175 protein-coding genes, 11 tRNA genes and 1 rRNA gene are annotated in these 186,538 nt (G+C 43.8%); 115 read left to right on the top strand and 72 right to left on the bottom strand.

Annotation, left to right across the window (positions count from 1 at the left end):
- Window positions 1-169: 169 nt before the first annotated feature.
- From rrf to GKR61_RS01500, 3 genes are all read left to right on the top strand, one after another.
- Window positions 170-285 (top strand): 5S ribosomal RNA (gene rrf / locus GKR61_RS01510).
- Window positions 286-341: 56 nt separating this feature from the next.
- Window positions 342-418: transfer RNA gene (locus GKR61_RS01505), tRNA-Asp, on the top strand.
- Between the two features lie 8 nt (window positions 419-426).
- Window positions 427-502: transfer RNA gene (locus GKR61_RS01500), tRNA-Trp, on the top strand.
- A gap of 208 nt (window positions 503-710) precedes the next feature.
- Here the strand turns inward: GKR61_RS01500 and hdfR are convergent.
- Window positions 711-1,541 carry an HTH-type transcriptional regulator HdfR gene (hdfR, locus tag GKR61_RS01495; protein WP_036948769.1) on the bottom strand — a complete coding sequence of 277 codons (831 nt, stop codon included), beginning with the start codon at window positions 1,539-1,541 and terminating at the stop codon, window positions 711-713.
- Between the two features lie 111 nt (window positions 1,542-1,652).
- On the opposite strand from hdfR, the gene GKR61_RS01490 reads away from it, so the two are divergent.
- Window positions 1,653-1,991: a DUF413 domain-containing protein gene (locus GKR61_RS01490; protein ID WP_036948772.1), complete on the top strand. Its 339-nt coding sequence runs from the start codon at window positions 1,653-1,655 to the stop codon at window positions 1,989-1,991.
- A 97-nt stretch (window positions 1,992-2,088) separates the two neighbouring features.
- On the opposite strand, the gene GKR61_RS01485 is transcribed toward GKR61_RS01490, so the two are convergent.
- Window positions 2,089-3,615 (bottom strand): YifB family Mg chelatase-like AAA ATPase, encoded by a 1,527-nt coding sequence (locus tag GKR61_RS01485; protein ID WP_154599729.1) that lies wholly within the window; start codon window positions 3,613-3,615, stop codon window positions 2,089-2,091.
- Window positions 3,616-4,096: 481 nt separating this feature from the next.
- Here GKR61_RS01485 and ilvL point away from each other — a divergent pair, with 481 nt between their 5' ends.
- The 6 genes from ilvL to ilvA all read left to right on the top strand — a co-directional run bounded on the left by ilvL (window position 4,097) and on the right by ilvA (window position 10,670).
- Window positions 4,097-4,195 carry an ilv operon leader peptide gene (gene ilvL, locus GKR61_RS01480; protein WP_108478773.1) on the top strand — a complete coding sequence of 33 codons (99 nt, stop codon included), beginning with the start codon at window positions 4,097-4,099 and terminating at the stop codon, window positions 4,193-4,195.
- Between the two features lie 131 nt (window positions 4,196-4,326).
- Window positions 4,327-5,973 carry an acetolactate synthase 2 catalytic subunit gene (ilvG, locus tag GKR61_RS01475; protein WP_036948776.1) on the top strand — a complete coding sequence of 549 codons (1,647 nt, stop codon included), beginning with the start codon at window positions 4,327-4,329 and terminating at the stop codon, window positions 5,971-5,973.
- On the top strand, window positions 5,970-6,239 hold the full coding sequence (gene ilvM / locus GKR61_RS01470; RefSeq protein WP_036948778.1) for an acetolactate synthase 2 small subunit: 270 nt from the start codon (window positions 5,970-5,972) through the stop codon (window positions 6,237-6,239). Before ilvG ends, ilvM begins: the two co-directional genes overlap by 4 nt.
- A 12-nt stretch (window positions 6,240-6,251) precedes the next feature.
- Window positions 6,252-7,181: a branched-chain amino acid transaminase gene (locus GKR61_RS01465; RefSeq protein ID WP_006658220.1), complete on the top strand. Its 930-nt coding sequence runs from the start codon at window positions 6,252-6,254 to the stop codon at window positions 7,179-7,181.
- Window positions 7,182-7,242: 61 nt separating this feature from the next.
- Window positions 7,243-9,093, top strand: coding sequence for a dihydroxy-acid dehydratase (gene ilvD / locus GKR61_RS01460; protein WP_154639493.1), 1,851 nt, complete (start codon window positions 7,243-7,245; stop codon window positions 9,091-9,093).
- Between the two features lie 2 nt (window positions 9,094-9,095).
- Entirely contained in the window at window positions 9,096-10,670 is a 1,575-nt protein-coding gene (gene ilvA / locus GKR61_RS01455; RefSeq protein WP_036948784.1) for a threonine ammonia-lyase, biosynthetic, read from the top strand.
- Here the strand turns inward: ilvA and ilvY are convergent.
- Window positions 10,662-11,558, bottom strand: coding sequence for an HTH-type transcriptional activator IlvY (gene ilvY, locus GKR61_RS01450; RefSeq protein ID WP_154599728.1), 897 nt, complete (start codon window positions 11,556-11,558; stop codon window positions 10,662-10,664). The genes ilvA and ilvY overlap by 9 nt on opposite strands.
- A gap of 188 nt (window positions 11,559-11,746) precedes the next feature.
- Between ilvY and ilvC the strand changes: the two genes are divergently transcribed.
- Both ilvC and rep read left to right on the top strand, forming a co-directional pair.
- Window positions 11,747-13,222 (top strand): ketol-acid reductoisomerase, encoded by a 1,476-nt coding sequence (ilvC, locus tag GKR61_RS01445; protein WP_132496296.1) that lies wholly within the window; start codon window positions 11,747-11,749, stop codon window positions 13,220-13,222.
- A 308-nt stretch (window positions 13,223-13,530) separates the two neighbouring features.
- Complete coding sequence (rep, locus tag GKR61_RS01440; RefSeq protein ID WP_108478778.1) at window positions 13,531-15,558, top strand: DNA helicase Rep; 2,028 nt, start codon at window positions 13,531-13,533, stop codon at window positions 15,556-15,558.
- Window positions 15,559-15,622: 64 nt separating this feature from the next.
- Here rep and gppA read toward each other — a convergent pair whose 3' ends face one another.
- Together gppA and rhlB are read right to left on the bottom strand one after the other, a co-directional pair.
- A complete protein-coding gene (gene gppA / locus GKR61_RS01435; RefSeq protein WP_154599726.1) occupies window positions 15,623-17,125 on the bottom strand; it encodes a guanosine-5'-triphosphate,3'-diphosphate diphosphatase in 1,503 nt (500 codons plus the stop codon).
- Between the two features lie 11 nt (window positions 17,126-17,136).
- Window positions 17,137-18,423, bottom strand: coding sequence for an ATP-dependent RNA helicase RhlB (rhlB, locus tag GKR61_RS01430; RefSeq protein ID WP_036948801.1), 1,287 nt, complete (start codon window positions 18,421-18,423; stop codon window positions 17,137-17,139).
- Window positions 18,424-18,540: 117 nt separating this feature from the next.
- On the opposite strand from rhlB, the gene trxA reads away from it, so the two are divergent.
- From trxA to GKR61_RS01335, 19 genes are all read left to right on the top strand, one after another.
- On the top strand, window positions 18,541-18,867 hold the full coding sequence (gene trxA / locus GKR61_RS01425) for a thioredoxin TrxA (RefSeq protein ID WP_036948804.1): 327 nt from the start codon (window positions 18,541-18,543) through the stop codon (window positions 18,865-18,867).
- 564 nt (window positions 18,868-19,431) lie between these two features.
- On the top strand, window positions 19,432-20,691 hold the full coding sequence (rho, locus tag GKR61_RS01420) for a transcription termination factor Rho (RefSeq protein WP_004915469.1): 1,260 nt from the start codon (window positions 19,432-19,434) through the stop codon (window positions 20,689-20,691).
- 551 nt (window positions 20,692-21,242) lie between these two features.
- Window positions 21,243-22,310 carry a UDP-N-acetylglucosamine--undecaprenyl-phosphate N-acetylglucosaminephosphotransferase gene (gene wecA / locus GKR61_RS01415; protein WP_036948807.1) on the top strand — a complete coding sequence of 356 codons (1,068 nt, stop codon included), beginning with the start codon at window positions 21,243-21,245 and terminating at the stop codon, window positions 22,308-22,310.
- Between the two features lie 29 nt (window positions 22,311-22,339).
- Entirely contained in the window at window positions 22,340-23,398 is a 1,059-nt protein-coding gene (gene wzzE, locus GKR61_RS01410) for an ECA polysaccharide chain length modulation protein (protein WP_036948810.1), read from the top strand.
- A gap of 96 nt (window positions 23,399-23,494) precedes the next feature.
- Complete coding sequence (wecB, locus tag GKR61_RS01405; RefSeq protein ID WP_036948815.1) at window positions 23,495-24,625, top strand: non-hydrolyzing UDP-N-acetylglucosamine 2-epimerase; 1,131 nt, start codon at window positions 23,495-23,497, stop codon at window positions 24,623-24,625.
- Window positions 24,622-25,884 (top strand): UDP-N-acetyl-D-mannosamine dehydrogenase, encoded by a 1,263-nt coding sequence (gene wecC, locus GKR61_RS01400; RefSeq protein ID WP_036948818.1) that lies wholly within the window; start codon window positions 24,622-24,624, stop codon window positions 25,882-25,884. The genes wecB and wecC overlap by 4 nt, the downstream gene beginning before the upstream one ends.
- Complete coding sequence (rffG, locus tag GKR61_RS01395) at window positions 25,875-26,948, top strand: dTDP-glucose 4,6-dehydratase (protein WP_181477694.1); 1,074 nt, start codon at window positions 25,875-25,877, stop codon at window positions 26,946-26,948. The genes wecC and rffG overlap by 10 nt, the downstream gene beginning before the upstream one ends.
- Before the next feature lie 8 nt (window positions 26,949-26,956).
- Entirely contained in the window at window positions 26,957-27,838 is an 882-nt protein-coding gene (gene rfbA, locus GKR61_RS01390; RefSeq protein ID WP_036948820.1) for a glucose-1-phosphate thymidylyltransferase RfbA, read from the top strand.
- Entirely contained in the window at window positions 27,816-28,556 is a 741-nt protein-coding gene (rffC, locus tag GKR61_RS01385) for a dTDP-4-amino-4,6-dideoxy-D-galactose acyltransferase (protein ID WP_336426578.1), read from the top strand. Before rfbA ends, rffC begins: the two co-directional genes overlap by 23 nt.
- Entirely contained in the window at window positions 28,543-29,673 is a 1,131-nt protein-coding gene (rffA, locus tag GKR61_RS01380; RefSeq protein WP_154599724.1) for a dTDP-4-amino-4,6-dideoxygalactose transaminase, read from the top strand. The genes rffC and rffA overlap by 14 nt, the downstream gene beginning before the upstream one ends.
- On the top strand, window positions 29,673-30,923 hold the full coding sequence (gene wzxE / locus GKR61_RS01375; RefSeq protein ID WP_036948828.1) for a lipid III flippase WzxE: 1,251 nt from the start codon (window positions 29,673-29,675) through the stop codon (window positions 30,921-30,923). The genes rffA and wzxE overlap by 1 nt, the downstream gene beginning before the upstream one ends.
- The gene (locus GKR61_RS01370) at window positions 30,920-32,002 is read left to right on the top strand and encodes a TDP-N-acetylfucosamine:lipid II N-acetylfucosaminyltransferase (RefSeq protein ID WP_036948830.1); all 1,083 of its coding nucleotides are present in this window, start codon (window positions 30,920-30,922) and stop codon (window positions 32,000-32,002) included. The genes wzxE and GKR61_RS01370 overlap by 4 nt, the downstream gene beginning before the upstream one ends.
- A complete protein-coding gene (gene wzyE / locus GKR61_RS01365) occupies window positions 31,999-33,354 on the top strand; it encodes an ECA oligosaccharide polymerase (RefSeq protein WP_154599723.1) in 1,356 nt (451 codons plus the stop codon). The genes GKR61_RS01370 and wzyE overlap by 4 nt, the downstream gene beginning before the upstream one ends.
- 10 nt (window positions 33,355-33,364) lie before the next feature.
- Window positions 33,365-34,102 (top strand): lipopolysaccharide N-acetylmannosaminouronosyltransferase, encoded by a 738-nt coding sequence (gene wecG, locus GKR61_RS01360; protein WP_036948834.1) that lies wholly within the window; start codon window positions 33,365-33,367, stop codon window positions 34,100-34,102.
- 233 nt (window positions 34,103-34,335) lie between these two features.
- A complete protein-coding gene (gene thrP / locus GKR61_RS01355) occupies window positions 34,336-35,715 on the top strand; it encodes a bifunctional threonine/serine APC transporter ThrP (protein WP_108478785.1) in 1,380 nt (459 codons plus the stop codon).
- 164 nt (window positions 35,716-35,879) lie between these two features.
- Window positions 35,880-35,956: transfer RNA gene (locus GKR61_RS01350), tRNA-Arg, on the top strand.
- 79 nt (window positions 35,957-36,035) lie between these two features.
- Window positions 36,036-36,111, top strand: a tRNA-His gene (locus tag GKR61_RS01345).
- Between the two features lie 16 nt (window positions 36,112-36,127).
- Window positions 36,128-36,213 (top strand) — tRNA-Leu (locus GKR61_RS01340).
- Window positions 36,214-36,256: 43 nt separating this feature from the next.
- Window positions 36,257-36,333: transfer RNA gene (locus tag GKR61_RS01335), tRNA-Pro, on the top strand.
- Between the two features lie 804 nt (window positions 36,334-37,137).
- Here GKR61_RS01335 and GKR61_RS01330 read toward each other — a convergent pair.
- The 5 genes from GKR61_RS01330 to hemC form a co-directional block, all read right to left on the bottom strand.
- Window positions 37,138-37,368 carry a DUF4014 domain-containing protein gene (locus GKR61_RS01330; protein WP_006658197.1) on the bottom strand — a complete coding sequence of 77 codons (231 nt, stop codon included), beginning with the start codon at window positions 37,366-37,368 and terminating at the stop codon, window positions 37,138-37,140.
- A gap of 223 nt (window positions 37,369-37,591) precedes the next feature.
- Window positions 37,592-38,791: a protoheme IX biogenesis protein HemY gene (hemY, locus tag GKR61_RS01325; protein WP_108478786.1), complete on the bottom strand. Its 1,200-nt coding sequence runs from the start codon at window positions 38,789-38,791 to the stop codon at window positions 37,592-37,594.
- Window positions 38,792-38,793: 2 nt separating this feature from the next.
- Window positions 38,794-40,059, bottom strand: coding sequence for a uroporphyrinogen-III C-methyltransferase (gene hemX, locus GKR61_RS01320; RefSeq protein WP_036948840.1), 1,266 nt, complete (start codon window positions 40,057-40,059; stop codon window positions 38,794-38,796).
- A gap of 3 nt (window positions 40,060-40,062) precedes the next feature.
- Complete coding sequence (locus GKR61_RS01315; RefSeq protein ID WP_036948843.1) at window positions 40,063-40,818, bottom strand: uroporphyrinogen-III synthase; 756 nt, start codon at window positions 40,816-40,818, stop codon at window positions 40,063-40,065.
- A complete protein-coding gene (gene hemC, locus GKR61_RS01310; RefSeq protein WP_036948844.1) occupies window positions 40,815-41,759 on the bottom strand; it encodes a hydroxymethylbilane synthase in 945 nt (314 codons plus the stop codon). The genes GKR61_RS01315 and hemC overlap by 4 nt, the downstream gene beginning before the upstream one ends.
- A gap of 615 nt (window positions 41,760-42,374) precedes the next feature.
- Between hemC and GKR61_RS01305 the strand changes: the two genes are divergently transcribed.
- Window positions 42,375-44,966 carry a class I adenylate cyclase gene (locus tag GKR61_RS01305; protein WP_036948846.1) on the top strand — a complete coding sequence of 864 codons (2,592 nt, stop codon included), beginning with the start codon at window positions 42,375-42,377 and terminating at the stop codon, window positions 44,964-44,966.
- A gap of 66 nt (window positions 44,967-45,032) precedes the next feature.
- Here the strand turns inward: GKR61_RS01305 and cyaY are convergent, their stop codons facing one another.
- Complete coding sequence (gene cyaY, locus GKR61_RS01300) at window positions 45,033-45,350, bottom strand: iron donor protein CyaY (RefSeq protein WP_006658190.1); 318 nt, start codon at window positions 45,348-45,350, stop codon at window positions 45,033-45,035.
- A gap of 217 nt (window positions 45,351-45,567) precedes the next feature.
- Here cyaY and lptM point away from each other — a divergent pair, with 217 nt between their 5' ends.
- The 9 genes from lptM (at window position 45,568) to GKR61_RS01255 (ending at window position 53,739) form a co-directional block, all read left to right on the top strand.
- Window positions 45,568-45,747, top strand: coding sequence for an LPS translocon maturation chaperone LptM (gene lptM, locus GKR61_RS01295; protein ID WP_036948849.1), 180 nt, complete (start codon window positions 45,568-45,570; stop codon window positions 45,745-45,747).
- Window positions 45,748-45,768: 21 nt separating this feature from the next.
- Window positions 45,769-46,593: a diaminopimelate epimerase gene (dapF, locus tag GKR61_RS01290; RefSeq protein ID WP_036949260.1), complete on the top strand. Its 825-nt coding sequence runs from the start codon at window positions 45,769-45,771 to the stop codon at window positions 46,591-46,593.
- A gap of 27 nt (window positions 46,594-46,620) precedes the next feature.
- The gene (locus GKR61_RS01285; protein ID WP_036948852.1) at window positions 46,621-47,325 is read left to right on the top strand and encodes a DUF484 domain-containing protein; all 705 of its coding nucleotides are present in this window, start codon (window positions 46,621-46,623) and stop codon (window positions 47,323-47,325) included.
- The gene (xerC, locus tag GKR61_RS01280; protein WP_036948854.1) at window positions 47,307-48,236 is read left to right on the top strand and encodes a tyrosine recombinase XerC; all 930 of its coding nucleotides are present in this window, start codon (window positions 47,307-47,309) and stop codon (window positions 48,234-48,236) included. Before GKR61_RS01285 ends, xerC begins: the two co-directional genes overlap by 19 nt.
- On the top strand, window positions 48,236-48,952 hold the full coding sequence (gene yigB / locus GKR61_RS01275; RefSeq protein WP_036948857.1) for a 5-amino-6-(5-phospho-D-ribitylamino)uracil phosphatase YigB: 717 nt from the start codon (window positions 48,236-48,238) through the stop codon (window positions 48,950-48,952). The genes xerC and yigB overlap by 1 nt, the downstream gene beginning before the upstream one ends.
- A 58-nt stretch (window positions 48,953-49,010) precedes the next feature.
- A complete protein-coding gene (uvrD, locus tag GKR61_RS01270; protein WP_154639492.1) occupies window positions 49,011-51,173 on the top strand; it encodes a DNA helicase II in 2,163 nt (720 codons plus the stop codon).
- Between the two features lie 142 nt (window positions 51,174-51,315).
- Window positions 51,316-52,047 (top strand): hypothetical protein, encoded by a 732-nt coding sequence (locus tag GKR61_RS01265; protein ID WP_154599721.1) that lies wholly within the window; start codon window positions 51,316-51,318, stop codon window positions 52,045-52,047.
- A 225-nt stretch (window positions 52,048-52,272) separates the two neighbouring features.
- On the top strand, window positions 52,273-52,857 hold the full coding sequence (locus tag GKR61_RS01260; RefSeq protein WP_036948865.1) for a 2OG-Fe(II) oxygenase: 585 nt from the start codon (window positions 52,273-52,275) through the stop codon (window positions 52,855-52,857).
- A gap of 192 nt (window positions 52,858-53,049) precedes the next feature.
- Window positions 53,050-53,739 carry a hypothetical protein gene (locus GKR61_RS01255; protein WP_154599720.1) on the top strand — a complete coding sequence of 230 codons (690 nt, stop codon included), beginning with the start codon at window positions 53,050-53,052 and terminating at the stop codon, window positions 53,737-53,739.
- A gap of 44 nt (window positions 53,740-53,783) precedes the next feature.
- On the opposite strand, the gene prfH is transcribed toward GKR61_RS01255, so the two are convergent.
- Window positions 53,784-54,395 (bottom strand): peptide chain release factor H, encoded by a 612-nt coding sequence (gene prfH, locus GKR61_RS01250; RefSeq protein ID WP_108478794.1) that lies wholly within the window; start codon window positions 54,393-54,395, stop codon window positions 53,784-53,786.
- Window positions 54,395-55,528, bottom strand: a complete 1,134-nt coding sequence (locus GKR61_RS01245; RefSeq protein WP_154639491.1) for an RNA ligase RtcB family protein — start codon at window positions 55,526-55,528, stop codon at window positions 54,395-54,397. The genes prfH and GKR61_RS01245 overlap by 1 nt, the downstream gene beginning before the upstream one ends.
- A 685-nt stretch (window positions 55,529-56,213) precedes the next feature.
- Between GKR61_RS01245 and GKR61_RS01240 the strand changes: the two genes are divergently transcribed.
- Window positions 56,214-56,762 carry a hypothetical protein gene (locus GKR61_RS01240; protein ID WP_154599719.1) on the top strand — a complete coding sequence of 183 codons (549 nt, stop codon included), beginning with the start codon at window positions 56,214-56,216 and terminating at the stop codon, window positions 56,760-56,762.
- Between the two features lie 180 nt (window positions 56,763-56,942).
- Window positions 56,943-57,461 (top strand): hypothetical protein, encoded by a 519-nt coding sequence (locus GKR61_RS01235; RefSeq protein WP_154599718.1) that lies wholly within the window; start codon window positions 56,943-56,945, stop codon window positions 57,459-57,461.
- Window positions 57,462-57,572: 111 nt separating this feature from the next.
- Here the strand turns inward: GKR61_RS01235 and GKR61_RS01230 are convergent, their stop codons facing one another.
- From GKR61_RS01230 to GKR61_RS01215, 4 genes are all read right to left on the bottom strand, one after another.
- The gene (locus GKR61_RS01230) at window positions 57,573-59,294 is read right to left on the bottom strand and encodes an amidohydrolase (RefSeq protein WP_036948879.1); all 1,722 of its coding nucleotides are present in this window, start codon (window positions 59,292-59,294) and stop codon (window positions 57,573-57,575) included.
- Window positions 59,295-59,390: 96 nt separating this feature from the next.
- The gene (locus GKR61_RS01225) at window positions 59,391-60,764 is read right to left on the bottom strand and encodes an APC family permease (protein WP_036948882.1); all 1,374 of its coding nucleotides are present in this window, start codon (window positions 60,762-60,764) and stop codon (window positions 59,391-59,393) included.
- 684 nt (window positions 60,765-61,448) lie between these two features.
- Window positions 61,449-62,342: an EamA family transporter RarD gene (gene rarD, locus GKR61_RS01220; protein WP_036948885.1), complete on the bottom strand. Its 894-nt coding sequence runs from the start codon at window positions 62,340-62,342 to the stop codon at window positions 61,449-61,451.
- Between the two features lie 167 nt (window positions 62,343-62,509).
- Window positions 62,510-62,980, bottom strand: a complete 471-nt coding sequence (locus GKR61_RS01215; protein WP_108478800.1) for a thioesterase family protein — start codon at window positions 62,978-62,980, stop codon at window positions 62,510-62,512.
- Between the two features lie 150 nt (window positions 62,981-63,130).
- Here GKR61_RS01215 and pldA point away from each other — a divergent pair, with 150 nt between their 5' ends.
- The 5 genes from pldA (at window position 63,131) to GKR61_RS01190 (ending at window position 68,840) form a co-directional block, all read left to right on the top strand.
- Window positions 63,131-64,024 (top strand): phospholipase A, encoded by an 894-nt coding sequence (gene pldA, locus GKR61_RS01210; RefSeq protein WP_154639490.1) that lies wholly within the window; start codon window positions 63,131-63,133, stop codon window positions 64,022-64,024.
- A gap of 92 nt (window positions 64,025-64,116) precedes the next feature.
- Entirely contained in the window at window positions 64,117-65,943 is a 1,827-nt protein-coding gene (recQ, locus tag GKR61_RS01205; protein ID WP_336426577.1) for an ATP-dependent DNA helicase RecQ, read from the top strand.
- A 9-nt stretch (window positions 65,944-65,952) separates the two neighbouring features.
- Window positions 65,953-66,948, top strand: a complete 996-nt coding sequence (gene pldB / locus GKR61_RS01200; RefSeq protein ID WP_036948896.1) for a lysophospholipase L2 — start codon at window positions 65,953-65,955, stop codon at window positions 66,946-66,948.
- A 19-nt stretch (window positions 66,949-66,967) separates the two neighbouring features.
- Window positions 66,968-67,780, top strand: a complete 813-nt coding sequence (gene yigL / locus GKR61_RS01195) for a sugar/pyridoxal phosphate phosphatase YigL (protein WP_036948901.1) — start codon at window positions 66,968-66,970, stop codon at window positions 67,778-67,780.
- A 262-nt stretch (window positions 67,781-68,042) separates the two neighbouring features.
- Complete coding sequence (locus GKR61_RS01190; protein ID WP_036948904.1) at window positions 68,043-68,840, top strand: tetratricopeptide repeat protein; 798 nt, start codon at window positions 68,043-68,045, stop codon at window positions 68,838-68,840.
- Between the two features lie 15 nt (window positions 68,841-68,855).
- Here the strand turns inward: GKR61_RS01190 and GKR61_RS01185 are convergent, their stop codons facing one another.
- The 4 genes from GKR61_RS01185 to rsgA all read right to left on the bottom strand — a co-directional run bounded on the left by GKR61_RS01185 (window position 68,856) and on the right by rsgA (window position 74,710).
- Window positions 68,856-69,185, bottom strand: a complete 330-nt coding sequence (locus tag GKR61_RS01185; protein ID WP_036948907.1) for a hypothetical protein — start codon at window positions 69,183-69,185, stop codon at window positions 68,856-68,858.
- 54 nt (window positions 69,186-69,239) lie between these two features.
- Window positions 69,240-72,581, bottom strand: a complete 3,342-nt coding sequence (mscM, locus tag GKR61_RS01180; RefSeq protein WP_108478803.1) for a miniconductance mechanosensitive channel MscM — start codon at window positions 72,579-72,581, stop codon at window positions 69,240-69,242.
- A gap of 49 nt (window positions 72,582-72,630) precedes the next feature.
- The gene (asd, locus tag GKR61_RS01175) at window positions 72,631-73,524 is read right to left on the bottom strand and encodes an archaetidylserine decarboxylase (protein WP_036948913.1); all 894 of its coding nucleotides are present in this window, start codon (window positions 73,522-73,524) and stop codon (window positions 72,631-72,633) included.
- Between the two features lie 133 nt (window positions 73,525-73,657).
- The gene (rsgA, locus tag GKR61_RS01170; RefSeq protein WP_036948915.1) at window positions 73,658-74,710 is read right to left on the bottom strand and encodes a small ribosomal subunit biogenesis GTPase RsgA; all 1,053 of its coding nucleotides are present in this window, start codon (window positions 74,708-74,710) and stop codon (window positions 73,658-73,660) included.
- A 137-nt stretch (window positions 74,711-74,847) separates the two neighbouring features.
- On the opposite strand from rsgA, the gene orn reads away from it, so the two are divergent.
- The 6 genes from orn (at window position 74,848) to GKR61_RS01140 (ending at window position 76,662) form a co-directional block, all read left to right on the top strand.
- Window positions 74,848-75,390: an oligoribonuclease gene (orn, locus tag GKR61_RS01165; protein WP_036948917.1), complete on the top strand. Its 543-nt coding sequence runs from the start codon at window positions 74,848-74,850 to the stop codon at window positions 75,388-75,390.
- Window positions 75,391-75,473: 83 nt separating this feature from the next.
- Window positions 75,474-75,716 (top strand): type II toxin-antitoxin system VapB family antitoxin, encoded by a 243-nt coding sequence (gene vapB, locus GKR61_RS01160; RefSeq protein ID WP_036948919.1) that lies wholly within the window; start codon window positions 75,474-75,476, stop codon window positions 75,714-75,716.
- The gene (gene vapC / locus GKR61_RS01155; RefSeq protein WP_036948921.1) at window positions 75,709-76,116 is read left to right on the top strand and encodes a type II toxin-antitoxin system tRNA(fMet)-specific endonuclease VapC; all 408 of its coding nucleotides are present in this window, start codon (window positions 75,709-75,711) and stop codon (window positions 76,114-76,116) included. Before vapB (GKR61_RS01160) ends, vapC begins: the two co-directional genes overlap by 8 nt.
- 222 nt (window positions 76,117-76,338) lie before the next feature.
- A tRNA-Gly gene (locus GKR61_RS01150) sits at window positions 76,339-76,414 on the top strand.
- A 40-nt stretch (window positions 76,415-76,454) separates the two neighbouring features.
- A tRNA-Gly gene (locus GKR61_RS01145) sits at window positions 76,455-76,530 on the top strand.
- Window positions 76,531-76,586: 56 nt separating this feature from the next.
- A tRNA-Gly gene (locus GKR61_RS01140) sits at window positions 76,587-76,662 on the top strand.
- A 700-nt stretch (window positions 76,663-77,362) separates the two neighbouring features.
- Here GKR61_RS01140 and queG read toward each other — a convergent pair.
- Window positions 77,363-78,520: a tRNA epoxyqueuosine(34) reductase QueG gene (queG, locus tag GKR61_RS01135; RefSeq protein WP_108478804.1), complete on the bottom strand. Its 1,158-nt coding sequence runs from the start codon at window positions 78,518-78,520 to the stop codon at window positions 77,363-77,365.
- A gap of 214 nt (window positions 78,521-78,734) precedes the next feature.
- Here queG and tsaE point away from each other — a divergent pair, with 214 nt between their 5' ends.
- The 16 genes from tsaE to rplI all read left to right on the top strand — a co-directional run bounded on the left by tsaE (window position 78,735) and on the right by rplI (window position 94,891).
- Window positions 78,735-79,199 (top strand): tRNA (adenosine(37)-N6)-threonylcarbamoyltransferase complex ATPase subunit type 1 TsaE, encoded by a 465-nt coding sequence (gene tsaE / locus GKR61_RS01130; RefSeq protein WP_036948926.1) that lies wholly within the window; start codon window positions 78,735-78,737, stop codon window positions 79,197-79,199.
- A 14-nt stretch (window positions 79,200-79,213) separates the two neighbouring features.
- Window positions 79,214-80,542 carry an N-acetylmuramoyl-L-alanine amidase AmiB gene (amiB, locus tag GKR61_RS01125; RefSeq protein WP_036948929.1) on the top strand — a complete coding sequence of 443 codons (1,329 nt, stop codon included), beginning with the start codon at window positions 79,214-79,216 and terminating at the stop codon, window positions 80,540-80,542.
- A gap of 12 nt (window positions 80,543-80,554) precedes the next feature.
- The gene (mutL, locus tag GKR61_RS01120) at window positions 80,555-82,540 is read left to right on the top strand and encodes a DNA mismatch repair endonuclease MutL (RefSeq protein ID WP_154599713.1); all 1,986 of its coding nucleotides are present in this window, start codon (window positions 80,555-80,557) and stop codon (window positions 82,538-82,540) included.
- Window positions 82,533-83,474 (top strand): tRNA (adenosine(37)-N6)-dimethylallyltransferase MiaA, encoded by a 942-nt coding sequence (gene miaA, locus GKR61_RS01115; protein ID WP_036948935.1) that lies wholly within the window; start codon window positions 82,533-82,535, stop codon window positions 83,472-83,474. Before mutL ends, miaA begins: the two co-directional genes overlap by 8 nt.
- A 107-nt stretch (window positions 83,475-83,581) precedes the next feature.
- Window positions 83,582-83,878 (top strand): RNA chaperone Hfq, encoded by a 297-nt coding sequence (gene hfq / locus GKR61_RS01110; protein WP_154639489.1) that lies wholly within the window; start codon window positions 83,582-83,584, stop codon window positions 83,876-83,878.
- Between the two features lie 91 nt (window positions 83,879-83,969).
- On the top strand, window positions 83,970-85,250 hold the full coding sequence (gene hflX, locus GKR61_RS01105; protein ID WP_036948938.1) for a ribosome rescue GTPase HflX: 1,281 nt from the start codon (window positions 83,970-83,972) through the stop codon (window positions 85,248-85,250).
- A 173-nt stretch (window positions 85,251-85,423) separates the two neighbouring features.
- Window positions 85,424-86,635: an FtsH protease activity modulator HflK gene (hflK, locus tag GKR61_RS01100; RefSeq protein ID WP_036948941.1), complete on the top strand. Its 1,212-nt coding sequence runs from the start codon at window positions 85,424-85,426 to the stop codon at window positions 86,633-86,635.
- Window positions 86,636-86,637: 2 nt separating this feature from the next.
- Window positions 86,638-87,639, top strand: coding sequence for a protease modulator HflC (gene hflC, locus GKR61_RS01095; protein WP_036948944.1), 1,002 nt, complete (start codon window positions 86,638-86,640; stop codon window positions 87,637-87,639).
- 285 nt (window positions 87,640-87,924) lie between these two features.
- Window positions 87,925-89,226 carry an adenylosuccinate synthase gene (locus GKR61_RS01090; RefSeq protein ID WP_036948947.1) on the top strand — a complete coding sequence of 434 codons (1,302 nt, stop codon included), beginning with the start codon at window positions 87,925-87,927 and terminating at the stop codon, window positions 89,224-89,226.
- 292 nt (window positions 89,227-89,518) lie between these two features.
- Window positions 89,519-89,941 carry a nitric oxide-sensing transcriptional repressor NsrR gene (nsrR, locus tag GKR61_RS01085; protein ID WP_272537325.1) on the top strand — a complete coding sequence of 141 codons (423 nt, stop codon included), beginning with the start codon at window positions 89,519-89,521 and terminating at the stop codon, window positions 89,939-89,941.
- A gap of 41 nt (window positions 89,942-89,982) precedes the next feature.
- Window positions 89,983-92,463 carry a ribonuclease R gene (gene rnr / locus GKR61_RS01080; protein ID WP_154599712.1) on the top strand — a complete coding sequence of 827 codons (2,481 nt, stop codon included), beginning with the start codon at window positions 89,983-89,985 and terminating at the stop codon, window positions 92,461-92,463.
- A gap of 83 nt (window positions 92,464-92,546) precedes the next feature.
- Window positions 92,547-93,284, top strand: coding sequence for a 23S rRNA (guanosine(2251)-2'-O)-methyltransferase RlmB (gene rlmB, locus GKR61_RS01075; RefSeq protein ID WP_036948954.1), 738 nt, complete (start codon window positions 92,547-92,549; stop codon window positions 93,282-93,284).
- Between the two features lie 165 nt (window positions 93,285-93,449).
- A complete protein-coding gene (gene rpsF / locus GKR61_RS01070; RefSeq protein ID WP_006657979.1) occupies window positions 93,450-93,845 on the top strand; it encodes a 30S ribosomal protein S6 in 396 nt (131 codons plus the stop codon).
- An 8-nt stretch (window positions 93,846-93,853) separates the two neighbouring features.
- Window positions 93,854-94,171: a primosomal replication protein N gene (gene priB, locus GKR61_RS01065; protein WP_036948958.1), complete on the top strand. Its 318-nt coding sequence runs from the start codon at window positions 93,854-93,856 to the stop codon at window positions 94,169-94,171.
- 4 nt (window positions 94,172-94,175) lie between these two features.
- Window positions 94,176-94,403, top strand: coding sequence for a 30S ribosomal protein S18 (gene rpsR / locus GKR61_RS01060; RefSeq protein WP_000135199.1), 228 nt, complete (start codon window positions 94,176-94,178; stop codon window positions 94,401-94,403).
- Window positions 94,404-94,441: 38 nt separating this feature from the next.
- Window positions 94,442-94,891: a 50S ribosomal protein L9 gene (gene rplI, locus GKR61_RS01055; protein ID WP_036948960.1), complete on the top strand. Its 450-nt coding sequence runs from the start codon at window positions 94,442-94,444 to the stop codon at window positions 94,889-94,891.
- 93 nt (window positions 94,892-94,984) lie between these two features.
- Here rplI and GKR61_RS01050 read toward each other — a convergent pair whose 3' ends face one another.
- Window positions 94,985-95,749 carry a CDP-diacylglycerol diphosphatase gene (locus GKR61_RS01050; protein ID WP_154639488.1) on the bottom strand — a complete coding sequence of 255 codons (765 nt, stop codon included), beginning with the start codon at window positions 95,747-95,749 and terminating at the stop codon, window positions 94,985-94,987.
- Window positions 95,750-95,918: 169 nt separating this feature from the next.
- Complete coding sequence (locus GKR61_RS01045; protein WP_154599711.1) at window positions 95,919-96,530, bottom strand: LysM-like peptidoglycan-binding domain-containing protein; 612 nt, start codon at window positions 96,528-96,530, stop codon at window positions 95,919-95,921.
- Window positions 96,531-96,737: 207 nt separating this feature from the next.
- Here GKR61_RS01045 and GKR61_RS01040 point away from each other — a divergent pair, with 207 nt between their 5' ends.
- Together GKR61_RS01040 and cysQ are read left to right on the top strand one after the other, a co-directional pair.
- The gene (locus GKR61_RS01040; RefSeq protein ID WP_036949262.1) at window positions 96,738-97,358 is read left to right on the top strand and encodes a peptidylprolyl isomerase; all 621 of its coding nucleotides are present in this window, start codon (window positions 96,738-96,740) and stop codon (window positions 97,356-97,358) included.
- Between the two features lie 136 nt (window positions 97,359-97,494).
- The gene (gene cysQ / locus GKR61_RS01035) at window positions 97,495-98,229 is read left to right on the top strand and encodes a 3'(2'),5'-bisphosphate nucleotidase CysQ (RefSeq protein ID WP_154599710.1); all 735 of its coding nucleotides are present in this window, start codon (window positions 97,495-97,497) and stop codon (window positions 98,227-98,229) included.
- Between the two features lie 79 nt (window positions 98,230-98,308).
- Here cysQ and mqo read toward each other — a convergent pair whose 3' ends face one another.
- From mqo to GKR61_RS01015, 4 genes are all read right to left on the bottom strand, one after another.
- On the bottom strand, window positions 98,309-99,802 hold the full coding sequence (gene mqo, locus GKR61_RS01030; RefSeq protein WP_036948971.1) for a malate dehydrogenase (quinone): 1,494 nt from the start codon (window positions 99,800-99,802) through the stop codon (window positions 98,309-98,311).
- A gap of 8 nt (window positions 99,803-99,810) precedes the next feature.
- Window positions 99,811-100,200, bottom strand: coding sequence for a cupin domain-containing protein (locus GKR61_RS01025; protein ID WP_036948974.1), 390 nt, complete (start codon window positions 100,198-100,200; stop codon window positions 99,811-99,813).
- A 488-nt stretch (window positions 100,201-100,688) separates the two neighbouring features.
- Entirely contained in the window at window positions 100,689-101,282 is a 594-nt protein-coding gene (locus tag GKR61_RS01020) for an NUDIX domain-containing protein (RefSeq protein WP_036948977.1), read from the bottom strand.
- A 118-nt stretch (window positions 101,283-101,400) separates the two neighbouring features.
- Window positions 101,401-101,814, bottom strand: coding sequence for a YgiW/YdeI family stress tolerance OB fold protein (locus tag GKR61_RS01015; protein ID WP_036948980.1), 414 nt, complete (start codon window positions 101,812-101,814; stop codon window positions 101,401-101,403).
- A gap of 177 nt (window positions 101,815-101,991) precedes the next feature.
- On the opposite strand from GKR61_RS01015, the gene qseB reads away from it, so the two are divergent.
- Together qseB and qseC are read left to right on the top strand one after the other, a co-directional pair.
- On the top strand, window positions 101,992-102,654 hold the full coding sequence (gene qseB, locus GKR61_RS01010; RefSeq protein ID WP_036948983.1) for a quorum sensing response regulator transcription factor QseB: 663 nt from the start codon (window positions 101,992-101,994) through the stop codon (window positions 102,652-102,654).
- The gene (gene qseC / locus GKR61_RS01005; protein ID WP_154639487.1) at window positions 102,651-104,003 is read left to right on the top strand and encodes a quorum sensing histidine kinase QseC; all 1,353 of its coding nucleotides are present in this window, start codon (window positions 102,651-102,653) and stop codon (window positions 104,001-104,003) included. The genes qseB and qseC overlap by 4 nt, the downstream gene beginning before the upstream one ends.
- 239 nt (window positions 104,004-104,242) lie before the next feature.
- Here qseC and GKR61_RS01000 read toward each other — a convergent pair whose 3' ends face one another.
- Complete coding sequence (locus GKR61_RS01000) at window positions 104,243-104,806, bottom strand: YtfJ family protein (protein WP_154599709.1); 564 nt, start codon at window positions 104,804-104,806, stop codon at window positions 104,243-104,245.
- A gap of 290 nt (window positions 104,807-105,096) precedes the next feature.
- Between GKR61_RS01000 and GKR61_RS00995 the strand changes: the two genes are divergently transcribed.
- The gene (locus GKR61_RS00995) at window positions 105,097-105,303 is read left to right on the top strand and encodes a DUF1107 domain-containing protein (RefSeq protein ID WP_036948988.1); all 207 of its coding nucleotides are present in this window, start codon (window positions 105,097-105,099) and stop codon (window positions 105,301-105,303) included.
- Between the two features lie 89 nt (window positions 105,304-105,392).
- Here the strand turns inward: GKR61_RS00995 and GKR61_RS00990 are convergent, their stop codons facing one another.
- The gene (locus tag GKR61_RS00990; RefSeq protein WP_036948991.1) at window positions 105,393-106,748 is read right to left on the bottom strand and encodes a hemolysin family protein; all 1,356 of its coding nucleotides are present in this window, start codon (window positions 106,746-106,748) and stop codon (window positions 105,393-105,395) included.
- Window positions 106,749-106,915: 167 nt separating this feature from the next.
- Window positions 106,916-107,545: a peptide-methionine (S)-S-oxide reductase MsrA gene (msrA, locus tag GKR61_RS00985; RefSeq protein ID WP_108478817.1), complete on the bottom strand. Its 630-nt coding sequence runs from the start codon at window positions 107,543-107,545 to the stop codon at window positions 106,916-106,918.
- 133 nt (window positions 107,546-107,678) lie between these two features.
- On the opposite strand from msrA, the gene tamA reads away from it, so the two are divergent.
- From tamA to GKR61_RS00970, 3 genes are read left to right on the top strand one after another with little or no spacing between them, the layout of a single operon-like run.
- A complete protein-coding gene (gene tamA, locus GKR61_RS00980; protein ID WP_036948997.1) occupies window positions 107,679-109,421 on the top strand; it encodes an autotransporter assembly complex protein TamA in 1,743 nt (580 codons plus the stop codon).
- A complete protein-coding gene (gene tamB / locus GKR61_RS00975) occupies window positions 109,418-113,188 on the top strand; it encodes an autotransporter assembly complex protein TamB (RefSeq protein ID WP_154639486.1) in 3,771 nt (1,256 codons plus the stop codon). The genes tamA and tamB overlap by 4 nt, the downstream gene beginning before the upstream one ends.
- 3 nt (window positions 113,189-113,191) lie before the next feature.
- Window positions 113,192-113,539, top strand: coding sequence for a gamma-glutamylcyclotransferase family protein (locus GKR61_RS00970; protein WP_036949002.1), 348 nt, complete (start codon window positions 113,192-113,194; stop codon window positions 113,537-113,539).
- Between the two features lie 78 nt (window positions 113,540-113,617).
- Here GKR61_RS00970 and GKR61_RS00965 read toward each other — a convergent pair whose 3' ends face one another.
- The 3 genes from GKR61_RS00965 to fbp form a co-directional block, all read right to left on the bottom strand.
- Window positions 113,618-115,327, bottom strand: a complete 1,710-nt coding sequence (locus GKR61_RS00965; protein ID WP_036949005.1) for a pyridoxal phosphate-dependent decarboxylase family protein — start codon at window positions 115,325-115,327, stop codon at window positions 113,618-113,620.
- Between the two features lie 451 nt (window positions 115,328-115,778).
- Complete coding sequence (gene ppa, locus GKR61_RS00960) at window positions 115,779-116,309, bottom strand: inorganic diphosphatase (RefSeq protein ID WP_006658000.1); 531 nt, start codon at window positions 116,307-116,309, stop codon at window positions 115,779-115,781.
- Between the two features lie 138 nt (window positions 116,310-116,447).
- A complete protein-coding gene (fbp, locus tag GKR61_RS00955; RefSeq protein WP_036949007.1) occupies window positions 116,448-117,455 on the bottom strand; it encodes a class 1 fructose-bisphosphatase in 1,008 nt (335 codons plus the stop codon).
- A 163-nt stretch (window positions 117,456-117,618) separates the two neighbouring features.
- Here fbp and mpl point away from each other — a divergent pair, with 163 nt between their 5' ends.
- A complete protein-coding gene (mpl, locus tag GKR61_RS00950) occupies window positions 117,619-118,998 on the top strand; it encodes a UDP-N-acetylmuramate:L-alanyl-gamma-D-glutamyl-meso-diaminopimelate ligase (protein ID WP_036949009.1) in 1,380 nt (459 codons plus the stop codon).
- Between the two features lie 52 nt (window positions 118,999-119,050).
- Here the strand turns inward: mpl and GKR61_RS00945 are convergent, their stop codons facing one another.
- Together GKR61_RS00945 and argR are read right to left on the bottom strand one after the other, a co-directional pair.
- Entirely contained in the window at window positions 119,051-119,461 is a 411-nt protein-coding gene (locus GKR61_RS00945; RefSeq protein ID WP_036949011.1) for a DUF6122 family protein, read from the bottom strand.
- A gap of 107 nt (window positions 119,462-119,568) precedes the next feature.
- Window positions 119,569-120,039 carry a transcriptional regulator ArgR gene (gene argR, locus GKR61_RS00940; RefSeq protein ID WP_036949013.1) on the bottom strand — a complete coding sequence of 157 codons (471 nt, stop codon included), beginning with the start codon at window positions 120,037-120,039 and terminating at the stop codon, window positions 119,569-119,571.
- Window positions 120,040-120,510: 471 nt separating this feature from the next.
- Here argR and mdh point away from each other — a divergent pair, with 471 nt between their 5' ends.
- The gene (gene mdh, locus GKR61_RS00935) at window positions 120,511-121,449 is read left to right on the top strand and encodes a malate dehydrogenase (protein WP_036949016.1); all 939 of its coding nucleotides are present in this window, start codon (window positions 120,511-120,513) and stop codon (window positions 121,447-121,449) included.
- Window positions 121,450-121,647: 198 nt separating this feature from the next.
- Here the strand turns inward: mdh and GKR61_RS00930 are convergent, their stop codons facing one another.
- Window positions 121,648-121,965, bottom strand: a complete 318-nt coding sequence (locus GKR61_RS00930) for a helix-turn-helix domain-containing protein (RefSeq protein ID WP_154639485.1) — start codon at window positions 121,963-121,965, stop codon at window positions 121,648-121,650.
- Between the two features lie 557 nt (window positions 121,966-122,522).
- On the opposite strand from GKR61_RS00930, the gene GKR61_RS00925 reads away from it, so the two are divergent.
- Together GKR61_RS00925 and GKR61_RS00920 are read left to right on the top strand one after the other, a co-directional pair.
- Window positions 122,523-122,879 carry a DNA-binding protein gene (locus tag GKR61_RS00925; RefSeq protein ID WP_036949022.1) on the top strand — a complete coding sequence of 119 codons (357 nt, stop codon included), beginning with the start codon at window positions 122,523-122,525 and terminating at the stop codon, window positions 122,877-122,879.
- Between the two features lie 100 nt (window positions 122,880-122,979).
- Window positions 122,980-123,339 carry a DNA-binding protein gene (locus GKR61_RS00920; protein WP_154639484.1) on the top strand — a complete coding sequence of 120 codons (360 nt, stop codon included), beginning with the start codon at window positions 122,980-122,982 and terminating at the stop codon, window positions 123,337-123,339.
- A gap of 62 nt (window positions 123,340-123,401) precedes the next feature.
- Here the strand turns inward: GKR61_RS00920 and ispB are convergent, their stop codons facing one another.
- On the bottom strand, window positions 123,402-124,373 hold the full coding sequence (gene ispB, locus GKR61_RS00915) for an octaprenyl diphosphate synthase (RefSeq protein ID WP_036949027.1): 972 nt from the start codon (window positions 124,371-124,373) through the stop codon (window positions 123,402-123,404).
- Between the two features lie 334 nt (window positions 124,374-124,707).
- On the opposite strand from ispB, the gene rplU reads away from it, so the two are divergent.
- The 3 genes from rplU (at window position 124,708) to cgtA (ending at window position 126,601) form a co-directional block, all read left to right on the top strand.
- Complete coding sequence (gene rplU / locus GKR61_RS00910; RefSeq protein WP_006658010.1) at window positions 124,708-125,016, top strand: 50S ribosomal protein L21; 309 nt, start codon at window positions 124,708-124,710, stop codon at window positions 125,014-125,016.
- Window positions 125,017-125,035: 19 nt separating this feature from the next.
- Window positions 125,036-125,293 carry a 50S ribosomal protein L27 gene (rpmA, locus tag GKR61_RS00905; protein WP_004905922.1) on the top strand — a complete coding sequence of 86 codons (258 nt, stop codon included), beginning with the start codon at window positions 125,036-125,038 and terminating at the stop codon, window positions 125,291-125,293.
- Between the two features lie 132 nt (window positions 125,294-125,425).
- Window positions 125,426-126,601 (top strand): Obg family GTPase CgtA, encoded by a 1,176-nt coding sequence (cgtA, locus tag GKR61_RS00900; protein ID WP_036949030.1) that lies wholly within the window; start codon window positions 125,426-125,428, stop codon window positions 126,599-126,601.
- An 85-nt stretch (window positions 126,602-126,686) separates the two neighbouring features.
- On the opposite strand, the gene dacB is transcribed toward cgtA, so the two are convergent.
- Window positions 126,687-128,135: a serine-type D-Ala-D-Ala carboxypeptidase gene (dacB, locus tag GKR61_RS00895; protein ID WP_036949033.1), complete on the bottom strand. Its 1,449-nt coding sequence runs from the start codon at window positions 128,133-128,135 to the stop codon at window positions 126,687-126,689.
- A 256-nt stretch (window positions 128,136-128,391) separates the two neighbouring features.
- On the opposite strand from dacB, the gene greA reads away from it, so the two are divergent.
- On the top strand, window positions 128,392-128,868 hold the full coding sequence (greA, locus tag GKR61_RS00890; protein ID WP_036949035.1) for a transcription elongation factor GreA: 477 nt from the start codon (window positions 128,392-128,394) through the stop codon (window positions 128,866-128,868).
- Between the two features lie 118 nt (window positions 128,869-128,986).
- Here the strand turns inward: greA and yhbY are convergent, their stop codons facing one another.
- Complete coding sequence (gene yhbY / locus GKR61_RS00885; protein ID WP_036949037.1) at window positions 128,987-129,280, bottom strand: ribosome assembly RNA-binding protein YhbY; 294 nt, start codon at window positions 129,278-129,280, stop codon at window positions 128,987-128,989.
- A 259-nt stretch (window positions 129,281-129,539) separates the two neighbouring features.
- On the opposite strand from yhbY, the gene rlmE reads away from it, so the two are divergent.
- The 16 genes from rlmE (at window position 129,540) to GKR61_RS00805 (ending at window position 147,703) form a co-directional block, all read left to right on the top strand.
- Complete coding sequence (gene rlmE / locus GKR61_RS00880; protein ID WP_036949039.1) at window positions 129,540-130,169, top strand: 23S rRNA (uridine(2552)-2'-O)-methyltransferase RlmE; 630 nt, start codon at window positions 129,540-129,542, stop codon at window positions 130,167-130,169.
- A 57-nt stretch (window positions 130,170-130,226) separates the two neighbouring features.
- Window positions 130,227-132,194 carry an ATP-dependent zinc metalloprotease FtsH gene (ftsH, locus tag GKR61_RS00875; protein WP_036949042.1) on the top strand — a complete coding sequence of 656 codons (1,968 nt, stop codon included), beginning with the start codon at window positions 130,227-130,229 and terminating at the stop codon, window positions 132,192-132,194.
- Between the two features lie 70 nt (window positions 132,195-132,264).
- Entirely contained in the window at window positions 132,265-133,113 is an 849-nt protein-coding gene (gene folP / locus GKR61_RS00870; RefSeq protein ID WP_036949044.1) for a dihydropteroate synthase, read from the top strand.
- Window positions 133,106-134,443, top strand: coding sequence for a phosphoglucosamine mutase (gene glmM / locus GKR61_RS00865; protein ID WP_036949046.1), 1,338 nt, complete (start codon window positions 133,106-133,108; stop codon window positions 134,441-134,443). The genes folP and glmM overlap by 8 nt, the downstream gene beginning before the upstream one ends.
- Window positions 134,444-134,689: 246 nt before the next feature.
- Window positions 134,690-135,034 (top strand): preprotein translocase subunit SecG, encoded by a 345-nt coding sequence (gene secG / locus GKR61_RS00860; protein WP_036949048.1) that lies wholly within the window; start codon window positions 134,690-134,692, stop codon window positions 135,032-135,034.
- Between the two features lie 106 nt (window positions 135,035-135,140).
- Window positions 135,141-135,230: transfer RNA gene (locus tag GKR61_RS00855), tRNA-Leu, on the top strand.
- Window positions 135,231-135,287: 57 nt separating this feature from the next.
- Window positions 135,288-135,364 (top strand) — tRNA-Met (locus GKR61_RS00850).
- A 213-nt stretch (window positions 135,365-135,577) separates the two neighbouring features.
- Entirely contained in the window at window positions 135,578-136,030 is a 453-nt protein-coding gene (gene rimP, locus GKR61_RS00845; protein ID WP_006662411.1) for a ribosome maturation factor RimP, read from the top strand.
- Between the two features lie 23 nt (window positions 136,031-136,053).
- Window positions 136,054-137,562: a transcription termination factor NusA gene (gene nusA, locus GKR61_RS00840; RefSeq protein ID WP_036949051.1), complete on the top strand. Its 1,509-nt coding sequence runs from the start codon at window positions 136,054-136,056 to the stop codon at window positions 137,560-137,562.
- 23 nt (window positions 137,563-137,585) lie between these two features.
- Window positions 137,586-140,324: a translation initiation factor IF-2 gene (gene infB, locus GKR61_RS00835; protein WP_154599705.1), complete on the top strand. Its 2,739-nt coding sequence runs from the start codon at window positions 137,586-137,588 to the stop codon at window positions 140,322-140,324.
- Window positions 140,325-140,409: 85 nt separating this feature from the next.
- Complete coding sequence (gene rbfA / locus GKR61_RS00830) at window positions 140,410-140,820, top strand: 30S ribosome-binding factor RbfA (RefSeq protein WP_036949056.1); 411 nt, start codon at window positions 140,410-140,412, stop codon at window positions 140,818-140,820.
- The gene (gene truB / locus GKR61_RS00825; RefSeq protein WP_132496364.1) at window positions 140,820-141,773 is read left to right on the top strand and encodes a tRNA pseudouridine(55) synthase TruB; all 954 of its coding nucleotides are present in this window, start codon (window positions 140,820-140,822) and stop codon (window positions 141,771-141,773) included. The genes rbfA and truB overlap by 1 nt, the downstream gene beginning before the upstream one ends.
- A gap of 114 nt (window positions 141,774-141,887) precedes the next feature.
- Window positions 141,888-142,157, top strand: a complete 270-nt coding sequence (gene rpsO / locus GKR61_RS00820) for a 30S ribosomal protein S15 (protein ID WP_006814502.1) — start codon at window positions 141,888-141,890, stop codon at window positions 142,155-142,157.
- A 280-nt stretch (window positions 142,158-142,437) separates the two neighbouring features.
- Window positions 142,438-144,558, top strand: a complete 2,121-nt coding sequence (gene pnp / locus GKR61_RS00815) for a polyribonucleotide nucleotidyltransferase (protein WP_036949061.1) — start codon at window positions 142,438-142,440, stop codon at window positions 144,556-144,558.
- A gap of 81 nt (window positions 144,559-144,639) precedes the next feature.
- On the top strand, window positions 144,640-145,557 hold the full coding sequence (gene nlpI / locus GKR61_RS00810) for a lipoprotein NlpI (protein ID WP_154599704.1): 918 nt from the start codon (window positions 144,640-144,642) through the stop codon (window positions 145,555-145,557).
- Between the two features lie 169 nt (window positions 145,558-145,726).
- On the top strand, window positions 145,727-147,703 hold the full coding sequence (locus GKR61_RS00805) for a DEAD/DEAH family ATP-dependent RNA helicase (RefSeq protein ID WP_036949064.1): 1,977 nt from the start codon (window positions 145,727-145,729) through the stop codon (window positions 147,701-147,703).
- A 71-nt stretch (window positions 147,704-147,774) separates the two neighbouring features.
- Here the strand turns inward: GKR61_RS00805 and GKR61_RS00800 are convergent, their stop codons facing one another.
- From GKR61_RS00800 to GKR61_RS00790, 3 genes are read right to left on the bottom strand one after another with little or no spacing between them, the layout of a single operon-like run.
- Window positions 147,775-148,146 carry a YjaA family stress response protein gene (locus tag GKR61_RS00800; protein WP_108478824.1) on the bottom strand — a complete coding sequence of 124 codons (372 nt, stop codon included), beginning with the start codon at window positions 148,144-148,146 and terminating at the stop codon, window positions 147,775-147,777.
- A gap of 23 nt (window positions 148,147-148,169) precedes the next feature.
- Window positions 148,170-148,886 carry a two-component system response regulator BtsR gene (btsR, locus tag GKR61_RS00795; RefSeq protein ID WP_154639483.1) on the bottom strand — a complete coding sequence of 239 codons (717 nt, stop codon included), beginning with the start codon at window positions 148,884-148,886 and terminating at the stop codon, window positions 148,170-148,172.
- 32 nt (window positions 148,887-148,918) lie between these two features.
- Window positions 148,919-150,601, bottom strand: coding sequence for a sensor histidine kinase (locus tag GKR61_RS00790; RefSeq protein ID WP_036949266.1), 1,683 nt, complete (start codon window positions 150,599-150,601; stop codon window positions 148,919-148,921).
- 468 nt (window positions 150,602-151,069) lie between these two features.
- Between GKR61_RS00790 and GKR61_RS00785 the strand changes: the two genes are divergently transcribed.
- The 3 genes from GKR61_RS00785 to GKR61_RS00775 are packed head-to-tail and all read left to right on the top strand — an operon-like array spanning window position 151,070 to window position 154,355.
- Entirely contained in the window at window positions 151,070-152,041 is a 972-nt protein-coding gene (locus GKR61_RS00785; RefSeq protein ID WP_154599702.1) for an HlyD family secretion protein, read from the top strand.
- Between the two features lie 11 nt (window positions 152,042-152,052).
- Window positions 152,053-153,198: an ABC transporter permease gene (locus GKR61_RS00780; protein ID WP_154599701.1), complete on the top strand. Its 1,146-nt coding sequence runs from the start codon at window positions 152,053-152,055 to the stop codon at window positions 153,196-153,198.
- A complete protein-coding gene (locus GKR61_RS00775; protein ID WP_036949268.1) occupies window positions 153,198-154,355 on the top strand; it encodes an ABC transporter permease in 1,158 nt (385 codons plus the stop codon). Before GKR61_RS00780 ends, GKR61_RS00775 begins: the two co-directional genes overlap by 1 nt.
- An 80-nt stretch (window positions 154,356-154,435) precedes the next feature.
- Here the strand turns inward: GKR61_RS00775 and GKR61_RS00770 are convergent, their stop codons facing one another.
- The 10 genes from GKR61_RS00770 to ubiU all read right to left on the bottom strand — a co-directional run bounded on the left by GKR61_RS00770 (window position 154,436) and on the right by ubiU (window position 161,294).
- Window positions 154,436-154,915: a hypothetical protein gene (locus GKR61_RS00770; RefSeq protein ID WP_230085038.1), complete on the bottom strand. Its 480-nt coding sequence runs from the start codon at window positions 154,913-154,915 to the stop codon at window positions 154,436-154,438.
- A 237-nt stretch (window positions 154,916-155,152) separates the two neighbouring features.
- The gene (locus tag GKR61_RS00765) at window positions 155,153-155,830 is read right to left on the bottom strand and encodes an Imm52 family immunity protein (protein WP_154599700.1); all 678 of its coding nucleotides are present in this window, start codon (window positions 155,828-155,830) and stop codon (window positions 155,153-155,155) included.
- 13 nt (window positions 155,831-155,843) lie between these two features.
- Complete coding sequence (locus tag GKR61_RS17640; protein WP_272537326.1) at window positions 155,844-156,269, bottom strand: Tox-REase-5 domain-containing protein; 426 nt, start codon at window positions 156,267-156,269, stop codon at window positions 155,844-155,846.
- A 290-nt stretch (window positions 156,270-156,559) separates the two neighbouring features.
- Window positions 156,560-157,237, bottom strand: coding sequence for an Imm52 family immunity protein (locus GKR61_RS00755; RefSeq protein ID WP_154599699.1), 678 nt, complete (start codon window positions 157,235-157,237; stop codon window positions 156,560-156,562).
- Between the two features lie 8 nt (window positions 157,238-157,245).
- The gene (locus tag GKR61_RS00750; protein ID WP_154639482.1) at window positions 157,246-158,004 is read right to left on the bottom strand and encodes a Tox-REase-5 domain-containing protein; all 759 of its coding nucleotides are present in this window, start codon (window positions 158,002-158,004) and stop codon (window positions 157,246-157,248) included.
- 1 nt (window position 158,005) lies between these two features.
- A complete protein-coding gene (locus tag GKR61_RS00745; protein ID WP_154599697.1) occupies window positions 158,006-158,344 on the bottom strand; it encodes a hypothetical protein in 339 nt (112 codons plus the stop codon).
- Window positions 158,334-158,834 (bottom strand): DUF4123 domain-containing protein, encoded by a 501-nt coding sequence (locus GKR61_RS00740; protein WP_154599696.1) that lies wholly within the window; start codon window positions 158,832-158,834, stop codon window positions 158,334-158,336. Before GKR61_RS00740 ends, GKR61_RS00745 begins: the two co-directional genes overlap by 11 nt.
- 6 nt (window positions 158,835-158,840) lie before the next feature.
- The gene (locus GKR61_RS00735) at window positions 158,841-159,251 is read right to left on the bottom strand and encodes a PAAR domain-containing protein (protein WP_154599695.1); all 411 of its coding nucleotides are present in this window, start codon (window positions 159,249-159,251) and stop codon (window positions 158,841-158,843) included.
- Window positions 159,252-159,380: 129 nt separating this feature from the next.
- Complete coding sequence (locus GKR61_RS00730; RefSeq protein WP_036949086.1) at window positions 159,381-160,256, bottom strand: U32 family peptidase; 876 nt, start codon at window positions 160,254-160,256, stop codon at window positions 159,381-159,383.
- A gap of 42 nt (window positions 160,257-160,298) precedes the next feature.
- On the bottom strand, window positions 160,299-161,294 hold the full coding sequence (gene ubiU, locus GKR61_RS00725) for a ubiquinone anaerobic biosynthesis protein UbiU (protein WP_108478828.1): 996 nt from the start codon (window positions 161,292-161,294) through the stop codon (window positions 160,299-160,301).
- Window positions 161,295-161,674: 380 nt separating this feature from the next.
- Between ubiU and ubiT the strand changes: the two genes are divergently transcribed.
- Entirely contained in the window at window positions 161,675-162,199 is a 525-nt protein-coding gene (gene ubiT, locus GKR61_RS00720; protein ID WP_036949089.1) for a ubiquinone anaerobic biosynthesis accessory factor UbiT, read from the top strand.
- A complete protein-coding gene (locus tag GKR61_RS00715) occupies window positions 162,193-162,696 on the top strand; it encodes a GNAT family N-acetyltransferase (protein ID WP_036949091.1) in 504 nt (167 codons plus the stop codon). The genes ubiT and GKR61_RS00715 overlap by 7 nt, the downstream gene beginning before the upstream one ends.
- Here GKR61_RS00715 and GKR61_RS00710 read toward each other — a convergent pair.
- Window positions 162,669-162,977: a GIY-YIG nuclease family protein gene (locus GKR61_RS00710; protein WP_108478829.1), complete on the bottom strand. Its 309-nt coding sequence runs from the start codon at window positions 162,975-162,977 to the stop codon at window positions 162,669-162,671. The two genes, GKR61_RS00715 and GKR61_RS00710, sit on opposite strands and share 28 nt — an antisense overlap.
- Window positions 162,978-163,277: 300 nt before the next feature.
- Between GKR61_RS00710 and bhsA the strand changes: the two genes are divergently transcribed.
- Both bhsA and GKR61_RS00700 read left to right on the top strand, forming a co-directional pair.
- Window positions 163,278-163,529, top strand: coding sequence for a multiple stress resistance protein BhsA (gene bhsA, locus GKR61_RS00705; protein WP_154599732.1), 252 nt, complete (start codon window positions 163,278-163,280; stop codon window positions 163,527-163,529).
- 322 nt (window positions 163,530-163,851) lie between these two features.
- Window positions 163,852-164,289 carry a YhbP family protein gene (locus tag GKR61_RS00700; RefSeq protein ID WP_036949097.1) on the top strand — a complete coding sequence of 146 codons (438 nt, stop codon included), beginning with the start codon at window positions 163,852-163,854 and terminating at the stop codon, window positions 164,287-164,289.
- Here the strand turns inward: GKR61_RS00700 and nrdG are convergent.
- Both nrdG and nrdD read right to left on the bottom strand, forming a co-directional pair.
- On the bottom strand, window positions 164,286-164,750 hold the full coding sequence (gene nrdG, locus GKR61_RS00695) for an anaerobic ribonucleoside-triphosphate reductase-activating protein (RefSeq protein WP_154599693.1): 465 nt from the start codon (window positions 164,748-164,750) through the stop codon (window positions 164,286-164,288). The genes GKR61_RS00700 and nrdG overlap by 4 nt on opposite strands.
- A gap of 15 nt (window positions 164,751-164,765) precedes the next feature.
- Window positions 164,766-166,904 (bottom strand): anaerobic ribonucleoside-triphosphate reductase, encoded by a 2,139-nt coding sequence (gene nrdD / locus GKR61_RS00690; RefSeq protein ID WP_108478832.1) that lies wholly within the window; start codon window positions 166,902-166,904, stop codon window positions 164,766-164,768.
- A gap of 329 nt (window positions 166,905-167,233) precedes the next feature.
- On the opposite strand from nrdD, the gene GKR61_RS00685 reads away from it, so the two are divergent.
- Entirely contained in the window at window positions 167,234-168,142 is a 909-nt protein-coding gene (locus tag GKR61_RS00685) for a LysR family transcriptional regulator (protein ID WP_108478875.1), read from the top strand.
- Here the strand turns inward: GKR61_RS00685 and GKR61_RS00680 are convergent.
- The 5 genes from GKR61_RS00680 to GKR61_RS17880 form a co-directional block, all read right to left on the bottom strand.
- Complete coding sequence (locus GKR61_RS00680; protein ID WP_154639481.1) at window positions 168,135-169,316, bottom strand: MFS transporter; 1,182 nt, start codon at window positions 169,314-169,316, stop codon at window positions 168,135-168,137. The genes GKR61_RS00685 and GKR61_RS00680 overlap by 8 nt on opposite strands.
- 240 nt (window positions 169,317-169,556) lie before the next feature.
- Window positions 169,557-169,943, bottom strand: a complete 387-nt coding sequence (ridA, locus tag GKR61_RS00675) for a 2-iminobutanoate/2-iminopropanoate deaminase (protein ID WP_108478834.1) — start codon at window positions 169,941-169,943, stop codon at window positions 169,557-169,559.
- 92 nt (window positions 169,944-170,035) lie between these two features.
- Window positions 170,036-170,500: an aspartate carbamoyltransferase regulatory subunit gene (gene pyrI, locus GKR61_RS00670; protein ID WP_154639480.1), complete on the bottom strand. Its 465-nt coding sequence runs from the start codon at window positions 170,498-170,500 to the stop codon at window positions 170,036-170,038.
- Window positions 170,501-170,510: 10 nt separating this feature from the next.
- Window positions 170,511-171,446, bottom strand: a complete 936-nt coding sequence (gene pyrB, locus GKR61_RS00665) for an aspartate carbamoyltransferase (protein WP_036949114.1) — start codon at window positions 171,444-171,446, stop codon at window positions 170,511-170,513.
- A gap of 15 nt (window positions 171,447-171,461) precedes the next feature.
- Window positions 171,462-171,611, bottom strand: coding sequence for a hypothetical protein (locus tag GKR61_RS17880; protein ID WP_165906943.1), 150 nt, complete (start codon window positions 171,609-171,611; stop codon window positions 171,462-171,464).
- A 163-nt stretch (window positions 171,612-171,774) separates the two neighbouring features.
- On the opposite strand from GKR61_RS17880, the gene vapB (GKR61_RS00660) reads away from it, so the two are divergent.
- Both vapB (GKR61_RS00660) and GKR61_RS00655 read left to right on the top strand, forming a co-directional pair.
- Window positions 171,775-172,008, top strand: a complete 234-nt coding sequence (gene vapB / locus GKR61_RS00660) for a type II toxin-antitoxin system VapB family antitoxin (RefSeq protein WP_036949116.1) — start codon at window positions 171,775-171,777, stop codon at window positions 172,006-172,008.
- Entirely contained in the window at window positions 172,005-172,424 is a 420-nt protein-coding gene (locus GKR61_RS00655; RefSeq protein WP_036949118.1) for a type II toxin-antitoxin system VapC family toxin, read from the top strand. Before vapB (GKR61_RS00660) ends, GKR61_RS00655 begins: the two co-directional genes overlap by 4 nt.
- 89 nt (window positions 172,425-172,513) lie before the next feature.
- Here GKR61_RS00655 and phnV read toward each other — a convergent pair whose 3' ends face one another.
- The 5 genes from phnV to phnR form a co-directional block, all read right to left on the bottom strand.
- Window positions 172,514-173,311, bottom strand: coding sequence for a 2-aminoethylphosphonate ABC transport system, membrane component PhnV (gene phnV / locus GKR61_RS00650; RefSeq protein WP_154599691.1), 798 nt, complete (start codon window positions 173,309-173,311; stop codon window positions 172,514-172,516).
- A gap of 2 nt (window positions 173,312-173,313) precedes the next feature.
- Window positions 173,314-174,174 carry a 2-aminoethylphosphonate ABC transporter permease subunit gene (phnU, locus tag GKR61_RS00645; protein ID WP_108478838.1) on the bottom strand — a complete coding sequence of 287 codons (861 nt, stop codon included), beginning with the start codon at window positions 174,172-174,174 and terminating at the stop codon, window positions 173,314-173,316.
- 1 nt (window position 174,175) lies between these two features.
- On the bottom strand, window positions 174,176-175,285 hold the full coding sequence (gene phnT, locus GKR61_RS00640; RefSeq protein WP_154639479.1) for a 2-aminoethylphosphonate ABC transport system ATP-binding subunit PhnT: 1,110 nt from the start codon (window positions 175,283-175,285) through the stop codon (window positions 174,176-174,178).
- A gap of 7 nt (window positions 175,286-175,292) precedes the next feature.
- The gene (gene phnS, locus GKR61_RS00635; protein WP_154599731.1) at window positions 175,293-176,306 is read right to left on the bottom strand and encodes a 2-aminoethylphosphonate ABC transporter substrate-binding protein; all 1,014 of its coding nucleotides are present in this window, start codon (window positions 176,304-176,306) and stop codon (window positions 175,293-175,295) included.
- 135 nt (window positions 176,307-176,441) lie between these two features.
- Window positions 176,442-177,149, bottom strand: a complete 708-nt coding sequence (gene phnR / locus GKR61_RS00630) for a phosphonate utilization transcriptional regulator PhnR (RefSeq protein ID WP_036949129.1) — start codon at window positions 177,147-177,149, stop codon at window positions 176,442-176,444.
- Between the two features lie 150 nt (window positions 177,150-177,299).
- Here phnR and phnW point away from each other — a divergent pair, with 150 nt between their 5' ends.
- Window positions 177,300-178,409, top strand: a complete 1,110-nt coding sequence (gene phnW / locus GKR61_RS00625) for a 2-aminoethylphosphonate--pyruvate transaminase (protein ID WP_154599689.1) — start codon at window positions 177,300-177,302, stop codon at window positions 178,407-178,409.
- Window positions 178,410-178,411: 2 nt separating this feature from the next.
- A complete protein-coding gene (phnX, locus tag GKR61_RS00620) occupies window positions 178,412-179,221 on the top strand; it encodes a phosphonoacetaldehyde hydrolase (protein ID WP_154599688.1) in 810 nt (269 codons plus the stop codon).
- Window positions 179,222-179,278: 57 nt separating this feature from the next.
- Here the strand turns inward: phnX and argF are convergent, their stop codons facing one another.
- Entirely contained in the window at window positions 179,279-180,304 is a 1,026-nt protein-coding gene (gene argF, locus GKR61_RS00615; RefSeq protein ID WP_036949137.1) for an ornithine carbamoyltransferase, read from the bottom strand.
- A 162-nt stretch (window positions 180,305-180,466) separates the two neighbouring features.
- Between argF and rraB the strand changes: the two genes are divergently transcribed.
- Window positions 180,467-180,889 carry a ribonuclease E inhibitor RraB gene (gene rraB, locus GKR61_RS00610; protein ID WP_036949139.1) on the top strand — a complete coding sequence of 141 codons (423 nt, stop codon included), beginning with the start codon at window positions 180,467-180,469 and terminating at the stop codon, window positions 180,887-180,889.
- A 94-nt stretch (window positions 180,890-180,983) separates the two neighbouring features.
- On the opposite strand, the gene GKR61_RS17875 is transcribed toward rraB, so the two are convergent.
- From GKR61_RS17875 to GKR61_RS00585, 5 genes are all read right to left on the bottom strand, one after another.
- On the bottom strand, window positions 180,984-181,634 hold the full coding sequence (locus tag GKR61_RS17875) for a GNAT family N-acetyltransferase (RefSeq protein ID WP_036949142.1): 651 nt from the start codon (window positions 181,632-181,634) through the stop codon (window positions 180,984-180,986).
- Window positions 181,631-182,401, bottom strand: a complete 771-nt coding sequence (locus GKR61_RS00600; RefSeq protein WP_154599687.1) for a class I SAM-dependent methyltransferase — start codon at window positions 182,399-182,401, stop codon at window positions 181,631-181,633. The genes GKR61_RS17875 and GKR61_RS00600 overlap by 4 nt, the downstream gene beginning before the upstream one ends.
- Window positions 182,402-182,433: 32 nt before the next feature.
- Entirely contained in the window at window positions 182,434-182,937 is a 504-nt protein-coding gene (locus GKR61_RS00595; protein WP_036949147.1) for a GNAT family N-acetyltransferase, read from the bottom strand.
- A 163-nt stretch (window positions 182,938-183,100) separates the two neighbouring features.
- Window positions 183,101-185,971 carry a valine--tRNA ligase gene (locus GKR61_RS00590; protein WP_195848057.1) on the bottom strand — a complete coding sequence of 957 codons (2,871 nt, stop codon included), beginning with the start codon at window positions 185,969-185,971 and terminating at the stop codon, window positions 183,101-183,103.
- Window positions 185,972-186,009: 38 nt separating this feature from the next.
- Window positions 186,010-186,459 carry a DNA polymerase III subunit chi gene (locus GKR61_RS00585; protein WP_036949276.1) on the bottom strand — a complete coding sequence of 150 codons (450 nt, stop codon included), beginning with the start codon at window positions 186,457-186,459 and terminating at the stop codon, window positions 186,010-186,012.
- Window positions 186,460-186,538 lie beyond the last annotated feature (79 nt).

Here is a 186,538-nt window from a genome sequence, read left to right as displayed (position 1 = left end):
CAATACTAATGAACCGTGAGGCTTAACCTGACAACACCGAAGGTGTTTTCGAGATGAGAGATTGAGTTGATTTTCAAAGAAAGTGAGAAGCCGGAAGGTAGACACACAGCTTGTTCAGGATTGATATTCTGGTTTAAGAGAAAACTTAGACGGGAATAAACAGAATTTGTCTGGCGGCAATAGCGCGGTGGTCCCACCTGACCCCATGCCGAACTCAGTGGTGAAACGCCGTAGCGCCGATGGTAGTGTGGGGTCTCCCCATGTGAGAGTAGGGAACTGCCAGACATTAAATTAAAGCTTATTGCGAAGCAATAAGTTGCTGAAAGGCAAAAAGAATAAGTGGAGCGGTAGTTCAGTTGGTTAGAATACCTGCCTGTCACGCAGGGGGTCGCGGGTTCGAGTCCCGTCCGTTCCGCCACTTAATTTAGGGGCGTAGTTCAATTGGTAGAGCACCGGTCTCCAAAACCGGGTGTTGGGAGTTCGAGTCTCTCCGCCCCTGCCAGTTACCAATTAAGTAATAATAAAAGAAGTATCTATTGATAACCCGATTATATTAATCGGGTTTTTCTTTTTGTACCCCTTCATTTCTTCCTAACTATAAAATTTCCTAGCACTTATCCTACCTATCTACCTTTAAATATTCCATTTAAGTGATAAAACATAGCAATAAAAAAGGGCGACAGTTCGCCCTGTTTTGAATTCTCTAATGTCTATTGGGTGTTTGGTATTGGTGTTTTAATAAGTTGATTAATTAGAACTTGCTGATCATTTTTTTTCAGCCAAATTGCATATAAAGGCTTAGTAATAACGTTATTTGAGAGTGTTTTTAACGTTGGATAATGTTGGAGCCAATGTGTTGGTAAAAATGCCGCTGAAAGCGATACAGGCAACAATTGACGCGTAATTTCTGCGGACGTCGTAATCATTACAGGGGAATCATCTTGAAGTAGCGTTGGTTCATTCTTGGGATGAAAATCAGCCCCCCATTCTAGCTTGATAAAATTATACTGAGTAAGGGCTATATTCTTTTGGGATGCCATTAATTGAAGTTGAATAGAACCAATGATGGTACTTTCAAATTCATCCATTTTTGGTGGCTCGATCGCTATCAGTAAGTCTAATTCTCTAGAGTGTAACTGTTTGACGAGTGATTGGCGTGTAGATACGCGAGCTTCTAATCGTAGCTCATCATGTTGGTTATATAAAACTTCCAACCAGCCAGTGAGATAACTTTCCCATAATGATGAAGTAGCGCCGATAGATAGCTCGGTATGCTGGGATGCGTGTGATATCTCTTTTTTGGCTTGAAGCCATGTATTCATTAGAGATTCAGCATAAGGAACTAAACGTTCTCCAGCAGCAGTTAAACGAATATTATTTCGGTGTCGTGTGAATAGACTTGTACCTAATTGAGTTTCTAACTGTCTGATACGAAAGCTAACGGCAGACTGCGTTAAGTAGAGAGATTCTGCGGCTCTGCCGAAGTGTCTGGTTCTACTAACTTCTAAAAAAGTTCTTAATAACTCGCTGTCCACACGCATCTCCAATAATTTTTGTCGTGATGATTCAAATGTTTTGTTTTACAGATTGTCAATGCTGTCTAATACTCCGCGCCATATAGAGTTGACCGTAATCAGTTAGGAGTGTGTCAGATGGCAGATAGCTTCATCACGACTAATCGTTTTTTTGATAATAAACATTACCCACGTGGCTTTTCTCGTCATGGTGATTTCACCATCAAAGAAGCTCAGTTGCTAGAACGTCATGGTCAAGCTTTCAATGAGCTTGATACAGGAAAACGCGCAGCGCAAACAGAAGAAGAAAAATTATTCGTCGCTGTTTGCCGTGGAGAGCGCGAACCTACAACCCTTGAAGAAAAAGTATGGGTGAAATATTCTAGCAGAATTAACCGTCCAAAGCGCTTCCACACACTATCGGGTGGTAAGCCACAGATAGATCCATCAGAAGACTATACTGATACGGATGATTAATTTCATTAGTATTAAAACAGTATAAGCATTAAAACAAATAGGGACTTAGGTCCCTTTTGTTGTTTATGTCTAAGCATTAACTTTTGTCTTAATTCCTTCAGCTTACTTGTTTTTGCAAATGAAGCAATAACTTATCCATTGCCCGATACCCTAGCGCCTCTAGTAAATGTTCACGTTGTATATTCGGTGAATAGCTAAGATCTGCAATTGTTCGCGAAACTCTAAGAATCCTGTGCCAAGCGCGGATAGATAGCCCTAGTTTAATAAGTGCATTCTCTAAGAATAGTGCATCTTCAGCAGCCAGTAGGCAGGTTTTTGTTGTTTCACTTGCTGTTAGCTGACTATTAATTTTACCCGCTCGATTGATTTGTTGGTTTCTTGCTTCAATAACTCGTAAGCGAATTTGTTTGCTAGCTTCGCCTTGGTGCGTTTGTTGACTTAAAGTACCTAGAGGGAGTAGAGGGATCTCAATAGAGAGATCAAACCTGTCTAAGAATGGCCCTGAAATGCGTGATAAGTATCGTAGTACTTTCGCTGGAGAGGTACGACTCATTTCTCCTTGGTAATGCCCAGTGGGGCTAGGGTTAAGGGCTGCGATTAATTGGAAGTTAGCAGGGAAACACACCTTAGCTTTTGCTCTTGAAATGACAATTTGATGAGATTCTAGCGGTTCTCGTAAAGAGTCTAATACGGAGCGTGTGAATTCAGGTAATTCATCTAGAAACAATATGCCGTGATGGGCGAGGGATATCTCTCCTGGCTTAGGTAAGGAGCCACCACCAATCAAAGCGGTCATTGATGTATTGTGGTGAGGGCATCTAAATGGTCGTGTAGGCCACTTATTTATGGTTTCCATGGTTTGGCTAAGGCTATGTAATGCTGTGACTTCCAGTGCTTCTTGAGGCGTTAAGGGCGGGAGTAAAGTTATCAACCTGTGAGCTAACATAGTTTTACCTGTACCAGGAGGACCTAGCAGTAATAAATTGTGTCCACCTGCTGCGCTGATTTCTAATGCTCGCTTTCCTTGCTCTTGACCTATGATATCGCGAATATCATTTTCATGGTCAGAGGGATAAGCATGTTGAATAACTTGTTGATTCCTCGATAGTGTACTTTTTTGATGCAAGTAATGACAAAGTTCCAGTAAAGATGCGGCAAAACAGACGCTACTATCTGCTAATAAACTGAGTTGATATTGATTATCTTTCGATAGAATTAATTGTCTGTTTTGGTTTATTGCTGCTTGAGCGGCAGGGATCCCGCCGTTGACATAACGTATATCTCCAGAGAGCGCTAATTCACCAAGAAACTCATGGTGCTCCAATAACTGATCAGGAATTTGTCCAGATGCCGCCAGTATTGCAATCGCAATAGCTAAATCATAACGACCACTTTCTTTAGGCAAATCTGCTGGCGCTAAGTTTACCGTCATCTTTTTTACTGGATATTCAAAGCCACTATTGACCATAGCACTCCGTACCCTATCTCGCGCTTCTTTAACTGCAGTTTCTGGTAATCCAACTAGAGTTAACCCCGGTAGTCCATTACTAATATGAGCTTCAACGGTCACAAGAGGAGCGTCTAATCCAATAGATGCTCGCGTGTAAACAATAGCTAACGCCATAAATCACCTCTTTGATTGACTAGCATAATATTCTGTTGTGAATCAGGCGTGTTTTTCTATTGTGATTTTCATATTTGCGAAGCGACTCGATAATTAAATTGTTTAATTGCATGGGTGTTTCATTTTTTCTCGATGCGCTTTGAAGCCTTTAACTTAGCTAGTTACATTCATTTTGTTTTTTGAATAACAATAGTTTCAACAGCAAATTGGTTAATTGAGGTTAATTTTTTGGATAGGCTTGATGGCGTACATTTCGCTAAATCAGAGATAGAGAATTGAGCTAAATCATGGGCAAATATTATTGCTAATCGCTAGTTTTTTGCTTTATTAATAGTTGTTTAGTCTGATTTAATTGTAATTCATTGAATTTAAATGAAATAAAAAACTTAATCATTAAAAAAATAAATAAGAGTTGTCAAAGTAATTTTAAAATGATAGTTCTTTAATAAAGATAACGATTAAAGTTGAAAAGATTAAACACATGAACAAATTCATCCAAGTGATTAGCCTAATTATTAGCGTGGTGGTGATTATTATCCCACCGTGCGGGGCTGCACTTGGACGACGAAAGCTGAAATAATAGCTAAATCTTACGAGAACCCCGCACCGAAAGGCGCGGGGTTTTTTTTTGACATAAAATTTATGCAAACCAACAAAGATAATAAAAACATAATAAATACAAGTAAATAAAAAGGCAGATAGGTGATAAACATGAACGGAGCACAGTGGTTAGTTCAAGCATTAAGGACACAAGGCGTTGATACTGTTTTTGGATATCCAGGTGGCGCTATCATGCCTGTTTATGACGCGTTGTACGATGGTGGTGTGGAGCATTTGCTGTGTCGCCATGAGCAAGGCGCAGTTATCGCTGCCATCGGCTATGCTCGTTCGACAGGAAAAACAGGTGTTTGTATTGCGACTTCAGGTCCTGGAGCAACAAACGTGATTACAGGATTGGCTGATGCATTGCTTGACTCCGTCCCTGTTGTTGCTATCACCGGGCAGGTAGCTTCAGAGTTTATTGGTACAGATGCCTTTCAGGAAATTGATGTTTTAGGATTATCTTTGGCCTGTACAAAACATAGTTTTTTGGTGGAATCCATAGAGGACTTACCTCGTATTCTTGCTGAAGCTTTCGCAATCGCAAATAGTGGGCGTCCCGGACCAGTACTGATTGATATTCCGAAAGATATTCAGCTGCAACGTGCAGATTTATCGCCCTATTTAATGCCTGTAGAGCAACAAGATTCGACTTCTGAGGATGCAATCCAACAAGCAAGAACGCTGTTGGAACAGTCAGAAAAACCGATGTTATACATTGGTGGTGGAGTCGGAATGTCAGGGGCTGTAACTGAATTAAGAGCCTTTATAGAACACACAAAGATTCCGTCAGTTGTCACCTTGAAAGGTTTAGGTGCAGTACATCCAGCAGATAAAAACTATCTAGGCATGTTGGGGATGCACGGTACAAAAGCTGCCAATATTTCAGTGCAACGTTGTGATTTACTCATCGCGGTTGGTGCGCGTTTTGACGATAGAGTTACAGGTAAATTAAACACTTTTGCTCCTAATGCGAAAGTTATTCATATCGACATTGATCACGTTGAGTTGGATAAATTACGTCAAACCCATGTAGCACTATTGGGGGATGCGAAAGCGCTATTGCCTCAATTGATGGTGACAAAAAATATCACAAGTTGGCAGGAAGAGGTTCAACAACTCAAGCACGAGTTTGGCTGGCGCTATGACCACCCCGGCGAACCAATCTATGCCCCATTATTGCTGAAACAGCTGTCAGACAAAATGAAACCCAATACTGTTGTTACAACAGATGTTGGTCAGCACCAAATGTGGTCTGCTCAGCATATTGTTGTTGATGGACCAGAGAATTTTTTAACGTCAAGCGGGTTAGGAACGATGGGTTTTGGGATCCCCGCAGCGGTGGGAGCTCAAGTTGCTCGCCCTGAAGATACCGTTGTTTGTGTATCTGGCGATGGATCTTTCATGATGAACGTGCAAGAGCTGGGAACTATCAAACGTAAGCAATTACCCGTTAAGATTTTATTGTTAGATAACCAACGATTAGGAATGGTTCGTCAATGGCAAGAGCTGTTTTTTGAGCAACGCTACAGTGAAACCATTTTGACTGACAATCCAGATTTTGTTGCATTAGCTAGCGCTTTTGGCATTCAAGGTCGCCGTATTACATGTAAATCAGAAGTGGACGCAGCACTCGATGAGCTACTGACAAGTGAGGGCGCGTTTTTATTACAGGTATCAATTAATGAATTAGAAAATGTCTGGCCATTGGTTCCACCAGGGGCTAGTAACGAAAAAATGATGGAGAAACCGTTATGATGCAACATCAACTCTCGATATTAGCCCGTTTCCGCCCCGAGGTTTTAGAGCGTATTTTGCGAGTAACTCGCCATCGTGGATTTCGGATTAGTTCTATGAATGTGGATCAATTATCAGATAGTGATAATGTAAGTATCGAACTAACTGTCAGCAGCCAGAGACCGTTGGCACAGTTATGTGCACAGTTAACGAAGTTGGCTGACATCACTGAAGTTGAAATAAAACAACAAGAATCGCGACTATTACGCACACAAAGTGCAATGTAAGGAATAGATAAAATGACTAAGAAAGCTGACTTTATTTGGTTTAACGGTGAAATGACGCCATGGGCAGATGCTAAAGTTCATGTAATGTCTCACGCTCTGCATTACGGAACTTCCGTATTTGAAGGCGTCCGTTGCTATGATTCACACAAGGGACCTGTGGTTTTCCGTCATCGTGAACACATGCAGCGTTTACATGATTCTGCGAAAATTTACCGTATGCCTGTCAGCTACAGCGTTGATGAGTTAATGGAAGCTTGTCGTGCAACTCTACGTAAAAATAACTTAGTCAGCGCCTATATTCGTCCATTAGTTTTCATTGGTGATGTGGGCATGGGGGTGAATCCACCAGATGGCTACAGTACTGATGTTATTTTAGCGGCATTCCCATGGGGAGCATATTTAGGTGAAGAGGCATTAGACCAAGGAATTGATGCAATGGTCTCTTCATGGAATCGTGTTGCACCGAATACTATCCCTACTGGTGCAAAAGCAGGTGGTAACTACCTGTCTTCATTACTGGTTGGTAGCGAAGCGCGCCGCCATGGCTACCAAGAAGGTATCGCTCTGGATGTTCATGGTTATCTTTCTGAGGGGGCAGGCGAGAATATCTTTGAAGTGAAAGATGGCATTTTGTATACCCCGCCATTTACGTCATCGGCGTTACCAGGGATCACCCGTGATGCCATTTTGACATTAGCGAAAGATATGGGAATTGAAGTGCGTGAACAAACGTTGTCTCGTGAATCTCTGTATTTAGCCGATGAAGTCTTTATGACAGGAACCGCAGCTGAAATCACGCCAGTTCGCAGTGTTGATGGTATCCAAGTTGGTATCGGTCGTTGTGGTCCTGTGACGAAGAAAATTCAGCAAGCATTCTTTGGCTTATTTAACGGTACAACAGAAGACAAATGGGGCTGGTTAGATCCAGTAAACCCTCAATAATTAAATATTAAAAATTACAGGCGGTCGTTCCCCGCCTGTTTTAAAACTCGGGAGTTAAGATATGCCTAAGTACCGTTCAGCAACAACCACTCATGGCCGTAATATGGCAGGAGCGCGAGCATTATGGCGCGCGACAGGTATGACCGATGATGATTTTGGAAAGCCAATTATTGCCGTTGTAAACTCATTTACTCAGTTTGTTCCAGGTCATGTGCACTTACGTGATTTAGGCAAGCTCGTCGCAGAACAAATCGAACAAGCGGGCGGCGTCGCGAAAGAGTTTAACACTATTGCAGTGGATGATGGGATTGCAATGGGACATGGTGGTATGCTGTATTCCTTACCTTCCCGTGAACTGATAGCAGACTCAGTAGAATATATGGTGAATGCGCACTGCGCAGATGCCATGGTATGTATTTCCAACTGTGACAAAATCACCCCAGGTATGTTAATGGCATCCTTGCGCCTGAATATTCCCGTGATTTTTGTTTCCGGTGGACCAATGGAAGCAGGAAAAACCAAGCTTTCAGATCAAATCATCAAACTTGACCTTGTGGATGCGATGATCCAAGGCGCGAATCCAAATGTCAGTGATGAAGATAGTGAAAAAATTGAACGTTCAGCATGTCCAACATGTGGGTCATGCTCAGGGATGTTCACTGCGAATTCAATGAACTGTTTAACCGAAGCATTGGGTCTTTCTCAGCCAGGAAATGGTTCATTACTTGCGACTCACGCTGATCGTAAAACGTTATTTATCAATGCAGGTAAGCGAATTGTTGAGCTGACTAAACGTTATTACGAACAGAATGATGAAAGCGCATTACCGCGTAATATCGCGACAAAGGCTGCATTTGAAAATGCGATGACATTAGATATTGCGATGGGAGGCTCTACAAATACTGTTCTGCATTTACTGGCAGCTGCACAAGAAGCAGAAGTAGATTTCACCATGGATGATATTGACCGCTTATCTCGTCAAGTCCCTCATTTATGTAAAGTTGCACCAAGCACACAAAAATATCATATGGAAGATGTACACCGTGCTGGTGGTGTGATTGGTATTCTTGGGGAGCTGAGCCGTGCAGGTTTATTGCAGGAAGATGTGAAGAATATTCTAGGTCTTTCATTACCAGAAACATTAGCTCAGTACGATGTTATGTTGACGAAGGATGAATCTGTAAGATCTATGTTTTCAGCGGGACCTGCGGGTATTCGTACCACTCAAGCATTTTCTCAAAATTGCCGTTGGTCATCGCTAGATACTGACCGTGAAAATGGTTGTATCCGCAATCTTGAGCATGCTTATAGCTTGGATGGTGGTTTGGCGGTACTTGCTGGCAATATCGCCGAAGATGGCTGTATCGTGAAAACGGCAGGGGTTGATGAAGGTAGCTTAACTTTCCGTGGACCTGCAAAAGTGTTTGAAAGCCAAGATGATGCGGTAGAGGCTATCTTAGGTGGAAAAGTTGTTGCCGGCGATGTTGTTGTTATCCGTTATGAAGGTCCTAAAGGCGGACCAGGTATGCAAGAAATGTTGTACCCAACTTCTTATCTGAAATCGATGGGATTAGGTAAAGATTGTGCACTGATCACTGATGGGCGTTTCTCAGGAGGAAGTTCAGGTTTATCAATCGGGCATATCTCTCCTGAAGCAGCAAGTGGCGGGTTACTGGCGTTGGTACAAGATGGGGATATTATCGATATCAATATTCCAAAGCGTACCATGTCCCTAGATGTTAACGACAGTGAGTTAGCAAAACGTCGCGAAGCGGAATTAGCGCGCGGAGATAAAGCCTATACTCCGCGTAATCGTCAGCGTGAGGTTTCTTTCGCTTTGCGTGCTTATGCTTCTTTGGCGACGAGTGCGGATAAAGGTGCTGTACGCGATAAGTCTAAATTAGGAGGCTAATTGTGGCAGCCGCAAAACCATTACCTGCGGCACCGACAGGTGCCGATTATCTCAAAGCGGCGCTTAGTGCGCCTGTTTATGAAGCAGCACAAGTGACGCCGCTACAAGAAATGAGCAAGCTCTCTTTACGTCTGGGTAATACGATTTTAGTCAAACGTGAAGATAGGCAGCCAGTACACAGTTTTAAATTACGTGGCGCTTACGCCATGATTGCGGGCTTGACCGAAGAGCAAAAAGCCAAAGGTGTTGTCACTGCATCCGCGGGGAATCATGCGCAGGGCGTAGCGTTGTCGGCTAATCGTGTCGGAATTAAGGCCAAAATTGTTATGCCAGTGGCAACCGCAGATATCAAAGTGGATGCTGTTCGCAGCTTTGGTGGAGAGGCCATTTTATACGGCGCAAATTTTGATGAAGCAAAAGCTCACGCAATTGAGATGGCAAAACGTGAAGGATATACCTTTGTGCCGCCATTTGATCATCCGTCAGTGATAGCCGGTCAAGCAACTATTGCACTAGAACTCCTTCAGCAGGATGCGCACCTCGACCGTATTTTTGTGCCTGTTGGGGGCGGTGGATTGATTGCCGGTGTCGCTGTATTAATCAAACAGTTGATGCCTGAAATTAAGATTATCGGTGTAGAAGCTGAAGATGCAGCCTGTTTAAAAGCGGCATTAGAGGCTGGTCATCCTGTTGATCTCCCTCGTGTTGGTTTATTTGCGGAAGGCGTTGCTGTGAAACGCATTGGTGACGAAACCTTTCGCCTATGCCAGCAGTATGTCGATGATGTGATCACCGTAGATAGTGATGCTATTTGTGCAGCACTGAAGGATATTTTTGAAGATGTGAGAGCGATTGCAGAACCGTCGGGGGCGTTAGCGTTGGCGGGACTAAAAAAATATGTTCAGCAACATAACATTAAAGGTGAAAGGCTGGCGCATATTTTGTCAGGTGCAAACATGAACTTCCATGGTTTACGTTATGTCTCCGAGCGTTGCGAGTTAGGTGAACAACGAGAAGCGCTGCTTGCGGTGACTATTCCTGAACAGAAAGGTAGTTTTTTGCGATTCTGCCAATTGCTTGGTAACCGCTCAATCACTGAGTTTAATTATCGCTATACAGATGCTGACCCAGAGCGTGCCTGCATTTTTGTGGGTGTTCGCTTAAATGGTGGTGAGCAAGAGCGGCACGACATTATTCAAGGGCTGCAAAATAATGGTTATGAAGTCGCTGATTTATCGGATGATGAAATGGCGAAGTTGCATGTGCGCTATATGATTGGTGGGCGCCCATCGAAGCCATTGGATGAAAAGCTGTATAGTTTTGAGTTTCCTGAATCTCCAGGGGCGTTATTGAAGTTCTTAGAAACACTAGGAACTCACTGGAATATCACGCTATTTCATTATCGTAGTCATGGAACGGACTATGGGCGAGTGCTGGCGGCCTTTGAGCTTTCGGGTCCAGAAGTACGCTTTGATCGCCACCTTGATGCGCTAGGGTATGAATATCATGATGAAACAGGGAATCCATCCTTCCGTTTCTTCTTAGCGCCTCAAGATAGCAGAAAAACATTAGATTGAGTGTTCTGGGAGCAATTCCCAGAATGCCTTAATTAATGGTTCACTTAGGCGTTTGCTGAGAAGGCAAACGCCAAGTTCAAATGGTTCTACCATCGAAATATTATCGAGTTGAGAGACACGGCTACGAACAGGCTCGGGGCTATTATCGACGACGACACTCGGTATCAATGCAATACCGCAGCCCAATGCCACCATAGAAACAATGGCTTCATGACCCGAAACAGTCGCGTAAATCAAAGGGTTATGGATTCGATGGCGCTTAAACCATAATTCAATACGTTTACGAGAGGGCCCATGTTCAGGAAGAATAAATGGCACTGTAGACCAATCAGGCTCGGCTTCAGTCACCATACTCCGTACCGCACAAGGCAGTGATGGGGCAATAAGCACTAGGGGAATTTCCCCAATTTTGGCGAATCTCACGTTATCGGGCAATTTTTCAGGTTTACCTGCGATGCCTAAATCTGCTTCTTTGGTTTCGACTTTTTCAACGGCATCTGCGGCATCACCCGTAGTGAGTTTTATTTCAACGAGTGGATGTAAAGCACGAAATTTATCAAGTACTTGAGGTAAATGACTATACGCGGCGGTGACTGAGCAAAATAGGCGTAATTCACCGCTTAATGATGGACTTTGCTGGTTGAGAGCATGTTTTAGTTGCTGATATTGCAACAGCGTTTGCTGGGCAAATTGCTTGAGATGCTCACCCGCTTGGGTCAGTTTTACCGAACGGTTATCACGGATGAACAGAGGATGACCCAATTGATCTTCTAAACGCTGAATTTGTCTTGATAGTGTGGATGGGCTGACATGCATGGCCTTTGACGTTCGACCAAAGTGGCAGCTTTCTGCTAAGTGCAAAAACAGTTGTAGTTCACGAATATCCATTTTGCCCTCTGATGATACCTTGATTATCGTTGCAAATATTGCAACATTATATTGTTAATATATCAATTTAAGCAATGCTCATCATCGCATATAGTAAATCCATAACTGCTCAATAATGAGCAACAGGTAACGAAGTTGCCTGATAATACGAACACAACAGAACACTGACCGAATAATGGAGTAAGACCATGGCGAATTATTTTAATACATTGAATTTACGTGAGCAGTTAGCGCAATTAGGCAAATGTCGTTTCATGAAACGCGAAGAATTTGCGGATGAAGCTGGCTATCTGAAAGGTAAAAAAATCGTCATCGTCGGTTGTGGTGCTCAAGGTCTGAACCAAGGTTTGAACATGCGCGATTCTGGCTTAGATATCGCTTATGCGCTGCGTCCAGAAGCAATCAACGAGAAACGTGCATCATGGCGTAAGGCGACAGAAAACGGTTTCAAAGTTGGGACTTATGAAGAACTGATCCCTGAAGCAGATTTAGTTGTTAACTTAACGCCAGACAAACAACACTCCACTGTTGTTCGTGCTGTTCAGCCAATGATGAAACAAGGCGCTGCGCTGGGTTATTCTCATGGTTTTAACATCGTTGAAGTGGGTGAAGAAATCCGTAAAGACATCACGGTTGTGATGGTTGCACCAAAATGCCCAGGTACCGAAGTTCGTGAAGAATATAAGCGTGGTTTCGGTGTTCCAACCTTGATCGCAGTTCACCCTGAAAATGACCCGAAAGGCGAGGGGATGGCAATTGCGAAAGCATGGGCTGCAGCGACTGGCGGCCATCGTGCGGGCGTTTTGGAGTCCTCTTTCGTTGCTGAAGTTAAGTCTGACTTAATGGGCGAGCAAACTATTCTGTGCGGTATGTTGCAAGCTGGTGCGTTACTGAGCTATGACAAAATGGTTGCTGATGGCGTAGAGCCAGGCTATGCAGGGAAATTAATTCAGTTTGGTTGGGAAACAATCACTGAGGCACTGAAGCAGGGCGGCATCACCCTGATGATGGATCGCTTATCTAACCCAGCGAAAATCCGTGCTTATGCATTATCAGAGCAACTGAAAACCATCTTAGCACCACTGTTCCAAAAACATATGGATGATATTATCTCAGGTGAGTTTTCATCAACAATGATGGCTGACTGGGCGAACAATGATAAAAACTTGCTGACATGGCGTGAAGAGACCGGTAAATCGTCTTTTGAAAATTACCCAGAGTTTGCGGGTAAAATTGCGGAACAAGAATATTTCGACCACGGTGTTCTGTTAGTTGCGATGGTTAAAGCGGGTGTTGAGTTAGCGTTCGATACCATGTTAGAAGCGGGTATCTTAGAAGAGTCAGCATACTATGAATCACTGCATGAGCTGCCACTGATTGCTAACACAATCGCACGTAAGCGTTTATATGAAATGAACGTCGTTATCTCTGATACTGCAGAGTACGGTAACTATCTGTTCTCATTTGCAGCAGTTCCAATGCTGAAAGAGTTTATGACCAAGTTACAAGCCGGTGATTTAGCGAAACCAGTTGCAGATAATGGAACAGATAACGCGCAATTACGTGATATTAACGAAGCTATTCGTAATCATCCTATCGAGAAGATCGGTAAGACTTTACGGGGGTATATGACGGATATGAAGAAGATTTCTAGCGCACAATAATTCCTCGTCATCCTTCGTACTATAGGTGCGTTGGCTTCACTAAACTACCCTAGTCACATACTTTTGTATGCTCCTAGGGATAGTTTTGTTTGCCGCCTTCCTCTAGTACAAATGATTTAGAGGAAGCCAACTGTGATTATTTTAAGTATAAAATTGAAGTCGTGCCATTTTATGGTGCGGCTTTTTTGCTTCTATAATCTTAATTACTTTAGATTGTCGACTATTAGCTCAGTTATTTTTCTGTGAGGTTTGGTTTCTGCTACAATTCGGGCTGCATCTTTTAGCATTAGAGAGTGACGTAAAAAACCATGCGATTAAATCCTAGCCAGCAACAGGCAGTTGAATATGTAGATGGTCCGTGCCTTGTTTTGGCCGGGGCAGGCTCGGGCAAAACACGGGTTATTACCAATAAAATTGCGCATTTGATCCGCCATTGTGGCTATCAACCTCGGCAAATTGCGGCGGTGACATTTACCAATAAAGCCGCGCGCGAAATGAAAGAGCGTGTGGGGCAAACATTAGGTAAAAAAGAAGCCCGTGGGTTAATTATTTCCACATTCCATACTTTGGGACTGGAAATTATCAAACGTGAATATAAGGCGCTAGGGATCAAAGCCAATTTTTCTTTGTTTGATGACCAAGACCAAATGGCATTACTGAAAGAACTCACGTTTGATTTGCTTGAAGAAGATAAAGATCTTCTCCAACAATTGATCTCTGCGATCTCAAATTGGAAAAACGATCTTATTTCTCCTCAGCAAGTGGTTGGGCAAGCGAGAACGGAAAAAGAGCATCATTTTGCTGAGTGCTATCGCCGCTATGAGCTGCATTTAAAAAGTTGTAATGTCTTGGATTTTGATGACTTAATCAGTAAACCAACATTGCTGCTGTATCATAATGAAGAAGTTAGGGAGCGCTGGCAGCAAAAAATCCGTTATTTGCTGGTGGATGAATACCAAGATACGAACACCAGCCAGTATCAGTTAGTGAAATTGCTGGTGGGTAGCCGTGCCCGCTTTACCGTCGTTGGCGATGATGATCAGTCTATTTACTCTTGGCGTGGCGCAAGACCGCAAAACTTAGTATTACTCAGCCAAGATTTTCCAAAGCTGAATGTGATTAAATTGGAGCAAAATTACCGCTCATCAGGTCGTATTTTAAAAGCCGCTAATATTTTGATTGCCAATAACCCCCATGTCTTCGAGAAAAAATTATTTTCTGAATTGGGCTTCGGGGCGCCATTAAAGGTGCTGACAGCAAATAATGAAGACCATGAAGCGGAACGCGTGATTGGTGAATTAATTGCTCACCACTTTATTAATAAAACCCAATATAAAGACTATGCAATTTTGTATCGCGGTAATCATCAGTCGCGTATTTTTGAAAAAATGCTGATGCAAAACCGCATTCCTTACCGAATTTCAGGTGGAACATCATTTTTCTCGCGTCCTGAAATTAAAGATCTTTTAGCTTATTTGCGGGTGCTGACTAACCCTGAAGATGACAGCGCTTTTTTGCGCATTGTGAATACGCCACGCCGAGAAATTGGCCCTAAAACTATCCAAAAATTGGGAGAATGGGCGAATCAACGAGGCAAAAGCTTATATCACGCCAGCTTTGATTTAGGTCTGGAACAGACTTTAACAGGGAAAGGGTTGGAAGCGTTGCAACGTTTCACTCATTGGATGGAAGGGATAGTCCGGATTTCGGAGCGTGAACCGTTGATAGCGGTACGGGATCTTTTACGGGAGATGGATTACGAAAGCTGGTTGTACGAAACCTCTGCCAGTACCAAAGCCGCCGAAATGCGAATGAAAAACGTCAATCAATTGTTTACATGGATGAGCGAAATGATTGAAGGGGATGAGCTGAATGACCCAATGACGCTCAATCAGGTTGTCACTCGTTTTACATTGCGCGATATGATGGAACGTGGGGAAGATGATGAAGATTCAGATCAGGTTCAGTTGATGACATTGCATGCATCTAAAGGTCTTGAATTTCCTTATGTTTTTTTAGTTGGAATGGAAGAGGGATTATTACCTCATCAAAGTAGTATCGATGAAAATAATATTGATGAAGAGCGCCGACTGGCTTACGTGGGTATTACGCGAGCACAGCGAGAGTTATTCTTTACTCATAGCCGTGAGCGTCGCCAATACGGTGAACTGATCCGCCCTGAACTGAGCCGCTTTTTGATGGAATTACCGCAAGATGATTTGGTGTGGGAGCAGCAACGAAAAGTAGTTACTGCTGAAGAGCGAATGCAAAAAGGGCAGTCTGCTTTAGCGGATATCAAGGCACGCTTAGGGTTAAATAAGAAAACCGATCAGTAGCGAAAGAGTTTAAGAGAGTTCCCACTACAAGGTGGGAACCTATCATCACCAATTTAGAACGATATCAATTGGAGCTATTACGCTCTTCTAAGGCCAATTGCCAATTCACATACCCTTGCCACTGAACCTCTTGCTGTAAATTCTCAGCTCGTAAAGGGTGCTCCTCAAGCCAGCGGTACGGCAATGCGATGGTTAAATCCTGTCCATTAGCATTAAGGCGCAATGCTGGTAATGTATCATCACGTCTACGGCTGGCGAAAATAATGGCTAGTCGTAATAAACGGCATAATGCGTAAGTTTGCTGAATGGGTAGTGCATTTTGTTGGCTCAGGGAAGCGAGATCGATTTGACCTTGCTGGTTCTTGAGAAGAACAGCGAGAAAACGTTTTTGCGCGGGAGTGAAGCCTGGTAAATCAAGGTGAGTGATTAAATAGCTTGCGTGCTCTGAACCTTTGCGAAAATCAACACTCAGCCCAATTTCATGTAATGCACAAGCGCTGGATAACAAATCACGGCAACGGCTATCTAATTCCCACTCTTTGACTACTTGCAGGTAGAAATGTTCAGCAAGCTGACGCACGCGGGTAGCTTGCTCAATATCCACAAGGAAGCGTCGCTGAATATTGCGTAGCGTGCGTGCGCGAATATCTTGCTCAATAGGCAGTTCAAGCATGCCATACACTAAGCCTTCGCGAAGAGCGCCACCGGCTAATGTCATATTTTCGATATTCAGTGCTTTGAAAATCGCGATCAGAATCGATAAGCCACTCGGGAAAACGAGGGCACGTTCAAACGTGAGACCCTCGATTTCAAGCTCTTCCAATTTATGGCACTGGATAGCTTTGTGCTTCAGTTGCTGTAATTTACTCAGGGTGATGAGTTCATCCATCCCTTGAGCAATCATAATTTCCTGAATCGCCTGTACAGTGCCTGATGCGCCGACACAAATTTTCCACCCGTGATTTTTAAGGGCATCTGCGATAGGTGCAATGACGTGTTGAGCTGCTGCTTCGGCTTGAGCAAAGTTTTCTTCTGTTAGCGTTCTGTCGCTAAAGTAGCGTTCAAGCCAAGTTACACAACCCATTTCGAGGCTATAAAGTAACTGAGCTTTAGCGCCTGTACCGGTGACAAGTTCGGTGCTGCCGCCCCCGATGTCAACCACTAAGCGTTGCTCTGGACCGCCGGTTGTATGGGCGACGCCTTGATAAATCAAGCGAGCTTCTTCTTCTCCTTGGATCACTTTCACGGGATTTCCGAGGATCTGGCTGGCTTTCTCAATAAAAACATCGGCATTTTTGGCAAGGCGCAATGTCGCGGTTGCCACAACTCGAATTTGCGAGTTAGGAATATCTTGCAGATGTTCTGAGAAGAGACGCAGGCATTGCCAGCCTCGCTCCATGGCTTGCTCAGATAAAACATTATCTTTATCTAAACCCGCAGCCAGGCGAACTTTCCGTTTAACCCGAGAAATAATCTGAATGCTACCTGCGGTCTCGCGAACAACCAGCATATGAAAGCTGTTGGAACCCAAATCGATAGCGGCATACAGAGAAGAAGATTTCAGCATAGGGTATTTACTCAGCCTGCACGTTTATGGTTATTACGTGGGCCATTATGGCGACGCGGCGCATTAGAATTGCGGCGTGGACCACTTGGGCGCGGACGATGACGGCGTTTTGGTGCCGGCAGGTCGCTCAGCAGTGCATCACTGTTATATTTACTGACAGGGATAGAGTGCTGAATATACTCTTCGATTGCAGGTAAGTTTAGTGCGTATTCTTCACACGCTAAGCTGATAGAATTTCCGCTTTCACCCGCACGACCTGTACGTCCAATACGGTGTACATAGTCTTCGCAATCGTCAGGTAAATCATAGTTAAATACATGAGTTACTGATGGTATATGTAATCCACGAGCGGCAACGTCAGTCGCAACTAAGATATCAATTTGACCTTGAGTGAACTGATCTAAAATACGCAGACGTTTTTTCTGAGCGACATCGCCAGTCAATAACCCGACACGGTGACCATCAGCTGCAAGGTGAGCCCAGATATCATCACAACGATGTTTCGTATTTGCGAAAATAATGCAACGCTCAGGCCACTCTTCTTCGAGTAGCGTTTGCAGCAGGCGCATTTTTTCTTCGTTGGATGGATAAAATAACTCTTCTTTAATACGGTGACCGGTTTTTTGTAGTGGTTCAACTTCCACATATTCCGGGCTGTTCATTTGTTCGAACGCTAATTCTCTAACACGGTAAGAGAGCGTTGCGGAGAACAATAAGTTGAGTCTGTCCGCTGCGCCAGGCATACGGCGGAATAGCCAACGAATATCTTTAATAAAACCGAGGTCATACATACGGTCAGCTTCATCCAAAACAACAACTTGGATAGCCGCTAAATCAACGTGACCTTGTTTTGCGTAATCAATAAGGCGACCCGTTGTTCCAATAAGGATATCAACGCCGTTTTGTAGTACGCGTAATTGTTCGTCATAGCCATCACCACCATAGGCTAGACCCATTTTCAAACCAGTGTACTCAGCGAGCTCTTTAGCATCGGAGTAGATCTGTACGGCTAATTCGCGAGTCGGAGCCATAATCAGCGCACGTGGCTGATTGGTTTTTTTCCCCTCAATTGCCGGGTGAGTTAAGAGAAAATGAAATGTAGACGTTAGGAATGCTAACGTTTTACCTGTACCTGTTTGTGCTTGCCCCGCAACATCTTTGCCTTCGACAGTATAAGGCAGGGTAGACGCCTGAATAGGCGTGCAAAAGTTGAAGCCTTTTTTATTAAGTGCTTCAATGACTTTTGGGTGCAATGCGAAGTCGGAAAACTTCTTTTCTGTCAAGTGTGCTTTACTCATAGTATGTTAGAATATCAGTTATCGGTTGGTTTACGAAAGCGTATCTTTTGAAATAAAGCATACTGCTGCCAATTAATGTTACACTATGTCTGTAAAAATGATCCTTTGGAGTACAACATGAGCGACAAAATTAAACATATTACTGATGCAAGTTTTGAGTCAGACGTTCTAAATGCAAGTTCACCTGTTTTAGTCGACTTCTGGGCTGCATGGTGTGGACCTTGTAAAATGATCGCGCCAATCCTTGATGAAGTTGCTGAAGAATATACAGGCAAAGTGACTATCGCAAAACTGAATATTGATGATAATCCAGCGACTGCCCCAAAATTTGGTATTCGCGGTATCCCTACACTGTTATTATTCAAAAACGGCAGTGTAGCTGCAACTAAAGTTGGTGCTTTATCTAAAACTCAACTGAAAGAATTTCTAGACGAAAATCTGTAAGTTATAGCTTTATATAAGCCAAAACGTTTAGCGGCGCATTTATTTTATATAGAGAGTCGCTAGACGTCCCCATTTAAGCATGATAAGTTATCCGCATTCCTCATAGAGTACCCGTAAGAATTACCTTGTTTGCCTTTGCTCTTTTCTGAAACGTCTAGCTTGCAGTTCTGTTCAATGCCAATTTTAGTTACTGATTATTAATATAAAGTTGATAATTCATGGTTGTATCACTGTGGCTTAAGTCTTGAGTAAAATAAATGGGCTGTATTAGGGATAAGATGTTGTCCTAAAATGTATAAAAAACTATTGCTAATATTGATTACGTTTCTAATAATATGCGGCATGTCATCTTGATGATTATAACGCTTTCGTTAGTCACAACACCTTCACAGCAATATTAGTTGTAGCTAGCACAAATTTTAATGCATTGTTGTTGGTTATGAGTCCATATCTATCAACAGGGCACTATAAAGTTAAACTGGCGCTTCATAGGTTCACTATAAAAGTTGCCTCCAATTTACGTTCATAGTTCGAGAAATACCCCGAGTTAAAGAACCCACCATTATGAATCTTACCGAATTAAAAAATACGCCAGTATCAGAACTGATTACGTTAGGCGAAAACATGGGGCTAGAGAACTTAGCCCGTATGAGAAAGCAGGATATTATTTTCTCAATTTTGAAGCAGCATGCTAAAAGTGGAGAAGATATTTTCGGCGATGGCGTACTGGAAATATTGCAGGATGGATTTGGTTTCCTCCGTTCAGCAGACAGTTCTTACCTCGCAGGCCCTGATGATATCTATGTTTCCCCTAGCCAAATTCGCCGCTTTAACCTACGCACCGGCGACACCATTTCAGGAAAAATTCGTCCCCCGAAAGAAGGTGAACGTTATTTTGCCCTCTTGAAAGTTAACGAAGTTAACTTTGACAAACCTGAAAACGCCCGCAGCAAAATCCTTTTTGAAAACTTAACCCCATTACATGCCAATAATCGTCTGCGCATGGAGCGTGGTAACGGTTCTACTGAAGATTTAACTGCGCGTGTATTGGACTTAGCCGCACCTATCGGCCGTGGACAGCGTGGTTTGATCGTTGCACCTCCGAAAGCGGGTAAAACCATGTTACTGCAAAATATTGCGGCTAACATTGCCCACAACTATCCTGACTGCGTATTGATGGTTCTGCTGATCGATGAGCGTCCAGAAGAAGTTACTGAAATGCAACGCTTAGTTAAAGGTGAAGTGATCGCTTCGACATTTGATGAGCCAGCTGCGCGTCACGTTCAAGTTGCTGAAATGGTTATCGAGAAAGCGAAACGTCTGGTTGAGCATAAAAAAGACGTTATCATTTTACTGGATTCTATTACTCGTCTTGCTCGTGCATACAACACCGTCGTACCTTCTTCAGGTAAAGTATTGACTGGTGGTGTGGATGCAAACGCATTACATCGTCCAAAACGTTTCTTCGGTGCTGCTCGTAACGTCGAAGAAGGCGGAAGCTTGACTATCATCGCAACCGCGTTGGTTGATACCGGTTCGAAAATGGATGAAGTAATTTACGAAGAATTTAAAGGAACAGGTAACATGGAATTACACCTGTCCCGTAAAATTGCTGAAAAACGTGTTTTCCCTGCGATTGATTACAACCGCTCTGGTACACGTAAAGAAGAGCTGCTCACCTCTCAAGATGAACTGCAAAAAATGTGGATTCTGCGTAAGATTATTCACCCAATGGGCGAAATCGATGCAATGGAATTCCTTATCAGCAAATTAGCTATGACTAAGACTAACGAAGAGTTCTTTGATTTTATGAAAAGAGCATAGTCTCGTTAGGATTATGAGTATAGAAATAGGCGCTCTAATTAGAGCGCCTATTTTTTTATCAATGAACTGTGAGTATTCACAAAACAATAGTCTTTATTATTTATCAACATGAGCATGAGTTACTTTATTTATGTGTAAAATAAAATAATTAACGGATACTAGCTTATTCACTAGAAGATGGTATTTTCTACATTAATTTTTATACTTAAGTAGAACCAATGGGTGATGTTTACTCGTTTAGATGGAAACAATCATAAATCATGGTTAACAAATCTGAGATTGTGTTTTATGGCATGCATCTTGCTTTATTAAAGGATAAAATCTTTAGGTTAAATTTGTCACACAAAACTGTTTATTTATGCTGAATTTGAGCTGTATGTTTTTTTCGGCATGTTTTGTGCATGTTAAAAACAAGAAAAATGTGTTTTAGCGTACGATTGATTTTTGTTCGAATACTGTGTGATGGACTTCTATCACAGCAACCAAAAGTTTTAGTGTTTAAAAGTTAGATAGAAATATAAGAGAGTAGAACAGTGGATAGCACACACTTTATGAGTAATCTCTTCTATGTCTTTTTGTTTACCTTAGCCTTTATTTTTGTCGCGCGTATCGTAGCTAAAAAAATTGGCTTGGTTGATAAACCGAATTTCAGGAAGAAACACGTAGGATTGGTTCCGCTGGTTGGGGGGATCTCTGTTTTCTTTGGCGTTTGCTTCGCGTTTATGATCACAGAAGAATATATTCCCCATAAGTGGCTATATATTGCTTGTGCGGGGCTCTTAGTGTTCGTTGGTGCACTGGATGATAGGTTTGACATCAGTGTGAAGTTACGTGCTGGAGTTCAAGCGATTGTCGCCGTGATAATGATGACTGCGGGTGGGCTGTCACTGGAATCTCTAGGCCATGCATTTGGTCCTTGGGAACTGGTACTTGGGCCATTTGGTTATATCGTCACCTTATTTGCCGTTTGGGCTGCGATCAATGCCTTCAACATGGTTGATGGTATTGATGGCCTGTTAGGCGGCTTGTCCTCGGTTTCCTTTGGTGCCCTTGGTTTCTTACTGTATCAAAATGGTAACTATGCGTTAGCGTTTTGGTGTTTTGCGTTTATAGCGGCTATCCTTCCTTATATCCTCATGAATATGGGTGTTTTAGGGCGTCGCTTTAAAGTGTTCATGGGTGATGCGGGAAGTACGTTGATTGGTTTTACCATTATTTGGATCTTGGTAGCATCAACACAAGAAGACGTTCATCCAATCAACCCAGTGACTGCATTATGGATTATTGCTATTCCGCTTATGGATATGGTGGCAATTATGTACCGCCGTATTCGTAAAGGTATGAGTCCATTTTCACCGGATCGTCAGCATATTCATCACTTGATTATGCGCTCAGGTTTTACCCCGAAAGGGGCATTTGTAATCATCACATTGGCTGCGGCAATTCTTGCGTGTATTGGTATTATTGGCGAGCGCCTTTCATTCGTTCCTGAATGGGTAATGTTGGCATTATTTTTGCTTGTATTTATGATGTATGGTTACTGCATCAAGCGAGCATGGAAAGTCGCCCGTTTTATCAAACGAATTAGACGTCGTGCGCGTAAGAGTGCGGTCCGGTAACGACAAACGAACTATAGAGGTTCTGTGCAGTGAATAACTCAGAAACGCAACCTAATCAACATCAAACCTCGCTTGAAGCGGAGTTAGATATTCGTGATTTATGCCGCTCACTGTGGCAGGGTAAAATTTGGATCGTCGCATGTGCAGTGATTTTTGCTGCGATTGCACTGGGAGCGTCCTATTTTATGCAGCCGAAGTGGAGCACAACGGCTATCACGGATTTACCAACTGTGAACAATCTGGGAAGTTATTATTCTCAGCAACAGTTTCTGCGCAACCTTGATTCTCGTATTAATGCGGTGGGGCAAGAAGGGCAATTACCAACGATTGCCAAAGAAGCTTATGAAGAATTTACCAAACAACTTGGTTCTTACGATACTCGCCGCCAATTTTGGTTAGGTACTGAGTATTATAAACAGCGTTTGGAGAATGATCCGAAAGCGGATGCGGCATTGTTGGATGAGCTAATCAACAATATCGAATATACGCCAGCTGATGCACTTAAAAACCCAACAGATAGCGTGAAGTTAGTGGCTGAGACAGCAACAGACAGCAACCAACTCTTACGTGAATATATTGAGTTTGCTAATCAACGCGCAACTACAAATTTGAATGATGAATTGAAAGGGACGTGGGCAACCAAAACCCAATCAATGAAAGCGTTAGTTAAACGTGAAGCGATGGTCGCAACGGCATCGTATGATCGTCGTCTAAATAGCCTTGAACAAGCCCTAAAAGTAGCGGAAAAACAAGGCATTTTACGTAATCAAACGACCGCGCCAGTGGATGAAATTCCCGACTCAAAAATGTTTATGTTAGGAGTTCCATTACTGCAAGCTCAAATTGAGACATTAAAAGCAACGGGTCCAGATTTTGACACGGATTATGATCAAAATGTGGCGATGTTATCGACGCTGAATGTTGAGCCTGTTCTTCAAGATAATTTCCATGCGTATCGTTATCTGCGAACGCCTGAAGATCCAATCAAACGCGATAGTCCGCGCAGAGCATTTATTGCTGTTCTGTGGGGTGCAATTGGTATGTTAGTAGGTGCCGGAGTGGTACTGTCTCGCCGTCGCCCATCGTAATGTCATATTCGCCACCGGCGGCAAGGTCGGTGGCGAAATAGCATCATTAAAACTAAAGAAAGCAGTAAACTGCGAAGAAAATATAAGAGAGTCACTGTGAAAGTATTGACTGTATTCGGCACACGGCCTGAAGCCATTAAAATGGCTCCATTGGTTCATGCTCTTGCTGATGATGCAGACTTTGAAGCGAAAGTGTGTGTCACCGCTCAGCACCGTGAAATGCTAGATCAAGTACTGAACTTATTTGAGATCACGCCCGATTATGATCTCAACATTATGAAACCAGGTCAGGATTTAACCGATATTACTTGCCGTATTCTGGAAGGATTAAAGGCAGTATTTGCGGATTTCCAACCCGATGTTGTCCTTGTTCATGGCGATACCGCCACAACAATGGCAACCAGTCTTGCGGCATTCTACCATCGCATCCCCGTTGGGCATGTTGAAGCTGGACTGCGCACAGGGAACCTCTACTCTCCATGGCCAGAAGAAGGTAACCGTAAAATTGCGGGGCACCTTGCTCAGTACCATTTTGCGCCTACAGAAAATTCGCGCCAAAACTTACTCAACGAATCCATTCCCGATAGCCATATTTTTGTGACTGGTAATACGGTCATTGATGCGCTGTTGTGGGTCAAAGAGAAGGTAATGGGTAACCAAAACATGATGGCTGAATTAGCCGGAAATTACCCATTTATCGATCCAAATAAAAAAATGTTACTTGTAACGGGTCACCGCCGTGAAAGTTTTGGTGGTGGTTTTGAGCGCATTTGCCATGCATTAGCGGATATCGCTCAAACTCACCCTGATGTTCAAGTGGTTTACCCTGTTCACTTAAACCCGAATGTGAGCGAGCCTGTAAAACGTATTCTGCATGGTATTGATAATATTATCTTAATTAGCCCTCAAGAATATTTGCCGTTCGTCTATTTGATGAACCACGCGTATCTGATTTTAACGGATTCCGGCGGTATTCAAGAAGAAGCGCCATCTTTAGGCAAGCCTGTTTTAGTTATGAGAGATACCACTGAACGCCCTGAAGCTGTTGATGCAGGGACAGTCCGTTTAGTGGGTACAGATACAAAAACCATTGTAAATGAAGTTAATCGGTTACTGACAGATGAAGCGGAATATCACGAAATGAGCCGCGCACATAACCCGTATGGTGATGGTCATGCTTGTCAGCGTATTCTTGCAGCATTAAAAAGCAATCAGGTGAAATTATGAGTTTTGAAACTATTTCTGTTATCGGCCTCGGTTATATCGGTTTACCAACAGCGGCAGCCTTCGCATCTCGTAAGAAGCAGGTTGTCGGCGTAGATGTCAACCAACATGCTGTTGACACTATCAATCAAGGTAAAATCCATATTGTGGAACCTGAGCTGGACGTTGTGGTGAAAAAAGCAGTTGAAGAAGGTCACTTAAAAGCCTTCACCAAGCCACAACCCGCAGACGCATTCCTGATTGCTGTTCCGACACCATTCAAAGGTGAACACGAGCCTGATTTGGTGTACGTGAAAGCGGCAGCTGAATCTATCGCACCAGTTCTGAAAAAAGGCGACTTAGTGATTCTGGAGTCCACGTCTCCAGTAGGTACGACGGAGCAAATGGCACAGTGGTTAGCAGCAGCTCGCCCTGATTTGACCTTCCCTCACCAAGCTGGTGAAGAAGCAGATATCGACGTGGCATATTGCCCTGAGCGCGTACTGCCGGGTCAAGTGATGGTTGAACTGATCAAAAACGACCGTGTTGTCGGCGGGATGACACCTAAATCTTCACTGCGTGCTAGCGAACTGTATAACATCTTCTTAGAAGGTGAGTGTGTAATCACTAACTCAAGAACAGCTGAAATGTGCAAGTTAACGGAAAACAGCTTCCGTGACGTCAATATCGCATTTGCTAACGAATTATCGCTGATTTGTGCAGACCAAGATATCAATGTTTGGGAACTGATTAGCCTTGCAAACCGTCACCCTCGCGTGAACATTTTGCAACCGGGCCCAGGCGTTGGTGGTCACTGTATCGCAGTAGACCCATGGTTTATCGTGGCACAAAGCCCAAAACAATCTCGTTTAATCCACACTGCGCGTTTAGTTAACGATGGCAAGCCAATCTGGGTTGTTGATCAAGTGAAAGCCGCAGTGGCTGATTGCTTAGTGGAAACTGGCAAAAAAGCGAATGAAATCAAAATCGCATGTTTCGGTTTGTCGTTCAAACCAAACATCGATGACCTGCGTGAAAGCCCAGCAATGCACATCACCAAAATGGTTGCGAACTGGAACCCAGGTAAAACATTTGCAGTTGAACCACATATTCACGAATTACCAACTGCACTGAAAGGTATTGCGGAGCTGGTTTCTATTGAAACTGCTGTGAGCGAAGCGGATGTGATCCTGATGTTAGTCGACCATAACCTGTTTAAAGGTATCCAAGGTTCTGCTATCCCACAAAAATGGGTTGTGGATACAAAAGGAGTATGGCGTTGAAACGTATTTTAATTACAGGTGGAGCCGGCTTTATCGGCTCTGCTGTTGTTCGTCATGTGATTGAAAACACAAAAGATCACGCGATTGTGGTTGACTGTTTAACCTACGCGGGCAATTTGGAATCATTAGCGGAAGTTGCCAATAGCGAGCGCTACGCTTTTGAACAAGTGAACATTTGTGACCGCGCTGCATTGGATAAAGTGTTTGCTGAACACAAGCCTGATGTTGTGATGCATTTAGCGGCAGAAAGCCACGTTGACCGCTCAATTGATGGCCCAGCGGCATTTATCGAAACCAACATAGTGGGTACTTACACACTGTTAGAAGCGGCTCGTCATTACTGGTCTGCACTTGAAGATAGTAAAAAAGCGGCTTTCCGTTTCCATCACATTTCAACCGATGAAGTGTATGGTGACTTGGAAGGTCCAGATGGCTTCTTTACGGAAACTACACCGTATGCACCAAGCAGCCCATATTCAGCCTCAAAAGCGTCCAGCGACCATTTAGTGCGTGCGTGGCAGAGAACGTATGGTTTACCGACCATGATCACCAACTGCTCAAATAACTATGGCCCTTATCACTTCCCTGAGAAGTTAATCCCATTGATTATTTTGAATGCGATTTCCGGCAAGCCGCTGCCAGTGTATGGCAAAGGTGAGCAAATTCGCGACTGGCTGTTTGTGGAAGACCATGCCCGTGCGCTGCATTTAGTGGCCACTCAAGCACAGCCGGGGTCAACCTACAATATTGGTGGCCATAACGAGCGTCGTAATATTCAAGTGGTTGAAACAATTTGTGAATTACTTGAAGAACTGCACCCGCAGAAACCTCAAGGGGTTGCTCATTACCGCGACTTAATCACGTATGTGAAAGATCGTCCTGGTCACGATATGCGCTACGCCATTGACGCCGATAAAATTGAGCGTGAATTAGGCTGGACACCTGAAGAGACGTTTGAATCCGGGATCCGTAAAACGGTTCTGTGGTATTTAAACAACGAAACTTGGTGGCGTCGTGTGCAAGATGGCTCCTATGCCGGTGAACGTCTGGGCTTAGGCAGCTAGGAGGCAATATGAAAGGTATTATTCTGGCTGGTGGCTCGGGAACGCGTTTGCACCCGATCACTCGCGGCATCTCAAAACAGTTGCTGCCGATTTATGACAAGCCAATGATCTACTATCCGCTGTCAGTGTTAATGCTAGCAGGGATCCGTGAAATTCTGGTGATTTCAACGCCGGATGATTTGCCTATGTTCCAGCGTTTACTGGGCGACGGTCATGAGTTTGGTATCGAATTGAGCTACGCGGAACAGCCTTCTCCAGATGGGCTGGCTCAAGCGTTTATCATTGGTGAAGAGTTCATTAATGGGGACTCTTGCTGCTTAGTGCTGGGCGATAACATTTTCTTCGGTCACTCATTCAGCCCTAAATTAATGTCAGTCGCGGCACGCCAAAAAGGCGCGACAGTATTCGGCTACCAAGTCATGGATCCTGAGCGTTTTGGTGTGGTGGAATTTGATGACAATTTCAAAGCGTTGTCTATCGAAGAAAAACCAAAACAACCAAAATCAAACTGGGCAGTAACGGGTTTATATTTCTATGATAACCAAGTGGTTGATTTTGCTAAACAAGTAAAACCTTCTGAGCGCGGTGAATTAGAAATTACCTCTATCAACCAAATGTATTTAGAGCGCGGCGAGCTTAGTGTTGAGCTGCTTGGTCGTGGATTCGCTTGGTTAGATACGGGAACTCATGACAGCTTAATTGAAGCTGGAACATTTGTTCAGACCGTTGAGAAACGCCAAGGCTTTAAAGTGGCTTGTTTAGAAGAGATTGCATGGCGCAATGGCTGGTTATCAGACGACCAAGTTAAAGAAGCCGCAACTCGCCTGAATAAAACAGGCTATGGCAAATATTTAGAGGACTTACTTCGTGTCCGTCCGCGCCAATATTGATCCCCTAGATTGGGAGTCTGATTTTTTCAAACGTTCAACGGCGAAACTGGATTTCGCCGCGACTGATGCGCAAATTATTCTTTCTTATCAATTGGATAAGTTTGATATTGTGCAAGCGAAAGTCGCGGCATCCGAAACAGCTAAAATCGATGAACTTGCCAGTATGGGATTCAGTTTTGTTGAAGGCGAAATTGATTTTGCGTTAACTATTGGCACAGAAAATGCTTATCTAAACACAGCGTTATCAGAGACGGATAATGTGATTGTTGCACAAACAGGGGATATTGTTTCTCTGCGCGACACCGCGGCCTCTGTGTTTAGTAACAGCCGCTTTAGAACCCCTTGGTACCATGAAGGGGACAGCGGTCGGTTTTATGCATTATGGATAGAAAAAGCCGTTCTCGGCACCTTTGACCACACCTGTTTACTCCTTAGAGATAATGCAGGTGATATTTTAGGTTTCGTTAGCCTACGCAGCCTTGATGCAAATACAGCGCGAATTGGGCTGTTAGCGGCAACGCCAAGTGCAGCAGGACGCGGTATCGGTCGGAAATTAATGTCAGCAGCGTATCAGTGGTGTGTGCAACACCAAAAAAGACAGTTAAATGTTGCCACACAAATGAGCAATGTTGCGGCGTTAAATCTTTATTCACGTAGCGGTGCGGCTATCGCCAGCACAGCATATTGGTTATACAGGGGACAACATGATTCCATTTAATAAACCACCCGTTGTAGGTACTGAAGTTGAGTATATGAAGCAGGCCATGGCAAGTGGCAAACTGTGCGGGGATGGTGGTTTCACTAAGCGTTGTGAAGAGTGGATGGAGAAACGTTTTAACTGTCCGAAGGTCCAGTTAACGCCGTCTTGCACCGCTTCATTAGAAATGGCAGCGATCCTGATTGATATTAAGCCAGGCGATGAAGTCATCATGCCAAGCTTTACCTTCGTATCGACCTCTAACGCATTCGTGTTACGTGGCGCTAAAATTGTGTTTGTGGATATTCGTCCAGATACGATGAATATCGATGAAACCAAAATTGAAGCGGCAATCACTGATCGTACACGTGCAATTGTTCCTGTTCACTACGCAGGCGTGGCTTGCGAAATGGACACCATCATGGCGATTGCGAAGAAACACAATTTATTTGTGATTGAAGACGCAGCGCAAGGCGTGATGTCCACCTATAAAGGTAAAGCACTGGGTACCATCGGTCATATTGGTTGCTATAGCTTCCATGAAACCAAAAACTACTCTTCGGGTGGTGAAGGTGGTGCGACCTTAATCAATGATAAAGCGTTGATTAACCGTGCAGAAGTGATCCGTGAAAAAGGCACAAACCGCAGTCAATTCTTCCGTGGTCAAGTGGACAAATACACCTGGCGCGACATCGGTTCAAGCTACCTGTTATCTGACTTACAAGCAGCCTATTTATGGGCGCAGTTAGAAGAAGCAGACAAAATCAACGAACGCCGCTTACTGCTGTGGGATCGCTATTATCAAGCGTTACAACCACTGGTGGCTGCAGGTCGTTTAGTGTTAGCAACCGTGCCGGAAGGGCTGAAGCATAATGCCCATATGTTCTATATCAAACTCAAAGATGTGGAAGAGCGCACAGCGTTCAATGACTATATGAAATCCCATGGTATTTTGACGGTGTTCCATTATGTGCCACTGCACACCAGCCCTGCTGGACTGGAATTCGGCTATTTCCACGGTGAAGACAAATACACCTCGGTTGAAAGTGACCGTTTAGTGCGCCTGCCAATGTTCTACAACATGACAGACGACGAGCAACAAGTGGTTATTGAGCGAATCAAAGCGTTCTTTGCCTAATGTCACTCGCTAAAGCATCGGTTTGGACTGCTGGGTCTACCCTGATTAAAATCGGGGTGGGCCTGTTGATCGTGAAATTATTTGCAGTCTCATTTGGCCCGAGTGGTGTGGGTCTGGCGGGGAACTTCCGCCAATTAATTACGGTGCTAGGCGTATTGTCTGGCGCTGGGATCTTCAATGGCGTCACAAAATATGTGGCAGAACACCATCAAGATCCGCAGAAATTACGGGCTGTGCTGGGAACGTCTTCAACGATAATCCTCGGATTTTCAACGTTACTGGCGATTATTTTCTTGCTATGTAGCGCCCCTATCAGTGCTGCACTATTTGATACTGAGCAATACAGTGGCGTGATCCGCATGGTTGCCTTGATTCAAATGGGTATCGCGTATGCGAACTATTTCTTGGCGATTTTGAAAGGTTACCGAGACGCTGCTGGGAATGCGACGGCCATCATTTTTGGTAGCATAATCGGCGTAGTCGCCTATTATTTATGCTATCTGATGGGAGGTTATGATGGCGCACTTGCAGGGCTAGCATTGGTACCCGCTTTAGTGGTATTGCCTGCGGTTGGGATGATTATTCGACGTAAACAATTTGCGTTGTCATCACTAAAACCCGCATGGGATAAAGCTATTGCCACTAATTTAGGTAAGTTCACCATCATGGCAATGCTCACGGCAATCACACTGCCTGTTGCCTATATCATGATGCGAAATTTATTGGCACAGACTTATAGCTGGGATGAAGTGGGATTATGGACGGGCGTTACCACGATTTCGGATGCCTATTTACAATTCATCACAGCAACATTTTCGGTATATTTACTGCCCACGCTGTCCCGTTTACAGCATAAAAATGAAATTTCTGCCGAAATTGTTAAGGCATTGAAGTTTGTATTACCGGCTGTTGCCGCCGTGAGCTTTACGGTTTGGCTGCTGCGTGATTTTGCGATTTGGCTGCTGTTCTCAAAAGAGTTTACAGGGATGAGAGACCTGTTTGCTTGGCAGCTGGTCGGCGATGTATTGAAAGTGGGTGCTTACGTCTTTGGTTATCTCGTCATCGCGAAAGCAGCGCTACGTTTTTATGTTCTTACGGAAGTTAGCCAATTTGTTCTGTTAACGGGCTTTGCCCATTGGTTTATTCCTGAACATGGCGCCGTGGGGGCGACACAAGCCTATATGGCGACCTATATCGTATATTTTACTCTCTGTTGTTGCGTATTTTTGATCTACCGTAGGCGAGCATGACAACCTTAATACATGTACTGGGATCTGATCTCCCGCATCATAATCAGACGGTTTTAACGTTTTTTAATAACGTTATTTGCCAAGAGATGGCACCGTCACAAAAGCCGCATTTTATGGTGGTGAGCCAGGATGCGCAGCTTGCTGCTGCCTATCCGATGCTTGAAATTGAAGTTTTTGACAGCAAACAATCTATTGCAGATAGCGTTATTCGTCGCGCGAAAGCGGAGCGTCGTACACGCTTTTTCTTCCATGGGCAATTTAATGCGCCAATTTGGTTAGCACTGCTTTTTGGCAAGATAAAATCCCATCAATTCTGGTGGCATATTTGGGGCGCTGATCTCTATGAAGAATCTAGCTCACTGAAATTCAAGCTGTTTTATATTCTACGTCGTCTGGCTCAAAAAAAAGTGGGGCACGTTTGTGCAACACGGGGAGATTTGTGCCATTTTCAGCAGTCGAATCCTAATGTGCCATCGTCGGTTCTCTATTTCCCGACGCGTATGGATCCGGCATTGACGCTAAACGAACGTCAGCCTCGTGAGGGCGAGCAATTAACTATCCTGCTCGGTAACTCAGGTGACCGCTCTAATCGTCATGTGGAAGCGCTGAGCGCGATTAAACAGCAATTTGGTGACAAGGTGAAGGTGATAGTCCCGATGGGCTACCCAGCGAATAACCAAAACTATATTGCTGAAGTTGAGCAAGCAGCACAAAGCGAATTCCCTCAGGGGCAGGTGGATATTCTTAAAGAACGTATGGCGTTCGAAGATTACCTGAATTTGCTGAAAACCTGCGATCTTGGCTACTTTATTTTTAATCGCCAACAAGGGGTTGGAACGGTTTGTTTGCTTATTCAGTTCTCTATTCCTTTTGTCATTAGTCGCCAAAATACCTTCTGGCAAGATTTAACGGCGCAGAATGTCCCAGTCTTTTTCTATGGTGATGAGCTGACTCTGCCATTAGTGGATGAAGCACAACGCCAAATGAATTCGCTGAATAAACAGCATATTGAATTCTTTGCGCCTAACTTTACTGATGGCTGGAAACAGATCCTCAGCATTGCGGAGGCGAAAGCATGACATTGCTTGAATTGGGTGGCTTAGCGCTTATCTACCTAATCTCTATTATCTTTATCGGCACGCTGATGTATAAAGAGTTTTTGCGCGTGCGCTTTAATTTTAATATTTTCTTTACCTTATTGTATTTGCTGACGTTTTACTTCGGATTCCCGCTGACTTGTGCATTGGTTTTCCAGTTTGACGTGGCAATCGTCCCCGCAGATTACTTGATGTATGCCATGTTGGCGTCAACCAGCTTCTACGCCATTTACTACGTGACGTACAAAACGCGTTTAACTAAGCGCGTGGATACCCAGCGTCGCGCCGTATTTAGTATGAATAAGGTGGAAACCAATCTGACCTGTCTACTGCTGATTGCCGTGGCGGTGGTTACTGTAGGCATTTTTTTCATGGATAACGGTTTCTTGCTGTTTAAGTTGAAATCCTATAGCCAGATATTCTCCAGTCAGGTGTCGGGCGTGGCATTGAAGCGCTTTTTTTACTTCTTTATCCCTGCAATGCTGATTGTTTATTTCTTGAAACCCACGCAAAAACGCTGGATTTTCTTCCTGATCAGCACGGTTTCATTCGGTTTCTTAACCTATGTGATTGTGGGCGGAACCCGTGCCAACATTATCTTGGCATTTGCCCTGTTCCTATTTATCGGGATTGTCAGAGGCTGGATCACGCTTTGGATGCTGGCAGCGGCGGGTGTGGCAAGTATTGTTGGGATGTTCTGGTTAGCTCTCAAGCGTTACGGTCTTGATGTGAGCGGTGCCGAAGCGTTTTACACCTTCTTGTATCTAACTCGCGATACGTTCTCGCCATGGGAAAACTTAGGATTATTGCTCAGCTATTATGACCAAATGGAATTCCAAGGTTTAGCGCCGATTATCCGTGATTTCTATGTGTTTATTCCAGCATGGGTATGGCCTGAACGCCCTGATACGGTATTAAACTCGGCTAACTATTTTACCTGGGAAGTGCTGAATAACCATTCTGGGTTAGCGATTTCGCCTACGTTAATTGGCTCGCTGGTGGTCATGGGGGGCGTGCTGTTTATCCCGCTGGGCGCTATCGTGGTGGGCATGATCATTAAATGGTTTGATTGGATTTATGGGTTAAGTCTAAAAGAATCCAACCGTTACAAGGCTGCGATTATGCAGGCATTTTGTTTCGGCGCCATCTTCAACATGATTGTATTAGCTCGTGAAGGGGTCGATTCCTTTGTCTCGCGCGTAGTCTTTTTCTGCTTAGTCTTCGGGCTATGTTTAGTGTTAGCTAAATTACTGTACTGGTTATTTGAAAGTGCCGGTCTTATTCGTACCAAAGCCGCTTTATATTTAAAAAGTGGTCAACGGGAAAGCCGTTAAAAGGAGCATCATGGAACAGTCGTCAATTCCTCAATATAGCATCAGAGGTCATAATATTTGGGGCTTTAAAAACATGGCCCATTTCTTGGACTATCTGTTTGCTGACGGTAAGACCAAAACAGGCACATTAGTGGCTATCAACGCAGAGAAAGTGATGATCGCAGAGCAAGATACTGCGCTGAATACCTTATTAGGGCAGGCGGAATACCTTTATGCAGATGGGATCAGCATTGTGCGTGCTATTCGCCGTAAATATCCAAAAGCCGAGGTTTCTCGTGTGGCAGGTGCCGATTTATGGGAAGGCTTAATGGAGCGCGCAGGAAAAGAAGGCACCCCAGTATTTTTAGTGGGCGGCAAGCCAGAAATTCTTGAGCAGACTAAAGCGAAGCTACGCGCACAATGGAATGTCAACATTGTGGATTCCCAAGATGGCTACTTTACGGCAGAAGATCGCAGTGCGCTGTTTGAGCGTATTCACGCGAGCGGTGCCAAGATTGTGACCGTGGCGATGGGCTCTCCTAAGCAAGAAATCTTTATGCGTGATTGCCGTGTTGTGCATCCTGATGCTTTGTATATGGGCGTCGGTGGAACTTATGATGTGTTCACCGGGCATGTTAAGCGTGCGCCTAAAGTCTGGCAAAACTTAGGGCTAGAATGGCTGTATCGCTTACTTTCCCAACCAACACGAATTAAACGACAGTTTAAATTGCTGAAGTTTTTAGGCTACTACTACGGTGGTAAGCTTTAAGCGCTTTTCCGACTGAATAGACCCGCATTATGCGGGTCTATTTATTTCTGGCGCCCCCATTCTATCTTCAAATATACCTACAATTGTTCAAAAATAGATGCAACCTAAGGGATCTCACGGTATCTTGGGGGATTGTATTTTTTATTTTATTTTTGACAACCAGCCGCGATGACTAAAAAGTTATGGCTATTAGAGCTGCGAATATCGAATGGTTATTATCGACAGGGGAAATTATGGATAAGCCACAGCAAGGTCTTCAGCGAGGGCTAGAAGCCCGTCATATTGAGCTGATTGCTTTGGGCGGGACAATTGGGGTTGGGCTATTTATGGGCTCAGCGAGTACGTTGAAGTGGGCGGGACCATCCGTATTGTTGGCGTATATTATCGCAGGGTTATTTGTCTTCTTCATCATGCGTTCTATGGGCGAAATGCTCTTTCTGGAGCCAGTCACTGGTTCATTTGCTTCATTTGGTTATAAATATTTAAGTCCTTTTTGGGGATGTTTAACCGCGTGGGGTTATTGGTTTATGTGGGTCGCGGTTGGAATTTCAGAGATAACTGCAATAGGGGAATATGCAAAGTATTGGTTCCCTGATGTGCCCCAGTGGATATTTGCGATGGTTGCCGTTGCGTTGGTGGCACTGGCAAACCTCGCCGCAGTAAGGCTATACGGCGAGCTAGAATTCTGGTTTGCGATGATCAAAGTGACCACGATCGTCGTGATGATTTTGATTGGTTTGGGGCTAATTTTCTTTGGTCTTGGCAATAATTTCGAGCCGATTGGATTGGCTAACTTGACCGAGCATGGCGGATTCTTCGCTGGCGGCTGGAAAGGTTTCTTATTTGCGTTGTGTATCGTGGTGGCATCTTATCAAGGCGTTGAGCTCGTCGGGATCACCGCAGGAGAAGCCAAAAACCCACAAGTGACACTGAAAAAAGCCATCAATAATATTCTGTGGCGCATTCTTATTTTCTATGTCGGCGCCATTTTTATTGTGGTGACGCTGTTCCCGTGGACAGAAGTCGGGCAACAAGGCAGCCCGTTTGTGATGACATTCGCTAAAGTGGGGATTGTCTCGGCAGCGGCGGTAATTAACTTTGTGGTGCTCACTGCAGCATTGTCTGGCTGCAATAGCGGCATGTACAGCGGCGGGCGTATGTTATACGCGCTGGCGCAAAATAAGCAGTTACCGAGTGGACTATTAAAACTGACGAAAAACGGCGTTCCGGCGCGTTGTGTCGGTTTTACTATCTTATGCTTGGTTGCAGGGTCGAGCTTGAACTATATCATTCCAAACCCTGAACAGGTATTTGTGTATGTATATAGTGCAAGCGTCTTGCCAGGAATGGTGCCTTGGCTAGTGATCTTGACCAGCCAGCTACGTTTTCGTAAGCAGAACCAGCAGCAGATGGCAGGGCATACGTTTAAATCGATTCTGTTTCCATGGGTGAACTACGCCACGCTGCTGTTTTTAGCCTGTGTGCTGGTGGGGATGGCGATTAATCCAGAAACGCGTTTGTCACTGATTGTAGGGGCTATCTTTTTATTGACGGTTTCCGGGCTTTATTTTGTGATCCGCAGCTTTAGTCGCCATGATAAAAGCCCATCGTAAAAATATTTTGTGGGTAAAATTTCATCTAATAGACGAGAAAGAGGGAAAAAATGCTCTCTTTCTCGACGAAATGGATAAAAGGCAAGCAATCGATAATTTTATTGAAAAAAGGACTAGACAGCAGGGGGATAAATCCGTACTATCCTCTCCCGCAACGGCGTTAAGCGCCCGTAGCTCAGCTGGATAGAGCGCTGCCCTCCGGAGGCAGAGGTCTCAGGTTCGAATCCTGTCGGGCGCACCATCAAAAGGTGACAAGCTACGGTGGCAAAATAAAGTTGTATGTAGTAGTATGACAACACTTTGAAATAAGTGAAGTTATGGTGGCTATAGCTCAGTTGGTAGAGCCCTGGATTGTGATTCCAGTTGTCGTGGGTTCGAGTCCCATTAGCCACCCCATTTTTTTTGTGACATTGCGAGGGTGGCGGAATTGGTAGACGCGCTAGCTTCAGGTGTTAGTGTCCTATGGACGTGGGGGTTCAAGTCCCCCCTTTCGCACCACGAAAAAAATGATATCGAGTTACTGCCTTAAGCAGTTAAATTTCGGCGAGTAGCGCAGCTTGGTAGCGCAACTGGTTTGGGACCAGTGGGTCGGAGGTTCGAATCCTCTCTCGCCGACCAATTTAAAGAACCCCGCTCAATCGAGCGGGGTTTTTGCATTTTAAAACCGTAACCATTTCTAACCTGATTATTTTCCTTTCCGTATTCTTATCTTCTTATCTTCTTATCTTCTTATCTTCTTATCTTCTTATCTTTATCTATGAGTCTATTTTTTATTATCTTTATTCTTAATATCTCAGGCATCGCTTTTAACAAGAATGGTTCTTATCTGAATGTGCTTATAACGTTATGTTTTTTATGAATAAAAATATTTGTCTCAGATCCGATACAAATCCCTATTTCCATGTCGTCAAAAAGAGACATTTTACTGATTGATTTATATGGAGAAATTAATAGGCATTCTAAGCTGTCTCTAAATTGAGACAAAATAGCTGAATCGAACAGAATGGGATTTGGTAAGAGTGAGGTGTTAAAAAATCACAATAAGTAAGAAATAAAAATATCGTTTAGAAGCAGGGGAGTTACGAGGTTAAGAATAGAAAAACGTGCAGCGATATAAAAGTTGGCATGCATTCTGCATTATCTATTATGTAGATGCTCATCCCACTTATTATGACAGCCTAGCTTCATAAACCCAGGGATGACGCAAAGCCGATTATCGGTGCCTATTGTCCAATTTAGATGATCAAGAGCTAATCCTCTTACCATCAGCGAACGGGCGAAACGTTGAGTGAGGCACCATCCGTCTGTAGACCTGATTGTTATTTACACCTGCTTCGGCAGGTGTTTTTTTTGTATCAATCTTGGGTTGTCATGTTCTTTCCTAACCTGATGAGCATTAGGAAAGAAACGTTATCTTCTCGCTTACGCTTTTTTCTCTTTGCTTAACCACTTGCTGATCCAGCGAGTCACATAGGTATAGGCAATAATAATAAAGGTAATAATAAAGATATCTTTATTCAGATCGGCGGTATTGAAGCCAATGATCGAAATAAAAATAAACGGGGATAAAATCAGAAGTAGCAGGTCAAAAAAGATCTGTAAACGATTTTGGCTCGCTACAATCCAACGCCAGAGAGTTTTCACTACATTCATATCTTTATCCTGAATTCATTCAAAACGAAAATGTATACGATTATTTATACACTATGTGACCCTTTTATAATATAGCAATATGCGGTTTGCCTCGATTCGCTAAAAGTGACGCTCTCAAAGACTATCTTTTTGAGATAAATAGTAAAGATCCAAATCGTAGATATAAAAAACGCCTCGGACTAGGAGGCGTTTTAGATCAAAGCTTAACGAATGAGTTAAAAATTTACGCTTTTGCTCGCTCTTGTTTGAGGGAGTGAGTGAGCGCCTCTTGGCGAATTTTCGCCGCTTCATTCGGTTTGTGTAGCTTGTCATAAGCATCGGCTAACCAAGCTGCATCATAAGCATCAAAACGCTGCGCTAATGCGGCTTTAAAGTAGGTTTCTGCTTTTTCCCATTGGGCATGTTGAAGCGCAAGGATCCCCAATGTGCTATTGAGTAATGGTGTCGCACCAGACTGTTTGACGAGGCTTAACAGAGTTTTTTCAAGCACTTCAGGTTGCTCGCTCTGTAATTTCGGGATCAACAACAATAGACGTTCGTCATATTGCTGCTTCAATCCATCAATAATCATCTTTTCTGCGCTACGCGTATCACCACATTCAATTAAATGTTCGGCTAAGAAAGCTTGTAATGGCACTTCATGGCGAACTTTACGCGGCTGAGCTTTCCACCAATTTTTCAAGCCATCGCTACCACCTTCAGCCATACATTGGTTCATGAGCCCTTTGTACGCTTTGAGTTTTAACGCTTCAAGCTCATCTTCATTATGTAACTGGACTTTTGCCATAATCGGCAGCAGCTCAATGAGTGCTTGGTATGCGCCGGTACCTAAATAAGCTTGTTCAGCTAAACGTAAAATTTCTGGGTGGCGTGGTGCTTGGTCGAGCAGCTTGTCGATGCCATTACGGGCAGCATGAATTTCGCCTTCCGCCAATTGGATGCGAACACGGCTAATATCCACGGGAAGTTGATCTTTACCTGCGGCTTCAGCAGCCCTATCTAAATATTGATGGGTGCGATAACTATCCCCACGCTGCTGGGCGGCTTCAGCTGCCATCAAGTAGTTAATGACTGGCTGCTGAGAAAAATCAGCATGCTTACTCATTAGTTTCTCGACTTGCTCCAAATCACCTTCGGCTAATTTGAGTAAGGCTTTTTGCGTTTGAGTGTGCGCTTTATGGTATTTATGACCGCTGAGCCAGCCTTTTGTCCGTGAGGTGGTGCTCATAAAGCGGCGGTAGCACCATCCAAGGAATAACAGAACAAATTGCAGCAGGATAAAACACAGCACAAGGCTGGTGACGCTGGTCGTAATATCGTAGCTATCGGTACGAATAAATACATAGCCTTGGTGACCTGCTAATAGAGGACCCAAGATAATGCCCGCAATCAGGACGATAAAGAGAACAAAGACTTTAATCATGATCACCCCTTATGCTCAGGGGCGTTTGCCGCGTCCGTTACAGGAGCTTCGGTGGCAACGTCCGGTTTGTCGGTTTGTGTATCTGATGGAGCCGTCACCTCTTCAGCAGCTTTATCGGCTTCTTTTACTGCCTCAAGCGCGGCATCCTCGGAAACGCCAGTCGGCTCTGGATTTTGAGATAATAAATTGCGCACTCGCGTTTGCATCACCTTTTCCAGCTTGGCTTGGCTTTCTAAAGTTTCAGGCATATCGGCATCAATCGGTTGATTAATTAAATCATCGAGTTCCGTCAAAAAGGCTTTAGTGGCTGGTGCGTCCACATCAAAGTAAGCGCGTACCCACGTGGAAGCTTGCTCAAGGGACTGTTTATATGTCTCTTCTTGATAACGTGGTACAGCTTGAGCCGCAATGAGCAATTGGGAGCGAATATTTTCACGTAGATAAATATCTTGGTTTGGTGCTAGCAATGGAGCTTCGGAGCCATCACGAGCGCGTACGGTGATAAAATCGCTCGTGAAACTTTTCCAGCTGCGCGCGAGGTTATCTTTCCAGTCTGCAATATCGTCGCTGACATTGGTGCCAGTATCTTCCGGTGCGTCGCCATTATTTAAATCGGCGAGGCGTAAGTTATCGACATCATTACTGAGCTGATTCAAACGTAAAATAATGCCGTCATAGTCAATTTGGTTGATGGCAGCTAGCTTGTTCATATCATTGGCGATAGCTTTACGAATATCCAGCAAACTTGGGTCATTCATTTCCGCTAAACTGGTGTCTGCGCTTTTGAGCAGAACGGCAGCGGTAACTGGATCATGGTCATTCCATAATTTGCGACCCGCCATTTTCACCATAAAATCAGCTTGGGCAATCAACCAGTTTTTTACGTCCGAGCTGGAAAGTGCGGTGACGTGAGCTTGTAATTCTTGCATGCGACGATTGAGTTGATCTTCATAATCACGCGCATGGTTTTTCAGCTCCGTGTTGGTTGCGATGAGCGCATCCACACGTTGTCTATCGGCATTTTGTTGTTCAACTAATTCACTGACTTGCTGTTTCAGTTGGTTATTATCATGAACCAATTGCGCATTACTTTGCTGAGTAAAGTAGTACATCCCGCCGCCCATGACGACGATAATGGCGATAGCGATCGCACTGACTGCAAGACCAGGGCGTTTCTGTTTGGATGAAGGCGTCGGCTGACGAGTCTCTTTTTTCTCTGTTACAGCTTCATCATTAACAGTGTCGGTAATTTTGTCTTGTTCCGTCATAAATTAGCATCCCATATCGGTTGAAATTAATGCTTCAAGTAAAGCGTGATTATCTGCGCTAGTTGCCACACAGACCCGACGCCACCCACTTTGGCGGGCTTTTTCTGCGATTCGTTCGCTGACAACCAGTAGCCGGCGGGAATACCACCATTGTTGCATGTCTTCAGCAATCAAATCGTTAAGTAGGGTCAACATTTCACCGCTTGTAACCACAATATCGGTGATATCCGTGTTAAACCAAGTTTGGTTAAACTCAGTTTTATCATAGTGTACAGGTCGCCTTGCGTAGCATTCGCAGTAATCAACATCTGCACCTCGAGCGCGTAATGTTGAGGCAAGGAGTTCACGACCGCCATTACCTCGAAGGAGTAAGGCACGTTTCCCCACTAAATTTTGCAGGTTAGGGTGGGTGAGTAACACCTCGCTGGTTTCTCCTGCTTCAGCCCAACGGATAGTTTGCCCAGTTAGTTGCTGAAAATAGTGACCTGTAGATTGTCCTATACCATAGTAGGATAACTTATCTGACCAGTCTCGTCCTGCTTGTTCCAATGCTAAATTTGCATACCAGACGGCATTTTTGGATAAAAGAAAGACAAGGTCGTTTTCCGATAATCCATCTAAGCGAGAAGACAAAGTATTGAGCTGTGAGCCCGCTTCAATCGTAATTAAGGGAGCCGGGTAAGCCTGCCCCCCAGTAGCATTAATGGCTGTTATCAACGCGGAGCCTGATGGCTCTGGGCGAGTAACAAGGACCCTCATGCTGGTGCATTGCCTTTATAGACTTCCGCGAGAATTTCACGGGCGCCATTATCAAGTAACTCTTCTGCGAGAGAAATACCAGCTTGGATTGCGTCGGCAGGCGCGATTAAGCGTTCTCCACGAATGACTTGGCTGCCATCTGGGGCACCGACGAGCGCACGTAACCAGATTTTATCCCCTTGCCAAATAGCATAGCTCCCAATAGGCACTTGGCAACCACCTTCAAGGCGCATATTCATGGCGCGTTCAGCAAGGACACACACGGAGGTTTCATCGTGATTCAATGCGGCGAGTAAGTCACGGGTGCGTTGATCATCTAAGCGGCACTCAATACCTACGGCGCCTTGTCCAACGGCAGGTAAAGATTGCTCTGGTTCTAGTGCAGCTTTGATACGCTCATCAAGTTTTAAGCGTTTTAGACCTGCCACCGCAAGGATAATGGCATCGTATTCGCCGTTGTCGAGCTTAGACAGGCGGGTGCCGACGTTGCCGCGTAGGTCACGGATAACTAAATCTGGACGTAATTCTCGTAACTGGCACTGACGGCGTAAGCTGGATGTACCGACGATGCTGCCCGCTGGGAGTGCATCAATATTGGCATAATGGTTAGAAACGAACGCATCTCGTGGGTCTTCTCGCTCACAAATGGTGACCAAGCCTAACCCTTCAGGGAACTCTACAGGTACGTCCTTCATTGAGTGAACGGCAATATCTGCGCGACCTTCAAGTAACGCCAGCTCTAATTCTTTGACGAATAAACCTTTTCCACCGACTTTCGCTAATGGGGTATCTAAAATAATGTCCCCTTTGGTAACCATTGGGACTAACTCTACTTGTAAGCCGGGATGTCGTTGCTCTAATTCTGCTTTTACGAAATAAGCTTGCCATAGCGCTAGAGGGCTTTTACGCGTTGCGATACGCACGATATTTGTTGATGTCATTTCACTGTTTTCTCAGGCGAATATCGCCGCAGATTAACCATACAATTGGCGTTAGTTTTAACATGTTAGCGGTAATTTTTCCAGTTGGTCGCAGAATGAGCGATATAAGAAGAATGAACAGATGAGATGTATCAAGTGAAGTTCGCTTTTTTACATCTTTTTTGTGAGTCTCTTGGAAAAAAATGACTTAAAAGAGGATCTAGATAACAAATTTCTTTAGCTATTCGTGCTTTTTTAGAATTGCAGTGGGTGATATTTTGAAGGAATTTTGTTGAAGCGTGTAAGCGCAGAGCCTGCCAGCACTGGGCTGAATTTAGAGTAAGGCCGCTTTTTTGTTATACAACCCATGATGGTGATATTATTCCATTGAAAAACAAGGGATATTTCTGCAATGCAAAAATAAAAAGTCTTTTTATACAATATGTTGAAAAATAATTTGTACTAAAAATAGACGGGAAAAATTATGTGATCTACTTTACCCTTTTACTCCAAGGTGTTAAATTGATCACGTTTCCGACAATCCCTTTGAAAAGTAATTTAAGTTTTTCTCTATCTGTTGGGTGCTGGGAAAATTCCCCAGGTTTGTCATTACATTCTTTCAGTCAGGCGTAACCTTTGTACCTCTATATTGAAACTTTAAAGCAAAGACTTGATGCGATAAACCAATTACGGTTGGAACGCGCGACGGCTTCTATGAGTGAAACCTTTTCGAAGGTTTACAGCTTGTTGCCGGTCTTGTTTCATTATCATCATCCAATGATGCCGGGTTATATTGAAGGCAACGTCCCTCATGGCGTCTGTTTCTTCTCGCCAGATGCAGAACAACTCAAATGGTTACAACCTTTCGAACGCTTCTTATCCACAAACAACCAAGCTAATGGTGAATTGCCAATTACAGGCATTTACTCGATGGGTAGTACCTCTTCTGTGGGGCAAAGTCACTGCTCTGATATTGATGTGTGGGTTTGTCATCCTTCTTGGTTAGATAACGAAGAAAAACGATCTTTACAGAAAAAATGTACGTTAATTGAACAGTGGGCAGCCTCGCTGGGCATTGATGTCACTGTCTTTTTAATCGATGAAAATCGTTTTCGCCATAATGCAAGCGGGCATCTTGGTGGTGAAGATTGTGGCTCCACACAACATATTTTATTGCTGGATGAATTTTATCGTACAGCGGTGCGTATGGCTGGGAAACGTCTGTTATGGACAATGGTGCCTGTTGAAGAAGAGCAACACTATGACGAATATGTCATGGGGCTGTACGCTCAAGGGGTACTAACACCAAACGAATGGCTGGATTTAGGCGGCCTCGGTGAATTGTCAGCCGCGGAATACTTTGGTGCCAGTTTGTGGCAGCTATATAAAAGTGTCGATTCTCCGTATAAAGCGGTGTTGAAAAGTATTTTACTGGAGTCCTACTCTTGGGATTATCCACACGGTAAGTTGTTAGCGTTGGAGTTTAAACGCCATTTACATGCCGGTGAAATCGTCTGTTATGGATTGGATTCATATTGCCTCATGTTGGAGCGCGTAACTCGTTATCTGACTGAAATTAATGATTCCACGCGTTTGGATTTAATTCGTCGCTGCTTCTATCTAAAAGTCTGTGAAAAGCTTTCTGAAGATGAAGATGACCAATGTTCCGGTTGGCGTCGTGATGTACTGTCCCAGTTAGTGGAGTCGTGGGGATGGAGCGCCGAGCGTCTGGCTGTGTTAGATACGCGTAGCCAGTGGAAAATTGAGCGTGTGCGTGAAGCGCATAATGAGCTGCTCGATACGATGATGCAAAGTTACCGTAACTTAATTCGATTTGCCCGTCGTAATAATTTAAGTGTTAGTGCTAGCCCGCAAGATATTGGGGTATTAACCCGTAAGTTATATGCCGCGTTTGAAGCGCTACCTGGTAAAGTGACATTAGTAAATCCACAAATTTCACCGGATCTTAGCGAAGAGCACCTGACATTTATTTATGTGCCTGAAGGGCGTGCCAATCGTAGCGGCTGGTATCTGTATAACCAAGCGCCGCAAATCGACACGATTATCGGTCATCAACCTTTAGAATATAACCGCTATCTGAATAAGTTGGTGGCGTGGGCCTATTTTAATGGGTTACTGACTGAAAATACGCAAGTTCATATGCATCATGGCAAATCCCAATGCGATGAGCGTAAGTTATTGGAATTAATGCATGATGTATCGAGCCATTTCCCAATAAGATTGCCAGCACCAACCCCTAAAGCACTGTATAGCCCGTGTGAAATCCGCCACTTAGCCATCATCGTTAACTTAGAAAAAGATCCGACACAGGTCTATTCTGAGCAGGTGGTGCATGTGGATTTCAGAAAACTGGATATTTTCAGTTTTGGTGAATCTCAACAATGTTTGATAAGCAGCATCGATCTTCTGTATCGCAATTCATGGAATGAAGTTCGTACCCTGCATTTCAGCGGCGAGCAGTGCATGTTAGAAGCGCTAAAAACCATCCTCGGTAAAATGCACCAAGACGCGGCTCCGCCTGAAGCAGTTGAAGTATTCTGTTATAGCGAACATTTACGTGGGCTTATTCGTACTCGTGTACAGCAGCTAGTGTCCGAATGCATTGAATTGCGCTTATCCAGCAATCGTCATGAACCTGGTCGCTTTAAGGCATTACGCATTGCAGGGCAAACATGGGGTCTGTTCTTTGAGCGTTTAAACGTCTCTGTACAAAAACTCGAAAATGCTGTTGAGTTTTACGGTGCAATCTCCCATAACAAGTTGCATGGTTGGCCGGTAAAATTACAAGCGAAAGGGGATAATCATCTTCCTGCAGTTGTGGATGGCTATGCCAGCGAAGGAATTGTGCAGTTTTTCTTTGAAAATACGCCAGATAATACAGGGTTTAATATCTACGTATTGGATGAAGCTAATCGCGTGGAAATATACTCTCATTGTGAGGGTTCCAAAGAAGAGCTAGTGCGCGATGTTAGCAAATTCTACTCTTCCTCCCATGACCGCTTTACCTACGGTGCAAACTTTATCAATTTCAATTTGCCACAGTTTTATCAAATTGTGGAAGAAGAAGGCAAAAAGCAAGTTATTGTCTTCTCTGACGCCTCTTGGTCATTTACTGAAGAAGAAGAGGATGATGAATATCCCTCAGCACCTCAGTTAAGCCAATCTGAGCAGCTAGAGCACTCTAAACAGCACGCTCAATATTATTGATTTTATTAAGATAAAAAATAGGCAGAGTAAATTATAGACTCCGCCTATGATTTTTTGTGTGCGTATTTAGAACGAGAATGGGAAGTGGCTTTGGAAGGTAATTGCATTGCCCAGCATGGACAAAAACTCTTGACCTGAACGGTCGCAAATCCATTTTCCATCTTTATAATCATAATGATAGCCACCTTGTTTGGTTGCTAACCAGATTTGGTGGAAGGCTTCTTGTTTGTTGATGATGATTTTGCTGCCATCTTCAAAGCTTAAGGTCATGACGCCGCCATTAATTTCACTATCAATATCCGCATCGCCATCGTAATTATCTAAATGCTCTTCAATCGAGCTGAGCAATTGCTCTGCTAACTGATGAAATTCGCTATCGTTCATGATGTATTTCCTGTTTATACTTTTATTTAGGCGAAATTATAGGGTTGAATGTGTTCAGGGGTCAAACGGCGCACATCTTACTTGTGAGATGCCATTTGAATTATTTAACGTATATAATATTAATATGTTTGATAAACAGGCGTGATTTGAAAAGCGACACCTGTTACTGTGTGAAATATCAGATTGCAAAATTTAGTCTTACAGGCGAAACATCATAATGAAAAAAAGTTTATTTGGACTTAGTGCACTTCTCGTTTTATTCACCCTTTCTGGCTGTGGCTTAAAAGGGCCGTTGTATTTTCCGCCTGAAGACAATGCAGCGGCGCCTGCTAAATCTGACGTGCAACCTAAAGCTCCAAGCAGCTCGAACCAAGAGCCTGCTGCGACCAAACAGTAAGCCTCTGTTATGGAACGTGAATTGCAGTTCTCAAAAATGCATGGCTTAGGCAATGATTTTATGGTGGTGGATGGCGTCACACAGAATGTCTATTTTTCACCTGAACTGATTTGTCGTTTAGCGGATAGGCATACTGGCGTCGGTTTTGACCAACTTTTATTGGTCGAAGCCCCTTATGATCCTGATCTCGATTTCCATTACCGTATTTTTAACGCAGATGGCAGTGAAGTTGCACAATGTGGCAACGGAGCGCGCTGTTTTGCACGTTTTGTCCGTTTAAAAGGTCTGACAAACAAACAAAAAATTAAAGTGAGCACTCAGTCTGGGCGTATGACTCTCACAATTAATGAAAATGATGATGTTTGTGTGAATATGGGCGAGCCTGATTTTGAGCCGCAAAACGTCCCTTTTCGTGCCGTGAAAGCGGAAAAAACCTATATTATTCGAGCACAAGAACGTACAGTGTTTGCGGGTGTTGTCTCCATGGGAAATCCGCACTGTGTGGTGCAAGTGGACAGTGTCCAAACTGCAGAGGTAGAAGTATTGGGCCCTGCATTGGAAAGCCACGAACGCTTCCCTGAACGTGCCAACATCGGTTTTATGGAGATTGTCAGCGCAGACTATATTCGCTTACGTGTTTATGAACGTGGTGCGGGGGAAACCCAAGCGTGCGGTAGCGGTGCATGCGCCGCAGTTGCCGTGGGTGTAGGACAGGGATTATTAGCTAGCCGTGTTCGTGTCGATTTGCCGGGCGGCTCCCTCGATATTAGTTGGGAAGGTCCCGGATCACCACTGTATATGACAGGTCCTGCGACCCATGTTTATGATGGAGTGATCCAAATTTAATCTTGATTGAGTGGAAAGAGGGGAATAATGGATAAGCCTGAACAAGTGCCGGAGATTGCTCAGTTAATTGATGAGCAAGATGTGGTGCAATATTTAAAACAGAACCCTTATTTCTTTATTCGCAATGCGTCTCTTGCTGAACATATCAAGGTTCCTCATGCCGTTCAGGAGGCTATCTCGCTTCCTGAATTGGTGATGAGCCGTCAACGTCAAAAAATCAAAAATCTCGAGCAGGATATCCGCTTTATGGTGGAACAAGCCCACGAAAATGGGCAACTGTTCGATGAGCTTCTTTATCTCGTCATTGAAATGTCTTCCGCAAATAGTTTGCGGGAGATGCTGTTTGTGTTGAATCGCTGGGCTAAAAAGCTCGGGTTATCGGGGGCTTCTGTACGCCTATTTAGTGATAGCTGGCGATTATCTGCGCCATTGGATGCCTACGAATTGGTGCTCCCACGCCGCGTTTTTGAACCCGTACGTATTCAGCGTTTTGGGGATAACCTCAATTATCTTGGGCGGCTAAATGGTCCTGAGTTGCAGCTTTTACTTCCTGATGCACAAAATGTAGGTTCAGTAGCGATTTCGTTGTTTGGGCATCATGGGGAATCCGGCATGGTGATATTTACCAGTCGTGACCGTGAGCACTATCAACAGGGTATGGGTACAGTAATGCTGGAAAAAGTGGCTCAAATTCTACCGAGGTTATTATGTCAATGGATAGAGCGTCTGTAGACATTCAGCCCGAAGGGCTGATGATTCAAGTGGAAGCCTTTTTGCGTTACCTCCGTGTTGAACGCCGATTGAGTCCAGTCACGATAACGAATTATCGTCGCCAATTAGGTGCAGTTTGCCAAATTTTAGGTGAACTGAAAGTGAGCCAATGGCAGCAGTTGGATATGACGATAGGGCGCAATATTGCCGCGAAGAGCCGTCGAACAGGCTTGCAAGCAGCGAGCATGGCATTAAGGCTTTCCGCACTACGTAGTTTTTGTGATTGGATGGTGCAGCAAGGCGAACTACCGGCAAACCCAGTTAAAACTATTCATGCCCCTAAAGCGAAAAAACGTCTACCGAAAAATATGGATGTGGACGAAGTTTCTCAACTGTTGAATATGGACAGTGGCGACCCGCTCGTGGTGCGAGACAGAACCATGCTGGAAGTGATGTATGGCGCGGGATTGCGTCTCTCTGAGCTGGTTGGTTTGGATGTGAAGCACCTTGACCTCAATTTAGGTGAGGTTTGGGTGATGGGGAAAGGCAGCAAGGAACGCAAAATTCCTCTAGGGAAAACGGCAGTGAGTTGGCTAAAACGCTGGCTTGAAATGCGTGAATTGTACGAGCCTGTCGATGGTGCGGTATTTATTTCCACGAAAAGTGGTAAGCGTATCTCGAATCGCAATGTGCAAAAGCGGTTTGAGCAGTGGGGTATTAAACAAGCGGTAAATAGCCATATAAATCCCCATAAATTACGTCACTCTTTTGCAACTCATATTCTCGAATCAAGTGGTAATTTACGTGGGGTACAAGAGTTATTAGGTCATGCTAATCTCTCTACCACCCAAATCTATACCCATCTTGATTTCCAACATCTCGCTAATGTTTATGATGTGGCACATCCGCGAGCGAAGAGGGAGAAATCTTAATGCATTTTTACCGTCCGTTATCACCCATCAAAGCGATGACATTTGATTTGGATGATACGTTGTACGACAACCATCCCGTGATTGATAAAACGGAGGAAGAAGTTTTACGGTTTATTCGTGAATATGACCCGCGTTTTCATCATTTTACGAACGATGACATTTATGCTTTTCGCTATCTTGTGGAAGAACAAGAACCGGATATTCGCCATGATATTACCCGCTGGCGCTGGCTATCGTCGAAAATGATGCTGTGCCACTATGGTTATAATAAAGAGGATGCCCTCAAAGGTGCGGACGATATTATGGCGCACTTTACCTACTGGCGTAATCAAATTCATGTCCCGCAATCCACTCATGAAACGCTAGCAAAATTAGCCGAAAAATTACCGCTGGTGGCGATTACGAATGGTAACGCCGAGCCGCAAGCGTGTGGGCTAGGGCAATATTTTCAGTTTGTATTAAAAGCGGGGCCGGATGGGCGCTCTAAGCCATGCTGCGATATGTATCACCTTGCCTCTACGCGTTTGAATATCGAGCCAGGCGCTATTTTACATGTTGGAGATAATCTGCTGACCGACGTAGAAGGGGCGATTAATAGCGGTATGCAAGCCTGCTGGTTCAACGTGGATCATATGACGTTAATGGATGAGAAAGAGGGGCGTATATTGCCTCATGTGGAAATTTGTCGGTTGGATTCTCTCCTGTCATTGGTATAATCCTTTCTCTGTATAAAAACACAGTGGTGGTGGCCACTGTCTTGCTTTGATGGTAACTATGGACGTCTCATATCTGCTCGAAGGTCTTAATGACAAACAGCGCGAAGCGGTTGCAGCCCCGCGCACTAATTTACTGGTACTTGCAGGTGCAGGTAGCGGTAAAACCCGTGTGTTGGTTCATCGCATTGCATGGCTTATGTCGGTGGAGAATGCCTCCCCATTTTCGATTATGGCCGTGACGTTTACCAACAAAGCTGCCGCAGAAATGCGTCATCGTATCAATCAGTTGGTGGGGACTAGTGAAGGCGGCATGTGGATCGGTACTTTCCACGGTCTCGCACACCGTTTACTTCGCCAGCATTACTTGGATGCGAATCTGCCGCAAGATTTCCAAATTCTAGACAGTGATGACCAGTACCGTTTGATTCGTCGTCTGCTTAAAGCCGTGAATCTTGATGAGAAGCAGTGGCCGCCTCGTCAGGGAATGTGGTACATCAACGGTAAAAAAGATGAAGGGCTGCGTCCCCAGCATGTTGAAAGCTATGGTAATCCAGTCGAAGCGACATGGCTGAAAGTGTATCAAGCCTATCAAGAAGCTTGTGACCGTGCAGGGCTGGTGGATTTTGCCGAATTACTGCTACGTGCACATGAGTTATGGCTGAATAAGCCCCATGTTTTACAGCATTATCGCGAGCGCTTTACCAATATTTTGGTGGATGAGTTCCAAGATACCAACAGCATTCAATATGCGTGGATCCGTGTGTTAGCGGGTGAGACTGGCAAAGTGATGATTGTCGGCGATGATGACCAGTCAATCTATGGCTGGCGTGGCGCTCAAGTTGAAAATATTCAGCGTTTCTTGAGTGATTTTCCCGGTGCAGAAACTATCCGACTCGAGCAAAACTACCGCTCGACCAATAATATTTTGAAAGCGGCAAATACGCTTATCGCCAATAACAGCGACCGTCTCGGTAAGAATTTATGGACGGAGGGCGGTGATGGTGAGCCGATTTCCCTTTATTGCGCCTTTAATGAGCTTGATGAAGCTCGCTATGTGGTTGGGCGCATTAAACAGTGGCATGAAAACGGGGGAGCGCTACAAGATTGTGCCATTCTTTACCGTAGCAACGCACAATCCCGTGTGATGGAAGAAGCGTTAATTCAAGGGGCGATGGCATACCGTATTTATGGCGGTCAGCGCTTCTTTGAACGCCAAGAGATCAAAGACGCATTATCCTACCTTCGATTAATTGCTAACCGTAACGACGATGCCTCTTTTGAGCGTGTGGTCAACACTCCAACACGAGGCATTGGTGAGCGAACGCTGGATACCGTTCGCCAAACTGCTCGGGATCAGCAACTGACATTATGGGAAAGTTGTGAGTACTTACTTCGCGAGCAAGTCCTGGGAGGTAGAGCGGCAAGCTCCATCGAGCGTTTCTTAGAGTTAATCGACGCATTAGCGAAAGAAACCCAAGAGATGCCACTGCATGTGCAAGCTGACCGCGTGATTAATGACTCTGGTTTGCGTGCGATGTATGAGCAGGAAAAAGGTGAAAAAGCCCAAGCGCGAATTGAAAACTTGGAAGAGTTAGTTAACGCAACCCGCGATTTTAGCTATCAAGATGAAGACCAAGATTTGATGCCATTGCAGGCATTTTTATCTCATGCGGCATTGGAGTCTGGGGACGGTCAAGCGGATGCCAGCCAAGATGCGGTGCAATTGATGACGCTACACTCAGCGAAAGGGCTGGAATTCCCTGTCGTGTTTATGGTTGGCGTGGAAGAAGGCATGTTCCCAAGCCAAATGTCGATGGATGAAAGTGGGCGCTTAGAAGAGGAGCGCCGTCTTGCCTATGTGGGTATCACCCGTGCTATGGTGAAATTGACAATCACTTATGCCGAGAGTCGCCGCCTATATGGCAAGGAAGTTTACCATCGCCCATCCCGCTTTATTGGTGAGCTACCGACGGAGTGTGTGGAAGAAGTTCGATTAAGAGCCACGGTTTCACGGCCTGTCAGCCATCAACGTCTTGGCACACCGATTAGCCAAAATGATTCTGGCTATGCGTTAGGGCAGAGAGTGATGCACCCTAAATTCGGCGAAGGCACCATTATTAATCTCGAAGGTAGTGGTGAACATTGCCGCTTGCAAATTGCTTTTCAAGGGCAAGGGATTAAATGGCTAGTGGCGTCTTACGCGCGGTTAGAGAATTTATAGTCAATTATAGAGAATGGAAATATTATTAGATTTAAGCTTCCATTCTCTTTATCTATATAAATAATAAATTATTAATTAGTTTCGGTTCTATTTATCATCATAATCTCTGAGTTATTTGATTTGTTAAATTAAGGATGATTGTATGGTTTATAAAACTGTTTATGTTGATTTTGATATTAATGATAAAAAGTATAAGGAAATAGAGAGGAAAATTGGTTATGTAGAAAGGCAAATAGATAGATTAAAAAAAGATGCATCTGATTTTTATGAGATAGTCGAGAGGGAAGGTGGAGCAGAACGCTTATCTCAATATAATGAATTAATGGCAGCTATTCATCATTATGAAATGTTCTTAGTTCAAATTAAAGAATATAATGATGATGATAAAAAATACATTTCTGATAATTTAGTGTTGGAATTTAATAGTAAAAAAGAATTTAATCAGCGATTTAAAAGATTAGAAAAAGAGAATAATAAGATTCAGATTGAAATGCTAGAGAGTAATTCTATTAAATTTAAAAATAAATATTTACCCTCTGAAATTGGATTTAATATAAAGAAACAGTCATTTAATGATGAAAAGGCGTTAACTATTAGGATTGACAACCATATACGACAAACTAATTATGCTATTCAGGAGGTAAGAAGCCTTTCTTTTGCTAGGATGTACGATTACAACAATGCACTTGGAAATGAAAATTATTCTATGCATGACGGGAAAGTATATATTTTATCTTCTCGTGAAAGCCGTATAAGAGATCAAATGTCAGCGTTTTCAAGTAATGAAATGAGCGTTATGGGTGAATATCAGCAAGGTATGCCACAAACCCCAGTGAACCACATCGTAAAGGGTATTGATAATATAGGAATGTAAGCTTAGCCATCGAGATTATTTGGTGCTTAATGGCAGTTAAGCACCATTTTTGTTATAGCGCGGTAATTTTGGGGGAATGGAAATAGAGTTTTATTTGAAAAATAAGGATATTTTTAGTTTTTTCTTTGATTCATCGATTGAATCATTAAGATTTACGTTTTTTATTTTAATTTTTTCCGATAATCAAGTATAAAATCTCACCTAATAACCACTCTTAGATTCATCATGTCTATCAATCAACTTATTGATTCACTTTCCACACAAGGTTGGTATGTGTGGAACGATTTTCTGAATCTGTCAGAAATTCAGGCTATTAAAAGTTGTATCCCCGATACGCTACAAGACGCGCGTATTGGCTATCAAAATACATTACAAGACAACAAAACCATCCGTGGCGACCAAACGGTGTGGCTTGAACCTGAAATGGGGGCGCCAGTCGTACATTATCTAGATAAAATGGAAAACTTGCGTCAGGAACTTAACTGTCAGTTATTTCTTGGATTGCGGGATTTTGAAACCCATTTCTGTCGTTATCCTAATGGTGGATTCTATAAAAAGCATGTGGATAACTTCCGTGGGCAAGGACGCCGTAAAATCACCACTGTGCTATATATGAATGAATCATGGCAGCAGGGTGATGGTGGTGAAATTGTGATGTATGACATGCAAGATAACGAGCTATTTACCTTGGAGCCGCTAGCGGGTCGCATGGTATTTTTTATGTCTGAAGATTTTCCCCATGAAGTTCTGCCTACCCAAAAAAAGCGTGAAAGTATTGCCGGTTGGTTTCTGACCGAAAAAATACTGTAACCCTTTCTCGTCTATGCCGCCTCTGCAAAGGGGCGGGCTGTAAACTAATCACCTTAATAATAAAACTAAAAGTTGTATATAAACTATGAGTTTGTTTTTTTTAATTATTCCCTTTATTTTAAATTTATTATCTTGAGCGGCATAAAGATAATAAATATTTGTTAATTTAAATATAAATAAAGGATGAATTATATGATTAAGTTAAAAAATGAATTTGCCAAATTTAAATTAGACTTCGAAGAATACAAACAATCTTTTAAAAAATACGAAGAAAACCATAAAAAGTATCTGAGTGAATTGGAAAGGCTGACTGATAGATATGGTGAAATTTTGACGAGAGATAGAAAACCTACAGATAGATATATTTCACAAGCGCAAAGAGATATTCGCATTAACCAAAAAAGATATTCTAGCTATGAGGCTGCAATAATAAAAATTGATAACTATATGGATAGTTTAGAATACGGTGATAATTTAGATGATGCCGTGAATTTTATTAATAAATTGCAATCCATTATAGATTCACTGCCTCAGAAACCGGCTGCTTTTCCTAAGATGAATTTATCGTCAACCCCACTTATTCAGCACGCAGTATTGTCGCTTTATAATAATAACTTAGGAATGGACAAGAAATTTTATAATTTAAATGGTCAATATCTTCAACTCAGTGAGGTTGCAAATGAGACATTAACAAGAATGAATGAGCCGCAAATTTCGATCTGTTTTGGTGGTGATGAAATTGAATCGGTGATGATTGAGCAAATGGCTATATTAAGTTCAAAAGACGGTAGCCCAGTTAATAACAATCTGTTGAATGCATTTGAGCCAAGCACCATTTATGGTGGCTGTGAAATTTATCTTGGTACTCAATATTGCTACTAGGAAGTAAATTGGGGAGCCACCGATTTACGGTGGCTCCCCATAACTTAATTAACTCGTTTAAACTCTTTTCCAGCAAACATTAATGACGCATTGCCCCGCTCAATTTGATAATGAGAAAGATGGCGCTGCTTATCTAAGGAATTCAGTTGCTGAGATTGAAACTCACTGAGCTTCCAATGGATTAGCTCTTTCGCCAGTTTCTTATTTGCATGCTGGCTGCGCTCCGATTGGACTTTCACACTGATCCCCGTTGCGACATGCTTGGCTCGTACCGCGGAACAGGTTTTATTCACATGCTGACCTCCGGCACCTTGAGATTTTGTGAATTCATATTCGATTTCACTCTCCTCTAGGGGCTGAATAGGCGCAAATGTGATTATGCTAATAAACCAGTTTTTGCGTTTATGGCGTGGTCGCAGAGGGCTTTGGCATTGCCATTGAACGGTTCCACTCCACGCGTTGACCAGCTGTTCGCTCTGTTTCCCCTCTAAGGAGACTAACACTGACTTTAGTCCCTGCTTGGATGGAAAAGACTCCAACACATCAACTTGAACATCTAACAAAGCGGCTTCTTTTAAAAAACAAGAAAACGCTTTTTCCACGGCGATACAGCACTCATCGGGTCCTTGAGCTGAGGAAAACTGTAATAATGTCATTAACAATGTCCGCTCGTTTTATAGGTGATCACGGGCGCTAAGCGGGCAATAACCTGAATAATGCCGACCTCAACCATGCTTTCGATAACGGTATCAATGGATTTATAGGACTGCGGTGCTTCTTCATAAATCAATTGTTTGTTTGCACAAATAACTCGGCTGCCTAAAGTGGTTCGGGATAGCTGTAATGGCGTATATTTATGTGATAAACGACCTTTGCATTCCGTTCTCATCCACTTGCGTCCAGCGCCATGAGCGAGGGAATTTAAGCTCAAATCACTGGCAACTGGCGCCACTAAATAGCTGTAGTCACCGCGAGAGCCGGGGATCACCACGAAACCTCTATCGGATGGGGTCGCACCTTTGCGATGTAGCCAACCGTCAATGCCATCAATACAGCTTGGCTCAACAAGATTATGATTGAGGTCGAAACGCTGCTCCCCCGAAGCTTTAACTTGCTGCATCATGCGCAGCCCAATCAATTGGCGGTTGATCTGTGCAAACTGTAGCGCGTCTTGGTGTGCTTTGAGGTAAGTCTTGGCATCATCGGATTGTTCATCCAGCCCATTATGGCTATGTTGCTCAACATGCTGGCGTAGAATAGATTGCCCTAAACCACGCGATCCACTGTGCACGAGTAATAACAATTTTTGTTTATCAAGACCGCTTTGCTCAAACAATTCTTGGTTTATGATTTTATCGACGGATTGAAACTCCGCGAAATGGTTACCGCCACCAATAGAACTGAGCGAAGTCATAAAATCATGGGATTTCATCGACTCAGGAACGTGTTCATTTAGCCACTCTAATGGCGCATGATCCGTCATTTCAGACAGCTGTTTTTCCAGCTTATCCAAGTTAACTTTGGCGCGCTTAATATCAGTTTGAAACAGGCTCATGCCACAGCCAATATCATTGCCAACCAACGCCGGATAGAAGCGTTTAGCTGAGAAAAATGCTGCACCAATTGGGTAGCCACGTCCTGGGTGTAAGTCAGGCATGCCGACCACAGAAACCATGTCGGGTAAATTAGCGGTTGTTTGTAATTGCTGGATTGCTTTACTTTCAATCCATGTAGATTCTGTCGCGATATAACTAACGTGTTCACCGACAGAATGAAGGGTATTGCCCATAAGCTATTAACTCATTTTAATGTGAAAAATAAGGTGATTAGCAGGCAAGTTTTGAGAAGATAGCTGAACTAACGTTTAAAACGATTTATAACGCCTAAGGTTATTTTTAACGTTTAAGACTATTTCTGTGGTTGCCCGCAAAGAGTTTGATTAGTTGTTGTCATGATGAACCTCCTTGCAGTGAATTGATTGAATGAATGAAAACGCGGCGGATATTAACGGGAACTTTTTTCTTTTGCAAGAGGAGAAAGAAAAAAAGTTTAAAATTAATCTTTATCCTAAAATTAATTCCTTTATAAATAAATGTTTCATTCTTTAACTTTATGGCTTTAATTTTTTATATGAGTATTTTCGTTGATTTCTTTTCAGGTTTTGAATTAGCTCCTAAAATAAGTTTAAATTTACATTGTCTATTGATAATTTGAAAATTAATCAATAGTATCGATTAAGTAGGGTTGCAATACTTAATTTTTTATATTTCTCAATAGCTATTGATGTATTAATAATGATTTATTTTCAAACTGTGAATGATTGTTGTTAATTTAATTGATCTATATTATTAATCTTAATGATAATAGCTAAATGGATATTTTATCTAGTTTGTACTCTCTAATCAGATGGTTTTTTAATAAAAGAATTATTTCTTATGGAAGGAATAATTCTTTCAGCATGGATGAAGTTATAAATGAATGAACTTGAAAGTAACAATAAATTCCTTGAATTGCTAAGGAAGGAAAAATATGAACTGGAACATGAGGTTAATGTACTGAGATATAATAACTATAAATTAGAAGAACGCTTGGATTCTGAGTTTCTTAATAAGAATAGGGATGGTTTTTCTAGTGATTTAGAATATTATGAATTTAGAATTGAGCAAAGTAAGGTTTTTGATGAGTATTATGAAAATAATGCCAGGATAAAAGAAAAAGAAGCTAAAATAAAGGAGAACAGTGAATTAATTCGTGAAGCTGAGCATAATGATAGGTTGATAAGGAAAGCTAAGCAACCAATTATAGAGCACGATGAAGGCAAATTTATTTCGGATAGCAAATTGAATTTTGGTAAAATCTCATCTCATCAATACAATATTGACACAACAGCAAATCGTATAGTTGAAAACAGTGCTAGCATGAAGATGGAAGTCAGCGTTTCAGATCATGTTAAAAGTGCAGATACCATAAACTCTTATTATCAAGTCATATTCGGTGTCCCTGTTTATACAACAGGCTTTTAGCATTAAATGATTATTTTAGATCAGGAGGTTATTGGTTTTAACTTACTGGTTTAATTGATTGACAAAACTCCATTATTGGTTAACGGCTAAATAGATGTTTTGTTATCTGGTTTTTGCTTTTTAATAAAAGCATGACTTCTTATAAAGAACGTCATGCTTTCAATATGGATAAAATTATAAATGAAAGCATGTAAGAAGAAGTATGAAGATCTGGATTCGATGATAAAAGAAAGAAATGAATTGAAAGATAGATATGATTCATTGAAATTCAATCATAATAAATTAAGGAATTATTTAATTTCTGAGCCTCCTGATAAGAATGTAAATTGTTTAGATACTTATACGGATTATTATAAATATGCCGGTGAGGGAGGTGAACTTATTAATGAATATGATGAAAAATGTAACGAGATTAATGAAATAAAAGCTAAATTAATTGAGGCCGATAAATTAATTTATAAGTATAGAAATTACAATATACTTCCGCTAACCAATCAAGCACTCTACGACAAATGGGAGTCCGAGTATGTAAAGTTGGACGACCAACATAATTTCGACACATCAATAAGTTGTATTGCTGAGGGTGTTGCTCGCATGAATAAGGAAGTCAGCATTTCAGATCATGTTAAAAGTGCAGAGATCACTAACTTCTATCATGAAGCCCTATTTGGTGTTCCTGTCTATATAACAGACTTTTAGCATTAAATTATTATTTTAGACTAAAAAGTTATTGGTTTTAACTTACTGGTTTAATTGATTGAGATGAAGGCATATTTTTATGCCTTCATCAGATTAATGATAATTAAATACTTAAGACGCGATATGAACTGTTTTTCCGCCTACAATAGTGCGCAGTACTTTCACATTTTCAATATCATCTGCTGGGATGGTAAATACATTGCGATCCAGCACAATCATATCCGCGAATTTACCTGCCTCAAGTGATCCTAAAACATCTTCACGATGTTGAGCATAAGCAGAATCAATCGTTGCCGAACGCAAAACTTCGATCACGGTCATATCACGGTCGTTATCCAGCCTTGGGGCTGGCTGACCATTAATATCACGACCACGGCGGGTCGCGGCGACTTTTAAGTCATACCATTCGTCAAAATCATCGATTGGCCAGTCACTACCAAAGGCAACCACCGCACCTGCATCAATAAACTTAGCGATCGGCTCTAGCTGCTGGAAGCGGGTTTCACCCAGCATGTTTTTTTCGAATGCAGCCAGCTCTGGTGTTGGCGCAGCCCATTGGAATGATAAGCATGCAATGGTTTTCAGGCGTGCAAAACGGGCATAATCTTTGGCATCAACCAGCTCATTATGGGCAAGGCCTGGGCGGATATCTTTCTCTGGGTGAGCTGCTCGCATTTTTTCAATGGCATCCAGCACGATAGATACGGCACCTTCACCGACGGTATGTAAGTGAGGATCGTAACCCGCTGCGGCGATTTTTTCGAGTAGCTCATCCAGAATTTCAGCCGTGAAATAGAGGTCGCCGTAGTTATCGGTTTCTACCCAATTCGGGGCGGAATCAGTTCCTTTGTTCACGCGGTATGGCTGTAATAATGAGGCGGTCATGGTTGGGTATTGCAGCACGCCATCCACAAACATTTTGATATTACGCAGACCGATACCTGGTGTCGGTGTCCACTCTGATTGGTGCCATTTTTTGGCGAACGCCACGGCTTTATCGACAGCAGCCGCAACGGCAGCCACATTCGGGGTATCATCAGGCGTGATTTCGCGCGCAGCTTGGAAGCGCAAAGTGAGTTCACCACGTTGTTGAAGTTGGTGGAACGCGCTTAATTGCTGCTCAGAAACACGGGCATCCATCACCATGGTAACGCCTTGCTGATTCAATACTTTTTGGACTAACTCAGCCACTTCAATCGCTTGCTCATCACGAATAGACGGGATACTATCCGCAGCACGCATGGCAGGTGCATCTTCTAAAATTCCGTTGAGTTCACCATTCTCGTATTTACCGATTTTGCCATCAGGTGGCTCAGGAGTCTCTTTGGTGATCCCGAATAATTCGAGGGCGCGACTATTGGCTAAGAGGGTATGGCAGTCATTAGAGAACAATACCACTGGGCGCTTAGTATTGAGCTTGTCCATGTCTTCACGGTACATATCAATACCTGCTGGTAACATGCCTTGGCGTAACCATGCCGTGACTTTTAGCCAGTCATTTTCGCCGGTGCGAGGATCTTTATCTAGGTGATCTTGCACGCGCTGTAAAATTTGGTCGATAGTCAGGGATTCGTAATTAAGATGGCAGCCGAACAGCTGAATGCCGCCCCAAAATGGGTGCATATGTCCATCAATGATCCCTGGCATCATCATCTTGCCTTCAAGGTCGATGCTCTCAGTTTCTGGACCAACATATTGATGTAATTCATCCGAAGTCCCTGTTGCAAGAATATAACCTTCTTTCAAGGCGATAGCGTCGACAACACTATCTTGACTGTCTGCGGTATAGATATAACCGTTGAAATAAATAACATCAGCAATTTTATTATTCATCGTAAACCGTCTGTATCAGGGGCTCCTACGGAGCCAGAACCAAAAAAACAATGGGGAAGATAAGCTTCCCCATAATCAACGAAAGGTACCGGAGGATTAATTGATAATCATCTCAGTCTCGGCATCAGAGATAGCAGGTGGACGACGAGTAAAACCATGAGTCAGAAGCGTGAGGTAGCCTGCCCCTGCCGCTAGCCAGCATAAGCCGACTGTGAAGGCTTCTGCATCTAAACTTGTCCATAACCACAAGGTTAAAACAACCCCAATGGATGGCATGACCAGGCAAGTGAGCAACTTGGTATTATCCAAGGAGGCTTTGCGGTCGATGTAGAAATGTTTGATGACTGACAAGTTCACAAAGGTAAAGGCTATCAGCGCACCAAAGCTAATCATCGACGCAACCATGCTGAGTGATAACACCAGCGACATCAACGAAGCCACAGCCACAAAGATAATGGAATAGACCGGTGTATTCAGGCGCGGGTGCAAATACGCGAAGATTGAGCGAGGTAACACACCTTCACGACCCATTGCATAGAAAATACGCACGATACTGGCTTGCGAAGTCATTGCAGACGCAAAGACACCAATAACATAAGCGGTAATAAAGCTCGATGCCATCAAGGAGGCGCCGATCCACTTCATTTTATCGCCCACTTGCTGCATCACCGCGATACTGGCGACATCCGTATTAGGGAGAAAATCTTGCCATACCGGATACATTAAATGTGCGCCGTAAGAGATGGCAATAAACAAGGCTCCCGCAATAAATACGGTATATAAAATCGCTTTAGGTAAAGCACGGCGTGCGTCTTTTGTCTCTTCGGCCATGGTTGAAATAGCATCAAAGCCCAAGAAAGCTAAGCACAGTACCGCAGCACCCGCAAACAGCCCCGACACTTGTGATGACATCACAGTGAGCGGTGCCATCAATGCTTCAACATCCAGTACCATCGCGTTTTGCAAGCAGATGTATAAGAAGATGGCGATGAAGACAAATTGCATCAGAATAATCAGCATATTCATCCAAGATACCAATTTGATACCCAAAATGTTCATGATGCTGACAACAGCGATGGTTGAGCAGATTATCACTGGCATTGGGATATTCGGGAACGCTTCGTGGACAAAGATCCCAATCGCAATGTAGTTAATAATCGGCAGAAATAGATAATCCAGCAGTTGTGCCCAACCAACAAGAAATCCAAGAGTGCCACCAAAGGTTTTTTGCACATACGAATAAGCAGACCCAGAAAGCGGGAGTGCGCTGGTCATACGGCAATAGCTCATGGCGGTAAAGAAGACAGCAGCGAGCGTAATTAAATAAGCGATAGGCAGATGCCCTTCACTTAATACAGTCACTTGTCCATAGGTGGTAAAAATTCCGAGTGGCACCATATAGGCCAGCCCGAAAAATACTAACGCAGGGGTGGTCAGTACACGTTTCATTTGAACGGTATTCTGTTGCATTTTGAAGCCCTTCCCAAAAGCCCTTAACAACGTTAACTCTGTCTGAATACACAGGCCGAGTGAACCTAAAATGCAGCCATATAACTTGAGCTATAGCACTACATGTTTTGTTTTTTTACATACACAAATCATTTAATTAGGTATGTGGATAGACGCCTTGTATTCAATTTCAGAAAACCTCGCACCAGGACAGAATATAAATCACTGTCATCGTGCGCACTTTAATGAAACGTCAGTAATGAATCGGACCATTACCATCCGCTGGGGTGAATACAAGCGGCGTACAATATAATTATCAAGTTCCTATTAAGCAATCATTTATTTCAACAAATAAATATACTGTTTTATTTCAATGGGTTGATATTTGAAAGGTGTATAAATAAGGTTAAATTTAACGTAAGTTAAATATGAATCAAATTCCCGATAAAATCAAGGAATAAAAATTTTTATAATATATTGAAATATAAAAAGAAAATCTTTTATTTTAGAATTAATCCAAACAAGAGAAAAACACCCAAAAGGTAAATTATTTTTAATGAAAATAAGCTGATTATATTAAATAATTTAAACTTTCCAGTTCCATTAAATGAAACGTGCATTAAGTGGGTAATATAATAAGCGGGTTAATACTAATTTAAGACAGATATTATGGGCACGAATGCCCATAATACGAAAAATTAAATTCTATTTTCTTCTGAGTTTCTGCTGTGTATATAAAGCATCTAAAGTAAATAAAATTAATGCAACCCAGATAAAACCAAATGTAATTAACAATTCTTGGGTCATCACCTCACCATACACAAATACGGCAAGCAAGAACATAATGCTTGGACCTAAATACTGGAAGAACCCTAACGTTGATAGTCTTAAATGGTTAGCGGCTTCAGTAAACAGTAACAATGGCACTGTGGTAATAATCCCTGCAGCGATCAGGAGAATATTTAAATGCCAGCTGTTCATTGTCATGTCGCTTGTTGGGCTATCTGCAAAGAATAGTAGAAAGATAACGCCGACAGGTAGCAACCATAAGGTTTCAAATGTCATACCCGTTTGCGCATCAACACCCAATTTTTTACGTAATAAACCGTAGGTGGCAAACGTCACGGCAAGGCTTAATCCAATGATTGGCACGGAGCCAAACTGCCAGAGTTGAATTAATACGCCGGTAAGTGCTAATCCGACCGCAACCCATTGCATTCGGCGGAAGCGTTCATGTAAAAATATCATGCCAAACAATACGTTAACCAGAGGGTTGATAAAATACCCTAAGCTGGCTTGTAGCATATGCCCATTATTTACCGCCCAGATATAAATCAGCCAGTTAGACGCAATTGTCACAGCTGTTACACCTAAAATTAAGATCTTTTTAGGCTGTTTTAAGACTTGGCGGAAATAATTCCAATGGCGCGTGATGGTCAGTAATAGCAGCATAAAGAAGAATGACCAAATAATACGGTGAGTCAAAATTTCTTCTGCAGGCACTTCTTTGATTGATTTAAAATAAATGGGAGCGACACCCCAAATAAAATAAGCGCCTAAGGCACATAGTACGCCTTTGGTAGTATTTTGTTGGCTCATGAATAGCTCTGAAATTGATATAAAGTCAAACTGAGAGATCGAAGCCAAGAATGTGAGAGGCTCGATGTGTGATGCCGTTAATGTGACATTGCTCAGGTTTTTTTACAAGCTATTAGTTAATGAGGTTATTAATTATTTACTAGGCTGTTTCATCCGCTCAGATTTTTTTACCCAATCAAATAAGTCGCAGTGGCTGTAGCAATATGCTGATTTTTCTCATTATGTAATTCACTGCGGGTGACGGCGATTTTATTACCATCGCGTAGTAAGCTGGCGCTCGCGATAAAAACCTCTCCACGCCCAGGGCGCAAATAATCAACGCGTAAATCAATCGTACCCATTTTGGACATCTTGTCGGCAATATCTTGGTGAACGAGAGGCTCAATGCGTTGAAGGATCCGGTTGATGCACACCATGCCTCCTGCCACATCTAATAGGGATGCAATAACACCGCCATGGAGAATGTTTTGGGTGAAATTACCAATAAGCTCAGGTCGATTTTTCACGGATAGCTGGACTAAGTCATCCGTCATTTGTAGTAGTTCAATCCCAAGTAATTGATTAAAAGGCATTCTATAGATAAATGCATCGCTCATAAATTTGCTAGCTTCTTCGAAGGTATAGATGCGGTCATTCATTTTAGGATCCTTGTCTGTGATGTTAATGATAAGTTAACATTATGTATGTGCTAATATCTAGAAAACAAATGAATAATCTTTCAACGGTGAATCATTTTTCGGTGTAAAATGAGACAAATTTTTTCACCGCAGTTGAAATAGGAATGGCAAATGCTCGCTTTACAAATGTTGTTGAGTTCTGTGCTCTGTTTCTGGTCTGTTTCACTTTTTGCATCTGACAATACCAACGAACCGGCACAGCAGGATACTGAAAATCATACGCCCGTTCGCGGAAGTATTATTTCGGGGTTACTGCAAAATTATGATAACCCATTCGTTCTGTATCCTTATGAACCCAATTACATCATTTATACCTATACGTCTTCGATAAATAAGAAAGCCATCGCGAGTTATGATTGGGGTAATGATGCACTGAAAGATGAAGTGAAATTCCAATTAAGCTTGGCGTTTCCTATTTGGCGTGGAATTGCGGGGGAAAACTCGGTTCTTGCGGCGTCTTATACTCAGCGTTCTTGGTGGCAACTAAGTAATAAGAAAGAGTCTTCACCATTTCGTGAAACCAACTATGAACCACAGATTTTTGTCGGTTGGGCGCTTGATAACCAATTTGCAGGCTGGACGTTACGCGAATTCGAAACGGGCTTTAACCATGAATCAAATGGTCGCTCTGATCCAACATCCCGTAGTTGGAACCGTATTTATGCCCGAGCAATGGCGCAAAAGGGTGACTGGCAAGTTGAATTAAAACCATGGTACCGCATTCCTGAAAGTGAAAGCAGTGATGACAACCCAGACATTAATAAATATCTCGGCTATTACCGCGTAAAAGTGGGGTATGCACTTGGGGATAGCGTTATTTCAGCTGCGGGTCACTATAACTGGAACTCAGGGTATGGTAACGCGGAGTTGGGCTGGAGCTATCCAATGACGAAGCACGTGCGTTTGTATACCCAACTGTTTAGCGGTTATGGTGAGTCGATGATAGACTACGACTATCGCCAAACACGTTTTGGTATCGGTGTGATGCTTAACGATATCATGTGATCTGGGCAGACATCCCAGTCATTTCAGGGTAATATCTTGCCAATAGCTGCTCTTTTTGGGCAGCTATTTGTTTCAACCTCTAGAGGGAATTCGTGTCTACCGCTTGCGTTATCAATCAACTTTCACTAGCTGAAAATGTGCTCAACAGCACGTTCGGCTACCAATCCTTTCGTCCGGGACAAGATGCTGTCATTGGCGGTATCCTCGATGGTCGTGACTGCTTAGTATTGATGCCAACAGGGGGCGGAAAGTCGCTCTGCTACCAAGTGCCTGCGCTGGTCAAACAAGGCATTACGCTGGTGGTATCACCTTTAATTTCCTTAATGAAGGATCAAGTTGATCAACTCAAGTTACACGGCGTTGAAGCGGCTTGTTTAAATTCCTCACAAACCCCGCTAGAGCAGCGCCAAATTATGGAATTATGCGCTCAAGGGAAAATCAAACTTTTGTATGTGGCGCCAGAGCGCTTATTGACCGACTACTTTATTCAGCAAATTGGTGGCTGGGATATTGCCTTACTGGCGGTAGATGAAGCGCACTGTATTTCCCAATGGGGCCACGATTTCCGCCCTGAATATCGTTCGTTAGGTCAATTACGCCATTCTTTACCGAATGTACCAGTGATGGCGCTGACTGCCACGGCAGATGAAACCACGCGCGCTGATATTATTCGCTTACTCGAGCTTAATGACCCATTAGTTCATGTGAGCAGCTTTGATCGCCCGAACATCCGCTATACTTTAGTCGAGAAGTATAAGCCGTTAGATCAATTATTGTTTTTTATTAAGGCTCAGAAAGGTAAATCGGGAATTGTTTACTGTAATAGCCGTAGTAAAGTTGAAGAAACCGCGGAAAGATTGCAAAAACGTGGCTTGAGTGTGGCTGCCTACCACGCAGGTTTGGAGAGCGCTCAACGTGACTGGGTGCAAGATGCATTCCAGAAAGATAATCTGCAAATTGTGGTTGCGACCGTGGCATTTGGAATGGGGATTAACAAGTCCAATGTCCGCTTTGTGGCACACTTTGATATTCCTCGCAACATTGAAGCGTATTACCAAGAAACAGGACGAGCGGGGCGTGATGGCGTCGAAGCCGAAGCCATTCTCTTCTACGATCCTGCTGATATGGCGTGGCTCCGCCGATGCTTAGAAGAAAAACCAGCGGGAATGCATCAGGATATTGAACGTCATAAACTGAATGCGATTGCTGCCTTTGCGGAAGCGCAAACTTGTCGTCGCCTAGTTTTACTAAACTATTTTGGTGAAAACCGCCAAAAACCTTGCGGTAACTGTGATATCTGCCTTGATCCGCCAAAGCGTTATGATGGGCTGATGGATGCGCAAAAAGCACTCTCCTGTATTTATCGCGTTGGGCAGCGGTTTGGTATTGGCTATATTGTTGAGGTGTTACGAGGCGCTAACAATCAACGGATCCGCGATTTAGGGCACGATAAACTGCCAGTTTATGGCATTGGTAAAGAGCAAACGAATGAACATTGGGTGAGCGTCTTACGTCAATTAATTCATTTAGGCATGATCACGCAAAATATCGCGCATTTTTCCGCATTACAATTGACGGAAGCGGCCAGACCCATACTGCGTGGTGAAATGCCATTACAGTTAGCCGTTCCACGCGTTTTAGTCACCAAAAGCCGGAATCAACAAAACAAAATTTACCATGGCAATTATGATAAGAAGCTGTTTGCCAAATTGCGTAAATTACGTAAATCCATTGCGGATGAAGAAAACATTCCGCCTTTTGTGGTTTTCAACGATGCAACGTTGATTGAAATGGCAGAGCATTGCCCGACCAAACCCGTTGAATTATTACTGATTAATGGGGTTGGTGAGAAAAAATTAGAGCGTTTTGGTGAGGCGTTTATGACACTCATCCAAGACCATCTAGAAGGTTATGAATGAGGAAACCCCATGACGCCAGATAGTCTAAAAGCCAGTTGGTTAAATCGAGAAACTGAGTTTTCGGCCTTTACCAACGGTCCGCTTTTAGATTTTTGGCAACTACGTGAAGAAGCTGAGTTTTTAGGTGTTGATGATGTTCCTATTCGCTATGTACGTTTTATTCATGCAAAGCACCATAAAGCCGTGGTTATCTCACCGGGGCGCAGTGAGAGTTACGTTAAGTACCCTGAAGTCGCCTACGATTTTTATCATCTAGGATTCGATGTTTTTATTATTGATCATCGTGGGCAAGGGCGATCTGGCCGTATGCTGGCGGATCCCCAAAAAGGGCATGTCGAAAAATTCACAGATTACATTGATGATTTTGAAAAATTCATTGATTTAGAAGTGAGAGATCGTCACTATCCTAAATGCTATGCGTTGGCTCATTCGATGGGCGGCGCGATCCTCGCTGGGTATTTACTCCGAGATAGCGTGACATTTGACGCTGCCGCATTGTGTGCTCCCATGATTGGTGTGAATTTACCAATGCCCCACTGGCTCGCGAGCTTTATTGTTGAGCGTGCAGAACCGCGCCGCAGTGTGCGAAATGATTATGCGGTTTCAACGGGAAAATGGCAGCCATTACCTTATTTAATCAATGTGTTAACCCATAGCCAAGAGCGTTATCGACGTTACTTACGCTACTATGCGGATTATCCTGAATTACGTCTCGGTGGTCCAACTTACCACTGGTTACGAGAAAGTTTTGCGATTGGCAAAGAGCTGGTTGCGAAAGCGGGAGAGATTGAAACCCCTCTGATGCTCCTTGAAGCGAGCGAAGAGAAGGTAGTCAGTAATCGAGAGCTACAAGCTTTTTGTCAAAGTCGGCAAAAAGCGCAAACAGGACGAGAAGAAAAATTACCCCTCATTATCGAAGGGGCTCACCACGAAATCCTGTTTGAAATAGATGCATTGAGAGCCATGGCACTCAATGCAATTTGTGATTTTTTTGAGCAGCATTAGCCATAATTAGGGATCTTGTATGAAATATCCGGTTGTTGCTTCCGATTTGGACGGAACACTTTTATCTCCCAATCATGATTTAACTCTGTATACCAAAGATACACTTAAGCAGCTTGTAGCGACCGAAGAAGTCCGGTTTGTGTTCGCGACGGGACGCCATCATATTGATGTTGCACAGATCCGTGATGGTCTGGGTATTGATGCTTATATGATCACCTCGAATGGGGCGCGTATTCATAATACCAATGGTGACCTCATTTTTGCGAACAACGTTGACTCGCAGATAGCGAAAGAACTGTGCTTAATGGAGTTTGATCACCCTGAAATTCTTACCAATTACTACCATGGTGATGATTGGTTTATTAACCGTGAAAGCCCTGAGCAGAAAGAGTTTTTCAAAGAGTCTGTATTTAATTACCAACTGTTTGACCACCGCGATTTTCCAACCTCGGAAGTCTGTAAAGTGTATTACACCAGTGAAGATCATGATTTACTGGTCGATCTGCAACAGCGTATTCAACGTCGCTGGCAAGATAAAGTGCATGTTACTTTCTCCTTACACAGCTGCCTTGAAGTGATGGCAGGCTCTGTTTCTAAAGGGGAAGCATTGAAACAAGTCACGGCATTGCATGGTTATGGAACCCATGATTGCATCGCGTTTGGTGATGGCATGAATGATAAAGAGATGCTGAAGTTAGCGGGCAAGGGCTGCATTATGCAGAATGCTCATCAGCTGCTGAAAGAGGCTTTACCTCAGATGGAAGTGATTGGTTCTAACCAAGATGATGCAGTTGCTCGTTATTTGCGAAGTAAATATTTAGACAACAAATAATCACTTTTGCTATGTGTATTAGCAGAAAGCCAGATAGAATAAAAAACTATCTGGCTTTTTATTTGCCTTTTGTCATGAATGATAACGAAAAGTGCTATTTGTCTAAATTAAGGCGTTTATCCTATTTTGTCTTCTGACGAGTAAATTTAAACTACTTCAAATGAAAAGCGAGTTTAGGCTGTATAATCTGCCAGATCAGCCGATAATAACGGGTATTACTGTGTCGCCAGTTGCCATACTGCACTGTTGAGGGTTACTTAGGATGAAAAGAATTGCGTTAGCGCTGTTGTTAGGATCTGTTTGTTATAGTTCATTATTACTGGCTACACCGGCGAAACCAACGACCGCCAGTGAACAGACGACGATAGAGCAAATTACGCAGTTAGCTGAAAAAGGTGATCCCGCATCTCAATTCCTGTTAGGTGAGCGTTATTTTAAAGGTCAGGGCGTTTCCCAAGACTCCAAAGTGGCAGCGGAATGGTTTATCAAAGCTGGTGATCAAGGTAATTCAGATGCCCAATTCCGCCTTGGTACTATGTATGTAAATGGTTTTGGTGTTCGCCGAGATTATGATAAAGCGATGCTGTGGTACGAAGAAGCCGCTAAAAATGGTGATACTCGCGCAGAAACCAACATGGCCACCATGTATGCACAGGGCTTAGGGGTTAAACAGGATCTGGAAAAAGCTGCATACTGGTTTAGAAAGGCAGCGCAAGGCGGTAATGTGATTGCACAGTTCAAAATTGGGCAAATGTATTCGATTGGTAGTGGCGTCGCATTAGATAATGAAAAAGCCGTGTTTTGGTTCAGAAAAGCCGCAAAACAGCGTGATGCAAATTCCCAAGACCGTTTAGGGGTGATGTACTCTGAAGGGAAAGGGGTGAAAAAGAACCTACAGCAAGCGTATGCATGGCTTTCTACGGCGGTTTATAGTGGCAATAAAGAGAGCCAACGTTTACAGAAAAAAATCGCAGAGCAGTTGAACGCAGAAGAGCTGAAACAAGCGCAAAAACTGGCTGACAACTACATTAAAACCTACGGTAATAGCGAAGAAAGCTAATAGTCCAATATTAATTTAACGGGATATCAGCAGGTATCCCGTTAATCCGATCACAGACAGAATCAAATATCCCCAGCAAAAGCGGTAAAATCGATTATATCCCCATCCTCGGCGTACACTGAGTTGTTGCACCTTTGTCGATAATTGGCGCACTTTCAAACGGTAAACCACTAAATACAGCAGGCTGAATCCTTGCCACAGATAGAGCGTATTAAAGGCAAAACCCTTTCCGACAATCAGCAAAATCACCAATGGAATCAGAAAAAATAGAATGGAGCCTACACGCTCATACTGTGCAATTTTTAATTTGATGGATTCGTCTTGGATTTCTACTGCTTGGGTCATTACTCTGCCTTTTTTACCATAGAAAATAAGGGAGCAAGTGCTCCCTCAATCAACTTATAGCTCACCAGTACCACGAGGTGGGTTTCGACCAGAAAGGTTATTTGTGGCGCTTTGAATCGAATTACTGCGCACATCCACACGGGCTTGGAACGGTGGGAATGGCAATGTAATTCCTTGTTCTGCAAAGGCTTCTAAAATATGCTGATGGATTTCGTGGCGAGCCGGTAAACGGTGCCCCATTTCACCTGCATACACCCGCAGCTCGAAAATTTGGATCCCTTGCTGTAGGTCCACGAGATAAACTTCAGGATTCGGGTTATCCAAGATCATGGACGAGCGTTTTGCGGCGCGCAGGATAATCTCTGTCACTTTTTCGCTATCGGCATCCGCAGGAGCAGGGATGGTCATCACGATACGGGTAATGGTGTCGGTCAGAGACCAGTTAATAAACTGTTCAGTAATAAATGCCTTGTTCGGCACAATAATCTCTTTTCTATCCCAGTCCGTTAAGGTAGTGGCGCGGGTATTAATCTTAGTGATACTACCGGTTAAGTTACGGATAGTGACCGTATCGCCGATACGGATCGGTTTTTCAAACAGGATCATCAAGCCAGAGATAATATTGGCGAAAATTTCTTGTAAACCAAACCCGAGCCCGACCCCCATTGCAGCAATAAGCCACTGCAGTTTTGACCAGTCGATCCCCAGCATTGAGAAACCGACAATAGTTCCGATGATGGTGATGCTGTACTTGGTCAAGGTACTGATGGCATAACCGGTACCCGGTGTTAAATCGAGATGCTGAAGAACCGCCAGTTCTAATAGTGCAGGCAAGTTTCTGACGAGCTGTGCAGTAACGATAATCACCAAAATAGCGATGAAAATCGACCCCATTGTGATGGCTTGAACGGTTTCGACTCCATTGATGGATGAGGTTACATCCCACAGGCGAATATTTTCAAGGAATGAAAATGCGGTATGTAATTCGGACCACAGCCAGATTAACGAGACCAGCGCTATCATAGTCAGAATGGAGCGTACCAATCCAACTGATTGGGAACTGATAGTATCAAGGTCAAGAACCTGCTCTTCGATATCAATATTCCCTTCACCGCTAGCATTGGGTAATTGAGAGTCTTCTTCCCCTTTAGCTCGCTGGGCTAAGATCTCCGCACGGCGCTGTTTTGCTCGCTCGAAGGCGAGTTTGCGGCGCTGCATCGACATCCAGCGCTGGATTGTGTGATAAACAATTAAAATCACAAACCAAATCGCAACAGAGGTTTCGAGCCGCGCTAGTAGTGCTTGAGACGTTGAGAAATAACCTAATACGGAGAAAAATGCAGCAATCACCGGCGCAATGAAAATGAGCCACCATAATGCGGTATTAACTAAGTTTTCACCGGAGCCGTGCCTGTCCAAATACAATGGAATTTTAGAACGGCGTAAGTTGTTGGTAATTAGGCTTAATGCGACGCACAGCACTAAGAAGCAGAGGCGGCCTAAGGTCGCGGAGAACTCTCTTTCGCTGTAATGTTCAAAGGTGATGATTGCCATCACTAACGGCACAATCACAAAAATGGCTAATCGATAATGGCGCATTGCGCGCTTAACTGCGTCTTTATCCCAACCAAAGTGGGAAATGAACAGCCCGGTTGGGCGTGAGAATGTTTCACTGATCATAAACAGCCAGAGCAGCGGGGTGGTTGCGCTAACGCCGTAGCCAATGGCCGCTGCCATCGGGTATTGCCATGCACTTTGTAAGCCATAACCAATGGCAGACCACATCATTGGAAGAGGAAGTGCGACAATAATCGACCAGAAAATAGTACGAACGGTTAAATAGAAACGGTCTTGTGTGACTTTACCAATGCGTAGACTCGAGCGGTCTAAGAATGCTTGATAATGGCGGCGCGTGCTGACACTGAAAATCACTAAGATAATGGAACCTAGCAGGTATAAGAACGAGTCTTGGCTAGTGACCATCACTTGTAGTGCGCCCGTTAGCTGGGAGAGAGTATCCAGTGAAAGTAGCTGGGTCATGTCAGTAACCACAAGTACCGGATAATTAATGCTAATCGGCGGGACGTCAGCGACCCAGAATAGATAACGGTTTGAGGCGTCTTTCACCTCTTTTAGTGCATCAGTTAATTGTCCCGTTGCAACATTGAGCTTGGTCAGCTCTAACATTTCGCCATCAAAGCCCGAAATGAGAGAGGTTAATAGCTCTTTGCGGGTCTTCATCAGTGATTGATAAACCTGCGACTGGGCAGGACTTAAATCATTAGCACTTTCTTGCACCGACACATCGAGCTTGGATAAGCGCTCAAGCATATCTTCATAATTTAGCCGTTGAACACGTAAATCCGCCATTTCACGGTCAAGTTGCTGGCTTTTAGGGATATCTGGAAGGCGAGAAAGTTGTGTTCGAAGCGCTTCCCCTAAGGAACTTGAACTGCTGATCCACTGGGCTTGTTCACGGATAGTGGACAGTGCTTGTCGAGCATTTCGAATGCTGGTGGAGATTTCGGCTTGGTTGGTGGTGATCGCGCTCATGCGCTGCGCTTGCTCGGTCAACTCTTGGGACATTTTGCGGTTGATATCGAGCTGTTCTTTTAAGAACGGGGTCAATTCACCCTGTTCCGCCAACATTTCTGTATGCTCTAACGCCAATATTGCTTTTTGCTGGCGTTGGGTATTTTGAAAATCACGGAGTTGCTGAAGTTCAAGCTCTAGGCGCTGATAACGCTTTTTCTCAAGCTCTAGCGCCATTCGAGAAATTTCTTGGCGGTTATTGGCTGATAATTGCGCCATTTCTAGCTCGTTCACAATCGATTTGCGAGCGCTTACTTCGGCTTGAGCTAAGGTATATTGGGCTTCAGCTAACGGTGTCGTTGGCGTATTGAGCGATTGGAATCGCGTTGAGGCATCCGTTAACTGGCGTCGTGCTTCAGATAACTGCTGTGGCAAGAGATTCAGGGATTCGCTGATTTCGCGTCCTTTGTCTTGCTCTTGCTGCATCAAGCGCCCTTGATCAAGTAGCTGGCTGCTGAGTTGGGTAATACGCTGCTCGAGTTCACTTAAGCTAATGCTCGTGGGGATAGCGGGCGGCGTATCGGTTTCATTGAGCAAGTTTTGACGGATTGTTTTGATAATTCTAGGAAAATTATCAATAGCATCTTGGTAAGACTTTGCCTTATTGTCCGCATCTCGAGCTTCATTAATCCAGCTTAATGCCCCTTGTAACGCTTGAGCAATCTCAGCATCTTTGGGGTTTTTGCTTGGATCAAGCTGTTTGAGCTCCTGTGTAATCTGTGCTTCATCTTGCGCGGAGGCTGGCGCCGCTTGGGATGAAAAAACGATTAACAGGCTAAGTAAAAAACTGATAATCAAACGCACAGTGAGGAGCTCCTTCAGCGATAGAATAACTTAATTATAGTTTAAATGATTAGCTAACAGTTTCAGTGCGTTGCTGTTCATCCGTTGATTCAGCCAACAGCTCACCCATGCGGGTTGCATAGCCTGGGATCAATGAAGCATTAAAGCGAATTTTGTTAGGCTCAAACAGGTTAATAACAGTAGAACCCAGTTTAAATAGACCCATTTCTTCCCCTTTTTGTAGGAAGATAGCGCCTTCTTCACCTTGTGCTGGATACGTCCAACGTTTAATCACGCCTTCACGTTGTGGGTTAACACAACCGCTCCAAACCGTATCAATGCTGCCTACAATAGTTGCACCAACTAAAATCTGCACCATTGTGCCAAATGGGGTATCAAACACGCAGATCAAACGTTCATTACGCGCGAATAGGTTCGGCACATTTGCTGCGGTTAATGGGTTAACGGAGAACAGATCGCCAGGGACGTAAATCATCTCTGTTAATAAGCCATCACATGGCATATGCACGCGGTGGTAGTCGCTTGGGGATAAATAGGTTGTGATAAAATCACCACCACGGAATTTATCCGCTAACTGATATTGACCAGCAAGCAGGGCTTCAACCGTATAGTTATGACCTTTTGCCTGAAAGATTAGGTCATTATCAATAGGCCCTAATTGGCTAACGGCACCGTCCGCAGGTTGTGCAAGTTGATGTTCAGCTTCAACAATTGGGCGCGCGCCATCTTTCAGCGTACGGATGAAGAAGTCATTAAAGGTTGAATATGCAGTCAATTCACTTTTTTGAGCTTCATTCATATTCACTTTATAGGCTTTAGCGAACAGCTTTATTGCCCATTGGGTTACAAACCCGACGTTTCGACTAGCAAACCATCCTGCAAGTTGAGTAAGTCCTTGTTTAGGAAGCATAAATTGCAGGCGGATTTTGATTTTATCTAGCACGTTAACCTCTGAATTTTAAAGGTAAGTTAGTGAAAGGGCGCTATTGTAACTGAAACTAATCTGCTTTCGAATTATTTCACAAAGCAGATAAAATGTGAGCGTTCACTAACTTATTTTAGACTGATTTCGGGGATTATTTCTCTTTAGCGGTAAAGTTACCACGCAGTTTAACTTGTTCCATACTTTCTAAAATACGGTGATAGTTTTCAAAGCGTGATTCGGCAATTTTGCCGTCTTCCATTGCGTCTCGCAGTAAACAGCCGGGGTCATCTAAGTGTTTACAATCGCGGAATTTACAGCCACCAAGGTAATCTTTAAATTCGACAAATCCTTTGGTCACTTGTTCCTTTGTCAGATGCCAGAGACCAAATTCACGCACGCCCGGTGAATCGATGACATCACCACCCTGTGGGAAGTGGTACAGCCTGGATGCAGTCGTGGTGTGTTGCCCTAAGCCCGAGGTATCAGAGACATCATTGACCAAGATCGCGGCCTCATTTTGAGGTAACAGCGTATTCAATAAACTGGATTTACCGACACCAGATTGACCAACAAAGACCGACACTTTACCGGATAGCGTGTTAGTGAGTGCTTCCATGCCTTCACCGGTATGGCTGGAAACTTCAAGCACTTGGTAGCCAATATCGCTATAAATTGTCATTAAATCACTGACCCACTCGCGATTTTCTTCATCTAGCAAGTCAACTTTGTTTAAGACAATAATCGGCTGGATCCCTGTGGTTTCGCAGGCGACCAAGTAGCGGTCGATAATATTAAGCGATAATTCAGGTAAAATCGCAGAAACCACGACGATTTGGTCGATATTGGCGGCGATAGGTTTTAACCCATCATAATAATCAGGACGAGTTAAGACGGAGTGGCGCTCATGAACGGCTTCGACAATACCGTTCACTTTGATATCACTCTGTGTGTTTAGCGCAGGACGCCAGACAACTTTGTCCCCGGTCACTAAAGATGAGATGGTTCGACGCAGGTTACAACGCTGTATAGTGCCGTCTGAGGCTTCAATATCCGCATGTTGACCAAAGCGGCTAATCACTAAGCCCTCTTGAGCCTCACCTAATTGGCTATCATCAATCTCAATAGTTTTTTGCTTTTTGAGTCTTTTTTGATGATTTTCTTGCACGCGGCGCTGTTGGCCTTTCGAAAGTTTCTGCTTAGCCACCTGACCTCTCTCACTTAAATAATTTGGCGTCTATATTATAACCGATAGGGATATTATTGAAAAACAACATACCTATAACGGATAGAACGAAGGGTGTTATCATACCTTAACTCCACCGTATTCAGTTAGGGCATATCATGCAAAAGAATGAGAATAATTTAATTTGGATCGATTTAGAAATGACCGGGCTCGATCCTATTCGTGATCGTATTATTGAAATAGCTACTATTGTGACTGACAGTAACTTGAATATCTTAGCCGAAGGCCCTGTTATCGCGGTACACCAAACCGAAGAGCAGTTGGCATTGATGGATGAGTGGAATGTAAACACCCATACTAATAGCGGCTTAGTCGAGCGTATTCGTAAAAGTTCTATTGGTGAGCGTGAAGCAGAGCTGGCGACCATTGAATTTTTAGAGAAATGGGTACCAAAAGGCGCATCGCCTATTTGTGGGAATAGCGTAGGGCAAGACCGCCGTTTCTTATTTAATTATATGCCAGAGTTAGAAAGCTATTTTCACTACCGCTATCTTGATGTGAGTACATTAAAAGAGTTAGCCCGCCGCTGGAAGCCTGAGATCCTCGCCGGATTCTCAAAGAAAAATACCCACCAAGCGCTGGATGATATCCGCGAATCAATCGCTGAGCTGGTATATTACCGAGAAACGTTTATTAAATAACTTGCTCTAAAGTGCTCAATATTGCAGCAATCCTAATGGTGCTATATACTCAAGCTATATGGCACTATTTAGGAGGAATCATCATGATCCTACACAGTAAGGTTTTTATGAGTAATCGGACTCAAAATGTTCGTTTACCCGCAGAGTTACGGTTTCCTGATGATGTGAAAGAAGTCACCGTTAGAATGAAAGGTAAAGAGCGTATTATTACACCACTGCAAAATACGTGGGATAGCTTCTTTTTAACGGAAACTTCGGCCACGGATGATTTTTTAGTTTCGAGAGCAGAGCAAGTTCCTACCCCAAGAGAATCTTTCGATGATTAAATACTTGCTTGATACTAATATTGTTATTTTCACCATCAAACGACGACCTGCAGCATTATTACCAAAGTTTAACCAGCATGCTGACCAATTGGCAATTTCAACAATTACGTTAGCAGAGCTGGTTTTTGGTGCAGAAAAAAGCATGAATCCAGAACGAAATTTAGCTGTTGTTAATGATTTCGTTTCTCGGCTTTGCGTGTTGCCTTATGATGAAGCGGCCGCTTGTCATTACGGTGATATTCGAGCAAATCTCGAAAAACAAGGTAAAAAAATCGGGGAAAATGATCTACACATAGCGGCTCACGCTAGAAGCAAAGGGCTTATCGTCGTTACAAATAATACTCGCGAGTTTGAAAGGGTTGATGGTTTAAGATTAGAGGATTGGGTCAATTCATCATAAAAAGGCGCTAAGGTTAACAAACTTAACACCTTGAAATGCTTATTTAACAAACGGCGACGACAAAATCATCACTATGATTGTTTTATCATCAAACGAACAAAAAAATAAAAAATTTGAGTTCAAACGCTTGCTAGTATCTTAATTTCTCGTATAATGCGCTCCCCGTACCGATGAAGTTTTTGTGATTTTATTGGCACGATTAAGGCACCAAGAATTGGTTATGCGGGAATAGCTCAGTTGGTAGAGCACGACCTTGCCAAGGTCGGGGTCGCGAGTTCGAGTCTCGTTTCCCGCTCCAAATTTTCTTGATGTTTTAGCTAGAGCACTATTTTCGGAATGCGGGAATAGCTCAGTTGGTAGAGCACGACCTTGCCAAGGTCGGGGTCGCGAGTTCGAGTCTCGTTTCCCGCTCCAAACTTTCTTAGTGCTTTAGTTATAATAGTTTTTAGCAAAAGCAGTACCCACCAAATGCGGGAATAGCTCAGTTGGTAGAGCACGACCTTGCCAAGGTCGGGGTCGCGAGTTCGAGTCTCGTTTCCCGCTCCAAATTTTTACCTCTCAATTTTTTTGTTTTTCTTTCTGTATTATCCCCTAATAAACATTCTATTAAACGCTAGTTTTGTGCTTACGCGTTAATACTTATTCGCCTTTTAGCGTTCATTATTTACACAAAAGCAGCTTTTACCTTCCTTGCCCACGATCCTTTTATTATTTATGATCTTTTTAGGATCCAAGTGAGTTTTTTGCTTGCATTAATAGACGGGGAGCCATAGAATAGCCACCCCTTAGCAATAGGGCATCCTATAAGAACTTCAGCTAAAATGGCGAACGTTCGAGTAAAAGGTAAAAAATCCTATTTTCACCGGTTCAGTTAAAATATCTTATTAACCTGGCTTTTTGATAACTTTACTTTAGTTAGTTAACTAAAATTCAGCGTTTTTTTATTACTTCTCTCCATGAGAAAGTTATCCACAACCTGAGTAGGGCTAGGTTCGTTTTATCCTAGGCAGAAATACTTTGCTGCACAGAGTTATCCACAGGTTAGTTATTGGTTAATTTTTGATTATCACAAAATGAATATTATTAATTTTATTTTTAATTCATTGAAATTAAAGTAAAAAACTATTTCTTCAAAATGTGCTTAGCACAACTTGCAAATCCTTTACCTATTGTCGGGTAAGCACTTTTTTATTTTATTCACATCAGTTTGACAATTGATAGATTAGGATATAAGGCTGGACTTTTTTTAGGCGTCTCGGGGTAAACCTTTAGTAATTGCCCGAACAAGACGTTTTTGTTGCGAAGTTTGAATTGTGACTTGGTTTTCTTCTCGACGCTTGAGTTGTTGTCCAATCGACCATTGGAAGTGCTCGTCTAACATAGGGTTGATCCCAAGACGACTCTGTAATGCGAGAATAATATTATCTTGATAGGGCGCATTACCCAAAGCAACGCTGATATTACGTAGCCATTTTATATAGCCGATACGGCGAATCGCCGATCCTTCCGTAATACGGAGAAATTTCTCTTCGTCCCATGAAAAAAGATCCAATAGCTCCGGCGTATGCAATGCGGCTCTAGGGCTAAAATCCTCTTCATCCGTCAACTGAGAAAAGCGATTCCACGGGCAGATAAGTTGGCAGTCATCACAGCCATAAATCCGATTACCCATTAGAGGGCGAAACTCTTCGGGGATCGCACTATCGAGTTCAATGGTTAGATAGGAAATACAGCGCCTTGCATCAACAGTATAAGGCTCGACAATTGCACCCGTTGGGCAAGTTGTCATACAAGCAACGCAGCGCCCGCACTGCTCTTCAACGGGTTGATCAACGGGTAGAGGAAGATTGACAAGCAATTCGCCAAGGAAAAACCATGAGCCTGAATGTTGGTTAAGCACCAGTGAGTGCTTACCCGTCCAGCCTAAACCCGCTTTGACAGCAAGCGGGCGTTCTAGGATAGGTGCCGAGTCAACAAAAGGGCGAAAATTCAAATCATCGGAGCATTCAAACTGGCTGCAATACTCGAGGATCCGATCACTAAGCACTTTTAAGCGTTTTTTTAATAGCTTATGATAATCGCGACCAAGGGCGTAGCGGCTGACATAGCCTAGTTCTGGATTGTTTAGCGTGCTGGCAAAAGCTGCCTTAGCAGGAAGGTAGTTCATTCGAACACTAATGACACGCAGTGTGCCGGGGTGTAATTCATGGGGTCTCGCCCGCATCATACCATGGCGCTTCATCCACTCCATTTCTCCATGATATTGTTTATCCAGCCATGCTTGGAGCTTGGGTTCTTCAAGGGTAAGATCCGTATCGCAAATACCGACTTGTTGAAAGCCAGCATCGATGCCCCATTGTTTAATATTTTGGGCAAGAAGGTCGAGATCGAGGCGTGTGGACATGGGAAATATCTAGGTAAAAGTGGATTCGCAGGCACTCTAACACGATCATTGGATTTCTCAAAATCTACGGATCGCGTTGGCACGATCTTGCTCGGAAATGTCCGATCTCGATGTTCCAACAATGTTAAATAACACAAATAGATCTGCTTGAGTTAAAATAGGCGTTAATATCAATATTGAATGAATTTTATCATTATAATTGGCTTCGCTAACTATGAAAGAACGCACAGTACAACTTGCTAATGAAGAGCAAACAGTCGCGCTTGGGCGCACGATCGCTATGGCCTGTAAACAAGGCGCAGTTATTAACCTGTATGGCGATTTAGGTGCAGGAAAAACCACATTTAGTCGTGGATTTTTACAAGCATTGGGCCATCAAGGCCATGTAAAAAGCCCAACCTATACACTCGTTGAGCCTTATGAATTAGCGGATAGACACGTTTTTCACTTTGATCTGTATCGCTTAGCCGATCCTGAAGAACTTGAGTTTATGGGGATCCGCGACTATTTTTCAGACAACTCAGTTTGTTTAGTGGAATGGCCACAGCAGGGTAAAGGCTTCTTACCTGAAGCGGATCTAGAGATCCATTTAACCTATCAAGATGAAGGGCGTCAGGCTCGGGTTGTCGCTTTTTCGACAACCGGAGAGTCGTTATTGGAAGCGTTAACGGTATTCTAAGGAACATATAGCTCATGATGAATGCATCGATGAACAGAATAACTACCAAGGGTATTTTTTCTCTTTTCTTATTATTGATGATGTTTGCTCTGGCTCTGGTGACATCAACCGCCAAAGCTGCATCTCTCTCTAATATTCAAGTTAGTAATAGCCCTTCACAGGCGCAAGTGACATTAACATTTGTTGATGGAAAGCCTGATTATTCCTACTTCCCGTTGCACTCACCAGAACGCTTAGTGATTGATGTTCAGCAACGTGGTGAAATTATTGGCTTACCACTTAAGCTACCGAAAGGGGACTTGGTGAAGCAAGTTCGCGCTAGCCAAGCACCTGATAGCCAGCACAAACGTATCGTCCTTGAGCTTTCTCAAGCGGCAAAAACTAAAGCGGTTGTTCAGCAGGTATCAGGTCAATACCAAGTTGTCTTTACTGTATCAACAGGTAAAGGACAGACATCAAATTCATATAATAATACTGTGATGCCAGCTCAGCCGACGGCAACGCCATCTACACGTAATTCGCAGCCCGTTCAGCCCGTGCAAGAAAAACCACTAAAAATGAATGCGCCAGCGGCGGCGTCATCGACCACGCCATCAACCCCTGCAACACCAACCAAAACCTTGCCAAAAGGCACTAAGCAGGTGGTGATTGCGATTGATGCGGGTCATGGTGGAAAAGACCCAGGTGCGATTGGTAAAAACGGTTATAAAGAAAAAGACGTGACACTAAGTGTGGCGCGTAAATTGTATCAAAAACTGGATGCAGATCCGATGTTTAAGCCTGTAATGACAAGGGACGGAGACTATTTTATTTCCGTCAGCGGTCGTTCAGACGTTGCTCGTAAGAAAGGCGCCAACATGCTGGTTTCTATTCATGCTGATTCAGCACCAAACAGTAGCGCTCGTGGGGCATCCGTTTGGGTACTATCTAATCGCCGAGCAAACAGTGAATTAGGTAGTTGGTTGGAGCAACGTGAAAAACAATCTGAACTTCTTGGTGGGGCGGGTGACGCACTTAGTGGTGCAGATCCGTATTTAAGCCAAGCGGTATTGGATTTACAGTTTGGGCACTCACAACGTGTGGGTTACGATGTTGCCGTTCATGTCATTCAGCAGCTCAGAAAAATTGGTAATATTCATAAGAAAACGCCAGAACATGCGAGCCTTGGCGTACTACGTTCTCCCGATATTCCATCCATTTTAGTGGAAACTGGGTTTATCAGTAATACATCCGAAGAGCAGCTATTGAAGTCCAATGATTATCAAGAAAAAGTGGCTGATGGTATTCACCAAGGGTTACGTCAGTACTTTTTAGCGAATCCGCTGCAAGCAGCGCCAAAATAAGTGAATTAGGTTATGGCAATCCAGATCCTTTCTCCTCAATTAGCGAACCAAATAGCGGCGGGTGAAGTGGTCGAAAGACCCGCCTCCGTGGTTAAAGAGTTAGTCGAAAATAGTCTTGATTCAGGGGCAACTCGTATCGATATCGAGATTGAGCGAGGAGGGGAAAAGCTGATCCGTATTCGAGATAATGGCTGTGGGATCAACAAAGATGAGTTGATCCTCGCTTTAGCGCGCCATGCCACCAGTAAAATTGCGACATTAGATGACCTTGAAGCTATCATGAGCATGGGGTTCCGTGGGGAAGCCCTTGCCAGTATTAGCTCTGTTTCCCGCCTGACATTAACCTCCAAACCTGCAGAGCAAACTGAGGCATGGCAATCCTATGCAGAAGGTCGTGACATGCAGGTGACCGTAAAACCCGCAGCCCATCCAAATGGCACTACAGTCGAAGTGCTGGATCTTTTTTACAATACGCCAGCGCGTCGCAAATTTATGCGCACAGAAAAAACCGAGTTTGGGCATATTGATGAAATCGTGCGTCGAATTGCACTTTCCCGCCCTGATGTAGCGATTAATTTGTCGCACAATGGCAAGTTAGTTAAGCAGTATCGTGCAGCGCAAGATGCCAACCAGCAAGAGCGCCGTTTAGGCACAATCTGTGGAACGGGCTTTATGCAAGGCGCGTTAGCGCTTTCATGGGAGCACAGTGATTTAGGAATCAAAGGCTGGGTGGTTACACCATCAACGACGTCTAGCGGAGTCAGTGATATTCAGTATTGCTATGTGAATGGTCGTATGATGCGCGATAAGCTGATCAACCATGCGATCCGTCAAGCTTATGAAGGTCATTTGGATGAGAATCAACAACCTGCTTATGTGCTGTATTTGACCATCGATCCAAAGCAAGTGGATGTGAACGTCCATCCCGCTAAACATGAGGTGCGTTTTCATCAAGCCAGATTAGTGCATGATTTCATTTATCAAGCGGTACGTACTGTATTGCTTAATGCGCTGACGGAAAATGAACTTCCTGGAATAGAGTCAGTATCCAATGAAGTTGAAAACCGTGCATCTGCAGGAGATAACTACTTTGCATCTCCTGCTTCACCAGAAATAGATAAACCGCAAGGATCTCAACGGATTCATGCTAAAGAGCCTTCACTTTCTTATGATGAACCACGAAGTGAATCAGTAATGGGCAAAAGTCGCTCTTTTGCTTCAGACAATGCAGACAAATCCAGCCCAGTACCAAGCTATAACCGTTCACAACCAAACTACAGCCGCCCAGAGCCAAGCTATGAACGCAAAACGGGAGAGCTGTATCAACGTTTGATGTCGATTCCCGTTGCGCCTGAAGATAAAAAACCATTATTTCCTGAAAGAAAGCCGTTGAGTGTCAATGTTGTAGACAGCCAATCTGTAGCGAAAAGTGCGGATAACTACCAATTCGGTAAAGTATTGACAATTTACGCAAAAAACTTTGCATTAATTGAGTCTTCATTAGGGATAATCCTGTTATCCTTGAATGAAGCGAATTACTTACTCAAGCTGGCTCAATTAACGCCAGAAAATGGTGGATTAAAACCTCAACCGTTGCTAATTCCCTTAAAATTGTCACTAAAAAGTGACGAAATAGAGGTTTTGCAACGTTATAAGGAACAATTGACACTATTTGGTATCGATGCCTCGATATTTCATGGAAAAGTAACAATTCATACGGTATCGTTACCGTTAAGAACGCAAAATTTATCGCAGCTTTTTTCTGATTTAATCGTATTTTTGTCAGCAAAAGAGAGTGTCTCGAATGAAAATATCGCGAAATGGCTAGCAAATGCGATTTCTCAGGCAAAAAACGAAGAAAGTTGGAGTTTGGCGCAAGCAGTTCAATTACTGGCTGATGTTGAGCGGATCTGTCCGCAGTTGGTTACAAATCCACCGCCAACATTATTACAATTAATTAATTTACAACCCGTGGTAGCTACACTGACAAATGAGTGATTTAGTAACTCAACAAAAACCAAATGCCATCTTCTTAATGGGGCCAACGGCTTCGGGCAAAACGGCATTGGCCATCGAATTACGCAAGCATTTGCCTGTGGAGATTATTAGTGTCGATTCGGCATTGATTTATCGAGGAATGGATATTGGTACCGCGAAGCCTACTCAAGAAGAGCTTAGCCAAGCCCCGCATCATTTGATAGATATCCTCGATCCATCTCAGCCTTATTCTGCGGCTGATTTTCGTCGTGACGCATTAAATGTAATGGATGAAATTTCGTCTCAAGGTAAGATTCCATTACTGGTCGGCGGCACTATGCTTTATTTTAAAGCCTTATTAGAAGGGTTATCACCGCTGCCATCAGCCTCTCCAGAAGTTCGTGAGGCAATTGAGAAGATAGCGCAAGAACAAGGTTGGGGTGAGGTTCATCGTCGTTTGGCTGAGGTCGACCCCGTCTCTGCGGCACGTATTCATCCTAATGATCCACAAAGATTATCCCGAGCTTTAGAGGTATATCTCATTTCGGGACAAACTTTGACTGAAATGACTCAAACAGCAGGCACAGAATTGCCTTATAATGTGTTTCAGTTTGCTATTGAGCCACAAGATCGTAAAATTTTACATGAGCGTATCGAACGTCGTTTTCGTTTAATGCTAGAAGCAGGGTTTGAAGACGAAGTTAAAGCGCTATACCAACGAGGTGATCTTCATGTTGATTTACCTTCCATTCGTTGTGTAGGTTATCGGCAAATGTGGTCTTATCTCGATGGTGAAATAGATTATGATGAAATGGTTTATCGAGGGATTTGCGCGACGCGCCAATTGGCTAAACGGCAGATCACTTGGTTGAGAAGCTGGGACAATGTTCATCGGTTAGATAGTGAACAACCTCAGCAAGCGCTTGACACCGTTATACAGGTTATTAGTGCATAGGGCTATTCTTTGTGTACAATTAAAGCGTTAAGCGTAATTTTTGAGTAGTAATTTTTAGGAATCGTAAGATTCTCATTTAAAAAACAACAAAATAAGGAAAACATAGAATGGCTAAGGGGCAATCTTTGCAAGATCCGTTCCTGAACGCATTACGTCGTGAAAGGGTTCCGGTCTCTATTTATTTAGTTAATGGTATTAAATTGCAGGGTCAAATCGAATCTTTTGACCAATTTGTTATTTTGCTGAAAAACACAGTTAGCCAGATGGTTTATAAACACGCTATCTCTACTGTGGTTCCAGCACGCCCTGTTTCTCATCATAGCGGTACTGGTACTGCTGGCGCTGGCAATGGCAACTACCACGGTGGTGCTTCTGCTGGGCAAGATGGCGAATCAACTGAGTAAGACTGTACGCTAAAAACAAGGAAAGCATGGGTAGGGAGACTATACCTGTGTTTTTCCTTTGCAATTATTGTTTAGCCTAAGAGGTTACACCTTGTTTGATAGGTATGAAGGCGGTGAACTAGCTGTACTGGTTCATGTCTTTTTTGATCAAGAAAAAGACGTTGATAATTTAGCAGAATTTGAGTCTTTAGTGACGTCTGCTGGCGTTAAACCTGTACAAATAGTAACTGGCAGCCGTAAGGCTCCCCACCCAAAATTTTTCGTTGGGGAAGGGAAAGCTGAAGAAATCGCTGAAGCCGTCGAAGCTAGTGGTGCGGATGTGGTGCTATTTAACCACACGCTTAGCCCTGCTCAAGAACGTAATCTCGAACGGGTTTGCCAATGTAAGGTCGTTGATCGTACAGGGGTAATTTTAGATATATTTGCACAACGTGCGCGTACGCATGAAGGTAAACTTCAAGTTGAATTAGCTCAATTACGGCATTTATCCACTCGCTTAGTGAGGGGATGGACGCACCTTGAGCGACAAAAAGGCGGGATTGGTTTACGTGGTCCCGGCGAAACTCAGCTTGAAACTGACCGCCGATTACTCAGAGATAAAATCAAACAGATTTTATCTCGTCTCGGACGAGTCGAAAAGCAGCGTGAGCAAGGTCGCCAATCAAGAAGCAAAGCAGATATTCCAACTGTTTCCTTGGTGGGCTATACCAACGCCGGAAAATCCAGTTTATTTAATCGGATGACGTCGGCAGATGTTTACGCAGCAGACCAACTGTTTGCTACGTTAGATCCTACTTTACGTCGTATCGATGTTGATGATGTAGGAACTGTCGTTTTAGCGGACACTGTGGGTTTTATTCGCCACCTTCCACATGATCTAGTTGCTGCATTTAAAGCAACTCTGCAAGAAACACGTGAAGCCACTTTACTACTCCATGTGATTGATGCAGTTGATGTCCGACTGGATGAAAATATCCAAGCGGTTGACAGTGTGCTGGAAGAAATCGAAGCAAATGAAATCCCAACACTTTTAGTGATGAACAAAGTTGATATGCTCGGCGATTTTGTCCCGCGTATTGACAGAGATGAGGATAACAAGCCGGTTCGTGTCTGGGTTTCAGCGCAAACAGGTGAAGGTATCCCTTTGTTGCTTCAAGCATTAACGGAATGTCTTTCAGGTGAGATCGCACATTTTGAATTGCGTTTACCGCCGAATGAAGGTCGCTTACGGAGTCGTTTTTATCAACTTCAATCCATCGAACGTGAATGGCAAGAAGAAGACGGCACTATTGGACTTGAGGTGCGTATGCCAATGGTGGATTGGCGACGTTTATGTAAGCAGGAGCAACAATTACCTAACTATGTTGTTTAAAAATGATGTTAAAACAGTTAGTTGACTGAATTAACCGCAACACAGTTAGGCAATGGAATTGATATTAAGAGCCCAATATCCTCGACTTGATTCAAGACGCCCATGGGTGAAATGAATGATGAGAAATATCGCTCTTAGCCCTAAAAATCAATCATAAAGAATGGAGCTAAAACATGGCGTGGAATCAGCCCGGTAATGACGGACAAGACCGCGATCCGTGGGGAAGCGGCAATAAAGGCAGCAACTCTGGCGGGAACAAAGGTGGTCGGAAACCTGGGGCTTATGATCTCGACGATCTCTTTCGTAAAATAGGCAGCAAGCTTGGCGGCGGCGGTAATAAAGGCGGCGGCGGTGAAGGTAACAACAAACAGCCATCACAGCTGAGCGGTCGTCTAGGTATGTTAGCACTTGCTGCGGTTGTCGTAGTATGGGCTGGCTCAGGCTTCTATACCATTAAAGAAAGTGACCGTGGCGTAGTATTACGTTTTGGTGAATATAGTGGTGTTGTCGGACCTGGTCTGAACTGGAAACCAACGTTTATCGATCAAGTCATTCCTGTGAACGTTGAAACTGTTCGCGAGCAAGCGACTAACGGTATGATGCTGACATCAGATGAAAACGTTATCCGCGTTGAAATGAACGTCCAGTATCGTGTTACTGATCCTGCTCAATACCTGTTCAGCGTAACTAATCCTGATAATAGCCTGCGTCAAGCGCTGGATAGTGCGGTGCGTGGCGTTATTGGTCAATCTGCTATGGAGCAAGTATTGACTACGAATCGAGCCTTTATCCGTGATGTTACGCAGAAAGAGCTAGAAGCTACGATTGCACCATACAAAATGGGTATTACCCTGCTGGACGTCAACTTCCAAGCGGCTCGTCCGCCAGAAGATGTTAAAGCGGCGTTTGATGATGTAATCTCCGCAAGGGAAGAAGAACAAAAAACAATTCGTGAAGCGCACGCTTACCGAAATGAAGTTCTGCCTCTCGCGAAAGGTAACGCGCAACGTATGATCGAAGAAGCTGAAGCTTACAAGGCGAGCGTCGTCTTCAAAGCAGAGGGTGAGGTCGCAAGCTTTGCGAAAATGCTACCTGAATATCGTGCTGCACCAGAAATTACCCGCGAGCGTTTATACATCGAAACGATGGAACGCGTATTAGCAAATACACGTAAAGTAATTGCTAATGATAAGAGCAACAGCATGTTAGTCCTGCCGTTGGATCAAATCATGCGTGGTGCGACGGGCAATACGCCTGCGGCGCCAAAAGTGAATCAGTCAGCAAGAATGACGAACTCAACGAACAATTCATCTTCTACGAGTTCAGCACCTGCGCAGCCAAACAATTCTGTGCGTGGTGATGCAGTTAGAGTTGGGAGACAATAATCATGCGTAAGTCATTTATTTTTGTAGTGATTGCTGTTTTAGCCGTTGCCTACGCATCAATCTTTATTGTTCCTCAAACTGAGCGCGGTATTGTATTACGCTTTGGTAAGGTTTTACGTGATTCTGAGAATAAACCCATCGTTTATGAACCAGGTCTGCATTTCAAAGTTCCATTTATTGAAACTGTAAAAATGCTAGATGCACGTATTCAAACGTTAGAAATTCAAGCTGACCGTTACCTAACTAGCGAAAACAAAGACTTAATGGTGGATTCATACCTGAAATGGCGTGTTACTGATTTCAGCCGTTACTATGTAGCGACTGGCGGCGGTAACCCATTCCAAGCAGAAACCCTGTTAAAACGTAAGTTCAGTGACCGTTTACGTTCTGAGTTTGGTCGTTTAAGCGTTAAAGACATCATCACTGACTCTCGTGGTCGTTTAACCGTTGATGTTCGCGATGCACTGAACAAAGGTACAGCAACTGACGAAGCAACCAAAGACGCTGATGCTGCAATTGCAGATGCGGCGGCTCGCGTTGAAAAAGAAACTAACTTGAAGCCACTGGTTGTTAACGCAAACAGTATGGCGGCGTTAGGTATCGAAGTGGTTGACGTGCGTATCAAACGTATTGAATTACCAAATGAAGTTTCTGAAGCCATCTATGCACGTATGCGTGCAGAGCGTGAAGCGGTAGCGCGTCAGCATCGTTCACAAGGTCAAGAAGAAGCAACTAAAATTCGTGCGGTAGCGGATAAGACAGTAACAGAAACACTGGCAGAATCAGAGCGTACAGCGCTGACCCTGCGAGGTGAAGGTGATGCAATGGCAACGAAACTGTTTGCTGATGCATTCAACCAAGACCCAGAGTTTTATGCCTTTATTCGTAGCCTGCGTGCTTATGAGCAGAGCTTCAAGAACGGTGATGATGTGATGGTGCTTAGCCCAGACACTGATTTCTTCCGTTTTATGAAGGCGCCAACTAAGCTGCGTTCAACGGATTAAATGATAAACAGATTAAGTTACGTGCAACGAGCTTAAATTACTGTTAATCTAATAAAGAAAAGCCCGCTTCGGTGGGCTTTTTTTCGCCTGTCGTTTTAAGTGATGGATTTTTCAGGGAAAATTTGAGCTGCTCAGGTTGGGAAAATTCACTTTGAGTCTACGACAGAAATAAAACTACCATTTTACTTGCTTTCTAGAAAAAAATTTTTGTAATGCCAAAATATCACTGGAACAGTTCATTTTTGATGGTAGAATTCATTTTTAAGCAACCGAGTGTATTTCGAAATGGGTAAGAACGTTGTCGTACTGGGCACCCAATGGGGTGACGAAGGGAAGGGCAAGATCGTTGACTTGCTGACAGAACGAGCTAAATATGTAGTTCGCTATCAGGGCGGCCATAATGCTGGCCATACTCTTGTTGTAAACGGTGAAAAAACCGTTCTCCACTTAATTCCATCCGGTATTCTTCGTGAAAATGTCATCAGCATCATTGCTAATGGTGTTGTTCTTGCGCCTGATGCTTTAATGAAAGAGATGAAAGAACTGGAAGATCGCGGTGTTCCTGTTCGTGAGCGTTTACGTATCTCTGAAGCATGCCCACTGATCCTGCCTTATCACATCGCATTAGACAATGCGCGTGAAAAAGCGCGTGGAGCAAAAGCTATCGGTACAACTGGTCGTGGCATCGGTCCTGCATACGAAGATAAAGTTGCACGTCGCGGTCTGCGTGTTGGTGACTTATTCGATAAAGCAACTTTCGCTGAAAAATTAAAAGAAATCATCGAATACCATAACTTCCAACTGGTTCACTACTACAAAGAGCCAGCGGTTGATTACCAAAAAACGTTAGATTACGTCATGTCAGTTGCAGACCTTCTGACTAGCATGGTAATTGATGTTTCTGATTTGCTCTACAAAGCGCATCAGAAGAATGAATTAGTGATGTTTGAAGGTGCACAAGGTACGCTGCTGGATATCGACCACGGTACTTATCCGTATGTAACTTCTTCAAACACAACAGCGGGTGGTGTTGCAACAGGCTCAGGCTTAGGTCCACGTTATGTGAACTACGTTCTGGGGATCATCAAAGCTTACTCAACACGTGTTGGTGCGGGTCCATTCCCAACTGAACTGTTTGATGAAACGGGTGAATTCCTGCGTGAGAAAGGCCAAGAATTCGGTGCAACCACTGGTCGTAAACGTCGTACTGGTTGGTTAGACATCGTGGCTATCAACCGTGCTGTACAAATTAACTCCCTGTCAGGTTTCTGCTTAACTAAACTGGACGTTTTAGACGGTTTAGAAGAAGTGAAAATCTGTGTTGGCTACCGTCGTCCAGATGGCAAAGTGTTAGAAACAACACCTTTAGCCGCCGATGAGTGGGTTGGTTTAGAGCCAGTTTACGAAAGCATGCCAGGCTGGAGCGAAACGACTTTCGGCGTTAAAGAAAGAGCGTTACTGCCACAAGCAGCTTTAGATTACATCCAACGCATTGAAGAATTGACGGGCATTCCTGTTGATATTATTTCAACTGGTCCAGACCGTTCAGAAACGATGATCCTGCGTGATCCGTTTGACGTTGAGTAATAGACAGAACAGCGCTCACTGAGCGCTGTTTTTTTATCTCTCCCATTTTCCTTCCGATGAATTCCTTTTTGATAAAACGCTAAAATTTTCAGATAATATCCATCAAGTTGAACATTATGTGCCATTGTAAGCATCTTTACGGGCAAGGATGGGCTAGACTAAAACTAAGGCGATATACTGTAGAAAATCGTTCAAATTGACCGTTAGATGGTAGCCAAAAAAACAAATATAACGAAAATGGCAGATAAGTATTTCACTACATACTGTAGTACCAAAAATTTTTGAGGTGATTGTGCAGCTGACAAGTTTTACTGATTATGGGTTACGCGCCCTAATTTATTTAGCCGCCCTAGAAAAAGGGCAAATGACGAGTATTACACAAGTCACTGAAGTGTATGGTGTTTCTCGTAATCACATGGTTAAAATTATTAATCAGCTAAGCCACCTTGGCTATGTAAAAGCCACCCGTGGTAAAAATGGCGGGATCGCACTGGGTCAACCGGCGGAATCCATTCGGATCGGTGATGTTGTCCGCGCATTAGAACCACTCACTCTAGTCAATTGTAGTGGCGAATTTTGCCATATTACGCCCGCTTGCCGCCTAAAAGGTGTATTGCAAAAGGCGATACACCAATTTTTACAAGAACTAGACCAATATACGCTAGCGGACATGGTCAAAGATAATAGTCCGCTGTATCAATTACTGCTCGATTAATGTCTCAGTAATTTATCACTCTGATGACAATGGAGGTAACAATGTCAAACGATCCTTTTCAGGAAAGAGAAGCAGAAAAATACGAATCCCCAATTCCGAGTAGAGAGTTTATTTTAGATCTCTTATCTAAGCGCACAGCACCTGCAAACCGTGAAGAAATTGCACAGCTACTCAACCTCTCTACGGAAGATGAATTGGAAGCATTGCGTCGTCGCTTACGTGCGATGGAACGTGATGGACAGTTAGTTTTCACTCGCCGCAAATGTTATGCATTACCAGAGCGTATTGACCTATTAAAAGGTAAAGTTATTGGTCACCGTGATGGTTATGGTTTCTTGCGTGTCGAAGGTAAAAAAGAAGATTACTACTTATCTCAAGATGAGATGAAGCGCGCTTTACATGGCGATGTGATTTTGGCTCAACCTTATGGTCAAGACCGTAAAGGGCGTACTGAAGTGCGTGTTGTACGTGTATTAGAGCCGCGCAATAACCAAATTGTTGGACGCTATTTTATTGAAGCGGGAATGGGGTTTGTTGTTCCTGATGATAGCCGTTTAAGTTTCGATATTTTAATTCCGAAAGACAAACAGTGTGGCGCCCGTATGGGTAACGTGGTGGTGGTAGAATTAGAAACTCGCCCACAACGCCGCTCTCAAGCTGTTGGGAATATTATTGAAGTACTCGGTGAGACTATGGGTACGGGTATGGCGGTAGAAATCGCATTACGTACTCATGAAATTCCGCACTCTTGGCCGCCACAAGTGACAAAGCAAGTGGCTGATTACAGTGAAACAGTCCCTGAAGCTGCGAAGAAAGGGCGTGTGGATCTACGCGATCTTCCACTCGTTACCATCGATGGCGAAGACGCTCGTGACTTCGATGACGCCGTTTACTGTGCACCGAAAAAAGGTGGCGGTTGGCGTTTATGGGTGGCGATTGCGGATGTGAGCTATTATGTCCGCCCACAAACGGCACTGGATACGGAAGCCCATAGCCGTGGTAACTCGGTCTACTTCCCATCCCAAGTTGTGCCAATGCTACCGGAAGTGCTGTCTAACGGATTATGTTCACTAAACCCAGGCGTAGATCGTCTGTGTATGGTATGTGAAATGACGGTTTCGGCATCTGGAAAACTTTCTTCATATAAATTCTATGAAGCGGTGATGAGCTCCCACGCGCGTTTAACCTACACCAAAGTGTGGAAAATGCTGCAAGGGGATGAAGAGCTACGCGAGCATTACAAAGCGTTAGTGCCTCATATCGAGCATTTACACCAATTATACAAAGCGTTAGATGCAGCACGTATTGAGCGTGGCGCTATCTCGTTTGAGTCTGAAGAAGCCAAATTTATCTTCAATGCGGAACGTCGCATTGAGCGTATTGAGCCTGTAGAGCGTAATGATGCACACAAATTAATTGAAGAGTGCATGATTTTAGCTAATATTGCGGCGGCGCGATTTGTTGAGAAAAACGAAGAGCCTGCACTATACCGTGTGCATGACCGTCCGAAAGAAGAGAGCGTTATGAACTTACGCTCAGTATTCAGCGAGTTAGGTTTAACACTGCCGGGTGGCATGAAGCCAGAGCCAAGAGATTACGCCCAAGTAATGAACGAAGTGGCTGAGCGCCCAGACCATGAGCTATTGCAGACCATGATTTTGCGTTCAATGAAGCAAGCGATTTATGATCCAGAAAACCGCGGTCACTTTGGTTTAGGTCTAAAATCGTATGCGCACTTTACCTCGCCAATTCGTCGTTATCCTGACTTAAGCTTGCACCGTGGTATTAAATACTTACTGGCAAAAGAGCATGGTCATGGCGATAAGCGCTGGACGGAAACGGGCGGATGGCACTCCGATATGGACAGCATGCTGCAATTGGGCGAGCACTGCTCACTGACTGAGCGCCGTGCCGATGAAGCTACCCGTGACGTCGCAGATTGGTTAAAATGTGACTTCATGCAAGACCAAGTGGGACAAGTATTTACTGGACTTATCACTAGCGTGACAGGTTTCGGTTTCTTTGTTCGCTTAAATGACCTATTCATTGATGGCTTAGTGCATATCTCAACCCTCGATAACGACTATTATCGTTATGACGCGGTTGGACAGCGCTTAATCGGTGAATCTTCCGGTACAACTTATCGCCTTGGCGATGAAGTGGAAATCCGTGTAGAAGCGGTACATATGGATGAGCGCACCATTGATTTTGCTTTAATTTCAACGACACGAAAAGCGAAAAACCCGGGCAAAACCACGCGGGATAAGATGAAGAAAGAAGTTAAAAATGCGACACGTTCAGCCCGTCGAAAAGGTGATGTGAGCAAAGAAAAAAACTTCGAACCTGATTCTGCATTTCGTCGTTCAGAGAAAAAAGGCAAGAAAGACAGCAAAGAAGCTAAACCTGAAGGTAAAGGAAACGGTAAAGCGAAAAGCAAAAAGCCGTCCGATAAAACCAAAAAAATCAGTGCCAAGTTAAAAGCAAAACGCGTGGCGAAAAAATCCCAAAAACAAGAGGGATAAGCGCGTTTCATGATACAAGGTGGCGGGCAATCGCCACCTTTTGATTTTCCACCTATTTAATGTTCTCAACCTAAAAGATATTTATGAGCGAAATTATTTATGGCATTCACGCAGTGAAAGCCCTGCTTGAGCGTTCTCCGCAACGTATTAAAGAAGTCTATATTTTAAAAGGTCGTGAAGACCGCCGCCTGATGCCTATCGTTCATGAAATCGAAGCGTTGGGGATTGTGGTGCAAGTGGCAAATCGCCAATGGATGGACGCACAAACTGAAGGTGCAGTACACCAAGGGATTATCGCCAATGTGTTAGCCGGTAAACAGTATCAAGAAGGGGATCTTCCAGATTTACTGGAAAGCACCGAATCGCCATTTTTACTGATCCTCGACGGTGTGACTGACCCACATAACTTAGGTGCGTGTTTACGTAGTGCAGACGCAGCCGGTGTTCATGCAGTGATTGTTCCTAAAGACAAATCCGCACAATTGAACGCAACCGCGAAGAAAGTGGCATGTGGTGCAGCGGAAAATGTTCCGCTGATCCGTGTGACTAACTTGGCAAGAACCTTACGTTTACTGCAAGAGTACAATGTGTGGATTGTCGGCACCGCCGGCGAAGCTGACCATAACTTGTATCAAAGTAAACTGACTGGCGCTATCGCATTAGTGATGGGCGCGGAAGGTGAAGGTATGCGTCGTTTGACTCGCGAACATTGCGACGAGCTGATTAGCATCCCAATGGCGGGCTCAGTTTCATCGCTGAACGTCTCTGTGGCAACGGGCGTGTGCCTGTTTGAAGCAGTACGTCAACGCATTGCCAAATAAATCATAAAATAATTTTTGCTTAATTTGTCCCCATCTCTTGAGTTTTTTATCTGGGATGGGTATAGTTACGCGTCAATTTTTTAGCCGCACTCAACAAGTTCCTTGCCTCCGCGGGCCGCGGTTAACCCAGACAGGAGGCTAATAATCCGTAAGGAGCAACTACTAATGCGTCATTACGAAATCGTTTTTATGGTCCATCCTGACCAAAGCGAACAGGTTCCGGGCATGATCGAGCGTTACAGTGCTGTTATCACTAACGCACAAGGTCAGATTCACCGTCTGGAAGACTGGGGCCGTCGTCAACTGGCTTACCCAATCAACAAACTGCACAAAGCTCACTATGTTCTGCTGAACGTAGAAGCTCCACAGGAAGCGATTGATGAGCTGGAAACTAACTTCCGCTTCAACGATGCCGTTATCCGCAGCATGGTTATGCGCTTAAAACACGCAGTAACAGAAGCTTCTCCAATGGTCAAAGCCAAAGACGAACGTCGCGGCCGTGACATGTCTGATGATTATCAAGACGAAGAAGCAGAAGAAACTGGGGATTCTGAAGAGTAATTGCTCAGGTGATCACTAATCGTCTAGTGCTGACAGGCACAGTCTGTAAAGCATTGATTCGAAAAGTGAGTCCGTCCGGCATTCCACATTGCCAGTTTGTTTTAGAACATCGTTCTGGACAACAGGAAGCTGGAATGTCACGGCAAGCATGGTGCAGAATGCCCGTCATTGCCAGCGGACAAGCCTTACAAACCCATACTCACAGTATAACGGTCGGCAGTCTGATTACTGTTACAGGTTTCATTAGTACCCATCAGGGACGTAATGGAATCAGTAAATTAGTCTTACATGCCGAGCAGATTGATTTGATAGATTCTGGAGACTAGCCATATGGCACGTTATTTCCGTCGTCGCAAGTTCTGCCGTTTCACAGCGGAAGGCGTTCAAGAGATCGACTATAAAGATATCGCAACGCTGAAAAACTATATCACTGAAAGTGGTAAAATTGTACCAAGCCGTATCACCGGTACTCGTGCAAAATATCAACGCCAGCTCGCTCGTGCTATCAAGCGCGCTCGCTACCTGTCTCTGTTACCATACACTGATCGTCATCAGTAATTGGTACAGTCCATTAACGACTAATAGAGGATAAGGTAATGCAAGTTATTCTGCTTGATAAAGTAGCTAACCTAGGTAGCCTGGGTGACCAAGTTAACGTTAAATCGGGCTACGCTCGTAACTTCTTAGTACCACAGGGCAAAGCTGTTCCTGCAACTAAGAAAAACGTTGAATTCTTCGAAGCTCGCCGCGCTGAACTGGAAGCTAAATTAGCTGACGTTCTGGCAGCAGCACAGGCTCGTGCAGCAGCTGTTACTGCGCTGGGTTCTGTTACTCTGGCTTCTAAAGCTGGTGACGAAGGTAAACTGTTCGGTTCAATCGGTACTCGTGACATCGCTGACGCAATCACTGCGGCTGGCGTTAAAGTTGCGAAAAGCGAAGTTCGCCTGCCAAACGGCGTTCTGCGTACTACTGGTGACCACGAAGTTCACTTCCAGTTACACAGCGATGTTTTCGCAGAGCTGAACGTTATCATCGTTGCTGAGTAATCAATAATGATGATAGTTGCCACTGTTAACGCGGTGGCACAATAAAAAAACACCGGGAATCCGGTGTTTTTTTATTTCTAGCATATCTAAAACTTACTGATTAACTGAACATTGGTAATCCAGTAATTCTCCTGCACTACCTAAATTAAACTGCCAAACATCCATCCGATTCGCTAATAATACCATCGAACCATCTTTCAGCTCCGTCACCGCCAGTCCATAGTTCCCCATGTTGTCATTATGTGCTTGAACATATTCATTTAGCTGCTTGAAAGGGCTTTGTTGGCTATCTAACTTTTTCGCCCAATATTCATACCCTTCCAATTCCACTGGAAAAACATGCCACTCAGATTTAATCGCATCTGCATGTTGGTTAACTAGCTCAATAACCTGCGGTTTTAGGCAAGCAATATGGATATGAAGTTGATCTTGGGAACGCCCATATTGTGAATTAATCGCTAAAGCGAGTTTATCATCGCTAATAACGGGTTGACCCGCGGGGCTAACACTCTCACGTTCATTCCAGGCAAGTGTAAAGTAATCCGGACTATTATCTTCGAGTAATAAAGGGGATTCGATACCACTGACTTTATCGGTTGGCAGTACCAAATTATGAACCGGGCCTTTTTTATCTTTGAAGAGTACATAGCGATTGTCTAAATCCACTTTCATGCAAGATGGATTACGCTGGTCAGGATCATTGATAGCAATGCACTGCTGGCTAATGATATTCCACAGCCCATCTGCATGGTATTTAATCCATGAAATATAGCCAATAAGACTGAGTAGTAGGAGTAAAACTACGGCGGCAATAATTTTAATGAGCTTCTTTTTGCAGGTATTGTTGTTTTTCTGCATAGATTGTCCTGTTCTTTTCCCTGTTTAACTATTAAGTGTAATAAAGAACAGTGATTATATGTAGTTTATGGTGAGAAATGTCATCAAATAACGTCTCAATTGAATTTTTATTCTGAAAATAAAAGAAAGGTCGGGGTATTGTATGAAATCCCCGACGTTAAAATATAAATTAAGGTGTTCGGTAATAGCTACCATCGCTTAAGCGTGTAAAGCTATAGGTTTGACCGTTGGTTGCTGTAATTTCCAGCTGTTGAACTTCACCTTTCCCATTGGCTTTCAATCGGATTTTCTGCCCTTGCTGCAAGTTGCTAAGGGGTTTTTCTGAGCCTTCAGCTTTTGCCATGATAAAGGCATCATTTGCCTGCAAGTTATTATCACGAAATAGCTGCGCCAATGTTTTTCCTTTCTGAACGCGATAATTCTGCCATTCATTAGCTGACGGGCGAGTGGTTGGTGGCGTGGATGGCTGTGATGGCACGCTGGTGCTTGGCTGCTGTGTCGGCTGAGATGTTTGCGGCTCTTGAATAATTTCAGGCTCACTTGGCAATGGCGGTGATGTCTCTGGGATGTTGGTTGTCGGTTGCTCTGGTTGCGATAACACCGTATCCGGGATTGGATTAGGCTGCGAAGTCGGTGGGATCACGATAGGTTGGTTTGGCACATTGCTTGTATTATTTTGGGTGGAATTAGATTTATCGCCAGCAGGCCAAAATAAGGCAGCAATAACGATCAGCGCTAGAATAGCAATTCCATAGCGATGAAAAGTGGATAGTCTCAACATGACCCCTCCTATATTTGAGGAATAATTAATCACAGACGTTTTAACGCATACTAGCACTATTTACGCGTAAATTAACAAGTTGAAGACTAATTTAGGAGAACACTGAATAATTTAGACAGTTTTATTCTTCCGTTATCGGGTTTAGGTTTACCCATAGGAAAGGGGCTGCTATCCTTGGTTTTTCTCAAAAATGAAATGGGTATTTTCATGGCAAACCAAAACTTTGATTCAGTAGAAGCTCAAGCGAGCTATGGCATTGGTCTACAAATTGGACAGCAATTATTAGAATCAGGACTAGAAGGTTTAGTTCCAGACGCAATTTTAGCGGGTCTGACTGATTCTTTAGAAGGCAACATGCCATCAGTTCCAGTTGAAGCTCTGCATAAAGCACTGCGTGAAATGCACGAGCGTGCAGATGCAGTTCGCCAAGAGCGTCAAAAAGAACTGGCTGCAGAAGGTCAAAAATTCTTAGATGAAAACCAGAAGAAAGACGGCGTATCGACTACTGAGTCTGGTTTGCAATTCTCTGTGATCAACCAAGGTGAAGGCGCAATCCCAGCTCGTTCTGACCGTGTTCGCGTTCATTACACCGGTCGTTTAATTGACGGTACTGTGTTCGACAGTTCCGTACAGCGCGGTCAGCCAGCAGAATTCCCAGTAAGCGGCGTGATCCCTGGTTGGATTGAAGCACTGACATTAATGCCAGTGGGTTCAAAATGGGAATTATACATTCCTCATGAATTAGCTTACGGTGAGCGTGGTGCTGGCGCATCCATTCCGCCATTCAGCACCCTCGTTTTCGAAGTTGAGTTACTGGAAATTTTATAATTTTCTGACTGACTTACAGAAAAGAATAATAGCCTCATTCGCTTGCCATTTTGGTATAGCTAATGAGGCTTTTTTATTAGCGTAAATATTCTGCTCTTGTTACTCTTAAAGGCTTAGTGTCATTAGGGGAAATAAAATGCGCCAACAACTTTGTACGCTTGCCCGAGAGGCGGGTGATGCCATCATGAAAATCTACAATGGGCATGCGCCATTGCGGGTTGAACATAAACAAGATGATTCCCCTGTCACGGCTGCGGATATTGCTGCCCATCAAATCATCAAGAAGGGGCTTTCAGGTTTATCACCTGATATCCCTCAACTTTCAGAAGAAGATCCACCAGAATGGTCTGTACGTCGTGATTGGCAACGTTACTGGCTTATTGACCCATTGGATGGAACTAAAGAATTCATTAATCGCAATGGTGACTTCACCGTGAATATTGCGTTAATTGAAAATGGCATTCCAGTCATGGGGGTGGTTTTCGCACCCGCAAAAGGTTTGATGTATTACGCCGAAGGCTCTCAAGCGTGGAAAGAAGAGCATGGACAAGTTCAGCGCATTCACGTCAAAGCTGCGACGCCGCCTGTGGTGGTGATCAGCCGTTCTCATCAAGACCCCCAATTGATGGCGTATCTCGCTAACCTTCCGGAACATCGCACAGCTGAGATAGGTTCATCGCTAAAATTTTGTTTAGTGGCTGAAGGTAGCGCACAGTTATACCCTCGTTTTGGGCCTACCAATATCTGGGATACAGCCGCAGGGCATGCAGTGGCATTAGGTGCAGGGGCAAGCGTGGTGGATTGGCAGGGAAATACACTGGATTATTCCCCGAGAGAGTCTTTTTTGAACCCCGGTTTTGAATGTCGTTAAGATAGCGAAAATAGCAAGATAATAAAAAGTCGGGTAGCTAATGATCAACTTCCCCGACTTGAACAATATGATTTAATGTTTAGTTATCTAATTGCAGCACTTTAGCCGTTGCAGTACGAATATCTAAACATGCTTTTGCATCCTGTTTTAAATCAATTCCATAAGTTGGAATGATAGTCTTCAGGCGTGCTTCCCAACCATCCGCAGAGAGTTGATCTGCAAAGCAGGTTTTCAGTACATTGAGTGCGATAAACGCAGCAGTCGATGCGCCCGGTGATGCACCCATTAATACGGTGAACGATTTATCTGCACTCGTAATCAGCTCAGTACCGAACTCTAATACGCCTTTTTTCACCGGATCAGGTTTAATGATCTGAACGCGTTGACCCGCGACCACTTCTTTCCAATCTTCACGCTGCGCATCAGGATAGAATTTTTGCAGCATAGAGAATTGATGGGCAGACGTTTGCAGCACTTGTCCCACGAGATATTCAGCCAATGACCAATCATCTTTCGCGATGGCAAGCATCGGTTCAATATTGTTCAGTCTGATGGAATCAAACAGATCCAAATAAGATCCATGTTTTAGGAACTTACTCGAGAAACCAGCATACGGTCCAAACAGTAAAGAGCGTTTTCCGCCGATGATACGGGTATCTAAATGCGGTACAGACATCGGTGGTGAGCCCTTATCGGCTTTTCCGTAAACTTTGGCGTGGTGGCGAGCAGCGACTTTTTCATCGTCACAGCGCAACCAAATTCCACTCACAGGGAATCCGCCATAGCCTTTACCTTCCGGAATACCGGATTTTTGCAGTAATTCAATGGCGCGACCACCGGCTCCCACAAACACAAATTTTGCGGACGTGATGGTTTTTTCGTGGGTCAGAAGGTTCTTCACTTCCACATTCCAGCGCCCATCAGGCGTCTGTGTCACATCAATCACTTCATGTTTATAGTGAAGAGAAAACCCTTTTTGTTCGCTCAGTTGCGCCATCAATAAGTGGGTTAAGGCACCGTAATCTACGTCAGCCCCAGTAACGACACGGGTAACCGCAATTTTTTCATTAGGATCACGGCCTTCAACCACTAATGGCGCCCACTCATCAATCTGTTTTAGGTCATCGCTGTATTCCATATTATGGTAACAGTGATGGGCAGACATTTGACGGAAACGTTGTTGTAAAAACTTGATGTTGTCTGCACCAGAGACAAAGCTCATGTGTGGACAAGGATGGATAAAGTCCCGTGGATTTTTGATTTTGCCTTTGGTGACTAAGTAGGACCATAGCTGGCGAGATAGGTCAAATTCAGTGTTTACTTCAAGGGCTTTGCTGATATCTACCGTGCCATCAGGGTTTGGCGGGGTATAGTTCATTTCACAGTTTGCTGCGTGACCTGTTCCCGCGTTATTCCATGGATGGGAACTCTCTTGGGCACAATCATTTAATCTTTCGAATACCGCGATAGTGAGATTTGGCTCCAGCTCTTTAAGAAAAGTGCCGAGCGTGGCGCTCATGATCCCTGCACCGACTAGTGCGATATCAACATTTTCTGCAATGGGTTTAGTCATGGAAATCCCTATTTTTTATTCGGAGTGAAACACAAGTCTGTACCGTCTTGATACACTACATAAGCGCGTCTCCAAGGCTCATCACCAATCAGACGCCATTTGTGTCCTGTTCCGGTGTTGTCTTGAGCAAGCAGAATGTCACCTGGTTTGATAATAAATGTGGAGCCATCTTTGGTTTCGAACTCTAAGGTACCAGTGAGGGTGATTACATAGCGAGGAACGGGGTCTTTATGCCAATCCCACGAGCCACCTGAAACGGTTTCGCGGAAGGTGAGCTCACTGACGGCAATGACAGGGCTTTGGTCATCTCCACGAGCAACACCATTCAGTTCAATGGTGCCTTCTTCAAACAGAGAGTTACCGTCTTCACCTGTCCACATACGAATACAACGGATCATCTTATTTAGCTCCTTAACTTAAGAATAATATTGCTTAATAACTAAGATAATATTCAGTGTTTCGATTTTTACCTTAACGAAAAATAGTGAAGTTCAGAAAATAGGATGTCTTTAAATCTAAAGTTTTTTAATGGCAAGGTCAAAGTTAATATTTTTAAGTGAAAGTATTTTATTGAAAAAATAGACTTTTTAATTTTATCGATGATTGTTTTTGGATGGGTTTATTTGATGTTTTTTTAATTTAAATCAAAGCGATAAAAGATAATTCTTTTTTGATGGAATAAACTCTATTTTATTCTTTTTATTATCGAGTTTAGATGCTCGGTAATGGAAAGTGTAATAAATTGTAATTTATAAAAAATAAGAGAATAAAGTATGAAAATAAGAAAGAGAATAGAAAAATAAATAGCAAAGAAATCGTTTAATGATGACTATATAAAATAGTTTAAGAGTAGAAGGGTAAAAATGCTATTTTCACCCTTTAAAAATTAACTATTTTTTGGATTTAGAATTCCGCTTAAGGCGAGATGTTGAATAAGCATAATGGTTTTGCCATCCATGATTTCACCATTTTTGATAGCGGCAAGTGCATCAGGGAATGACCATTCCATAACCTCAATATCTTCACCTTCATCAGCGAGTCCGCCACCATCACTTTGGCGGTCTTTATCACTGTATTGGGCAATGTAAAAATGCAGCTTTTCCGTGACGGAGCCTGGGCTCATAAAGGCTTCAAACACCTTTTCGATATTATCAATTTTATAGCCAGTCTCTTCTTCGGCTTCAGCAATAATTCTTGCTTCAGGGGAAGAACCTTCAAGTAGTCCGGCAGCGGCTTCAATCAGCAACTGTTTATATCCAGAAACGTACATTGGCATACGGAATTGACGGATCAAGATAATGCTATTTTTGGATGTGTTATACAGCAAAATGACAGCGCCATCGCCACGGTCATACACTTCACGCTCTTGTTTTTGCCAAGAACCGTCGTGTCGCTGTAATTCATAGGTATATTTTTTGAGAATGTACCAATTATCTGACAGTAATTTTTCGCTGATATTCCTAACTTGAGGCTGTTTCATAAATAAGTCGCGCAGAGATAAGATAAATTTAATCTAGCACTATAAATAGAAAGGGAAAATAGACAGTAAATAATAAAAAGCCAGTAAGGTTGTATTACTGGCTTTTTATCGAGATGGATTATTTGATGATTTGCAGTTGTTTAACGTCGATCTCTTTAGAGTTCCAGTCTTTATCAACTTCACCGCGAATTTCGATTTTATCTTTCGGCGTGACGTTCACTCCATTGAAGCGTTTTTGGCTAATTTCAACGGTGATTGTGCCTGTGCCATCGGTGAATTCGTAATGTTTTTTATCCAGTTGTTTAACGAGATTACCGCGTAAAACAACCCAGCTGTTGTCAGATAATTCAAGGGCTTTTGCAACCGTTGTTTCACTTGCATTCGGTCCGTTAAAACCGCCTTCTTGGGTTTTCATGGTTTCAGTGTTAGTGGTGTTGGCGACTTCACCTGGACCTGAAAAACCACCGGTAGCAGCAAAAACAGGGGCGGTAGCAAGGGCAGCGATTAAGGTGATTAAAGGTAATTTTTTCATTTTTGTTTCTCCACAAGTAACCAGAAATTTGGTCTATGGGATGTATTTAACCAAGTAAATCTTAACAGGATCTTAAGAACTCAAATTAATTAAATATATTTTTAATTTGGACAATCACCACTGGTCATCATGAATTTAATAAGATAAATATAACAATATTCGATGCGGAGGTTGAGTATGCGTATTTTATTAATAGAAGATGATCGATTAATTGGCGATGGTCTAAAAGTAGGGTTAACACAATTGGGGTTTACCCTTGATTGGTTTATGGATGGTAAACAAGGTCAACAAGCTTTGTTTGATGCCCCTTATGATGCTGTTGTGCTGGATTTATCACTTCCGCATATTGATGGTATGGATATTTTGAAGTTCTGGCGTAAGCAAGGGCGTGATGAGCCTGTTTTGATTCTGACGGCGCGGGATGCCCTTGAGCAACGAGTGAATGGGTTACAGCAAGGGGCTGATGATTATCTGTGTAAGCCGTTTGCGCTTGCGGAGGTTGCAGCACGTTTGCAAGCGTTGATCCGTCGGCGCAGTGGGCAGCTATCACCCACTTTGGTTCATGGTGACGTGGAGATGGATCCTTTAGCGATGACGGTCACTTATCAAGGAAATCCTGTGCAGTTGAAGGGTAAGGAGCTGGCGCTATTATCATTATTTTTGCATAACCCGAAAAAAGTGCTGTCCCGTAGTGCGATAGAAGAAAAGCTGTATAACTGGGATGAAGAAGTCTCTAGTAACTCGGTTGAAGTTCATATTCACCACTTACGCCGTAAATTAGGCAGTAAGTTTATTCAAACTGTTCATGGTGTTGGTTATCGACTGGGTGATGAAGCATGAAAACGTTCAGCTTAAGGCTCAAATTGACTTTGATGTTATTGCTCCTCGCGGTAATGACGTGGGGAATTGCTAGCTCATTGGCGTGGTATCAAACCTATAAAACCATTAACGAATTGTTTGATACTCAACAAATGGTATTTGCAAAGCGCTTATCTGTGTTACCGACGGATATCGACTTGCCTCAAGCATCATTGAGTAAAACCAAAAAGTTATTGCGAAAAAATCGTGGAAGCCAAGACGATGACGCGTTGGCGTTTGCGATTTTTACTCCGAGTGGAGAAATGGTGCTCAATGATGGGGACAACGGACGTAAAATCGAGTTTCAATTTACGCGTGAAGGATTCATCGAGGGAACACTCAAAGGTAGTGATGATGAGTGGCGCTTTGTTTGGCTTAAATCTATTGATAATCAATATATTATTGCAGTAGGGCAAGAATGGGAATACCGCCAAAGTATGGCTAATAGCATTATGTTTTCCCAGCTCATACCGTGGCTGGTGGCGCTGCCGATAATGTTAATCGTATTTTTATGGTTGCTCACTCGAGCATTAAAACCCCTGCGGGATGTGGCTAAACAGCTACGGCAGAGAAAACCGGATGAGCTGAGCCCAGTGATGGTGCCGACAATTCCTAGTGAAGCAAAGCCAATCCTAGATTCCCTGAACGGATTATTCGACAAAATAAACCACATGTTTGTTCGTGAACGGCAATTTACCTCTGATGCTGCCCATGAACTGCGTAGTCCTCTTGCTGCACTGAAAGTCCAAACCGAAGTGGTGCAAATTGCTGGAAGTGACGAGGCGATTCGCCAACATGCAGTGGCTAATCTTTCAGAAGGGATTGACCGAGCCACTCGGCTAGTGGATCAGCTATTAACCTTATCCCGCTTAGAGTCTTCTAATCAGTTAGATGATGTGAACGAAGTGAGTTGGCAGGAATTAATTGAGCAAGCCGTTAAAGAGAGCGAGCTGGAAGCTCGGCAAAATCAGGTAACGTTGAAAATATCAATCATTGAAACGCCGCCGCCTTTTAAAGGGCAGAAACTTTTATTGTCCGTACTCTTAAGAAATCTTCTTCACAATGCTATCCGCTATGGTAAGGCTGCCGGTAAGGTTGAAGTCAATTTGTATCGCCACTATCTGGAAGTGAAAGATGATGGTGATGGGGTTTCTTCTGAGGTATTAGCGCGCTTAGGGGAGCGTTTCTATCGACCACCGGGACAAGAAAAAACGGGCAGTGGCTTAGGGTTATCAATTGTTAAACGCGTGGCTCAGTTACACCATCTCCATGTGACGTTTAATAATGTCACGGAAGGGGGCTTTTGTGTTACTGTTCGCTGGAATGCATAATTTAGTCTATTTTATGCACAATATTGAATGAGATTGTTGCAGAATAATCCGCTGAATTTTAATCTTATTGTGATGTGCTTTTGCGGTTATGTTCAGCAGGAACTCATGATAGTAAAACAAATTCCTGAGCGTCAATGTCAGTCGACGCTCAGGAAAACATGATGTTTATGATAATGAGAGCCGGAGTGGCTCTTTTCTTATCTGTTGAATGTTGATTTTGCTAACTCTGGTTCTGCTAATTACGGCTTTTCTAATTCGGTGACAATCACGCTAATGGCTTTATTGATTTCTTGAGGCGTTAGTGCGCCATCTTTATAAAATAAGACATTACCTTGCTTGTTGAGAATGATAATGGCGGAACTGTCTGGCGCAAGGCTCCATGCATTCTTCACGACACCATCACTATCAACAATAAATTGGGAGTAAGGAAACTCTTTCTTGCTGTCTTCCACGCTGTTTTTTACAAATACACCGGTACCAAAAATTGAATCATCCGTATTGATAATGCTGGTGGTTTGGTATTTATCGTGAGGGAATTTGGCTTGTTTAATCGCTTCGATAAGCGGAGCATTAAGCTCTTTGGCTGAAGAGCGTCCAGCAATGTGTTGAATGGTGCGAACTTTACCGGAAAGTTGCTGGCTCTTCCACGGTTGGTAATTGAATTTTCCCGCATTATCTAACTGTAATTCGCCTTTATCTGTGACGGTAACGGCGGGGACAGGTTGATTTAATTGAAGATTAATCGCGAATCCCGTCGAAGATAAACCTAACAAGCAGGTTAATAAAAGCAGTTTTTTTATCATAAAGGTACCTTTAGAAATCATTGTCGTTGTTGTGTATAGGGTGAGGATTTCTGGTGCTGCTAGTTATAGCATAGCTCATCGGATGAGTGGCAAGATGAAAATTAACAAAATCGTAAAATTCAGCATAAAGATGAGGTTTAAGTATGATTTAACAGTATATTGGCAATGTCATGTTGTGTCAGCATTTTGAATAAAATTGCAATTTTCGAACCAAAACAAAATTTTCTAGTCTATGATTATTGAACGATATGCAGTGAGGTATCGTCAGAACAACATGGAGATCAGTTCTAATGAAAATTTTTAAGCATTATAACCCATCGAAAATTGCTCTATACGTGAAAACACTATTCAGAGGTAGGCTCTACATTAAGGATTTTGGGGCTTTCGAATTCAATAATGGGAAGATTTTACCGCCAAAAGTGACTGATAAAACGCATTACAATGTAATGAATGAAGTGAACAAGCAAGTGGTATTACTGCGAGCTGAGTTGGGCTAAACAAGCTATTAGCCAGCTAAGTATTAGGCTAACAACCTTCAAGCGCCTTAATAACAACGCCACTGACAGTGGCGTGTTCATATTGGCTATCAGTGGTTATTTTGAGTATGTGACGTATCTTCACTACCCGCAGTACCTGGCTGAACGACAACCGCGGACGGTGTATTCGTGATACGCGTGACCAGCAGTTGATCAATCTTGTAGTTATCAATATCGACCACTTCAAATTTGTAGCCCGCATATTTCACATAATCAGTGCGTTTCGGCATCTTTCTCAAGCGATACATCATAAAGCCTGCGATGGTTTCGTAGTTGCTGAAATCTGGGAATTCGTCGATATCAAGGATACGTTGAACATCCTCAATTGGCGTTCCCCCATCAACCAACCATGAATTTTCATCACGGGTAATAATTTGCTCTTCTTGCCCCGGACCAATCAAGTCACCCATTAAGGTGATCATCACGTCATTGATGGTAATAACTCCCATCACTAAGGCATATTCGTTCAGGATAACGGCAAAATCGACGCCACTATTTTTAAAGGCTTCTAAGGTATCAGACAAGGATAAGGTATCTGGAAGCATTAATGTGTTTTGGATATGTACACCGTCACGTAAGCTCAGGCTTTGACCATTTAATACGCGGTTGAGGAGCTCTTTGGAATCTACATAACCAATCACATGGTCGATATCCCCTGCACAAACTAAAAACTTCGAATGTGGCTGAGTAGAGATTTTGTGTTTGATGCTCTCTTCAGATTCGTCTTTATCAAAGAAAATGATGTTTTCTCGTGGTGTCATCGCAGATGGAACGGTACGGGACTCAAGTTCAAACACATTTTCAATAAGTTCGTGCTCTTGTTTACGCAGCACCCCAGCGACAGCGCCCGCTTCAACAACAGCAAAGATATCATCAGAAGTAATGTCTTCATTACGCGCAGTGGGTAATTTGAAGAGTTTAAAAATTAAGTTCGCTAAGCCATTAAAGAACCATACGAGCGGGCTTAAAACCACTAAGCAGAAACGCATTGGATTAACGATGCGTATAGCGATAGCTTCAGGTTTTACCATTCCAATACGTTTTGGTGTTAAGTCAGCCACCAGAATAAATAAGCTGGTTACGATGGTAAATGACACAATAGAAGCGGCTTGCTGTGCCCATGTAGGGGATAAGAATTTAATGAATAGCTCTTGCAATGCAGGAGAGAATGCAGATTCACCCACAATACCAGCCAAAATCGCGACGGCGTTTAAGCCAATTTGTACAACGGTGAAGAACATGCCCGGCATTTCTTGTAGTTTGAGAACGCGAGCGGCGTTAATATTGCCTTCGTCGGCCATTAACTTCAATTTAATACGGCGAGAAGCTGCCAATGAAATTTCGGACAGCGAAAAAAATGCGCTGATTGCACATAATAAAAGAACGATGAGTAAACTGTTTAGCATAAATTATCCAACCCTCTAGGTAGTGAATTGTCACTTCTTGAAATCCTAAAGGCAATGTAAGGGTATTCCATTTCAATATTAATTAGCGCCTTAGCGCGGTGGGGTATCGCGCTAAGTATAGCACTAGCCTATTTTATCTGGCTATATATTCGTCATTATAATGTCATTCAAGATGGAAGACAGACCCCAATGCCACCAAGCCCACAATAGCCGTTGGGATTTTTATACAGATATTGCTGGTGATAATCTTCCGCAAAATAGAAGGTTTCGAGTGGTCGAATTTCGGTGGTGATCGGGCGGTTATCTTGTTTTTCAGCCATCGCCAGTTGGTAAGCTTCGCGGGTTTGCATCGCCAGTTGATACTGTTCATCTGACACGGTGTAAATCGCGGAGCGATATTGGGTACCAATATCATTACCTTGGCGCATGCCTTGGGCTGGGTCGTGATTTTCCCAAAATAGCGTTAGCAGCTGAGAAAATGAAATGATTTCAGGGTCAAAAACCACGCGAACGATTTCAGTATGTCCGGTTAATCCGGTACACACTTCTTCATAGGTTGGATTCGGTGTGAGACCACCGCTGTAACCTGCGGATGTCGTATAAATTCCCGTTTGTTGCCAAAATAATCGTTCCACACCCCAGAAGCAACCCATTGCAAAATAAGCAATTTCCATATTCTTAGGAATAATCTCAATCGAATGATGGGTCACTGCATGGTAAGGTGACAACGCCATTGACGAGTGACGTCCCGGAAGTGCTTGAAATTCATTATCGGACTGAAATTGATTAAAAGTCATAACGATTCCTAAATACAATCTGTATAGAAATAAAGTAAAAATTGGGATAAAAACTTGTGTCAGTGGTCTATTTTACTCAAAATAAGTCGTTGTTGAATAATAAGCCAAATTGTCTATCACCCTAGGAGCAGGCGTGTCGAAATATCTTACCCTTTGTGTAGTATGCCTAACAACGGCGGTACCAGCGGTATTTGCTGCGAATCTACGCCTTAATATTGAAGGGCTTGAAGGGCAACTCAACCAGAATGTCCGTATTCAGCTTTCTAATATTTCACAAGATGAAGTCGTTGCAAATGGACGTTTTCGTGCTCGAGTAGAAAAAGCGATTCGTGAAGGGTTAAAACCACTGGGATATTATGAACCTACAGTAGAATTTAGCTATGAAGAGAAAACCCCGCCAGCACGTTCAATTTTGACGGCCAAGGTTTCTCCGGGGGAGCCTATTCTTCTACAAGGTGTCAATGTGGTGTTAGAAGGGGGAGCGAAAACAGACCCTGATTACGCCAAGATGCTGAAAAAAAGCACGCCAAAATATGGCATCATCCAAAATGATGGTGACTATGAAGACTTCAAAGGTAAATTTAGCAGCCTAGCTATCCGTAAAGGGTATTTCGATGCCATGATGGAAAAAAGCCAGCTAGGCATTTCTGTTGATCATCATGCTGCTTATTGGGATTTTGATTTTAACAGTGGTGAACGCTACCGTTTTGGTAAATTAACCTTTGAAGGCTCGCAAATTCGCAAGGATTACCTCGAAAACCTTTCTCCTTTTAAAGAAGGGGAATATTACACGTCAGAACAGCTTGCAGAATATAACCAACGTTTAGCATCAACAGGATGGTTCAACTCTGCGCTAGTCACGCCGAATATTCAAAAAGCTCGTGAGGAGCATACGGATCTATTACCCATGGAAGGGGTCATGATCCCAAGAGCGCAAAATTTCCTTGAGTTGGGTGGTGGTTACGCGACCGATGTGGGGCCTCGCGTAAAAGCGATATGGAACAAGCCGTGGATTAACTCACGGGGACAAAGTTTAACCTCCAGCATTAGTCTCTCTCAGCCGGAACAGCTGATTGATGCCAGCTATAAAATTCCACTCAAAGCAAACCCTCTAGAGCAATATTATGCGATTCAAGGTGGGTTTAAACGCACGGATTTGAACGATACTCAATCGAATACCACCACACTGAACGTGTCTCGTAATTGGGATTATTCAAGTGGTTGGCAGTATGGCGTGAATATGCGCTGGATGTTGAGTAACTTTACCCAAGCGGATGTGACCAACACCACGATGTTGCTTTATCCGGGGGCAAACGTCAGCCGAATTCGTCAAAAAGGTGGAGTGATGCCAACCTGGGGTGATAGTCAGCGCTATTCTATCGATTACTCCAATAAAATATGGGGTTCGGATATCGACTTCCTGGTATTACAAGCCAAGAATGTGTGGATCCGTACTCCATGGGAAGGACATCGATTTGTCGTACGTGGAAACCTTGGTTGGATTGAAACCAATAACTTTGACAAAGTCCCGCCAGACTTACGTTTCTTCGCAGGGGGTGACGGTAGTGTCCGTGGTTATGGTTATCAAAAAATCTCCCCAGAAGATAGTAGCGGCAAGCTCACCGGGGCATCTAAGCTGGCAGTTGGATCCGTCGAATATCAATATAATTTCACGGGTAACTGGTGGGGGGCCACCTTTATTGATAGTGGCGAAGCGGTAGACGATTTCAAAAATAGTGATTTTAAAACTGGCGCCGGTGTGGGGATCCGTTGGGTTTCTCCAGTTGGACCGATTAAATTTGATTTAGCCAAGCCTATTGGTGACCCAGATAATAACAAAATTCAGTTTTACATCGGATTGGGGACAGAACTATGAAATGGATGAAATGGCTAAAGTGGATTGCAATCACCATTTTATTATTGTTAGCTCTGGTCGTTGGTGCGCTGTATTGGGTTTTGGGTACCAAATCGGGTCTGCATTTTGCGTTGAACTCCGCCACACGTTTTGTACCTGAACTGACTATTGGCTCCATTGATGGTGATATTAACGATTTAACGCTCTCTGGCGTGAAGTACCAAATGCCAGGTGTGGATGTGGATGCGAAGAAAATCCACCTTGCATTACGTTTAAAGTGCCTGACCAGCCGTGAAGTCTGCATTGATGATTTATCAACAGAAAGCGTGATGGTGAATGTGGATACTAGCCAATTCCCGCCGTCTGAAGAAACTCCGCCTTCTGAGCCGCTAACAGAACTTAATGCACCGCTAACCATTCGTTTGGCTCAATTAGCGTTGGTTGATACTCATGTTAATGTCGATGGCACTGTGATTGATCTCGACAAATTCGCCACAGGGATCACATGGCAAAAAAGAGCTATCGAAATCACGCCAACCGATATTATTAACCTTGCTATAAGCTTACCGCCTAGTGAGCCGGCTGAAGCGCCAAAACCAGTTGAACCCGTCGTGCCTGAAGGTGAGCCGCCGTCCCTTGGTGATCAGCTTAAAACGTTATTTTCTAAGCCGCTATTAGCGGAGCTACCTGAAATTATCCTACCGGTTGACCTGAATGTTGAGGGGATCAATGCCTCTAATTTCCAATTAAAAGGCGACACGGACATTACGATTAATAGCCTGAATTTGAAGTTAGAAAATGAAGGGCAGAATGTTTTATTAAAGCAGCTAAAAGTCGATGCACCGCAAGGTAATGTTGCGGTTTCTGGATCGATTTCTTTGCAAGAAAAATGGCCAGTCGCGCTATCCGTTATTGGTGAAAGCCGCCTTGAAGATTTAAATGGACAGAAAGTCGATTTAACGCTTAAAGGTGGGCTGATGGATGAGCTGATGCTGGCATTGAATCTGAATGGTCCAATTACGGCGACACTAGAAGCTCAGACCGATTTAGCGCAGGCAGATTTTCCGATTGAGTTGACTTTAGAAAGCAAAAAATTAACTTGGCCGCTGGTGGGAGAAAGCCAATATAAGCTTGATGACACTCGCTTACGATTAAATGGTCGCCCTTCTAGCTATGACCTTTCATTACGTTCAGCCATCACGGGACAAGACCTACCGCCATCTAAGTTATTATTAGATGCGAAAGGGAACGAGGAAAAAATTGATTTAACCCGTTTACGCTTATCTGCGCTGCAAGGTAATGCAGACCTATCAGGGGTGGCGGATTGGAGTAAAGCTATTAGCTGGAATATGGTGCTGACGTTATCAGGTATTAATACAGCGAAGCAATATCCAGAATGGCCAGCGAAAGTTGAAGGGAAAATTGCCACGCGAGGCAGCCTATATGGTGGAAGCTGGCAGTTAGAGATCCCTGAAATCACCTTAGATGGTAATGTTAAACAACACATCTTAAAGGCGCGTGGGCAAGCTAAAGGAAATGCCGCAGGGCAATGGAATATCCCAGATTTTAATCTCTTGCTGGGCAAAAACAGTGTGAATGTGAAGGGCTCTTTAGCGGATAAATGGAACCTTGATGCCAAAATTAATGCTCCAGCGTTGAATGGATTAGTGCCTGGACTAGGCGGTGTGATCATCGGGGATTTAAAACTTCGTGGTGATTTACAAGCCCCACAAGCACTGGCGGATTTAACGGCGCGTGGCGTGAGATGGCAAGATTTAACTGTTGAGACCACCACCATTAAAGGTAATGTGGCAACGGGTGACCAAATCAAAGGTGATTTATCTGTGGTGGTGCGTGGATTGCGCCAAGCGGATTTAGCCATTAGTAACCTAACGCTAGATGCTAAAGGGACTGAAAAACAGCATACGTTAAAACTGAATGTGACAGGGAAACCCGTTTCTGGACAGCTCGCGCTAGCTGGGGGCTTTGATCGCCAAACACAAGTGTGGAAAGGTAACTTAAGCAATACCTTATTTGATACTGAGGTTGGGGAATGGCGCCTGAATCAAGCCATGTCCTTGAACTACAATAACACCACGCAAGAAGTGGTCATTGGTAGCCATTGCTGGGTCAACCCGAATGCTCGCGTGTGTGTACCGAAGCCGGTTAAAGCGGGTAAAAGTGGTAGCGCTGATATTGTATTAGAACGTTTTGACCTTGCGATGATCAAACCGTTTATGCCAAGTGATACTCGCGTAAATGGGGTATTCACCGGGCGTGCAAATGCCATCTGGAAAGCGGATGGTAGCCTACCGCAAGTGAAAGTTGACTTGAGCGGTGATGGGGTCAAAGTCGTTCAGTTTATTGATGGTGCACGTTTACCTATCGCGTTTGATACGCTGACATTAAATGCGGGTATGAAGAATGGTCGGGCGGATCTGAATTGGTTGTTGAAGATTGCAGACAACGGCCAATTTAAAGGTAATGTGCAAATTTCTGACCTCGAAAGAAAGCGCTTACTCTCCGGCAACATTGAAATTAACGCCATTACATTAGGTTTAATTAAACCGTTACTTGGCGAAAAAGATATTGCGAATGGAAACCTGAATGCAAATCTACGTGTCGGTGGTTCGGCGCATAACCCGCTAATGAACGGTAATGTCACATTATCTGGATTAGAAGTGAAGTCTGGGTTGATCCCGTTTGATATTCAAAATAGCCAATTAGCGATTAACTTTAATGGCACCAGTTCAGTCATGACTGGGCAGATCAAAACGCCAGAGGGTTACCTAAATATTGATGGTGATGCGGATTGGCGCAACATTGATGCATGGCGAGCTAAAGTACTGGCGAGAGGGAATAACTTACGAGTTTCTCTGCCGCCAATGATCAAAATTGATGTGCAGCCAGATTTGATTCTGGAAGCGTCACCGAAATTGCTGACCTTAAATGGTAGCGTCACTATTCCATGGGCGCGTATTACGGTGCAAGAATTACCTGAATCTGCGGTGAGTGCGTCTTCGGATGTGGTGATGCTGGATGACCAGCTAAAACCGATCAATCCGAAACAGCAATCGATCCCAATCCAAACCAATTTGAATATTAATATTGGCAACGATGTACGTCTGGATGCATTCGGATTAAAAGCTCGGTTAACTGGGTTATTAAAAGTTGCTCAGGATAAACAAGGATTAAGCTTAAATGGCCAGGTAGATATTCCATCAGGACGTTTCCGCGCTTATGGGCAAGACTTGATAGTGCGTAAAGGGCTGATTCAATTCTCGGGACCTGCTGATCAACCGTTCTTAAATTTAGAAGCAATTCGTAATCCTGAAAACACGGCCGATGATGTGATTGCCGGTGTGAAGGTCACAGGACTTGCCGATAAACCAAAAGTTGAGATATTCTCTGAGCCCGCAAAAACCCAGCAAGAGGCGCTTTCCTATCTGTTAAGAGGGGAAGGGATCGATAGCGGGGATGCGAATGGATCACAAATGACTTCAATGCTGATTGGATTGGGCGTTGCACAAAGCGGTCAGCTGGTGGGTAAAATTGGTGAAACATTTGGTGTATCAGATTTAGCCGTCGATACCCAAGGTGTGGGTGACAGTTCGAAAGTGGTTGTGAGTGGGAAAATTACGAACGACTTGCAAGTTAAGTATGGAGTTGGCATATTTGATTCTTTAGCGACGCTCACTTTACGCTATAGGGTCATGCCGAAACTGTTTTTAGAAGCAGTCTCTGGCGTTAATCAGGCTTTGGACCTGCTTTATCAATTCGAGTTTTAATATATGCGTATCATTGTTTATGGCAGTTTAAGGCGCAAGCAAGGGAATCATCACTGGATGACTTATGCTCAGCTGCTAGGTGAGCATAAGCTAGAAGGCTATGAACTGTATGACCTTGGATATTATCCAGCGGTTGTCAGAGGGAATGGCTCGATTGAATGCGAAGTTTATCGCATCAATCCGTCTATTCTGACTGAGTTAGACGAACTGAAGAAAAATTCACAAGATTATGAGCGTGAGTTAATTCCAACACCTTACGGTAATGCGTGGATTTATCTCTATAAACACTCAGTTGAAGGCCTACCTCAAATCAAAAGTGGTGATTGGCTAAAGCGCCATGAAGAAGAGTAATCAGTAGTTCATCTGTAATGAGTCATCAAGAAAAACGCCGAGCACTGAAGATTCAGTGGTCGGCGTTTTTTATGGATGTTAAGCGTGGCTCATGGCTTTGAGCATTTTTACAAACTCATCAATATGATGGCGTTCTGTCGTTGGGTTCATAAAGACCGCTTTTTCACCCGGTATATAAACAAAGCGGTTATGTTCCGCATAAGTCGAACAGGCGATGGAATCCACCCAATTGGTGAATAGTCCGGCTTTACCGCGAGCTAAGAACAGGTTGCGGTGCCATTTGCTATTTCTAATCATGGTTTCATAAGCGGCTTTATCGCTAGCGCAACTTAATTCATAGTTAAAAATATCCTGTGGATCCGCATTCAATTTAGGGGAATAAAGGCGAAAGCCAACACTAGGCCCCTGGTTTTGAGGCACCATGACTGCGGCATTTTCCATTTCAATTAACTGGTTGCGCATGTAGTTAGCATTTTGCAGGCAGTGAGCAATAATGGTTTGGTACCCTTCAATGCCAAGATAATGCAGTCCTGCATAGGCACCAAAGATCCCAACCCCACTTCGGCTACACTCAATGGTGGATTGCAAGTGAGTTTGCCCTTCTAAATCATGCTCAAAGTACGTGAAGTTTTCAGGTGAGTTTTCAAGGGCTTTGAAATCATTGCCATCACGTACCATCACTAAGCTCGAGGTGTAAGGAACATAGCCCCATTTGTGGAAGTCGATCGTGATGGAATCTGCATATTTAAGTTGTTTGAATTTTTCTACCGTGTGGCGTAACCCAAACAGTGTGGCTTCATTGATAGCAAGCGGGTTAGTATTAAAATCATAATTAATAAAGAAAATAATTGGCCAGCCGACCGCTGCATCCACATGAATATGCGGTTTTTCTGTTACTTCAAACTCTTCACACAGGCGGTTTCGCAGCTCGTAAACCTGCTTTATTTCATCGACACCAAAGGTATCAGTGGTACCTGCGGTTAATAAGATCACAGGGATCTTGCAGTGAACGGTATAACAGGCGCGGATCTGTTGCTCTAAGTCATGCAAGTCGATGGTGTTGTCCGAGGCGACTTTAATACGAATGGTTTTGTTTTGAATATCCACACCCAGTAATGAAAGGTTAGTCATATTGGAGTAGTGGCCGCCTTGGGAGTTGATAATCCGGTAGTCTTGATCCACAGACATACCCAGTTGGCGAGAATCTTTTAATGTTTTGCGAATGCCAAATAGGTAACCATATAAATTACACATGGTTCCGCCTTGAGTGAACAATCCAGACGCTTTATTTTCATCATAACCAATTAAGTTAGCGACTTGCTTAATCACCGTTTTTTCCATGGAATCGGCGACGCCGGAATATTCGCAATAAACCATGTTGGGGTTGCCTAAAAGACCAAGCATAGAGCCGTATAATGCGGGGTCTGAAGGCATCGCAATCACGTTTTCGACGGACAACGGGTTTTCCCAGTTTTTACATAATGTGGACGCAAAAGCTAGCAGGGTATCTTGTTGATTTCCCGGTAAATTAATTTGCTGCTGAACATGAGACTGCTGGGCCAGTTGATTGAACCACTGAGTGCCATTTGGATATTGATTGATTAACTGATTGTCTGCGAGTGTGGTTTTGCGAAATTGGGTGATAGCTTGGATTTTGGGGTCATTAAAAATAGGCCATTTATTCGGATCGCGGCTAAAAAAGTTCGCCACAATATTGTGGTACTGCTGTTCGAATTCGGGTGTGAGTAGGTTCGCACTTTGGCGAGCAAGAAGCTCTGATTGATTCACGCTAGACTCCCATTTACATTTATACAATTAATGATTTATGTAAATACTCTACACCTGAATCTATATTGATTTAAATAATATCAAATTGACTAATTCATCTGGTTTATCATCATAACATCATGATAATAAATAATTTAAAAGTCATTCTAGTTGTTTTTCACTAAGAAAATATATTCCTATATTGATATATAAATCACAGATTTATTATCTGAATAATATTTATTTTTAATTGTCATTATTTCGCATTTTTTATTAAAAGTAGTCAATAAATTCAATATTTGTTAAATACTCAGGAATTTAATTCTGAGTGATATTTTTGGTTGTATGGCTATCGATATATATCACTGAATATTATGAAATTGTGAAAAAATATTAATATTGTGAAGGGACGGTATAGGTAAAAAAAAGCACTGGTCAAAACCAGTGCTTTTCTATCCACAGAAGGGATTAATTATTTCTTTGCAGCGCGTTCGAAAGAAGCGATGATTTCAGCTTTAGCCGCTTCTGCATTCTCCCAACCGTCAACTTTAACCCACTTACCTTTTTCTAAATCTTTGTAATGCTCAAAGAAGTGAGTGATTTGCGCACGCAGCAGTTCAGGAATGTCGTTCACATCTTTGATGTGATCGTATTCTTTGCTCAGTTTAGTGTGCGGTACTGCAACTAATTTCGCATCTTCACCAGATTCGTCAGTCATTTTCAGTACGCCAACTGGGCGGCAACGGATGACTGAACCTGGTTGTAATGGATATGGAGTTGGTACTAAAACGTCAACTGGGTCACCATCTAAAGACAGGGTGTTGTTGATGTAACCGTAGTTGCACGGATAGAACATCGCAGTAGACATGAAACGGTCTACAAACAGTGCGCCAGATTCTTTATCAACTTCATATTTGATTGGATCAGCGTTAGCTGGGATTTCGATGATTACGTAGATATCTTCAGGCAGTTCTTTACCTGCCGGTACATTGTTCAGGCCCATTAAAATGTATCCTTATGAGTGCTTAAAATAACGTGGGGGACATTATAGCCGCAAAGAGAGGTAAAACTCACTAGTTGGAGAGAAATTCAGTCAAAAAAGGCGAGAGAGTCTCGCCTTCAGGTCAAACGAAATGTTTGATTATTCTGCGTCAGGGTACTCACGCATGAAGGATTCCGCTTTCTCAACCATGGCTTTCGTTCCCACAAAGAATGGAACACGTTGATGCAGCTTGGTTGGGATGATGTCTAACACGCGGTTAGTACCATCACTTGCTTTACCACCCGCTTGTTCTGCTAAGAATGAAATTGGGTTGCATTCGTACAGAAGGCGCAGTTTACCAGTTGGGTGGCTAGCGGTGCTTGGGTAAATATAAATACCGCCTTTGAGTAAGTTACGGTGGAAGTCCGCCACTAAAGAGCCGATATAACGCGTGGTATATGGGCGGTTTGTCGCTTTGTCTTCTTCCTGACAGTATTTAATATATTTCTTAACGCCCATAGGGAACTTGATGTAGTTACCTTCGTTAATAGAATACATTTTACCTTCTGCTGGGAACATGACTTTTTCATGAGACAGACAGAATACACCTAATGATGGGTCGTAGGTGAAGGCATGAACGCCGAAACCGGTGGTGTACACCAGCATAGTTGATGAACCGTAAACCACATAGCCAGCAGCAACTTGGCGGTTACCTGGTTGTAAGAAGTCAGCTTCTGTAACCGGTTGACCAATTGGGGTAATACGGTGATAGATAGAGAAGATTGTTCCAACGGAAACGTTTACATCGATATTCGAAGAACCATCCAGAGGGTCCATTAAAACGACATATTTCGCGTTTTCTGCACGATCACCTTCGAAAATGACGATTTCATCTTCTTCTTCTGAGGCGATACCAGCGACTTCTCCGCGCGCTTTCAAAGCCGCTTTCAGTTTTTCGTTTGCATACAGGTCAAGCTTCATCTGAACTTCACCTTGAACATTCGAAACACCGCTTGTGCCGAGAATGTCAACGAGTCCAGCTTTGTTAATATCACGATGGATAATTTTAGCGCCCAGTTTGATTGCTGACAGTAATGCAGTCAGCTCACCTGTTGCATGAGGAAAATCTTGTTGCTTTTCGACGATGAATTCGCCTAATGTTTTCATGACGAAGGTCCTGAATAAAATTGACAGAAATTTGCGGGTCTTTATTGTACCCTCGGGCGGAGAGTTTATCTAAATAAAGAAAAGATTAATAGGCTAATACATTTATAAACCTGTGATTGATGAGTAGAATAGTGACAAACCTCATGCTATTGGATGGAAAAGAATGCACATACATATTTTAGGCATATGCGGAACCTTTATGGGCAGCTTAGCCATTTTGGCTCGTTCGTTAGGGCACAAAGTGACTGGGTCTGACGCAAACGTCTACCCACCGATGAGTACATTGCTTGAAAAACAAGGCATTGAACTAATTCAAGGATTCGACCCTGCGCAGTTAGAGCCAGCCCCTGATATGGTGGTGATTGGGAATGCGATGACCCGTGGAAATCCCTGTGTTGAAGCCGTATTAGAACGTGGTTTACCTTATACTTCTGGACCACAATGGCTCCATGACCATGTCCTTCCTGAGCGCTGGGTATTAGCCGTTGCAGGGACTCACGGTAAAACAACAACCGCGGGTATGCTGGCGTGGATCCTACAAGATTGTGGTTATGAACCAGGCTTTTTGATTGGCGGTGTTCCGGGTAACTTTGATGTTTCGTCCCAGATTGGTAAAAGCCCTTTCTTTGTTATTGAAGCGGATGAATATGATTGCGCATTCTTTGATAAGCGATCTAAATTCGTGCATTACAGCCCGAAAACGCTGATTTTGAATAACCTCGAATTCGATCACGCGGATATTTTTGAAAATCTCGAAGCGATTCAAAAACAATTTCATCACCTGGTTCGCATTGTGCCAAGTAGCGGCAAAATCTTTATGCCAAGTAACGACAATAATCTCAAGCAAGTGATGAACATGGGGTGTTGGAGTGAACAAGAATTGGTGGGAGAAAACGGTGAGTGGCATGCCGTGAAACTCAATCATGATGGTAGCCAGTTCGAAGTATATTACCAGCAGCAAAAAGTGGGTGAAGTAAACTGGTCGCAAGTAGGTAATCATAATATCCAAAATGGCTTGATGGCGATTGCCGCTGCACACCATGTTGGCGTACCGGCGAAAGAAGCTTGCTTAGCGTTGGATAAATTTATTAACGCCCGTCGCCGTCTTGAGTTACGTGGTGTTGAAAATAATGTCAGTGTTTATGATGACTTCGCTCATCATCCAACGGCAATTTTAGCGACGTTAGAAGCATTACGTAGCAAAGTAGGCGGTACTTCTCGTATTATTGCTGTGCTGGAACCTCGTTCAAATACCATGAAAATGGGGATCAGTAAGAATGATATCGCGCCAGCTTTAGGGCGTGCAGATGAAGTCTTCTTATTCCAACCTAGCAATATTCCGTGGATGGTCACTGAAATTGCAGAGCATTGTGTGCAGCCTGCGCGTTGGCACGCAGATATTGATACTCTCGCCAATATGGTGGTTGAGACGGCTCAGCCCGGTGACCATATCCTGGTGATGAGTAATGGCGGTTTTGGTGGTATTCATGAAAAACTGCTGGCAGGACTAAAACATAAAGCCGAAGCCAAATCTGACGAATAGTCTATAAGCGCTATCGTGAATCAAAGCCCTAACTTCAGTTAGGGCTTTTTCGTTATAGCTGTTGAAGAAGCTCGACGTTTGCGCGTTCTGGTTGCCCGGAGCAGCTTAATACCGTGCCTTGCATCTCTTTTTTAACACTTCCAAGATAACAATCCACCGAGTCTGTCAATAAGTGAAACAGACAGCCGACGGCGATAGCTTTGAGTTTCCATGAAGGAAAGAAAAATAAGACGACATAAGCAATAGCAGCCCAAATGGTGTGCATAGGGTGGAAGCCTACGCCGCAACGATCAGGATCGAATATAGGATCGGCGAGAAGGTGATCAAGGTCGATAGCCATGGTGGAAACCATTAAGAGCCCAGCAAGCTTCCAGTTTTTTCGCCAAAATAAATAGCCAAATAAAAAGGGCACTAAAAAATGGAAACCGTAGTGAACGATATTCCGTAAAATCTCAAATAACACGGGCTTATCTCGATATGAATCAGTGGAAGACGCGTCACTATAGAATTAAAAATACAAAGAGGGAACTGGGTTCCCTCTTTTTCGATATCTAAAATTTTTCGAAAGGACTAAAGTTCTTGTTCGAAAAGCACCAAAATGGCTTCGTACAGTTCACGCGTTGTGAAATCGTTGGTTGGCGTTGAGAAAATTGTATCATCGCCAGCGATGCTGCCTAAGATGCCTTCAGCTTTGCCTAAGGAATCTAACAGGCGAGCAATTAACTGTGCTGCTCCTGGGCTAGTACGGATCACAACAACAGAATGGTTGTAATCAACATCCAGAACTAAATTCTTCAGCGGGCTGGTGGCAGTGGGGACACCAGGCTCGGTTGGTAAGCAATACACCATTTCCATTTTTGCGTTGCGGGTACGTACTGCACCAAACTTCGTCAACATTCTGGAAATTTTAGATTGATTAATGTTTTCGAAGCCTTGTTCTTGAAGAGCGATCACAATTTCGGCTTGTGAACTGAATTTTTCTTCTTTAAGGAGTGCCTTAAAGGCTTTTACCAAGTCTTCTTGTTTCGACATAGTGCGCATAATTAACCCATCTTTTGGTATTAAACTGAGTTGTATTATGTTGAAAAGTGCATTTTTATGCAAGAAAATTGATTTTTTGAGTGTTTAATGAGCAATTTTAGATAAGTATTTTCTGGTAATAATAAGGGGTTTATCTTAAATTGTTAGTTCGAAATTTATCCTAAAAATGGATTGATTTAACAATAAGTTACTGTGAAAAATTTGTTAAATAATTAAGCGGTGCTGAATAAATCATCAAATAAAATTGGGTTTAATGTTAAATGCAATAGCAATAAAAACTATTTGTTAAAAAAGTGTCCGTTATCTCATTAACAGATAAGGAATTTGTTTAGAATAGAACTATTGTGTTGGTGATTTATCTCGCGTTAACACTTCTCTCTAACTGTTAAAGAATTGTTTTTTATAAGTAATGTGTTTAGTGCATAGTCAGATGAATTCATATATTTTAAAGTACAATTAAGGAGTTTTAGAATGAAAGTTGCAGTCCTAGGTGCAGCAGGTGGTATCGGTCAGGCTCTCGCCCTTCTTCTCAAAAACCAGCTCCCAGCAGGTTCAGAACTCTCCCTCTACGACATCGCGCCAGTAACTCCAGGTGTTGCAGCTGACTTAAGCCACATCCCTACCGACGTTAAAGTGGTTGGTTTTGCGGGTGAAGATGCGACCCCAGCACTGAAAGGTGCGGACGTAGTATTAATTTCTGCGGGTGTTGCACGTAAGCCAGGTATGGATCGCTCTGACCTGTTCAATGTGAACGCAGGTATTGTACGTAACCTTGTTCAACAAATCGCGGTCACCTGCCCGAAAGCACTGATCGGTATTATTACTAACCCAGTGAACACAACCGTTGCTATCGCTGCTGAAGTTCTGAAGAAAGCTGGCGTGTATGATAAAAACCGTCTGTTCGGTGTAACGACACTGGATATCATCCGTTCAAATACTTTCGTTGCTGAATTAAAAGGTAAGAAAACTCACGAAGTTGAAGTGCCAGTTATCGGTGGTCACTCAGGTGTGACAATCCTGCCATTACTGTCTCAAATTCCTGGTGTCAGCTTCACTGATGAAGAAATCTCAGCACTGACTAAGCGTATTCAAAACGCAGGTACTGAAGTGGTTGAAGCTAAAGCGGGTGGCGGATCTGCAACACTGTCTATGGGCCAAGCGGCAGCACGCCTGGGCTTATCTTTGATCCGTGGTCTACAAGGTGAAAGCAATGTGGTTGAGTGTGTATACACTGAAGGTGAAGGCGAACACGCTCGCTTCTTCGCTCAACCTGTTGTATTAGGCAAAAACGGAATCGAAAAACATTTACCAATTGGTAAATTAAGTGCATTTGAAGAGAAAGCACTGAAAGATATGTTAAGCGTACTGAAAGCAGATATTGAATTAGGTGAAAAATTCATTAATGGCTAATGCCAATTAAGAATTCGCGCTTAAATAAGGGCGGAGTTGCTTTCATGCGATTCCGCCCTTTATTTTTATACTCGATAAGTTTTCACTTATCAAAATAAGGGGAAACCCCTTGAAGGTACAATGAATTAATTTTGCTGTTTTTAAAGAAAATAATAATGGGCTTTATCTCTCAGTTCTGATCAAAAATAGCGACTGATATTAGATATGTTCTTTTTCTAGCTCCCTGTTTTCTAATTCGTTTGTTTCCTCGATTTTCTTTGGCTTTTCTCGAACTTTTCTTTCTAATAAATCACCCGTCATTGGATCGTAATAGCGACTAGGCCAGATTTCTGATGGATGAATACCTAAAAAGTTTGCGATGATCCATTCTCCTTTAGGCCAAGGTCTCGATAGCGCATTCGCGAGCGTTGACGAGCTAAGCCCTGCTTCACGAGAAATCGCCGCTAGGGTTGTTCCACGTTTGCGTAAAGCTGCAATGATATCTGCTGGGTGCCAGTTTGATTTCCGTAACATCATTTTTTAATCCTTTTTTCACTCAGAATCATGTAGAGTTAGTGGTACATCTAACAGAGTATTGTGATACATTCAGTGCAATCGTTCTGTTATTGGAAATAAAATAACAGAATTTCCCAATAATAATTTCTGATTTTTTCTAAAAATTCATTTTTATGAAATTGTCGTTGTTTTTATGAAAATAACGGAAAGGTTCAGATGATTATTGTGAATTCAGCTAACACTTTGAAAATAAAAATAACTCATTTTAGTTAACTCTCTATTTTTTATATTTTCTTATATTTATTCTGTTTATCGAGAAGATTTATATTTCTTAATAATGTATTGAATTATTTGAAAAGAATGAATTTCTTAGTCAGCACTATAAAATCCATAGATATAAAATAGTTAATACAAAGTTATTGGTATAACTAGCGGATATACAAAAGAAATTATCTATATCGATATAATTTATTAACTATTATATTTGAATATTAAAAATGGATATTGAAACGATTAAGAAAATAAAGAAAGTTTATAGTTAATCGAAGTCGTCATCATGATGACAAGGAGCGTCGATAATGAACAAGGAATGGTTAACAGCCAAAGAGCTCGTTGGGCGCCAAGGGCTACCGACAAGCACCCAAGGTATTAATGCTATGGCGAGGCGAGAAAAATGGTTGAGTCGAAAACGACGAGGTATTCAAGGAAAAGCATTGGAATACCATATTAGCTCGGTTCCCATTAATCTCGAAGAGTTCACGGTGATGTATGAAACTTCGGGAGGCTATCAAGTCAAACGTGATGAACATGCGCATATTTGGCAAGAAACTTATAACCAGCTTTCCCATGATGAACGCGTGGCGATCTTATCGTTTATTATGCGCAAAGGTGCTTTAGCTTTAATTCATCTTATTAATCAAAATAGCCATACATAGATTACGTACGGTATTGAATCGAATAAATTTTTAGAAAAATAACTTTGGTATAGCGACAAAAGCAGGTTGCAAAATATAAGCTAAGCGTAAAAGTGATATTATGAAAAAATTGTGGTTCACTGTGAAAGAATTAGCAGGATTAGAAGGTCTTCCATCATCACCTCAGGGAATTAACTTGATGGCGAGAAGGGAAGGTTGGAAAAGTCGTCGTAAAAGAGGTGTTCAAGGGAAGGCCGTTGAATACTATATGGAAAGCTTGCCGAGTGAGATCCAAGGTCAGCTGTCACTTCATGAGCCATCGGCACCGTATCAAGTGCAACGTATTGATGCACTGCAAATTTGGTCTGAGGCTTATTACCAACTGACGGAAGATGAGCGCAAAATATTTGTGAAATATATTTTGCGTCACGGGTTATCATCGCTATTGGCAAAAATAGAGCCTGAACCAGAAGATGAATAACCATAAAAAAGGGTGAAATTGTTTTCACCCTTTTCAATATTGGTTTAGAGCTCTAACGGTGATTATGAATGGCGCTGAATAGCAACATGCGCTAAACCAATCAATGCTTCTTTATACACAGAGTCTTCAAGGGCATTTAAAGCATCAATGGCTTTTTGAGCTTCTTCCTGAGCGCGTTGGTAAGTGTATTCTAATGAGCCGCAGCGTTTCATTGTACCAAGGACAGTGTCTAATAGATGGCGACCATTTCCTTGCTCAATTGCTTGTCTAATTAGTGCTGACTCTTCTGCATTACCATGTTGCATTGCATGTAACAGTGGTAGTGTTGGTTTACCTTCATCGAGATCATCTCCAGTGTTTTTACCTAACTGGGTATTATCTGCATCATAATCTAGAAGATCGTCAACTAACTGGAATGCGGTCCCAATGTAGCGACCATAATCTTGCAGCGCTTTCTCTTGCTCAGGCGTGGCATTGGCTAAGATAGCGGACGCGTGAGAAGCCGCTTCAAATAGACGCGCAGTTTTACTGTAGATCACTTGCATGTAGCTCTCTTCAGTAATATCAGGATCGTTGCAGTTCATTAATTGTAAAACTTCACCTTCAGCGATCACGTTGGTGGCTTCAGACATCAATTTTAAAACACGCATCGAATCAAGATCCGTCATCATTTGGAAGGATCGAGTATAAATAAAGTCACCTACTAATACGCTTGCCGCGTTACCAAATACAGCATTAGCTGTCTGTTTTCCACGACGCATATCTGATTCATCGACCACATCATCGTGTAATAAAGTGGCGGTATGGATGAATTCGATTAATGCAGCAACTTGAATATGCTTATGTTCAGAATAGCCTAGGGATCGTCCTGCGAGGATCGCGATCATTGGACGGATCCTTTTTCCGCCTCCGCTAACGATGTAATAACCTAATTGATTGATTAATGCTACGTCTGAGTTTAATTGGCTGAGGATCGCTTCATTTACTGCTGACATATCCTCGGCTGTCAGTTCAACGATAGATTCTAAATTCATTGTAATATATTCATATTATTAGTTTTTGGGGCATTCCCTAAGCCAAAAATGGGAAAACCGATATCACAGTAATAGCGTAAGCATAACACTATTAATAATAAGATTATCGGGTGAAATGCAAAAAATGTTTAAATAAGTAACAATTAAAGATATTCCTGAGAAATCAGCCGAAAAAAGATAGGGCTGATAAAAAAGTCGTATTTTTTGTAATCTAACTGCATTATAGGCTTGTGTTCTGCTGCTTTTTTGCGTAGAATTCGCGCCCTATTGTGAATATTTTATAGCGTGCTCTGGAATTGAAATATTTAGCGAGTACGCGGAAAGCGGAGTTAATATGTACGCGGTTTTCCAAAGTGGTGGTAAACAACACCGAGTTAGCGAAGGTCAAACTGTCCGCCTAGAAAAGCTGGACATCGCAACAGGTGAAACTGTTGAATTTGATCACGTTCTGATGGTTGCTAATGGCGATGAGATCCAAATCGGTGCTCCTATCGTTGAAGGCGTTAAAGTGAAAGCGGAAGTGGTTGCACACGGTCGTGGCGATAAAGTTAAAATCGTTAAGTTCCGTCGTCGTAAACACAGCCGTAAGCAGCAAGGTCACCGTCAGTGGTTCACTGATGTTAAGATCACTGTCATCGCTTAAGATTTAGGAGAGCAGATTAATGGCACACAAAAAGGCTGGTGGTTCGACTCGTAACGGTCGTGACTCAGAAGCAAAACGTTTAGGTGTTAAACGTTTTGGTGGTGAAGCTGTATTAGCAGGTAGCATCATCGTTCGTCAACGTGGTACTAAGTTCCACGCAGGTAACAACGTTGGTTGTGGCCGTGACCACACTCTGTTCGCATTAGCGGACGGTAAAGTTAAATTTGAAGTTAAAGGTCCTAACAATCGTAAATTTATCAGCATCGAAGCTGAATAAGTTTTCTGACTTTTAATTTTTGAATTAAAGCCCTGCAAAAACCTTTTGCGGGGCTTTTTATATTCAGAATATGCCATCTCTGGGTAATACCGCCATCAGGCACTATAATGGCCAGCAGACGGAGAAAGAATTATGAAATTTGTAGATGAAGCCAAAATTTTGGTCGTGGCAGGAGATGGTGGCAATGGTTGTGTCAGCTTCCGCCGTGAAAAATATATCCCGAAAGGTGGACCTGACGGTGGTGACGGTGGTGACGGTGGTGATGTCTATTTACAGGCAGACGAAAACCTCAACACACTGATTGACTACCGTTTTGAAAAATCATTTCGTGCAGAACGTGGTCAAAATGGTCAAAGCCGTGAGTGTACAGGTAAGCGTGGTGAAGACATCACGGTTAAAGTCCCTGTAGGAACGCGTGTACGCGATCTTGGCACTAATGAAGTACTCTGTGACATGACTCGTCACGATCAACGCCATATGGTCGCTAAAGGCGGCTTCCATGGGCTTGGTAATACTCGTTTTAAATCTTCTGTTAACCGTGCACCGCGTCAGCGTACCATGGGAACGAAAGGTGAAACGCGCGAAATCTTATTAGAGCTGATGTTACTTGCTGACGTCGGAATGCTGGGTATGCCGAATGCCGGTAAATCCACATTTATTCGTTCAGTATCAGCAGCGAAGCCAAAAGTTGCTGACTATCCATTTACAACCTTGGTTCCAAGCCTCGGCGTGGTACGTATGGATAACGAGCAGAGCTTTGTGGTTGCAGATATTCCAGGATTGATCGAAGGTGCTGCGGAAGGTGCAGGACTTGGGATCCAATTCCTGAAGCACTTAGAGCGTTGCCGCGTACTGCTGCATCTTATCGACATTTGCCCAATCGATGAATCTGATCCGGTGGAAAACGCCAAGATCATTGTGGGTGAGTTAGAAAAATACAGTGAAAAACTGGCTCAGAAACCACGCTGGTTAGTCTTCAACAAAGTGGATATCTTAGGTGAAGAAGAGTCTGCCAAACGTGCAGCTGAAATTGCTAAAGGTATGGGCTGGGAAGATAAGTATTATATGATTTCTGCTGTAAACCACGAAGGTGTGAAAGCACTGTGTTGGGATATCATGGAGTTCATGAATACTCAGCCGCGTGATATGGCTGTTGAAGATGAAAACAGCCAACCAGAGAAAGTTGAATTTATGTGGGATGATTACCACAAAGAGCAGCTATCTGGTGCAGATGATCTTGATGACGATTGGGATGATGATTGGGATGAAGATGACGACGAAGGCGTCGAATTTATCTACCAAAAATAATTATCTTTGAGTCATATAAAAAGGCACAACTTGCGAAGGTTGTGCCTTTTTTATTATGAAGATCTTAAAAGGATCCTCGGGGAGATCAGTTCTTTTGGTAAAGATCGCGATAGAGGCGGCTTTCAAAGCGAACTAAAGGTACACGGCGGCTATTATATTGGCTTTGTGGCACGGCATAAGCGGAAATGAACTGGACGAATGCCACTTTTTCACCGCTTGCGGTAGTAATAAAGCCTGCAAGGTTATAAACCCCTTGTAATGCACCAGTTTTCGCTGACACCTTGCCATTGACTCCAGCCTCATCTAAACCACCACGGTAGCGCAATGTTCCATCATGCCCAGCAAGTGGTAGCATCGAAATGTAATCCAGCTGCTGGTCATTTTTAGCTATAAATTGCAAAACTTGCATCATGGTCGCCGGCGTGATCAAATTGTGGCGAGATAAGCCAGAGCCATCCACCATCACGGTATTTCCTAAATCAATACCCGCTTTCTGCTTGAGGACTTGTCTTACTGCATCAGAGCCGGATCGCCAGGTACCCGGAACACCGTAATAATCACGACCAATCGTTCTAAATACTGTATCCGCTATCATGTTATCAGACTTTTTCAGCATGATTTTTAAGAGGTCATGTAGCGGTTTGGATTCAGTTTTGACGAGTACTTGGGATTGTGGCGTCTGCTGAGTGCGTTTTTTAACCGCGCCAGACAATTCAATGCCCGCGACCTGCAACTCATTTTTGACGATAGCACCGGAGTAGCTCGCCCCATTTTGCACTGCAAATGCGAGCGGTAATGGCTCACTACGCTGGGTTAAGCAGCCTGTTAATGTATAGCGATTCAATTCCCCAGGAACCACATCTAACTCGCAATAGCGAGCTTCTGGTGAGCCTTTAGCAAGAGTTTTGACTTCACTAAACATGTTTACAGGATAGAAGCTGGCTGTTTTGATATACGCCATTTCTCCTGCTTTATCTGAGGGATAAAGGGAAACAGAGAAACAGTTTCTATCAATGATGGCAGCGGCCGGTGGAGCACTGAAGCACTGAGTCATATCATTCCATACCCAGCCCGGTGCTTTATCATGACTCGCAAAAGCCGAAATATCGACAATGAGATCACCATCGACTTTATGAATACCAATCTGCTTTAACGCATTGACCATATTGCGGATTTGCTGACGTGTTAACGTAGGGTCACCACTAAAGCGAATCACCAAATCACCGGATAACGTATTGTTATTGAGCTTTCCGTTGGTCTCGAAGTTAGTGACGAAACGGTAGTCCGGACCTAGCTGTAATAATGCAGCGAGGGCGGTGACGACTTTCTGCGTACTGGCAGGCAGAGCCATTTGTTGAGCGTTATAATCAATAAGAGGGGTATTACTTCCTACTTTCTGCGCAACCAGAGCAAGGTTAGTGCCGTCAGGGAGATACTGCTTATAATCATCGATAGGGATGGCAGATGCTTGCGAAGTAATGAATGCAAGTCCTAAAGTGAAGATTAATTTTCTGGTTGATGTTAATAGCGACATATATTTCACGCATTAGGGTAGACATACTGCACATACTAAAGTGTAATGCCCAATAAAGTAAACGATGATCCGCTATTAACTCTCAGTTAAAATAGCGAACAGTATGATAAGATAAGGCACAAGTTGGTCTGATTGAGTTATTGACACCTTAAGTTTTTGAACACCCCCCTACATATCATGGTGTTCGGTGTACTGTTGTTACAAAATCAGGAAGATACTTATTTTTAGATAGGATTGAATTAGAGGTATTTATCAAATGAAACAGATTCCAATGACGGTATTTGGTGCTAACAAGCTAAGAGAAGAGCTCGAGTATCTGAAATCTGTCCGTCGTCCTGAAATTATTGCTTCTATTGCAGAAGCTCGTGAACATGGCGATTTAAAAGAAAACGCTGAATATCATGCGGCGCGTGAGCAACAAGGCTTTTGTGAAGGTCGTATTCAAGAAATTGAATCTAAACTTTCTCACTCTCAAGTGATTGACGTTACCAAAATGGCAAATAATGGCCGAGTGATCTTTGGTGCGACGGTTACCGTATTGAATTTGGATACTGATGAAGAGTTAACCTACCGCATCGTAGGTGATGATGAAGCTGATATTAAAGTGAACTTAATTTCAGTGAATTCACCAATTGCGCGTGGACTAGTGGGTAAAGAAGTTGATGATGTCGTAATGATTAAGACGCCGGGCGGGGATGTTGAGTTCGAAATTCTTAAAGTTGAGTATATCTGATTCCTATTTCCCTGAATTGGTTATATTATTTTACTGATTTAGAGAGAAAGGCCGCAGGCGGCCTTTTTCGTCATATAAAATATGCTTTCAATGGCATTTTTATATAAATGAGCAGTTATTATTTAGGTAAACTAATTTTGCGCTCAGCCGATGGACGGTAGAGAACGAGAATTTTACCGATAACTTGAACATTTGCTGCACCAGTTTCGCGAACAATCGCTTCAGCGATCAAATTTTTAGTTTCACGATCTTCGCCAGCGATTTTGACTTTGATAAGCTCATGATGTGTTAATGAGACTTCGATTTCAGCCAAAACACCCTCAGTTAAACCATTGTTACCAATCATAACAACTGGGTTTAAGTGATGAGCGAGACTTTTTAGGTGTTGAACTTGTTTTTTGTTAAGATTCATCGATTTTTTGCTTGGTTAGTATTGAAAATGGCATATTCTACCGCCATCTGATCACTATCACCATCTATTAATCTTATTCGATGGTAAAGAAGCAGCTAATGATTACCCGAAAGTAATCCAGTGACAAGTAGGCAGCACGTTAACACTCTCCCGATAAACAGCGCTATTTATGTGACTTGGGTAGAAAAAATGAAGCTAACTCCCTGTAACTTGAAGAATGTCGGGAAATGTATTTCTATTAGTATAGTTGGAAAGTGCAATGGCCAATAAAAAACGTTCGGCAAGCTCCAGTCGTTGGTTGCAAGAACATTTTAGTGATAAATATGTTCAGCAAGCACAAAAGAAAGGGCTCCGCTCGCGTGCATGGTTTAAACTGGATGAAATCCAGCAAAGTGATAAGATTTTTAAACCAGGTATGACCGTTGTTGATTTAGGGGCTGCTCCTGGTGGGTGGTCGCAATATGTTGTCGGCCAAATCGGTCACAATGGTCGTATTATTGCTTGTGACCTATTACCAATGGACCCAATCGTCGGCGTGGATTTCCTCCAAGGGGATTTTCGTGACGAAGCTGTACTGGCTGCTTTGTTAGAGCGAGTTGGCGATAAAAAAGTACAAGTGGTTATGTCTGACATGGCCCCAAACATGAGCGGAACACCAGCAGTGGATATTCCCCGCTCTATGTATCTGGTTGAACTAGCATTGGATATGTGCCGTGCGGTATTGGCTCCTGGGGGAAGTTTTATCGTTAAAGTGTTTCAGGGAGAAGGCTTTGACGAATACCTTAGGGATATCCGCTCCCTGTTTACGAAGGTGAAAGTTCGTAAACCCGAATCTTCGCGGGCACGATCGCGTGAAGTATACATTGTAGCGACAGGACTAAAACTATAGTACCCTGAGCGTTATTTGTTAACACAGTTGTAAGGTGAGGTTAATCCCTTGAGTGACATGGCGAAAAACCTAATTCTCTGGTTAGTCATCGCAGTTGTTCTGATGTCCTTGTTCCAGAGTTTTGGCCCAAGCGATTCGAATAGTCGCAGAGTTGATTATTCAACGTTTATCAATGAGTTAGCCCAGGATCAGGTACGTGAAGTTCGTATCACAGGTCGTGAATTGAACGTCAGAAAAGCGGATAATAGCCGCTACACAACTTATCTGCCTATGCAGGATGAGAAGTTGTTAGACACCTTGTTAAACAAGAATGTTACTGTCGTCGGTGAACCACCAGAAGAACCTAGCTTACTGACATCTATTTTCATTTCCTGGTTCCCAATGCTGCTGTTGATTGGTGTCTGGATCTTCTTTATGCGCCAAATGCAAGGTGGTGGCGGTAAAGGGGCGATGTCATTCGGTAAAAGCAAAGCCCGTATGCTGACAGAAGATCAGATAAAAACAACATTTGCAGATGTTGCGGGTTGCGATGAAGCGAAAGAGGAAGTGGGGGAGATCGTAGACTTCCTACGTGAACCTGCTCGTTTCCAAAAACTCGGTGGTAAAATTCCTAAGGGTGTCCTGATGGTAGGACCGCCGGGTACAGGTAAAACATTACTGGCTAAAGCCATTGCTGGTGAAGCGAAAGTACCATTCTTTACCATTTCCGGTTCAGACTTCGTGGAAATGTTTGTGGGCGTGGGTGCTTCACGTGTTCGTGATATGTTCGAGCAAGCAAAAAAAGCGGCGCCTTGTATTATCTTTATCGATGAAATCGATGCTGTTGGTCGTCAACGTGGTGCCGGTTTAGGTGGTGGTCACGATGAACGTGAGCAGACACTGAACCAGATGCTGGTTGAGATGGATGGTTTCGAAGGTAATGAAGGTATTATCGTGATCGCGGCAACTAACCGTGCTGACGTTCTGGATCCTGCATTATTGCGTCCGGGTCGTTTTGACCGTCAAGTTGTGGTTGGTTTACCTGATGTTCGTGGTCGTGAGCAAATCTTAAAAGTTCATATGCGTCGTGTGCCTATCGACCCTGCGGTTGATACAACTATCTTGGCTCGTGCAACACCTGGTTTCTCCGGTGCTGAATTGGCTAACTTAGTGAACGAAGCTGCACTGTTTGCAGCGCGTGAAAATAAACGCGTTGTAACGATGGCTGAATTCGAAAGAGCGCGTGATAAAGTGTGGCTGGGTGCAGAGCATCGCTCACTGATGATGACTGAAGAGCAAAAAGAATCTACTGCTTATCATGAAGCTGGACACGCAATTGTTGGTTACTTAATGCCAGAGCATGACCCTGTTCATAAAGTGACTATTATTCCTCGCGGTCGTGCATTAGGTGTGACTTTCTACTTACCTGAAGGCGACCAAATCAGTGCAAGCCGTCAAAAATTAGAGGGTAATATCGCAAGTACATACGGCGGTCGTATTGCGGAAGAACTGATCTACGGTTATGACAAAATCTCAACCGGCGCATCAGGTGATATTCAGCAAGCAACTAGCACAGCGAGAAAAATGGTGACTCAGTGGGGCTTCTCTGACAAGTTAGGTCCAGTGTTATATTCTGAAGAAGAAGGCCCTGCATTCTTAGGTCGTTCAGGACATAGCTCGACTTACTCAGATGAAACTGCACGCATCATTGACGAAGAAATTAAAGCAATTATCGACCGTGGTTATGAGGTTGCACATAAAACCTTAACTGACAATATGGATATTCTGCATGCGATGAAAGATGCATTATTGAAATATGAAACTATCGATATGCCAATGATTGACGACCTGATGAACCGCCGTCCAGTACGTGCGCCAGCAGGCTGGGATGAGGATAAAAAAGTGAATAATGTGACAGGTTCATTTGGTGCAGCGACTAGCGCATCAAAACCTGAAGCAAAGCCAGCTGAAACTCAACCAGAAGAGCCAACTGAAAAATCTGATGAAAATAATTCATCCGATAACAACGATAGCAAGCCACAGTAAGCCATCGTGATAAGTTGAATAATTAAAAACCCCAGGTCACTGGGGTTTTTTACGTTAAGGAAAAATAATCATGCATATTAAAGCCCGAGGTCGCCTCCTTGACTTATCCACTCCTCAAGTGATGGGGATTTTGAATGTTACTCCTGATTCATTCTCAGATGGTGGCACTCATAATCGTTATCATGATGCTCTAGACCATGTTGCCAAAATGGTACAAGAAGGGGCAACAATTATCGATATTGGCGGCGAGTCAACTCGACCTGGTGCGGCTGAAGTTTCTGTCAGTGAAGAGCTCGACCGCGTTGTACCAGTAGTGGAAGCGATTGCAAAACGTTTTGATGTTTGGATCTCTGTAGACACTTCAAAAGCCCAAGTAATGGATGAGGCCGCGAAAGCTGGGATGCATATTATTAATGATATCCGCTCGTTACATGAAGAAGACTCCCTTGCAGTGGCTGCAAAACTAGGGTTGCCTGTTTGCATTATGCACATGCAAGGTCAACCAAGAACCATGCAAGATGCCCCCGATTATGTGGATGTAGTAAAAGAAGTTAAAGAGTATCTCGATCGTGAGATTGAGCGCTGTGTGAAGGCGGGAATTGATAAACAGCAAATAATCCTCGATCCAGGCTTTGGTTTTGGTAAGAACCTGTCGCATAATTACCAGTTACTAGCGCATTTAGATCAATTTCATGATTTCGGACTACCACTCTTGGCAGGGATGTCACGAAAATCTATGATTGGACAATTATTAAATGTTCCACCTCAAGAACGTCTAGCGGGTAGCTTAGCGTGTGCCACTATTGCGGCAATGCAAGGAGCGCAAATTATCCGAGTTCATGATGTGAAAGAGACAGTACAAGCAATGCAAGTCGTTCAGATGACTCTGTCAGAAAAGGAAAAATTAGCGTATGAGTAACCGTAAATATTTTGGTACTGATGGTATCCGTGGCAAAGTGGGCGATAGCCCAATTACACCTGATTTTGTTTTAAAATTAGGCTGGGCAGCGGGTAAAGTACTGGCTCGTCACGGCTCACGTAAAATTATCATTGGTAAAGATACGCGTATTTCTGGCTATATGCTGGAATCCTCATTAGAAGCTGGCTTAGCTGCAGCAGGGTTATCTGCTTCCTTCACGGGTCCAATGCCAACGCCAGCAGTGGCTTATTTAACTCGTACTTTCCGCGCTGAGGCTGGGATCGTCATTTCAGCTTCCCACAACCCTTACTATGATAATGGGATCAAATTCTTCTCTATCGACGGGACTAAACTGCCTGACGAAGTTGAAGAAGCCATTGAAGCGGAAATGGAAAAACCAATCACTTGCGTTGAATCTGCGGAGCTGGGTCGTGCGAACCGTATCGTCGATGCTGCAGGGCGCTACATTGAATTCTGTAAAGGGACATTCCCGAACGAGCAAAGCTTAAACAGCCTCAAAGTGGTTTTAGACTGTGCGAACGGCGCAACCTACCACATCGCACCTAACGTATTTAGCGAATTAGGCGCGCAAGTCATCACAATGGGCTGTGATCCTAATGGGATCAATATCAACGAAGAATGTGGTGCAACCGACGTTCGTAAGCTGCAAGAGCGTGTTCTGGCAGAAAAAGCGGATGTAGGTTTAGCATTTGATGGTGACGGTGACCGTATCATCATGGTCGATCATCAAGGTAATAAAGTCGATGGCGACCAAATTCTGTATATCATTGCTCGTGAAGCACTGCGTCAAGGTCAGTTAAAAGGTGGCGTTGTGGGTACACTGATGAGCAATATGGGGTTAGAAATCGCGCTGAAACAGCTGGGTATTCCATTTGAGCGTGCAAAAGTGGGCGACCGTTATGTTCTGGAAAAACTCCAAGAAAAAGGCTGGCGCATGGGAGCTGAAAACTCAGGTCATGTGATTTTATTAGATAAAACCACAACAGGCGACGGTATTGTTGCGGGTCTGCAAGTACTGAGTGCCATGGTGCGTAACCATATGAGCCTGCACGATTTATGCAGCGGTATGAAGCTCCTACCTCAAATTCTGGTCAACGTACGCTTTAAAGGCAAACATGATCCTCTGCAAAGTGATGCTGTTATTGCAGCAAATGAGCAAGTGGAAAAAGAGTTAGCCGGCAAAGGTCGCGTATTGCTGAGAAAATCAGGTACTGAACCGCTGATTCGTGTCATGGTTGAAGGTGAAAACGAAGAAACTGTCACCGAAATGGCGAACCGTATTGCTGATGCAGTTAAAGCGGCAGGTTAATGCCGTACATTCTCCCTTTAGCGGATAAAAATTAGCTGGAGGGAGGCGAATAACCGAGTTGAGCATTATTTCGATAGTTTGCTGTTTTTTTCTTCAAATAGTTAAATGAAATCAAAATAGACTTGCTTGTCGGCTCAGCTTTGGTTAGTATTCGCACCTGCTCAATTCTGTAATAATGTTTTGAGTAGGTGTGCAGTATAAGGGTCATAGCATAGGCTATGCGCCGTAACTGAATAGGTAACTCAAATGTATATAGCTCTTTTAGTTGTTTTCTTGCTCGCGGCTATCGGCCTAATTGGTCTGGTCATGTTACAGCAAGGTAAAGGTGCTGACATGGGTGCATCATTCGGTGCGGGCGCTTCTGCAACACTGTTTGGTTCATCGGGCTCAGGTAACTTCATGACCCGTATGACTGGAATCTTGGCTGCTGTGTTTTTCATCATCAGTTTAATTCTTGGCAACATGACTGCCAATAAATATGGAACTGGTGCAGGTAGTAAATGGGAAAACATTAGCGAACCGGCAAAAGTCGAGCAACCAACAGACGTTCCGGCAGCACCAGCGACACCAACGAGCGATATTCCTCGTTAAGTGTTCGGGATTCCGAATGACGACATTATGTCTTCATTAGCAGTAAAGTAGTAAGAAGTTAAAAATTTGAGGTTATTGATTGTGAAATTAGTAACCTCGCCTCAGTGCCGAGGTGGTGAAATTGGTATACACGCTACCTTGAGGTGGTAGTGCCTACAAAACGGGCGTACGGGTTCAAGTCCCGTCCTCGGCACCATTATTTTAGACGACTTGTGAACTCACAATAGTCAGTGTAAAATAGTCACGTTTCGAACGCGGGATGGAGCAGCATGGTAGCTCGTCGGGCTCATAACCCGAAGGTCGTTGGTTCAAATCCAGCTCCCGCAACCATTTCTCTTAGTCATACATATCTTGTCGCAACAATATCAGATATCGTTATCGTAATTTCTCATCGATTTATCTAGATTTTCAAGGTATACTAAGAGCACGGTAAACCCATGTACTATGGGTCCAGTTACAAAAGCCCCGAATTTCGGGGTTTTTTGTTATTTGACAATCGAATTAACTGGGCTTTATGCCCTTTTTTTATGTCTGGGGGTGGGCTTGTCCACATTAGAGCAAAAATTAACAGAGATGGTTTCTGCACCAGTGGAAGCACTAGGCTTTGAATTTGTCGGCTTAGAATTTGTTCGCGGGCGCACGTCGACACTGCGTATTTTCATTGATAGTGAAGAAGGCATCACTGTTGATGACTGTGCTGATGTCAGCCATCAAGTAAGTGCAGTATTGGATGTCGAAGATCCAATTTCTGTGATTTATAACCTTGAAATATCGTCACCGGGTATGGAACGTCCACTGTTCACCATTGCTCATTATGAGCGTTTTATGGGTGAAGAAGTGGCTCTGTCACTGCGTATCGCGATGCAGAACCGTCGTAGATGGCAAGGCATTATCAAAGCCGTTGATGGTGAAATGATTACGGTTACTGTAGATGGTAAGGATGAGGTGTTCGCCCTCGGCAACATCCAGAAAGCTAACTTGGTACCACACTTTTAATTAAGTTCAATGAGGCAACTAGGATGAACAAAGAAATTCTGGCTGTTGTTGAAGCGGTTTCTAACGAAAAATCCCTCCCTCGTGAAAAAATCTTCGAGGCTCTGGAAACTGCGCTGGCGACAGCAACTAAAAAGAAATATGAGCAAGAGATTGATGTTCGCGTAGAAATTGACCGTAAATCCGGTGATTTTGATACTTTCCGTCGTTGGGTGATTGTCGAAGAAGTCACAATGCCAACCCGTGAAATTACACTGGAAGCTGCACAATTCGAAGATCCTGAATTGCAGTTAGGCGAATACGTTGAAGACCAAATCGAATCTGTTGTATTTGACCGTATTACCACGCAAACCGCGAAGCAAGTTATCGTACAAAAAGTACGTGAAGCTGAGCGTGCGATGGTGGTTGACCAATTCCGTGAGCAACAAGGTGAAATCATCACTGCTCAGGTTAAAAAAGTTAACCGTGAAAACATTACCTTAGATTTAGGTAATAACGCAGAAGCTGTGATCCTGCGCGAAGATATGCTACCACGTGAAAACTTCCGTCCAGGTGACCGTATTCGCGGCGTCCTGTATGATGTTCGTCCTGAAGCGCGCGGCGCACAGCTTTTTGTGACTCGTTCTCGTCCAGAGATGCTGGTTGAATTATTCCGCATCGAAGTACCAGAAATTGGCGAAGAGATCATCGAGATCAAAGCAGCAGCTCGCGATCCAGGTTCTCGTGCAAAAATCGCAGTAAAAACTAACGACAAACGTATCGACCCAGTTGGTGCTTGCGTTGGTATGCGCGGTGCTCGTGTTCAAGCTGTCTCTAGTGAGTTAGGCGGCGAGAGAATCGACATTGTGTTATGGGATGATAACCCAGCGCAATTCGTTATTAATGCTATGGCTCCGGCTGATGTGGCATCTATTGTGGTTGATGAAGACAACTGTACGATGGATGTTGCCGTTGAAAGCAGCAACTTAGCGCAAGCAATTGGACGTAATGGACAAAACGTTCGCTTAGCGGCTCAGTTACTGAAAATCCATCGTGGTGATGACAAGTGGGAACTGAATGTCATGACTGCGGAAGAGCTGAATGCAAAACATCAGGCAGAAGCACACGCTTCTATTGAAACATTCACTAAGCATCTAGATATTGATGAAGAGTTTGCTACAACACTTGTTGAAGAAGGCTTCTCGACATTAGAAGAACTGGCTTACGTGCCTATTAAAGAACTTCTGGAAATTGACGGTCTTGATGAAGAAACCGTTGAAGTTCTACGTGAAAGAGCAAAAGCTGCCCTCACCACAATTGAACTAGCTCAAAAAGAGAGCTTGGGTGATAATCAGCCAGCAGAAGATTTGTTGAATCTTGATGGTATGGATCGTACTCTGGCCTATAATTTGGCTACTCACGGTATCTGTACACTGGAAGATCTTGCTGAGCAGGGCATCGACGACCTGATTGATATCGAAGGTCTGAATAATGAGAAAGCAGGCGAACTCATTATGGCAGCACGTAATATTTGCTGGTTCGGAAACGATGCGTAAACACTGTAGCAGGAAGGAACGGCATGACAGAAACTGTAAAATCACTGGCAACGGAAATTCAAACCACAGTTGAGCGCCTGGTACAGCAATTTGCTGAAGCAGGGATCACGAAAGGTACGAATGACTCTGTTAGCCAGACTGAGAAAGAAACTTTACTGAACCACTTAAACCGTGAACAAGGTGGAGCAGCGGGGCAGCCAAGTAAGTTAACATTACAGCGTAAAACTCGTAGTACGCTGAGTGTTCCAGTCACCGGTGGCAAAAGCAAATCGGTAAATGTTGAAGTCCGCAAAAAACGCACTTATGTGAACCGCGACGCTGAAGAAGCGCAAGCGGAAGAGCAGGCGCAGCGTGAAGCGGAAGAGCAAGCACAGCGCGAAGCTGAGGAACTGGCAAAACGTGAAGCAGAAGCGAAACGTGCAGCAGAAGATGCTGCAAAACGTGACGCGGAAGCTAACGCAAAACGTGAAGCCGAAGAGAAAGCAAAACGTGAAGCAGCTGATAAAGCTACGCGCGAAGTAGCGGAAAGAGAAAAAGTGAAACAAAGCGAAAATCAAAAACCAAGCAAAACGGCAACCGAAAGTAACGCTGACAAACAGCGTCTTGAAGCCGAAGCTGCTGAACTGAAACGCAAAGCGGAAGAAGAAACTCAACGTAAAGTTGAAGCTGATGCGCGCCGTGTTGCTGAAGAAGCCCGTAAAATGGCTGAAGAAAAAGGCGAAGACTGGAACTCAGATAGCAAATCTGAAGATGACAGCGATTATCACACAACAACATCTACCCACGCACGTGCGGCGGAAGATGAAAGTGATGAGAAAGAAGAAGGTCGTCGTTCTCGTAACCGTTCTGCTAAAGCACCTCGTCAAAAGAAAGGCAACAAACTTTCTGAAAAAGCGGATCGCGAAGAAGAACGCGCTGCTGGTCGCTCAGGTCGCACTAAAGGTAAGCAACGTAAAGGCAGCTCTTTACAACAAAGCTTCACCAAACCAGTTGCAGCGGTAAACCGTGACGTTGTTATCGGCGAAACTATCACTGTTGGCGAATTAGCTAACAAGATGGCAGTTAAAGGCTCCCAAGTCATCAAAACGATGATGAAAATGGGTGCAATGGCAACCATCAACCAAGTGATTGACCAAGAAACTGCACAATTAGTTGCAGAAGAAATGGGTCACAAAGTTATTCTGCGTCGTGAGAATGAGTTAGAAGAATCGGTAATGAACGACCGTGACACTGGCTCAGCAGTTAAAGAAGCTCGCGCGCCAGTTGTTACCATCATGGGTCACGTTGACCACGGTAAAACCTCTTTACTGGACTACATTCGTTCAACGAAAGTAGCATCTGGCGAAGCAGGTGGTATTACTCAGCACATCGGTGCATACCACGTTCAAACTGACAAAGGTATGATCACCTTCTTAGACACCCCAGGTCACGCCGCGTTTACATCAATGCGTGCTCGTGGTGCTCAGGCGACGGATATCGTTGTTCTGGTTGTTGCTGCGGATGATGGTGTTATGCCACAAACAATCGAAGCTATCCAGCATGCGAAAGCAGCAGGTGTGCCAATCGTTGTTGCGGTCAACAAAATGGATAAACCAGAAGCTGACCCAGATCGCGTCAGAAATGAGCTGTCTCAGTACGGCGTTATTTCTGAAGAGTGGGGCGGTGACACTCAGTTTATCGGTGTGTCTGCGAAAGTGGGTACCGGTATCGATGAACTGTTAGATGCTATCTTGCTGCAAGCTGAAGTTTTAGAACTGAAAGCGGTATATGCAGGCATGGCAAGCGGTGTGGTTGTTGAATCTTACCTAGACAAAGGTCGTGGCCCAGTGGCAACTATCTTAGTTCAAGAAGGTACATTGAACAAAGGCGACATCGTACTGTGTGGATTTGAATATGGCCGTATTCGTGCAATGCGCAACGAATTAGGTAAAGAAGTTCTGTCTGCTGGCCCTTCAATGCCAGTTGAGATCCTGGGTCTGTCCAGCGTTCCTTCAGCGGGTGATGAAGCGACAGTTGTTCGTGATGAGAAAAAAGCACGTGAAGTTGCCCTGTATCGTCAAGGTAAATTCCGTGATGTGAAATTAGCTCGTCAGCAGAAATCTAAACTGGAAAACATGTTTGCTAACATGGAAGAAGGTAAAGTTTCTGAACTGAATATCGTACTGAAAACTGACGTTCAAGGTACCTGTGAAGCTATCACTGACTCTCTGATGAAACTGTCAACTGATGAAGTTAAAATCAAAATCATCGGTTCTGGCGTGGGTGGTATCACTGAAACTGATGCAACTCTGGCTGCAGCTTCTAATGCGATCATTCTTGGCTTTAACGTCCGTGCCGATGCATCTGCTCGTCGCGTCGTTGAAAGCGAAAGCGTTGATTTACGTTACTACTCCGTCATCTATAGCCTGATTGATGAAATCAAACAAGCGATGAGCGGTATGTTGGCACCTGAATACAAACAGCAAATCATGGGTCTTGCAGAAGTCCGTGATGTGTTCAAATCACCGAAATTCGGTGCAGTTGCTGGTTGTATGGTTACTGAAGGTACCATCAAGCGTAATAACCCAATCCGCGTTCTGCGTGATAACGTGGTTATCTACGAAGGTGAGCTGGAATCACTGCGTCGCTTTAAAGATGACGTTAGCGAAGTTCGTAACGGTATGGAATGTGGTATCGGTGTTAAGAACTACAACGATGTCCGTGTCGGCGATATGATCGAAGTCTTTGAAGTTATCGAAGTTAAACGTTCAATCGACGGTTAATTTTGTGAGTACCCACGGAGTATCGTGGTGACAAAATAGTATTAATGAGGGGGCTATTGCCCCCTTTATTGTCAGGAGATTAACGATGGCAAAAGAATTCAGTCGTTCTCAGCGCGTAGCTCAAGAAATGCAAAAAGAAATTGCAATTATCTTGCAGCGCGAAATCAAAGATCCCCGTATTGGCATGGCAACCGTTTCTGGCGTAGAGCTGTCACGGGATCTGGCATACGGTAAAGTCTTCGTCACTTTCTTCAACTTTGCGAATGAAAAAAGTGAAGAAGAGATGGTTGCAGACGGCATTAAAGCATTAAATGAAGCGTCAGGTTTCATTCGTTCATTACTGGGAAAAGCAATGCGTTTACGTATTATTCCTGAGTTAACGTTTGAATATGACAATTCATTAGTTGATGGCATGCGTATGTCTAACTTAGTATCGAACGTGATTCGTAATGACGAAGAGCGTCGTGCAGGTACAGATAGTAAAGAGGAAAAATAATGGGGCGTCGTCGTAGCGGGCGCAATATTGACGGCGTTGTGCTGTTAGATAAGCCCACCGATATTTCCTCAAACGATGCGCTGCAAAAAGTGCGGCGCTTTTTCAACGCAAATAAAGCCGGGCATACGGGGGCACTTGACCCACTAGCGACAGGTATGTTGCCAGTCTGCCTTGGTGAAGCGACGAAATTCTCACAGTTTTTACTCGATTCAGATAAGCGCTATCGGGTGATTGCACGCCTTGGGCAACGAACGGATACTTCTGATTCTCACGGCGAAATCATCAGTGAACGCGATATCACTTTTACGGCACAGCAACTTGAAGAAGCCCTCGAACATTTTCGTGGAGATACACTGCAAGTTCCTTCCATGTATTCAGCGCTGAAACACCAAGGGCGCCCATTATATGAATACGCACGTAAAGGTATTACGGTAGAGCGTGAAGCCCGCCCAATTACAGTGTATGAACTTCAGTTTATTCGTTGGGATAACAATGAATTAGAACTGGAAATTCACTGTTCTAAAGGCACCTATATTCGAACTATCATTGATGATTTAGGTGAAATGTTGGGATGTGGTGCGCATGTGACTTATCTGCGTCGTGTGCAAGTCGCAAATTATCCTTATGACCGCATGGTCACGTTGGAACAATTAGCTGCTTTGCGGGCAAAAGTGGATGCGGGAGAAGGCTCATTTGAATCCTTACTCGATTCGCTATTATTGCCAATGGATACCGCAGTGGTTCATTTTCCTGCAGTGAATATTACTGAGGAAACAGCCGCGTATTTCAAACAGGGTCAACCTGTACGCGGTGATGTAAAAGACCTAGTGGAAGGCGACATGATCCGTGTCACTTGTGGTTCAGAGCAGCGGTTTATCGGTATCGCTCTGATTAGTGAAGATGGACGTATTGCACCAAAGCGCTTGGTCGTTGAAAATGAACCGTCCGCATAATGGCGCTTATTGCTTTGCTGCTCTAAGCAGCGTAGAATGACGGCGCTAAATCTTGAGATGCTAAATTAGAGATTGGCTCTCATCACTTAAATTTATATTATTTTGGAGTTTATTATGTCTCTAAGTACTGAAGCGAAAGCGAAGATCGTTGCTGAATTCGGCCGCGGTGAAAATGACACGGGTTCAAGCGAAGTTCAAATCGCTCTGCTGACAGCTCAAATCAATCACCTGCAAGGTCACTTCTCTGAGCACAAAAAAGATCACCACAGCCGTCGTGGTCTGCTGCGTATGGTTGCTCAGCGTCGTCGTTTACAAGCTTACCTGAAAGGTAAAGATATCGCACGTTACACAGCGCTGATCGAGCGTCTGGGTCTGCGTCGTTAATCTTGTCAGTTTCAGAGGAAAGGGGCCAAATGGCCCCTTTTCTTCTAAAAGTTAATTGAAAGTTGAAGTAATACTCGAATTATACTTAACTAAAATGTTAAGCTATTATCGATAATTGACTGTTTTAATTAAAACCACTTAAAACTACATCCGTATTCGCGCGGCTAATGAGAGAATTGATGATTGGAATATCAATCCTCTCATTAGTCGCGAGGCTGTAGTCAGAAAATAAACCATGCTACCTGAGAATCTCTCGTAGCCTTACAAAAAGGGTAATATTTTGTTAAATCCTATTGTTCGTAAGTTCCAGTATGGCCAGCATACCGTAACATTAGAAACAGGCATGATCGCACGCCAAGCAACGGCGGCGGTGATGGTAAACATGGATGACACTGCAGTATTCGTGACTGCTGTGGCACAGAAAAAAGTTAAAGAAGGGCAAGATTTCTTCCCTTTAACAGTAAACTACCAAGAGCGTACTTACGCTGCAGGTCGTATTCCAGGTAGCTTCTTCCGTCGTGAAGGCCGTCCTGGTGAAGGCGAAACCTTAGTTGCACGTCTGATTGACCGTCCATTACGTCCTCTGTTCCCAGAAGGCTTCCTGAACGAAATCCAAATCATTGCTACCGTTGTTTCTGTTAACCCACAAGTTAACCCAGATATCGTTGCGATGATCGGTGCATCTGCTGCACTGGCACTGTCTGGTGTTCCATTCAATGGTCCTATTGGTGCTGCACGTGTTGGTTTTATCAATGACCAATATGTTCTGAACCCAACTGCTGATGAATTAAAATCAAGCCGTCTGGATTTAGTGGTTGCAGGTACTGACAGCGCAGTATTAATGGTTGAGTCAGAAGCTGAACTGTTAAGCGAAGAGCAAATGCTGGGTGCAGTTGTGTTCGGTCACGATCAACAACAAGTTGTTATCCAGAACATCAATGAATTAGTCAAAGAAGCGGGTAAAGAGAAATGGGATTGGCAACCAGAGCCAGTTAACCAAGCTCTGAACGATCGCGTTGCTGCACTGGCTGAAAGCCGTATGGGCGATGCTTACCGTATCACTGAGAAACAAGAGCGTTATGCTCAAGTTGACCTGATCAAAGACGAAGTGATTGCAACTCTGGTTGCTGAAGATGAGAACGTCGATGTTTCTGAAGTGTCAGACATTCTTGCTCACTTAGAGAAACAAGTTGTTCGTAGCCGCGTTATCCGTGGTGAGCCACGTATCGATGGCCGTGAGAAAGACATGGTTCGTGCGTTGGACGTTCGTACTGGTGTTCTGCCACGTACTCACGGTTCTGCACTGTTCACCCGTGGTGAAACTCAGGCGCTGGTTACTGCAACATTAGGTACTGAGCGTGATGCACAGGTTATCGACCAATTAATGGGCGAATACACTGACCGCTTCTTATTCCACTACAACTTCCCTCCATACTCTGTTGGTGAGACTGGTATGGTTGGTTCACCTAAACGTCGTGAAATTGGTCACGGTCGCTTAGCGAAACGTGGTGTGCTGGCAGTAATGCCTTCACAAGCAGAATTCCCGTACACAGTACGTGTTGTTTCTGAAATCACGGAATCTAACGGTTCTTCTTCAATGGCATCTGTATGTGGTGCGTCTCTGGCTCTGATGGATGCTGGTGTACCAATTAAAGCTGCTGTTGCGGGTATCGCGATGGGTCTGGTGAAAGAAGGTGACGATTTTGTTGTTCTGTCTGACATCTTAGGTGATGAAGACCACTTAGGTGATATGGACTTTAAAGTAGCGGGTAGCCGTGACGGTATCAGCGCACTGCAAATGGATATCAAAATCGAAGGTATCACTCGCGAAATCATGCAAGTGGCTCTGAACCAAGCTAAAGGTGCGCGTCTGCATATCCTTGGCACAATGGAACAAGCTATCAATGGCCCACGTGAAGAGATCTCTGAGTTCGCTCCACGCATTTACACCATCCGTATCAACCCAGACAAGATCAAAGATGTCATCGGTAAAGGTGGTTCTGTTATCCGTGCATTAACGGAAGAAACAGGCACAACTATCGAGATCGAAGATGACGGTACTGTGAAAATCGCAGCAACTGATGGCCTGAAAGCGAAAGAAGCAATTCGTCGCATCGAAGACATCACTGCAGAAGTTGAAGTGGGTCGTATCTACCAAGGTAAAGTGACTCGTATCGTTGACTTCGGTGCATTCGTTGCTATCGGTGGCGGTAAGGAAGGTCTGGTTCACATTTCACAAATCGCTGACAAGCGTGTAGAGAAAGTGACTGACTACCTGCAAATGGGTCAAGAAGTTCCTGTTAAGGTGTTAGAAATCGACCGTCAAGGCCGTATTCGCCTGAGCATGAAAGAAGCTGTTGCTGGCGAAGAAGCTCCAGCACAGCAGGAATCAGCAGAATAAGCTGACCGAAAGTGTAGCGCCTGATAAACTTAGGCGCTATCAGCCTAAATTTGCTGACTAGTGGTAATGTAAGGGCGTAGTATGCAGAACTGTATTAACTTTCGTTTTATCGATAGCCGCACCTTAGTCCGTGTGCTATCCGCGTTCATCTTTTTTATTATTATTGGATGTAGTAATAAAGATTGGCGTAAAAACGAGGTTTTTGCAGTTCCATTGCAGCCTTCATTACAACAAGAAGTGATTTTGGCTCGTATGGAACAAATCCTTGCGAGCCGATCTTTAACCGATGATGAGTACGCGCAGCTTTTATATGAGCGCGGAGTACTGTATGATAGTCTCGGTTTAAGGGCGCTGGCACGTAATGATTTTTCAACTGCGTTGTCAATCCGTCCGGATATTCCTGAAATCTTTAACTTTTTAGGAATATATTTTACGCAGGCTGGCAACTATGATGCCGCCTATGAAGCGTTTGATTCTGTTTTAGAGCTTGATCCAACTTACAATTTCGCGCGAATGAATCGTGGCATCGCATTATATTACGGTGGACGATACAAATTAGCGCAGGATGATCTGCTGGCGTATTATCAGATAGATCCAAATGATCCTTTTCGTACTCTGTGGCTTTATCTCGTAGAAAAAGACATAGACCCGCGTATGGCACAAGACAATCTTGCTGCCCGCTACAACCAAGCGGAGAAAGGGCAATGGGGCTGGAATATCGTAGAATTCTATCTTGGCAATATCAATGAAACGACATTGATGGAGCGTTTGAAAGAGACATCTACGGATAACACTTCGCTCGCTGAGCATCTCAGTGAAACTAACTTCTATTTAGGTAAGCATTACCTAAGTCTGGGGGATAAGGATAGCGCAACTGCGTTATTCAAACTGACGGTAGCTAACAACGCACACAGCTTTGTTGAGCACCGCTACGCATTGTTGGAATTGGCGCTGTTAGGCCAAGAACAAGACGACCTATTAGAATCGGGCCAGCAATAGCTGACGAACATTTCTCTATTCATTTTTAAGCCATCATCCACCCGGGTGAGGGTTTATTTGTTCGTTTAATAACACAATTTGAGCCAGTTCACATTTTAAATGATAATGACCGAAATGATTTTCGCTCCGTTATGTAAACTGGCCGCCACTAAGTATGAGGCACCTTTACATGACGACTGAGACCGATATGTCTTTTGCTGATCTAGGTTTATCAGCATCTATTTTGAACGCACTAAGCGACCTGGGATACGAAAAACCATCTCCAATCCAGCAACAATGTATTCCATTGTTATTGGATGGTAATGATGTATTAGGTATGGCACAAACCGGTAGTGGTAAAACCGCTGCATTTGGTTTGCCATTACTGCATAACATCGATCCAGATTTAAAAGCTCCACAAATTTTAGTACTGGCACCGACACGTGAGTTAGCGGTGCAAGTTGCTGAAGCACTGAGCGATTTCTCTAAACACATGAACCGCGTCAACGTGGTTGCCTTATATGGCGGTCAACGTTATGACGTTCAACTTCGTGCATTACGCCAAGGACCACAAGTGGTTGTTGGTACTCCAGGTCGTCTGTTAGACCACCTGAAACGCGGTACTTTAGATCTTTCTAAACTGAAAGGCTTAGTATTAGACGAAGCTGATGAAATGCTGCGTATGGGCTTCATCGATGATGTTGAAAACATCATGAGCCAGATTCCAGCAGAACACCAAACTGCGCTGTTCTCGGCAACAATGCCAGAACCAATCCGTCGTATTACTCGTCGCTTTATGAAAGATCCTAAAGAGATCCGCATTCAGTCGAGCATTACTACACGTCCAGATATCGCTCAAAGCTACTGGACTGTTTACGGCATGCGTAAAAATGAAGCGCTGGTGCGTTTCTTAGAAGCTGAAGATTTCGATGCGGCGATTATTTTCGTTCGTACCAAAAACGCAACCTTAGAAGTTGCAGAAGCGCTTGAGCGTAATGGCTATAACAGTGCGGCACTGAATGGTGACATGAACCAAGCACTGCGTGAGCAAACATTAGAGCGCTTAAAAGATGGTCGTTTAGATATCCTGATCGCAACTGACGTTGCAGCACGTGGTCTGGATGTTGAGCGTATCAGCTTAGTTGTTAACTACGACATCCCAATGGATGCAGAATCTTACGTTCACCGTATCGGTCGTACCGGTCGTGCGGGTCGTGCGGGTCGCGCATTACTGTTCGTTGAGAACCGTGAGCGTCGTTTACTGCGCAACGTTGAACGTACAATGAAACTGACTATCCCTGAAGTGGAATTGCCAGATGCTGACGTATTAAGCCAACGTCGTCAGGCGAAATTTGCTGAACAAATCCAACAGCAATTAGAAAGCAGCGACTTAGATCAGTACCGTTCACTGTTAGCGAAAATGTCTCCATCTGAAGATGTAGATATGGAAACCTTAGCAGCGGCATTACTGAAAATGGCTCAAGGCGAACGCGCTCTGATCCTGCCACCAGATGCACCGCGTCGTCCGCGTCGTGAATTCAACGACCGTGATGATCGTCGTGGCGACCGTCGTGACCGTAACGACCGCAACAGTAACGGCAACGGTTTTGACCGTGCAGAGCGCGGCGATCGTGGTGCTCGTCGTGAGCGTCGTGATGTTGGCGATATGGAAATGTACCGTATCGAAGTGGGTCGTGATGACGGTGTTGAAGTTCGTCATATCGTTGGTGCGATCGCGAACGAAGCAGACATCAGCAGCCGCTACATTGGTAACATCAAACTGTTTGGTACTCACTCAACTATCGAGTTACCAAAAGGTATGCCAAGCGAAGTGTTAACTCACTTAAGCCGTGCGCGTGTTCTGAACAAACCAATGCAAATGCAACTGATCGGTGATGCTCAACCATTTGAGCGTCGTGGCGGTGGCGAACGTCGTGGTGGTCCACGTCGTGAAGGCGGCAGCGAAGGTGGCTTCGGTGCAGGTCGTCGTAATGACCGTGGTGGCGATCGTGATGGTCGTCGTAGCGGTGGTGATCGCGAAGGCTTCAGCGGCAACCGTCGTGGTGGAAACCGTGATGGTGGCAACCGTGACCGTGGTAATTCTGCACCTCGCCAAGATGGCACTAATGCAGCGCCACGTCGTCGTAGCAGCAGCCACAACGCATAATAGCGCTATCCAGCCACGTTAATGTGGCTGAGATAAATACAAAAAACCCGCATTTTAAAATGCGGGTTTTTTTATGCAGTTAATAAGGCTTTCGCTTCTCGCTGAGGCATAGGTAGCGGTGCTCGGCTTACTACCACTTTTTTCACACGCTGATTAAATGCCCCGTAAACAATTTCGGTAAATAGGCGCTCTTCCACCATATTCACGCCCCCTTCAATAATTTCGAGGGCTTGAACCAAAATACGATGTTTCGACGCAAAAGGGCGACGGACTTTCAGACCCATATCGCAGACCAACTGATACAGTACAAACTCGGCTTTAAAAAAATCCCCGATAACCATTCTTTGGGCTGAAAACTCACCCGTTGCACTGTGTTCTTCATGGCTATCGAGATTTTTTAATGTCATCGAATTGGTGCGAATTTGCAGGTAAAAATCAGCCATAACCTTTTCTCCTGAGTCACTCGTTAAATTAGCCCAAGCGCCTCTTTTAAGGGTTTTAAATAGCGGCGGCTAACGGGAATATGCTCACCTGAGCATAGCACCAATTCGGCTTGTCCATTATCCCCAAATAGAATCTCGCTGAGCTGGGTCATATTTACTAAATATTGACGATGGCAACAGACTAACGACGTACGCATTTCTAATGTGCGCAAGGTTAATTCGGTAAAGCCTTCTTGTCCTTGGGTACTCATTACATACACGCCGCTCATGCGAGAAGTAACATATTGCACATCGTCTAATTTCATTAGATAAATTCGGCTGTGTCCGGTACAAGGAATAAACTTGAGCGGTTCATTGTTATCGAGAAGCTCGAGATTCTGTTTCTGTTTATTTTGGCGTAAACGGGCTAAAGTTTTTGCCAATCTTTCAGGTTCAAGGGGTTTAAGTAGATAGTCGAAAGCATGCTCTTCGAAAGCTAGGATCGCAAATTCATTAAATGCTGTCAGAAAAACAATGTGTGGGCGCTCTTCAGGATCGAGCATACGCACCATTTCTAATCCCGTCACCCGGGGCATTTGAATATCTAAAAACACCACATCAGGCTTTTTTTTGTGGATCAAACCGATGGCTTCAATGGCATTGGCGCACTCGCCAATAATCTCGATATCGTCATGTTCCTCAAGTAAGCAGCGCACGTTTTCACGGGCTAGGGGGTCGTCATCAACGATCAGTACATTCATAGCGTTATTATCATTTATTATGTGCAATGTGATTAAGTGGACATGTAGGGCAAGCGGATTTTCACGCGGGTGAATTTTTCAGGTTCATACTCCACGCCTATTCCATATTTTTCACCGTATTTCAGGCGCAAGCGTTTATCGACTAAGCCCATCCCTAAGCCGTCAGATTGCCCACTTGGCTGGTATAAACCGGCATTATCTTCGATTTCAATATAGACATGTTCACAGCGAATATAGCTGCGTATTGTAATGTATCCGGTATTTAATAACTGTGAAGTGCCGTGTTTTATTGCATTTTCGACAATAGGTTGCAGCGTAAACGCGGGTAATTCCACCTGTTTAACTTCATCGGGGATATCTAAATGGATCTGTAAATTATCTTGGAATCGCGCCTTTTCAATTTGCAGGTATGAATTGATATGCTCGATTTCTTCCCCTAATGTCGCATTCTGCTCTGGACGTTTTAAGTTATTGCGAAAGAAGGTGGAGATATACTGCACGAGCTGTCCCGCTTGCTGGCTATCTTTGCGGATCACTGCTTGTAATGTGTTGAGCACATTAAAGAGAAAATGCGGGTTCACTTGTGCGTGAAGCAGTTTGACTTCCGATTGCAGTAAAGATTGCTTATTGCGCTCATATTGCCCCGCCAAAATTTGGGCGGAGAACAGGCTGGCAATTCCTTCCCCTAGCGTACGGTTGATGGAGCTAAAGAGGCTATTCTTGGCTTGGTATAACTTAATAGTACCAATCACCCGTTGGTTTTCCCCTCTAAGCGGGATGACGAGGGTGGAACCAAGCTTGCACGAGGGACTTAACGAGCATTTATATGGAGTTTCGTTACCATCGGCATAAACCACTTCATTATTATCAATGGCCTGCCTGGATTGAATGGATGAGATAGGTGTCCCTGGAATGTGGTGATCGGAGCCTAGCCCGATAAACGCGAGAATTTTTTCTCTATCCGTAATGGCGACGGCACCAATATCTAATTCTTGGTAAATAATTTTTGCCACTTTCATGCTGTTATCCGCATTGAAACCTTTACGCAAAATACCCTCAGTACATAGGGCGATTTTCAAGGCTTGCGCGGAGAATGCCGTGGTGTATTTCTCGACGATGGCGCGCCTATCCAGCAAGATACGGATAAACATGGCAGCCCCGATGGTATTGGCAATGATCATCGGCGCGGCAATATTTTTCACTAATTCATAAGCTTCATCGAATGGGCGGGCGATGAGCAAAATAATCAGCATTTGGATGATTTCAGCGAAAAAGGTAACGCAGCTAGCGGTAACAGGGTTAAAAATTTTATTAATTTCCCCTCGCTTCATATAGTAGCGATGGACCAGCCCCCCAATTAAGCCTTCGACAATGGTAGAGATCATACAAGCGAAAGCGCTCATTCCTCCCAAAGAGTACCGGTGGACCCCACCAGTAAACCCAACAGCAAAACCCACCGCAGGGCCGCCTAACAATCCGCCAAGTACAGCGCCAATAGCACGAGTATTAGCTATGGAATCATTGATATGTAAACCAAAATAAGTACCGATGATGCAAAATACTGAGAAAATAAGGTAGCACATCACTTTATGAGGTAAGCGAATGGTCACCTTAAGAAGAGGGGTGACCAGAGGAGTGCGGCTGAGTGCCCAAGCGATAACGAGGTAGACGCACATTTGTTGTAGTAGTAATAAAATCAAGTCGAATTCGTACATGCTCGTCATATTTCACATTATGGGGGGGTTGGCTACGTTCAGCTACTTAAGTCACATACTTTTGTACATGCTCGTCATATTTCACATTATGGGGGTGTTAGCTACGCTCAGCTCCTCTAGTCACATACTTTTGTATGCTCCTAGAGATATCTTCTCTTGCCGCCTACCCATAATGCGAACTATTTAGAGCATGTTAGAGCATGGCTCACTATATTTTACATTATGGGGGCTGCGCTCAGTGGGCTTAGCCATATACTTTGGGGGATATTGTATCTTATTGGGCTGGTTAAGTAATCGTCATTTAATAATTAGTAAAACATCATTATTTGACATAAGCGTCAAAGCCCCTCAGACTAAAAAAGACCGCTAAAGCGTGATTTTGCGCACAAATTTCTTAACGTTAGTGTTAATTTATTGTCATAATGAAAAAGTAGTTTCCTCCGTTATTATTCAAGGCCCACATACATAATGAAAAAAAGAACCATCATACTGATCTTGCTTATGCTGATCTTAATTGCTGCTGCGGCGCTTTTTCATTCCCATAATCAATTTTTATTATTGCAAGGGGAAGTGGACGCACCGGAGGTCATCGTGACTTCAAAAGCCAAAGGCAGAGTCATTGAACGCCATGTAGAACGCGGGGATGATGTGAAGAAAGGGCAGTTACTGCTCACCTTAGAAAGCCCTGAGTTACAAGCCCAATACGCGGCATTAAAAGCGGCTAAGGACCAAGCTCAAGCCCAACTCGACCAATCCTTAAATGGGACTCGTGAAGAGACGCTGCGTGACCTACAAGCTGCGGTTGCTCAAGCAAATTCGCAATACCAAAATGCCTCTCGTGAATTTACTCGTTTAAATAATCTTTCAGGTAAAGGGTATGTTTCAGCAAATGAGCTAGATACCGCCCGTAAAGCGAAAGATGTTGCGTTCCAACAAGTCCAAAGTGCTAAGGCGCGTTTGGAAGAAGGGAAAAACGGCGATCGTATCGAGCAGCGTCAACAATATAAAGCGGCAGTGGACCAAGCAGAGCAAAAACTGGCTGAACTCCAAGTTCAACTGGATGACTTGCAAGTGAAAGCCCCTGTGGATGGTGAAGTTGGTCCAATCCCAGCAGAAATTGGTGAACTGTTCAATGCAGGTAGCCCATTAATCTCATTGATCAGCCTCCCTCAAGCCTATTTTGTTTATAACCTACGTGAAGACATTTTAGTGGGTGTGAAAAAAGGGGACAAAATTGAGCTGACGGTTCCTGCCTTAGGGGATAAAACCGTGGAAGCCGAAGTTCGCTATATTGCACCGAAAGGGGATTACGCGACTAAACGAGCCACCCGTGCGACAGGGGATTTCGACCTGAAAACCTTTGAAGTTCGCTTGTATCCACAACAACCGATTGAAGGATTGCGACCGGGGATGAGCGCCTTGTGGCACTGGGATAAATAACAGGTGACGCCATGAAACTCAAATTCGCTTGGCATGGTTTTGAACATGCCTTTAGCCGCGAAACCCAAATGGCGATCCGCAGCCCAGTCTTTCACTGGCTGAGTTGGCTATTCCCTTTGATGCTGTTTACGTTAATCAGCGCTAACTTCTCTGAGGGAACGCTGATGGATGTGCCAGTTTCGGTGGTCGATAGCAACAACAGCCCGGTTTCAAGGCAAATTATCCGCGACCTTGATGCGGGCCCTCATGCGGAAGTGAAAGCGATTGATGGCAACTTAGTGACATCCATCAAGCAGCTGGGGAGTGCCAAAGATTATGCCTTGCTTTATATCCCCAAAAATTTTGAGGAGGATATATTGCGAGGACGCCAGCCTGAATTGCGCATGTACTACAATGCACTATTTTACGCATCTGGCAGTTATGCTATTCAAGATTTTAGCGGCTTAGTTGCGGAACTTAACGCCAAATACCGCCAAGAAATGGCAAAATCGATGGGGCAATCGCTACCGGCATTGGCGCAAGTCACGCTCTCTTACGATAGCCTCTTTAACCCAAGTGGCAGCTATATTTATTACCAACAATTTGCGGCGACCATCCACATGCTGCAACTGTTTGTGGTCACAGCCACTATTTACACCATGTCTCGCGGCACCATTCTTCAAAGTGTGAAGCCATTTTCAATGGCACTGCTAGGTAAAATGGCACCTTATACGTTATTTTTTACGACGTTACTGATTGTGGAACTGGCGGCATTGGTCACTATTTTCGACGCAAAAGTGGTGGGGAACCCTCTGTATATGATGCTGGTGGGCTTCTTCTATGTGATAGCGGCGCAGAGTATTGGGTTACTACTCTTTAGCTTCACGTCCAGCGCGATAATGGCTTACAGCTTAATCGGGATGCTGGTGAGTATTGCCTTGGCGTTTTCTGGCATGGCAGTGCCGGAACTCTCGATGATTCTGCCCGCACGGATTATTTCGAACGCGGAGCCGCTCACTCACACTTTAAACGCCATGTTTGATATTTTCTTACGGGAAATCTCGTTTGAGCGCATTGTGCAAGTGTGTCTATTCTTGCTGATTTACCCGTTACTGACGGCATTTTTGATCCGTAAACGCTTAGTGAAACGGCTTGAAACCCAAGGAAGTATCGTATGATGACGGTCTATTTTGCGACGTTTAAAAAGGTACTGCTGGGCATGCTGGAGAAACCGATGTGGCTGTTGCTGCTCGTTTCTCTCTGTATTATGAGTTTGGTGTACGCGCGTCCTGTCCTGTGGGATCTGCCTGTGGCGGTTATCGATATGGATCACTCAGGCGCAAGTCGTGAACTGATCCGTGATTTAGACGCCACGCCCAAAGTCCAGCTACACAGTTACGATAATTTAGCTCAAGCGCGGCAGGATATGATTGCGAGGCAGCTGTTTGCCATCGTAATCATCCCTACGGATTTTGAAAAGCATTTGCTTAGTGGCAAAAATATCACGGTACCGGTTTATGGGGATGCCACAAACCGCTTAGCCAGCGGGCAAATCCAGCAAGAGCTATCGAAAGCGTATCAAACGCTATTGAGCGCCTATAACACCCAGTTACTGGAAAAGGCGGGTTTCAGTCCTGAACAAGCGAAAGTGATTATTGCCCCTGTTCGCAGTGAAACCGAGCCACTGTATAACCCCGGAATTAGCTTTGCGGCGATTATCTTCCCTGGCTTGCTGGTGATGTTATTGCAGCACTCCTTATTAATTGCGTGTGTGCGGGTCAGTATTGCCATTCGCTCTACACCAAAAGGTAAACCTCCATTAGCGGTTTATCTGGGGGCGTTGTCGGCGCTGGTACCTATCTGGTTATTTCTTTCGACCGTGTTTTTTGCCTTATGGCCATGGATTTTGGGTTATCGACAAGAAGCGCCGTTGTACCAAATTTGGATGCTGACCTTCCCATTCTTACTCGCCGTTATTGGGTTAGGGAAGTTGGTCACGGAATGCTTGCGTAGTGTGGAGATGATCTACCTGACATTGGCGTTTATCACCACGCCGGTATTCTATATGTCTGGGACTATTTGGCCATTACAAGCCATGCCGGATTGGGTACGAATGATAGCCTCGGCGTTGCCATCCACATGGGCGACTAACGCCATGGCGGGGATCAACCAAATGGGGCTGCCATTTAGAGATATCTTGATGGATATTGTGATGATGCTGGTGCTTGGGGTGATTTACTCGTTTATCGGTGTGTTTATTGGCATGTTGCGAGATGGTGAGTTACGCCAGATTAGCCATGCAGTGCACCGCTGGCGCAAGCATTTTCATAAATAGCCATAAATAATCGTCAGAGAGGTTGGTTTCCAACCTCTTATTTTGAAAAGTTACGTCACAATTTTTTATTCCGGTACATTTTACTCTACAACGCTGAGACTTAAGTTGCACTCTTTGGGCGTTGAAACCGAAAATGTGCGTCCGTTAGCATTGGTTTTGCCCGAATAGGCTTCCCCATTACAGTCATTGATAATGATGTAATTGACTGATGAAAGTGGTAAATCATTTTCATCGGTTAATAGGAAACTCAAATTATAATCGTGGCCACCCACTTGGGAACTAATGTTGCCATTGCTTTTGGCGGCAAGCCCCGCAATCACAAACTCACCAGTTTTGCCATCTTGGGTCAATTTTCCAACCACGTTATCTTCAGTGCCTGCCACAATATGGGCATTTTCAGGCACGGAAAGAATTTTTTTCCCTTTAAATACCACGCGATAGTACCCAGAATCGGAGTAACCCACTTCTTGGTTTTTTTCGAGATCAGCTTTGGTGTACTCAAGGGATGTTGAGCATCCCGTTAAAAAAAGTGTCATGACGAGCAGGGTACGTTTTATCACGGGTATTTCCTTATTAGTCTGTGAGTTTGGTTGCTTATCTAATCTACCGTACGTCAACCGAATTCAAAGGAGATAACTCTGTATCTGTTTGGGGGATATTCTGGGTATAGACAGGTTATTGATGAAAAATTGCGCAGGTTTTTGTTGGTGATTGGCCATGGAATGAAAAGGCTCGCTAGAGAGCCTCTCATAAATAGAAAATTCATTACGCCTCTAGGGTCAATACCGCTTAAAAAATTAACGATATATCTCTCGTATTAATGGCAGTAACCCCAACCCAGCGAGCTGAATTTCGATTTCATTGGCTTTTTTAATATTCTCTTTATTTTCACCATCAAAAACATGGTCGGTACTGATAATTAATGTTCCGTGATTTTTTTCATTATCAATATGGATAAGCTGAGCCGCCATGGGAACCTGTTCTGGCATTATTTTTTTATTTAAATAAAGCGTCCAGCCAACGGGAAGCCTATCTGGGAAAACATTTTTATCATTATACCAATAGCCATTAACATCAATTTGAATACAAATTATTTTATAATTTTCAATATAATAGTTTAATGATTCAACTATAGTTTTCTTGTTTAATACATTTAAATTACGTAGTTTAAACTCTAGGCTATATTTTAGGCCTGAACTAGTATACTTTATATCTAATGCTTTATTTTCATTAGCCCATATTGATTCCATCCAATCAAAGAAAGGAATATTTTTTAATAAATTCGTCGGAGTATACTGGCTAAAGGCTTTTCTCTGTAATGCTTCTTCTAGAGTATTGCCAGTTAAATACCATGCGTCTTCTTTTTCATGAGTAATTGATTCACATGTTAGAATCATATGACTAAAAATATCAATTAAAGATGGAATTGATATTTCTTCGAGTAACTCAATATCTAAACTAATTGATAAATTCATAATTTCCTCAAGACTATGGTGAATAGTGTGTTCGCACTTGTGATAATTTTATTAATATTTTTTTGCAAAGATCATACATTTTCTTATGTGAAAAATGCCAATCAATAAATGACCTATTTTTAAATTGACTGTCACACAACCAATTTTGTTCTCCGGCTTGCTTAAGTATTTTACTATGCTCATTCATGAACCAATTAGGCTCACCTTTACTATTAAAGAAAAACTCATAATTATCTTTGGTTTCAATAAAGTTACATTCATCAGGTTTCCAGCCATCAAACTCCACTAACGGGTTTAGGGTTCTGGTTGGAACGGGAATTGTGCACTTCCATTCATCAATGTATCGCATTTGCCCTGCGGGGGTATCGACAGTTCTGATTTGTGTATTACAAATTCTTGCCTGATACGCATAAGCATTGGGAGTGCGTGTATTGGTAATATCATTTTGATGAGGAACAATATAAGGGAGCGCCGGGCAGTCCTGACAGCCTTTACTGGCTTCAATGGCAGCAACACCAACAGATGCCCCGGCTGTAGCACCTACCGCTGCACCTTGATTATTGCCTCGTTTCTTTCCTTCGTCATCAAATTCGCCACCGATCGCAATGCTTTCATATTCCCGAATTTTATTACCATAACTTGCATTATCTCCTCATTCTTCATCATCAATACTGAATGAGGAGGGAAGACCATTATCCGAAGCTGCTAACTTGGATAATTAAAATTTATTTAGCTGTATATCTCACGTATTAATGGCAGTAATCCCAACCCAGCAAGCTGAATTTCGATTTCATTGGCTTTTTTAATATCCTCTTTATTTTCACCATCAAAAACATGGTCAGTACTGATAATTAATGTTCCGTGATTTTTGTCATTATCAATATGAATAAGTTGAGCCGCCATGGGAACCTGTTGTTGCGTTATTTTTTTATTTAGATAAAGCATCCAGCCAACGGGGAGCCTGTCAGGGAAAACATTTCTGCTTTTATATTCATAGTCATTTATATCTACTCGAATGCAGAATATGTCAAATTTATTAAGGTATGAATATAAAATATCCTTTATCTTATCTATAGCTATGCTTTGAATTTCACGTAAATCAAAATCCAGATTATATTTTAAATTCACACTATTTCCTTTTATAACAAGGGCTTTGCTATCACCACTCCATATTCCTTCAATAATATCAATATCTTGTTTTTCTTTGAAAAATAAAGTTGGATAATTATTTTCAAATGCAGGTTTATTTAAGGCTTCCTCAAGACTTTCACCACAGAAATACCAAACTAGCTCTTTGCTATTAGTTATTAAATCAGTAAATGCAATCATTTCACTGAATATGCTCATTAGCATTTTTAATGATAATTGGTCATTTAATTCAATATCTATCTTTATTGAAATATCCATAATTTTTCCTAAGGTGAGTAATGTGTACGTACTTGCGATAATGAATTTAGTAGTCCTTTACTAAATTCATACATGTTTCTTTGGGAAAAATGCCAGTCTATATATGACTTTTGCTTAAAAGCAGATTCACATAGCCAATTCTGATCATTTGCTTGCTTGAAAATGCCTCCTCCATCTTTTGCGAATGGTTTTAATTTTCCTTTACTATCAAAAAGAAAGTCATAATTATCTTTGGTTTCAATAAAGTTACATTCATCAGGCTTCCAGCCATCAAACTCCACTAACGGGTTTAGGGTTCTGGTTGGAACGGGAATTGTGCACTTCCATTCATCAATGTATCGCATTTGCCCTGCGGGGGTATCGACAGTTCTGATTTGTGTATTACAAATTCTTGCCTGATACGCATAAGCATTGGGAGTGCGTGTATTGGTAATATCATTTTGATGAGGAACAATATAAGGGAGCGCCGGGCAGTCCTGACAGCCTTTACTGGCTTCAATGGCAGCAACACCAACAGATGCCCCGGCTGTAGCACCTACAGCAGCACCTTGATTATTGCCTCGTTTCTTTTCTTCATCATCAAATTCGCCACCGATCGCAATGCTCTCATATTCCCGAATTTTATCTTCATAACTAGTATTTCCCCACTCATCATCTCCACTACCTGATGAAGAGGGGAAGCCGATTTTTGAGGCTTCATGGGTCACTGCGGCGAGTCCACCCAGTGTCATTAATCCCGCCCCTGCAATAATTAAAGGAACTGGCATATTAAGTTCTCCATTCAATCAATTTCATGGCTATCCGTAAAAAATCTTGGTATTGCTGCTCTGGATTTCGACCGCTTTCCTCAAGCATATCTCTAATTTCAGGCTTCAAATAAAAGTAAGGGGAGCACGCTTCATAGAACAAAAAAGAACGAATTAAAGGCTCTTTGGTAAACCCTAGGGATAACAAATACCGAAGAGCAGATTGCAGACGACTATTTAATGTTTCAATTACTTGTAATTTATCAGGGTGATGTTGATAAAAGTCAGCAATAACTTGGGCAACATAATCACTTTGTTCGATATTTTGAATTTTGGTTAATTGTTCTTCGCTAAACTGCATTTAATCGCCCTCCTTGTAATGCATAAAATTGCCCTTCAAAGCGGTAATACCATGCAATAAGAGGCATCGTTATCTCATTAAATTGTTCAAGAGTGAGTACTTGGGGCATATTGTGCGTCACACGGGGATCATAAAACCGGAATAAGGCCGTTTTGTTATCAGGTAAACTCACATTAAGAAGGTCAGAGAAGTGAGACGCTAATTTATTCAGCGATAAGTCACTAACTAGCCAAGATAATGCAGGAGATTTAGACTCTAATTGCATTAAATCTGCCAGCAAGTCATGCCGATGAGTCACATCAATCAACCACGGGCCAGCCCACGCGATTTCAGCCTCGGAAGATTGCTTGAAAAGCGGGCTTGCGGCACCATAATGGTGTTGAATTTCTTTATCAAAATAACGTTCATACTGTAAGCCGCAAATTAAACAATAATGCTTTGCAGTAGGATAACGTTTGGAATAATTAAAAATAGGATGCGAATTATTCATTAATCATCATCCTTCTCGAACGACAAGCATTTGGCCTGATTCGGCCGCTTTCATTAAGCAACTAATACAGATTTTTTTGGTAACAATGGAAGGGGGAATTGATGGTGATACCGAGGAAATAGCGCTACTTTTATCGCTATATTCATCACTATAACAGTCTTGAATTGAATTAATAAAACGAGCTCGGCAGGGGCATGAACTGATGCTTTCAAGTGTTCCCGCGACTTTCCGCCCTTCATCCCAAACACTTTGGCAGCCGCCAATAATATAAAATCGTCCAGAATGCTTGCCGCAACTGACCATATCGCCTTCACGAGCACCGGCAACACCATACCATTGCATGGTATGGTCTCCCGTTAATATTTGTCCTCCGCAGGTTGTTTTATCACCCACCCGCAAAAAATATCCTATTGCCATAATCAGTCCTCATCCATAATGGAGGACTGATTATTTTATACTTAACTTAAATTTTCAATGGTGAACTTAAATTTAACTTAAAGAATAAGACTAATCACAGATCATCGAGTCAAAATAGACAAAAGCCCATCACGCCTCTAGGGTCAATCCGGCAATATTGCGCCAATAGCCATTACAGCTTTGGTCGGGAATGCTCAGTGGGGACTGCCCATGTTGGTTAGCTTTAAACTGCCTAATCACATCGAGGGACTCAAGGCTTTCAGGGGAAACCCGCACAATATCCACCAAATCCTGCATGGACGAAATATCGTTGCCTAAGTTATAGCAGTAGCCGCTCAGGGTTTGGATGCCATTAAGCGTGAACACTTGTTGCTGCTCCTGTGACATCACTTTGCGCCCTTGCGGGTAATTAATGCAGCAGGTTTCGCACTCATCTTTTTGGCGATTTTCCGAACGAGCGGTAAAACAGCGGGCAGAATAAGCCAGTGGTAGGTGACCGTAGCTGAAAACTTCCACTTCAAACTTATCGCGAATACCTAGCTCTTCACATTGATTGAGTAAATTCACCAGCCAGTCACGGGAAAGTTCAACAGGCATACACCAGCGCATCATGCCTTGGCGTAGCAAAATATTCAGTGAAGGGGCGTTATAACAGTTAAGCCCATGACCTGCCACAAAAGGCAATTTGCGTTCAGCCAGCATATTGACGACACCAAAATCGTGCGCTTCAATTAAAAACTCGCCATTATCGACTAACTTACTGATTTCTTTCAGCTCAGAGGGCGCTTGTAGCAGGGCTAGAGTGCTGAGAATAATCTGTTTACCGCTTCCCGCTAGCTGCTTAGCAAGCTCAATCCAGTCATTGGGTTTCATATCACGGCGCTTGCTACATACCGTTTCCCCGAGATAAATAATATCCGCGTCGCTGTCTGCTGCCTGCTGATAAAAATCCTGTAAGGTTGATGTTGGCCAGTAGTACAGTACTGAGCCTAATGCATATTTCATTATGTTACCCATTAATCCATGCTGATGAATGATGTGCGCCAGTTATTGCCATTTACGGTGATACGCACCAAGGGTGGTTTGGCTGCCTTCAGAAAGGTCGCCAAGGGCTTTGAGCCATCTAGGATCCGTCACAAAACCGTCTGGATTGGATTTATAGCGATTGATTGCCTGACGCCAAATCTTGGTCACTTGGGTGACATAGGCAGGGCTGCGCTGACGACCTTCAATTTTTACCGAGGCGATATTGGCGCTCATGAGTTCTGGGAGTAACTCAATGGTATTGAGGCTGGTGGGCTCTTCAAGTACATGATATTTCTGCTCATCCACCACATAGCGCCCTTTACACAACGTTGGATAACCGGCATTTTCATTTTTTTTGTAGCTGTCGATTAGCACATCATTCAGCCGTGATTCCATGCCATTTTCAGTGTGTTGCCAGCGAACAAAACGTGCAGGAGAGCAAGCACCGACGGTATTCGGGGATTCTCCCGTTAAGTAGGAAGAAAGATAACAGCGACCTTCAGCCATAATGCACAGGCTACCAAAAGCAAATACTTCCAGCGGTACAGGACTGGTTTTGGCGAGTTGTTTAACTTGGTGAATGGATAACACGCGAGGGAGCACCACGCGATGCACCTGAAAGTTACGCTCATAGAAACGAATGGCTTCCGTGTTGGTCGCGGAAGCTTGCACAGAAACATGGCGCTCAATATGCGGGTATTTATTGGCGGCGTACTCTAACATAGCAATATCGGCGAGGATCAGGGCATCGGCTCCTAGATCAGCCGCTAAATCAACAGAGTTCTGCCAGCGTTGATAACCATCAGGATGAGCGAAGGTGTTTATCGCAATATGCAATTTACGTTTACGCTGGTGGATATAACGCTCTGCTTCATGCAGATTTTTTTCCGTAAAATTCAAACCTGCAAAATGGCGCGCGTTAGTATCATTTTTGAGTCCGATGTACACTGCATCGGCACCATTATCAACAGCCGCTTTTAAGGCAGGCAAATTCCCCGCAGGGCAGAGTAATTCCATTGGCTTTTTCTCTGTATAAAAATTTAGCAATTGATCATTCTAGACAAGGGGTCTGGTAGAGGTTTTGATTTAGCGCAGAGAAGCTTGGAATGTTGTAGGCGAGATAGTTATTTCGTGACTATTATAAAAGTGTAGAGATTATTGGAAATAAATATTGGCGAGATGGATAAAGATTGATATAGGATCGGTATCATCACGTTATTTTTTGGCAAAATATGTCCTTATATCGGATAAATAACGATATATCTCTGACTATCTTTACATCTACACATCAATGTTATCTATAATCTTAGTCATTATAGGTATTAAAATTGTCCAAGCGGCTGCTTTAATCAGTAGTTATGCGTGGTGGACAGATAATTGATACGGGAGTTAGTACTGTGTTTGGTAAAATTCGTTCTCAACTGATCACTCAAGGCCCTTCATTTTTGAAGTTTCCATTGAAAGTGACCCCATTTGTCGTACAGCGTCAAATACTCGAACAACTATTAAGTTGGCAGTTTCGTGAATCTGTTAAAGAAGGCGAACTCGATTTTCTGGAAGGGAAATGGCTGAAAGTTGAGATCCGAGATTTAGAGCTTGTTTGGTTTATCAGCTTACAAGAGGGTCAGCTGGTGGTACAAAAGCAGGCTGAACCGGATGTCAGTGTCAGCGGCAATGCCAATGATCTGGTATTGATCGCAGCCCGCAAAGAAGATCCCGATACGCTCTTTTTCCAACGTCGTTTGGTGATTGAAGGGGATACTGAGTTAGGTTTGTATGTTAAAAACCTGATGGATGCCTTCGAAATTGAAAATATGCCTGCGCCTTTACGCTTTGGTCTATTACAGCTCGCTGATGTGATTAAAACGGTACAAGACAGTGAGGACGCAGAGCATAAAACGCCTGTGTTAACCTCATGCTGATACGTGTAGAAATCCCGGTTGATGCCATGGGTATCGACACGCTATTACGTGAAACCTTCCCAACTGAGGGGGAGGCAGATCTTGTTCAGCACCTGCGTGAAGATGGGTTACTGACCCTCGGTGTGGTGGCAACCAACGATGACGGCGAAGTTATTGGCTATGTCGGGTTTACCCCGGTTGATGTGAATGGTGAAGATGTTCAATGGGTAGGACTCGCCCCATTAGCCGTTAAAAAAGCCTATCAAGGCCAAGGTATCGCGGAAAAATTGGTTTATGAAGGGTTAGATAGCTTAAATGAATTTGGTTATGGGGCTGTCGTCGTTCTCGGTGATGAGGGTTACTACGGGCGTTTTGGTTTCGAACCCGCTTCCAACCACGAATTACGTTGCCAATGGCCAAGTCTACAAAAACATTTTCTTGTCTACGGACTCGAAAACGGTGCAATTGACCAGCATAAAGGCGAAGTCACTTACTCATCGCATTTTGATAATGTGTAATCCGCTAAATAATGCTGTAAATCATCAGGCTGGTCAGTGACCAGCCTTTCTTTTGCCTGCTTACTCAATTGCTTCACTCGATACTCTAATTGAGATGCTTCAGAACGATCCCCCGCAGTACAATGAAAAACGAGGGTCAAAGGCGCTTTACCTTTTAGTGCCTTGGCACCAGTTCCCGCTTCATGCTGTTGAAAACGCCGCTGAACATCGGTGGTGATCCCACAATATAACGCGTTATTTTTCTGCCGAATTAAGTAAAGAGACCAATTTTGCTGTGTCATTTTGTTTTTCTTGTCACTGAATTTAGCATTCTGTGCTGATTTATAAGGAGAATTTAGTTGGCTTGCAGCGAATTTTCTCGCGGATCATAAAGTTTATAACATACTAAATTATAAATAAAAAATGATATAAACCTGTCACAAATTTGTAACCTCAACATAGGTTATTGTTCAATTAATTTGAATAACTATAGCAAAATTAGCTAATTTTCATCTCCGAATAAAGGGCATAGTATGATCCATATCACAGGGAAACATGAAAAAACCCCTGTAAATATCAAACATACAATGAGGAAGTTTACCATGAAAAAATCAACATTATTTGCTGCTGCTTTAGCTTTAGGTGCTGTATCATTTGGTTCAATGGCGGCTGAAGAAGTTAGACAAGCTAGCGAACCAGCAGTAGGTTATGTGTCTGTAAGTGGTGCTGCAAGTGTAAATGACCTGACTACACAATTAGCCAAAAAAGCTGATGAAGCTGGCGCAAAATCTTTCCGCGTGATTTCTGCAAGCGGTGAGAATGAGATGAGTGGTACTGCGGCTATCTATAAATAATTTTACTCGTCATACTTCGAGCCGCAGCGTTGTTGGCTGCGTTCACTCCCACTAGTCACATACTAGTGTATGCTCCTAGCGACTCGTTCGCTTGCCGCCTAGCTGCAACTCGAATTATTTAGAGTAAAAGCGAGAGGGATTAGAGGGGAAGTATTAGTAACTTCGAATGCTAGCATTGTTGATATAGAACCTTATGTTAGGTGCAATTCGAATGAGTAAGTTATAGTAGTGCGAACTAAGTACAGATAACGTTCAGAACAGCTTAAGCACGCCCAGCCATTTTTATGGGCGTGTTCTGAACGGTCTAACATGGACATTCGCAATGACACCCGAAAACACCTTACAACACATCCAGCGCTATATTGCTCGCCAACACGTTTTTTCTCTGTTTACCTCTCACCAAGATGATATTTGGGCTGCCAGTTGCTATTACGCCTTTGACCGCCAAAATATGCGCTTAATTTTCATGACATCCCCCGATTCTCAGCATGGTCAATTAATGCAGGAAAATCCTCGTGTGGCAGGGACTATCTCCGCACAAACTAAGCAAGTGGGTAAAATTCAAGGTATTCAATTTGTGGGAGAAATTCGCCAATTTGACGGTGAAGAGGCGGATGTGCAGAAAGCATTTTATTGCCAGAGATTTCCTGTCGCCCTAGAGGCGAAGCTGCCGATTTGGCAGCTCCAATTACAGACGGTGAAAATGGTAGATAACACGCTGGGGTTTGGCACCAAATTACATTGGTTGCGTGAAGCTTAACGCAGTCGATGAATAACTTGGTTACTGCTACCGCGCCATAGCAGCGCGGGATCGTACAGTGTCTGTTCGAACTTTCCATCAATCAACGTATTGACCAAGCTCACCACTTTTTGCTGTTCTAGTGTCAATTCATCCAATTTATAGCCCGTCCACATCCAGATATCCTTATCTGGGCAGACGGCTTTCACTCGCTTCACTAACGCTAAAATGGCAGGCAAGTTGGCAGGGTGCAAAGGATCCCCCCCTGAGAGGGAGAGCCCTTGGCGGCGAATACGCGTATCCTGCAAATCTTGGATAATTTGGTCTTCCATCTCTTGGGTAAAGGGAATACCGGAATCCACGCGCCATGTGCTTTGGTTATAGCAGCCTCGGCACTGATGAACGCAGCCCGAGACAAACAATGTGCAGCGGGTACCGGGTCCATTGACCACATCCACAGGATAATATTGGTGATAATTCATGGCATTTATCCGCTGTTAACCGAGCTGTCCATTACCCAAGTGCTTGATACGGCGCTTCACTTCCTCTTGCTTGCCTGCATTAAACGGTCGGGCATCTGGGCTGCCTAGATAGCCACAGACACGGCGGATCACGGAAACGCGGTTAGTATCGTGGTTGCCACAAGCTGGGCAGGTAAAGCCTTTGCTGGTACAGGAAAATTCACCGGAAAAACCGCAGTCATAGCATTCGTCGATTGGCGTGTTAGTACCGTAGTAAGGAACATGCTGATAGCTGTAATCCCAGACATCTTCGAGGGCTTTGAGGTTGTGCTGTAAATTCGGGTATTCGCCGTAACAGATAAAACCACCATTGGCGAGCGCTGGATAAGGCTGTTCAAAATCGATTTTATCGTAAGGATTAACCTGTTTTTCCACATCTAAGTGGAAGCTATTGGTGTAGTAGCCTTTGTCGGTTACGCCATCAATAACGCCAAATTCAGCGGTATCTAAGCGACAGAAACGGTCGCACAGATTTTCGCTCGGCGTGCTGTATAAGCTGAAACCGTAACCTGTTTGGGCTTTCCATTCGTCAGTGGCTTGGCGTAGACGATTGACGATAGCGACGGCTTTTTCGCGCAATTGCTCGCTGTCATACACATGAGTTTGCGTGCCAAATAAGGCATTGATGGTTTCGTGCAACCCAATGTAACCCAATGAAATTGAAGCGCGTCCATGTTTGAAAATTTCCGCTACGCTGTCATTGGCTTTTAAGCGAACGCCGCAGGCACCTTCCATATATAAGATAGGGGCTACGCGGGCTTTGACATTTTCTAAGCGCGCAATGCGGGTCATTAATGCTTTTTTAGCGATGGCTAAACGCTCATCGAGAAGCGCCCAAAATGCCTCTTCGCTACCTTGAGCTTCCAGCGCAATACGCGGTAAATTCAGGCTGATCACGCCGAGGTTATTTCGCCCATCGTGAATTTGTTTGCCATCTTCTTCATAGACACCTAAGAAACTGCGGCAGCCCATCGGTGTTTTAAAGGAGCCAGTGACATCAACCACGCGATCGTAGTTGAGAATGTCTGGATACATGCGTTTGCTGGCGCATTCTAAAGCTAACTGTTTGATATCGTAGTTAGGATCGCCGTATTTATGGTTCAGCCCATCTTTGATAGCAAACACGAGTTTTGGGAAAACCGCGGTTTTGCGGTTTTTACCCAGTCCCGCAATACGGTTTTTAAGAATCGACTGTTGGATAAGTCGTGCTTCTTGGGATGTGCCTAACCCAAATCCAAAGGTGACGAAGGGGGTTTGCCCGTTCGCGGTATGCAGTGTATTCACTTCATACTCTAAGGATTGGAACGCATCGTAACACTCTTTTTCAGTGCGACTTTGGGCGTAAGCTTCAGCGTCAGCAATTCCCCATTCTTTGGCTACTTTTAAATGCTTTTCATGACTAATAGCGACATAAGGCGCCAAAATTTCATCAATGCGGTTAATGGTGGTTCCGCCATAAATATGGCTAGCCACTTGGGCAATAATTTGTGCAGTAACGGCAGTGGCAGTAGAAATGGATTTTGGTGGCTCAATTTCCGCATTTCCCATCTTAAAGCCGTTGGTTAACATGCCATCAAGGTCGATAAGCATACAGTTAAACATCGGGAAAAAAGGGGCATAATCGAGATCATGATAGTGAATTTCACCCTTTTCATGAGCAAGAACAACATCGCGTGGCAAAATATGCTGTTTTGCATAATGCTTAGCGACGATCCCGGCTAATAAATCACGCTGGGTTGGGATCACCTTACTGTCTTTGTTCGCATTTTCATTGAGTAAGGATAAGTTGCTTTGCTCAATTAGGCCGCGGATCTCGTGAGTAAGTTGGCTGCGTTTTTCGCGTTCGCTGTCTCTGTCATGGCGGTATTCAATATAAGCTCGAGCCAGATCCTTGTAAGGCCCCGACATGAGCTGGTCTTCGACAGCATCTTGGATCTCAGCGATATCCACTTTTTCGCGATTGCACAACTGCTCAGAGACAACCGTGGCAACTTGCAGACAATAATCATCATCTTTGACGTCCACCGCAGCGGCTGCACGTCGCACCGCTTCTTGAATGCGTGGGAGATCAAAATTGACCTGACAACCATCTCGTTTTATAACCACCGTTTTCACTGTCATACTCCTTATTTAATCCCTCACAGGACTGGCGATAGCGTCCATGATCCTTTATCAGTATGGGGCATCCCTGTGAAAGAAATGTGAATTTTTTACTATATATAGTGTCTAGTGAATTAATTAAAGCACAATATGTAGGATATTGCCTTTTTTTAGATGACGGTAATTTGATTTAAAACAAAGAAAAAAATAATTTATATGAATATCAAACGGGCAGGAATTAATTAAATTTAGAGATTGATTTAAGGGTTTGGGAATTTGCTCTAGAATGAATCAATTGAAAAAAAAGCGGCAGGCTAGCAGTTGATGAGGTTAAAAAGCGCATTATGATCCCCATCCATTCACTCACCGGTATTACTGCATTTGTGGCGACGGTTCAATCAGGGAGTTTCACGGAAGCGGCAGAGCGTTTAGGGATCACCAAATCCGCCGTCGGCAAGCGTGTCACTAAGCTCGAAGAACATTTGGGTATTAGCCTATTAATCCGAACCACGCGGGGAATTTCGCTCACGACGGAAGGGGAACGCTACTTTCATGAATGTTCAGCTGCGCTGGATTTATTAGATAAAGCGGGTCAGCAGCTCCAAGAGAATACCCATACCTTGATGGGTAAGCTGCGCCTAGATCTTCCTGCCGCATTTGGGCGTAAATGCATTATGCCTATTTTGATGCAACTGATGGATGAGCAGCCCCAATTGATGTTGAGCGTTTCGTTTAATGAGCAGTTTGTGGATGCCCTTGAGGAAGGTTTGGATTTGATGGTGCGTATTGGTCCTTTACCCGACAGCGCTCATCTTGTGGCTCGTCAGTTAACCACACAAAACCAAGTCCTGTGTGCATCGCCAAAGTATCTTGAAAAATACGGGGCGCCTCAGCATCTTCAAGAGCTGGAGAATCATCGCTGCATTGTGGGGATCCGACAAGGAGCACCTTTCTATTGGCGCTTATGTGAAGAAGGAACCGTCATCCAGTATGCTCCACGCCCTTTTTATGAACTTGCTGATGGCGATGCGATGCTCCAAGCGGTGCTTCAAGGAAAAGGGATTGCTCAGTTACCATTGTGGTTGGTCGATGATTATCTGAAAAACCAGCAATTACAGCGCATTTTGCCAGAGTCTGAAGGCTATGAAACGCCGATTAATCTGTTGTGGCCGAAAGGGCGTAGTATGCCGCCAAAAACACGCTATTTGATTGATATGTTGCTTAAGGCGGCAAAAGAAAGGCAATTTAATTAAGGGAATGGCAAGCGAGTGCTGGCGCCGAATGGGTTAGCTTCACTTTTACCCAAATGCTGATTAATGCCAGGACAGAAAACGCAATTCCCACCCAAATAATGGCAGCAACCCCTGCATATAAAATCGCCCAGCCTCCAATCATAGTGCCAATGGTAATCCCTAAATTTGAGAATGAAATATACAAGCTATTGGCAAACTCAGGGGCTGAATTGGCTTCTTTCATTAACCAACTTTGGCTGATGATTAAACCGGATGTATGGAAAGCGCCCCATAAAATCACCAACGCCACCATCACTATCGGCTGATGCCCAAAGAGCCAAACTGCGAAATAAATCACCCCGAATAACACGGGATAACGCAAGGTGGTCGCAGTTTGGCTGCGCTGTAGAAAGTGGCTAAAAATAAAGTTACCGATATACCCGCTGACGCCGAACACCACCAATAGTGTGCTGGTCGCATTGTTCGAAAATCCAGTGATTTTGATCAGATAATCGGCGATATAACTGAAACTCGCGAACATCGCGCTGAAAATCAGTGTCACCGTCAATATGCATAACCAAACAGGCAAACGTTTTAAAATCGCTGCTTGTTCACGGACTTTCAGCGGTGTGGTGACGGGAGTTGACGGCACATGAATGGCGATCCCCATAAATGCTAGCAAACTGGTTAACGCGCCGAACCAAAAGGCGGCAGTCAGGGAAAAGGCTTCTGCAATAAAGGCACTGAGGGGTAATCCCAAAACCATCCCCACCGCGACACCGGAAAACACAATGGCCACGCCCTTGGCAGATTTTTCGGGCGGCATGGCATTGGCTGCAAGGTTTAGGGCGATGGCAAAAAAGACCGCATGGGTCAGTGCGGGTAAAACTCTAAACACCAAAATCATATGATAGTTTTCGGTGAGGGCATAAATACTATTGGAGATAATAAATAGCATCATAATGACCAACAGAACGGTTTTGCGATTAAAACGCCCAAGCAATAGCGTGATAAAAGGTCCTGAAATGGCCACTACCACTGCGTAGATACTGACGAGAAAACCAACTTGTGGCGCTGTGATATGAAGCTGCTGAGTTAATTGTGGTAATAAACCAATCACCGCCACTTCGGTGGTGATCACGCCAAACACAGCCAGTGACAGGCTGAGCAGTAATAAACGTATTTTATTTTGCATATAGGTATCCGCAGGGGCTAAACATTGTCCTGAATTGAATAAGTCATAAAGTGATGTTGCGGATATATCCCGAGGGTTATCGTGACAAAACAGCGAGAAAAAGAGAAGGGCATTTTGGGATACAGAGAATAGCCTAAAAGCGGGTTGCTATTTTTAGTTGAGCAGTTTTATATGATGAAAAAAAGCCTGCTGACAATGGGTTAGCAGGCTATCAGACTGACAATCTGAAACTGAATAAAACTATTTACGTACTGCGATAGCTTCGATTTCGATTTTCACATCTTTTGGCAGACGCGCAACTTCAACGCAAGAACGCGCAGGGAATGACGCATTATGTTGTTTGAAAAACTCTTCGTAAGTGGCGTTAACGGTACCGAAATCATTTAAATCTTTCACAAAAACGGTGGTTTTTACGATGTTGGCAACGCCCAGACCTGCTTTTTCTAAAATCGCTTTCACGTTCGCCAGTGATTGACGAGTTTGTGCTGCGATATCTTCAGGAACATTACCGGTTTTTGGATCAACAGGAATTTGACCTGAAGTCATAACCATACTGCCTAAATCGACGCCTTGAACGTAAGGACCAATAGCGGCTGGTGCATTTTCGGTGCTGATTTCGTATGACATAATTTCTCCGTTTATCACGTAAAAAAGGGTTTGGACGCTATTATAGACATGGAACGGCATCCACACAAAGACGCAGTCTACGCCTAAATACCTTACTGATTATTGATCACGGCGTCTCTATCGAACTCTTTTTCACAGAATTTGCAGGTTAATGCCACATGTTTCGCGCGTTTTTTAATGCGGAAACTGCTAGAAACTGGCTCATTATGGCTAATACAGTTGCTGTTTGGGCACACCAGCACGCTGTCGATTTGCTCTGGTAATTTTAGGTCTAATTTTTCCACCACTTGATAATCTTCAATACGATTAACAGTAGCTTTCGGTGCATACATCGCTAATTGGTTCGCTTGCTCTGGGGTTAAAAAAGTATTTTCGATTTTGATAATGTCTTTTTTGCCCATATTGCTAGAAGGTAAATTCAGCCCGATAGTGATGCGCTCATCGGTTTTGGTGAGCTTAAACAGCTTCAGTAATTTAAATCCAATTTGAGCAGGGATATGGTCGATGACAGTGCCGCAACGGATGGCTTCAACTTGTAATTTATGGTCGTGTGTCATGGTCTTTTCCTCAGATTGCCAGTTCTTTATTTAATACCAGAGACAGCAGCGCTTGGCGCGCGTAGATCCCATTCCCTGCTTGCTGGAAGTAATAAGCGTAAGGGGTGCTATCCACATCCACGGTAATTTCATCGATACGCGGAAGCGGGTGCAGCACTTTTAAATTATCTTTGGCACTGTGCAGGTCTTGAGCGCGCAGAATAAATTGTGCTTTGACGTTGGCATATTCTGATGGGTCTAAACGCTCTTTTTGGACGCGAGTCATATACAGAATATCCACTTCAGGGATCACTTCATCGACATTGTTATGCAGGCTGTAAGTCGCCCCTTTTTCATCCAGAATATTTAGGATATGAGCTGGCATCGACAACACTTCAGGGGAAATAAAGTAGAAGTGATTACCTTCAAACTTCGATAGCGCTTGAGTCAGTGAATGCACCGTTCTGCCATATTTCAGGTCACCGACCATCGCGATTTTCAGGTTCTCTAAGCGGCCTTGAGTTTCTTGGATAGTAAACAGGTCTAACAGGGTTTGGGTAGGATGTTGGTTAGAGCCATCCCCTGCGTTGATAATCGGAACGGAACCTGAGAATTGGCTGGCTAAACGCGCGGCACCTTCTTGTGGGTGGCGCATCACAATCGCATCAACATACTGGCTGATAACGGAAATGGTGTCTGCAAGCGTCTCGCCTTTCTTACCTAATGAGGTGTTGGCGCTATCAGAGAAGCCGACGACAGATGCCCCTAAACGATGAATGGCGGTTTCGAATGACAGACGGGTACGCGTCGATGCTTCGAAGAAACAGCTGGCGATAACTTTATGCTTCAGAAACTCAGGTTGAGGCTGCTGTTTTAATGAAGCTGCCACCTTAAGGACTAATTCAAGGTCAGTTTTATCTAAATCGTTAATTGAGATTATGTCGCGGTGATATAACGGATTCGGCATCGTGATTCTCCTGTATCAGCAAGACTTGCTATCTAGTAGGCCAAAAAAAAGCCCCTCAATGAGGGGCTTTTTTATCAATACGGCGGGGAAAAACAGGCTGTCCTGACCGCGTGATGGCAGTGCGGTGTCGGTGTTCTCTTTCAAAAATAGAGCAGCAGCGTTCATGGTTTCTCCCGGCAAATTGTGGCGCATTATACGCGTGTGGCACAATGACGCAAGCGTTTGCTAACAGAAAAATGGAATTTTTTGTTTTTAGCATATGTTGACATATGTATGAGTGGGCATATACTCAACATATGTTTATTCTTTCGGCATTTAAGGAGGAATTATGGTAACTAAAATTGTTGCTGTATTTAAAAATGGTAATAATCGCGCAGTTCGTTTACCTAAAGATATTGATTTTGAAGGTGTAAATGAATTAGAGATTAGTCGTGAAGGGAATCGTATTATTCTTCGTCCAGTTAAACCTAATTGGCTATCACTAAGAGATGAAGATAAAGCAGACAAAGATTTCTTACTTGAACGTGAAGACGTGATTGAAGATGGAAGGATAGTTTTGTGACAAAACTCTACATGCTTGATACCAATATTTGCTCTTTCATTATGAGAGAGCAACCCATGTATCTACTACAGAAACTGCAAGATTGTGTTATGCATCGACATTCTATTGTTATATCTGCGATTACTTACTCAGAAATGCGCTTTGGTGCAATAGGTAAGAAAGCCTCGCCTAAGCATAATTTTTTAGTCGATGCATTTTGTGAGCGTCTTGATGGGATTCTCGCTTGGGATAAAGATGCGATTGATGCAACAACTGCAATTAAGAAAGCATTAACCGAAGCAGGAACGCCTATTGGAAATAATGACACTGCAATAGCCGGTCATGCATTAGCAACTAACTCTATATTGGTAACTAACAATACCCGAGAGTTTTCTCGAGTTTTGGGATTGAAACTAGAAGATTGGTTGCAGCCATAATTATTAAATTAGTGTTTAATTTATTGGATATAGCCATTACGTTTATAAAGCCCATTTAGGGCTTTGTTTTTATATTATCTTTTCGCTACTTACCTCTGCCCCAATCTCTTTGCCACTTTCTCCAATTTCATCATCAACAACAGTGTGATCGCGACTAGAACGATGGTCAGTGCGGAGCCGTCGGCGATATTTCCGCGATCAGTAAGGCTGAAAATTGACACTGGCAACGTTGCCCAGCCAGGGGGATACAGCATCATTGTGGCGCCCAACTCGCCGAGGGACAAAGACAGACTCAAGGCGATAGCGGAAATCATCCACGGCATCAACAGCGGTAGGGTGACATGGCACAGGCGATACCACGGGGAAGCGCCTAAACTGAATGCCACATTCTCAATGTCCGCGGAAATACGGGTTAATCCTGTAGAGACATTGCTGAAGGTGAACGCTGAAATCAGAACAAAATGGGCGGAAAAAACAATCCAGAAAGTGCCGTTCATCTGCAAATAGCCTTGGCTAAATGCCACTAAGATCCCTAATCCAATCGATACCGAAGGAATGGCACTCGGTAAATAGAACGCGATACCCAGATATTTTTGTACTCTGGCACTATGGCGACGTAAAGCAAGGGCTGCCCACAGACCGCAAAACAGTGCAAACAAACTGGCACAAAAGCCGATAATCAGGCTGGATAGAATTGCTTCCCATGCAGGTCCTTGAAACGCATTCACAAAATGTTCGAAGGTAAAACCGGAGGGTAAAATACCGTTCCATTGTCGGCTAAAGCTGGACATTAAAATCATCACTAATGGCAGCAAAAACAAGCAAGAAAACAGCGTGATGGCGATGGCGGTTGAAATGGCTCGCCCAGTTTTAGACCAAATTAACATGGTTATTTTTTCACTCCGAAGCGGGTTGTTGCCATGCGATATAGGCTAAATAGCCCCACAGACAGCAGAATATTAATTAGCGCTATCATGCACGCGACGCTGTAATCAGATTCTAGAATCGCTTTGCTGTAGACCATCATCGGCAAGGTATTCACCCCTTTTGCCCCAATAAACAGCACGATGCCAAATTCGTTGGTGGTCAGCAGCAAACATAAGCTGCCACCTGCGAGTAATGCAGGAAGTGCCGCCGGAAAAATCACTTGGCTGATCACGCGGGCAGGGGGCGCCCCTAAAATGCTGGCGGCTTCTAACTGGCTTTTATCGATTTGGCGTAGTGCCGCCATAAGAGGGCGCATCACGAGCGGAGTAAAGACGGTGATCTCCGCCAAAATCACGCCATTAATCGAGTACAAAAAGTCCACGGGGGGCAGTTCAAAATCAAACAGTGCCATTAATGTGCCATTAAGTAACCCCGCCGAACCATAAATAAAGGTAAACGCGAGAGTGATCAGAAAAGTCGGGAGTGCGATAAAAGTATCAATGACTTGGGTAATAAAACGGCTTCCGGGAAAAGGAATAAACACCAGAATCAGGGAGAGAACCGAGCCAAGTACCAAGCAACCTAGAGTGGCAAAAAAGGCAATTTGTAGTGTATTGAATAGCCCGCTAATAAACCGGCGAGATTCAATCACTTGCCAGAATGTTTCTAAGCTTACGCCGCCAGTGGGACTTTGAATGGCTTGCTCACCAATCAGCATCAGTGGGTAAAAAAATAACGTCGCTAAAACGAGCAGCGGTGGCGCTATCCAATAAAACGGCTTTAGGTTTATGGATGATGGCTTAGACAGGTTGATAGCCGACATATTATTCCTCAATCAACACAGTATCGGAGGGAGAAAACCACAGCGTGAGTTTATCCCCTGCTTGCGGTAACGGGGATAAATGGGTGACAGCGACCGTCACCTTTTCCCCAGCCACATCACACAATAAATGGGTAATATCCCCCTGCCAGCGGATAGATTGTAAGGTGGCGTGTAACTGGTTTGAGGTATCTGCTCGTGGGGTGAGGCTAATATGTTGCGGGCGAATACAGATTAATTTGCGGCTATTGTGCTGCATTCCTTGAGTTTGCGCTTCAATAAGCGTACCGCCACAGCTCACACTGACTTGGGAAGGCATGGAGGAAAAGCCCAAGGCAGTTGCCGACAGAATATTGGCACGGCCTAAAAACTCGGCGGCAAAGCGGTTTGGTGGGCGATGGTACAGGGCATTTTTCTCCCCGTGTGCCACCAAATAGCCATTTTTCATGATGCCAATTTTATCCCCTAACGCGAGCGCTTCAGTTTGGTCATGGGTGACGTACAAAATGGTCAGCTCAGGTAATTCGCGGTGCAGCCTTGCAATCTCTTCCACCATATTATGGCGAATTTGCGCATCGAGAGCAGATAGCGGCTCATCGAGTAAAAGTACTCGTGGGCGAACAGCTATAGCGCGGGCGATGGCAACACGCTGCTGCTGTCCACCGGATAACTGATGCGGGTAGCGGGAGGCATAGTCGCTCATACCGACAATGTTTAATGCCTCTGCCACGCGCTCTTTGATCAGCGCTTTAGGCTGTTTTTGGGCGCGTAAGCCAAAAGCAACATTATCTTCCACTTTCATATGGGGGAAGAGGGCATAGTTTTGTACTACCATGCCCAGCCCCCGTTGATATGGGGGAAGGTGGGTGATGTCCGTATCACCCATTAAAATGCGTCCACTATCCGGTTGTGCAAAGCCTGCAATTGACCGTAACACGGTGGTTTTACCGGAGCCTGAAGGGCCAATCAACACTAGTATTTCGCCAGGTTCGATGGTCAGAGATAACGGCTTGAGTACCACATTGTTATGGTAAGAAACCCGCAGAGATTCCAGCACAATACCTGAATGGTCAGTGCGCTGGCTTGGTGTTTCTATTTTTCTTTTCATCAACATAACTCACTTACTCGCTTTCAGTCACTTTGTGCCAACGGGTAATATCGTTCGAAAGAGACACTTCTACATCGTCCCAATTCGGTTGCCATGTTTTGACGCCTTTGAGGATTTCAGTGGCTTTATGGAATTGCGGATCGTTTGGCGTCAAATCTGAGCGTACCGGCATTCCCCATGACAGTTCACTAACGTGGCTTTGGGCTTGTTTGTCTAACAGAAAGTTAATCAGCTTTTTGCCATTTTCAGTTTCAGGACCGTTATTGACTAAGCCCACAACGTAAGGCAGAACCAGCGCGCTGCGTTCGCCTTTTTCATCGGCTGGCCAAAAGATTTTCACGTTCGGATTTCGTTCCATTTGAGAAAGGTTCATTTGCAAATCGCCGTTGGCGACGTACAGCTCGCCTTTGTTCACTAACGCGGTTAATTTCCCTGTTGAGGCGGATGGACCGACGTTGTTGGCTTGTAATTTACCGAGGTAATCAAAACCGGCTTTTTTGCCACCGAAGCTATGGAACACTTGCAGCATGACGGCGGTACCATCTCCCGCTTGTCCTGGTGTGGAATATTGCAGTTTATTTTTAAAACGGGCGTCGAGGAGTTCATTCCACGTTGCTGGTGGAGCTTTGAGCAGTTTGTCGTTATAGATAAAGGTCAGATAGTTATTCACGATGGGGGTGTAGTACTCCGTTGAATTAGGAATACTTACCGCGGCATCCGGTGTGAATTTTGCCAGTAATTCGGTTTTAGCGGCACGTTGGATAAACGGGGGAACAGTGACGAGCACATCCGCTTGTGGGTTAGTGCGTTCTTTGGCTAAACGCTCAACGATAGCACCGGAGCCGCCTTCGACGTACTGCACTTTAATCCCTGTTTGCTGGGTAAAAGCATCAAACTGCGCTTGATACCAGCTGTTATTGCCATCATGAAGACCATCTGCGGAGTAAACCGTGACGACAGGGGCGGCAAAAATCGAGGTAGAGCCTAGGGCGGCAAGGAGTAACACAGCAAGAGGGGTAGGCTTCATTTTACGTTTCATCTCCAGTTCTCCAGTTAGTCGTTAAAGTTATCTGGTATATACCAGTGTTTTTACGCTAACGGGTTTATGTGACAGAAAAATGAAATCTACCGAGAAAGCAAAAATTTATTTTTGAAGTGGAAGTTAGAGGGTATCGACCTCGATGCGTAGGCTATCATGACGCCAATATTCCACATCATAATCCAGAATTCGCCCGTGTTGATCGTAGTTTAAACGTTGCAATAGCAGGGCTGGGCGCCCGACTGCAACCCCTAATGCGCTGGCCGCCTGCGGTGGCATGGCAGTGGGATAAAACGATAAGTGCATGCTGGTGTAAATCAAATCATATTGCTGCTCATACACTTCGGTGAGGCTGCCATTCAGGTCATGGCTTAATAGCTCCGGTACACGAGCGGGAAGACAGTGGTTTTCGCTGTAGCAGACGGGGCGATCGTCTGCATAACGCAGGCGAGTGAGTAGGTAGATTTGTTCGAAAGGCTGCAATTGCAGTGGCGTCATGGCTTCGACAGGCACGGTGACAACTTTCCCTTCTAACAGCTTAGTTTTGGGCTGGCGACCTTGTTCTAAACACAGTTTATGGAAGTTGGTATTTTGCGTTGGGTCGAGCCATAAACGCTCGGGAGTCACAAACCAGCCTCGGCGCTCAGAACGGTAAATTGCACCGCTAGATTCTAACTGTGCCAAGCTTTCTCGAATAGTGACACGAGTGGTATTGAAGATGGCACACAGTTCGCGCTCAGAGGGCAGTTTATCGCCACTTTTCAGCGCGCCGCTCTGAATTCTTGCTTGTAATTGAGCTTTGATAAGAAGGTACTGTGGCTGTTCATCCATCGATAATGTATCCGTTTTTCGTCGCAAAATTTTTTATCCATTATACACGCCAATATGAATTTTTTGTTGCAGGGCGTCTTTTCCTTTGACCTTCTTGTTCATCTGCCGTCATTATAATATCAATCTGGTATAGACCAATGGTGAATTTAAATGACAATGAATCAATATCTGCTGTTAACACCGGGACCTTTGACCACGTCGCAAACCGTGAAAGAGGCGATGCTGTTTGATAGCTGCACATGGGACGATGATTACAACTTAGAGGTAGTGCAACGTATTCGCCAACAGCTAGTTGAATTAGCGACAATCCAAACGGGGTATACCAGCGTATTACTCCAAGGGAGTGGGAGCTACGCCGTGGAAGCGGTGCTGGGATCGGTACTCGCACCACAAGATAAAATCCTGATTGTCAGCAATGGCGCTTATGGGGCGCGAATGGCAGAAATGGCGCAGTTAATGGGCATTTCACACCATGTTTATGATTGCGGTGAAGTGGCTAAGCCCGATGTGGCAGTGATTGAGCAGCTTCTACAGCAAGATAGCCAAATCAGTCATATTGCGATGGTGCACTGTGAAACCACCACCGGTATTTTAAACCCGATAGAGCAAGTGGCGGTATTAGCCAAGCGCTATCAAAAACGCTATATCGTGGATGCGATGAGCAGTTTCGGGGGGATCCCACTGGATGTGGGGGCACTGAATATTGATTTTCTGATCAGCTCGGCCAACAAATGTATCCAAGGGGTTCCGGGGTTTGGGTTTGTGATAGCGCGTACCAGTGAACTGGAAAAATGTGCAGGGCGCTCGTATTCTTTATCCCTTGACCTGTATGCACAATGGCGCTGCATGGAGCAATTTCATGGGAAATGGCGCTTTACTTCCCCAACTCACACGGTGCTGGCTTTCGCTCAAGCACTGAAAGAGCTAGCTCAAGAAGGTGGAGTGAGCGCCCGTTTCCAGCGTTATCAGCAAAATCAGCGCAAGCTGGTGGAAGGTATGCGCCAGTTAGGATTTCGTACATTATTAGACGATAGTCAACAATCGCCGATTATCACGGCATTTTATTCGCCAGATGCCGAAGATTATCAATTTAACCAATTTTATCAGCAGCTCAAAGCCCAAGGGTTTGTGATCTATCCGGGGAAAGTCTCAAAGAGTGATTGTTTCCGTATTGGCAATATTGGGGAAGTGTATCCGCACAATATTGATGCGCTATTGGTGGCAATTAAGAATGCGATGTATTGGAAAAATAAGGATTAATCATGAACCGTATTGAAGCTGTTATATTGGATTGGGCAGGAACGACGGTGGATTTTGGCTCTTTTGCACCGACGCAAATTTTTATCGAAGCATTTAAAGTCGCGTTTGATATGGATATTACACTGGCGCAAGCTCGTATCCCGATGGGATTAGGAAAATGGCAACATATTGAAGCGTTAGGAAAATTACCAGAGATTGATGCCATGTGGCAGGCAAAGTTTGGACGCTCAATGACCAGCGAAGATATCGATGCTATCTACCAAACGTTTATGCCGTTACAGATTGCCAAAGTTGTCGATTTTGCAGCGCTAATCGACGGAGTTGTCAGCACGATTGTAACGCTGCGTGAGCAGGGGATCAAAATAGGCTCTTGTTCAGGTTACCCAAGGGCGGTGATGGAAAAGCTGGTTCCGGCAGCCGCTAAATTGGGGTATCAGCCCGATTGCTGGATTGCCAGTGATGACCTAGCGGCTGGCGGACGTCCGGGGCCGTGGATGGCGCTGCAAAATGTGATTGAACTGTCGGTCAATTCCGTCTCCCATTGTGTGAAGGTGGATGATGCAGTGCCGGGCATTGAAGAGGGACGTAATGCGGGAATGTGGAGTATTGGTCTGGCTATTTCGGGTAATGAATTTGGTAAAACATGGGATGAATATCAAGGTATGAGCCAAGAAGAAATTTCCCCATTACGCCAGCAGGCTGCGGATAAACTGTATGCAGCGGGAGCCCATTATGTGATTGATACGCTGGCGGATCTTCCTCATGTGATTGATGAAATCAACGTGAGATTGGCAAACGGAGAAAGACCGTAGCGAGACTTAAGTCTCCATTCAAACTGACCAAGTAGGGGGTCTACTTGGTCGGTAGATTTAGAATATATTTATCGGTAATTCAGGCGCAATTGTCGCTACCATTACCGCTTTAATGGTGTGCAGGCGGTTTTCCGCTTGGTCGAAAACGATACTGTAAGGGGATTCAAACACCTCTTCCGTCACTTCCAGCCCGCCATAAAGATTAAACTCTTTGGCAAGCTGAGCGCCTAATGTGGTGTCTTCATTATGAAATGCTGGCAGGCAGTGTAAGAATTTCACCTCTGGGTTGCCAGTTAGTTTGACCACGTCCATATTCACTTGGTACGGTTTCATTAAGGCAATGCGCTGAGCCCACACTTCCTTCGGTTCTCCCATCGAAACCCAGACATCGGTATACAGAAAATCAGCGTCTTTAACGCCTTCAGCCACGTTTTCAGTCAGAATAATTTTTCCGCCGGTGGTTTTGGCTATTTTCTGGCACTCTTCAATTAATTCAGCCTCTGGCCAACAGCTTTTTGGTGCCACTAAACGCAGCTCCATCCCCGTGAGGGCGGCGGCTTCTAGCATCGAATTTCCCATATTGTTACGCGCATCCCCGAGGTAGGCGAATTTGATGTCAGAAAGCGGTGTGTTGGGCTTATGTTCTTGAATGGTAAGCAAATCGGCTAATAACTGTGTGGGATGGAATTCGTTAGTTAATCCATTCCAGACAGGCACTCCCGCATGCTGCGCTAATGTTTCGACGGTGCTTTGCGCGTAACCCCGATATTGCACACCATCGTACATCCGCCCCAGCACTCTGGCGGTATCTTTCATGGTCTCTTTGTGCCCAATCTGGCTGCCTGATGGTCCAAGATAGGTGACTCTCGCCCCTTGATCGAAAGCGCCGACTTCAAATGCGCAGCGCGTCCGTGTTGAATCTTTCTCGAAGATCAGCGCAAAATTCTTACCCGATAATAAAGGTGGCTCAGTGCCAGATTTTTTGGCTAATTTTAGCCAAGCGGAGAGTTTTAATAATGCATGAATATCGTTAGAGGTAAAATCCAATAGTCTTAAAAAATGCTTTCCATGTAGGGAGTTCATAAATCACAGCCTTTTATAATTGAATTAATATTCAATTTATATTCATAAAAATTCAAAATCAACCCCTCATGCAAAAGAAATTATTTTATTAGGTATGGTTTCACCCTCGACCCTATGGGAGAATGAGCCGGAGACTAATACCACGGAACAAGGGGTGTGGAGATGGTAGATAAAGCTGAATTTGATGCGCAGTACGAAGAAACTCGCCTGATCATTGAAGAGTTACTGGAAGATGGAAGTGATCCTGATGCGCTGTACGCGATTGAGCATCACTTCTCTGCGGACAATTTTGAATTGTTAGAAAAAGCGGCTGTTGAAGCATTCAAACTGGGTTATGAAGTGACTGATGCGGAAGAACTGGAAATTGAAACCGGTGAAACCTTGATGTGTTGCGATGTGATCAGCGAAAGTGCGTTAAATGCAGAATTGATCGACGCGCAAGTTGAGCAGTTAATGAAATTAGCAGAAAAAATCGGTGTGAACTACGATGGTTGGGGCACCTATTTTGAAGATCCAGACGCAGAATATGATGATGAAGACGGTGACGACGAAGGGGACGATGAGTCCGAAAATCGCGTTCACTAATTGATTTTTCAAATTTCAATAGCGGGTAATATCGCTGAATTGAAAGATAAGAAAGCACTGATTGAGAATATCGTCAGTGCTTTTTTGTTTTATATCAAGATGCTAACTCTTTCACCATATAGTGCCAGCCGTAAATATCCATATAGCGTAATGTCGTGCGAGAGGTTTCATACTTTTCATCGATATAGCCACGGCGCAAATAAAGCTCTCTTGCCTTGGTATTCAAATCAGATACATACAAAGAAACTCGGGTGAGCTTGGGATCTGCGGCTGCTTGGGTTTCAATGTGATCTAACACGCGATTACCAATTCCCATACCTCGCAACTTATTATCGACACATAAGTAAGAAAGATAGGCTGTGTCTGCTCTTGGTTTGTGTACAAATAACTGGAAAATGCGCCAAATTTTCATAAAGCGGAAAAAACCTGCTTTACGCAGAATCTGTATTAATGGCACGGGGGTAGGTGCTTGTTCTTGAATGCGTTTTACGCCGTAAGTCATGCCATAAACGGCGACTAGCTTGCCATTTAATTTAACCTGAAAGTGTCTATCATAGAGGTCACTCAGACCGCGTTGCCAAAATAGAGATAACACCCCCTGACGCTGGGCTTCTGGCATATCGTGAATGGTTTTAAATTTAGAAGAAAAGGCTTCATAAAATAGCGTGTTAGCACTATCAATGTTTGCTTCCTCTAAAGGTTCAATGACGAGCGGCTCGTTATTGATCATTGAGTTCATCATCATGATTTCACCAATAAAGGGTCTGTGTGCTCAAGCGTAAATATCATCTCAGGGGAGTTCTCTTGAAAAGCATTGAGTTGCCAGTTGCCATAGAGATGACGAATCTTTAAATCGCAAGATTCAAGGGCCTGAGTAATGTCGCTGAGTGTCGGAAAGGCAATATCCGATTCAGCGCGGAATATCGAGCCACTCTCACCTTGTTGGTAGAATGTTTGATAGCGAACAATGCCATTTTGTTCGGCAACATCATTCCAAAGAATGATTTCGCCAAATTCTTGGGTCGAGAGTGATTCACGAGATAATTCAGGTGTCCACTCTCTCCACTCTTCAACCGTGGGATTGCGGCTATCAAATACAATCGTGCCATCAGCGGTGAGATGTCGCTGCATGGTTTGCAATGCGGCAATACGCTGTTCTTGAGTCAAAAAAACCTGAAAGGCGTGACCAGATAAAATGATCAAATCAAATTTTATGTCCAGACAGAGCGCCTCAGCCGTGCTGTTCACCCAACGAACGTGATTGGTTTTTTGTTGAGCAATATCCAACATCGCTTGCGCGGGATCGACACCGACCAACGTGGTGTGTGGATATTGCTCCGCAATGGCGGTGAGTAACGTGCCAGTACCGCAGCCTAAATCCAAAATATGAGACGCTGAAGAGGCTAGCTGAAGGTATGCCGCGTAGTCTGCCCGCTGCAAGCTGTTATCTAAATCATAGAAGCGAGCGAGCTTAGGATCTTCATAAAGGGCGTCTTCATACTGTGAGATCATTAGCTACAGTATCCTTTTATTGGGAGCGGGGACTACAGCGCTTTTAGCATGCGAATTTCGCAGTCACTATGGCCAGTATTGCCTAATGGTTCGTCGATAAAATCGAAGCCCAGTTTTTCATACAGTTTAATGGCGGCTTGTAGCTCTTTGGTGGTTTCTAAGTAACAGCGGGTATAGCCTTGCTGCTTAGCAAATTCTAAAGACATTAAAACGATTTGCTTGGCTAAACCCTTTCCACGCAGCACAGAAGAGAGATACATTTTTTGTAATTCAGCAGTATGTTCATCACCACCAGCGACTTGTGAAATGCCGCCACCGCCAACCACGTTACCGTCCATTTCCACCACCCAGTACGCGCTACGTGGCTTGCTATACACTTCATACAACGTATCTAAAATAGGATCCGCGACCGCAAAACCTTTATCGGCAGTGAGCCCATGTTCAGCGGAAACTTCACGAATAACAGCGGCGATCCCTGGATTGTCTTGAGGTTGAATTAAACGAACTTGAACAGTTGAGGTTGTGCTTGTTGTCATAAGAATATCTCTTTTTATTTGCATTATTTATATTTTTAATTGCATCATTTGCTGGTGCAATAATTATGATATTGAGCATGTGATAAAGCTTTTCAACACCCAGATACAAAAAAGCCCTAACTCATCAATGACAAGTCAGGGCTAGAGATTTAAAGCTTAATGATTATAAAGAGGCGATGGTCACTTTTTGCGCTTCAATCTTCGCTTTCGCTTCGATATTTTCCGCTAAACGCGCACGCTCTTTCTCAACCACGGCAGCAGGAGCACGGCTCACAAAGCCTTCGTTTGCCAGCTTGCTTTCGATGGTATCAATTTCTTTCACCACTTTTTCCAGCTCTTTATCTAAACGAGCCAGCTCAGCGTCTTTATCAACCAGACCTGCCATTGGGATCAGCACTTCAGCGCCTGCCACTAATTTAGTCACAGAAACTGGGGCTTCTTCGCCTTCAGCCAGCACGCGAATGCTTGCTAAACGCGCCATTGAACGAAGGAAGTTTTCGTTCTCAGTCACACGGCGAGCAACATCCGCAGAGGTGCTACGCAGCATGACATCCAATGGTTTACCTGGCGCGATGTTCATTTCTGCACGAATATTACGTACAGCTACGATGGTTTCTTTAATCCACTCTAAATCGCTCAGAGCCAGCTCATCTACTTTCGCCACATCGAATTCTGGGAATGCTTGCAGCATGATGGTGTCAGCTTCAATACCTTTCACCACTTTCACGCGCTGCCAGATGGTTTCGGTGATAAATGGAATGATTGGGTGAGCCAGACGCAGTAAGCCTTCCAGTACTTCAATCAGGGTGAAGCGTGCCGCACGAACTTGGGCTTCATTACCTTTATGAACCGCAGGTTTAGACAGCTCTAAGTACCAGTCACAGAATTCATTCCATGTGAAATCATACAGAATACCCGCTGCGATATCGTAACGATGAGTATCTAACGCTTCACGGTACGCTTTCACGGTTTGGTTGAACTGCGCCATGATCCAGCGATCAGCCAATGAGAAGCTCATTTCGCCGCCGTTTTGACCGCAATCTTGACCTTCGGTATTCATCAGCACAAAGCGGCTCGCATTCCATAATTTATTACAGAAGTTACGGTAACCGGACAGACGTTTCATATCCCAGTTGATATCGCGACCCGTTGATGCCAGCGCCGCTAAAGTAAAGCGTAGGGCATCAGTACCGTGTGCTTCAATACCGTCTGGATACTCTTTACGAGTACGTTTAGCAATTTTCTCAGCCAGTTGTGGCTGCATCATGTTGCCAGTACGTTTTTCCAGTAAAGCTTCTAATGAAATACCGTCGATCATATCCAGCGGGTCGATAACGTTCCCTTTGGATTTAGACATTTTCTGACCTTCTTCATCGCGGATCAGACCTGTCATATACACGGTTTTAAATGGAACTTGTGGCTCGCCATTTTCATCTTTGATGAAATGCATGGTCATCATGATCATACGGGCAATCCAGAAGAAAATAATATCGAAGCCGCTGACTAATACATCCGTTGGATGGAAAGTTTTCAGCGCATCGGTATTTTCTGGCCAGCCTAAGGTTGAGAATGTCCACAGACCAGAAGAGAACCACGTATCTAATACGTCATCATCTTGACGCAGTGCCACATCGGCACCTAAGTTGTTTTCGCGGCGAACTTCATCTTCATCACGACCCACGTAAACATTGCCTTTGTCGTCATACCAAGCTGGAATACGGTGACCCCACCATAATTGACGAGAAATACACCAGTCTTGGATATCACGCATCCAAGAGAAATACATGTTTTCGTATTGGCGCGGAACGAATTGGATACGACCATCTTCAACGGCTTTGATAGCGTCTTTCGCTAAAGGCGCGGTGCGCACGTACCATTGGTCAGTCAGCATTGGCTCGATAACCACGCCACCACGGTCACCGTAAGGTACGGTTAAATCGTGAGGTTTGACTTCGACCAGTAAACCTAATTGTTCAAATTCAGCGACGATAGCTTTACGAGCTGCGAAACGCTCCATGCCACGGTAGGCTTCTGGAATTTCGCTGCTGTAATCGGTGCATGGGTTGCCGTTAGTGTCGAACACTTCCGCTTCATGACGAACGTTACCATCTAAGTCCATCATGTTGATCATGGTCAGTTGGTGACGTTTACCGACTTCGTAGTCGTTGAAGTCATGGGCTGGGGTGATTTTCACGCAGCCGGTGCCTTTTTCCATATCGGCGTGTTCGTCACCCACGATTGGAATACGGCGATTGACGATTGGCAGAATGATTTCTTTGCCAATTAAATCTTTATAACGTGGATCTTCAGGGTTAACAGCCACACCAGTATCACCCAGCATGGTTTCTGGACGTGTGGTCGCAACCACTAAATAGTCTTTCCCTTCAGCGGTTTTCGCGCCGTCAGCCAGCGGATAACGCAGGTGCCACATAGAACCTTTAACTTCGCGGTTTTCAACTTCCAGGTCAGAAATTGCGGTGTGCAGTTTCGGATCCCAGTTAACCAGACGCTTACCACGATAGATTAAGTTTTCTTTGTACATACGAACGAAAGCTTCTTTAACGGCTTTAGATAAGCCTTCGTCCATGGTGAAGCGTTCGCGATCCCAGTCAACGGAGTCGCCTAAACGGCGCATTTGTTGAGAGATAGTGCCGCCAGATTCTGCTTTCCATTCCCAGATTTTGTCGATGAACGCATCACGACCGTAGTCATGGCGGTTTTTACCTTCTTCAGCCGCAATTTTACGCTCAACCACCATTTGAGTTGCGATACCCGCGTGGTCAGTACCCGTCTGCCATAGGGTATTTTTCCCTTGCATACGCTGATAACGGATCATGGTATCCATAATGGTTTGTTGGAAGGCGTGACCCATATGCAGGCTACCCGTAACGTTCGGTGGTGGGATCACGACGCAGAAACTGTCTTTTGAGGTATCACCGTTCGGGCGGAAGTAACCGCTTTTTTCCCAGTGGGTATACAGGGACTGTTCGATTTCCGCTGGGTTATAAGTTTTATCGAGGGATGGCTCGATCATTGCGTTGTCTGGTTTCTTTTCCATTTTTATCTTTGTGTTCAGTAAGTTGGCGGCGTCGCCATGGTCAAATTGAAGCCGACGCTCCGGTAAATTTTATACCGGTCACGCGCCAACTGTTTTAAAGTTTCATCGATAGGCACGAAGTCTATCACTTCATGGAAAGCCGTTGCAAAATCTGCGAATTGGCTTTGTAAATTAATCAGGATATCGCGAGGTGTATTGCCGCGTTTATTTGGCCAGCAAATTTCGATCGGCGAACCATAACGAGGACCTTCCCCCGCCAAATTGTGAGGTACAAACTGGTGAGGATCCCGTTGCCAAAGCGCCTCATCCATTTTTTCAGCTTGCAGCTGATCCTCGCAGGCAATCAGAACGCGTTTTCCGTTGCGCCATGCCTCTGCAGCAAGTTCACAAGCGAGCCATTCGTGGGCTTCATATTCCGCTTGTGGGGAGGGCTGTTGGAGTTGGTAGAATGTACCTTTTTTCATATACCCGTCTGTACCCGTCATACTTCAATTTGTAGGGGTGTTGGCTGCGCTCTCTCGCCTCGGTCACATACTTATGTAT

The organism is Providencia sp. wls1916, assembly GCF_009706585.1.
Classification (GTDB): Bacteria; Pseudomonadota; Gammaproteobacteria; order Enterobacterales; family Enterobacteriaceae; genus Providencia; species Providencia lanzhouensis.
Note: the sequence above shows the minus strand (reverse complement) of the source record. Positions and strands in the feature narration are given on the sequence as shown.

Bases quoted from the DNA above. Each gene is read 5' to 3' on its own strand.
- hemX (WP_036948840.1), bottom strand. From the start codon at position 40,059: ATGACGGAACAAGACAAAATTACCGACACTGTTAATGATGAAGCTGTA.
- GKR61_RS17880 (WP_165906943.1), bottom strand. From the start codon at position 171,611: ATGAACGCTGCTGCTCTATTTTTGAAAGAGAACACCGACACCGCACTG.
- wecC (WP_036948818.1), top strand. From the start codon at position 24,622: ATGAGTTTTGAAACTATTTCTGTTATCGGCCTCGGTTATATCGGTTTA.
- GKR61_RS01020 (WP_036948977.1), bottom strand. From the start codon at position 101,282: ATGAAACAGCCTCAAGTTAGGAATATCAGCGAAAAATTACTGTCAGAT.
- tsaE (WP_036948926.1), top strand. From the start codon at position 78,735: ATGAAAGAACGCACAGTACAACTTGCTAATGAAGAGCAAACAGTCGCG.
- GKR61_RS01490 (WP_036948772.1), top strand. From the start codon at position 1,653: ATGGCAGATAGCTTCATCACGACTAATCGTTTTTTTGATAATAAACAT.
- wecA (WP_036948807.1), top strand. From the start codon at position 21,243: ATGAGTAATCTCTTCTATGTCTTTTTGTTTACCTTAGCCTTTATTTTT.
- ilvY (WP_154599728.1), bottom strand. From the start codon at position 11,558: ATGGATATTCGTGAACTACAACTGTTTTTGCACTTAGCAGAAAGCTGC.
- greA (WP_036949035.1), top strand. From the start codon at position 128,392: ATGAAACAGATTCCAATGACGGTATTTGGTGCTAACAAGCTAAGAGAA.
- hfq (WP_154639489.1), top strand. From the start codon at position 83,582: ATGGCTAAGGGGCAATCTTTGCAAGATCCGTTCCTGAACGCATTACGT.
- GKR61_RS00765 (WP_154599700.1), bottom strand. From the start codon at position 155,830: ATGAATTTATCAATTAGTTTAGATATTGAGTTACTCGAAGAAATATCA.
- yigB (WP_036948857.1), top strand. From the start codon at position 48,236: ATGCATTTTTACCGTCCGTTATCACCCATCAAAGCGATGACATTTGAT.
- nrdG (WP_154599693.1), bottom strand. From the start codon at position 164,750: ATGAATTATCACCAATATTATCCTGTGGATGTGGTCAATGGACCCGGT.
- GKR61_RS00785 (WP_154599702.1), top strand. From the start codon at position 151,070: ATGAAAAAAAGAACCATCATACTGATCTTGCTTATGCTGATCTTAATT.
- cgtA (WP_036949030.1), top strand. From the start codon at position 125,426: ATGAAATTTGTAGATGAAGCCAAAATTTTGGTCGTGGCAGGAGATGGT.
- hdfR (WP_036948769.1), bottom strand. From the start codon at position 1,541: ATGCGTGTGGACAGCGAGTTATTAAGAACTTTTTTAGAAGTTAGTAGA.
- GKR61_RS00730 (WP_036949086.1), bottom strand. From the start codon at position 160,256: ATGAAATATGCATTAGGCTCAGTACTGTACTACTGGCCAACATCAACC.
- GKR61_RS01185 (WP_036948907.1), bottom strand. From the start codon at position 69,185: ATGACCCAAGCAGTAGAAATCCAAGACGAATCCATCAAATTAAAAATT.
- GKR61_RS00600 (WP_154599687.1), bottom strand. From the start codon at position 182,401: ATGATCTCACAGTATGAAGACGCCCTTTATGAAGATCCTAAGCTCGCT.
- phnR (WP_036949129.1), bottom strand. From the start codon at position 177,149: ATGGATGAACAGCCACAGTACCTTCTTATCAAAGCTCAATTACAAGCA.
- hemC (WP_036948844.1), bottom strand. From the start codon at position 41,759: ATGACATCAACAAATATCGTGCGTATCGCAACGCGTAAAAGCCCTCTA.
- ilvM (WP_036948778.1), top strand. From the start codon at position 5,970: ATGATGCAACATCAACTCTCGATATTAGCCCGTTTCCGCCCCGAGGTT.
- amiB (WP_036948929.1), top strand. From the start codon at position 79,214: ATGATGAATGCATCGATGAACAGAATAACTACCAAGGGTATTTTTTCT.
- hflC (WP_036948944.1), top strand. From the start codon at position 86,638: ATGCGTAAGTCATTTATTTTTGTAGTGATTGCTGTTTTAGCCGTTGCC.
- mqo (WP_036948971.1), bottom strand. From the start codon at position 99,802: ATGACTAAACCCATTGCAGAAAATGTTGATATCGCACTAGTCGGTGCA.
- GKR61_RS01190 (WP_036948904.1), top strand. From the start codon at position 68,043: ATGAAAAGAATTGCGTTAGCGCTGTTGTTAGGATCTGTTTGTTATAGT.
- GKR61_RS01000 (WP_154599709.1), bottom strand. From the start codon at position 104,806: ATGATAAAAAAACTGCTTTTATTAACCTGCTTGTTAGGTTTATCTTCG.
- rarD (WP_036948885.1), bottom strand. From the start codon at position 62,342: ATGAGCCAACAAAATACTACCAAAGGCGTACTATGTGCCTTAGGCGCT.
- GKR61_RS00710 (WP_108478829.1), bottom strand. From the start codon at position 162,977: ATGACACAGCAAAATTGGTCTCTTTACTTAATTCGGCAGAAAAATAAC.
- wzxE (WP_036948828.1), top strand. From the start codon at position 29,673: ATGTCACTCGCTAAAGCATCGGTTTGGACTGCTGGGTCTACCCTGATT.
- GKR61_RS00805 (WP_036949064.1), top strand. From the start codon at position 145,727: ATGACGACTGAGACCGATATGTCTTTTGCTGATCTAGGTTTATCAGCA.
- yhbY (WP_036949037.1), bottom strand. From the start codon at position 129,280: ATGAATCTTAACAAAAAACAAGTTCAACACCTAAAAAGTCTCGCTCAT.
- GKR61_RS00800 (WP_108478824.1), bottom strand. From the start codon at position 148,146: ATGGCTGATTTTTACCTGCAAATTCGCACCAATTCGATGACATTAAAA.
- hflK (WP_036948941.1), top strand. From the start codon at position 85,424: ATGGCGTGGAATCAGCCCGGTAATGACGGACAAGACCGCGATCCGTGG.
- vapC (WP_036948921.1), top strand. From the start codon at position 75,709: ATGATTAAATACTTGCTTGATACTAATATTGTTATTTTCACCATCAAA.
- rffA (WP_154599724.1), top strand. From the start codon at position 28,543: ATGATTCCATTTAATAAACCACCCGTTGTAGGTACTGAAGTTGAGTAT.
- wzyE (WP_154599723.1), top strand. From the start codon at position 31,999: ATGACATTGCTTGAATTGGGTGGCTTAGCGCTTATCTACCTAATCTCT.
- ispB (WP_036949027.1), bottom strand. From the start codon at position 124,373: ATGAATTTAGAATCTATCGTTGAACTGACAGCCGAGGATATGTCAGCA.
- yigL (WP_036948901.1), top strand. From the start codon at position 66,968: ATGAAATATCCGGTTGTTGCTTCCGATTTGGACGGAACACTTTTATCT.
- GKR61_RS00590 (WP_195848057.1), bottom strand. From the start codon at position 185,971: ATGATCGAGCCATCCCTCGATAAAACTTATAACCCAGCGGAAATCGAA.
- nlpI (WP_154599704.1), top strand. From the start codon at position 144,640: ATGCAGAACTGTATTAACTTTCGTTTTATCGATAGCCGCACCTTAGTC.
- rlmB (WP_036948954.1), top strand. From the start codon at position 92,547: ATGAGCGAAATTATTTATGGCATTCACGCAGTGAAAGCCCTGCTTGAG.
- cysQ (WP_154599710.1), top strand. From the start codon at position 97,495: ATGCGCCAACAACTTTGTACGCTTGCCCGAGAGGCGGGTGATGCCATC.
- gppA (WP_154599726.1), bottom strand. From the start codon at position 17,125: ATGCTGAAATCTTCTTCTCTGTATGCCGCTATCGATTTGGGTTCCAAC.
- pyrI (WP_154639480.1), bottom strand. From the start codon at position 170,500: ATGACACACGACCATAAATTACAAGTTGAAGCCATCCGTTGCGGCACT.
- GKR61_RS01370 (WP_036948830.1), top strand. From the start codon at position 30,920: ATGACAACCTTAATACATGTACTGGGATCTGATCTCCCGCATCATAAT.
- GKR61_RS00680 (WP_154639481.1), bottom strand. From the start codon at position 169,316: ATGCAAAATAAAATACGTTTATTACTGCTCAGCCTGTCACTGGCTGTG.
- rlmE (WP_036949039.1), top strand. From the start codon at position 129,540: ATGGCCAATAAAAAACGTTCGGCAAGCTCCAGTCGTTGGTTGCAAGAA.
- GKR61_RS00930 (WP_154639485.1), bottom strand. From the start codon at position 121,965: ATGATGTTACGGAAATCAAACTGGCACCCAGCAGATATCATTGCAGCT.
- rbfA (WP_036949056.1), top strand. From the start codon at position 140,410: ATGGCAAAAGAATTCAGTCGTTCTCAGCGCGTAGCTCAAGAAATGCAA.
- orn (WP_036948917.1), top strand. From the start codon at position 74,848: ATGCAAAAGAATGAGAATAATTTAATTTGGATCGATTTAGAAATGACC.
- qseB (WP_036948983.1), top strand. From the start codon at position 101,992: ATGCGTATTTTATTAATAGAAGATGATCGATTAATTGGCGATGGTCTA.
- miaA (WP_036948935.1), top strand. From the start codon at position 82,533: ATGAGTGATTTAGTAACTCAACAAAAACCAAATGCCATCTTCTTAATG.
- ilvL (WP_108478773.1), top strand. From the start codon at position 4,097: ATGAACAAATTCATCCAAGTGATTAGCCTAATTATTAGCGTGGTGGTG.
- rpsR (WP_000135199.1), top strand. From the start codon at position 94,176: ATGGCACGTTATTTCCGTCGTCGCAAGTTCTGCCGTTTCACAGCGGAA.
- GKR61_RS00585 (WP_036949276.1), bottom strand. From the start codon at position 186,459: ATGAAAAAAGGTACATTCTACCAACTCCAACAGCCCTCCCCACAAGCG.
- GKR61_RS00790 (WP_036949266.1), bottom strand. From the start codon at position 150,601: ATGTACGAATTCGACTTGATTTTATTACTACTACAACAAATGTGCGTC.
- thrP (WP_108478785.1), top strand. From the start codon at position 34,336: ATGGATAAGCCACAGCAAGGTCTTCAGCGAGGGCTAGAAGCCCGTCAT.
- GKR61_RS01050 (WP_154639488.1), bottom strand. From the start codon at position 95,749: ATGCAGAAAAACAACAATACCTGCAAAAAGAAGCTCATTAAAATTATT.
- GKR61_RS00595 (WP_036949147.1), bottom strand. From the start codon at position 182,937: ATGACAACAAGCACAACCTCAACTGTTCAAGTTCGTTTAATTCAACCT.
- GKR61_RS17875 (WP_036949142.1), bottom strand. From the start codon at position 181,634: ATGATGATGAACTCAATGATCAATAACGAGCCGCTCGTCATTGAACCT.
- GKR61_RS01485 (WP_154599729.1), bottom strand. From the start codon at position 3,615: ATGGCGTTAGCTATTGTTTACACGCGAGCATCTATTGGATTAGACGCT.
- GKR61_RS01235 (WP_154599718.1), top strand. From the start codon at position 56,943: ATGAAAGCATGTAAGAAGAAGTATGAAGATCTGGATTCGATGATAAAA.
- GKR61_RS00735 (WP_154599695.1), bottom strand. From the start codon at position 159,251: ATGGCAATAGGATATTTTTTGCGGGTGGGTGATAAAACAACCTGCGGA.
- GKR61_RS00995 (WP_036948988.1), top strand. From the start codon at position 105,097: ATGAAAATTTTTAAGCATTATAACCCATCGAAAATTGCTCTATACGTG.
- rhlB (WP_036948801.1), bottom strand. From the start codon at position 18,423: ATGAGTAAAGCACACTTGACAGAAAAGAAGTTTTCCGACTTCGCATTG.
- GKR61_RS01090 (WP_036948947.1), top strand. From the start codon at position 87,925: ATGGGTAAGAACGTTGTCGTACTGGGCACCCAATGGGGTGACGAAGGG.
- ridA (WP_108478834.1), bottom strand. From the start codon at position 169,943: ATGTCATACGAAATCAGCACCGAAAATGCACCAGCCGCTATTGGTCCT.
- GKR61_RS00750 (WP_154639482.1), bottom strand. From the start codon at position 158,004: ATGCCAGTTCCTTTAATTATTGCAGGGGCGGGATTAATGACACTGGGT.
- phnU (WP_108478838.1), bottom strand. From the start codon at position 174,174: ATGTCGGCTATCAACCTGTCTAAGCCATCATCCATAAACCTAAAGCCG.
- prfH (WP_108478794.1), bottom strand. From the start codon at position 54,395: ATGACATTATTACAGTTTTCCTCAGCTCAAGGACCCGATGAGTGCTGT.
- rnr (WP_154599712.1), top strand. From the start codon at position 89,983: ATGTCAAACGATCCTTTTCAGGAAAGAGAAGCAGAAAAATACGAATCC.
- rraB (WP_036949139.1), top strand. From the start codon at position 180,467: ATGGTAGATAAAGCTGAATTTGATGCGCAGTACGAAGAAACTCGCCTG.
- mpl (WP_036949009.1), top strand. From the start codon at position 117,619: ATGCACATACATATTTTAGGCATATGCGGAACCTTTATGGGCAGCTTA.
- GKR61_RS01315 (WP_036948843.1), bottom strand. From the start codon at position 40,818: ATGAGGGTCCTTGTTACTCGCCCAGAGCCATCAGGCTCCGCGTTGATA.
- fbp (WP_036949007.1), bottom strand. From the start codon at position 117,455: ATGAAAACATTAGGCGAATTCATCGTCGAAAAGCAACAAGATTTTCCT.
- GKR61_RS01245 (WP_154639491.1), bottom strand. From the start codon at position 55,528: ATGGGCAATACCCTTCATTCTGTCGGTGAACACGTTAGTTATATCGCG.
- phnW (WP_154599689.1), top strand. From the start codon at position 177,300: ATGACAATGAATCAATATCTGCTGTTAACACCGGGACCTTTGACCACG.
- GKR61_RS01265 (WP_154599721.1), top strand. From the start codon at position 51,316: ATGGTTTATAAAACTGTTTATGTTGATTTTGATATTAATGATAAAAAG.
- GKR61_RS01215 (WP_108478800.1), bottom strand. From the start codon at position 62,980: ATGAATGACCGCATCTATACCTTCGAAGAAGCTAGCAAATTTATGAGC.
- rho (WP_004915469.1), top strand. From the start codon at position 19,432: ATGAATCTTACCGAATTAAAAAATACGCCAGTATCAGAACTGATTACG.
- GKR61_RS01015 (WP_036948980.1), bottom strand. From the start codon at position 101,814: ATGAAAAAATTACCTTTAATCACCTTAATCGCTGCCCTTGCTACCGCC.
- wecG (WP_036948834.1), top strand. From the start codon at position 33,365: ATGGAACAGTCGTCAATTCCTCAATATAGCATCAGAGGTCATAATATT.
- mdh (WP_036949016.1), top strand. From the start codon at position 120,511: ATGAAAGTTGCAGTCCTAGGTGCAGCAGGTGGTATCGGTCAGGCTCTC.
- GKR61_RS00925 (WP_036949022.1), top strand. From the start codon at position 122,523: ATGAACAAGGAATGGTTAACAGCCAAAGAGCTCGTTGGGCGCCAAGGG.
- GKR61_RS00920 (WP_154639484.1), top strand. From the start codon at position 122,980: ATGAAAAAATTGTGGTTCACTGTGAAAGAATTAGCAGGATTAGAAGGT.
- phnV (WP_154599691.1), bottom strand. From the start codon at position 173,311: ATGTTAATTTGGTCTAAAACTGGGCGAGCCATTTCAACCGCCATCGCC.
- GKR61_RS00990 (WP_036948991.1), bottom strand. From the start codon at position 106,748: ATGCTAAACAGTTTACTCATCGTTCTTTTATTATGTGCAATCAGCGCA.
- GKR61_RS00745 (WP_154599697.1), bottom strand. From the start codon at position 158,344: ATGCAGTTTAGCGAAGAACAATTAACCAAAATTCAAAATATCGAACAA.
- queG (WP_108478804.1), bottom strand. From the start codon at position 78,520: ATGTCCACACGCCTCGATCTCGACCTTCTTGCCCAAAATATTAAACAA.
- secG (WP_036949048.1), top strand. From the start codon at position 134,690: ATGTATATAGCTCTTTTAGTTGTTTTCTTGCTCGCGGCTATCGGCCTA.
- qseC (WP_154639487.1), top strand. From the start codon at position 102,651: ATGAAAACGTTCAGCTTAAGGCTCAAATTGACTTTGATGTTATTGCTC.
- cyaY (WP_006658190.1), bottom strand. From the start codon at position 45,350: ATGAACGATAGCGAATTTCATCAGTTAGCAGAGCAATTGCTCAGCTCG.
- folP (WP_036949044.1), top strand. From the start codon at position 132,265: ATGCATATTAAAGCCCGAGGTCGCCTCCTTGACTTATCCACTCCTCAA.
- GKR61_RS01045 (WP_154599711.1), bottom strand. From the start codon at position 96,530: ATGTTGAGACTATCCACTTTTCATCGCTATGGAATTGCTATTCTAGCG.
- GKR61_RS01330 (WP_006658197.1), bottom strand. From the start codon at position 37,368: ATGAATGTAGTGAAAACTCTCTGGCGTTGGATTGTAGCGAGCCAAAAT.
- lptM (WP_036948849.1), top strand. From the start codon at position 45,568: ATGAAAAAAAGTTTATTTGGACTTAGTGCACTTCTCGTTTTATTCACC.
- rfbA (WP_036948820.1), top strand. From the start codon at position 26,957: ATGAAAGGTATTATTCTGGCTGGTGGCTCGGGAACGCGTTTGCACCCG.
- rpsF (WP_006657979.1), top strand. From the start codon at position 93,450: ATGCGTCATTACGAAATCGTTTTTATGGTCCATCCTGACCAAAGCGAA.
- GKR61_RS00780 (WP_154599701.1), top strand. From the start codon at position 152,053: ATGAAACTCAAATTCGCTTGGCATGGTTTTGAACATGCCTTTAGCCGC.
- truB (WP_132496364.1), top strand. From the start codon at position 140,820: ATGGGGCGTCGTCGTAGCGGGCGCAATATTGACGGCGTTGTGCTGTTA.
- GKR61_RS00740 (WP_154599696.1), bottom strand. From the start codon at position 158,834: ATGAATAATTCGCATCCTATTTTTAATTATTCCAAACGTTATCCTACT.
- argR (WP_036949013.1), bottom strand. From the start codon at position 120,039: ATGCGCACTATGTCGAAACAAGAAGACTTGGTAAAAGCCTTTAAGGCA.
- pyrB (WP_036949114.1), bottom strand. From the start codon at position 171,446: ATGCCGAATCCGTTATATCACCGCGACATAATCTCAATTAACGATTTA.
- nusA (WP_036949051.1), top strand. From the start codon at position 136,054: ATGAACAAAGAAATTCTGGCTGTTGTTGAAGCGGTTTCTAACGAAAAA.
- argF (WP_036949137.1), bottom strand. From the start codon at position 180,304: ATGAACTCCCTACATGGAAAGCATTTTTTAAGACTATTGGATTTTACC.
- btsR (WP_154639483.1), bottom strand. From the start codon at position 148,886: ATGAATGTACTGATCGTTGATGACGACCCCCTAGCCCGTGAAAACGTG.
- GKR61_RS01025 (WP_036948974.1), bottom strand. From the start codon at position 100,200: ATGATCCGTTGTATTCGTATGTGGACAGGTGAAGACGGTAACTCTCTG.
- phnX (WP_154599688.1), top strand. From the start codon at position 178,412: ATGAACCGTATTGAAGCTGTTATATTGGATTGGGCAGGAACGACGGTG.
- GKR61_RS01260 (WP_036948865.1), top strand. From the start codon at position 52,273: ATGTCTATCAATCAACTTATTGATTCACTTTCCACACAAGGTTGGTAT.
- GKR61_RS00775 (WP_036949268.1), top strand. From the start codon at position 153,198: ATGACGGTCTATTTTGCGACGTTTAAAAAGGTACTGCTGGGCATGCTG.
- vapB (WP_036948919.1), top strand. From the start codon at position 75,474: ATGATCCTACACAGTAAGGTTTTTATGAGTAATCGGACTCAAAATGTT.
- GKR61_RS00755 (WP_154599699.1), bottom strand. From the start codon at position 157,237: ATGGATATTTCAATAAAGATAGATATTGAATTAAATGACCAATTATCA.
- msrA (WP_108478817.1), bottom strand. From the start codon at position 107,545: ATGACTTTTAATCAATTTCAGTCCGATAATGAATTTCAAGCACTTCCG.
- rplI (WP_036948960.1), top strand. From the start codon at position 94,442: ATGCAAGTTATTCTGCTTGATAAAGTAGCTAACCTAGGTAGCCTGGGT.
- ilvG (WP_036948776.1), top strand. From the start codon at position 4,327: ATGAACGGAGCACAGTGGTTAGTTCAAGCATTAAGGACACAAGGCGTT.
- bhsA (WP_154599732.1), top strand. From the start codon at position 163,278: ATGAAAAAATCAACATTATTTGCTGCTGCTTTAGCTTTAGGTGCTGTA.
- phnS (WP_154599731.1), bottom strand. From the start codon at position 176,306: ATGAAGCCTACCCCTCTTGCTGTGTTACTCCTTGCCGCCCTAGGCTCT.
- GKR61_RS01255 (WP_154599720.1), top strand. From the start codon at position 53,050: ATGATTAAGTTAAAAAATGAATTTGCCAAATTTAAATTAGACTTCGAA.
- pldB (WP_036948896.1), top strand. From the start codon at position 65,953: ATGACGCCAGATAGTCTAAAAGCCAGTTGGTTAAATCGAGAAACTGAG.
- mutL (WP_154599713.1), top strand. From the start codon at position 80,555: ATGGCAATCCAGATCCTTTCTCCTCAATTAGCGAACCAAATAGCGGCG.
- GKR61_RS01465 (WP_006658220.1), top strand. From the start codon at position 6,252: ATGACTAAGAAAGCTGACTTTATTTGGTTTAACGGTGAAATGACGCCA.
- rffG (WP_181477694.1), top strand. From the start codon at position 25,875: ATGGCGTTGAAACGTATTTTAATTACAGGTGGAGCCGGCTTTATCGGC.
- GKR61_RS00700 (WP_036949097.1), top strand. From the start codon at position 163,852: ATGACACCCGAAAACACCTTACAACACATCCAGCGCTATATTGCTCGC.
- hemY (WP_108478786.1), bottom strand. From the start codon at position 38,791: ATGATTAAAGTCTTTGTTCTCTTTATCGTCCTGATTGCGGGCATTATC.
- GKR61_RS00715 (WP_036949091.1), top strand. From the start codon at position 162,193: ATGCTGATACGTGTAGAAATCCCGGTTGATGCCATGGGTATCGACACG.
- GKR61_RS00685 (WP_108478875.1), top strand. From the start codon at position 167,234: ATGATCCCCATCCATTCACTCACCGGTATTACTGCATTTGTGGCGACG.
- GKR61_RS01225 (WP_036948882.1), bottom strand. From the start codon at position 60,764: ATGCAACAGAATACCGTTCAAATGAAACGTGTACTGACCACCCCTGCG.
- ppa (WP_006658000.1), bottom strand. From the start codon at position 116,309: ATGGGCCTGAACAATGTACCGGCAGGTAAAGAACTGCCTGAAGATATC.
- infB (WP_154599705.1), top strand. From the start codon at position 137,586: ATGACAGAAACTGTAAAATCACTGGCAACGGAAATTCAAACCACAGTT.
- trxA (WP_036948804.1), top strand. From the start codon at position 18,541: ATGAGCGACAAAATTAAACATATTACTGATGCAAGTTTTGAGTCAGAC.
- phnT (WP_154639479.1), bottom strand. From the start codon at position 175,285: ATGTTGATGAAAAGAAAAATAGAAACACCAAGCCAGCGCACTGACCAT.
- xerC (WP_036948854.1), top strand. From the start codon at position 47,307: ATGGATAGAGCGTCTGTAGACATTCAGCCCGAAGGGCTGATGATTCAA.
- uvrD (WP_154639492.1), top strand. From the start codon at position 49,011: ATGGACGTCTCATATCTGCTCGAAGGTCTTAATGACAAACAGCGCGAA.
- GKR61_RS01040 (WP_036949262.1), top strand. From the start codon at position 96,738: ATGGCAAACCAAAACTTTGATTCAGTAGAAGCTCAAGCGAGCTATGGC.
- GKR61_RS01230 (WP_036948879.1), bottom strand. From the start codon at position 59,294: ATGAATAATAAAATTGCTGATGTTATTTATTTCAACGGTTATATCTAT.
- ubiU (WP_108478828.1), bottom strand. From the start codon at position 161,294: ATGGAATTACTCTGCCCTGCGGGGAATTTGCCTGCCTTAAAAGCGGCT.
- rpmA (WP_004905922.1), top strand. From the start codon at position 125,036: ATGGCACACAAAAAGGCTGGTGGTTCGACTCGTAACGGTCGTGACTCA.
- rpsO (WP_006814502.1), top strand. From the start codon at position 141,888: ATGTCTCTAAGTACTGAAGCGAAAGCGAAGATCGTTGCTGAATTCGGC.
- vapB (WP_036949116.1), top strand. From the start codon at position 171,775: ATGGTAACTAAAATTGTTGCTGTATTTAAAAATGGTAATAATCGCGCA.
- ilvC (WP_132496296.1), top strand. From the start codon at position 11,747: ATGGCGAATTATTTTAATACATTGAATTTACGTGAGCAGTTAGCGCAA.
- ftsH (WP_036949042.1), top strand. From the start codon at position 130,227: ATGGCGAAAAACCTAATTCTCTGGTTAGTCATCGCAGTTGTTCTGATG.
- rplU (WP_006658010.1), top strand. From the start codon at position 124,708: ATGTACGCGGTTTTCCAAAGTGGTGGTAAACAACACCGAGTTAGCGAA.
- pldA (WP_154639490.1), top strand. From the start codon at position 63,131: ATGCTCGCTTTACAAATGTTGTTGAGTTCTGTGCTCTGTTTCTGGTCT.
- rep (WP_108478778.1), top strand. From the start codon at position 13,531: ATGCGATTAAATCCTAGCCAGCAACAGGCAGTTGAATATGTAGATGGT.
- GKR61_RS01240 (WP_154599719.1), top strand. From the start codon at position 56,214: ATGAATGAACTTGAAAGTAACAATAAATTCCTTGAATTGCTAAGGAAG.
- glmM (WP_036949046.1), top strand. From the start codon at position 133,106: ATGAGTAACCGTAAATATTTTGGTACTGATGGTATCCGTGGCAAAGTG.
- tamB (WP_154639486.1), top strand. From the start codon at position 109,418: ATGAAATGGATGAAATGGCTAAAGTGGATTGCAATCACCATTTTATTA.
- ilvD (WP_154639493.1), top strand. From the start codon at position 7,243: ATGCCTAAGTACCGTTCAGCAACAACCACTCATGGCCGTAATATGGCA.
- dacB (WP_036949033.1), bottom strand. From the start codon at position 128,135: ATGTCGCTATTAACATCAACCAGAAAATTAATCTTCACTTTAGGACTT.
- GKR61_RS01285 (WP_036948852.1), top strand. From the start codon at position 46,621: ATGGATAAGCCTGAACAAGTGCCGGAGATTGCTCAGTTAATTGATGAG.
- GKR61_RS00970 (WP_036949002.1), top strand. From the start codon at position 113,192: ATGCGTATCATTGTTTATGGCAGTTTAAGGCGCAAGCAAGGGAATCAT.